Origin of the sequence: Streptomyces sp. NBC_00457 (assembly GCF_036014015.1) — a bacterium.
In the GTDB taxonomy this organism is placed as follows: domain Bacteria; phylum Actinomycetota; class Actinomycetes; order Streptomycetales; family Streptomycetaceae; genus Streptomyces.
In genome coordinates this window covers 3268067-3498752 of sequence record NZ_CP107905.1, presented here as the reverse complement: position 1 = coordinate 3498752, position 230686 = coordinate 3268067, and the positions used below count along the sequence as shown (strand labels likewise).

Annotated in this window: 181 protein-coding genes and 3 pseudogenes (1 of these 184 only partly in view); 133 read left to right on the top strand and 51 right to left on the bottom strand. The window is 69.1% G+C overall.

Going from position 1 to position 230686, the window contains the following annotated elements; genetic code table 11:
* Both smc and OG828_RS15695 read left to right on the top strand, forming a co-directional pair.
* A protein-coding gene (smc, locus tag OG828_RS15700; protein ID WP_328501496.1) for a chromosome segregation protein SMC crosses the window boundary here: on the top strand, positions 1 to 723 show its final stretch. 2862 nt of this gene lie to the left of the window's left edge; the window shows 723 of its 3585 coding nt (coding positions 2863-3585); its start codon lies off the left edge, out of view; the stop codon is at positions 721 to 723.
* Positions 724 to 949: 226 nt separating this feature from the next.
* Complete coding sequence (locus OG828_RS15695; RefSeq protein ID WP_328501495.1) at positions 950 to 2368, top strand: sugar porter family MFS transporter; 1419 nt, start codon at positions 950 to 952, stop codon at positions 2366 to 2368.
* A 27-nt stretch (positions 2369 to 2395) separates the two neighbouring features.
* On the opposite strand, the gene OG828_RS15690 is transcribed toward OG828_RS15695, so the two are convergent.
* A complete protein-coding gene (locus OG828_RS15690; RefSeq protein WP_328501494.1) occupies positions 2396 to 3376 on the bottom strand; it encodes an LLM class flavin-dependent oxidoreductase in 981 nt (326 codons plus the stop codon).
* Positions 3377 to 3550: 174 nt separating this feature from the next.
* Between OG828_RS15690 and ftsY the strand changes: the two genes are divergently transcribed.
* A complete protein-coding gene (gene ftsY, locus OG828_RS15685) occupies positions 3551 to 4762 on the top strand; it encodes a signal recognition particle-docking protein FtsY (RefSeq protein WP_328501493.1) in 1212 nt (403 codons plus the stop codon).
* 80 nt (positions 4763 to 4842) lie between these two features.
* Here the strand turns inward: ftsY and OG828_RS15680 are convergent, their stop codons facing one another.
* Complete coding sequence (locus OG828_RS15680; protein WP_328501492.1) at positions 4843 to 5508, bottom strand: bifunctional DNA primase/polymerase; 666 nt, start codon at positions 5506 to 5508, stop codon at positions 4843 to 4845.
* A gap of 435 nt (positions 5509 to 5943) precedes the next feature.
* On the opposite strand from OG828_RS15680, the gene nsdA reads away from it, so the two are divergent.
* The 6 genes from nsdA (at position 5944) to ftsH (ending at position 15573) form a co-directional block, all read left to right on the top strand.
* Positions 5944 to 7419 (top strand): transcriptional repressor NsdA, encoded by a 1476-nt coding sequence (nsdA, locus tag OG828_RS15675; protein WP_328356030.1) that lies wholly within the window; start codon positions 5944 to 5946, stop codon positions 7417 to 7419.
* Between the two features lie 306 nt (positions 7420 to 7725).
* Entirely contained in the window at positions 7726 to 9066 is a 1341-nt protein-coding gene (locus OG828_RS15670) for an ammonium transporter (RefSeq protein ID WP_328501491.1), read from the top strand.
* The gene (locus OG828_RS15665; RefSeq protein ID WP_003997576.1) at positions 9063 to 9401 is read left to right on the top strand and encodes a P-II family nitrogen regulator; all 339 of its coding nucleotides are present in this window, start codon (positions 9063 to 9065) and stop codon (positions 9399 to 9401) included. Before OG828_RS15670 ends, OG828_RS15665 begins: the two co-directional genes overlap by 4 nt.
* Positions 9402 to 9425: 24 nt before the next feature.
* Positions 9426 to 11876 (top strand): [protein-PII] uridylyltransferase, encoded by a 2451-nt coding sequence (locus tag OG828_RS15660; RefSeq protein ID WP_328356024.1) that lies wholly within the window; start codon positions 9426 to 9428, stop codon positions 11874 to 11876.
* A gap of 123 nt (positions 11877 to 11999) precedes the next feature.
* Positions 12000 to 13550: a signal recognition particle protein gene (gene ffh, locus OG828_RS15655; protein WP_328356022.1), complete on the top strand. Its 1551-nt coding sequence runs from the start codon at positions 12000 to 12002 to the stop codon at positions 13548 to 13550.
* A 91-nt stretch (positions 13551 to 13641) separates the two neighbouring features.
* Positions 13642 to 15573, top strand: a complete 1932-nt coding sequence (gene ftsH / locus OG828_RS15650) for an ATP-dependent zinc metalloprotease FtsH (protein ID WP_328501490.1) — start codon at positions 13642 to 13644, stop codon at positions 15571 to 15573.
* On the opposite strand, the gene OG828_RS15645 is transcribed toward ftsH, so the two are convergent.
* Complete coding sequence (locus OG828_RS15645) at positions 15570 to 16427, bottom strand: SAM-dependent methyltransferase (RefSeq protein WP_328356016.1); 858 nt, start codon at positions 16425 to 16427, stop codon at positions 15570 to 15572. The two genes, ftsH and OG828_RS15645, sit on opposite strands and share 4 nt — an antisense overlap.
* 199 nt (positions 16428 to 16626) lie before the next feature.
* Here OG828_RS15645 and proS point away from each other — a divergent pair, with 199 nt between their 5' ends.
* From proS to OG828_RS15555, 18 genes are all read left to right on the top strand, one after another.
* Positions 16627 to 18042, top strand: coding sequence for a proline--tRNA ligase (gene proS / locus OG828_RS15640; RefSeq protein ID WP_328356013.1), 1416 nt, complete (start codon positions 16627 to 16629; stop codon positions 18040 to 18042).
* 251 nt (positions 18043 to 18293) lie between these two features.
* Positions 18294 to 18890, top strand: coding sequence for a hypothetical protein (locus OG828_RS15635; protein WP_301984563.1), 597 nt, complete (start codon positions 18294 to 18296; stop codon positions 18888 to 18890).
* A gap of 366 nt (positions 18891 to 19256) precedes the next feature.
* Positions 19257 to 19676: a 30S ribosomal protein S16 gene (gene rpsP / locus OG828_RS15630; protein ID WP_210577451.1), complete on the top strand. Its 420-nt coding sequence runs from the start codon at positions 19257 to 19259 to the stop codon at positions 19674 to 19676.
* A 2-nt stretch (positions 19677 to 19678) separates the two neighbouring features.
* On the top strand, positions 19679 to 19918 hold the full coding sequence (locus tag OG828_RS15625) for an RNA-binding protein (protein ID WP_007384965.1): 240 nt from the start codon (positions 19679 to 19681) through the stop codon (positions 19916 to 19918).
* An 88-nt stretch (positions 19919 to 20006) separates the two neighbouring features.
* Complete coding sequence (gene rimM, locus OG828_RS15620) at positions 20007 to 20552, top strand: ribosome maturation factor RimM (RefSeq protein WP_328501489.1); 546 nt, start codon at positions 20007 to 20009, stop codon at positions 20550 to 20552.
* Complete coding sequence (gene trmD / locus OG828_RS15615; RefSeq protein WP_328501488.1) at positions 20549 to 21382, top strand: tRNA (guanosine(37)-N1)-methyltransferase TrmD; 834 nt, start codon at positions 20549 to 20551, stop codon at positions 21380 to 21382. The genes rimM and trmD overlap by 4 nt, the downstream gene beginning before the upstream one ends.
* 136 nt (positions 21383 to 21518) lie before the next feature.
* A complete protein-coding gene (gene rplS, locus OG828_RS15610; RefSeq protein WP_189700817.1) occupies positions 21519 to 21869 on the top strand; it encodes a 50S ribosomal protein L19 in 351 nt (116 codons plus the stop codon).
* A 45-nt stretch (positions 21870 to 21914) separates the two neighbouring features.
* Positions 21915 to 22652, top strand: coding sequence for a signal peptidase I (gene lepB / locus OG828_RS15605; protein WP_328355992.1), 738 nt, complete (start codon positions 21915 to 21917; stop codon positions 22650 to 22652).
* Positions 22645 to 23736 (top strand): signal peptidase I, encoded by a 1092-nt coding sequence (gene lepB / locus OG828_RS15600; RefSeq protein WP_328438376.1) that lies wholly within the window; start codon positions 22645 to 22647, stop codon positions 23734 to 23736. The genes lepB (OG828_RS15605) and lepB (OG828_RS15600) overlap by 8 nt, the downstream gene beginning before the upstream one ends.
* Complete coding sequence (gene lepB, locus OG828_RS15595; protein WP_328355986.1) at positions 23627 to 24610, top strand: signal peptidase I; 984 nt, start codon at positions 23627 to 23629, stop codon at positions 24608 to 24610. The genes lepB (OG828_RS15600) and lepB (OG828_RS15595) overlap by 110 nt, the downstream gene beginning before the upstream one ends.
* A 70-nt stretch (positions 24611 to 24680) precedes the next feature.
* Positions 24681 to 25457 (top strand): signal peptidase I, encoded by a 777-nt coding sequence (gene lepB, locus OG828_RS15590; protein WP_328501487.1) that lies wholly within the window; start codon positions 24681 to 24683, stop codon positions 25455 to 25457.
* Positions 25447 to 25971, top strand: a complete 525-nt coding sequence (locus OG828_RS15585; RefSeq protein ID WP_328501486.1) for an NUDIX hydrolase — start codon at positions 25447 to 25449, stop codon at positions 25969 to 25971. Before lepB (OG828_RS15590) ends, OG828_RS15585 begins: the two co-directional genes overlap by 11 nt.
* A 56-nt stretch (positions 25972 to 26027) precedes the next feature.
* Positions 26028 to 26336 carry a DUF2469 domain-containing protein gene (locus OG828_RS15580; protein ID WP_003993268.1) on the top strand — a complete coding sequence of 103 codons (309 nt, stop codon included), beginning with the start codon at positions 26028 to 26030 and terminating at the stop codon, positions 26334 to 26336.
* Positions 26337 to 26413: 77 nt separating this feature from the next.
* Complete coding sequence (locus OG828_RS15575; RefSeq protein ID WP_210577482.1) at positions 26414 to 26806, top strand: YraN family protein; 393 nt, start codon at positions 26414 to 26416, stop codon at positions 26804 to 26806.
* Position 26807: 1 nt separating this feature from the next.
* Entirely contained in the window at positions 26808 to 28433 is a 1626-nt protein-coding gene (locus tag OG828_RS15570; RefSeq protein ID WP_328501485.1) for a YifB family Mg chelatase-like AAA ATPase, read from the top strand.
* Positions 28430 to 29590 carry a DNA-processing protein DprA gene (dprA, locus tag OG828_RS15565; RefSeq protein ID WP_328501484.1) on the top strand — a complete coding sequence of 387 codons (1161 nt, stop codon included), beginning with the start codon at positions 28430 to 28432 and terminating at the stop codon, positions 29588 to 29590. Before OG828_RS15570 ends, dprA begins: the two co-directional genes overlap by 4 nt.
* A gap of 271 nt (positions 29591 to 29861) precedes the next feature.
* Positions 29862 to 30704, top strand: a complete 843-nt coding sequence (whiG, locus tag OG828_RS15560; RefSeq protein ID WP_210577488.1) for an RNA polymerase sigma factor WhiG — start codon at positions 29862 to 29864, stop codon at positions 30702 to 30704.
* An 83-nt stretch (positions 30705 to 30787) separates the two neighbouring features.
* Complete coding sequence (locus tag OG828_RS15555) at positions 30788 to 31345, top strand: TetR/AcrR family transcriptional regulator (RefSeq protein WP_328371864.1); 558 nt, start codon at positions 30788 to 30790, stop codon at positions 31343 to 31345.
* A gap of 193 nt (positions 31346 to 31538) precedes the next feature.
* Here the strand turns inward: OG828_RS15555 and OG828_RS15550 are convergent, their stop codons facing one another.
* Positions 31539 to 32144, bottom strand: coding sequence for a M23 family metallopeptidase (locus tag OG828_RS15550; protein ID WP_328438371.1), 606 nt, complete (start codon positions 32142 to 32144; stop codon positions 31539 to 31541).
* A 274-nt stretch (positions 32145 to 32418) separates the two neighbouring features.
* On the opposite strand from OG828_RS15550, the gene rpsB reads away from it, so the two are divergent.
* From rpsB to OG828_RS15495, 11 genes are all read left to right on the top strand, one after another.
* Complete coding sequence (gene rpsB / locus OG828_RS15545) at positions 32419 to 33378, top strand: 30S ribosomal protein S2 (protein WP_210577493.1); 960 nt, start codon at positions 32419 to 32421, stop codon at positions 33376 to 33378.
* A 195-nt stretch (positions 33379 to 33573) separates the two neighbouring features.
* Positions 33574 to 34410: a translation elongation factor Ts gene (gene tsf / locus OG828_RS15540; RefSeq protein ID WP_328355965.1), complete on the top strand. Its 837-nt coding sequence runs from the start codon at positions 33574 to 33576 to the stop codon at positions 34408 to 34410.
* A gap of 186 nt (positions 34411 to 34596) precedes the next feature.
* Positions 34597 to 35355, top strand: coding sequence for a UMP kinase (gene pyrH, locus OG828_RS15535; RefSeq protein ID WP_210577497.1), 759 nt, complete (start codon positions 34597 to 34599; stop codon positions 35353 to 35355).
* 130 nt (positions 35356 to 35485) lie between these two features.
* On the top strand, positions 35486 to 36043 hold the full coding sequence (frr, locus tag OG828_RS15530; protein ID WP_210577498.1) for a ribosome recycling factor: 558 nt from the start codon (positions 35486 to 35488) through the stop codon (positions 36041 to 36043).
* The gene (locus OG828_RS15525) at positions 36043 to 37191 is read left to right on the top strand and encodes a phosphatidate cytidylyltransferase (RefSeq protein WP_328355953.1); all 1149 of its coding nucleotides are present in this window, start codon (positions 36043 to 36045) and stop codon (positions 37189 to 37191) included. Before frr ends, OG828_RS15525 begins: the two co-directional genes overlap by 1 nt.
* A 181-nt stretch (positions 37192 to 37372) precedes the next feature.
* Positions 37373 to 37822: an SRPBCC family protein gene (locus tag OG828_RS15520; protein WP_328501483.1), complete on the top strand. Its 450-nt coding sequence runs from the start codon at positions 37373 to 37375 to the stop codon at positions 37820 to 37822.
* A gap of 43 nt (positions 37823 to 37865) precedes the next feature.
* Positions 37866 to 38972, top strand: a complete 1107-nt coding sequence (gene rlmN / locus OG828_RS15515; RefSeq protein ID WP_328501482.1) for a 23S rRNA (adenine(2503)-C(2))-methyltransferase RlmN — start codon at positions 37866 to 37868, stop codon at positions 38970 to 38972.
* Positions 38973 to 39137: 165 nt separating this feature from the next.
* Positions 39138 to 40214, top strand: coding sequence for a thiamine ABC transporter substrate-binding protein (locus OG828_RS15510; protein WP_328501481.1), 1077 nt, complete (start codon positions 39138 to 39140; stop codon positions 40212 to 40214).
* Between the two features lie 65 nt (positions 40215 to 40279).
* A complete protein-coding gene (locus OG828_RS15505) occupies positions 40280 to 41881 on the top strand; it encodes an ABC transporter permease (RefSeq protein WP_328501480.1) in 1602 nt (533 codons plus the stop codon).
* Positions 41881 to 42900: an ABC transporter ATP-binding protein gene (locus tag OG828_RS15500; RefSeq protein ID WP_328501479.1), complete on the top strand. Its 1020-nt coding sequence runs from the start codon at positions 41881 to 41883 to the stop codon at positions 42898 to 42900. The genes OG828_RS15505 and OG828_RS15500 overlap by 1 nt, the downstream gene beginning before the upstream one ends.
* A gap of 147 nt (positions 42901 to 43047) precedes the next feature.
* Positions 43048 to 43845 (top strand): maleylpyruvate isomerase family mycothiol-dependent enzyme, encoded by a 798-nt coding sequence (locus OG828_RS15495; protein ID WP_328355935.1) that lies wholly within the window; start codon positions 43048 to 43050, stop codon positions 43843 to 43845.
* A 77-nt stretch (positions 43846 to 43922) separates the two neighbouring features.
* Here the strand turns inward: OG828_RS15495 and OG828_RS15490 are convergent, their stop codons facing one another.
* The 7 genes from OG828_RS15490 to OG828_RS15460 all read right to left on the bottom strand — a co-directional run bounded on the left by OG828_RS15490 (position 43923) and on the right by OG828_RS15460 (position 50711).
* On the bottom strand, positions 43923 to 44624 hold the full coding sequence (locus OG828_RS15490; protein WP_328501478.1) for an LAETG motif-containing sortase-dependent surface protein: 702 nt from the start codon (positions 44622 to 44624) through the stop codon (positions 43923 to 43925).
* A gap of 147 nt (positions 44625 to 44771) precedes the next feature.
* A complete protein-coding gene (locus OG828_RS15485) occupies positions 44772 to 45896 on the bottom strand; it encodes an LOG family protein (protein WP_328501477.1) in 1125 nt (374 codons plus the stop codon).
* Positions 45897 to 46034: 138 nt separating this feature from the next.
* Complete coding sequence (locus OG828_RS15480; RefSeq protein WP_328504875.1) at positions 46035 to 46442, bottom strand: VOC family protein; 408 nt, start codon at positions 46440 to 46442, stop codon at positions 46035 to 46037.
* Between the two features lie 108 nt (positions 46443 to 46550).
* Positions 46551 to 47942, bottom strand: a complete 1392-nt coding sequence (locus OG828_RS15475) for a hypothetical protein (protein WP_328501476.1) — start codon at positions 47940 to 47942, stop codon at positions 46551 to 46553.
* Positions 47924 to 48664 carry an ABC transporter ATP-binding protein gene (locus tag OG828_RS15470; RefSeq protein ID WP_328501475.1) on the bottom strand — a complete coding sequence of 247 codons (741 nt, stop codon included), beginning with the start codon at positions 48662 to 48664 and terminating at the stop codon, positions 47924 to 47926. Before OG828_RS15470 ends, OG828_RS15475 begins: the two co-directional genes overlap by 19 nt.
* 182 nt (positions 48665 to 48846) lie before the next feature.
* Positions 48847 to 50229 (bottom strand): aspartate aminotransferase family protein, encoded by a 1383-nt coding sequence (locus OG828_RS15465; protein WP_328501474.1) that lies wholly within the window; start codon positions 50227 to 50229, stop codon positions 48847 to 48849.
* The gene (locus OG828_RS15460) at positions 50214 to 50711 is read right to left on the bottom strand and encodes an Lrp/AsnC family transcriptional regulator (RefSeq protein ID WP_210577530.1); all 498 of its coding nucleotides are present in this window, start codon (positions 50709 to 50711) and stop codon (positions 50214 to 50216) included. Before OG828_RS15460 ends, OG828_RS15465 begins: the two co-directional genes overlap by 16 nt.
* Positions 50712 to 50879: 168 nt before the next feature.
* On the opposite strand from OG828_RS15460, the gene OG828_RS15455 reads away from it, so the two are divergent.
* Positions 50880 to 52319: a gamma-aminobutyraldehyde dehydrogenase gene (locus OG828_RS15455; protein WP_328355914.1), complete on the top strand. Its 1440-nt coding sequence runs from the start codon at positions 50880 to 50882 to the stop codon at positions 52317 to 52319.
* Between the two features lie 79 nt (positions 52320 to 52398).
* On the top strand, positions 52399 to 53547 hold the full coding sequence (locus OG828_RS15450) for a polyamine ABC transporter substrate-binding protein (RefSeq protein WP_328501473.1): 1149 nt from the start codon (positions 52399 to 52401) through the stop codon (positions 53545 to 53547).
* Positions 53548 to 53623: 76 nt separating this feature from the next.
* Here the strand turns inward: OG828_RS15450 and OG828_RS15445 are convergent, their stop codons facing one another.
* Both OG828_RS15445 and OG828_RS15440 read right to left on the bottom strand, forming a co-directional pair.
* Positions 53624 to 54175 (bottom strand): hypothetical protein, encoded by a 552-nt coding sequence (locus OG828_RS15445; RefSeq protein ID WP_328501472.1) that lies wholly within the window; start codon positions 54173 to 54175, stop codon positions 53624 to 53626.
* A 343-nt stretch (positions 54176 to 54518) separates the two neighbouring features.
* The gene (locus tag OG828_RS15440) at positions 54519 to 55145 is read right to left on the bottom strand and encodes a TetR/AcrR family transcriptional regulator (RefSeq protein ID WP_328501471.1); all 627 of its coding nucleotides are present in this window, start codon (positions 55143 to 55145) and stop codon (positions 54519 to 54521) included.
* 177 nt (positions 55146 to 55322) lie between these two features.
* Between OG828_RS15440 and OG828_RS15435 the strand changes: the two genes are divergently transcribed.
* From OG828_RS15435 to OG828_RS15395, 9 genes and pseudogenes are all read left to right on the top strand, one after another.
* A complete protein-coding gene (locus OG828_RS15435) occupies positions 55323 to 58544 on the top strand; it encodes a bifunctional cytochrome P450/NADPH--P450 reductase (RefSeq protein WP_328501470.1) in 3222 nt (1073 codons plus the stop codon).
* A gap of 141 nt (positions 58545 to 58685) precedes the next feature.
* Complete coding sequence (locus tag OG828_RS15430) at positions 58686 to 59732, top strand: zinc-binding dehydrogenase (protein WP_328501469.1); 1047 nt, start codon at positions 58686 to 58688, stop codon at positions 59730 to 59732.
* Positions 59733 to 59987: 255 nt separating this feature from the next.
* Positions 59988 to 60611, top strand: a complete 624-nt coding sequence (locus OG828_RS15425) for a malonic semialdehyde reductase (RefSeq protein ID WP_443062403.1) — start codon at positions 59988 to 59990, stop codon at positions 60609 to 60611.
* Positions 60612 to 61102: 491 nt separating this feature from the next.
* A complete protein-coding gene (locus tag OG828_RS15420) occupies positions 61103 to 61276 on the top strand; it encodes a hypothetical protein (RefSeq protein ID WP_328501468.1) in 174 nt (57 codons plus the stop codon).
* A gap of 193 nt (positions 61277 to 61469) precedes the next feature.
* Positions 61470 to 61613, top strand: coding sequence for a fumarylacetoacetate hydrolase family protein (locus OG828_RS15415; protein ID WP_328501467.1), 144 nt, complete (start codon positions 61470 to 61472; stop codon positions 61611 to 61613).
* Between the two features lie 214 nt (positions 61614 to 61827).
* On the top strand, positions 61828 to 63117 hold the full coding sequence (locus OG828_RS15410; RefSeq protein WP_328501466.1) for a glycosyltransferase: 1290 nt from the start codon (positions 61828 to 61830) through the stop codon (positions 63115 to 63117).
* Between the two features lie 17 nt (positions 63118 to 63134).
* Positions 63135 to 65351 carry an ArnT family glycosyltransferase gene (locus OG828_RS15405; RefSeq protein ID WP_328501465.1) on the top strand — a complete coding sequence of 739 codons (2217 nt, stop codon included), beginning with the start codon at positions 63135 to 63137 and terminating at the stop codon, positions 65349 to 65351.
* A gap of 50 nt (positions 65352 to 65401) precedes the next feature.
* Positions 65402 to 66145 (top strand): response regulator transcription factor, encoded by a 744-nt coding sequence (locus tag OG828_RS15400; RefSeq protein WP_328501464.1) that lies wholly within the window; start codon positions 65402 to 65404, stop codon positions 66143 to 66145.
* Positions 66142 to 67680 (top strand): annotated as a pseudogene (locus tag OG828_RS15395) (sensor histidine kinase). Before OG828_RS15400 ends, OG828_RS15395 begins: the two are co-directional and overlap by 4 nt.
* Before the next feature lie 108 nt (positions 67681 to 67788).
* Here the strand turns inward: OG828_RS15395 and OG828_RS15390 are convergent.
* The 3 genes from OG828_RS15390 to OG828_RS15380 are packed head-to-tail and all read right to left on the bottom strand — an operon-like array spanning position 67789 to position 70356.
* Positions 67789 to 69462, bottom strand: coding sequence for a sodium:solute symporter family transporter (locus OG828_RS15390; RefSeq protein ID WP_328501462.1), 1674 nt, complete (start codon positions 69460 to 69462; stop codon positions 67789 to 67791).
* A 17-nt stretch (positions 69463 to 69479) separates the two neighbouring features.
* Positions 69480 to 69842, bottom strand: a complete 363-nt coding sequence (locus tag OG828_RS15385) for a hypothetical protein (RefSeq protein ID WP_328438350.1) — start codon at positions 69840 to 69842, stop codon at positions 69480 to 69482.
* The gene (locus OG828_RS15380) at positions 69808 to 70356 is read right to left on the bottom strand and encodes a hypothetical protein (RefSeq protein ID WP_328501461.1); all 549 of its coding nucleotides are present in this window, start codon (positions 70354 to 70356) and stop codon (positions 69808 to 69810) included. The genes OG828_RS15385 and OG828_RS15380 overlap by 35 nt, the downstream gene beginning before the upstream one ends.
* A 439-nt stretch (positions 70357 to 70795) precedes the next feature.
* Between OG828_RS15380 and OG828_RS15375 the strand changes: the two genes are divergently transcribed.
* Complete coding sequence (locus OG828_RS15375) at positions 70796 to 72535, top strand: bifunctional 3-(3-hydroxy-phenyl)propionate/3-hydroxycinnamic acid hydroxylase (RefSeq protein WP_328501460.1); 1740 nt, start codon at positions 70796 to 70798, stop codon at positions 72533 to 72535.
* Between the two features lie 154 nt (positions 72536 to 72689).
* Here OG828_RS15375 and OG828_RS15370 read toward each other — a convergent pair whose 3' ends face one another.
* The 5 genes from OG828_RS15370 to OG828_RS15350 form a co-directional block, all read right to left on the bottom strand.
* A complete protein-coding gene (locus OG828_RS15370) occupies positions 72690 to 73478 on the bottom strand; it encodes an IclR family transcriptional regulator (protein WP_328438347.1) in 789 nt (262 codons plus the stop codon).
* Positions 73479 to 73520: 42 nt separating this feature from the next.
* Positions 73521 to 74375, bottom strand: coding sequence for a fumarylacetoacetate hydrolase family protein (locus tag OG828_RS15365; protein WP_328501459.1), 855 nt, complete (start codon positions 74373 to 74375; stop codon positions 73521 to 73523).
* Positions 74376 to 74609: 234 nt separating this feature from the next.
* On the bottom strand, positions 74610 to 75104 hold the full coding sequence (locus OG828_RS15360) for a VOC family protein (RefSeq protein ID WP_328501458.1): 495 nt from the start codon (positions 75102 to 75104) through the stop codon (positions 74610 to 74612).
* Positions 75105 to 75142: 38 nt separating this feature from the next.
* The gene (locus OG828_RS15355) at positions 75143 to 76696 is read right to left on the bottom strand and encodes a carotenoid oxygenase family protein (RefSeq protein ID WP_328501457.1); all 1554 of its coding nucleotides are present in this window, start codon (positions 76694 to 76696) and stop codon (positions 75143 to 75145) included.
* Between the two features lie 48 nt (positions 76697 to 76744).
* The gene (locus OG828_RS15350) at positions 76745 to 78205 is read right to left on the bottom strand and encodes a benzaldehyde dehydrogenase (RefSeq protein WP_328501456.1); all 1461 of its coding nucleotides are present in this window, start codon (positions 78203 to 78205) and stop codon (positions 76745 to 76747) included.
* Positions 78206 to 78371: 166 nt separating this feature from the next.
* Here OG828_RS15350 and OG828_RS15345 point away from each other — a divergent pair, with 166 nt between their 5' ends.
* Both OG828_RS15345 and OG828_RS15340 read left to right on the top strand, forming a co-directional pair.
* A complete protein-coding gene (locus OG828_RS15345) occupies positions 78372 to 79256 on the top strand; it encodes a nuclear transport factor 2 family protein (RefSeq protein ID WP_328501455.1) in 885 nt (294 codons plus the stop codon).
* 63 nt (positions 79257 to 79319) lie between these two features.
* The gene (locus OG828_RS15340; RefSeq protein ID WP_328438341.1) at positions 79320 to 79937 is read left to right on the top strand and encodes an NADPH-dependent FMN reductase; all 618 of its coding nucleotides are present in this window, start codon (positions 79320 to 79322) and stop codon (positions 79935 to 79937) included.
* Positions 79938 to 80013: 76 nt separating this feature from the next.
* On the opposite strand, the pseudogene OG828_RS49540 reads toward OG828_RS15340, so the two are convergent.
* From OG828_RS49540 to OG828_RS15330, 3 genes and pseudogenes are all read right to left on the bottom strand, one after another.
* Positions 80014 to 80592 (bottom strand): annotated as a pseudogene (locus tag OG828_RS49540) (MFS transporter); the annotation flags it as partial.
* A 3-nt stretch (positions 80593 to 80595) separates the two neighbouring features.
* Positions 80596 to 81258 (bottom strand): annotated as a pseudogene (locus tag OG828_RS49535) (MFS transporter); the annotation flags it as partial.
* Between the two features lie 424 nt (positions 81259 to 81682).
* Complete coding sequence (locus OG828_RS15330) at positions 81683 to 82384, bottom strand: TetR/AcrR family transcriptional regulator (RefSeq protein WP_328438339.1); 702 nt, start codon at positions 82382 to 82384, stop codon at positions 81683 to 81685.
* A 130-nt stretch (positions 82385 to 82514) separates the two neighbouring features.
* On the opposite strand from OG828_RS15330, the gene OG828_RS15325 reads away from it, so the two are divergent.
* The 10 genes from OG828_RS15325 (at position 82515) to OG828_RS15280 (ending at position 98789) form a co-directional block, all read left to right on the top strand.
* A complete protein-coding gene (locus OG828_RS15325) occupies positions 82515 to 83813 on the top strand; it encodes an acyl-CoA dehydrogenase family protein (RefSeq protein WP_328438336.1) in 1299 nt (432 codons plus the stop codon).
* 36 nt (positions 83814 to 83849) lie between these two features.
* Positions 83850 to 84422 carry a flavin reductase family protein gene (locus tag OG828_RS15320; protein ID WP_328438334.1) on the top strand — a complete coding sequence of 191 codons (573 nt, stop codon included), beginning with the start codon at positions 83850 to 83852 and terminating at the stop codon, positions 84420 to 84422.
* A 74-nt stretch (positions 84423 to 84496) separates the two neighbouring features.
* Positions 84497 to 85795 (top strand): acyl-CoA dehydrogenase family protein, encoded by a 1299-nt coding sequence (locus tag OG828_RS15315; RefSeq protein WP_328438333.1) that lies wholly within the window; start codon positions 84497 to 84499, stop codon positions 85793 to 85795.
* A gap of 110 nt (positions 85796 to 85905) precedes the next feature.
* Positions 85906 to 87261 (top strand): acyl-CoA dehydrogenase family protein, encoded by a 1356-nt coding sequence (locus OG828_RS15310; RefSeq protein ID WP_328438331.1) that lies wholly within the window; start codon positions 85906 to 85908, stop codon positions 87259 to 87261.
* Entirely contained in the window at positions 87258 to 87773 is a 516-nt protein-coding gene (locus tag OG828_RS15305) for a nuclear transport factor 2 family protein (protein WP_328438330.1), read from the top strand. Before OG828_RS15310 ends, OG828_RS15305 begins: the two co-directional genes overlap by 4 nt.
* A 246-nt stretch (positions 87774 to 88019) precedes the next feature.
* Complete coding sequence (locus OG828_RS15300) at positions 88020 to 89369, top strand: acyl-CoA dehydrogenase family protein (protein ID WP_328501454.1); 1350 nt, start codon at positions 88020 to 88022, stop codon at positions 89367 to 89369.
* Positions 89370 to 89939: 570 nt separating this feature from the next.
* Positions 89940 to 91334, top strand: a complete 1395-nt coding sequence (locus tag OG828_RS15295; RefSeq protein ID WP_328438328.1) for an MFS transporter — start codon at positions 89940 to 89942, stop codon at positions 91332 to 91334.
* A 437-nt stretch (positions 91335 to 91771) separates the two neighbouring features.
* Complete coding sequence (locus OG828_RS15290; RefSeq protein WP_328501453.1) at positions 91772 to 93373, top strand: MDR family MFS transporter; 1602 nt, start codon at positions 91772 to 91774, stop codon at positions 93371 to 93373.
* 836 nt (positions 93374 to 94209) lie between these two features.
* Positions 94210 to 97053: a ricin-type beta-trefoil lectin domain protein gene (locus tag OG828_RS15285; RefSeq protein ID WP_328501452.1), complete on the top strand. Its 2844-nt coding sequence runs from the start codon at positions 94210 to 94212 to the stop codon at positions 97051 to 97053.
* A 29-nt stretch (positions 97054 to 97082) separates the two neighbouring features.
* Positions 97083 to 98789: a ThuA domain-containing protein gene (locus tag OG828_RS15280; RefSeq protein WP_328501451.1), complete on the top strand. Its 1707-nt coding sequence runs from the start codon at positions 97083 to 97085 to the stop codon at positions 98787 to 98789.
* 130 nt (positions 98790 to 98919) lie between these two features.
* Here OG828_RS15280 and OG828_RS15275 read toward each other — a convergent pair whose 3' ends face one another.
* The 3 genes from OG828_RS15275 to OG828_RS15265 form a co-directional block, all read right to left on the bottom strand.
* A complete protein-coding gene (locus OG828_RS15275) occupies positions 98920 to 99171 on the bottom strand; it encodes a hypothetical protein (RefSeq protein ID WP_328501450.1) in 252 nt (83 codons plus the stop codon).
* An 82-nt stretch (positions 99172 to 99253) separates the two neighbouring features.
* Positions 99254 to 100735 (bottom strand): arabinofuranosidase catalytic domain-containing protein, encoded by a 1482-nt coding sequence (locus OG828_RS15270; protein WP_328501449.1) that lies wholly within the window; start codon positions 100733 to 100735, stop codon positions 99254 to 99256.
* Positions 100736 to 100806: 71 nt separating this feature from the next.
* Positions 100807 to 104361: a ThuA domain-containing protein gene (locus OG828_RS15265; protein ID WP_328501448.1), complete on the bottom strand. Its 3555-nt coding sequence runs from the start codon at positions 104359 to 104361 to the stop codon at positions 100807 to 100809.
* 509 nt (positions 104362 to 104870) lie between these two features.
* Between OG828_RS15265 and OG828_RS15260 the strand changes: the two genes are divergently transcribed.
* The 6 genes from OG828_RS15260 to OG828_RS15235 all read left to right on the top strand — a co-directional run bounded on the left by OG828_RS15260 (position 104871) and on the right by OG828_RS15235 (position 112833).
* The gene (locus tag OG828_RS15260) at positions 104871 to 106382 is read left to right on the top strand and encodes a sugar ABC transporter ATP-binding protein (protein WP_328501447.1); all 1512 of its coding nucleotides are present in this window, start codon (positions 104871 to 104873) and stop codon (positions 106380 to 106382) included.
* Positions 106379 to 107350, top strand: a complete 972-nt coding sequence (locus OG828_RS15255) for an ABC transporter permease (protein ID WP_328501446.1) — start codon at positions 106379 to 106381, stop codon at positions 107348 to 107350. Before OG828_RS15260 ends, OG828_RS15255 begins: the two co-directional genes overlap by 4 nt.
* A gap of 1 nt (position 107351) precedes the next feature.
* Positions 107352 to 108323 (top strand): ABC transporter permease, encoded by a 972-nt coding sequence (locus OG828_RS15250; protein ID WP_328501445.1) that lies wholly within the window; start codon positions 107352 to 107354, stop codon positions 108321 to 108323.
* 22 nt (positions 108324 to 108345) lie between these two features.
* Positions 108346 to 109518: a substrate-binding domain-containing protein gene (locus tag OG828_RS15245; RefSeq protein WP_328501444.1), complete on the top strand. Its 1173-nt coding sequence runs from the start codon at positions 108346 to 108348 to the stop codon at positions 109516 to 109518.
* Between the two features lie 4 nt (positions 109519 to 109522).
* Positions 109523 to 110404: a sugar phosphate isomerase/epimerase family protein gene (locus OG828_RS15240; protein WP_328501443.1), complete on the top strand. Its 882-nt coding sequence runs from the start codon at positions 109523 to 109525 to the stop codon at positions 110402 to 110404.
* A gap of 128 nt (positions 110405 to 110532) precedes the next feature.
* Entirely contained in the window at positions 110533 to 112833 is a 2301-nt protein-coding gene (locus OG828_RS15235; RefSeq protein WP_328504873.1) for a ricin-type beta-trefoil lectin domain protein, read from the top strand.
* 69 nt (positions 112834 to 112902) lie between these two features.
* On the opposite strand, the gene OG828_RS15230 is transcribed toward OG828_RS15235, so the two are convergent.
* Positions 112903 to 113673 carry a FadR/GntR family transcriptional regulator gene (locus tag OG828_RS15230; protein WP_328438308.1) on the bottom strand — a complete coding sequence of 257 codons (771 nt, stop codon included), beginning with the start codon at positions 113671 to 113673 and terminating at the stop codon, positions 112903 to 112905.
* Between the two features lie 156 nt (positions 113674 to 113829).
* On the opposite strand from OG828_RS15230, the gene OG828_RS15225 reads away from it, so the two are divergent.
* The 8 genes from OG828_RS15225 (at position 113830) to OG828_RS15190 (ending at position 123706) form a co-directional block, all read left to right on the top strand.
* Positions 113830 to 114153 carry a hypothetical protein gene (locus OG828_RS15225; protein WP_328438306.1) on the top strand — a complete coding sequence of 108 codons (324 nt, stop codon included), beginning with the start codon at positions 113830 to 113832 and terminating at the stop codon, positions 114151 to 114153.
* Positions 114154 to 114193: 40 nt separating this feature from the next.
* Positions 114194 to 114604 carry an enolase C-terminal domain-like protein gene (locus tag OG828_RS15220; protein WP_328501442.1) on the top strand — a complete coding sequence of 137 codons (411 nt, stop codon included), beginning with the start codon at positions 114194 to 114196 and terminating at the stop codon, positions 114602 to 114604.
* Positions 114601 to 114831 (top strand): hypothetical protein, encoded by a 231-nt coding sequence (locus OG828_RS15215; RefSeq protein WP_328355870.1) that lies wholly within the window; start codon positions 114601 to 114603, stop codon positions 114829 to 114831. Before OG828_RS15220 ends, OG828_RS15215 begins: the two co-directional genes overlap by 4 nt.
* Positions 114832 to 114947: 116 nt before the next feature.
* Positions 114948 to 115784 (top strand): RNA polymerase sigma factor, encoded by an 837-nt coding sequence (locus OG828_RS15210; RefSeq protein WP_328501441.1) that lies wholly within the window; start codon positions 114948 to 114950, stop codon positions 115782 to 115784.
* A 584-nt stretch (positions 115785 to 116368) separates the two neighbouring features.
* Positions 116369 to 117847, top strand: coding sequence for a ricin-type beta-trefoil lectin domain protein (locus tag OG828_RS15205; protein WP_328501440.1), 1479 nt, complete (start codon positions 116369 to 116371; stop codon positions 117845 to 117847).
* 391 nt (positions 117848 to 118238) lie between these two features.
* Positions 118239 to 121160 (top strand): glycosyl hydrolase family 95 catalytic domain-containing protein, encoded by a 2922-nt coding sequence (locus OG828_RS15200; protein ID WP_328501439.1) that lies wholly within the window; start codon positions 118239 to 118241, stop codon positions 121158 to 121160.
* Between the two features lie 272 nt (positions 121161 to 121432).
* Positions 121433 to 122467, top strand: a complete 1035-nt coding sequence (locus OG828_RS15195) for a ricin-type beta-trefoil lectin domain protein (RefSeq protein ID WP_328501438.1) — start codon at positions 121433 to 121435, stop codon at positions 122465 to 122467.
* A 201-nt stretch (positions 122468 to 122668) separates the two neighbouring features.
* The gene (locus OG828_RS15190) at positions 122669 to 123706 is read left to right on the top strand and encodes a glycoside hydrolase family 5 protein (RefSeq protein WP_328501437.1); all 1038 of its coding nucleotides are present in this window, start codon (positions 122669 to 122671) and stop codon (positions 123704 to 123706) included.
* Positions 123707 to 123775: 69 nt separating this feature from the next.
* Here the strand turns inward: OG828_RS15190 and OG828_RS15185 are convergent, their stop codons facing one another.
* The 4 genes from OG828_RS15185 to OG828_RS15170 form a co-directional block, all read right to left on the bottom strand.
* Positions 123776 to 124435, bottom strand: coding sequence for a response regulator transcription factor (locus OG828_RS15185; protein WP_328442337.1), 660 nt, complete (start codon positions 124433 to 124435; stop codon positions 123776 to 123778).
* A 150-nt stretch (positions 124436 to 124585) separates the two neighbouring features.
* Entirely contained in the window at positions 124586 to 125131 is a 546-nt protein-coding gene (locus OG828_RS15180; RefSeq protein ID WP_328501436.1) for a PadR family transcriptional regulator, read from the bottom strand.
* Between the two features lie 104 nt (positions 125132 to 125235).
* Positions 125236 to 127251 (bottom strand): NADPH-dependent 2,4-dienoyl-CoA reductase, encoded by a 2016-nt coding sequence (locus OG828_RS15175; RefSeq protein WP_328501435.1) that lies wholly within the window; start codon positions 127249 to 127251, stop codon positions 125236 to 125238.
* Between the two features lie 36 nt (positions 127252 to 127287).
* Positions 127288 to 128484, bottom strand: a complete 1197-nt coding sequence (locus OG828_RS15170; protein WP_328501434.1) for a serine hydrolase domain-containing protein — start codon at positions 128482 to 128484, stop codon at positions 127288 to 127290.
* Between the two features lie 270 nt (positions 128485 to 128754).
* On the opposite strand from OG828_RS15170, the gene OG828_RS15165 reads away from it, so the two are divergent.
* Complete coding sequence (locus OG828_RS15165) at positions 128755 to 130425, top strand: sigma-70 family RNA polymerase sigma factor (protein WP_328438289.1); 1671 nt, start codon at positions 128755 to 128757, stop codon at positions 130423 to 130425.
* Here the strand turns inward: OG828_RS15165 and OG828_RS15160 are convergent.
* Together OG828_RS15160 and OG828_RS15155 are read right to left on the bottom strand one after the other, a co-directional pair.
* Positions 130370 to 131113 carry a glycerophosphodiester phosphodiesterase gene (locus OG828_RS15160; protein ID WP_328501433.1) on the bottom strand — a complete coding sequence of 248 codons (744 nt, stop codon included), beginning with the start codon at positions 131111 to 131113 and terminating at the stop codon, positions 130370 to 130372. The two genes, OG828_RS15165 and OG828_RS15160, sit on opposite strands and share 56 nt — an antisense overlap.
* A gap of 20 nt (positions 131114 to 131133) precedes the next feature.
* Complete coding sequence (locus tag OG828_RS15155; RefSeq protein WP_443060137.1) at positions 131134 to 132321, bottom strand: adenosine deaminase; 1188 nt, start codon at positions 132319 to 132321, stop codon at positions 131134 to 131136.
* Positions 132322 to 132344: 23 nt separating this feature from the next.
* Between OG828_RS15155 and OG828_RS15150 the strand changes: the two genes are divergently transcribed.
* Positions 132345 to 133406, top strand: coding sequence for a DUF4190 domain-containing protein (locus OG828_RS15150; protein ID WP_328501432.1), 1062 nt, complete (start codon positions 132345 to 132347; stop codon positions 133404 to 133406).
* Between the two features lie 700 nt (positions 133407 to 134106).
* Here OG828_RS15150 and OG828_RS15145 read toward each other — a convergent pair.
* Positions 134107 to 134667, bottom strand: coding sequence for an NADAR family protein (locus tag OG828_RS15145; RefSeq protein WP_328501431.1), 561 nt, complete (start codon positions 134665 to 134667; stop codon positions 134107 to 134109).
* Positions 134668 to 134879: 212 nt separating this feature from the next.
* Here OG828_RS15145 and OG828_RS15140 point away from each other — a divergent pair, with 212 nt between their 5' ends.
* The 8 genes from OG828_RS15140 (at position 134880) to OG828_RS15105 (ending at position 144627) form a co-directional block, all read left to right on the top strand.
* The gene (locus OG828_RS15140; protein WP_328501430.1) at positions 134880 to 136409 is read left to right on the top strand and encodes a gamma-aminobutyraldehyde dehydrogenase; all 1530 of its coding nucleotides are present in this window, start codon (positions 134880 to 134882) and stop codon (positions 136407 to 136409) included.
* A gap of 53 nt (positions 136410 to 136462) precedes the next feature.
* Positions 136463 to 137710 carry a polyamine ABC transporter substrate-binding protein gene (locus OG828_RS15135; protein ID WP_328501429.1) on the top strand — a complete coding sequence of 416 codons (1248 nt, stop codon included), beginning with the start codon at positions 136463 to 136465 and terminating at the stop codon, positions 137708 to 137710.
* Positions 137707 to 138861, top strand: a complete 1155-nt coding sequence (locus OG828_RS15130) for an ABC transporter ATP-binding protein (RefSeq protein WP_328438277.1) — start codon at positions 137707 to 137709, stop codon at positions 138859 to 138861. Before OG828_RS15135 ends, OG828_RS15130 begins: the two co-directional genes overlap by 4 nt.
* Positions 138861 to 139790, top strand: coding sequence for an ABC transporter permease (locus OG828_RS15125; RefSeq protein ID WP_328501428.1), 930 nt, complete (start codon positions 138861 to 138863; stop codon positions 139788 to 139790). Before OG828_RS15130 ends, OG828_RS15125 begins: the two co-directional genes overlap by 1 nt.
* Positions 139791 to 140591 (top strand): ABC transporter permease, encoded by an 801-nt coding sequence (locus OG828_RS15120; protein WP_328438275.1) that lies wholly within the window; start codon positions 139791 to 139793, stop codon positions 140589 to 140591.
* A 32-nt stretch (positions 140592 to 140623) separates the two neighbouring features.
* On the top strand, positions 140624 to 142051 hold the full coding sequence (locus OG828_RS15115; protein WP_328501427.1) for an NAD(P)/FAD-dependent oxidoreductase: 1428 nt from the start codon (positions 140624 to 140626) through the stop codon (positions 142049 to 142051).
* Positions 142052 to 142201: 150 nt separating this feature from the next.
* Entirely contained in the window at positions 142202 to 142645 is a 444-nt protein-coding gene (locus OG828_RS15110) for a hypothetical protein (protein WP_328438271.1), read from the top strand.
* Positions 142646 to 142833: 188 nt separating this feature from the next.
* Positions 142834 to 144627, top strand: a complete 1794-nt coding sequence (locus tag OG828_RS15105; RefSeq protein WP_328501426.1) for a chitinase — start codon at positions 142834 to 142836, stop codon at positions 144625 to 144627.
* Here OG828_RS15105 and OG828_RS15100 read toward each other — a convergent pair.
* The 3 genes from OG828_RS15100 to OG828_RS15090 form a co-directional block, all read right to left on the bottom strand.
* A complete protein-coding gene (locus OG828_RS15100; RefSeq protein ID WP_328504872.1) occupies positions 144566 to 145180 on the bottom strand; it encodes a phosphatase PAP2 family protein in 615 nt (204 codons plus the stop codon). The genes OG828_RS15105 and OG828_RS15100 overlap by 62 nt on opposite strands.
* Before the next feature lie 426 nt (positions 145181 to 145606).
* Positions 145607 to 146941, bottom strand: coding sequence for a 4-aminobutyrate--2-oxoglutarate transaminase (gene gabT / locus OG828_RS15095; protein ID WP_328501425.1), 1335 nt, complete (start codon positions 146939 to 146941; stop codon positions 145607 to 145609).
* A gap of 122 nt (positions 146942 to 147063) precedes the next feature.
* Positions 147064 to 147585, bottom strand: coding sequence for a hypothetical protein (locus tag OG828_RS15090; RefSeq protein ID WP_328501424.1), 522 nt, complete (start codon positions 147583 to 147585; stop codon positions 147064 to 147066).
* A 179-nt stretch (positions 147586 to 147764) separates the two neighbouring features.
* Here OG828_RS15090 and OG828_RS15085 point away from each other — a divergent pair, with 179 nt between their 5' ends.
* From OG828_RS15085 to OG828_RS15075, 3 genes are all read left to right on the top strand, one after another.
* On the top strand, positions 147765 to 150161 hold the full coding sequence (locus tag OG828_RS15085; protein WP_328501423.1) for an ATP/GTP-binding protein: 2397 nt from the start codon (positions 147765 to 147767) through the stop codon (positions 150159 to 150161).
* 118 nt (positions 150162 to 150279) lie between these two features.
* Positions 150280 to 151857 carry a PucR family transcriptional regulator gene (locus tag OG828_RS15080; protein WP_328501422.1) on the top strand — a complete coding sequence of 526 codons (1578 nt, stop codon included), beginning with the start codon at positions 150280 to 150282 and terminating at the stop codon, positions 151855 to 151857.
* A 475-nt stretch (positions 151858 to 152332) separates the two neighbouring features.
* The gene (locus tag OG828_RS15075; RefSeq protein ID WP_328501421.1) at positions 152333 to 153778 is read left to right on the top strand and encodes an aldehyde dehydrogenase family protein; all 1446 of its coding nucleotides are present in this window, start codon (positions 152333 to 152335) and stop codon (positions 153776 to 153778) included.
* A 97-nt stretch (positions 153779 to 153875) separates the two neighbouring features.
* On the opposite strand, the gene OG828_RS15070 is transcribed toward OG828_RS15075, so the two are convergent.
* Positions 153876 to 156695 carry a glycoside hydrolase family 3 C-terminal domain-containing protein gene (locus tag OG828_RS15070; RefSeq protein WP_328501420.1) on the bottom strand — a complete coding sequence of 940 codons (2820 nt, stop codon included), beginning with the start codon at positions 156693 to 156695 and terminating at the stop codon, positions 153876 to 153878.
* A gap of 288 nt (positions 156696 to 156983) precedes the next feature.
* Between OG828_RS15070 and OG828_RS15065 the strand changes: the two genes are divergently transcribed.
* The 6 genes from OG828_RS15065 (at position 156984) to OG828_RS15040 (ending at position 165876) form a co-directional block, all read left to right on the top strand.
* Positions 156984 to 158675 carry an extracellular solute-binding protein gene (locus OG828_RS15065; RefSeq protein ID WP_328501419.1) on the top strand — a complete coding sequence of 564 codons (1692 nt, stop codon included), beginning with the start codon at positions 156984 to 156986 and terminating at the stop codon, positions 158673 to 158675.
* Between the two features lie 27 nt (positions 158676 to 158702).
* Positions 158703 to 159746: an ABC transporter permease gene (locus tag OG828_RS15060; RefSeq protein ID WP_210578893.1), complete on the top strand. Its 1044-nt coding sequence runs from the start codon at positions 158703 to 158705 to the stop codon at positions 159744 to 159746.
* Positions 159743 to 160678: a carbohydrate ABC transporter permease gene (locus OG828_RS15055; protein ID WP_328355784.1), complete on the top strand. Its 936-nt coding sequence runs from the start codon at positions 159743 to 159745 to the stop codon at positions 160676 to 160678. The genes OG828_RS15060 and OG828_RS15055 overlap by 4 nt, the downstream gene beginning before the upstream one ends.
* Positions 160679 to 160804: 126 nt before the next feature.
* Entirely contained in the window at positions 160805 to 162784 is a 1980-nt protein-coding gene (locus OG828_RS15050) for a beta-galactosidase (protein ID WP_328501418.1), read from the top strand.
* Positions 162781 to 165087, top strand: coding sequence for a glycosyl hydrolase family 95 catalytic domain-containing protein (locus OG828_RS15045; RefSeq protein WP_328501417.1), 2307 nt, complete (start codon positions 162781 to 162783; stop codon positions 165085 to 165087). Before OG828_RS15050 ends, OG828_RS15045 begins: the two co-directional genes overlap by 4 nt.
* A 69-nt stretch (positions 165088 to 165156) precedes the next feature.
* A complete protein-coding gene (locus OG828_RS15040) occupies positions 165157 to 165876 on the top strand; it encodes a glycoside hydrolase family 12 protein (RefSeq protein ID WP_328355775.1) in 720 nt (239 codons plus the stop codon).
* A 31-nt stretch (positions 165877 to 165907) separates the two neighbouring features.
* On the opposite strand, the gene OG828_RS15035 is transcribed toward OG828_RS15040, so the two are convergent.
* From OG828_RS15035 to OG828_RS15025, 3 genes are all read right to left on the bottom strand, one after another.
* On the bottom strand, positions 165908 to 167095 hold the full coding sequence (locus OG828_RS15035; RefSeq protein ID WP_328501416.1) for a sulfotransferase family protein: 1188 nt from the start codon (positions 167093 to 167095) through the stop codon (positions 165908 to 165910).
* A gap of 139 nt (positions 167096 to 167234) precedes the next feature.
* Complete coding sequence (locus tag OG828_RS15030; protein ID WP_328501415.1) at positions 167235 to 169286, bottom strand: glycoside hydrolase family 31 protein; 2052 nt, start codon at positions 169284 to 169286, stop codon at positions 167235 to 167237.
* Positions 169287 to 169350: 64 nt separating this feature from the next.
* Complete coding sequence (locus OG828_RS15025) at positions 169351 to 170370, bottom strand: LacI family DNA-binding transcriptional regulator (protein ID WP_328501414.1); 1020 nt, start codon at positions 170368 to 170370, stop codon at positions 169351 to 169353.
* Positions 170371 to 170737: 367 nt separating this feature from the next.
* Here OG828_RS15025 and OG828_RS15020 point away from each other — a divergent pair, with 367 nt between their 5' ends.
* Positions 170738 to 172705 (top strand): acyl-CoA dehydrogenase family protein, encoded by a 1968-nt coding sequence (locus tag OG828_RS15020; RefSeq protein ID WP_328501413.1) that lies wholly within the window; start codon positions 170738 to 170740, stop codon positions 172703 to 172705.
* Positions 172706 to 172810: 105 nt separating this feature from the next.
* Here the strand turns inward: OG828_RS15020 and OG828_RS15015 are convergent, their stop codons facing one another.
* Positions 172811 to 173266 (bottom strand): lamin tail domain-containing protein, encoded by a 456-nt coding sequence (locus OG828_RS15015; RefSeq protein WP_328355760.1) that lies wholly within the window; start codon positions 173264 to 173266, stop codon positions 172811 to 172813.
* A 394-nt stretch (positions 173267 to 173660) separates the two neighbouring features.
* Between OG828_RS15015 and dxr the strand changes: the two genes are divergently transcribed.
* The 3 genes from dxr to ispG all read left to right on the top strand — a co-directional run bounded on the left by dxr (position 173661) and on the right by ispG (position 177493).
* On the top strand, positions 173661 to 174866 hold the full coding sequence (gene dxr, locus OG828_RS15010; protein WP_328371852.1) for a 1-deoxy-D-xylulose-5-phosphate reductoisomerase: 1206 nt from the start codon (positions 173661 to 173663) through the stop codon (positions 174864 to 174866).
* 8 nt (positions 174867 to 174874) lie between these two features.
* Positions 174875 to 176167 (top strand): M50 family metallopeptidase, encoded by a 1293-nt coding sequence (locus tag OG828_RS15005; RefSeq protein ID WP_328371849.1) that lies wholly within the window; start codon positions 174875 to 174877, stop codon positions 176165 to 176167.
* A gap of 168 nt (positions 176168 to 176335) precedes the next feature.
* Positions 176336 to 177493 carry a flavodoxin-dependent (E)-4-hydroxy-3-methylbut-2-enyl-diphosphate synthase gene (gene ispG, locus OG828_RS15000; protein WP_328355757.1) on the top strand — a complete coding sequence of 386 codons (1158 nt, stop codon included), beginning with the start codon at positions 176336 to 176338 and terminating at the stop codon, positions 177491 to 177493.
* 28 nt (positions 177494 to 177521) lie between these two features.
* Here ispG and OG828_RS14995 read toward each other — a convergent pair whose 3' ends face one another.
* On the bottom strand, positions 177522 to 178142 hold the full coding sequence (locus tag OG828_RS14995; RefSeq protein WP_328355754.1) for a TetR/AcrR family transcriptional regulator: 621 nt from the start codon (positions 178140 to 178142) through the stop codon (positions 177522 to 177524).
* A gap of 67 nt (positions 178143 to 178209) precedes the next feature.
* Between OG828_RS14995 and OG828_RS14990 the strand changes: the two genes are divergently transcribed.
* The 4 genes from OG828_RS14990 (at position 178210) to OG828_RS14975 (ending at position 183844) form a co-directional block, all read left to right on the top strand.
* Positions 178210 to 180411 (top strand): 2Fe-2S iron-sulfur cluster-binding protein, encoded by a 2202-nt coding sequence (locus OG828_RS14990; protein ID WP_328501412.1) that lies wholly within the window; start codon positions 178210 to 178212, stop codon positions 180409 to 180411.
* 205 nt (positions 180412 to 180616) lie between these two features.
* A complete protein-coding gene (locus tag OG828_RS14985; RefSeq protein ID WP_328355748.1) occupies positions 180617 to 181465 on the top strand; it encodes a GNAT family N-acetyltransferase in 849 nt (282 codons plus the stop codon).
* A gap of 36 nt (positions 181466 to 181501) precedes the next feature.
* Positions 181502 to 182068 carry a GNAT family N-acetyltransferase gene (locus tag OG828_RS14980; RefSeq protein WP_210578958.1) on the top strand — a complete coding sequence of 189 codons (567 nt, stop codon included), beginning with the start codon at positions 181502 to 181504 and terminating at the stop codon, positions 182066 to 182068.
* A 72-nt stretch (positions 182069 to 182140) separates the two neighbouring features.
* A complete protein-coding gene (locus OG828_RS14975; protein WP_328501411.1) occupies positions 182141 to 183844 on the top strand; it encodes a proline--tRNA ligase in 1704 nt (567 codons plus the stop codon).
* Between the two features lie 168 nt (positions 183845 to 184012).
* Here the strand turns inward: OG828_RS14975 and OG828_RS14970 are convergent, their stop codons facing one another.
* From OG828_RS14970 to OG828_RS14960, 3 genes are read right to left on the bottom strand one after another with little or no spacing between them, the layout of a single operon-like run.
* Positions 184013 to 184903 carry an aminoglycoside phosphotransferase family protein gene (locus OG828_RS14970; protein WP_210578975.1) on the bottom strand — a complete coding sequence of 297 codons (891 nt, stop codon included), beginning with the start codon at positions 184901 to 184903 and terminating at the stop codon, positions 184013 to 184015.
* 30 nt (positions 184904 to 184933) lie between these two features.
* Entirely contained in the window at positions 184934 to 185395 is a 462-nt protein-coding gene (locus OG828_RS14965; protein WP_328501410.1) for a ferritin-like domain-containing protein, read from the bottom strand.
* Complete coding sequence (locus OG828_RS14960) at positions 185392 to 185901, bottom strand: hypothetical protein (protein ID WP_328438236.1); 510 nt, start codon at positions 185899 to 185901, stop codon at positions 185392 to 185394. The genes OG828_RS14965 and OG828_RS14960 overlap by 4 nt, the downstream gene beginning before the upstream one ends.
* Positions 185902 to 186096: 195 nt before the next feature.
* Between OG828_RS14960 and rimP the strand changes: the two genes are divergently transcribed.
* The 9 genes from rimP to OG828_RS14915 all read left to right on the top strand — a co-directional run bounded on the left by rimP (position 186097) and on the right by OG828_RS14915 (position 198143).
* Positions 186097 to 186609, top strand: a complete 513-nt coding sequence (gene rimP, locus OG828_RS14955) for a ribosome maturation factor RimP (protein ID WP_210578992.1) — start codon at positions 186097 to 186099, stop codon at positions 186607 to 186609.
* 2 nt (positions 186610 to 186611) lie between these two features.
* Complete coding sequence (gene nusA, locus OG828_RS14950; RefSeq protein WP_328355728.1) at positions 186612 to 187610, top strand: transcription termination factor NusA; 999 nt, start codon at positions 186612 to 186614, stop codon at positions 187608 to 187610.
* Positions 187611 to 187711: 101 nt separating this feature from the next.
* The gene (locus tag OG828_RS14945) at positions 187712 to 188023 is read left to right on the top strand and encodes a YlxR family protein (protein WP_210578998.1); all 312 of its coding nucleotides are present in this window, start codon (positions 187712 to 187714) and stop codon (positions 188021 to 188023) included.
* Between the two features lie 147 nt (positions 188024 to 188170).
* Positions 188171 to 191290, top strand: a complete 3120-nt coding sequence (gene infB / locus OG828_RS14940; RefSeq protein WP_328501409.1) for a translation initiation factor IF-2 — start codon at positions 188171 to 188173, stop codon at positions 191288 to 191290.
* 314 nt (positions 191291 to 191604) lie between these two features.
* On the top strand, positions 191605 to 191898 hold the full coding sequence (locus tag OG828_RS14935) for a DUF503 domain-containing protein (RefSeq protein ID WP_210579001.1): 294 nt from the start codon (positions 191605 to 191607) through the stop codon (positions 191896 to 191898).
* 39 nt (positions 191899 to 191937) lie between these two features.
* Positions 191938 to 192384 (top strand): 30S ribosome-binding factor RbfA, encoded by a 447-nt coding sequence (rbfA, locus tag OG828_RS14930; protein ID WP_210579003.1) that lies wholly within the window; start codon positions 191938 to 191940, stop codon positions 192382 to 192384.
* Complete coding sequence (gene truB / locus OG828_RS14925; protein ID WP_328501408.1) at positions 192381 to 193286, top strand: tRNA pseudouridine(55) synthase TruB; 906 nt, start codon at positions 192381 to 192383, stop codon at positions 193284 to 193286. The genes rbfA and truB overlap by 4 nt, the downstream gene beginning before the upstream one ends.
* Positions 193287 to 193554: 268 nt before the next feature.
* Positions 193555 to 197049: a trypsin-like peptidase domain-containing protein gene (locus OG828_RS14920; protein WP_328501407.1), complete on the top strand. Its 3495-nt coding sequence runs from the start codon at positions 193555 to 193557 to the stop codon at positions 197047 to 197049.
* Positions 197050 to 197180: 131 nt separating this feature from the next.
* Positions 197181 to 198143, top strand: coding sequence for a bifunctional riboflavin kinase/FAD synthetase (locus OG828_RS14915; RefSeq protein WP_210579019.1), 963 nt, complete (start codon positions 197181 to 197183; stop codon positions 198141 to 198143).
* An 81-nt stretch (positions 198144 to 198224) separates the two neighbouring features.
* On the opposite strand, the gene OG828_RS14910 is transcribed toward OG828_RS14915, so the two are convergent.
* From OG828_RS14910 to eccE, 3 genes are all read right to left on the bottom strand, one after another.
* Positions 198225 to 201344 (bottom strand): SCO5717 family growth-regulating ATPase, encoded by a 3120-nt coding sequence (locus tag OG828_RS14910; protein WP_328501406.1) that lies wholly within the window; start codon positions 201342 to 201344, stop codon positions 198225 to 198227.
* 184 nt (positions 201345 to 201528) lie between these two features.
* Positions 201529 to 202368 (bottom strand): hypothetical protein, encoded by an 840-nt coding sequence (locus OG828_RS14905; RefSeq protein ID WP_328355701.1) that lies wholly within the window; start codon positions 202366 to 202368, stop codon positions 201529 to 201531.
* Positions 202368 to 203681, bottom strand: a complete 1314-nt coding sequence (eccE, locus tag OG828_RS14900) for a type VII secretion protein EccE (protein ID WP_328501405.1) — start codon at positions 203679 to 203681, stop codon at positions 202368 to 202370. The genes OG828_RS14905 and eccE overlap by 1 nt, the downstream gene beginning before the upstream one ends.
* Positions 203682 to 204108: 427 nt before the next feature.
* Here eccE and eccB point away from each other — a divergent pair, with 427 nt between their 5' ends.
* The 14 genes from eccB (at position 204109) to OG828_RS14830 (ending at position 222416) form a co-directional block, all read left to right on the top strand.
* Positions 204109 to 205680 carry a type VII secretion protein EccB gene (gene eccB / locus OG828_RS14895; RefSeq protein ID WP_328501404.1) on the top strand — a complete coding sequence of 524 codons (1572 nt, stop codon included), beginning with the start codon at positions 204109 to 204111 and terminating at the stop codon, positions 205678 to 205680.
* Between the two features lie 231 nt (positions 205681 to 205911).
* Positions 205912 to 206223 carry a WXG100 family type VII secretion target gene (locus OG828_RS14890; protein ID WP_210579049.1) on the top strand — a complete coding sequence of 104 codons (312 nt, stop codon included), beginning with the start codon at positions 205912 to 205914 and terminating at the stop codon, positions 206221 to 206223.
* Positions 206224 to 206372: 149 nt separating this feature from the next.
* Positions 206373 to 206663: a WXG100 family type VII secretion target gene (locus OG828_RS14885; protein WP_210579052.1), complete on the top strand. Its 291-nt coding sequence runs from the start codon at positions 206373 to 206375 to the stop codon at positions 206661 to 206663.
* A gap of 322 nt (positions 206664 to 206985) precedes the next feature.
* Positions 206986 to 208254, top strand: coding sequence for a type VII secretion-associated serine protease mycosin (gene mycP, locus OG828_RS14880; protein WP_328438228.1), 1269 nt, complete (start codon positions 206986 to 206988; stop codon positions 208252 to 208254).
* 116 nt (positions 208255 to 208370) lie between these two features.
* Positions 208371 to 208709 carry a hypothetical protein gene (locus tag OG828_RS14875; RefSeq protein ID WP_328501403.1) on the top strand — a complete coding sequence of 113 codons (339 nt, stop codon included), beginning with the start codon at positions 208371 to 208373 and terminating at the stop codon, positions 208707 to 208709.
* Between the two features lie 38 nt (positions 208710 to 208747).
* Complete coding sequence (locus OG828_RS14870) at positions 208748 to 210190, top strand: hypothetical protein (protein WP_328501402.1); 1443 nt, start codon at positions 208748 to 208750, stop codon at positions 210188 to 210190.
* A 124-nt stretch (positions 210191 to 210314) separates the two neighbouring features.
* Complete coding sequence (gene mycP / locus OG828_RS14865) at positions 210315 to 211616, top strand: type VII secretion-associated serine protease mycosin (RefSeq protein WP_328501401.1); 1302 nt, start codon at positions 210315 to 210317, stop codon at positions 211614 to 211616.
* Positions 211617 to 211816: 200 nt separating this feature from the next.
* Complete coding sequence (mycP, locus tag OG828_RS14860) at positions 211817 to 213169, top strand: type VII secretion-associated serine protease mycosin (protein ID WP_328504871.1); 1353 nt, start codon at positions 211817 to 211819, stop codon at positions 213167 to 213169.
* Between the two features lie 256 nt (positions 213170 to 213425).
* Positions 213426 to 214664, top strand: coding sequence for an IS256 family transposase (locus tag OG828_RS14855; RefSeq protein ID WP_328500641.1), 1239 nt, complete (start codon positions 213426 to 213428; stop codon positions 214662 to 214664).
* Between the two features lie 2309 nt (positions 214665 to 216973).
* On the top strand, positions 216974 to 217522 hold the full coding sequence (locus OG828_RS14850) for a hypothetical protein (RefSeq protein ID WP_328501400.1): 549 nt from the start codon (positions 216974 to 216976) through the stop codon (positions 217520 to 217522).
* Positions 217523 to 217979: 457 nt separating this feature from the next.
* Positions 217980 to 218345, top strand: a complete 366-nt coding sequence (locus tag OG828_RS14845) for a hypothetical protein (protein ID WP_328501399.1) — start codon at positions 217980 to 217982, stop codon at positions 218343 to 218345.
* On the top strand, positions 218342 to 219466 hold the full coding sequence (locus tag OG828_RS14840) for a WXG100 family type VII secretion target (protein ID WP_328501398.1): 1125 nt from the start codon (positions 218342 to 218344) through the stop codon (positions 219464 to 219466). Before OG828_RS14845 ends, OG828_RS14840 begins: the two co-directional genes overlap by 4 nt.
* Positions 219466 to 220872, top strand: coding sequence for a hypothetical protein (locus OG828_RS14835; RefSeq protein ID WP_328501397.1), 1407 nt, complete (start codon positions 219466 to 219468; stop codon positions 220870 to 220872). Before OG828_RS14840 ends, OG828_RS14835 begins: the two co-directional genes overlap by 1 nt.
* A 305-nt stretch (positions 220873 to 221177) precedes the next feature.
* Positions 221178 to 222416 carry an IS256 family transposase gene (locus tag OG828_RS14830; protein ID WP_328436333.1) on the top strand — a complete coding sequence of 413 codons (1239 nt, stop codon included), beginning with the start codon at positions 221178 to 221180 and terminating at the stop codon, positions 222414 to 222416.
* Between the two features lie 162 nt (positions 222417 to 222578).
* On the opposite strand, the gene OG828_RS14825 is transcribed toward OG828_RS14830, so the two are convergent.
* Positions 222579 to 223955 (bottom strand): IS1380 family transposase, encoded by a 1377-nt coding sequence (locus OG828_RS14825; RefSeq protein WP_328501396.1) that lies wholly within the window; start codon positions 223953 to 223955, stop codon positions 222579 to 222581.
* 200 nt (positions 223956 to 224155) lie between these two features.
* Between OG828_RS14825 and OG828_RS14820 the strand changes: the two genes are divergently transcribed.
* The 7 genes from OG828_RS14820 (at position 224156) to OG828_RS14790 (ending at position 230626) form a co-directional block, all read left to right on the top strand.
* Positions 224156 to 224686, top strand: a complete 531-nt coding sequence (locus tag OG828_RS14820) for a hypothetical protein (RefSeq protein ID WP_328501395.1) — start codon at positions 224156 to 224158, stop codon at positions 224684 to 224686.
* Positions 224687 to 225037: 351 nt separating this feature from the next.
* On the top strand, positions 225038 to 225370 hold the full coding sequence (locus tag OG828_RS14815; protein WP_328501394.1) for a hypothetical protein: 333 nt from the start codon (positions 225038 to 225040) through the stop codon (positions 225368 to 225370).
* Complete coding sequence (locus OG828_RS14810; RefSeq protein ID WP_328355656.1) at positions 225367 to 226314, top strand: WXG100 family type VII secretion target; 948 nt, start codon at positions 225367 to 225369, stop codon at positions 226312 to 226314. Before OG828_RS14815 ends, OG828_RS14810 begins: the two co-directional genes overlap by 4 nt.
* Positions 226315 to 226342: 28 nt before the next feature.
* A complete protein-coding gene (locus OG828_RS14805) occupies positions 226343 to 226960 on the top strand; it encodes a hypothetical protein (RefSeq protein ID WP_328501393.1) in 618 nt (205 codons plus the stop codon).
* Between the two features lie 542 nt (positions 226961 to 227502).
* Entirely contained in the window at positions 227503 to 227730 is a 228-nt protein-coding gene (locus OG828_RS14800) for a hypothetical protein (RefSeq protein WP_328501392.1), read from the top strand.
* A 69-nt stretch (positions 227731 to 227799) separates the two neighbouring features.
* Positions 227800 to 230067: a DUF6571 family protein gene (locus OG828_RS14795; protein ID WP_328501391.1), complete on the top strand. Its 2268-nt coding sequence runs from the start codon at positions 227800 to 227802 to the stop codon at positions 230065 to 230067.
* Positions 230060 to 230626, top strand: coding sequence for a hypothetical protein (locus OG828_RS14790; protein ID WP_328501390.1), 567 nt, complete (start codon positions 230060 to 230062; stop codon positions 230624 to 230626). The genes OG828_RS14795 and OG828_RS14790 overlap by 8 nt, the downstream gene beginning before the upstream one ends.
* Positions 230627 to 230686: the final 60 nt, after the last annotated feature.

Genomic DNA, 230686 nt, shown 5'->3' with positions numbered 1-230686 from the left:
CCGCCCTCGCTTCCGGCGGAGGGGGAGCAGCTGCCGGAGGACCCCGAGCATCCCCGCAACCAGCCCAAGCCGTTCGTCCGGGCCGAGCAGGAGAAGCGGCTCAAGTCCGCCGAGCGGGCCTATCAGCAGCTCGGCAAGGTCAACCCGCTGGCGCTGGAGGAGTTCGCGGCGCTGGAGGAGCGGCACCAGTTCCTCAGCGAGCAGCTGGAGGACCTGAAGAAGACCCGCGCCGACCTGCTCCAGGTCGTCAAGGAGGTCGACGAGCGCGTCGAGCAGGTCTTCACCGAGGCGTTCCGGGACACGGCCCGTGAGTTCGAGGGCGTCTTCAGCCGGCTCTTCCCGGGCGGTGACGGGCGGCTGATCCTCACCGATCCCGACAACATGCTCACGACGGGCGTCGATGTCGAGGCGCGTCCCCCGGGCAAGAAGGTCAAGCGGCTCAGTCTGCTCTCCGGTGGCGAGCGCTCACTGACCGCCGTCGCGATGCTCGTGTCGATCTTCAAGGCCCGGCCCAGCCCGTTCTATGTGATGGACGAGGTCGAGGCCGCGCTCGACGACACCAACCTGCAGCGGCTGATCCGGATCATGCAGGAGCTGCAGGAGGCCTCGCAGCTGATCGTGATCACCCACCAGAAGCGGACGATGGAGGTCGCCGACGCGCTGTACGGCGTCTCCATGCAGGGCGACGGTGTGTCGAAGGTCATCTCTCAGCGGCTGCGCTAAATGCGTGCCGCCTACACCGGTTCTGACCAGCGATTTGGGGATCATCCCTTCAACTCTTGAACGCAAGCCCCTCACACCTGCGGTGCATTCTCTTAACAACGTCATATTGACTTCGAAACTTGAAGGCATAGCCTGAGCAACGTTGCTTTTACCTTCAGGTACCTTCTGGTGGACCTCGAAGGGCTGACCCCAACCGGCAGCGTTGCCGGTGGCCCGAGGAGTACACGTGACCAGCACAGCGCAGGCACCCAAGTCAGGAGCCGCCAAGGCTCATCCCGAACATCTCGGGCGCGTCGTCTTCATCGCCGCGGCGGCCGCGATGGGCGGCTTCCTCTTCGGCTACGACAGCTCCGTGATCAACGGCGCCGTCGAGGCCATTCGCGGCCGCTACGACATCGGCTCCGCGGCGCTGGCGCAGGTCATCGCCATCGCCCTGATCGGCTGTGCCATCGGCGCCGCCACCGCCGGCCGGATCGCCGACCGCATCGGCCGTATCCGGTGCATGCAGATCTCCGCCGTGCTGTTCACCGTCAGCGCCGTGGGTTCGGCGCTGCCCTTCGCCCTGTACGACCTCGCCTTCTGGCGCGTCGTCGGCGGCTTCGCCATCGGCATGGCCTCCGTGATCGGCCCCGCCTACATCGCCGAGGTCGCCCCGGCCGAGTACCGCGGACGGCTCGGCTCCTTCCAGCAGGCCGCCATCGTCATCGGCATCGCCGTCTCGCAGCTGGTCAACTGGGCTCTGCTCAACGCCGCCGACGGCGACCAGCGCGGCCAGATCCTGGGCCTGGAGGCCTGGCAGGTCATGCTCGGCGTCATGGTGATCCCGGCCGTCATCTACGGCCTGCTGTCCTTCGCCATCCCCGAGTCCCCGCGCTACCTGATCTCCGTCGGCAAGCACGAGCAGGCCCGCGAGATCCTCGCCGAGGTCGAGGGCAAGGACGTCGACTTCGACGCCCGGATCGCCGAGATCGAGCACGGCATGAACAGCGAGCACAAGTCGAGCTTCAAGGACCTGCTCGGCGGCTCCTTCTTCTTCAAGCCGATCGTCTGGATCGGTATCGGCCTGTCGGTCTTCCAGCAGTTCGTCGGCATCAACGTCGCGTTCTACTACTCCTCGACCCTGTGGCAGTCGGTCGGCGTCGACCCGACGGACTCGTTCTTCTACTCCTTCACGACGTCGATCATCAACATCGTCGGCACCGTGATCGCGATGCTCCTGGTGGACCGCATCGGCCGTAAGCCGCTGGCACTCATCGGCTCCGTCGGCATGGTGATCGGCCTCGCGCTGGAGGCCTGGGCGTTCTCCTTCCACCTCGTCGACGGCAAGCTGCCGGCCACGCAGGGCTGGATCGCCCTGATCGCCGCCCACATCTTCGTCCTCTTCTTCGCCCTGTCCTGGGGTGTGGTCGTCTGGGTCTTCCTCGGCGAGATGTTCCCGAACAAGATCCGCGCCGCCGCCCTGGGCGTGGCCGCCGCCGCACAGTGGATCGCCAACTGGGCCATCACCGCGAGCTTCCCGTCGCTGGCCGACTGGAACCTCTCCGTCACCTACGTGATCTACACGGCCTTCGCCGCGCTCTCCATCCCGTTCGTCCTCAAGTACGTGAAGGAGACGAAGGGCAAGGCACTGGAGGAGATGGGCTGAGCCTCGTAAGAGACGTACCGCCCCGGCTCAGCCTTCGAGGTCTTTGAGCCGGGGCAGTACGTTGTCGCAGAACAGCCGCAGGCTGCGCCACCCCTCCTCCACCGGCATCCCGCCCGACAGCGGATGCAGCACATAGTTGTCGAGCCCCTGCGCCACGCACTCGTCCGGCGTGAGGATCCGGTAGACGCCCTCGGCGCGCAGCTCGTCCACGGTCGTGGCCGCCGACTTCACCGCGGACCGTATACCGCCGGACTGCCAGGAGGCGTACGTCCGCGCCTCGTGCAGGAAGTGGCCGCCGTACTCGCTCCACGCCCGGTCCGGGTCCTCGGCGATGTGCAGCAGCGGCTGCTCGGTCGCGGGCATCATGGTCCAGCCCTCGGTGCCGTACTCGACGAGCCGTTCCTTGTAGTACGTCTCCAGCTCCGGCAGATGCGCGCTGGGGAAGAACGGCAGGCCGAGCCGGGCGGCCCGGCGGGCGGCGGCCTGCGAGGAGCCGCCGACCAGGAGGAGGGGGTGCGGCTCGGTGAACGGGCGCGGGGTGACCCGTACCGTACGGCCCCGGTACTCGAACTCCTCGCCGGTCCAGGCCTTGAGGAGGGTCTCGAGGAGTTCGTCCTGGAGCCGCCCCCGCCGCTTCCACTCCACGTCGAACAGGGCGTACTCCTCCGGCCGGTAGCCGATCCCGGCGACGGTCACCAGCCGTCCGCCGCTCAGCAGATCCAGTACGGCGATGTCCTCGGCCAGCCGCAGCGGGTCGTGCAGCGGCCCGATGATCGCCGAGACCGTGACCGCGATCTTCCGGGTGGCGCCGAAGACGGCTCCCGCGAAGGCGAAGGGCGACGGCAGCCAGTTGTTCGCGGCACCGTGGTGCTCTTCGGTCTGCACGGTGGTGATGCCGTGATCGTCGGCGTACGCGGCCATCTCCAGCGCCGCTCGGTAGCGGGCGCTGAGCGAGGCGGGGGTCGCGCCGGGCTCGACGAGGTTGAAACGTACGACCGTGACGGGCATGGGAAGTCCCCCTTCACCGGGTGGATGCGAAGGGGGACGGTAGCTGACGGGGCGTCAGACATCCAGGGGTGCGGGTTCCTCGGTCCGCGAGCAGCGGCAGGAGGGCGACTCCGCTTCTTGGGGGAAGCTACAAGCTGGGTCCCGCGGAGCCCGATGGCTGATACTGGACGCGTTATGGAAATCGTCATCCTTGTTGTAGTCATCGCCGTGGTCGTGCTCGCCGCGCTCGGTGGGCTCATCGTCGGCAGCCGGCGCAAGAAGCCGCTGCCTCCGCCGCCGCCCTCCGCGCCCGACATCACCGCCCCTCCGGCCGAGCCGCACGTCGGCGACGAGGCCGAAACGCCGCGCGAGGAACCGCGCCGCACGATAGAGGAGGTGGACCTTCCCGACGGCTCGGCCCCGGCCGCCGTCCAGGAACCGCCCGTCGTCGAAGAGCTTCCGCCGACCGAGATCGAGGTCCCGGAACCCACCGCGGGGCGTCTGGTGCGTCTGCGCGCCCGACTCTCCCGCTCCCAGAACGCCCTCGGCAAGGGGCTGCTCACGCTGCTGTCGCGCGAGCACCTCGACGAGGACACGTGGGAGGAGATCGAGGACATCCTGCTCACCGCCGACGTCGGTGTGCAGCCCACCCAGGAGCTGGTCGACGCGTTGCGTGAGCGCGTCAAGGTGCTCGGGACCCGGACGCCCGGGGAGCTGCGCGGCCTGCTGCGCGAGGAGCTGCTCAAGCTGGTCGGCACCGACATGGACCGCGTCGTGAAGACCGAGCCGGAGGACCGCAAGCCCGGCATCGTGATGGTCGTCGGCGTCAACGGCACCGGCAAGACCACCACCACCGGCAAGCTCGCCCGGGTGCTCGTCGCCGACGGCAACAGCGTCGTCCTGGGTGCCGCCGACACCTTCCGTGCCGCCGCCGCCGACCAGCTGCAGACCTGGGGTGAGCGGGTCGGCGCGTACACCGTGCGCGGGCCCGAGGGCGGCGACCCCGCCTCCGTCGCCTTCGACGCGGTCAAGGAGGGCAAGGAGATGGGCTCTGACGTCGTCCTCATCGACACCGCCGGGCGCCTGCACACCAAGACCGGCCTCATGGACGAGCTCGGCAAGGTCAAGCGCGTCGTGGAGAAGCACGCTCCGCTGGACGAGGTGCTGCTCGTGCTGGACGCCACCACCGGCCAGAACGGTCTGGTGCAGGCCCGCGTCTTCGCCGAGGTCGTCGACATCACCGGCATCGTCCTGACCAAGCTGGACGGTACGGCCAAGGGCGGCATCGTGATCGCCGTGCAGCGCGAGCTGGGCGTGCCGGTCAAGCTGGTCGGCCTCGGCGAGGGTGCGGATGATCTGGCGCCGTTCGAGCCGGAGGCGTTCGTTGACGCCCTTATCGGAGAGTGACCCCACCTACCGAAGTCGGTATGTGAAGAAGCGCCCGCCTCCCAAGGTGCAGTTGGGAGGCGGGCGCTTTGCTCTGAGGCCTACGCCCGGGACCTGTGCGCCACGTACGCCAGCGTCCCCAGCAGCAGCCGGGCCTCCGGCGGACGGGTCGCCGAGTCCAGCTCGGGGGAGCGCAGCCAGCGCACCGGGCCCAGGCCGGCCCGGTCGGACGGCGGGGCGGTGATGTACGTACCCGGGCCGAGGCCGTGCAGGTCGAGGGAGGTCGGGTCGTCCCAGCCCATGCGGTAGAGCAGCTCGGGGAGGTCGGTGGCGGCGCCGGGGGCGACGAAGAAGTGGGCGCGGCCCTCGGGGGTCGCCGTGACCGGGCCGACGGGCAGGCCCATGCGTTCCAGCCGGGCCAGGGCGTGGCGTCCGGCGGGCTCGGCGACCTCGATGACGTCGAACGTCCGGCCGACCGGCAGCATCGCCGAGGCGCCGGGGAACTCGCCCCAGGACTCGGTCACTTGGTCGAGGGTCGCGCCGGCGGGTAGCTCCGGCGCGAAGTCCAGCGGATGTGCGCCCGGCGCGCGGCAGTCGGAGTGGCCGCAGGAACAGGCGCCCGCCGCGGCCCGCGCGCCCGGCACCACGTCCCAGCCCCAGAGCCCGGTGAACTCGGCCACGGCGGTGCACTCCGATGTGCGGCCGCGGCGGCGCGAGCCGGACCGGATGTCGCGGATGCCCCGACTGCTGCCGATCGTGAAGCCCATGCCCCCTCCAACGGGTCCGACGCACCGGTGGTTACGAGACCGACCCGGAATGTGACTGACCGTGTCCTCGCCTCCGTGCCGAGCGGCGCCTTCGAGCGGCCCGGGTGGTGCGCCCGGCTGCGTGCGCCCCTGAGTGCACCGTTCCGCCCACTCCTGGCCGTCCTATGTCAAGTGAATCGCGTACCAGCCACCGTGAGTTCATTCGAAGGGGTGGCGAATGGTGGCGTTTCCGGGATCGCCATGGCTGGAGGCGTGATCGTAGGATTACTGTGAGTGCACGAGTCCTGGGGGCACGTGCACTCGTGGGTATGCCGGAGGCAACTCGGGTTTCCGTTCGAAGGGTGACAACTACCGGACGGGCGGCCCTATTTACCGGCATTCTGATAGGGCTTGGCGCACTCGGCGACAAGTGGTCTCAGGGATGGGGGCGTTCCAGTGGGCGGCAACGGCGGAAGCGGGACGAACGCTGACAAGCGCCCCAATGAGCTGCTCGGCTCGTGGTTCGTGCGCAGCGGCTGGTCCAAGGGCGAGCTCGCGCGGCAAGTGAACCGCAGGGCACGCCAGTTGGGGGCCAACCACATCTCCACGGACACCTCGCGGGTGCGTCGCTGGCTGGACGGCGAGAATCCGCGCGAGCCGATCCCCCGGATCCTGTCCGAGCTGTTCTCCGAGCGGTTCGGATGTGTCGTCTCCGTCGAGGACCTGGGACTGCGCGCCGCCCGCCAGTCACCGTCCGTGTCCGGAGTCGACCTCCCCTGGACGGGCCCGCAGACCGTGGCCCTGCTCAGCGAGTTCTCGCGCAGCGACCTGATGCTGGCGCGGCGCGGCTTCCTCGGAACCTCGCTGGCCCTCTCCGCGGGCCCGTCCCTCATCGAGCCGATGCAGCGCTGGCTGGTGCCGGCGCCGCAGGCCCCGCAGCCGGAGCCCGGGTCCGTCCCGTCCTCACGCGCGCGCGGCCGGCTGTCCAAGCCCGAGCTGGAGCTCCTCGAGTCCACCACCGTGATGTTCCGCCAGTGGGACGCCCAGTGCGGCGGCGGCCTGCGCCGCAAGGCCGTCGTCGGCCAGCTGCACGAGGTGACCGACCTCCTCCAGGAGCCCCAGCCCGAGTCCACCACCCGCACGCTGTTCAAGGTCGCCGCCGAGCTGGCCGAGCTGGCCGGCTGGATGTCGTACGACATCGGACTCCAGCCCACCGCGCAGAAGTACTTCGTCCTCGCCCTGCACGCCGCGAAGGAGGCGGGCGACAAGCCGCTCGGCTCGTACATCCTGTCCAGCATGAGCCGCCAGATGATCCACCTCGGGCGGCCCGATGACGCGCTGGAGCTGATCCACCTCGCGCAGTACGGCAGCCGGGACTGTGCGAGCCCCCGCACCCAGTCGATGCTGTATGCGATGGAGGCCCGGGCCTACGCCAATATGGGCCAGCCCGGCAAGTGCAAGCGGGCGGTGCGGATGGCCGAGGACACCTTCGGCGAGTCCGGCGAGTGGGACGAGCCCGACCCCGACTGGATCCGTTTCTTCTCCGAGGCCGAGCTGTACGGCGAGAACTCCCACTCCTTCCGCGACCTCGCCTATGTGGCGGGCCGCAGCCCCGCCTACGCGTCCCTCGCCGAGCCCCTGATGCAGCGGGCCGTCGACCTCTTCGCCAAGGACACCGAGCACCAGCGGTCGTATGCGCTGAACGCGATCGGGATGGCCACCGTGCATCTGCTGCGACGGGAGCCCGAGCAGGCCTCCGTCCTCGCCGTCGAGGCCATGCAGATCGCCAAGAAGGTCCGCTCCGAGCGGGTGAACACCCGTATCCGAAAGACGGTCGACACGGCCGTACGCGACTTCGGTGATCTCGCCGAGGTCGTGGACCTCACCGACCGGCTCGCGATCGAGCTGCCCGAGACCGCCGAAGCGGTCTGACACCTCAGAACCCCGGCCGCGGCCGGCCCTCCCGACTGCCCGACTCGGCTCCCCCATGCCAGGTCAATCGGAAGGCCGGCCGTGGCCGGACCCTGAAGGTTGCGCCACGATAACGATCGACCCGGCCACAATCCGGCAGTTCATCGACGCGTAACACACAGGGCGCCTTCGTCACGTCGGCGAAACAACGAGGGGCTTCCATCGAAACGGCGCTGCGCCAATCTCAGGGCGCATAAACCGGCCCACGCCTCAAATCCGCTCAAGGCTTCGCCCGCACGGGGCCGTACCAACGACGAGGAGACGCCGATGGCATCAGCCGCCATCACGCTAGCCGCAGACGCTCCCACGCTGTCTGCCGCAAACACCGGGTTCATGCTGATCTGTTCGGCGCTGGTGTTGCTCATGACCCCCGGTCTCGCCTTCTTCTACGGCGGCATGGTCCGGGTCAAGAGCACCCTGAACATGTTGATGATGAGCTTCATCAGCATCGGCATCGTCACCATGCTGTGGGTGTTGTACGGCTTCTCCATGGCCTTCGGGTCGGACAACGGCAGCATCATCGGATGGACCTCGGACTACGTCGGACTCAGCGGCATCGAGACCGCTGACCTGTGGTCCGGCTACACCATCCCGGTGCTCGCCTTCATGGTCTTCCAGCTGATGTTCGCGATCATCACGCCCGCCCTGATAAGCGGTGCTCTCGCGGACCGCGTGAAGTTCACCGCCTGGGCGCTGTTCGTCGCCCTGTGGGCCACGATCGTGTACTTCCCGGTCGCCCACTGGGTCTGGGGCACCGGCGGCTGGGCCTTCGAGCTCGGGGTGATCGACTTCGCCGGTGGTACGGCGGTCCACATCAACGCCGGTGCCGCCGCGCTCGGCGTGATCCTGGTCATCGGCAAGCGCGTCGGCTTCAAGAAGGACCCGATGCGCCCGCACAGCCTGCCGCTGGTCATGCTCGGCGCCGGTCTGCTGTGGTTCGGCTGGTTCGGCTTCAACGCCGGCTCGTGGCTCGGCAACGACGACGGCGTCGGCGCGCTGATGTTCGTCAACACGCAGGTCGCCACCGCCGCCGCCATGCTGGCCTGGCTCATCTACGAGAAGATCCGCCACGGCGCGTTCACCACGCTGGGCGCCGCCTCCGGCGCGGTCGCCGGTCTGGTCGCGATCACCCCCTCGGGTGGCGCGGTCTCCCCGATCGGCGCGATCGTCGTCGGTGTCGTCGCGGGTCTGCTGTGCGCCATGGCCGTCGGCCTGAAGTACAAGCTCGGTTACGACGACTCGCTCGACGTCGTCGGCGTCCACCTCGTCGGTGGTGTCGTCGGCTCCCTGCTCGTCGGCCTGCTGGCCAGCGGCAAGGGCCAGTCCGAGGTCGAGGGCCTCTTCTACGGCGGCGGACTGGAGCAGTTCTGGAAGCAGTGCGCCGGTGTCTTCGCGGTCCTCGCCTACTCGCTGATCGCATCCGCGATCCTCGCGTTCCTCATCGACAAGACGATCGGCATGCGGGTTCCCGAGGACGTGGAGGTCGCCGGTATCGACCAGGCCGAGCACGCCGAGACCGCATACGACTTCAGCGGCGCCGGCGGTGGTTACGACCGCGGTGCCGTCCCGGCCCCGCCCGCGTCTGAGTCCAAGAAGGTGGACGCATGAAGCTCATCACCGCCGTCGTCAAGCCTCACCGGCTCGACGAGATCAAGGAAGCCCTCCAGGCCTTCGGGGTCCACGGACTGACGGTCACCGAGGCGAGCGGCTACGGTCGTCAGCGGGGCCACACCGAGGTCTACCGGGGCGCCGAGTACACGGTCGACCTGGTCCCCAAGATCCGTATCGAGGTCCTCGCCGAGGACGACGACGCCGAGCAGCTGATCGACGTCATCGTCAAGGCGGCCCGTACCGGCAAGATCGGTGACGGAAAGGTCTGGTCCCTGCCGGTCGAGACGGCCGTACGGGTCCGGACCGGCGAGCGCGGGCCGGACGCGCTCTAAAAGAAGAGGAACAGGAGTCGCTGGGTGACGAGTACGGGTGTACGGGAAGAAGCAGAGGACTCGGGACCCAGCGGCTACGCGGCGGCCCGGCTGCGCCTCCTCCAGGAGGGGGCGCGGTCCGGGCCGCCGCGCCGTACGGCCCTCGCCGAACTGACCGACGACTGGCTGTCGGGGCTGTTCGGCGCGGGCGCCGACGGACTCAAGGGCGCCTCCCTGATCGCGGTCGGCGGCTACGGCCGCGGCGAGCTGTCCCCGCGCAGCGACCTCGATCTGCTCCTGCTGCACGACGGCACCGACTCGGACGCGGTCGCCGCGCTGGCCGACCGCATCTGGTACCCCGTGTGGGACCTGGGCCTGGCCCTCGACCACTCCGTGCGTACACCGGCCGAGGCCCGCAAGACCGCCGCCGAGGATTTGAAAGTCCAACTCGGTCTCCTGGACGCCCGGCACATCGCGGGCGACCTCGGCCTGACCGCGGGACTGCGCACGGCTGTCCTCGCCGACTGGCGCAACCAGGCGCCGAAACGTCTCCCCGAACTCCAGGAGCTGTGCGCCGAGCGCGCCGAGCGTCAAGGCGAGCTGCAGTACCTGCTGGAGCCCGACCTGAAGGAGGCCCGCGGCGGCCTCCGTGACGCCACCGCCCTGCGCGCCGTCGCCGCCTCCTGGCTGGCCGACGCCCCGCGCGAGGGCCTCGACGACGCCCGGCGCCGACTGCTCGACGTACGCGACGCCCTGCATCTGGCGACGGGCCGGGCCACCGACCGGCTGTCCCTCCAGGAGCAGGACCAGGTCGCCGCCGAACTGGGACTCCTCGACGCCGACACTCTCCTGCGGCAGGTGTACGAGGCGGCGCGCGTCGTGTCGTATGCGAGCGATGTCACCTGGCGCGAAGTAGGGCGCGTGCTGCGATCGCGCGCCGTGCGGCCGCGGCTGCGCGCCATGCTGGGCGGCGGGAAGCCGGTCGCCGAGCGGTCCCCGCTGGCCGAGGGCGTGGTGGAACAGGACGGCGAGGTGGTGCTCGCCCGCGCCGCGCGCCCCGAACGCGACCCCGTACTGCCCCTGCGCGCCGCTGCCGCCGCCGCGGAGGCCGGCCTGCCGCTCTCCCTGCACGCCGTACGGCGCATGGCGGCCACCACACGCCCCCTGCCCACGCCCTGGCCCGCCGAGGCACGCGAGCAGTTGGTCACCCTGCTGGGCTCCGGCCGCCCCACCATCGAGGTGTGGGAGGCGCTGGAGGCCGAGGGCCTGATCACCCGCATGCTCCCCGACTGGGAGCGGGTCCGCTGCCGCCCGCAGCGCAACGCCGTGCACATCTGGACCGTCGACCGGCATCTCATCGAGACCGCCGTCCGCGCCTCCGACTTCGCCCGCCGGGTCAGCCGCCCCGACCTGCTCCTGGTCTCCGCGCTGCTGCACGACATCGGCAAGGGCTGGCCCGGCGACCACTCGGTGGCCGGCGAGATCATCGCCCGTGACGTGGCGGCCCGGATCGGCTTCGACCGCGAGGACGTCGCCGTGCTCGCCACGCTCGTACGGCATCACCTGCTGCTCGTCGAGACGGCCACCCGGCGTGACCTGGAGGACCCGGCCACCGTGCGCGCGGTCGCCGAGGCGGTCGGCACGCAGGGCACGCTGGAGCTGCTGCACGCGCTGACCGAGGCGGACGCGCTGGCCACCGGCCCGGCCGCCTGGTCGTCCTGGCGCGGATCTCTCGTCGCCGACCTGGTGAAGCGGGTCTCGGCGGTGCTCGCCGGGGACGTGCCGGAGGAACCGGAGGCCGCCGCGCCCACCGCCGAGCAGGAGCGGCTCGCCATCGAGGCGGTCGCGACCGGCAGCCCCGTGCTGTCGCTGCGCGCGCAGACCGAGCCGCCGACGGAGGACCAGCCGACCGGCGAGCCCGAACCGCTCGGCGTCGAGCTCCTCATCGCCGTACCGGACCAGAAGGGCGTGCTGCCCGCCGTGGCCGGTGTCCTGGCGATGCACCGGCTGACCGTACGGACCGCGGAACTGCGGGCCCTGGACCTGCCGGACGGCGTCGAGGGGTCCGTCCTGCTCCTCGACTGGCGGGTCGCCGCCGAGTACGGCTCCCTGCCGCAGGCCGCCCGGCTGCGCGCCGATCTCGTACGGGCCCTGGACGGTTCCCTGGACATCGCGGGCCGCCTCGCCGAGCGCGACGCGGCCTATCCGCGGCGCCGGGGCGTCGTGGCACCGCCGCCCCGGGTGACGGTCGCAGCGGGGGCGGCATCGCGGCTGGCGACGGTCATCGAGGTGCGCGCCCACGACGCGCCTGGACTCCTGCACCGGATCGGACGCGCGCTGGAGGACGCGGGCGTACGGGTACGCAGCGCGCATGTGTCGACGCTGGGCGCGAACGCGGTGGACGCCTTCTACGTCACCGGCGCGAAGGGCGCACCGCTGCCGACCGAGGAAGCGGGAGCGGTGGCACGGAAGCTGGAGGAGACGCTGCGGGCGTGACCTCGCGGTCATGACATGGGTCGCCTCCGCTGCCGAATGCAGCGGGCGGGGACGAATGTCTTGCAAGGCCGGATACCCTGGAAGACGCTCAGACTGCTCCCGACCCCGAGGACCGACGCCGCCGTGTTCGATACTCTCTCCGATCGCCTTTCAGCGACCTTCAAGAACTTGCGCGGCAAGGGGCGCTTGAGCGAAGCGGATATCGACGCCACGGCGCGCGAGATTCGCATCGCCCTCCTCGAAGCGGACGTGGCGCTGCCCGTCGTCCGCACCTTCATCAAGAACGTCAAGGAAAGGGCTCTCGGCGCCGAAGTCTCCCGCGCGCTGAACCCGGCCCAGCAGGTCCTCAAGGTCGTCAACGAGGAACTGGTCACCATCCTCGGCGGCGAGACGCGCCGTCTGCGCTTCGCCAAGCAGCCGCCCACCGTGATCATGCTGGCGGGTCTGCAGGGTGCCGGTAAGACGACCCTCGCGGGCAAGCTCGGCCACTGGCTGAAGGAGCAGGGCCACTCGCCGCTGCTCGTCGCCGCCGACCTCCAGCGCCCGAACGCCGTGAACCAGCTCAGCGTCGTCGCCGAGCGCGCCGGTGTCGCGGTCTTCGCGCCGGAGCCGGGCAACGGCGTGGGTGACCCGGTGAAGGTCGCCAAGGACTCCATCGACTTCGCGAAGACCCGGGTCCACGACATCGTGATCGTCGACACCGCCGGCCGCCTGGGCATCGACCAGGAGATGATGCAGCAGGCCGCGGACATCCGGGACGCCGTCAGCCCCGACGAGATCCTCTTCGTCGTCGACGCGATGATCGGCCAGGACGCGGTCAACACCGCCGAGGCCTTCCGCGACGGCGTCGGCTTCGACGGCGTGGTGCTCTCCAAGCTCGACGGTGACGCCCGCGGTGGTGCGGCCCTGTCGATCCGCCAGGTCACCGGCAAGCCGATCATGTTCGCGTCGAACGGCGAGAAGCTCGACGACTTCGACGCCTTCCACCCTGACCGGATGGCCTCCCGCATCCTCGACATGGGTGACCTGCTCACCCTGATCGAGCAGGCGGAGAAGACGTTCAGCCAGGAAGAGGCCGAGAAAATGGCCTCCAAGCTGGCGTCCAAGAAGGGCCAGGACTTCACCCTGGACGACTTCCTGGCCCAGATGGAGCAGGTCAGGAAGATGGGCTCCATCTCCAAGCTCCTCGGCATGCTGCCCGGCATGGGCCAGATCAAGGACCAGATCAACAACCTCGACGAGCGGGACGTCGACCGCACGGCCGCGATCATCAAGTCGATGACCCCGGCCGAGCGCCAGGAGCCGACGATCATCAACGGCTCGCGGCGTGCCCGTATCGCCAAGGGTTCCGGCGTCGACGTCAGCGCGGTCAAGGGCTTGGTCGAGCGGTTCTTCGAGGCCCGCAAGATGATGTCCCGCATGGCCCAGGGCGGAGGTATGCCCGGTATGCCGGGCGTCCCGGGCATGGGCGGCGGCCCCGGCCGGTCGAAGAAGCAGCCCAAGAAGGCCAAGGGCAAGCAGCGCTCCGGCAACCCGATGAAGCGCAAGCAGCAGGAGCAGGAGGAGGCAGCCCGCCGCGCCGCCGCCGCTCAGGGCGGCAACGCGTTCGGCGTGCCGCAGCAGGCCCCGCAGGACTTCGAGCTGCCGGACGAGTTCAAGAAGTTCATGGGCTGACGACCTGGTTCGTACGACGCCGGGGGCGCCTCTCTCCGTGGAGGTGCCCTCAGCGCGTGCCATGGCTGGACATGTGCCTTAACGTCCAGATATGAGCAATGCCGCGCCACCACGCAAGGCACCTGACCAGCCGTGGCGCACCGAGGGCACGCCGGACGAGCCGACCGGACGGTCCGGCGGCCGACGCGTACGCCCGCGCTGGTGGGGTCTGCTCCTTACCGCGGCGATCGTGTTCCTGCTGGCCTACGTGGGGCTGACGTACCTCGGCGCGGGCGACGAGCCGACGATCTCGTACACCGAGTTCAGCAAGCAGGTCGACGACGACAACGTCTCCAAGATCTACTCCAAGGGCGACGCGATCCAAGGCCAGCTCAAGAACGCCCGGGACAACCCCGAGGGCAGCGGGGACTACACGAAGTTCAGGACCCAGCGCCCGGCCTTCGCGGACGATGACCTCTGGCAGAACCTGAGCAGTCACGACGTCACCGTGACCGCGCGGCCGGTCGTGCAGGAGCGCAGCCTCCTGTCCAACGTGCTGATCTCCCTGGTGCCGATCGTGATCCTCGTCGTGGCATGGATCCTCGTCGCCCGGAGGATGGCCGGGGGCGGTGCGGGGCGCATGCTCGGCCGCAGGGCGCCGCCCAAGCCGGTCGAGCTCCGACCGGGGACCCAGCGCACGACGTTCGCCGACGTGGCCGGCATCGACGAGGTCAAGGGCGAGCTGGACGATGTCGTCGACTTCCTCGAGCACCCCGACGCCTATCGCAGGATGGGCGCGAAGATGCCGCGCGGCGTGCTGCTCGCGGGGTCCCCCGGCACCGGCAAGACCCTGCTGGCGCGGGCGGTGGCGGGCGAGGCGGGGGTGCCCTTCTTCTCCGCATCCGCGTCCGAGTTCATCGAGATGATCGTCGGCGTCGGCGCGTCCCGAGTCCGGGAACTGTTCGCCGAGGCCCGCAAGGTGGCGCCGTCGATCATCTTCATCGACGAGATCGACACCATCGGACGGGTACGCGGCGGCGGCGCGTCGGTGAGTGGTCACGACGAGCGCGAGCAGACGCTGAACCAGATCCTCACGGAGATGGACGGCTTCTCCGGCTCGGAGGGTGTGGTCGTCATAGCGGCGACGAACCGCGCCGACATCCTGGACCCGGCGCTCACCCGGCCCGGCCGCTTCGACCGGGTGGTCAACGTCTCCCCGCCGGACCGCGGCGGACGCGAGGCAATCCTGCGGATCCACACCCGCGGGATCCCGCTCGCGGAGGACGTGGATCTGACCCGGCTCGCCCGTACGACCCCGGGCATGACGGGTGCGGATCTGGCCAATCTCGCCAACGAGGCGGCTCTGCTCGCGGTCAAGCGCAAGCAGGAGCAGGTGACCGCCTCGGACCTGTCCGAGGCCCTGGAGAAGGTGCAACTGGGCGCCGAGCGCACCCTTGTGATGCCCGAGGAGGACCGTCGGCGCACGGCCTATCACGAGAGCGGGCACGCACTCCTCGGCATGCTGCAGCCCGGCGCCGACCCCGTCCGCAAGATCACCATCGTGCCGCGTGGCCGGGCGCTCGGGGTGACGATGTCGACGCCCGAGGTGGAGCGGTACGCGCACTCCGAGGAGTACCTGCGCGGCCGCATCATTGGCGCGCTGGGCGGCATGGTGGCGGAAGAGGTGGTCTACGGCGTCGTCACCACGGGCGCGGAGAACGACCTCGAACAGGTCACCAATATCGCGCGCGCGATGGTGGCCCGCTGGGGCATGAGCGAGCGCGTCGGCCGGCTCTCCGCCCTGCCGAGCGACGCCCAGCAGGCGTACGGGCTCGCGGCCGCCCCGCACACCCTCGACGTCATCGACCACGAGATGCGCCGCATCGTCGACGAGTGCTACGAGGAGGCCCTCCGTAAACTCCGGGACCACCGCGGCCAGTTGGACGCCCTCGCCCAGGCCCTCCTGGAGAACGAGACGCTGGAGGAGGCGGACGCGTACCGGATCGCGGGGATCACGCGCCTGGCGAAGGACGTGGACACCTAGGGCGTGCGGGCGATCAGATAGCGGAACACGTTCGGCATCCACACCGTCCCGTCCCGCCGCAGATACGGATGCAGGGCTTCCGTCAGCTCCTTGTCGACCTGGGCCTGGTCCGTCGCGGTGATCGCCGCGTCGAAGAGCCCCGTGGACAGCAGTCCGCGCAGCGCGCTGTCCATGTCGGCGTAACCGAAGGGGCAGGCCACCCGGCCCGAACCGTCGGGCTTGAGGCCGGCCCGCTGGGCGACCTCCTCCAGGTCGTCGCGGAGGGCGGGGCGCCAACTGCCCGCGCTGCGCAGCGGATCCGCCAGCTTGGCGGCCACCCGCAGCACGGACGACGTGGTGCAACGTTCCGGCGGACCCCAGCCGGCCAGCACCACGGGCGCCCCCCGCTCGGCGAGCGGTGCCGCTGCCTCGAGCAGCTCGCCGAGTCCCTCCGAGTCGCCCGCGAGACACCCGATGGGCTCGAAAGCGGTCACCAGGCTGTACGCGGGTGTCGCAGCGTCGGCCGCGTCCCGCGGTGAGCCGTCGACGAGCCGGGTGTCCGCACGCGCGCGCGTGCCCCACGCCTCGGGCCGCAGCCGCTCCCGCGCGAGGGCGAGCCGCTGCGGGGAGGAGGGTTCGACACCGGTGACGGCGGCGCCTCTGGAGGCTGCCATCAACAGGGCCAGCCCGGTTCCGCAGCCGAGGCCGAGGAGCCGTGTGCCGACGCCGACTTCCAGTCGCTCGTAGACGGCCTCGAAGAGCGGAACCAGCATCCGCTCCTGGATCTCGGACCAGTCACGCGCGCGTGCACACAGGTCCACGCGTGGCCCGTGGCCCGCAGGAGACAGGTGCTGCCGCACGAGCGTAGGTGTCATGTAAAGCGCCCCAATCCGACGAGAGTTGCCGCTGTGCCCGATTCCGTAGACCCCGTGACGTGCGCTCGCTGTCCCCCCGTATGCCAGGAAACTCCCCGCCCGAGCCCTCGTCCAGAGGGTTGTGCCGCCCGGCTTGTGGGTTCGCTGTACGAGTGGCGAGATTTCACATTCCGGCAACGTGGGCCCGTACCATCTCGCCATGGCAAAGGCACCCGTACTCACCCCGCGGGCGGACGACTTCCCGCGCTGGTACCAGGATCTGATCACCAAGGCCGAACTGGCCGACAACGGTCCGGTGCGCGGCACCATGGTGATCCGACCGTACGGGTACGGGCTGTGGGAGCGGATGCAGGCCGAGATGGACGCCCGCATCAAGGAGACGGGCACCCAGAACGCGTACTTCCCGCTGCTGATCCCGCAGTCGTACTTCGCCAAGGAGGCCGAGCACGTCGAGGGCTTCGCGCCCGAACTCGCCGTCGTCACGCACGGCGGCGGCAAGGAGCTCGAAGAGCCGGCCGTGGTCCGTCCCACCTCCGAGATGATCATCAACGACTACTTCTCGAAGTGGGTGCAGAGCTACCGCGATCTGCCGCTGCTGATCAACCAGTGGGCGAACGTGGTCCGTTGGGAACTGCGGCCCCGCCTCTTCCTCCGCACGACCGAATTCCTGTGGCAGGAAGGCCACACCGCACACGCCACGTACGAGGACGCCCGCGCCTTCGCCGCGCACATCCACCGCGAGGTCTACGAGGACTTCATGGTGAACGTCCTCGCCATGGACTCCGTCCCCGGCCGCAAGACCGTCAAGGAGCGCTTCGCGGGCGCCCTCAACACCCTCACCCTCGAGGCGATGATGGGCGACGGCAAGGCCCTCCAGCTGGCCACCAGCCATGAGCTGGGCCAGAACTTCGCCAAGGCCTTCAACACCCGGTACCTGTCCAAGGACGGCAGACAGGAACTGGTCTGGCAGACGTCCTGGGGGTCCACCACCCGCATGATCGGCGCCCTGGTAATGACTCACGGAGATGACAACGGCCTGCGGGTCCCGCCGCGCCTCGCCTCGGTGCAGGCCGTCGTCCTCGCGATCAAGGGCGATGACGCGGTTCTGGCCAAGGTCCGCGAGATCGGCGACCAGCTGAAGGCCGCGGGCATCCGCGTCCACGTCGACGACCGCACGGACACCCCCTTCGGGCGCCGGGCCGTCGACTGGGAGCTGAAGGGCGTGCCGGTCCGCATCGAGGTCGGCCCCCGTGACCTGGAGAACGGCACCGCGATGCTGGCCCGCCGGATCCCCGGAGGCAAGGAGCCGGTGGCGATCGACTCGCTCGTACGACTGCTCCCCACGATCCTCGAAGAGGATCAGGCGCTGCTGCTGACCCAGTCCCGCGAGCGCCGTGAGTCCCGTACGTCCGACGTGTCGAGCATCGAGGAGGCCGTCGACGCGGCGACCGCCGGCGGCTGGGCCCGCGTCCCGTGGGCGGCCCTCGGCGAAGAAGGCGAGGCCAAGCTGGGTGAGCACGCGGTGACCGTACGGTGTCTGGTCGCCGAGGACGGGTCGGTGCCGGACGCCGATGACGCACCCGGTAACGTCGCGATCGTCGCGCGAGCTTACTGAGCCATGGGCGGAGCCGACCGAAACGCCTCTTGCGCATCGCGCGAACACAGGTGCCCCGGCGTGCGGACAGGCTCTACGCGCCGGGTCGTACGTCAGGCTACGTACCGGCTTGGTATGAGCTGTGAGGCTTCTCCGCAGATCAGCGCACCCGCCCTCGTCCGGACGCATCAGCGGCAACTGACGGGTACGTGCAAATTATTTGGGATGCCCCGGAATAGGAACACAGCGGCACCCTGGCTCGTTGTCATTACGTGAGCACGACACAGACACCACCTGTTCTCGCCGCAGAGCTGGCGCAGGCGTGGGCCGACATTCAGCGGTACCACCCCGAGCTGCCGGATCTTGCCGCGCCCGAGTCACTGATCGGGGAGTCGTCGTCCGCCTGCGGGCACGCGCTCTCCTTCGAGCGACTGCTCCATGAGGCAGTCCATGGCATCGCCGCCGCCCGAGGAATCCGCGACACCTCGCGCGCCGGCCGCTACCACAACCGCAGATTCCTCGCGATCGCCGAGGAGTTGGGCCTGGACCACCCGGAGGAACCGCACCCCAGCAGCGGCTTCTCCCTGGTCACGCTCAACCCCGAGGCGAAGAGGCGCTACCGCCCGACGATCGAGCGGCTCCAGCGCGCCCTCAAGGCCCACACCGCGGCGACCTCCGCCGACACATCCCGGACCTTCCGCGGCCCGGCGGCCCGCCACGGCTCCTCCGGCGGCGGCGTCCGCGTCAAGGCTGTCTGCGACTGCGGGCGCAACGTCCGCGTCGTCCCGTCGGTCCTGGCCCAGGCCCCGATCGTCTGCGGCGGCTGCGGCAAGCCGTTCCGCATCCCGGAGGTCGTGGGCGTGGCGTAACCACGACGACTCCAGCACCGGCATCTCGTGGCTGCCGGTCGGAACGCGTGGCGATGGGTGCTGCTGCCTGCGGGCATGCGTGCCGCCTGGGGCGGCACGGGTGGGCGCAGGCGGCACCCCCGGGTTGCGCGACCCACCCCAAGGGCACCCAGGACGCCGGGTGCCCCTCAGGCATGCCCAGCTCAGCTCCACCCACCGCCGGTCCGAAGCGACCCGCAGGGTGTGGCACAATGGCTAGCTGTACTCGACAGCCGCACAGGACCCCTCTCTCCTCCGGCTGACGCGTCCATCGGGCACTCGGGTACCGCAACCCCACGCGGCCATCTCGCCGTGCCCACCCACGTCAAACCAGGAGAACCCACTCCAGTGGCAGTCAAGATCAAGCTGAAGCGTCTGGGCAAGATCCGTTCGCCTCACTACCGCATTGTCGTCGCCGACTCCCGCACTCGCCGTGACGGCCGTGCGATCGAGGAGATCGGTCTGTACCACCCGGTGCAGAACCCCTCGCGCATCGAGGTCGACGCCGACCGCGTGGCGTACTGGCTCTCCGTCGGCGCTCAGCCGACCGAGCCCGTCCTCGCCATCCTGAAGAAGACCGGCGACTGGCAGAAGTACAAGGGCGAGCCCGCCCCGGCGCCGCTGCTGCAGCCGGCCGAGAAGGCGGCCCGTCCGTCCTTCGAGGCTCTCGGTGGCGACGACGAGGGCAAGGGTGAGGCGATCACCCAGAAGAAGAAGGCTGAGAAGAAGGACGAGGCCGCCGCCGAGTCCGCGTCGACCGAGGCCTGAGCATGCTCGAGGAGGCTCTCGAGCACCTCGTGAAGGGCATCGTCGACAACCCTGACGATGTGCAGGTCGCCTCGCGCACCCTGCGCCGCGGACGCGTGCTCGAGGTCCGGGTCCACCCGGACGACCTCGGCAAGGTCATCGGCCGCAACGGCCGTACCGCACGCGCTCTGCGTACCGTCGTGGGCGCCATCGGCGGCCGCGGTGTCCGCGTCGACCTCGTCGACGTGGACCACGTCCGCTGACGTCAATCGCAGCACCGGCTCGGGCCGGGGAGGGCCACTGGGCCGTCCCCGGCCCGCAGTCGTACGTACGACAGGAGATCTTCGTAAAGTGCAGCTCGTAGTCGCCCGGATCGGCCGCGCCCACGGCATCAAGGGCGAGGTCACCGTCGAGGTACGTACCGACGAGCCGGAACTCAGGCTCGGCCCCGGGGCCGTACTGGCCACCGACCCCGCCTCCGTGGGCCCGCTCACCATCGAGACCGGCCGGGTGCACAGCGGCCGTCTCCTGCTGCGCTTCGAGGGAGTGAAGGACCGTAGCGCCGCTGAGGCCCTGCGCAACACCCTCCTGATCGCTGAAGTGGACCCGGAGGTGCTCCCTGAGGAAGAGGACGAGTACTACGACCACCAGTTGATGGACCTGGACGTCGTCACCAAGGACGGCACGGAGGTCGGCCGGATCACGGAGATCTCACATCTGCCGTCCCAGGACCTCTTCATCGTGGAGCGCCCGGACGGCAGCGAGGTGCTGATCCCCTTCGTGGCGGAGATCGTCACCGAGATCGACCTGGAGGAGCAGCGCGCCGTCATCGACCCGCCTCCGGGTCTGATCGACGACCAGGCAGAGATCGTGTCGTCGAAGGACCCCGAGGCATGAGACTCGACGTCGTCACGATCTTCCCCGAGTACCTGGAGCCCCTGAACGTCTCCCTCGTCGGCAAGGCACGCGCGCGTGGACAGCTGAATGTGCACGTGCATGACCTGCGGACCTGGACGTACGACCGCCACAACACGGTCGACGACACTCCGTACGGCGGCGGCCCCGGCATGGTGATGAAGACCGAGCCCTGGGGCGACGCCCTGGACTCCGCCCTCGCCGACGGCTACGAGACCGGCTCCCACGCCCCCGCGCTCCTCGTCCCCACGCCCAGCGGCCGCCCCTTCACCCAGGAACTCGCCGTCGAGCTCTCCGAGCGCCCCTGGCTGCTCTTCGCGCCCGCCCGCTACGAGGGCATCGACCGCCGCGTCATCGACGAGTACGCGACGCGGATGCGCGTCTACGAGGTGTCCATCGGCGACTACGTCCTCGCCGGCGGCGAGGCGGCCGTACTCGTCATCACGGAAGCCGTCGCCCGCCTGCTGCCCGGCGTCCTGGGCAACGCCGACTCCCACCGGGACGACTCCTTCGCGCCCGGCGCCATGGCGAGCCTCCTGGAGGGGCCCGTCTACACCAAGCCGCCCCAGTGGCGCGGCCGGGAGATCCCGGAGGTGCTGCTCAGCGGCCACCACGGGAAGATCGCCCGCTGGCGCCGGGACGAGGCGCTGAAGCGTACGACGGCCCATCGGCCCGACCTGATCGAGCGCTGCGACCCCAAGGTCTTCGACAAGAAGGACCGCGAGATGCTCTCCATCCTGGGCTGGATGCCCGACCCGGAGGGCGAGCCGTACGGCCGATTTTGGCGCAGGCCAGAGGGCATGGAAGAATAGGCCGCTGCTGTGCGCCGTCCGGCGTGCGCCCCTGCCACAGGGGGACACGACGCCCGCCCCGACGAGCACAACTCTCATTCCAGGAACACCTAGTTACCGTTGATGACCTGTGGCATCAGCGAAGAAAGCAGACGAAATGTCTCACCTGCTCGACACCGTCGACGCCGCGTCGCTGCGCACCGACGTCCCGGCCTTCCGCCCGGGCGACACGGTCAACGTCCACGTCCGCGTCATCGAGGGCAACCGCTCCCGTGTGCAGCAGTTCAAGGGCGTCGTCATCCGTCGCCAGGGTTCCGGCGTGCGCGAGACCTTCACGGTCCGCAAGGTCTCCTTCTCCGTCGGCGTCGAGCGCACCTTCCCGGTGCACACCCCGATCGTCGAGAAGATCGAGCTCGTCACCAAGGGTGACGTGCGCCGCGCCAAGCTGTACTACCTGCGCGACCTGCGCGGCAAGGCCGCGAAGATCAAGGAGAAGCGCGAGAACTGAGCGCTTCTCGGAGGTCACAGCGGGGCCGGATAGCATCTGGCTCCGATGGACACCGAAGCACAGCCGACGGAGCGCGACCGCTCCTCCCGCCCTTTCGCATCCGAGGAGATCTCGGACACAGAGGGGCAGGAGGGACGGTCGCGTTCCGCGTTGGTCTCGCGGATCACCGACTGGCTCCCCGGCGGGCGGATCAGCCTGACCCTGCTTGTCTGCCTGCTGTTTCTCCTGCTGCTCAACGCGTTCGTGGTGCGGCCGTTCCAGATTCCCAGCGGATCCATGGAGCACGGATTGAGGATCGGGGACCGCGTTCTCGTAAATAAGTTGGCGTACCGTTTCGGTGCTCAGCCGCGGCGTGGCGATGTGATCGTGTTCGACGGAACCGGGTATTTCGGGGACGCGGACTACATCAAACGCGTTGTCGGTGTGGGGAGAGACCACGTGGTCTGCTGTGACAAGGAGGGGAGGATCGTGGTGAACGGCCGGTCGGTCGACGAGTCGTCGTTCCTGTACCCCGGTGACAGCCCGTCCACGGTGCCCTTCGACGTCGTCGTGCCGGAGGGCACCCTGTTCGTCCTCGGCGACCACCGCAGCGAGTCCAGCGACTCCCGCGACCACCTCGGCTCACCGGGCGGCGGCATGATCCCCGTGGACTTCGTCGTGGGCCGGGCCGACGGGATCGTATGGCCCGCGAGCCACGCCACCCGCCTCCACCGCCCCGACGTGTACGCGCGCGTGCCGGCCGCGGAGGCGAGGGAGTCCACAGGGGCGGGTGCCCATGGGTAACCGCGGTAGGCCGCGTGGGATTTCCGCACACGCAGCCGACAATCTGCTGCCCACCGGCGTCCGGCGGGCATCGTCCCCGGGCGGCGGCCGTACCCGGGCCGAGCGGCGCAAGCTTCAGCGGAAGGTCAAGCGGCGCCGCAGGCGGTCCGCCGCCAAGGAGATACCGCTCCTCGTCGGTGTGGCCGTCCTGATAGCCCTCGTCCTGAAGACGTTTCTCGTCCAGGCCTTCGTGATCCCGTCCGGCTCGATGGAGCAGACGATCCAGATCGGCGACCGCGTCCTGGTCGACAAGTTCACCCCGTGGTTCGGCTCCAAGCCGGCGCGCGGGGACGTCGTCGTCTTCAAGGACCCCGGTGGCTGGCTCCAGGACGAGGTGAGCACCACCAAGAAGGAAGACCCCATCATCGTCAAGCAGGTCAAGGAAGGGCTCACCTTCATCGGCCTGCTGCCGTCCGACAACGAGAAGGACCTCATCAAGCGGGTCGTCGGAGTCGGCGGCGACCGCGTCAAGTGCTGTGACACGCAAGGACGGGTGACCGTCAACGGCGTTCCGCTGGAGGAGGGTGACTATCTCTATCCCGGCAACGCCCCGTCCCAGACCCGGTTCGACATCACCGTCCCGCAGGGACGCCTGTGGGTGATGGGCGACCACCGCAGCAACTCCGCGGACTCCCGCTCGCACCAGGACCAGGAATACGGCGGCACGGTCTCCGAGGAGGAAGTGGTGGGCCGGGCCATGGTCATCGCCTGGCCCTTCAACCACTGGAACTCCCTGAACGAACCAAAAACGTACGCTTCCGTGACCGACTCGACGTCCGGGTCGACCGCGGCTCCCCAGCTGTCGCATAGGGTTGCACCCGACGATCCGAACGGAACGATCCAGCTCCCGACCCCTGCGGAACTCCCGCTCGTTATGGGAGTAGTGGGCCTGCGCCGCGCATGGGGCAGGCGGCGGCACAGAGTAAGGAGTTGGCGTGGGGGATGTGGCGGTTGGCGCACGGTCCGGACAAGACGGCGAGGACCGCGGGCGCCCCGTGGAAGCAGCTGTCCCGGCCGCGGACAGCGCCGTGACCTCCGGGAATGACTCCGGGGCGGCCGACGACGGCACAACGGCGGACCAGCAGAACCCGACCGGGGGCCGGGGGCCCGGCGACTCGACCCCCCAGGCGAAGAAGCCGCCGCGCTCCTTCTGGAAGGAGCTGCCCATCCTGATCGGTATCGCGCTGATTCTCGCGCTGCTGATCAAGACCTTCCTGGTGCAGGCGTTCTCGATCCCGTCCGACTCGATGCAGAACACCCTCCAGCAGGGTGACCGCGTCCTGGTCGACAAGCTCACACCCTGGTTCGGCTCCGAGCCCGAGCGCGGCGAGGTCGTCGTCTTCCACGACCCGGACAACTGGCTGGCGGGCGAGCCCACGACCGACCCGAACGCGCTGCAGACCTTCCTCAGCTGGATCGGCCTGATGCCGTCCGCGGAGGAGAAGGACCTCATCAAGCGCGTGGTCGGCGTCGGCGGCGACACCATCGAGTGCAAGGGCACGGGCCCGCTGAAGGTCAACGGCAAGGCGCTGAACGAGTCGTCGTACGTCTACCCGGGCAACACCCCGTGCAGCGTCGACGACCAGGGCGGCCAGTTCAAGGTGAAGGTCCCCGAGGGCTTTATCTGGGTCATGGGCGACCACCGGCAGAACTCCCGCGACTCCCGCTACAACACGTCGGACGCGAACAAGGGCATGGTCCCGGTGGACAAGGTCGTCGGCCGTGCCATCGTCAAGGCCTGGCCGATCAACCGCTGGGGCACGCTCCCGGTCCCGGACACCTTCGACCAGCCCGGCCTCAGCGCCCAGGCGGCGGTCGCGGTCACTTCGCCGGGTGCCCTGGCGCTCGTAGGGGCTGTGCCGCTGGTGCTGGTGCGGCGGCGTCGGAAGGCTGCCGAGTACCGGAAGGTCTCCGAGTAGGGACCCGGCCGGTTTATGAACCAGAACTTGGGCTGACCCGGTGCCGTACCCCCGGGTAGGGTGCGGACCCATGGGTGGCGAGAGCACGACGCGTACGGCCCCGCGCAGCGGTGGGGTGGACAGGAGCCCGGCGGGCGGCCGGATCGGACAGCGGTTGTCCGGAGCGGCCGTGGCGCTGGGCCTTGTGCTGTTCCTCGGCGGATTCGCGTGGGGCGCGGTCGTCTATCGGCCGTACACCGTGCCCACCAGCTCGATGTCGCCGACGATCGACATGGGCAGCCGGGTGCTCGCGGAGCGGGTCGACGGCGCCGACGTGCGCCGGGGTGACGTCGTCGTCTTCCGGGACAAGACCTGGGTGACCAACGCGCCCGTGGTCAAGCGGGTCGTCGCCGTCGGTGGGGACACCGTCGGCTGCTGCACCGACGGCAAGCTGACCGTCAACGGCAAGCAGATCGACGAACCGTATCTGCCGGGGGGCAGCGCGGCCGAGATCACGGACTTCCCGAACGTGACGGTCCCCGAGGGGCGGCTGTTCCTGCTCGGCGACGAACGCCAGGGCTCCCTGGACTCCACCGCCCACCTGACCGACGCCGCCAGCGGCACGGTGGCGCGCAGCGCCGTCAGCGCCCGGGTCGACGCGGTCGCCTGGCCCATGGACGGAATGCTGCAGAGCCCCAGCGGCTTCGAGACGCTCGGCGCCCTGTCCTCGCCCGGACCGCTGCGTACGATCGTCGCGCTGGTGATCGTCGGCGGGGTCCTCGTCCTCGGCGGTGGGGCGTACGGCCCGATCGCCAAGCGGTTCGGCTCCCGCGACCGGACGAACCCGGGGTCCGCCGGTGCCCGCTGAGGCGACGGACGCGGGCGTGGAATCGTACGAAGGCGGGCTGCGCAAGGTGGCCCGGGTCGTCCTCCTCGACCCGGAGGACCGCATTCTGCTGCTGCACGGCCATGAGCCGGACGATCGGGCGGACGACTGGTGGTTCACGCCCGGGGGCGGCCTGGAGGGCGATGAGACCCGTGAGCAGGCCGCTCTGAGGGAACTCGCGGAGGAGACCGGGATCACCGAGGTCGAGCTCGGTCCGGTGCTCTGGCGGCGGACGTGCTCGTTCCCGTTCGCGGGCCGGCGCTGGGACCAGGACGAGTGGTACTACCTGGCCTGTACGACCCAGACGGCCACGCGGGCCGCGGGCCTCACCGAGCTGGAGCGGCGCAGTGTCTCCGGAGCACGTTGGTGGACCTGTGAGGAACTGACCCGGGCGCATGAGACGGTGTATCCGACCAGACTCGCCGAGCTGCTGCGCAGGCTGCTCGACGAAGGTCCCCCGGCCAGGCCCGAGATCCTTGACACAGAAATCGTCTAGGGGCTCACGGGACTGGCGCACAATGGTGGGATCGCACGGCTGAAGGGGAACATGCCATGAGCGCCGAGGACCTCGAAAAGTACGAGACCGAGATGGAGCTGAAGCTCTACCGGGAGTACCGCGATGTCGTCGGTCTGTTCAAATACGTGATCGAGACCGAGCGCCGCTTCTATCTGACCAACGACTACGAGATGCAGGTGCACTCGGTCCAGGGTGAGGTGTTCTTCGAAGTGTCCATGGCGGACGCGTGGGTGTGGGACATGTACCGGCCGGCTCGGTTCGTGAAGCAGGTCCGGGTGCTCACGTTCAAGGACGTGAACATCGAGGAGCTGAACAAGAGCGATCTGGAACTGCCGAGTGGGTGAGCGTCCTCCGCAGGGGTGACGGAGTTTTCCACAACCGGTGAGTAGTTCACCAAGATCAACATGATCTGCTCGATTGCGTGACGGTTGGCGCCGGAGGTGGTGCCGACATGAACGCACGAGGTGGACTCGGCAGGTACGGCGAAGACCTGGCCGCACGGCGACTGGCCGCGGTCGGGATGACGGTCCTGGAGCGCAACTGGCGCTGTGGACGCACAGGTGAGATCGACATCGTGGCGAGGGACGGCGACGTCCTGGTGGTCTGCGAGGTGAAGACCCGCAGGGCCGGGCCCTTCGAGCATCCGATGGCGGCGATCACGCCCGCCAAGACCGATCGCCTGCGCCGTCTGGCGGAACGCTGGGTGCAGGAACACGGAGGAGCCCCGCCGGGAGGCGTCCGCATCGACCTCATCGGAGTCGTCCTGCCCCGCCGCGGCGCCGCCGTCGTCGAGCACGCGCGGGGGGTGGCCTGACATGGGGTTCGCTCGTACGTGCTCGGTGGCACTGGTCGGCGTCGAGGGCGTCGTCGTCGAGGTCCAGGCCGACCTGGAACCCGGGGTCGCCGCGTTCACGCTGGTGGGGTTGCCGGACAAGAGCCTGACGGAGAGTCGGGATCGGGTTCGGGCTGCGGTGGTGAATTCGGGAGCGGAGTGGCCCGCCAAGAAGCTGACGGTGGGGCTCAGCCCGGCGTCGGTGCCGAAGGCGGGCAGCGGCTTCGATCTGGCCGTCGCATGTGCCGTTCTCGGCGCCGCCGAACGGATCGATCCACGAGTGCTCGCCGACATCGTGATGATCGGGGAGCTGGGGCTGGACGGCAGGGTGCGCCCGGTGCGGGGCATCCTGCCCGCCGTACTGGCCGCGGCCGACGCGGGCTATGAGCAGGTGGTCGTGCCCGAGTGCGCCGCCGCCGAGGCCACCTTGGTGCCCGGCGTGTCCGTACTGGGTGTGCGCAGCCTGCGCCAGTTGATCGCCGTTCTCGCCGACGAGCCCGTGCCGGAGGAGGAACCGGAGGAACAAGGCCGCCCCGACCCACTCCTGGCCGGCCTGCGCGTACCCGGCACAGGTGCGGCCACGGGCATGCACAGCATGGGCACCGCGCAGCCCGATCACGGCCATGACCTCGCCGATGTCGTCGGCCAGATCTCGGCGCGTACGGCAGTGGAGGTCGCCGCGGCGGGCGGCCACCACCTGTTCCTCGAAGGGCCGCCCGGCGCGGGGAAGACCATGCTCGCGGAGCGGCTGCCCGCCATCCTGCCCCCGCTCAGCCGGCAGGAGTCGCTGGAGGTCACGGCGGTGCACTCGGTGGCGGGTCTGCTGCCGCCGGGCAAACCCCTGATCGACGTCGCCCCGTATTGCGCCCCGCACCACTCGGCGACGATGCAGGCGCTCGTCGGTGGCGGCGCCTCCATTGCCCGGCCCGGTGCGGTGTCGCTCTCCCACCGGGGCGTGCTCTTTTTGGACGAGACGCCCGAGTTCAGCAGTCAGGCCCTGGACGGCCTGCGGCAGCCGCTGGAAGCGGGGCACGTCGTGATCGCGCGCAGCGCCGGCGTCGTACGCTTCCCGGCGAAGTTCCAGATGGTGCTCGCGGCCAACCCCTGCCCCTGCGGGCGCTTCTCCGTGAAGGACGACTTCTGCGACTGCCCGCCGTCGTCGATCCGCCGCTACCAGGCCAGGCTGTCCGGCCCCCTCCTGGACCGGGTGGACCTCCGGGTCGAGGTGGACCGCGTCACGAGGGCACAGCTGACCGAGCGCGGCGCCCGGGGCGAATCCACTGCGACGGTCGCCGACCGGGTGCGCGGCGCCAGGGAGCGGGCGGCGGCCCGCCTGGCCGGCACTCCATGGCGCACCAACAGCGAAGTCCCCGGACGTGAGCTGCGCAGCCGATGGTTCGCCGCCCGCGGCGCCATGGACGAAGCGGAACGGAACCTCGAGCGGGGCGTACTCACCGCTCGCGGACTGGACCGTGTGCTGCGCGTCGCCTGGACCGTCGCCGACCTCCTCGGCCACGACCGGCCCGATGCGACGGACGTCGCCCTGGCCCTGCAACTGCGCACCGGGGTGCCCCGCGGCGTGCCCATGGCCATCGGGGCCATGACGTGAACGGTGGCGACGACCCGGCCGACGAACTGCTCGCCCGTGTCTTCCTCAGTCGCGTCATCGAGCCCGGCGACGAGGTCGGTGGGCGGTGGGTGCGGGAGTTGGGGGCCGTGGAGGTGGCGCGGGTGTTGCGGGAGGGTGGGCCGCAGCTTGCCGGGGTTACCGACAAGCGGTGGGCCGGGTTGCGGGCCAGGGCTCAGGCGGCCGAGCCTCGGCGGGATCTTGGCGTAGCCCGGGAGGCCGGGGTGCGGTTCGTGTCGCCGGGGGATGCCGAGTGGCCTGGGCAGTTGGATGATCTGGGCGATGTCCGGCCGCTGGGGCTGTGGGTGCGTGGGCGGCCCAGCCTGCGCATATGGGCGCTGAGGTCGGTCGCCGTGGTGGGCGCGCGGGCCTGCACGGAGTACGGCGCGCACATGGCCGTCACGCTCGCCGCCGGGCTGGCCGAGCGCGGATGGGTGGTCGTGTCCGGCGGGGCCTACGGAGTGGACGGCGCCGCACACCGCGGTGCCCTCGGCGCCGGCGGTGCCACCGTCGCCGTACTCGCCTGCGGAGTCGACCGGCCCTACCCGCGCGGCCACACCGAGTTGATCACCCGGATCGCCGAACAGGGGCTGGTGATCGGCGAGTTGCCGCCCGGTGATCATCCGACGCCGAGCAGATTCGTGCTGCGGAACAGAGTGATCGCCGCGCTCACCCGGGGCACCGTGGTCGTGGAGGCCGCCTATCGGAGTGGATCGCTGGTCACGGCACGGGCCGCGCAGCGGCTGGGGCGGTTCACGATGGGCGTACCCGGGCCGGCCACCAGCGGACTCTCGGCCGGGGTGCACGAACTTCTGCGCGCGGACGCCGTGCTGGTCACCGACGCCGCGGATGTCGTGGAGCTGGTCGGTGACATGGGCGAGCTGGCCCCGGACCGGCGAGGTCCCGTGCTGCCGCGGGACCTGCTGGAACCGGGCGCCCGCCGGGTGCTGGCCGCCCTGCCCGCCCGCCGTGCCGCGGCGGCGGACGAGATCGCGCGCGGCGCGCAGACGACGGAGGACGACACGATCGCGAGACTGTACGAACTCCGAGCACTTGGTTACGTCGAACGACACGGCGATGGCTGGAAGTTGACACGCCAGGCAATGATCTCCGTCCGTGACGGTCGGCACGACCGCTGACCGAGCGTGTTCGGCCGTCCGGGGGAACCCCGACGGCCTTGGGATTTCCCGCAGTTGGCACCCGCCGGTGATCACGTAGAGCGATCATCGTGACCCGGCGGTGCGTCCAGCGGAACGTATCTGCGCACGCCTTCCGGCTCGCCGTTCGCGCACTGCGACACTTCAGTCACGCTACGCTCACGAGGATCCAAGCGCAGACCGGCAACTCCACATCAGACCGACAGCTCACCCAGGCACCCCCACTTCACGGCAGAACGGCACAAGGCAACGAATGCCCCAGCACACTTCCGGGTCCGACCGGGCGGCGATCCCCCCAGCCGCCCGTGACGGTGGCAGCGTGCGGCCGCCCGCTCCCTCGACGCTCGACGAGTTGTGGCGGTCGTACAAGGCGACGGGGGACGAGCGGCTGCGCGAGCAGCTGATCCTGCACTACTCGCCGCTCGTGAAGTACGTCGCCGGCCGGGTGAGCGTGGGGCTGCCGCCCAACGTCGAGCAGGCGGACTTCGTCTCCTCCGGGGTGTTCGGGCTGATCGACGCGATCGAGAAGTTCGACATCGACCGGGAGATCAAGTTCGAGACGTACGCGATCACCCGGATCCGGGGCGCGATGATCGACGAGCTGCGGGCGCTGGACTGGATTCCGCGGTCGGTGCGGCAGAAGGCGCGCAACGTGGAGCGGGCGTACGCGACGCTGGAGGCGAAGCTCAGGCGGACACCGTCGGAGGGGGAGGTGGCCGCCGAGATGGGGATCGCGGTGGACGAACTCCACTCGGTCTTCAGCCAGTTGTCGCTGGCCAACGTGGTGGCGCTGGAGGAGCTGCTGCATGTGGGGGGTGAGGGAGGCGACCGGCTGAGCCTCATGGACACGCTGGAGGACACCGCCGCGGACAACCCCGTGGAGGTGGCCGAGGACCGGGAGCTGAGGCGGTTCCTGGCGCGGGCGATCAACACGTTGCCCGAGCGGGAGAAGACCGTGGTCACGCTGTACTACTACGAGGGCCTCACGCTCGCCGAGATCGGGAACGTGTTGGGGGTGACCGAGAGCCGGGTCAGCCAGATCCACACCAAGTCCGTGCTCCAGCTGCGGGCGAAGCTGGCGAGTTTCGGCCGCTGAGCGGGGGAGCGGGCGGGAGTGACTCCCCTCGCGGGCGGTGCGTCCGTACAGTGTTTGACGTGCCAAGGATTCGAGCGGCCTCTGTGGCCGAGCACCGGTCGATGCAGCGAGCCGCCCTGCTGGACGCGGCTCGGTCTTTGCTGTCCGAGGGTGGGACGGAGGCGCTGACCTTTCCGGCCCTCGCCGAGCGGACGGGGCTTGCGCGGTCGTCCGTGTACGAGTACTTCCGGTCGCGGGCCGCCGTGGTCGAGGAGCTGTGCGAGGTCGACTTTCCCGTGTGGGCGGCGGAGGTGTCGGCGGCCATGGAGCGGGCCGGTACGCCCGAGGGCAAGGTCGAGGCGTATGTGCGGCAGCAGCTGGCGCTGGTCGGGGACCGGCGGCACCGTGCCGTGGTCGCGATCTCCGCGAGTGAGCTGGATGCGGGGGCCCGGGAGAAGATCCGGGCCGCGCATGGGGGGCTGGTCGCGATGATCGTCGAGGCGTTGGGGGAGTTGGGGCACGCGGAGCCTCGGCTTGCTGCGATGTTGCTGCAGGGTGTGGTGGATGCGGCTGTGCGGCGGATTGAGCTGGGGGCCGCGGAGGAGCCTTCGGCGATTACGGATGCGGCCGTGGCTATGGCGTTGCGGGGTGTGTGCGGCTGAGTGGGGGTTGCTGTGGGGTGCGTCGCGCAGCCCGGCGCTGACTGGGTGCCGCCTGCGCCCACCCTCCCCCACTCTCGGCTTCGCTCGAGCGGGGGGACCCCCATCGCCCCAGGCGGCACGACTGCCCGCAGGCTGACGGCATCACTCCTCGCCTGCTGGGTGGGCGCCGCCCACGCGGCACGAATGCCCGCAGCTAGTGCACAGGTGGAGGTGCGTCCAGGACCGGTAGAAGCCTTGATGGGCCCCTGTGCAGGAGCCACGGCGGCAGTAGCTTCAGTGGGTTCAGGTACGTCTCGCCCCTGAGCAGGCCCCAGTGGATGCATCTCGTCGTGCAGTGTGAGCCGCCCGTCTCCACTGTCCCCACCACCTCGCCTGCCTCCACCTCGTCGCCCTTCTTCAGTGAAGGGGTCACCGGTTCGTAGGTCGTTCGCAGGGGTGGGGCGCCCGTTTCTGTCAGTTCCACCGAGATGACGCCCTTTCCGGCCACTCGGCCCGCGAAGGACACCCGGCCCGGTGCCACCGCTCGCACGGGTGTGCCGGGGGTGGCCGTGAGGTCGACGCCGCGGTGGCCGCGGCCGTATGTCGTCGCCGGAGGCTCCCAGCCTCGTACCACCGAAGGGCGTACCCCCACCGGCCAGGTGCGGGCGATGGCCGGGACCGGGTGGTCGGGAGCCGGAGGTGCCGCGGGCACGGCGGCCGGGGTTTCGGCCCATGCGACGGGCACGAGGGCCGCGAGGGTCAGGACGAGCAGGAGGCCCGCCCAGGTGACCGCAGATCGTTTCGCTTGCGCAGGTGACATGGGGGAACGGTCCCGCACAGCGGCCGATCATGGCCGGGACCTGTGGACTACTCCCGGGTTGTGGACAGCGGCGTCACCCGGTACCTCGCGGGTCCCGTACACTTCTTCTGGCGATCCGGGTCACCGGGTCGACTTCGCACGCCCCGACACAGCGACCGGAAACGGTCCCTGTGTCAGCGCTCCTCGGTCCTTCGTGGCACGGCGCATGTGGGCGTCAGGCGCGAGTGCTGATCCGGCACCCGCGGCACAACCGAGAAACTCAAGGAGAACGGCCATGGCCGTCGTCACGATGCGGGAGCTGCTGGAAAGCGGCGTCCACTTCGGTCACCAGACCCGTCGTTGGAACCCGAAGATGAAGCGATTCATCTTCACGGAGCGCAACGGCATCTACATCATCGACCTGCTCCAGTCGCTGTCGTACATCGACCGCGCCTACGAGTTCGTCAAGGAGACCGTCGCCCACGGCGGCACGGTCATGTTCGTCGGTACGAAGAAGCAGGCGCAGGAGGCCATCGCCGAGCAGGCCACCCGCGTCGGCATGCCCTACGTCAACCAGCGCTGGCTGGGCGGCATGCTCACCAACTTCTCGACCGTCTACAAGCGTCTGCAGCGCCTCAAGGAGCTCGAGCAGATCGACTTCGAGGACGTCGCGGCCTCGGGTCTGACCAAGAAGGAGCTTCTCGTGCTCTCGCGCGAGAAGGCCAAGCTGGAGAAGACCCTCGGTGGTATCCGCGAGATGCAGAAGGTGCCCAGCGCCGTCTGGATCGTGGACACCAAGAAGGAGCACATCGCGGTCGGCGAGGCCCGGAAGCTCAACATTCCGGTTGTCGCCATCCTCGACACCAACTGCGACCCCGACGAGGTCGACTACAAGATCCCGGGCAACGACGACGCGATCCGCTCCGTCACCCTGCTCACCCGTGTGATCGCCGACGCCGTCGCCGAGGGCCTCATCGCCCGTTCCGGCGTGGCGACGGAGGGCAAGGGCGAGAAGGCCGCGAGTGAGCCGCTCGCCGAGTGGGAGCGCGACCTGCTCGAGGGTGAGAAGAAGGCCGAGGAGGCCGCTCCGGCCGCCGAGGCCGCTGCTGAGGCGCCGGCTGCCGAGGCTCCCGCCGCCGAGGCCGAGGCGCCCGCTGCTGAGGCTCCCGCCGCCGAGACCGAGGCCCCTGCCGCTGAGGCTCCCGCCGCCGAGGTTGCCGAGGCTGCTCCGGCCGCCGAGGGCGAGCAGGCCTGACCCTCTGGGTCGTAGGGCCGTATGGCTGAAAGTGACGGCGGGTGGCGTCGACCACGCCACCCGCCGTTCACCCGCAGCCTCTAGATCTGCGGAGTCCGCAGATCTTCGTAGCCCGTAGATCTTCGGCGTACGCCGCTCAAGCCGCGGCCGCCGCCGACTTCGAGACTTCGAACTCCGAGAAGAGATTCACAGATCATGGCGAACTACACCGCCGCCGACGTCAAGAAGCTCCGTGAGCTCACCGGCGCCGGCATGATGGACTGCAAGAAGGCGCTGGACGAGGCCGATGGCAACGTCGAGAAGGCCGTCGAGGCGCTCCGTATCAAGGGCCAGAAGGGCGTCGCCAAGCGCGAGGGCCGCTCCGCCGAGAACGGCGCCGTGGTCTCCGTCATCGCCGACGACAACTCCTCCGGTGTCCTGGTCGAGCTGAAGTGCGAGACGGACTTCGTCGCCAAGGGTGAGAAGTTCCAGGCCGCCGCCAACGCCATCGCCGAGCACGTCGCCAAGACCGCTCCGGCCGACCTCGAGGCGCTGCTCGCCTCCGAGATCGAGCCCGGCAAGACCGTTCAGGCGTTCGTCGACGAGGCCAACGCCAACCTGGGCGAGAAGATCGTCCTGGACCGCTTCGCGCAGTTCGGCGACGGCTTCGTGACGGCGTACATGCACCGCACGATGCCCGACCTGCCGCCGCAGATCGGTGTCCTCGTCGAGCTCGACAAGCCGAACGCCGAGGTCGCCAAGGGCGTCGCCCAGCACATCGCCGCCTTCGCGCCGAAGTACCTCTCCAAGGAGGACGTCCCGGCCGAGGTCGTCGAGTCCGAGCGCCGTGTCGCCGAGGAGACCACCCGCGCCGAGGGCAAGCCCGAGGCCGCCCTGCCGAAGATCGTCGAGGGTCGCCTCAACGGCTTCTTCAAGGACGCCACGCTGCTGGGCCAGCCGTACGCGCTCGACAACAAGAAGTCCGTCCAGAAGATCCTGGACGAGGCCGGTGTCACCCTGAAGCGCTTCTCGCGCATCAAGGTCGGCATCTGAGTCCGTACCGCGATCGACGCGCGACCCCGATAGGGTCGACAGCAGTCGTCCGCGGACGACGTCGCGCACGCGTGCGTGGCGGACGACAGCAGATCTGACGAGGAGGCCATTGCCGCACATGGGAGCACCCACCCCATCGGCAATGGCCTTCTTCGTATGTGCGACACGTGAAGAGGCGAAATCTCCATGACCACCAAGCCCCAGAAGAGCGACGACGGCAAAGTACGCGGCCGGTTCATGCTGAAGCTGTCCGGAGAGGCGTTCTCCGGCGGCGGGGGCCTGGGCGTCGACCCTGACGTGGTGCACAAGATCGCCCGCGAGGTCGCGGCCGTCGTGCGCGACGGGGCGCAGATCGCGGTCGTCATCGGCGGCGGCAACTTCTTCCGTGGCGCCGAACTGCAGCAGCGCGGCATGGACCGGGCCCGCTCCGACTACATGGGCATGCTCGGCACGGTGATGAACTGCCTCGCCCTCCAGGACTTCCTGGAGAAGGAGGGCATCGACAGCCGGGTGCAGACCGCCATCACCATGGGGCAGGTCGCCGAGCCGTACATCCCGCTGCGGGCCGTACGGCACCTGGAGAAGGGCCGCGTGGTCATCTTCGGCGCCGGTATGGGCATGCCGTACTTCTCCACCGACACCACCGCAGCCCAGCGCGCCCTGGAGATCGACGCCGAGGCGCTGCTGATGGGCAAGAACGGCGTGGACGGGGTCTACGACTCCGACCCGAAGACCAACCCGGACGCCGTGCGCTTCGACTCCCTCGGCTACGGCGAGGTCATCACCCGCGACCTCAAGGTCGCCGACATGACCGCCATCACCCTGTGCCGCGACAACAAGCTGCCGATCCTCGTCTTCGAGCTTCTGGCCGAGGGCAATATCGCGCGCGCCGTCAAGGGTGAGAAGATCGGCACGCTTGTGGGTGACCAAGACAGCCAGGGCTGATGACCCTGACCGGGGGATGGACAATGTTCTGCCGGTCGGGAAACGTGCAGAAGGAAGACGCGACGCAGCCGGCCGCCGCCCCCCGCAAGGAACCGCAGCCGGGCCTACTCAAGACACGCAGGAGCAAGTGGTGATCGAAGAGACCCTCCTCGAGGCCGAGGAGAAGATGGAGAAGGCCGTCGTGGTCGCCAAGGAGGACTTCGCCGCGATCCGCACCGGCCGTGCGCACCCGGCGATGTTCAACAAGATCGTGGCCGACTACTACGGGGCGCCGACGCCGATCAACCAGCTGGCTTCGTTCTCCGTGCCGGAGCCGCGTATGGCGGTGGTGACCCCGTTCGACAAGAGCGCGCTGCGCAACATCGAGCAGGCGATCCGCGACTCCGATCTGGGCGTCAACCCGAGCAACGACGGCAACATCATCCGAGTGGTGTTCCCCGAGCTCACCGAGGAGCGCCGCCGCGACTACATCAAGGTCGCCAAGTCCAAGGCCGAGGACGCGCGGGTGTCCATCCGCTCCGTCCGCCGCAAGGCCAAGGACGCCGTCGACAAGGCGATCAAGGACGGCGACATCGGCGAGGACGAGGGCCGCCGTGCGGAGAAGGAGCTCGACGACACCACCCACAAGTACGTCGCACAGGTGGACGAGCTTCTCAAGCACAAGGAAGCGGAGCTGCTCGAGGTCTGATGAACGACTCTTCCTGGGGGGCGCCACCACAAGCCGGGTACTGGGTGCCGTCCGACCGCGGGCCTGTCCCGGGGGCTGCCCCGGCGGGTCCCGCGTACGATGCGCACAACGCGCAGCAGACTCGCCCCATGCCCATCGTGCCCGAGGTACCCGCGTATGGCGGAGACCAGGATGACGACCGGGGGGCCGCTCGGCTGGGCGGCCCCTTGTTCCGCGACGACACGCCGCAGACGTCGTCCTATGGGACGCCCGACGGGACGTCCTACCGGGCGGCGCAGCAGAATCCGGAGCCCATGCCCGACGCCCCGCAGCCGGCGCCCGCACCGCAGAAGAAGAGCGCGGGCAGGGACCTGGGTGCGGCCATAGGGGTCGGGGTCGGGCTCGGTGCGGTGATCATCGCGTCGCTGTTCGTCGTCAAGGCCGTGTTCGTCGGTGTGATTGCGGTCGCCGTCGTGGTGGGCCTCTGGGAGCTGACGTCCCGGCTGCAGGAGCGCAAGGCCATCAAGGCGCCCCTCGTGCCGCTCGCGGTCGGCGGTGCGGCGATGGTCGTCGCCGGGTACGTCCGCGGTGCCGAGGGCGCGTGGGTGGCGATGGCGCTCACCGCGCTGGCGGTGCTGGTCTGGAGGATGACGGAACCGCCCGAGGGCTACCTCAAGGACGTCACGGCGGGCGTCTTCGCGGCCTTCTACATCCCGTTCCTCGCCACGTTCGTGGCCATGATGCTCACCGCGGACGACGGTGCGCGGCGGGTGCTGACGTTCCTGCTGCTGGCCGTCGTCAGCGACACGGGCGCGTACGCCGTCGGCTGGCGCTTCGGCAGGCACAAGCTCGCCCCGCGCATCAGCCCCGGCAAGACCCGCGAGGGCCTGCTCGGCGCGGTCGCCTTCGCCATGGCGGCGGGCGCGCTGTGCATGGAGTTCCTGATCGACGACGGCACCTGGTGGCAGGGCCTGCTGCTGGGCCTCGCCGTCGCGGCCAGCGCCACGCTCGGCGACCTCGGCGAGTCCATGATCAAGCGGGACCTTGGCATCAAGGACATGGGCACGCTGCTGCCCGGCCATGGCGGCATCATGGACCGGCTGGATTCGCTGCTGCCGACGGCTCCGGTGGTGTGGCTGCTGATGGTGCTGTTCGTCGGGTCTGCCTGACGGCATCAGGAGTTTCGCCGAGCCCTCGCCCCAGCACTGGGGCGAGGGCTCTTGGCCTTCTTGTTCTTGCCCTCGGCCTTCTCCTTGGCGAGCTGGTCCGCGTGGTGGGACGATTCGGTTGTAAGCCCTCGAAGAGGGTCACTCCGGAACCCTCGAAGGGGCCGCCCTGGAAGGGGGCACCATGTCAGGCTTCCGAGAAACGATCGTCGTCGACCGCAGTCCCGAGGATGTCTACGCGTATCTCAGCGACGCCTCCCACCTGCCGGAATGGCAGGAGAGTGCGGTCGCGGCGGAGCAGCTTGAGGAGGGCCCGTTGGGGGTCGGTTCCCACATGAGGGTCATCCGGCACATCGGCCGCCGCGACATTCCGATGACCATGGAGGTCACCGAGTACGAGCCGCCGCGCATCTGGGGCCTGCAGGGCATCGACGGGCCCGTCAGGGGCCATGTCCACGGCGAGATCGACCCGCTCGACGAGGGCCGCCGCTCCCGCGTGACCTTGGAGGTCGACTTCGAAGGGCACGGCATCGGCAGGCTCCTCGTGCCCCTGGTCGTCCGCCCCCAGGTCCGCAAGGAGCTCCCGCGCAACGAGCAGCACCTCAAGGATCGGCTGGAAAACCCCACCCCATAGCCCGTTCGGGGGCGCGTAAACGATCTGCGACACTTGAGAAATCATGCCCAAGCCCGGAGAACTCACTTTCGTCGCCCCCCGCGGAGTCCAGAAGCCGCCGCGGCATCTTGCCGATCTGTCGCCTGCCGAGCGCAAGGAGGCTGTTGCCGCGATCGGGGAGAAGCCGTTTCGCGCCAAGCAGCTCTCGCAGCACTACTTCGCGCGGTACGCGCACGACCCGGCGCAGTGGACCGACATCCCGGCCGCGGCGCGCGGCAAGCTGCAGGAGGCGCTGCTTCCGGAGCTGATGACGGTCGTACGGCATCTGTCGACGGACCAGGACACCACGCGCAAGACGCTGTGGCGGCTGTTCGACGGGACGCTGGTCGAGTCGGTGCTCATGCGGTATCCGGACCGGGTGACGATGTGCATCAGCTCGCAGGCGGGCTGCGGCATGAACTGTCCGTTCTGCGCCACGGGGCAGGCGGGCCTCGACCGGAATCTGTCCACCGCCGAGATCGTGCACCAGATCGTGGACGGGATGCGGGCGCTCAGGGACGGCGAGATTCCGGGAGGGCCCTCGCGGCTGTCCAACATCGTCTTCATGGGCATGGGCGAGCCGCTCGCCAACTACAAGCGGGTTGTGGGTGCCATCCGCGCGCTCACCGACCCCGAACCCGACGGGCTCGGGCTCTCGCAGCGCGGTATCACCGTCTCCACCGTCGGTCTCGTCCCGGCCATTCACCGGTTCGCCGACGAGGGCTTCAAGTGCCGGCTCGCGATCTCGCTGCACGCGCCGGACGACGAGCTGCGCGACACCCTCGTACCGGTCAACACCCGGTGGAAGGTGCGCGAGGTGCTCGAGGCCGGATGGGAGTACGCGGCCCGGTCCGGGCGCCGGCTGTCCATCGAGTACGCGCTGATCCGGGACATCAACGACCAGGCCTGGCGCGGTGACCGGCTCGGACGGCTGCTCAAGAGCAAGCCCGTGCATGTGAATCTGATCCCGCTGAACCCGACGCCGGGGTCGAAGTGGACGGCCTCGCGTCCGGAGGACGAGAAGGCGTTCGTCGAGGCGATCGCCGCGCATGGTGTGCCGGTGACGGTTCGGGACACCCGTGGTCAGGAGATCGACGGGGCGTGTGGTCAGCTCGCGGCCACCGAGAGGTAGTCTGACCGACGTCGGTACATCGACGTAGGTACAACTTCATATCCGATTCATTTTCCGACAGGGGAGCGCCACAGCGCTGAGAGTGCGGCAGCCATAGTTCCGGCGGGCCGCAGACCCTCTGAACCTCGCCCAGGTCATTCTGGGTAGGAAGTTCGGTCTTCACTCATGAGAACCACGAACAAGTACATAGCCCTGGCCGTCGGGCTGGGCCTCGTCACGCTGTCCGCGTGCGGATCGTCGTCCGGCTCCGCCGGCGGCGACTCCAAGAGCGTCACGCTCGTCAGCCACGACTCCTGGGCCGTCTCCAAGAGCGTCATCGCCGAGTTTGAGAAGAAGTCCGGATACCAGGTCAAGGTCCTGGAGGACGGCGACGCCGGGCAGGCCGTCAACAAGGCGATCCTGACCAAGGACAACCCACAGGGCGACGTCTTCTTCGGCGTCGACAACACCCTGCTCTCGCGGGCCCTCGACAACGGCCTCTTCCAGCCGTACGAGCCGAAGGGCGCCGACCAGATCAAGCCCGAGTACCGGGTCGACGAGGACAAGCACCGCGTCACGCCGATCGACACCGGCGACATCTGCGTCAACTACGACAAGGCGTATTTCAGCAAGCACAAGCTGACCCCGCCCACCTCCTTCGACGACCTGATCAAGCCGGCGTACAAGAACCTCCTCGTCACCGAGAACGCGTCCACCTCCTCACCGGGACTGGGCTTCCTCCTGGGCACCGCCGCCCGATACGGCGACAACGGCTGGCAGGACTACTGGGAGAAGCTGAAGGCCAACGGCGTCAAGGTCGTCGACGGCTGGGAGCAGGCCTACAACGAGGAGTTCTCCGGTTCCGCCGGCGGCAAGAAGGCCAAGGCCGACCGGCCGCTCGTCGTCTCGTACGCCTCATCGCCGCCCGCCGAGGTCATCTACGCCGACCCGAAGCCGGCCACCGCGCCGACCGGCGTCGCGACCGGCACCTGCTTCCGGCAGGTCGAGTACGCGGGGCTGCTGAGCAACGCGGGGAACACCGAGGGCGGCAAGGCACTCCTCGACTTCATGCTCACCAAGACGTTCCAGGACGACATGCCGCTGAACATGTTCGTCTACCCGGTGCGTGAAGGCGCCCAGGTGCCCGAGGAGTTCACCAAGTACGGTCCGCAGGCCGAGGACCCCGAGACGATGGACCCGGCGAAGATCGCCGACAACCGTGACGACTGGGTCAAGTCATGGACCTCGCTCGTACTGAAGTAGCTGAAGGGGCCGAAGGGGCCGAAGTAGCCTCCGTCCGCCGGAAGTACGCGACGCGGCTCGGGCTCATGGCCGTGCCCGTCGCGTTCTTCGCGGTCTTCTTCGCCTACCCCGTCGCCGCAATCCTCGCGCGCGGGCTCCATGTCGACGGAGCCTGGCAACTCGCCCGGATCTGGGACGTGGTGGCGCAGTCGGACATCCGTCATGTCCTGTGGTTCACCACCTGGCAGGCCCTCGCCTCCACCGCACTCACCCTGCTCGTGGCGCTGCCCGGCGCCTATGTCTTCGCCCGTTTCGACTTCCCGGGCAAGCACGTGCTGCGGGCGATCGTCACGGTCCCCTTCGTGCTGCCGACGGTCGTCGTCGGTACGGCGTTCCTCGCGCTGGTGGGCCGTGGCGGGCTGCTGGACGAGCTGTGGGGCGTACGGCTGGACACGACCGTATGGGCGATCCTGCTGGCGCATGTCTTCTTCAACTACGCGGTGGTTGTACGGACGGTCGGCGGGCTGTGGGGGCAACTCGACCCGCGGCAGGAAGAGGCCGCGCGGATGCTCGGGGCGTCGCCGCTCAAGGCCTGGCGTCAGGTCACCCTCCCGGCACTGGGGCCGGCCGTGGCCGCCGCCGTGCTGATGGTGTTCCTGTTCACCTTCACCTCCTTCGGTGTGGTGCAGATCCTCGGTGGACCGGGCTTCTCGACGCTGGAGGTCGAGATCTACCGGCAGACCTCGGAGATCTTCGATCTGTCCACGGCCGCGGTGCTGACGATCATTCAGTTCCTGGCGGTCGGTGCGATCCTCGCGCTGCACGCCTGGACCGTACGGTGGCGGGAGAGCGCCCTGCGGCTGGTGGACGAGTCCGTGACGGCCCGGCGACCGCGCGGGGCGGGCCAGTGGGGGCTGCTGGCGGGCGTCCTCGCCTCCGTCGTCGTACTCTTGCTGCTGCCGTTGGCCGTGCTGGTGCAACGGTCGCTCGACGCACCGGACTTCGGGTACTACCGAGCGCTGATGTCAGCTGACGGCGGTGTCTTCCTGGTGGCGCCGATCGAGGCGATCGGCAATTCGCTGCGGTACGCCGTCGTCGCCACCGTCATCGCCGTGGTGATCGGCGGCCTCGCCGCCGCCGCGCTCACCCGGCGGGACGCGGGCCGGTTCGTGCGCGGGTTCGACGCGCTGCTGATGCTGCCGCTCGGGGTGTCGGCGGTGACGGTCGGCTTCGGGTTCCTGATCGCGCTGGACGAGCCGCCGCTCGATCTGCGGGCCTCCTGGATCCTGGTGCCGCTCGCGCAGGCGCTGGTCGGTGTCCCGTTCGTCGTACGGACCATGCTGCCGGTGCTGCGGGCGGTGGACGCGCGGCTCAGGGAGGCGGCGGCCGTGCTCGGGGCGTCGCCGTGGCGGGTGTGGCGTGAGGTCGATCTGCCGATGGTGCGGCGGGCGTCGCTGATCGCGGCCGGGTTCGCGTTCGCGGTGTCGCTGGGAGAGTTCGGGGCGACCGTGTTCATCGCGCGGCCCGACAACCCGACGCTGCCGGTCGCGGTGGCCAAGCTGCTCGGGCGGGCCGGGGAACTCAACTACGGCCAGGCGATGGCCCTTTCGACGATTCTGATGGTGGTGTGCGCGGTGGCGTTGCTGGTGCTGGAGCGGCTGCGGACCGATCGGACGGGGGAGTTCTGATGCTGCTGGCCATTGACGACGCGACCGTGCGGTTCGGCGGGCGGGCCGTGCTCGACGCCGTCGGCCTGGATGCTGCCGAGCACGAGATCGTGTGCGTGCTCGGGCCCAGCGGCAGTGGCAAGTCGACGCTGCTGCGGGCGGTGGCGGGGCTGCAACCCCTCGACTCCGGGCGGGTGTTGCTCGACGGGCGCGATCAGGTGGGGGTGCCCGCGCATCGGCGTGGGGTCGGGCTGATGTTCCAGGACCATCAGCTGTTCCCGCAGCGGGACGTGGGCGGCAATGTGGCCTTCGGGCTGCGGATGCATGGGGCGTCGAAGGGGCAACAGGCCGAGCGGGTACGGGAGTTGCTGGACCTCGTCGGTCTGCCGGGGGCCGCGCGTCGCGCCGTGGCGTCCCTCTCCGGCGGTGAGCAGCAGCGGGTGGCGCTGGCCCGTGCGCTCGCGCCGCAGCCGCGGCTGTTGATGCTGGACGAGCCGCTGGGGCAGCTCGACCGTTCGCTGCGGGAGCGGCTGGTCGTCGAACTCCGGGAACTCTTCGGCCGGTTGGGCACGACCGTGCTCGCCGTCACCCACGACCAGGGTGAGGCCTTCGCGCTCGCCGACCGGGTGGTGGTGATGCGGGACGGGCGGATCGCCCAGACCGGGACGCCGCTGGAGGTCTGGCAGCGGCCGGTGGACGAGTTCGTGGCGCGCTTCCTCGGCTTCGACAACGTGGTCCAGGGGACGGTCAGCGGGGCGGTCGCGGACACGCCGTGGGGGAAGGTGCCGGTCGGTGAGAGCGCGGCGCAGGGGTCACGGACGCTCCTCGTGCGGCCCGCCGGCGTACGGCTCGTCTCCGCCGACGCGGGTCTGCGCTGCACGGTGACCGCCCGTACCTTCAAGGGCACCCATGTCGCCGTCCACCTCCAGGCGGCGGATGCGCCGCGGCTCGAGGCGGGATGCGCGTTGCGGGAGGCGCCGGAGGTGGGGGACTCGGTCGGGGTGGAGTTCGACGCTGCGGAAGTCGTCGTGCTGGCGTGACCCGGGGTTTGCCGGTGACCGGCGTTGGTGCCGGCCGGGGGTGGGTCGCGCAGCCCGGCGCTGACGGGGCGCCGCCTGCGCCCACCCGTGCCGCCCCAGGCGGCACGCATGCCCGCAGCTTGGCGGGGGACGTCTAGGGTCGGCGACATGACGCTGCTCGCACATGACCGCTACTGCGACGAGATTGCCCAACAGGTGGGCAGGTTGAGGGCGGTGGTGATGTCCGGGGCCGACCTGTCCGCCACCGTGCCGACCTGTCCGGATTGGTCGCTGGAACATCTCGTACGGCATACGGGCGGTGCCCTGCGCTGGGTCGAGCTGCTGGTGCGGACCCGTGCGCAGGAGGAGATCCCCGAGGAGGAGGTGCCGCTGGTCCATGGCCCCGAGGCCAAGGGCGACCCCGACGCGCTGGACGCCTGGCTCGCCGAGACCGGCGAGATGGTCGTCGCCGCGCTGCGCGAGGCCGGCCCCGACGCGAAGGTCTGGGCGTGGGCCGGGATCCACACCTCCGGCTTCTGGGCGCGGCGGATGACCCACGAACTCACCGTCCACCGCGCCGACGCCACCCTCGCCGCCGGACTGCCCTACGAGGTCGCGCCGGATGTGGCGGCCGACGCGATCGATGAGTGGCTGCAGATCGTCGAGTTCGTGCAGCGGACGATGCCGCACGACGCGGCGGTGGAGCTGCGCGGGCCCGGTCGCAGCATCCACCTGCACGCGACCGACGTGACTCCCGAGGTGAACGCCGAGTGGGTCATCGAGCTGGGCGAGGACGGCATCTCCTGGCGGCGTGGGCATGAGAAGGCGACGGTTGCCCTGCGCGGCCCGCTCACCGCCGTACTGCTCGGCTTCTACCGCCGACTGCCGCTGGACAGCCCGGAGTTGGAGGTCCTCGGTGAGCGGGAGCTGCTGGAGTTCTGGCTGGAGCGGGCGACGTTCGGGTGAGGCGAGGGCGAGGGTGACATGGGTGTGGCCCGCCCCGGGTGCGGGACGGGCCACAGAGAACGGTCGTGCCTGGGGTGTCAGCGGCCGCTGTTCGCCCCGCGGCGGCGGAAGCCGAGGTAGACGGCGCCGCCGCCCACGGCGACCAGGGCTGCCGCGATGCCGGCGATGATGCCGGTGTTGGAGTTGGCGCCGGTCTCGGCGAGGTTGGAGTCACCGGCCGCCGGGGACGGGGCGCTGCTCGGGGCGTCCGCGGGCGGGGTGCTGTCGCTCTCCGAGGCCGACGGGGTCGGGGTGGGCGTGTCGGACTCGGCCGGGGTGGAGGGGGTCTCCGACGGCGTCGGCGTGGCCGGCGGGGTCGGGTTCTCCTCCTTCTTGCAGGCCGTGGCCGGGGTGACGAGGTTGGGCTTGATGTCCTCGTTCACGTAGGGCGCGGCGTCGACGTGGATGCGGTACTCCGCGTTCGGCTTCCAGTTCTCGGTGAAGGTGATGGTCACACCCTCGCGCGAACCCTTGACCACCTGCTCGCCGACCTTCTTCAGGTCGGCGCCGTTGTTCTGCAGGTACACGGTGACGGTCGCCGGAACACCGGCGGGGTCCACGTCGGTGACGGTGATGACACCCTTGTCACCGTCGCACTTGGCAGCGGCCGAGAACTCGTTGATGTTGCAGGCGAGGGCGTTGCCCGCGGAACCGAGCGCAAGCGCGGCCGAGGCGGAGGCGACACCGAGGATGCGCACCGAGCGTGCGACGGTACGGCGGGATAGGGACAGGACTGCCACGTTTGTCCTTCATGTGATGCGCAAATGCGGGGGGCTGAAGGGGTGTTGATGGGACACCAACATTCCCAGGAGTCTCACAGATGTATAAGCGCGGCATAAGAACTGTCAACGCATATGCGCGACACAGCCCTCGGCTTTGCCCTCTTATTAACCGCCGACACGTTTCAGCGCCGCCGGAGCCTCCTCGATTCGGTCGACCAGGGCAATTCGGGCCTCCATCGACCGGCCCCGCGCCAGCGCCTGCAGCAGCGGCCAAGCCGGCAGCCGCTCCGTCCAGTGCGCACGGTTCACCAGCACCATGGGCGTGGGCTCGCCCCGGGACTCGTAGTAGTTCGGCGTCGCGTTGTCGAAGATCTCCTGTACGGTCCCGGCGGCGCCCGGCAGGAAGACGACACCCGCGGTGGAGCGGGCCAGCAGGCCGTCCTCGCGGGTGGCGTTGGCGAAGTACTTGGCGATGTGCGCGGCGAACGCGTTGGGCGGCTCATGGCCGTAGAACCAGGTCGGGATGCCCACCGAAGGACCGCCGTCCGGCCACCGCTCACGGACCTCGAACGCGGCGCGCGCCCAGTCGGTGATCGAGGGGACGAACTTCGGGGTCTTCCCGAGGAGTTGGAGCGCCTCGCTGAGCATCCCGTCGCCGAACGGAGCCGCGTACGCGCCGAGATTCGCCGCCTCCATCGCGCCCGGCCCGCCGCCCGTGGCGACGGTGAATCCGGCACGGGCCAGCTCGCGGCCGAGCCGTGCGGCGCCGGCGTACTCCTCGGTGCCGCGCGCCATCGCATGTCCGCCCATCACGCCCACCACCCGGGCGCCGACGAGGAGTTCGTCGAGCGCGTCCGAGATCGCGTCGTCGTGGATCGCGCGCAGCATGGAGCCGAATATGTCGCCGTCCGTCTTGGTCCGCTGGAACCAGGCGTACGCGAGGGCGTCCGGTGTCGCCTCGTAACCCTTGTCGAGCGAGGCGAACAACTCGGCGGGCGAGTAGACGAACCCGCGGTACGGGTCGAAGGGGAGGCCCGGGACCGGCGGGAAGACCAAGGACCCCGAGGCGCGCACATGTGCGGCGGCCTCGGGGTCCATCGGGCAGCCGAGGAAGACGGCGCCCGTGGCGTCCACGGTCAGCAGGACGTCCGTACGGTCCGTCAGATCGACGGCCTGGACACGGTGATGGGCGAGCGAGCCGACCGTTGCGACCACCTCGTCGAACTCGGCGAGGGACTCGATCTCACGGTCGTGGGAGCCGTCGAACGGCTGGGCGGGTGTCGAGTACACGCGCCCATGCTAGGGGCTCCGCCGGTAGTGCCGGGTTGGGTAGTCGGTTGGCTGCGGGTCCGTTGCGGCTGGTCGCGCCCACGCGGCGGAGCCGCATATCGATACAGCCCCGCGCCCCTTCGGGGCGTTGCCCAGCTGTCAGCCTTCTACCGCCGCCGGGTCCATCCAGACGACCTCCCAGGTGTGGCCGTTGAGGTCGTCGAAGGCGCGGCCGTACATGAAGCCCTGGTCCTGGGTCTCGCCGGTGGGGGAACCGCCCAGGGCGAGCGCCTTGTCTACCAGTTCGTCGACCTTCTCGCGGGTCTCGGCGCTCAGCGCGATCAGCACTTGGCTGGTCTTCGTGGCATCCGCGATCTCCTTCTTCGTGAAGGTCGAGTAGAACGACTTCTTGAGCAGCATCGCCACGATCGTGTCGCTGATCACGACCGAGGCCGCGTTCTCGTCGCTGAACTGCTCGTTGATCGAGTAACCCAGCTCCGTGAAGAACTTCTTCGAGGCGTCGAGGTCGTTGACGGGCAGGTTCAGGAAGATCATCTGCTGGTACATCGTGGGCTCTCCCATCGAGTTCGTGTCGTTACGTGGGGGTAGACCCAAGGGTCGCTCAGAACTCATCGCCGCGCGGGGACTTTTTTCGTACGTCTTCTCGTACGACGCTCAGTTGGCGGCCATCGGCAGCGCCGCCAGCTCGGCGACGATCAGGGTGAGCGGGCCGAACAGGGCGAGCAGGGCGCCGGCGCGGAGGGCGGCGGCGCTGCGGAGCATGGCGGTGGGGGCACCGAGACGCAGGAGGGCGGCGGTGGTGTCGGCGCGGGCCTGCTTCGCCTCCACGGCGGCGGTGAGGAGGGTGGCCGCGGTGCAGCCGACGACCACCAGGGCGCCGAGGTCGGTGAGCGAGCCGAGGGGCTGGACCTCGGTGTCGTGGACGAGGGCGGTCGTGTACGCCGCCGAGGCCACGGCGCAGACGATGCCCAGGGGGCGGCCGATGCGGGCGGACTCCTCCATGAGGACGCGGCCCGCGAGGAGGCGCAGGGCGCCGGGGTGGGCGGACTGGAGGAGACGGCCGCAGAGGTGGGTGAGGCCGGGGGCGGCGAGGGCGAGGCCGAGAGCGGTGAGGGCCCAGCCCGCGAGGAGGCCGGGGGAGGTGGGGTCTGCGGTGCGGCTGGCGTAGGCCTCTACGGTGAGGCCTGCGGCGAGGACGGTGATGCCCCAGGGGAGGCCGCGGGGGGCTTCTCGGGGGGCCGGGGGGTCGAGGTGGGGGTCGGGGTCGGGTTCGTGGACGTTGGCCGGTGCGGTGTCCGGCGTTGCTGCTGAGGGGTCGGTCGCGCTGCCCGGCGCTTGCGGGGTGCCGTCTGCGCCCACCCTCCCCCACTCTCGGCTTCGCTCGAGCGGGGGGACCCCCATCGCCCCAGCGGCACGACTGCCCGCAGCTTGACGGCCGAATCTTCCGTACGCGCCGAACGTCTCCCGTGCCGCCGCCAGCCCGTACGCGCCGAAGCGGCCGTACTTCCTGGGGGCTCCGTGTTGTGCGGGCCTGCGTGGGTCCTTTGGGCGGAGGGTCAGGGCTGTGGCGAGGGAGGCGATGGTCGGTACCAGGGACAGCAGCGTCAGGGTTGCCGGGAGGGGCAGGGGTTGCCCTGCCGCCAGATACTCCGTTGCCGCGCCGTCGAACGGCACGCCCGTGAGGTCGCCTCGTAGGTGGAGGAAGGTCACGAGGGCGAGGAGGGAGCCGACGGTCGTGGCGAGGGCCGTGGTGAGGGCGGAGGTGATCATCAGGCGGGCTGGGCCCAGGCCGATGGCGGAGAGGCCGGGGCGGGGTTTGGTTCCCGGGTCCGTGCGGGCCACCGCCACGGCGAAGTAGACCGTGGTGGCGAGGGGGGCCGTGCACCAGGTCAGGCGGAGGGTCGACGCGGCGGGGTCCTGGTGGGACATCGCGTGGCCCAGGGCGGAGAGAAGCAGGAAGCCCGTCGCGGCCGAGGCCGCGGCCACCGCGAGGCGGCGCAGATGTACGGCGGGCTGGGCGACGCGGGTCAGACGGAGAGCGAGCACGCGGCCCGGCCTTCCGACTCGGTGACCGGGGGCAGATGCACCGTGGTCACGCGCCGGCCGTCCAGGAGGGAGAGCGTGCGGTCCGCGACCGCCGCCGTTTCCGCGTCGTGCGTCGCCAGGATCACGGTGATGCCGTGCGAGCGGGCCGCAGTGGTGAGCGTGCGCAGGACGTGGCCGCGGTCGGCGCGGTGCAGGGGGGCCGTCGGTTCGTCCGCGAACAGCACCGTGGGGGTCGGGGCCAGGGCCCTCGCGAGCGAGACGCGCTGGCGTTCCGCCTGGACCATCTCGTGCGGCCGCTTACGGGCACGGTCGCCGACGTCCAGACGCTCAAGCCACTCCATCGCGGCCACCTTGGCGCGACGGCGACTCGTGCCGCGGAGCATCAGCGGCAGGGCGGCGTTCTCCCAGGCGTTGAGTTCGGGGACGAGCAGCGGGGCCGGGTCGATCCAGGCGAAGCGGTCGCGGCGCAGCCGTTCCCGGGCGATCGGGCCCATGGTGTGCACCGGCAGGCTGTTGAACCAGACTTCGCCGCGCAACGGTCGTACCAGACCGGACAGACATCTCAGCAGCGTCGTCTTGCCGCTGCCGCGCGGGCCGCTCACCGCGACGATCTCGCCCTCCTGGACGTGGAGGGAGACGCCGCCGAGCGCGGGCGAGCCGTCGTCGTGCTGGAAGTGCAGGGCGCGTGCCCAGAGAACGTCGTTGTCCGGCGGAGCCACCATGGGCGTACACCTCGTTCAGTCCGTAATTCCCGGTGCCGATCCCCCAGGCGGGGGAACGAAGGCAGGGCCGGCCAGTTACAAGGCACGCTAGGGATGTGGGGCAGCAACGCCGGACAGCACGCGGCCCGGGTGCACCCTTCTCACTCGCATGGGTGCACCCGGGCCGCACAAGCGCCGGGGGTTTACAGCTTCGTCCACGCCTCCGTCAGCGTCGCGCGCAGGATCTGCTCGATCTCGTCGAACGTCTCCTGGTTGGAGATCAGCGGCGGGGCGAGCTGGACGACCGGGTCGCCGCGGTCGTCGGCACGGCAGTACAGGCCGTTGTCGTAGAGCGCCTTGGAGAGGAAGCCGTACAGGACGCGCTCGGTCTCCTCGTCGTCGAAGGATTCCTTGGTCGCCTTGTCCTTGACCAGCTCGATGCCGTAGAAGAAGCCGTTGCCGCGGACGTCGCCGACGATCGGCAGGTCGTGCAGCTTCTCCAGGGTCGACCGGAACGCGCCCTCGTTGTCGAGGACGTGCTGGTTGAGGCCCTCGCGCTCGAAGAGGTCGAGGTTGGCGAGGCCGACCGCGGCGGAGACCGGGTGGCCGCCGAAGGTGTAGCCGTGCAGGAAGACGTTGTCCTCCTTGTAGAACGGCTCGGCGAGGCGGTCGGAGATGATGCAGGCGCCGATCGGGGAGTAGCCCGAGGTCATGCCCTTGGCGCAGGTGATCATGTCCGGGACGTAGTCGAACTTGTCGCAGGCGAACATGGTGCCCAGGCGGCCGAAGGCGCAGATGACCTCGTCCGAGACCAGCAGTACGTCGTACTGGTCGCAGATCTCGCGGACGCGCTGGAAGTAGCCGGGCGGGGGCGGGAAGCAGCCGCCCGCGTTCTGCACCGGCTCCAGGAAGACGGCCGCAACCGTGTCCGCGCCCTCGAAGAGGATCTGCTGCTCGATCTGGTCGGCGGCCCAGCGGCCGAAGGCCTCGGGGTCGTCGCCGAACAGCGGGGCGCGGTAGATGTTGGTGTTCGGGACCTTGTGCGCGCCCGGCACCAGCGGTTCGAAGGGGGCCTTCAGGGCCGGCAGACCCGTGATGGACAGGGCGCCCTGGGGGGTGCCGTGGTACGCGACCGCGCGGGAGATCACCTTGTGCTTGGTGGGCTTGCCGACCAGCTTGAAGTACTGCTTGGCCAGCTTCCAGGCGGTCTCCACCGCCTCGCCGCCGCCGGTGGTGAAGAAGACCTTGTTCAGGTCGCCGGGGGCGTGGTGCGCGAGGCGCTCGGCCAGCTCGATGGCCTTCGGGTGGGCGTAGGACCACACCGGGAAGAACGCCAGCTCCTGGGCCTGCTTGAAGGCGGTCTCCGCCAGCTCCACGCGGCCGTGGCCCGCCTGGACCACGAACAGACCGGCGAGACCGTCGAGGTACCGCTTGCCCTTGTCGTCGTAGATGTAGGTGCCTTCGCCCCGGACGATCGTGGGGACGGGGGACTTCTCGTACGAGGACATGCGGGTGAAGTGCATCCACAGGTGGTCGTACGCGGTCTGGCTGAGGTCCTTGGTGCTCACGGTTATCGGGTTCCCCACATGTAGGTCTGCTTCTTGAGCTTCAGATAGACGAAGCTCTCGGTGGAGCGCACTCCGGGGATGGCCCGGATGCGTCGGTTGATGACCTCCAGGAGGTGGTCGTCGTCCTCGCAGACGATCTCCACCATCAGGTCGAAGGAGCCTGCGGTCATCACCACGTACTCGCATTCGGACATGGCGGTCAGCGCGTCGGCCACGGACTCCACGTCGCCCTCGACATGAATGCCGACCATGGCCTGCCGGCGGAAGCCCACGGTGAGCGGGTCCGTGACGGCGACGATCTGCATCACGCCCTGGTCGAGCAGCTTCTGGACGCGCTGGCGCACGGCCGCCTCGGAGAGGCCGACGGCCTTGCCGATCGCGGCGTACGGCCGGCGGCCGTCTTCCTGGAGCTGTTCGATGATGGCGAGGGAGACGGCGTCCAGCTGGGGATTGCCGTTCCGTTGATCTGCGCTTCGACTGGCCACGACCTTACTGTGCATGACGTCTCGACAGTTCCGCAAGGCTGAGGCGATGAAATTCGTTGTTTACATAGCCTGTACTTGCGGATTTCGCAGAAACGGCGCGATCTGGGCTGTTGAAAACGTGGGCCGCGGGACTAGGGTGGGTGTCTCAGTCAATGGACAGTTCGACCTGACAGGAGGCCGGCAGTGAGCACCGAGCTGCGTCGTCTGCGCAATTACATCGACGGTGAGTTCCGGGACGCCGCCGACGGACGGACCACCGAGGTGGTCAACCCCGTGACGGGCGAGGCGTACGCGACCGCGCCGCTGTCCGGGCAGGCGGACGTCGACGCCGCGATGGCTGCCGCCGCCGCGGCCTTCCCGGCCTGGCGCGACACCACCCCGGCCGAGCGGCAGAAGGCCCTCCTGAAGATCGCGGACGCGTTCGAGGAGCGGGCGGAGGAACTGATCGCGGCCGAGGTGGAGAACACCGGCAAGCCGATCGGGCTCACCCGGTCCGAGGAGATCCCGCCGATGGTGGACCAGATCCGGTTCTTCGCCGGCGCGGCGCGGATGCTGGAGGGCCGTTCCGCCGGTGAGTACATGGAGGGGCTGACCTCGATCGTCCGGCGCGAGCCGGTCGGCGTCTGCGCGCAGGTCGCGCCGTGGAACTACCCGATGATGATGGCCGTATGGAAGTTCGCGCCGGCGCTGGCCGCGGGCAACACGGTCGTCCTGAAGCCGTCCGACACGACTCCGGCGTCGACGGTCCTGATCGCCGAGATCATCGGCTCGATCGTGCCCAAGGGTGTCTTCAACGTCATCTGCGGCGACCGCGAGACCGGGCGCATGATGGTCGAGCACCCCGTTCCGGCGATGGCCTCCATCACCGGTTCCGTGCGCGCCGGCATGCAGGTCGCCGAGTCCGCGTCCAAGGACGTCAAGCGGGTCCACCTGGAGCTGGGCGGCAAGGCGCCGGTCGTCGTCTTCGAGGACACCGACATCGCCAAGGCCGTCGAGGACATCTCCGTCGCGGGCTTCTTCAACGCCGGTCAGGACTGTACGGCCGCCTGCCGCGTCCTCGTCCACGAGGCGATCCACGACGAGTTCGTGGCGGCGCTGGCGAAGGCCGCGGCCGATACGAAGACGGGGCAGCCGGACGATGAGGACGTGCTGTTCGGGCCGCTCAACAACCCGAACCAGCTGAAGCAGGTGAGCGGGTTCATCGAGCGGCTGCCGGCGCACGCGCGCGTTGAGGCCGGGGGCAAGCGGGTCGGCGACAAGGGGTACTTCTTCGCGCCGACCGTCGTTTCCGGGGTCAAGCAGGACGACGAGATCATCCAGAAGGAGGTCTTCGGGCCGGTCATCACCGTTCAGTCCTTCTCGAACGAGGAGCAGGCCGTCGAGTGGGCGAACGGTGTGGAGTACGCGCTCGCGTCGTCGGTGTGGACGAAGGACCACGGGCGTGCGATGCGGATGTCGAAGGCGCTGGACTTCGGGTGCGTGTGGATCAACACGCATATTCCGCTGGTTGCGGAGATGCCGCATGGCGGGTTCAAGAAGTCCGGGTACGGCAAGGATCTTTCGGCGTACGGGTTTGATGACTACACGCGGATCAAGCATGTGATGACGTCGCTGGAGGGGTAGGTCGTTGGTGGGCTGCGGGTGCGTGGGGGCTGGTCGCGCAGTTCCCTGCGCCCCTGCGTCCTCGCTCTCCCGTCGCTCCGTGCTGCGCGCCCTGGGTGGCGCCGCTGGGCTCGGGGTGCTCGCCGGGTGTGGTGTGCCTGCCGCGTATGTCGAGCCGGGGGACCGGGCCGGCGTCGATCTCTCCGCCAGGGACAAGCGGTTGAGCTGGGCGAACTGGCCGTTGTACATCGACACCGACGACGCGGACGAGTCGCGGCGGCCCACGCTGGAGGCGTTCGAGAAGCGGACGGGGATCGCCGTCGACTACGTCGAGGAGATCAACGACAACGACGAGTTCTTCGGCAAGATCAGCCCCGCGCTGATGAACCGTCAGCGGACCGGTCGCGATCTGATCGTCGTCAGCGACTGGATGTGCGCGCGGTTCGTGCGGCTCGGCTGGGTGCAGGAGATGGACCGCGCCCGGCAGCCGAACGTGACCAAGTACCTGGATCCGCAGCTCCGTTCGCCCGCCTTCGACCCCGGCCGCACGTTCACGGTGCCGTGGCAGTCGGGGATCACCGGTATCGCGTACGACCGCCGCAGGCTCGGCCGGGAACTCCGGCACGTCTCCGACCTGTGGGCGAGTGACCTCAAGGGCAGGGTCACGCTGCTGTCCGGGCTCGACGAGGCGTTCGCGCTGCTGATGCAGGGCAACGGCGTCGACGTCACGAAGTGGACGGCGGACGACTTCCACACGGTGTGCGACCAGGTCGAGAAGTACGTCCACAGCGGCCAGATCCGCCGCTTCACCGGCAACGACTACACCAAGGACCTGGTCAGCGGTGACGTACTGGCCTGTCAGGCGTACTCCGGCGATGTGATCCAGCTCCAGGCCGACAACCCCGACATCCGCTTCCTCGTCCCTGAGGAGGGCGCCGAGTTGTGGGCGGAGTCGCTGATGATCCCGAACCTGGCCGCCCACAAGACCAACGCCGAGCGGCTGATCGACTACTACTACGACCCCGAGGTCGCCGCCGAGTTGGCCGCCTGGGTCAACTACGTCTGCCCCGTCCCGGCCGCCCAGGACGTCCTCGCCTCGTCCAAGGACGCGGAGACCGCCGCGCTGGCCGAGGACCCGCTGATCTTCCCGGACGCGGCGATGCGTCAACGGCTCGCCATCGCGCGGGACATCACCGGGGATGAGCGGAGCGAGTTCGCGAAGCGGTGGAACGCGATCGCGGGGTTGTAGGGCGTCGCGGGGGTCTGTGACGAGGATTTTTAGTTGCACAAAAGAGGGATAGTCGGCACCAAGATCACGACGGTTCTCAGAGGTGACGGCACATCACCTCGATGCACGCGGCTCGGGCCGCGTTTGATCGGTCCCGGGGGTACGGGACTCCGAGGTTCATGCCGCTGTCGGTGGTGATCGGTGGCTGCTGCCAAGCGAGGCTCATCTGCGCGCCGGCTTCAGCGCGAGCCGTGGCCACGAGGGTTGCGTAGGGGCCCGCGACGGTCGTGGCCCCGATCTGGAGCCACGCCTGGTGGAAGGCCATTCGTGCCAGCAGACTGCTGACCTCGTCGGTGAGTTGTTGTCGTACGGCGGACGAGGACGCGGGGCGGCGCCGTATGCGGTACGGCATCTCCAGGTACTCCTCGACCGTCGTCAGCGCTTCGGCGAAGGTCTTGGCCCGGCGTTCCCTTCGTACGGCCCGTTGGTTGAGGGCGTAGGTCAGGAAGGCGCCGAAGAGGGCGACGCACGGGACGATCAGCGCAGCTGTCTGGGCCCGGGTCCAGCCGCTGTCCGTCGCTTGTGCCGCCGAGACGAATGGAAGTTGGTGGAGACGACGACGGGCACCGGGCAGACGCCGGAACACCATGCATTGCAGCACCTTGCCGCAAGTGCGCCGCGGGCGGCGGCTGAGCTTCCAGCAGCGATCGGCACTGTGGCCCCGGGCATGACGAGGTGCTCGGTAGGGAAGAGGCGCGGGCGCCCTGGGTTGGTTCACGGCCCGGTCCGCAGTCAACCGACTGTGCCGAGGTCTCTCCGCCTGCTCGGATGCCCCACCCGGCAGACGAGCTCACTCCCTCGCCGAAACCAGCCGTGCCCTTTGGTCGTCCACCCGCCGTCGGTTGCGACTCGGCGCGGGTGGGTCTCGCAATCGGTGGGCTTGTTGCTGTCACTCGCCGCAGGCGCCTCGACTGCTTGAAGGTGTGCTGGGCTCATTGGCTCTCACCGCCGTCCCGGCCAGCACGTTGGGCTGCCAGCCGGCTCTCCAGTCCCATGATGATCATCTCCAGGGCCAGGTGGAACATCCGGCTGCCATCAGGGCCTGCACCCGCGCGCTCGCCATCGTCGATGGCGGGGGTGGTCGGCAGGAGAGCCGACCACCGTTGGAGCGCACCGTTGATCTCGGCGATCACCACGCCGAGTACGGCGGCGCAGACAGGAGCGGCCACCTGCGGGGTCTCTTGCTGCGGTACCCCCGCATCCTCCAGCACGGCGGTGAGTCCGAGCCAGAAGGGGTCTTCGGGCTGGATGAATTCCGGTCGCCCGAACGAGTAGGTCATGAGCTCGGGGTGACGGCGCGCCAGCGTGCGGAAGTCCTCGGCGAGTTGGCGGAGGCGGTCCTGCCAGGCAGTGCCTTCCCGGGTCGCGGTGCGGAACTGAGCGCCCACCGTTCTCGCCACGCCGCTCAGCACGGCGTCCTTGTTCGGTACGTGGTGGTACAGCGACATCGGGTTCGCGTCCAGCGCGGTCGCGAGTTTGCGCATGGTCAGCGCCTCGACCCCGTCAGTGTCGATGAGCCGCAGCGCCATGGCGTAGATGCCGTCCTCGGTGAGCGGCACGTCTCTCTTCCTCGTCCCCCGAGGAGCCTTCTTTGGAGTTTCCATACAGCGTATGGTACCACTGAAAGCAGTTCCATACGGCGTATGGAAATCGGGACTCGCGCCGCCCCTCCGCGGCTTCCCCGGCCTTGCACCGCGCCCTTGCCCTTCGCCCCTCTCCGCACCAAGGAGCAAGTCATGACCACGCAACCCGTGACCGACCTGCGTCCCATCCGGTCCCCGCGCGGGATCCCCCTCCTCGGCCACACGTCGCAGATCCCCAGCACCAACCCGGTCGAGTACTTCGGCGAGCTGTCCCTGCAGTTCCCCGAGGGCCTCTATGGCATGGACATCGCCGGCATCGAGCAGGTCTTCGTCTACGACCCGGACCTGGTGGCCGAGGTCTGCGACGAGACGCGGTTCTTCAAGCAGATCGACAAGACGCCGCTGCACCACGTCCGGGACTACACGGGGGCGGGCCTGTTCACGGCCCACCAGCACGAAGAGGAATGGGGCATGGCGCACCGTGTCCTCCTGCCTGCCTTCAGCCAGCGGGCCATGAAGGCCTACTACGGGCAGATGCTGGAGATCGCCGAGAACCTGGTCGGCAAGTGGGAGGGCCGGGAGGGCGAGCCGGTCAACATCACCGACGACTACACCCGGCTCACCCTGGACACCATCGCCCTGTCGGGGTTCGGCTACCGGTTCCAGTCCTTCGACAAGGAGAAGCTGCACCCCTTCCTCAACGCGCTGCTGGAGGCGCTGATCGAGTCGATGCGGCGCTCGCAGGAGCTGCCGATGATGACCAAGCTCCGCAAGGCGGACGACAAGAAGTATCGCGAGAACATCCAGCTGATGCAGGACCTGGTCGAGAACGTGATCAAGGATCGCCGCCAGGGGAAGGGCACCGGCGAGGACGACCTGCTGGGCCTGATGCTGGAGGCCACCGACCCGGAGACCGGCAAGCTGCTGGCCGACGAAAACGTCCGGGACCAGGTGGTGACGTTCCTGATCGCCGGTCACGAGACCACCAGTGGTCTGCTGTCGTTCGCCACGTACTCGCTGATGCGCAACCCGCACGTGCTGGCCCAGGCCTACGCCGAGGTGGACCGGCTGCTGCCCGGCGACACCGTCCCGGACTACGACACGATCATGAAGCTGGACGTCATCCCGCGCATCCTGGAAGAGACCCTGCGCCTGTGGGCTCCCATCCCGCTGATCGCCAAGGCCCCGCTGGAGGACACCGTCATCGGCGGCCGCTATGAGCTGAAGAAGGGAACGCGGGCGAACATCCTCATGGGCGCGCTGCACTCCCACCCCAGGGCGTGGGAGCGGCCGGAGGAGTTCGACATCGACCGGTGGCTGCCGGAGAACCGGGTCAACCACCACCCGCACGCCTACAAGCCGTTCGGCAACGGAGTGCGTGCCTGCATCGGCCGGCAGTTCGCGCTCACCGAGGCCCGTCTGGCCCTGGCGCTGGTGCTGCAGAAGTTCAGGTTCGCCGATCCGAACGACTACAAGATGGACGTGCGGGAAGCGCTGACGCGGAAGCCCGGTGACTTCCAGCTGGTCGTACGGACCCGCCAGGAACACGAGCGGACCGTCTTCGGCGCCGCGGACCTGCGGACCGACGACACCCAGGCGCAGGCCGTGGTCAGCGGTGTCGGGGTGAACCTCACCGTCGCCTACGGCTCCAGCCTGGGATCGTGCGAGGACCTGGCGCGCACGATCGCCGACCGCGGTGAGCGCTCCGGGTTCGGCACCACGCTGACGAGCCTGGACGAGCTGGGCGACCACCTGCCCACCGAGGGTCTGCTCGTGGTCGTCGCCGCCAGCTACAACGGCAAGGCGCCCGACAACGCGCAGCGCTTCGACGACCTGATCGCCGCCGGGCTGCCCGAGAGCTCACTGTCGAACGTGCGGTTCGCACTACTGGGCGCCGGCAACACCCAGTGGGTGGCGACCTACCAGGCCTTCCCCAAGCGGATCGAGGAAGCCCTGCTGGCCGCCGGCGCCACCCCCATCATTGAGCGCGGCATCGCCGACGCCGCCGGTGACTTCGACGGCATGGCCACCCGCTGGACGGACACCCTGTGGGCCACCCTGGCCGAGGAGTACGCCGCCGACACCTCCGAGGCGGGCGGACCGCGCTACCAGGTGCGGCTGCTCACCGAGGCAGACGTACGCCCCGCGATCGTCTCCGAGCAGGCCCACCCCCTCACCGTCGTCGCCAACGACGAACTCGTCAGCGACGCGACCGGCCTGTGGGACTTCAGCATCGAGCCGCCGCGCCCGTCGGCGAAGTCCATCACCATCGAGCTGCCCGAGGATGTCACCTACGACACCGGCAACCACCTGGCCGTCTTCGCCAAGAACGAACCGGCCTTGGTGGACCGCGCCCTCATGCGGCTCGGCGTCGACCGTGACCAGGTACTCCGGCTGGACCAGCCCGCAGGCGGCCGGACCCACCTGCCGGTGGGCACGCCCGTCACCGCCGGCCTGCTGTTCACCGAGTTCCTGGAACTGCAGGACGTGGCCACCCGTTCCCAGATCCAGACCCTGGCGGAGCACACCTCGTGCCCCTGGGCCCGGCTGCAGCTGGACGCGTACACCGCCGACACCGAAGAGGCCCAGCAGCTTTACCGGCAGGAGATACTCAATAAGCGCATCTCGGTGCTGGGCCTCCTGGAGCGCTTCCCGGCGATCGAACTGCCGCTGGCCGTCTTCCTGGACCTGATGGGCCCGATCCGTCCCCGCTTCTACTCCATCTCCTCCTCCCCGCTGGCCAACCCGCGCCAGGTGCGCCTGACCGTCGGCCTCCTCGAAGGCCCGGCCCTGTCCGGCGACGGCCAGTACCGCGGCACCTGCTCCTCCTACATCGCCCGCCTCGAGCCGGGAGATGTCTTCTACGGCTACGTACGCGTCCCGTCCCCGACCTTTGCCCCGCCCGCCGACCCCGCCACGCCGCTGATCCTCATCGGACCCGGCACCGGCATCGCACCGCTGCGCGGCTTCCTGGAGGAGCGCGCCCGGCAGTACAAGATCGGCACGAAGGTGGGCCTGTCCGAGGTCTTCGTCGGCTGCCGCCACCCGGAGCACGACTACTTCTACCGCGGCGAGATGGAGATGTGGGAGCTGTCCGGCACCGCTCGGGTCCACACCGCCTTCTCCGCGGTGGCCGGCCACCCCGCCCGGTTCGTCCAGGACGCGATCACCGCCGCTTCCGACAGGGTCTGGCAGGCACTCCAGGACGGCGCGTATGTCTACGTATGCGGTGACGGCCGCCGCATGGCACCCGCGGTGCGCGAGGCCCTCGCCGCCATCCACCGTCGGCACACCGGCAGCGACGACGAGGCCGCCCAGCAGTGGCTCGCCCAGCTGGAAGCCGACGAGCGCTATCAGCAGGACGTCTTCGCCTGACCCCCCTCCCCGCACGCAGGGAGGCGTGCGGCACCCCTCCCTGGCTGTATGCCTCCCGGTCTCCCCACACCCACGAGGGAACACCCGGCATCCATCGGCGCGAACCGTCGGCGGGGTGCCGCTCACAGAAAGCAGATCCTTATGGACACCATGCTCGCCGGACGCTTCCACCTGGACAGCAAGAAGTTCGTCGTGGAAGAAGTCCCCGTCCCCGTACCCGGCCCTGGCGAGGTTCTCGTCGAGGTCAAGGCCGCGGGCGTCTGCCTTTCAGACGTCCACTTGATCGACGGCTCTCTCGTCCCGCTGTTCGCCACCTCCGGCACGGTCACAGTTGGCCACGAGGTATCCGGTGTGATCCACACCTCCGGCCCCGACGTCAAGCGGGGCCTGGCCGTCGGCACCCGCGTCACCCTGGAGGCCGGCAAGACCTGCGGCCAGTGCGCCGGCTGCGTGCGCCGCCGCCCTTGCACCCAGATGCTCACCGCCGGCATCGACTACGACGGCGGCTGGGCCCAGTACACCGTCGCCCGCGAGGACACCCTCATCCCCATTCCCGAGAGCCTCCCTTTCGATCAGGCCGCGATCATCCCCGACGCGGTCTCCACTCCCTACGCCGCCGTCGTCACCACCGCCGGCGTACGCCCCGCCCAGGCGGTCGGCGTCTGGGGCGTGGGCGGAGTGGGCGCGCACAACGTGCGCCTCGCCCGACTGGTCGGCGCCGCGCCGGTCATCGCCGTCGACCCGCTGCCCGGCGCCCGGGAGCGCGCCCTGGCCTTCGGCGCCGACCTCGCCCTGGACCCGGCCGCCCCCGACTTCGCCGACCAGGTCCGCGCCGCCACCGGCGGACGGGGACTGGACTTCGCCTTCGACTGCGCCGGCGTGCCCGCCGTCCGCGAGCAGGCCGCGTCCGTGCTCGGCCGCGAGGGCGCCCTGATCCTGGTCGGCATCACCCCCAAGCCGCTCACCATCACCGAGGGCCTGACCTTCAACTACTTGGGCAAGCAGGTGCGCGGGCACTACGGCGGCACCCCGGAGTCCGTCACCGAGCTGGTGCGGCTGGCCGCGTGCGGCCGCCTCGACCTCGCCCCGTCCATCACCGACCACATCCCGCTCGCCAACGCCGTCGACGCGGTCAACCGGCTGGAGAACAAGATCGGCGACCCGATCCGTCTCATCCTCGTCCCCTGACGCCTGCTGAGCAGTCGTCCCGGGCCGGCCCGCACGAGGACCGGCAAGAAGACTCGAAGTTCCGGTCAAGCACCTGCTCCGAGGCGTCCTCGCCGAGCAGATCCGAGCAACACACCACACGTGATTGCTGGCCCGGGTCTCGCAGCCCAGGTGACAGCACCGGTATCTGCGCCCCGCCTTGCTCCGCAAACCCTGTCCCACCCAGTGGTATCGGGGCGGAGCCCCCCATCCGCACACCGAAGCAAGAGAGAAACCGTGACCATAACCGACCGCGCACCGCAGACCCTCGACATCCTTGACGACGCCGGGCTAAAGCTGCTGTTCACCGAGGCCCGCACAGCCAACACGTTCGCCGCAACGGCCGTTACCGACGACGAACTCGGCATGATCTGGGAACTCGCCCGCTGGTCCCCGAGCGCCGCCAACGGCCAGCCCCTGCGAGTGCTCTTCGTGCGCACCCGCGAGGGCAAGGAGCGCCTGGTCCAGCACCTCGACGAGGGCAACAAGGCCAAGACGCTCAGTGCGCCGGCCGTGGCCGTCCTGGCATACGACGCCGACTTCCACGAGCAGATGCCAACGGTCTTCCCGGCCCGCGGCGACATGCTGCGAGCGGCGTTCGCCGGCCACACCCAGAAGCGCGAGAGCATCGCTGCCTACAACTCGGCACTGCAGAGCGGGGTCTTCCTGCTCGCGGTGCGCGCGGCGGGGCTTGCCGCCGGGCCGATGGCGGGCTTCGACGAGGCCGGTGTGGACAAGGAGTTCTTCGACGGTACGAGCTGGCGTTCGCACCTGGTGGTCAACATCGGTCACCCCGGTGCCGACCCGTGGCTCCCGCGGCTGCCTCGCGTGCCCGTCGAGGTTGCCGTCGCCTGGGCCTGACGGCCCTCTGCCGCCTGGTCGGGCGGAACCGGGGGTCCGGGTAGCCCGCCAGCGGTCGGCGCAGTGGTGAAATGTGCGATGTCGTGGCGCCGGAGCTCTCCTGAGCACCGGCGCCACTGTTCGCCAGGACGGCGAGGGGGGATGGCTGCACATTCCGCTTGCTTCTGCCGAACCGGCCCATTGCCGCATCCACAGCGCACCTCGAAGGACAGGACCGTTACTGAAGGAGTGTCACCGGTGAAGCTCAGCACCGTACGACTGGGGCAAAGCCGTACGGGCCGCCGCGTGTCTGCAGAAGAAGCACTGCGTGCTGCTGCCGTCCCCGGACGTCGGGGCGCTGATCGCGTCCGGCGACGGCTGGTGGGACCCGGGCGGTGCCGTTACCGGTAAGCGTCCCAGGCTGGACGACAATTCCTATGCACCACTGATCGTCCGGCCGAGCAAGATAGTTGTTGTTGACTCCAACTACGTTGTCGGGCACGGGAGTTGGAGTGTCCCATCCCTGCCGAGCCGGAGTTCTCCGTGCGGGATACGGCGGCCGTGTCGTCGTCGGAGCCGACGACGACATCTGCCTGCCGGCCGAGGAGCAGAATGTGCGCTGGGGTGCGGAGCTCGGTGTGGTGAGCGCGCGAAGGCCCGGGATGGAGACGCCCAAGCAGCCGTGAGCCATGTCGCGGGCTACACCGTGGTCAACGACGTCGCTGTGCGGAGCGGCCCGGAGGACATTCCGTCCGTTGCTGTCGCCACTGTGGTGGGGGCGCCCTGATCACCACCGACGATGCGCCGATCGGCGCTCGCGGCTTGACGATGAACTGTCTCGTCGACGGGTGCGTCAGGCAGAAGGCGCGGACCTTGTAATTGCTCTTCGACGTCGCCACCGTCATCGTGCACGTCAGCAGCGCCGTCATCCTGCTGCCCGGCGATCTGATCACGACCGGAACGCCGGCCGTACGGGTACCGGCCATGAACGCGAGGTGCCCCCTCGGTCAGGAACGCAGGTGATCAGTGTGATCAGAGGCGTCGGCGAATCCGAAACGCCGTGATGCGGCCGAGCTCACAGTGAATCGTGGGAGCGCTTTCGGCCATTGATCTGACTCTCCGTCAGTTCTCGGTATTCTCCCCCCACCCCCACAGGCGGGGCGGCAACAGTGAGGCCGCGGCCCTGGACCAGGGCCTGTGAGCCGCAGTCTGCCGTCCCCTCATGCCTGAGGAAGCCATGACTCCCACTCCCCACCTCACCAAAATCGCCGCCCGCATGGAGTGGCCGGCCCCATTCCAGCCCGTCGACCGCTCACTTCTCCCGGACGCCGGTACCGCGACGGTGGACATCGTCGTGCCGGTCTACAACGAGGAACGCGCCCTGCCCGGGTGCCTGCGCACCCTCCACGCGCGTCTGTCCGAAGGTTTCCCCTTCCCCTGGCGGATCACGGTTGCCGACAACGCCAGCACCGACGAGACCCTCGCCACGGCCCGCCGCCTCGCCGACGAACTCCCCGGGGTGGGCGTCGTCCACCTGGACCGTAAAGGTCGCGGGCTGGCCCTGCGCACCGTCTGGGGCGCCAGTGACGCGGACATCGTGGTGTACATGGACGTGGACCTGTCCACCGGCCTCGACGGGCTGCTCCCGTTGGTCGCCCCGCTGGCCAGCGGCCACTCCGACCTCGCGATCGGCTCCCGGCTGGCACCCGGGGCGCGTACGGTGCGCGGGCCGCGCCGCGAGTTCATCTCCCGCTGCTACAACGGCATCATCCGGCTCACCCACGGCGTCCGCTTCACCGACGCCCAGTGCGGATTCAAGGCGGCCCGCACGGATGTACTCCGGCCGCTGCTCAAGGTGGCCCGCGACGACGCGTGGTTCTTCGACACCGAGCTGCTCCTGCTGGCCGAGCACAACGGACTGCGCGTCCACGAGGTGCCGGTCGACTGGGTCGAGGACGTCGACACTCGGGTGGACGTGGTGAGCACCGCGGCGGACGACCTGCGGGGCCTGTGGCGCATGGCGCGCCTCAAGGCCTCGGGCGGTGCTCGCGTCGCCGTACGACCGCGCCCCGCACCGGCCGCCGAGCACCCCGACGCCGTCCTCGCACCCGCCACGCGACGTGGCGTGCTGTCGTGGGAGGTCGGCTGTTTCCTCGCGATCGGCGTCGTCTCCACGGTCGGTCAGGCCCTGCTGTACTGGCTGTTTCGCGGCTGGTGGACTCCTGCGGTCGCCAACCTGGTCTCGCTGTTCGTCCTCACCGTCCTCAACACCGAGGCGAACCGGCGCCTCACCTTCCGGTACTCCACCACCCCGCCCGCCCGTGCCCACCTCGGGGCCGGGGGCCTGTTCGTCCTCGGCTACCTGGTCACCTCCGGGGCGGTTCTGTGGTTCAAGTGGCTCGATCCCGGCGCCTCACCGGCGGCCGAGACCGCGGTCCTCGCCGCGGCGTCCGCCGCCGTCACCGGCGTGCGCTTCGCCGTCCTGCGGCTGGCCGTCTTCGCCGGTCCCCGCAGCCGTACCCGCTGACGAGAGCGAAACCAGACATGAGCAACTACGCGCACATCACGTCCGTACCGGCGGCTTCGGCGCACGCCGGCAGGCACACGTCCGTCCGCTCGCTGCCCGCCTGGGCGGCACCCGCGGCACTCGCAGCCGTCCTGGCGCTCGCGGCAGTCCTGTACGGATGGGCACTGGGTTCCCTGGGTTGGGGCAACAGCTACTACTCGGCGGCCGTGAAGTCGATGGGGCAGAGCTGGACGAACTTCCTTTTCGGCTCCTTCGACCCGGCCGGTGTGGTCACGGTCGACAAGCCGCCGGCCGCGCTGTGGCCGCAGGTGATCAGCAGCAAGATCTTCGGGATGCACGGGTGGGCTCTGATCCTGCCGCAGGTGCTCGAAGGAGTGGCCACGGTGCTGGTGCTGCACCGCACCGTGCGCCGCTGGGCGGGGGAGGGCGCGGCGCTGGTCGCCGCCCTGGTCCTCACCCTCACGCCCATCACCGTGGCCATCAACCGGGACAACAACCCCGACACCCTGCTGGTCCTCCTGCTGGTGTCCGCGGCGTACGCGCTCACCCGCGCGCTGCAGGCCGAGGGCAGGGCCGCGACCTGGTGGCTGTGCGCGAGCGGCTTCCTGATCGGGTGCGGATTCCTCACCAAAATGCTCGCCGCCTGGATGGTCATCCCCGCGTTCGCCGTCGCCTGGCTCGTGGGAGGAAGCGGCCCCTGGATACCGCGAGTGCGGCGTCTGCTGGGCGCGGGAGCCATCCTGGCGGCGTCCTCCTTGTGGTGGGTCGCCATGGTCGACCTTTGGCCGGGCGATCGCCCCTACGTCGGTGGCAGCGAGGACGGCTCGGCCTGGGACCTGGTGATCGGCTACAACGGGCTGGGGCGGGTCTTCGGCTCCAGTGACGGAACGCCCCAGGGCATGGGGGGCGGCGGCGGAGGCGGCTTCGCCGGCGGCTTCGGCGGCGAGTCCGGCCTGGGCCGGATGTTCGACACGCAGGTGGGCGGTCAGATCAGCTGGCTGCTGCCGCTGTGCGCGCTGGCTCTCGCCGTCGCCGTGGCTGCAGTGGTGCTGAGCCGACGGGGGAAGCTGCCCGCCTCCGCCCTGCTGCCGGCCTCCGGCTGGCTGCTGTGGGGAACCTGGCTGGTGGTCTGCGCGGCCGTGTTCTCGACTCAGCAGGGAATCTTCCACCCCTACTACACCACCCAACTCGCGCCGGCCATCGCCGCTTTGTGCGGCGGGCTGACGGCCGGCCTGGTCCGTGTGCACCGTGCGGGCCTGCGCTGGGCGCCCCTGGCCGGCGTGGCCGGGGTCGTGGTGAGCGTGGGCTGGGCAGTGGTGCTGATCCGCCGTGAACCCGACTGGAACGGCTGGCTGGTGTGGCCGGTGCTGCTCGTGGGCTGCGCCGCCGTCGTCCTGCTGGTGCTCTCAGGACGGCACGGCCGGCTGCTGACGGTTGCAGTGGGCGCGGCCGTGGCGTCGGTCCTGGTGGCCCCGGGGGCCTGGGCGTTGAGCGTACCCGGCTCAAGCAGCATGGGCGGCTCCAACCCGACGGCCGGTCCGCAGACGCTCGGCTTCGGTGGAGGTGGCGGCATGCCCGGGCAGGGTGGGAACGGCTCAGACCTTCCGTCGGGCATGCCGTCCGGGATGCCGTCGAGCATGCCGGGCCTCCCCGGCGCTGACGGGTCCTCGGGCCAGTCGGATGAACCCTCGTCCGGCGGGATGCCCTCCGCAATGCCTTCAGGGATGCCTTCCGGCATGCCCACGGGGGGAGCGAACGGCCTGCCCGGTGGTGGCTCGGGAGGTGCCCCGGGCGGGCGCGGCGGATTCGGTGGCGGGGAACTCACCGCCGACCAGCGCAAGATCCTCAAGTACGCCGTCGAGCACGCACCCGACGCACGCATCAAGCTCGCCGTCGAGGGCGGCGCCATGTCCGCCGGCGCCTTCATCCTGGGCACCGACGAGACCGTCATCGGCATGGGCGGCTTCACGAACAGCGACAACGCGCCGTCGGTGGCCCAGTTGAAGGAGTGGACCAAGAACGGCGAACTACGCTACGTCCTGGGTTCCGACACCAACGGCGGCGGCCGGCCGGGCCTGTCAGGCGGATACGCCGAGCAGCGCTCCGACTGGATCGCCGACAACTGCACGAAGGTTCCGGCCTCGTCGTACGGCGGCACGTCCTCACAGGCGGACGACGACGGCGCGACGGGACTCATGGGAGGCAACGTGCTCTACGACTGCGCCGCCAAGTAACCCGGGCCGGGGCAAGCGCCGCCAGACGGCAGAACGGATCAGCAGACGTCATGACCGAGCAGCCCGCAGTAGCGAGGCTGGGACATCGGCTCCTCGTGGTCGAGGACGAGCCCAGCATCCGCACCCTGCTGGAGGCGACGCTTCGCCTGACCGGATACGAGGTGAGCAGTACCGACACCGGACAGTCGGCCCTCCTGGAGGTCGAACGCCTGGAACCGCACCTGGTGCTGCTCGACGTGATGCTGCCCGACCTGGACGGCTTCGAGGTGACTCGCAGACTGCGGGCGGCGGGCAACGACTGTCCGATCCTGTTCCTGACCGCGCGCACCGGCACCGACGACCGCATCAGCGGACTGAGTCTCGGCGGAGACGACTACGTCTCCAAACCGTTCAACCTCGAGGAGGTCCTGCTGCGCATCGAGGCCATCCTGCGCCGAACGGCGCCGGCCATCACAGCGCAAGCGGTCCCGAGCGTCCTGAGCTACGCGGACCTGGAACTCGACGAGGGCACCCACGAGGTGCACCGCGCGGGGCAGTACATCGCGCTGTCGCCCACCGAGTTCAAGCTCCTGGCCTACCTCCTGGCGAACGCCGGACAGGTGGTGACCAAGGGCCAGATTCTCGACCACGTCTGGAGCTACGACTTCGCGGGCGACGTCCGGATCATCGAGACGTACGTCCGCTACCTGCGCAAGAAGATCGACTGCTACGATCCACCGCTCATCCAGACCGTACGCGGGGTCGGCTACAGCCTCCGTCTTCCCCGCGACCACGGAGGGATGCCGGAGCAGTGATCCACCTCCTGACCCGGCCGCCCGGATCACTGAGACGACGCCTTGTCCTCGGCGTCACCGTCCTCGCCACCGCAGCCGTCCTGGCCTCCCAGGCCATCGGCTACGTGGTGCTGTGATCCTGGCTGCTGGACCGCGTCGACGAGCAGCTCGTCGAGTTCCACCCACCGGCACCGGCCTTCTACGACGCCCTCGACGGAACGCTCCCGGCGCCGGGGGAACGCCCGGACATGCTGCCCTCGGATTTCCACATCTACTTCTACGACGCGTCCGGGCACCTTCTGAACGACTCCCTCGGCTCCGAGGCAAAGCCAGGACCTCGGCTGGCCGATGACGCGCAGGACCTCGGTCTGCGGGACGGGCATCCGGAAACCGTGTCTGCCGTGAGTGGTGACGGCCGCTGGCGAGTGATGCTCAACCCCGGCCCGGAGGGTATGACCGCGGTGGTCACGCTGCCGCTCGACACCGTCGACGGCGCCACCTCGAAGATCCTGTGGCTGAACGCGGTCCTGCTCGCCGTCACGATCATCGCGCTGCTCGCCCTGGGCCGGTGGGTGGTCCGGCTGGGCCTGTTGCCGCTGACCAGAATGGAAAGCACGGCCCAGGACATCACCGCGGGCCGGCTCAACCTGCGGTTGCCCGACACCGATCCGCGCACCGAGATCGGACGGCTCGGCCGGGTCCTGAACTCCATGCTCGACCGCCTCCAGAAGGCGCTGCTGGCCCGCGAGGCCTCCGAGGCCCGGCTGCGCCGGTTCGTCGCCGACGCAGGGCACGAACTGCGCACCCCGCTCACCGCCATCCAGGGCTACGCTCAACTCGCCCTGCGCCCGGAGCAACGCCCGGCGCGGGAACTGCACGAGGCCAACCGCTTCATCGTGCAGAACGCGGAGCGCATGAGTCTGCTCGTCGATGATCTTCAGCTGCTCGCCACCTTGGACAAGGAGCCCTCCTACCTGAGGGAACGGGTCGACCTGCTGTCCCTCGCGGCGGACGCCGTCAGCGCGGCCGCCGTGCACAGCGCGTCCCACCCCGTCGACCTCGGCCCGCTGCGCACCCCGGCCGATCCCACCGGAGCCGAGGAACTTGACGTCACGGAGACTGTCGGCGACCCGCACCGGTTGCGCCAGATCCTCGAGAACCTGCTCTCCAACGCCCACGTCCACACCCCGCCGGGCACTCGCGTCCACGTCCGTGTCGGTACGACCGAGGCGGGTCCCGGAACCGGCGGCGCGGACCGACCCGGACGCACCACCGCCTCACCGCCCCTGCCGGAGGGCCTGCCGATCAGCGTGATCGAGGTGGCTGACGAAGGGCCGGGCCTCGAACCCGTCGACGCCGAGCTGGTCTTCGAGCGCTTCTATCGCGCCGACCCCACCCGCTCCCGCCTCCACGGTGGCAGCGGGCTCGGCCTCGCCATCGCCGCGACCATCGCCGTGGGCCACGGCGGCCGCCTCGAACTCGACACAACCCCCGGCCGTGGCTGCACGTTCCGCCTGGTCCTGCCCGCAGCCGACTCCGGCCAGGAACCCTGCTGATCCCGCGCACACGGGTGTACGGCCCTCAGGGACCGAGATCGACAGCGGCTCGCCGAACGTATGGACGGGACCGGGAGGATGACCCACCGTCGATGCGGCCGGGGAACGTCATAGCGGCCGGTGCGTTCCGCGGAGGGGTGCGGAAGGACCCTGGGGGGTGACAGCACGGGATGCGGGCGGCCGACCGGTCAACAGGAGTGCCTCGACGGCGAGCGGATCCTCCTCCGGAGCCTGGGTCTGTCCGCTACGGCGCCGTCCTACCAGGCTGCCCGCCCACCCCAGCAGGAAGGCCGCGGGCACGGAGACCATGGCGGGGCTGCTCTGGCCGAACCACGCGAAGTCGGCGGTCGGGATCAGTGCCGTCGGGCTGCCCGGCACGGCAGTGGAGAACAGGTACAGGCCGATCGTCAGCGTCGTTCCGCCGTAGACCGTCCACAGCAGTCCTGTCCGGTTGAAGCGGCGCCAGTAGAGGGTGTACAGCAGGGCCGGTGTGACGGCCGACGCGGCGACGGTGGTGGCGAGTTCGGCCAGGAAGCCGGCGGAGTGGCCCTGGACGACCACCGCGAGCGCGATACCCAGGGCGCCGAAGAGCGCCACGGCGACACGGGCGGTGAACAACTCGTGCGACGGACCTGACCGCTTGTGCCGCGCGATGTAGATGTAGTGGTAGGAGTCCCGGGCCAGGGCGCCGGCAGCTGCCAGTGTGGTGCCGCCGACGACCGACAGAATGGAAAGGAACAGGGCGCATGCCACAGCGGCGAACATCAGGTCGCCCAGCCCGTTCCCCGTACCCCCTGTCAGGCTCCGTGCGAGGAGCATCAGCGCGCCGTCGGAGTGCACCTGCCCACTGAAGATCTCACGAGTACCGATCCGCGCCGCGGCCGTGAATCCCAGCAGTATCAAGGCGGCGCACAGGAAGGCGACGATAGCGGCCGCGTATCGGACGGAACGTCGAGCAGTGGCCGGGTCCTTCATGGCGTAGACCCGGCTCAGGACGTGCGGCATGCAGGCGCTGCCCAGGACCAGCGCAAGCTGACCTCCGACGAAGTCGAGGCGTGAGCTGCTCCCGAAGCCGATCGTGCCGCCGGGGGACAGATACTGGCTCGGATCGTTACTGCCCTGTGCGGCGGCGCCGATCAGGGTGTCGACGTCGCCATGGAACGCCTGGATGGCGTAGATGCACATCACGAAGATCGCTGTGCCGATCACCGTAACTGCCAGTACCTGCACTGAGGTGAGCCCCTTGGCGCCGCTGAGCACACCGCAGGCGACGACCAGACAGCCGACCAGCACCGTGCAGATCTTCTGGACGCCGATCCCGGTGAAACCGAGCAGGGAGGCGGTGATATTGCCTGCGGCCATCAGCTGCACGACCAGGAACGGTCCTGCCACGGCGAGCGTGGCCACGGCGGCGGCGAACCGGGGAGCCGTTCCGGACACCCGTAGTGACAGGAGCTCGCCCAACGTGCAGGCGCCGCTCAGCTGGATCGGCCGGGCAAGGAGAAGGAGCACCGCGAGGGAGAGGAACATGCTGGTGGCCGTGGTGATGCCGTCGAAGCCCGCGGTCGCCACCACGCCGGTGACGGTGAGCAGCAGGGCTGTCGATGTGAAGCTCCCGGCCAGCGCCATCCCGCTCTTCCACGGTGGCAATGTTCGGTCGCCGGTGTAGAACTCCCGCGCGGAGTGCTCGTCCAGGCTGGAGAAGACCGTCAGGAAGAGCGTCAGCATCATGAACAGCATGAAGCCGATCAAGACATGATTCGGGCTGTTGGAAGCAGCCATGTGCAACGTCCCACCGGTCATCTCGCGTCCCCCGTACCGCCGTTGGCCGCTCCCGCACCGGACTGCCCGTACGCCCGCTGCCAGGGGTCCAGCAGGCGGGTGCAGCGCCGGTCGAAGCGCCGGGCTGTCACCAGCAGCAAGGCCACCTGGGCCATGTAGAGCACCAGCCCCACGGTCACCTGCGTGCCGGGCAGCCTGAGGGCCACCAGATCGCCGGCCGTCGCGCCCAGAATCAACGTGACGGCGACGCCGATCGCGTTGGACGTCAGAAAGGCCCGGTCCAGTCGCAGGGCCTGCTCCCGCGCGTGTTGCAGAGCCGACGAACCTCTCTGCGTGTCGCGGTGATCAGCGAGTGCGGATGGGTGGGGTCTGAGACGCATCGGGTCTTCTCCTGGTAGGTGAGTGAATCGCAGGGCCGAGGGTGGTCATGCGCCGGCGGCAGGTTCTTCCGTCCGGTGTGCTATCGGTCGGGCCTGCTCCGCCTCCGGAGCCGCGTTGGGACTCTTCGTCCTCGGGTACGGCCACAACCGCGTCGGAGTGGGGGTAGCGCGGCAGCACGAAGGTCAGGACGAGGCCGAGCAGGCTGGCGACGGTGAGAGCGGAGAGCGTCGCTTCGTAACCGAAGTCGCGGCCCACCGGACAGGGCCCGACGGCGGACGCGACGCCGATCACCATGCTGAGGAGGCCTATGGAAAGAAACAAGGTCCACTGGCCTCCCCGAGCGGCGAAGACCAGCGCGGTGCCCGCCACGAGGCAGAGCATGAAGGGCATGAAGCGAGCGAAGGCCGCGGGATAGCGGCGGATGGTCACGAGGTAGTCACGCCGGGGTGATTTCGCGGAGGCGGTGTCTTCGGTGGGCCGCTTGGGGTTCGGGCGGGACCGAGTGACGGACATCGATGTGCTTCCTCGGGTGAGCTGGGGCGCCCGCCGCGGGCCTGGACCTTGGTCAAATCCCAAGGGGAGCGCGCGACGTGGGGCACGTCGGATGCTGAACTGTACGGTCCAGTGCATATTTCGCGTCAAGACCTGTGCGTCATGGTTTTTTCGCGGATCTGACCATTCGCGAGTGGTGGAGCGTCGGTTCCGATCGGGGGTTGTCAAGCGAGGAGACTCCGACCTACTGTCTCGAAAAGCAGTACAGCAATCCTGAAAATAGAGTCAGGATGAGTATCCGCCCGGGTGAAGCTGACCCACCAGGTGTCGTGGCGCTCGACTCGCTGGAGACGATCACCGACTTTCATCGGCGCTTCCGAGCCGACGGCGGTCCGGCCTACCAGCCAGTGCGGTCGTCCGGCGAACTCACGTCCAGCTCACACTTGCGAAAGGTCCATCCATGGCTACACCACCCCCGGCGTCCTCCGGTGCGGCGCCACTGGTGCTTGTCGTCGGCGCGGGACCGGTCGGGCTGACCGCGGCCAACCTCCTGGGCGCGCTCGGTGTGCGCGTTCTGGTCGTCGAGCGTCACACGACCACGAGCGACGACGCGAAGGCGATCAGTCTGGACGACGAGTCGCTGCGCACACTGCAACTGGCCGGCCTGGACGAAGCCGTCTACCCGATCATCGTGCCGGGGACGGGTACCCGGTACTACGGAGTCGGCGGACGACCGCTCGTCCATGCCCGCGGCACCGGAGAGCGGCGATATGGGCACCCGTTCAAGAATCCGTTCGCCCAGCCCGATCTCGAGCGCGTCCTGCGCTCCGCTCTCGACCGCTTCCCGCACGTCGACGTTCGCTTCGGGACCCGCCTCGTGGAACTGGGCCAGTATCCCGACCGCGTGTGGGTCACCCTGGCATCCAGTGACGGTGACGGTGACGAAATGACGCAGCAGATCGAAGCCACCTACGTCCTGGGGTGCGACGGAGGTCGCAGTACCGTGCGGGAGCAGCTGTCCATCCCGATGCGCGGACGCAGCTATCCGGACGACGTCTGGCTCGTCGTCGACACTCTCGAGGATCCGCACGACGAGCGTTACGGAATGCACGTCGGCGACCCTGATCGGCCCCTCGTCATCGTGCCCGGGCGTGAGGGGCGGTGCCGATACGAGTTCCGGTTGCGCCAGGGCGAGTGCGCCCCCGGCGGTGCGGTGCCCTTTGGCCTGGTGCGGGACTTGTTGCGCCCGCATCGGGACATCACCCCGGAACAGGTCGAGCGCTCGGTCGCCTACACCTTTCACGCGCTGCTGGCCGAGCGGCTGCGCGACGGCCGCTGCTTCCTGCTCGGCGACGCTGCGCACATGATGCCGCCCTTTGCCGGACAAGGTCTCAACTCGGGTGTCCGGGACGCGGCCAACCTGTGCTGGAAGGTGGCCGAAGTGCTCGCCGGGCGGGCCGCCGACACGCTCCTCGACACCTACGACATGGAGCGCCGTCCGCAGGCTCAGGCGATGATCGAACTGTCCGTGCGGCTGGGCCGTGTCGTCATGACGACCGATCACAGACGGGCCCGGGTGAGGGATCTCTGTGTGCGTGCGGCTCTTCGGAGCCGACGCGGGCGTCGGTACCTGACCGAGATGCGGTACCGGCCCGACACCCGGGTGCGGACCGGAGCGGTGGTACTGGCCGACGGCTCTGGACAGGCGCTGGCCGGCACCCTGCTGTACCAGCCGTTCGTGCTGCATGGCCCCGAATACGAGATCACTCGCCTCGACGATCTCCTCGGCCCGGGCTGGAGCCTGCTGGGCATCGGCCTGTCCGACGACGACTGGACCGCTGTCGCGGCCGCCGGTCTGCCCGACGCGCGGCGCGTGGACGTCGTGCTCGGCGACCGCGCACCGCGTGAGCGCGGCGGACGGGCCGCGGTGGCCGATGGGGACGGCGCGCTCGACGCCTACCTGGCGTCCCTGCCCGGCCATCTGCTGCTCGTCCGCCCCGACCGGCTGATAGCGGCAGTCTTCACCCCTGGGCACGCCGATCACGTCGCACGGACACTGGCCCGGTTCCTGCCTCAGGCTCACCCCCGCGCAGGGGAGCGGGCCGGAGCGCCCTCGTCCGGTACTGCACCTTCCGCTGCGAGTCCGGCCCTGTCCGTCCGCCCGACACCGGAACCCGGCACACAAGGAACCCGCAGGTGAGACAGAGTTCGGGTGAGGACTGAGCCCGATGCGCGGCCCGGGCTCGGCCTGAACTACGCCACGCGCATCAAGGCCGGGGGCGACGTGATGCGACGTAGCGACGCAGAGGCAGGGACCACAGGCGGCCTCGGCGTCGCGGGAGGCCTGTGGGTCCTCAACCCCCGACGGCGATCAGGCGGTCAGTGATCTTCTGAGCGGTGGTCAGCACCTTTTGAGCCAGTTCTGCCTCCGCTTCGGGAAACACCCTGGAGGCGAGCGCGGCGACGCTCACCGCGGCGACCACCTTCTGCTCGTCGTTGCGGATCGGTGCGGCTACGCCCGTCACATCGGGGTCGAGTTCACCGCGGGTGACGGAATACCCGGCGCGACGGATGTGCGCGAGCCGGTCCATGAGGGTGTCCACGTCGGTGAGCGTGGCCGCCGTGAAACGCCTCAGCTCGGCTGCTTCCAGCAGTCGGCGTGCCTCGTCCTGCGGGATCCAGGCCAGCAGGACGAGCGCGGAGGCCCCGGCGTTGAGCGGGAGGCTGCTGCCACGCTCGTAGGAGATCCGCACTGCCCGTGCGGCAGCCTCCGCACGGTCGACGCAGACGACCAGGTCCCCGGCGCGACGGGTCAAGAGCACCGTCTCGCACACGTCCTCGGACAGTTCCGTCATCGCCGGAACAGCGATCTCGGACAGTCCGTAGCTGCGCCTTGCCAGCCGGCCGATCTCCAGGACACGCAGCCCGAGCCGGAAGCCGCCGCCCGGCGCCTCCTCCAGGAACCTGCTGCTCACCAGGGACTGCAGATATCGGTAGGCGGTCGAACGGGCGACCCCCAGACGCTGGGCGACCGCGCTACCGGAAATGACGAGTTGGGTGTCGTCGAACATCGTCAGGATGTCCAGGGCCCGGTCGGCCGTGGAGTTGCGCTCGCGATAGCTGGGGGACGCTGATCCTGACATAGGAGACACCCTATCGTGCAGGTGGCTCCCAGCGACCGGAGGTCACAACCGCTCCTTGACGACGGTGTTGCGCAGCTCGCCGACGCCCTCGACGAACGTGACCAGCTGCTGCCCGGGGCGCAGGAAGACCTTGGGGGCGCGCCCTGCCCCCACTCCGCCCGGTGTGCCGGTGGCGATCAGATCACCCGGCAGGAGCGTGATGATGGTGCTGATGTAGGCGATGGTCGTGGCGACATCGAAGAGCAGGTCGGATGTGTTGGACTTCTGCATGGTGTGGCCGTCCACGCTGCAGCCGACCGTCAACCCCGAGGCTCCCGGGGGGAGTTCGTCCGGAGTGACGAGAGACGGCCCGACCGGCGTGGTCGCCTCGAACGTCTTCCCGGAGAGGAACTCCCGGGTGCGATGCTGCCAATCCCGTACGGTCACGTCGTTGACGACGGTGTAGCCGCCCACGTAGGCGAGCGCTTCGTCCCGGGTGACGTGCCTGGCTCGCCGTCCGATCACGACACCGAGTTCGGCCTCCCAGTCGAGGTCGTCGCTGACCGGCGGCATATGGACGTCGTCGTGGGCCCCGACCAAGGAGCCGTCGTACTTGGCGAAGAGCGTCGGGTGGGTCGGGGTGGGCCGGCCCATCTCCTTGATGTGTGTGGCGTAGTTCAGGCCGAGGCACACGATCTTGTTGGGGTGCGGGACGACGGGGGCGAGGGACGCGCCGTCCCGTGGCATCCCCTTACCGTCGACCGCTTCCGCGCGGTTGTGCCAGTCCTCTCCGCTCGCCAGCAGGGCCCCGACGTCCGAGTACGGCAGCAGGACCAGTTCGTCGCCCTCATGGCGGGCAGCAGCGGTAAGTTGCGTGCCGGAATCGGGGGCGGGCAGACGGACGGTACTGAGTCTCATGACGGTTCTCCGGAGGAAGGGGCGAAAACGGCGGCAAGGGTCGGCATTGCGGCCGAAGTCTTGGGTGTGTGAGTGAGGTTGGCGAGGGCTCGGGGTACGAAGCGTTCGAGGCTGATCGCCTTGGGGCCGTCCACGAGGTGCGCCGCGGCGAGTCAGGTGGGCCGGCGCCGACGACGAGAACCTGCAGCTGCGCCCCGGGATCCCGGGGCGCGTGGCGTTGCGAGGTCGCCCTCGTCACTGGACCGGCTGGTAGGCGGCGCCGCCGTCGGAGAGAAGGCGTTCGGCTTCGGCGAGCACGTCGGCGGGATCCTGGTCGAGGTCGATGGTCTTGCGGAACGGCTGACGCACGTCCCGCTCCACCCGGAGGTAGACCTCGTTGCGGTTGCCCTCGGGATCGAAGAAGTAGATGCCGATGGCGTTGCCGTGCGTGACCTCCTGTTGCACCTCGATGCCTTCGGCACGGAAGCGATGGTGGAAGTCGATGATCGTCTCCAGCGAGTCGACCCTCCACGACACCTGGTGGGTCAGCTTGGACCCGGGGGGCGCGGTGCGGCCCCGCTGGAGCACGAACTCGTGGTGCTCCTCTTCGGGACGCGAGGAGAAGAACACGATGCCGAGGTCCGCGTCCTCGTCGGTCACGGTCAGCCCCATGACCCGGGTGTAGAAGTCACGCATCGTCTCCAGGTCGTCCACCCAGAAGCCGGTGTGTCCGAGGCCGGTGATAGCCATGGACCTCTCCTTTCAGAACACGCAATGCAAGAAGCGGGTCAGTTCGCGTCGCTGCGGGCGGCCACAGCCTGGTCGAGCGTGGTGCGGTCGGCCCAGTTGCCGTGGAAGCCGAAGGGCACGCGGCTGGGCAGTTTCACCCGGGCCAGCGGGGTGCGTCGCAGGTCAGCGGCGTCGTGGATGAGGAGTTCGCTCAGGCCGGTCTCGCGGTTCCACCACAGGGTGAGCAGGTAGCCGTCGTCCTCGGCGATGGCGTTCTCGCGGGCGACGAAGACCGGCTCGCCGGGGTTGGTGAGGTGGTCCGGTCCCTCGACGACCGTGGTGGAGTCGCGCAAGGCGTCGTGCTTGGCGAGACCGTCGCTCATGGTGTCGTCGGCCAGGTAGCGGGTGGTGACGAAATATCCGTAGCGATGACGCCGGCCGGTGAAGGCGTCATTGATCCTCGGGAACTCTCCGGCGACGCCGCCGACCATCTCCTCCGCCGCCCGGCCGGTCGCCAGGTCCACACGCCAGCGATGGGGCACCGACGGCGGGAACCAGGAGTGGGACGTCACCGGGGTGTCCAGCCGGTCGGCCGGGGTGCCCAGGCGGGTGATGCGGTGTCCGTCGATGACGACTTGGCCGTTGTCCTCGTAGGCGTTGTAGAAGTGGGTGTTGGCCCAGTAGCCGCCCACCTCGTGCCAACTGACGGCGTGCGTCTGCCGGTTCATGAGCACGATCTGCACACCGTGCGGCAGCGACGCCTCGTCCCAGACCACGCCCGGCTCGCCCCGCATGATGTGGTCGAGGCGGAACTGCGCCGGGGTGACGAAGAAGATCGCGTAGTTGTCGCTGACGGCGAAGTCGTGCATCAGCACCGGCACCTTGATGTCGAAGCTGTGGCTGTCGACGACGTGCCCGGTCTTCACGTCCGCCCGGTACCAGGTGATGGTCGGCCCGGTGGCGGCGAAGAAGAGCATGTCGCCGCTGTCGGGGTCGATCTTGTAGTGGGCGGTGCACAGGACGTCGATGCCGCCGTGGAAGTCGTAAGTGCCGTTCGTCTCCAGGGTTTCCGGGTGCATCGAGTACGGCAGTCCGCCTTCGAAGTAGACCAGCAGGTGGTCGTCGAAGATGCCGACGTTGGTGTTGGCGACGTTCTTCGCGGGCGGAGCGCCGTGGGGGAGGGGCGCCGTACTGCCGCCGTTGGCGAAACCGCTGTAGACCGCCTCGCCCTGCTCGACCTCGAACTTCATGGAGTCGGTCATCACCCAGCGGGTGCGGTAGGCGGCGCGCCCGTCGCGCAGGTAGATACCGCAGACCATGCCGTCGCCCTCCCACCAGTGGTAGCGGTCGGGATCGCGCGGCGTGAAGCGGGGGTTGGAGGAGATACGGAACAGTGCCCCCGCTAGCTCGCCCGGGATCTGCCCGTCCACCTCCAGGTCATACGCGCCGCTCTCCTCCGTCCAGGGAGTGAACGGGCCTTCCAGGAATTTGTTGCCGGGCGCCCAGCCGGCGGCGTCCTGGGCGAGCTGAGGGGTGGGTGGATGCGGGGTGGTACGCGGCGCGATGGTCATGGGATCGGGCAGTGAGGGGCCCTGCCGCGAAGGAAGTGTCATCTGCATGCTCCAAGTGCGGGTGAAGCGGGGGTGAGAGAAAGAGCGGGGTCAGAAGGGGTAGTCGGGGATCTCGCCGCGGACGGTGACCCACTGCAGTTCGGTGAAGGCCTCGAGGTTGGCGACGCTCCCTCCGTGGCGGGAGCCGTTGCCGGACTCGCCGACGCCGCCGAACGGGATGGTCGCCTCGTCGTTCACGGTCTGGTCGTTGATGTGGACCAGTCCCGTGGGGATGCGGTCGGCCAGTGCCAGGCCCTTGGCCACGTCCCGGGTCAGGATGCCCAGCGACAGTCCGTACTCGGTGTCGGTGGCCAGCCGGACGGCCTCGTCGAGGTCCTGGAAGGGCACGACCGGGGCGACCGGGCCGAAGATCTCCTCCGCGTAGGCGCGGGCGTCGAGCGGCACGTCGGCCAGCACCGTCGGACGGTAGAACAGGCCCTCGTAGGTTCCGCCGGCCGCCAGACGCGCACCGCTCCCTACGCTGTCGGTGACGATGGAGTGGGCGGCCTGCAGCTGGCGTTCGTCGATCATCGGGCCCAGAGCGACCTGCCCGGTGGCCGGGTCCCCGACCGGGGCGGCGTTCGCGTGCTGGGCCAGCAGCTTGGCGTACTCCTCGGCGACCGACGCGTGCACCAGGTGGCGGCTGGAGGCCATGCAGACCTGTCCGGCGTGGTGGAAGGAGCCGAACGCGCCGGCGGAGGCGGCCTTCTCCAAGTCCGCGTCGTCGAGGACGATCAGCGCCGAGTTGCCGCCGAGCTCCAGGTGGACGCGCTTCAACCGCTGCGCCGCCGAGGTGGCGATCGCCTTTCCGGCGCGGGTGGAGCCGGTGAAGGCGATGACGGGCACGTGCGGGTGGTCCACCAGCGCGGCGCCGACGTCGGCGCCGCCGGGCAGCATGTGCAGCACGCCCGCGGGCAGGCCCGCCTCCTCGAAGACACGGGCGATGGTGACACCGCCGCAGACGGCGGTGCGCGGGTCGGGCTTGAGCACGACGGCGTTGCCCAGCGCCAGGGCGGGGGCGACGGCGCGCATGGCCAGCACCATCGGCGCGTTGAACGGGGCGATCACCCCGACCACGCCGACCGGGCGGCGCCGCGCGAACGACAGTCGGTCCTCGATGGACCGCAGCACTTCTCCGTACGGAGCCGCCGCCAGCGCCGCGGCCTCGTAGCACTCCTCGGCCGCCCCGTTCGAGGTCTGGAAGTCGGCGAACGGGCGCAGGGCACCGGACTCCCGCACGATCCATTCCGCGATCTCGGCGTGGTGCTCCTCGAACAGGCGTGCCGCATGCCGCAGCACCTGGGCCCGCTCGACGTACGGACGCGCCGCCCAGTCGCGCTGAGCCTGCGCCGCTCGCTCTACGGCCCGCTCCAGGTCGGCGGGCGTGGCGGAGCCGACTCGGCCCAAGGTCTTGCCGGTGGCCGGCTCGGTGGAGTCGTACGACTCCACCGCCTTGGTCCATTCTCCCGAGAAGATCCGCTCCTGCCAGACGCTGGCATCAAGAAAAGTCACGATGTCCCCTTCTCTGCAGGACAAACTGTCGGTGTCCTGTGTATCCGAACTGGTGATTTACTATCTAGGACATTCCCCTTTTGGGCGGGGAGATGTCAAGGGGCGAGTTGAGGTGCACTGTACGGTGCAGTTGACGTGCACTGTACGGTACAGTTTAGTGGGTCGCATGGCTACACCACTCGAGCAACTGCCACACATCAACAAACTTCTGGTTGGCCGGTTCCTCACCGATGTCTTCGGCGCGAGAAACGCCGACGCGGTCGCCGACTACGTGGCCCCGGACCTGGTCCAGCACGGTGCCGACCTCCCAGACGGCGCGCAGGCGTTCGCCGATCTCCTGCGCCGCGAGTTCGACCGTGAACTGGCGGCGGACCCGGGTGCGGCCGATGCCTCCGGGCCGCGGGACCCGGTGTTCGTCATAGGAGAGAACGACCTGGTCTGTGTCTGCCACTACATGCCGCAACCGGACCCGGACGCCCCCGGCTTCACCTTCGACTACTACGGGTTCACCACCTACCGGATCCGCGACGGACGGATCGTCGAGCGGTGGCCGTCCCTCAACAAGATCGCCCCGCCGCGGCCCCCCGCGCCGGGCACACCGACGCGAGCGACCATCGTGTCGTCATCCCCTTCGATCGACATCGAGGCGAACAAGCGCCTGGTGGTGGATTTCTACCGCTGCGTCTTCGACGCGCAGAACCCGGATGCGGTCAAGGACTTCGTCGCCGAGGACTACCTCCAGCACGTCTCCCATTACCCGCCTGGCAGGGCGGGGCTGGAGGAGTTCGTGCGCAGCCGATTCCCGGACGGTCCCGTTCCCCCGCCCGCCGAGCCCCTCATCCCGCCCGCGCTGATCGTCGCCGAGGGCGACATCGTCGTCGTCGCCGGACTGCTTCCTCAGGCCGAACCCGACGGAAGCGGTGCGCTCTACCCGTACTACATGTACGACGCCTACCGCGTGCGCGGGCAACAGCTCGTGGAGCACTGGAGCGGCATCACCAAGTCCGCCCCGCCCAAGCCCCCCGGCCCTCCGCCCGCTGCCCGGACTTGATCGGTCGTCGGCTCTCTCGGCCTGCACCGACTCGAACAGACGCATACTCAGAAAGGCTCACCCATGCCGAAGTTGCACGTTGTCATCGGAAGCACCCGTCCCGGCCGACTGGGGCTGCCCATCGGCCAGTGGGCGGCCCAGGCCGCGAAGCAGCATGGGGGCTTCGACGTCGAACTCGTCGACCTCGCTGAGCTCGGCCTCCCGCTCCTCGATGAACCCGGTCATCCGCGGGCGGGTCAGTACACCCACGAGCACACGCTCAGGTGGAGCGCGACGGTGGACGAGGCCGACGCCTTCGTCTTCGTCACGCCCGAATACAACTACGGTCCTCCTGCCGCGCTGCTCAACGCTCTTTCCTTCCTGTACCGGGAGTGGCTCTACAAGCCCGTCGGATTCGTCAGCTACGGCGGCGTCGCGGCCGGCCTGCGCTCCGTGCAGGTGCTCAAGCAGGTCACGACGACTCTCAAGATGATGCCGATTCCCGAGGCCGTGGCCATACCGTTCGTCTTCAAACTCATGGGGGAGGGCGGTTTCCGGGCCGACGAGCCGCTGGAGGCCGCAGCCACGATGATGCTCGACGAGCTGCTGCGCTGGACCGAGGCCCTGCAGCCCCTGCGCCTGAACCAGCCGCCGGCGCCCGCCGCGCCCCCGGCGCCGGGAGCACCCGTGTCTCGGGTCTAGCGCCGGCCGAGCCCTGCAACGCCCGGGAGGGCACGCGCAGCGCGTGCCCTCCCGGGTTCTTTTGTGCAGCTAGCTGTTAGAAGTTGCCTATGCGGTCATCGACGCGGCTGGGATCCGGCTCGCCGGCGTCCGGGCTTTTGGCCGGGCTCGGATAGCGCGGCATGCAGAGCGACAGGACAAGGACGATCAGGCTTCCGGCGGTGAGCGCGATGAGCGTCGCGGTGTATCCACCTGTGCTCTCCGCGACTCCCTCTGCCAGCACCGGGAAGACTCCGATTCCGACGAGGCTGACGATGCCCAGCGTGATGCCCTGGATCTGGGCGAAGGCCCGCATACCGAAGTAACACCCCACGAGGTACGGCCCGGTGGTGGACTCCGCGCCGGTCACGACACCGAGCAGGGCCATAGTGAGAAACAAGGCCCACATGTCTCCCGTGGCGGCGAAGACCATGACCATGCCGATCACCAGGCACACCATGAACGGCACGAAGGCACGAGGTGTGCGCGACCGGTCGAGGACCATGCCGGCGAGGATCTGCCCGGCGACGGATGCCACCAGCATGACCGACACCGACAGGGACACCTCGGTGGCGGAATAGCCTTGCTCGCCGAAGAGTGACACGGCGTTCAGACGCACACTCATCGCCACACCTGCGGCCACGGTCAGCACCAGCATCATGTACCACCAGGCCCGGGTCTTCAGCGCCCGGCCCAGGGGGAGGCCAGGCAGCTCCATGTGCGCCCGCCTGCCCTTTCCCTTCGGCGGAACAGTGTTCCCACGGGTGAGCGGTGCCGACGCGGGCTCGTACATCAGGAAGTACTGGGCAGGGAAGACGATCAGCAGGATGCATCCGCCGATCAGCAGGTAGGTCGTCCTCCAGCCGAAGTGGTCGATGGACAGCTGGCTCAGGGGCGAGAGGGCGGCACCGGCAAGGCTGGAGGTCGCGCCGATGAGCAGGGAGTAGCCCAGCCCGCGGTGACGGGGGAACCACTCCGAGACGACCTTGTAGACCACGCCGAGAATGGAGGTGTATCCCAGAGCCGTGCTCACCAGCAGGACCACCATGAGTACGACGCCGTTCGCGCCTACGAGCGCCACCGCGGCCGTCGAGAGCGCGTAGAGGGCGGCGCCCGGAACGGCGACGGCCCGGGCGCCCCAGCGGTCGACCCAACGGCCGGCCAGGGGCAGCACGAAGGGGGCGGCCACGGTGGGGATGTTGAAGATGCTCAGCGTTTCCGAGTGGGACCAGCCGAAGTCCTTGGCGACCGGGTCGACGAGGAAGGTGACGGCTGTGACGAGAGCTGGGGGACTCAGGGCCATGGCGAGCACGCAGGCGATCGCTGCTTTCCAGGCCGGTGTGGGGTAGCCGCGCAAGGCGGACAAGGACTCCCGCAGGGAGGCGGGGGCAGGGGTACCCGGCTGGCCGGGCGGAGCGAATTCCGTGTGGGGCTGGGGCGGGGACATCGTCGTCCTTCCTCGCGCAAGGCGATGGCGGCCGCCGGCTGAGCGGGCGGGGCGGTCTCGTGCTGTCAGCTGGCTCGCCGAGAGCGCCGAGCGCCGAGCGGCACTCCGACCGATGCACTGTACGGTTCAGTGCATTCCACCGGTCAAGAGGCCTGCATGAATCGAATTGCCATCGCCATCCCGAAAGGGCAGGTCGGAGCGTGCGGTGTCCGGACATCCCGCAGGAGTGCTCGGGAACGCCGTGGCGCGGAAGGTCTCGCCTCCCGCGCCGCGGCGTGTGTCAGGAGTTCGCCCGCGACAGCCAGGGGAAAACCTGACTGATCGCAGAATCGGGGGCAGTCGGCAGGCCGCCGGCGCGCAGGCCCCGCAGAAAGATCGCCGTCGCCCACTCGGCGTACGCCTCGAAGTGGGCCGGATCACGGTCGGCCTCCGGATCCAATAGTGCGTCCATCTGCGGTCCGGCCGCCGTCATGCGCACGAACAGTCCGGCGTAGACCTCCGTGTCGGGAAGCGTGTAGCCGCGCTGCCGCGCATCCTCGCGAAGCGCCACGGCCACCAGATCGACGACATGAGGTACGCCGAGGGACCGAATCGTCTCGGTCAGCTCGGGGCGGCGGGCCGCCTCGACGGTCAGCACGCGAATGAAGGCCAGGTAGTTCGGGGCGGTCGTGGCTTGGAGGAGCTTCAGGGCGATGCGCGCCAGTCTCTCCTGCGGGTCGTCGACGGAGGCGAACATCGACTGGTCCAGATCGAAGTCGAGGGAGGCTCCTCCGCGGGCGATCACCGCGCGGAACAGCTCCAGCTTGTCACCGAAGTGGGCGTAGACAGTCGTCTTCGAGACGCCGGCCTGTGCCGCCACGGCATCCATCGAAGTTTGATCGAAGCCGAGTTCGAGGAACAGCTTGACGGCCGCGTCGAGAATGGATTCCCGTTTGTTCCGCCCGCCCGCGCCCGTGCGCTGGGGGCGCCCCTGCTCAGCCATCTCACTCCTCGCCGAGTCCCGGCCCCGCTCGGAGCCGGGACGCATCCCATCTCTTGACCTTTCACTGAACCCTACCGTACGGTTCAACTGGACTGTACGGTGCAGTGCAGTCAAAACATAAGGAGCACCCATGAGCAAGCCACCCTCTCCGACGCCTTCCGGTGTCGAGTCGGGCACTACGGCGGCCGATCGGCGTCCATCTGCGCACCTCAGCGCCCGCGGTCGGCAGATCCGGGACGAGACACGCGCCCTCATCCCGCTGCTGCGGGAGGAAGCGCAGGAAGGAGAGGAACTCGGTGCCCTGCCCCCCGAGACGCTGAGGGCGATACACGAAGCGGGTGTCTTCAAGACCTCCCTGCCGGTCGAGTTGGGTGGCTACGCTCTCGGGGCGCGTGACACCGTGGAGATCATCACGGCACTCGGCGAAGGCGACGGATCCGCCGCCTGGACGGTCTTCGTGGCCGGCGGTATCCGCAATGTCCTCGGCTTCCCCCAGCAGACCGTCGACGAGATCTTCAAGGAGATCGAAACCTGGATCGGTCCTCTGGTCGTCGGTGCCTCCGTGTTCTCCACAAGCGTGGGATCGGCCCGCAGGGCGGACGGCGGATGGCTGGTTTCCGGCAAATGGGCGTTCGGCAGTGGCTGCAAGCACGCGGCCTGGGCGGCCGTGGGCGTGACCTATGAGGACTCGGAAGGTCGGCCAGGCCGGGCGATGGCACTGCTGAGCCGCGAGCAGTACACGATCCTGGACGACTGGAAGGTCATGGGTCTGAAGGCCACCTCCAGCAACAGCATCACCGCCGAGGAGGAGGCGTTCGTCCCCGACCACCGCTTCGTCGACCTGGCCGACTTTCCCGCGGTCATGGACAGCGTGCGGGACCGCTACGCCGGCATCGGGTTCCGCAACGACACACGCGCGCTGATGCTGATCACCTGTCTCAGCAACGTGGCCGTCGCACTCGGCATGGCCCGCGGCACCCTGGACTGCTTCGTCGAGCAGGCGACAGCCCGCAAGCCGTTCAACCTGCCTTACCGCACCGTGGCGGACATGCCGTCGACCCAGGTGGCCGCCGGTACGGCTCGCGCGATGATCAATGCGGCGGAGGCGACCATCTTCGCCCATGCCGACGAGGTGGACCGCCGCGCCCTGGCCGGGATCGAGTTCACGGGTGCCGAGGAGTCCGAGATCACGATGGACCTCGTCTACGCGGTGCGGCTGTGCGCGGACGCCATCGACAAGCTCCAACTCGCCCTGGGCTCCTCCACGGTGAGCCTGAGGAATCCGATCCAGCGCTTCGCGCGGGACGTGCGCGTGCTGGCCACGCATGGCGCGATCCGCTTCGACCCGCTGGCTGAGCTCAGCGGCCGTCAGCTCCTCGGATTCGAGCCGTTTCCCATGTTCGCCGGCGGCGTGCCCCAGGTGGGCTGAGCTGACCGCCTTGCAGGAAGAAAGAAGGTGAGGACCATGTCGATCAATGAGCACGGGCCCCAGGGGCTCATGAATCCCGGCTCCGGCCTCGAGCCGCAGCCCACGCCGGTGGCGCCGATGGACGCGCAGGCTCTGCGGGAAGCGTTCGGCCGTTTCCCAAGCGGGGTGATCGCGGTGTGCGGAATGGTGGACGAGCGCCCTGTCGGAATGGCGGTGAGCTCCTTCACCTCCGTATCGCTGGCTCCACCCCTCGTCTCGGTGTGCCTTCAGACTTCGTCCCGCACCTGGCCGAAGCTCAGGGAGCTGCCACGTCTGGGCCTGAGTGTCCTGGGCGAGCAGCAGGGAGAGGTGTGCCGCGCGCTCGCAGGTGCGGAGGAGAACCGGTTCGCGGATGTGCACTGGGAGACCACCGGAGAAGGAGCGGTGGTCCTTCCCGGTGCGGTCACCTGGTACACCTGCACGCTCCGCGCCGAACTCCCGGCGGGCGACCACATCATCGCCCTGCTGGAGATAGACCGCCTGTGGACGCTGCCGTCGGCCGAGCCCCTGGTCTTCCACGGAAGCCGCTTCCGGCGGCTCGACGACGACAGGTCGGCTGTCCCCGCCTGAGTGGGGGTGTCACCAACTCGCCCTCCCATACAGATCAGTTCGTTGTTTTCGCTCAATCTCAACGAGGAGAGCCGATGTCCAATCCCATTGCCCCGGAGGTCAGGGCCGTGGAATCGCCGTGGCTGACCGACGCCGGACGTGAGCTGCGCGATCGGATCCGGGACCTAGTCCCTCTTATCCGGTCGCAGGCGCGCGAGGGTGAGCGGATCGGAGCGTTGACTCCCGACGTTCTTCAGGCACTGGACGAGGCGGGCATCTATCGCATGACGATGCCGGTCGAGTGGGGCGGCAGTGCGCTGGGCGCCCGCGACATTGTCGAGGTCGTCGCAGCCCTGGGCGAGGCCGACGGGTCGGCGGCCTGGAGTGCCTTTGTCGGCGTCGGACTGCGCAACTTCCTCGCCCTGGAACCGCGAGTGGTCGAGGAGATCCGCAAGGACATCGCGGGCTGGGTGGGTCCGGCTCTCGTCGGCGCCTCCGTATTCGCGACCACGGTCGGCAACGCCCGCAAGGTCGACGGCGGCTGGATGGTGAGCGGCCGGTGGGCGTTCGGCAGCGGCTGCAAGCACGCCCGCTGGGCGCTGGTGGGAGTCGCCTTCGACCCCGCGGAAGCCGGCGGCACCGGCCGCGGCGTGGTGGTGCTGGAGCGGGAGCAGTTCGAGATCCTCGACGACTGGCATGTCATGGGGCTCTCCGGAACGTCCAGCAACAGCCTGCGGGTCACCGATGAGATCTTCGTCCCGGACTACCGCTTCCTTGACCTCGCCGAGTTTCCACCGAGGCTCGACCAGATCCGACACCATTACAGCGGCGCCGCCTTCAAGCAGAGCGGCCGGGCGCTGTTGATGACCGTGGCGCTCAGCAGTACCGCGATCGCGCTGGGCATGGCGCGCGGCGCGCTGTCCTGTTTCGCCGAGCAGGCGATCAGACGCAAGCCGTTCACCCTGCCCTACCCGAGCGTCGCCGAGATGGCCTCCGCCCAGGTGGCCGCCGGGCGCGCGCAGGCAATGATCGTCCTTGCCGCCTCGACGATCGAACGCTACGCGGATCAGGTGGACGCGCGCACCGAGGCCGGTCTCGAATTCGGCGACGACGAGGAGTCGAAGATCAGTCTCGCGCTCGCGTACGCGGCCAACCTCTGCGAGGACGCCATCAACCTGCTGCAGAAGACGCTCGGTTCGTCGACCATCTCGCTGTCCAATCCGATCCAGCGCTTCGTCCGCGACGCACGCGTGGTCACCTCGCACGGAGCAATCCGCGTCGATCCGCTCGCCGAACAGAACGGCCGACGCCTCCTCGGACTCGAACCGTTCCCCATGGTCGGCGCCGCCGTACCGGAGCGCGGCGTCAACGCTCCGCACTCCCTGCTGGGTTGACGCGGGCGCCTCCGGGCGACATCGCGCTCCGCTTTCCTGACACATGCATCTCTACATCTGCAATCTGCACTGTACCGTTCAGTGCAAGTGATAGAAACGATGGTGCTTCGATGACCGCTACACCCCCGCCACCCGCACGGGACGCCCATCTGCCCCCGCTGCCACACCCGGTGCCCGCTTCACCCGTGGCCTCCCCGTGGATCACCGACGAGGGCCGCAAGATCCGCGACCGGGTGCGCGAGCTGATCCCGCTGATCCGCTCGCAGGCCCGCGAGGGCGAGCAGATCGCAGCGCTCACTCCCGAGGTGCTCGAAGCGATCAACGACGCCGGTGTCTTTCGTATGTCCATGCCCGTCGAGTGGGGCGGGTACGGGCTCGGCGCACGGGACTTGGTCGAGGTGATCAGCGCGCTCAGCGAGGGCGACGGCTCCGCCGGCTGGGCCGGGTTTGTCGGCGTGGGCGTGAAGAACGTGCTCGCGATGGATGCGCAGGTGGTCGACGAGGTGCGGGCCGAGACCGAGGACTGGGTCGGGCCGGCCATCGTGGGCGCCTCCGTGTTCGCGACAAAGGTCGGCACGGCCCGGCCCGTCGACGGCGGCTGGATGGTCCACGGCAAGTGGGCGTTCGGCAGCTGCTGCAAGCATGCGAGCTGGGCGCTGGTCGGTATCGAGTACGACCCCGAGGCCGGCGGCGGCAGCGGACGCGGCATGGTCGCGCTCCGCCGGGAGCAGTACGAGATTCTCGACGACTGGGACGTCATGGGTCTATCGGGATCGTCCAGCAACAGCCTGCGCGTCCAGGACGAGGTGTTCGTCCCGGCGCACCGCTTCATCGACCTCGGTGAGTTCCCGCTGCGGCTGCAGCAGTTGCACGACCGCTACACGGGCTTCGGCTACGGGCAGCGCGGTCTGGCGCTGCTGCTCTGCGCGACGCTCGCGAACCTCGCGATCACCCTGGGCATGGCGCGGGGCGCGCTCGACTGCTTCACCGAACAGGCGAACAAGCGCAAGCCCTTCACCCTGCCCTACCCTACGATCGGCGACATGGCGTCCGCCCAGGTCGCGGCGGGCAAGGCACTCGCGATGATCAACGTCGCCGCCGCGACGATCGAGGGCACGGCCGACCAGATCGACGCGCGGACCGCGGAGGGACTCGACTTCACCCCGCCGGAGGAGTCCGAGATCAGCCTCTCCATCGCCTACGCGGCGAACATGTGCGAGGACGCGATCAACCTCCTGCAGAAGACGATCGGCTCGTCCACGGTGAGCCTGTCCAACCCGATCCAGCGGTTCGTCCGCGACGCCCGCGTGCTCACCTCGCACGGCGCGATCCGCATCGACCCGCTGGCGGAACAGAACGGGCGCCGGCTCCTGGGCCTGCCCCCCTTCGCCATGATCGGCGGCGCCGTCCCCGAGCGCCGCGCCGCAACAGACTCGTCCCGAGACAAGGAGCCCATCCGCGCATGAACGACTTCAGCATCATCGACGGCATCGCGCACATCAACGATCCCGCGCTGTACGAGACCTGGCTCGACCGCGAGGACTACAAGGCCGCAGTCGCGCAGGCCGACACGCCCGAGCGGACCGCCATCAAGCGTCTGCTGGTCGACTTCGAGGCTGACCTCGCACGCATGGTGCGCGACGACACAGTGCAGGAAAACGTCGCTGACGTGATGAACCGTTACATCGTCAAGGACTACGTCCAGCACGACCCGAACGCCCCCGGCAACGGCCGCGACAACATCATCGAGCACTTCCGCAACGTTCCGACCGGCCACGGCACTCCGCCGCCGGTGGTGAGCGTGGTCCTGGACGGCGATCTGGCGTGCGTCATGATGAAGCAGCCGACGCCGGACCCGGAGAGCCCCGACCAGACCTACGACTGGTACATCGTGACGGTGTTCCGCGTCCGCGATGGCAAGCTCGCCGAGCACTGGAGTGCCTTCCGCAAGATGGCCGCGCCCATGCCGGGGAACTGAGCGGCGAGCCCGGCACAGTCACAGATCGTCGCCGCAGCAAGCGCTCTGTCCGCGCCGCCCCCTTCCCCGTCGCGCGCTGGACGTACAACCGCGCGGTGACGCACGGCGGGTCCGAAGGCGATCAGGTCGATCTCTGACCCGCCGCCAAACCCGTAGTCGACGCCGCCGAACCGACGCGCTCCCGGCCCCGCATCGCAATCCGCCGTCGCCCGCGCGCAGTGATGAACGCGTCGGCTATGCCCAAGGATGAAGAAAGAGCACGAGATGACCATGACGTTGCCCAAAGTGAGCAGGTTTCCCGAGTCGCCCCATCTCAGTGAGGAGGGACGGCGCATGCGCAACGCGGTGCACGCGGCGGCGCCCGGCCTTGCCGAACGTGCCCGGGAGGGGGAGTTGATGGGCGTGCTCGCGCCCGAGACGGTCTCGGTACTGCACGAGATCGGGGTGTTCCGCATCACCGTCCCGGTGGAGCTGGGTGGGTTCGCACTCGGCGCACGCGACACGATGGAGGTCGTGCGTGAGCTCGGACGCGTCGATGCGTCGGCTGGCTGGACGGTGATCGTCTCCAGCGCGTCCCGGGGCGCGCTCGCTCTCGGTGACCGTGTGAAGGACGAGGTCTTCGCCGATATCGATACCTGGCAGGGACCGCTCATTTTCGGCGCCACCGTCTTCGCGCCGAAGGTCGGCGATGGACGCAAGGTCGAGGGCGGCTGGATGGTGAAGGGCCGCTGGGCGTTCGGCAGTAGCTGCAAGATCGCGAAGTGGGGCTCGGTCGGGTTCGAGTACGACGACCCCGACACCGGAGAACGGCGTCGTGCGATGGGGCTCCTCTCCCAGGACCAGTACACGATCGTCGACGACTGGCAGGTCATGGGGCTGAGCGCCACGTCGAGCAACAGTGTGCAGGCCGACGAGGAGGTGTTTGTCCCCGAGTACCGGGTCATCCACACCATGGACATGCCCGCTCGCATGGACGCCTTGCGGGGCAAGTACCAGGGACTCGGATTCATGCACTCCGCGACCGGAACCATGGTCGCTACGACGACGGCCTTCGCGGCGCTCGCTCTGGGCATGACCGAGGGCGCTCTCGGTGCCTTCGTCGAGCAGGCCAAAAAGCGGGCGCCGTTCAATCTGCCGTATCCGAACATGGCCGACATGGCCTCGACGCAGGTCGTGGCGGGCAAGGCAAGGGCCGTCATCAACACGGCCGCGGCGGTCATCGAGCGGCAGGCGGACGAGGTGGACCGGCGCGCGCTGGCGGGCGAGGACTTTCACCCGTGGGACGAACCGGAGATCACGATGGACCTCGTCCATCAGATCCACGCCTGTCTCCAGGTGATCGACGGGCTGCAGCTGGCACTCGGTTCCTCGACCGTCGGCCTGTCCAATCCGGTCCAGCGTTTCGTCCGGGACGTGCACGTGCTGGCGACCCATGGCGCGTTCCGGATCGACCCGATGGCCGAGATCAACGGTCGGGACATCTTCGGATTGGAGCCCTTCCCGATGATGGCCGCCCTCAGTTCGCCCCCTCCCGGGAAGATGCCCCCGCAGGCGGCCAACGGCAACTTCCCGGGACCGGTGCCGCGCCCCGCGTGAACCGATTCCACTTGAGGGCTGCGGCGATACCGGTAACCCCGAGCAAGTACTCGGCTTTCCGCTCGCAGTGACACCTTTCCGCTCGTAGTGACGCCGGAGCAGCGTCACCTGGTGAGCCGCCGAGCAGCGATCCCCCCACAGTCCGCCAACAGCGCTCCAGACGCCCGGAATCTGTCAGGCCTCCTGCCAGAGCCCTCACGTTCTCCCAGTCGATCGTGCACCGGGACCGGTCCGGCTCCACAGACCCGGGCACGGCGTCACCCGGTTCGGTGCCGGTGCCCGGTCGGGCCCAACGGGCCGACACAAAGCAGCAGTTGACACCGGCTGCACCCCGAGAGACGGCGACGAACACGGTCGACGCCGGCACCTCCCGATCGCCGTGCCGACGTCGACCGCCGCTCTGCGGCCGCGTCGGCGCCGCAGGCACCACTGGCCGGAACCACTCCCACAGCTGGTCAGGAACAAAGCGCTTCACAGCGTCACCACCCCAGCCCATGACCGATTGAGCCGCCCTCTGAATAGCTCGCCGCGCCAATGGGGCCGCGGTGCATCCGTAACGGAGGCTTTCCCATGACCACTTCAGTGCCGAGGGGCGACACCACCCCGTCTTCGTCCGAAGCAGGCTGGAAGTCCTACCTGGCCGACCTCTGGAAGGCACCAGCGAGCGCCAAGGCCGCGCTGACCGGCTGTCTCCTCCTCATGCTGGTCAGTCCTTCCGGCCTCTCCGCAATGACGACGTTCATCGTGCCGGCGTTCGCCAAGGACACGGGCGTCGCCAAATCCGCCGGCATTCTCGTGTTCGTCTCCATCCCGCTGCTGATCGGGCCGATCGTCCTGCCCTTCGCGGGCCGTTGGGTGGATCGACTGGGCGCACGCAGGGTCGCGGTCCCCTCCGCTGTCCTCTACGCGGCGCTGACGGCCCTTGTCCCGCTGTGCGGGTCCAGCGTGCCGGCGCTGGCGGTCGTGCTGATCCTGGCGTCCGTGTTCGGGTTCATGTCAGGTCTGGCTGTTGTCTTCAAAGTTGTCTCGACCTGGCTGCCGCAGCACAAGGGCATCGGATTCGCCCTCATCGGCATAGCCTCCAGCCTGGCCGCCGCTGTGTTCTCACCGGTGTTCCAGTGGCTGATCAGCGGCAGCGCCGGTCTCGGATGGAAGGGAACCTACCTACTCGTGGCTGCGGCGATCGCACTCGTGGCGATCCCAACCACCGTGTTCCTCATCTCGGAGCCGACGGTGCCGGTGGAGCCGGTGGAGCCTACGGGGCCGATGAAACTGACAGAGCCGATGGAGCCGACGAAGCGGCGTGTGACAGGGCCCGAAGCAGGGCTGCCAAGGCTTCCGGGCATCCCGCTGCGCAAGGCGGTCCGGACACGGGTCTGGATCTCCATCACGGTCTCCCTCGCCTTCGCAGCAGCCGGCCCGATGACCGTGCGGCAGAACGCGGTCGATTTCTTCGACGAGCGCGGATTCACCGAGACGACGGTCTCGCTCTCCCTGTCCGCGCTCTTCGCCGCGTCGGTCGCCGGACTTCTCATCGGCGGGATGATCCTGGACAGGACCGACCGGCCCCGGGTGGTGGTCCCGATGCTCGCAGCGGTGCCGGTGGGGCTCCTGATCGCCTTCGCGAATCACGGCTCGACGCCGCTGCTGTTGGTCGCGATGATCCTCCTCGGCTTCGCCACCGGCGCCGAGTCGTCGCTGGGACCCTTCCTCATCGCGCGGTACTTCGGCCTCGCCTCGTTCGCGCAGCTGCAGGGATTGACGCTGGCCATCTCCACCCTGTCGCTCGGTATATCGCCGTTCCTGGTCAGCGCGGTGCAGACCTCCACCGGGAGCTACACGGTGCCGGTGCTCGCGCTCACCGCGCTGACGGTGGTCGCCGTCGTCCTGGCGGCGGTGCTACCGAAGTTCCCGGCACAGTGGAAGATCGAAAACGCTCCCGAGCAGACCACCGGGTCGGCGTGACGGCGTTGAGCAGGATGCTAGGACGATCCTGTCGGCGCTTTGAGGGACCCGTCGCCGCGAGGGGGCTGGTTCGGGCACTCTGACCCCACCGGAGGACGGAAACCGGCGGTCAGGAACAGCACTTCACATGGTGTGACACGCGAACCTGTGCCGCTCCCGGCTGGCCAGTGACCACGACTTCGACAAGATCACGGTCGATATGATCAGCGTGAGGGCGGGCGCACCCGAGGGATGTGGCCGCCGCCCTCGGGTCGGCCGCAGCGCGCGTGGGGCTGGAGCGCTGGACGAGCGACGAACCCCCGGAGCACGACGACTCGGCCGTGCCCTTTGTCGAGCGCTCCGCTGATCTCCCGCAGCCCCTTCTCACGACCTGATGCGCCGCTGGCCGCAAGGCCGCCCGGCTCCGATCTCGCCCTCCCCTCAATTCCGGAGAACCGATGAGTGACTCCCTCTCTGTGGCGCACTCGCCGGAGGAAAAGCGGCACTCCTCCGACGGGCAGAGCCGGTTCGGACTCATATACGCGGGCCTGATGGCCGTGATGCTCCTCGCCTCGCTCGACCAGACCATCGTCAGCACCGCACTGCCCACCGTCGTCGGCGAACTGCACGGTGTGACAGATATGGCGTGGGTGACCACGGCCTACATCCTGGCCGCCACCGTGGTGATGCCTGTCTACGGCCGCCTTGGTGATCTGCTCGGCCGTAAGAACCTGTACATCGGCGGAATCATCGTCTTCCTCGCAGGTTCCGCGATCGCCGGATCCGCGCAGGACATGGCGATGCTGATCATCGGCCGGGCCGTCCAAGGCCTGGGCGGCGGCGGGCTGATGATCACCTCACAGGCGATCGTCGCCGACCTGGTACCACCCCGTCAGCGCGCGAAGTACATGGCTCCGATCGGTGTCATCTTCGCGCTGGCATCTGTCGTCGGCCCGCTGCTCGGCGGTTGGTTCACTGACAGCATCGGCTGGCGCTGGTGCTTCTGGATCAACCTGCCGGTGGGCCTGCTCGCACTTGCCGTGTGCGCCGTGGCGCTGCACCTGCCGCGCAAAGCGCTCAAGGCCACGATCGACTACATCGGCATCACCCTCATGACGGCGGCCGTTGCTTGCACCGTCCTGGTCGCGGACTGGGGCGGCACCGACTATGCCTGGAGCGACCCGCTCATCCTCGGCCTGGCCGTTGCGGGCGTTGGATCCTGGATCCTGTTCATCTACTCGCAGAGCCGCGTGGCCGAACCGATCATCCCGCTACGCCTGTTCCGCAGCCCCATCTTCGACATCGCCACCCTCATCGGCATGATCGTGATCGGTGTCGGGATGTTCGCGGTCCTCAGCTACATGCCGACATATTTGCAGATGGTCTACGGCGCCACCGCCGCACAGTCCGGCTGGCTGCTGCTGCCGATGGTGGTCGGCCTGATGGGTGCGAGCCTGCCGGTCGGCCAGCGGATGAGCCGGACCGGCCGCTACAAGATCTACCCGATCGCCGGTTCGCTCGTCATCGCCGTCACGTCCCTGATGCTCTCCACCCTCGATGTGGACACCCCCCTCACTCTGCTCTGCGGGTACCTCTTCCTGATGGGCGTGGGCATCGGCCTCATGTCCCAGACCCTCGTCCTGGCCGTGCAGAACGCCTTCCCCGCCGCCGACGTGGGCACCGCGACCGCCGCCAACAACTTCTTCCGCGAGATCGGCGCGACGGTCGGGACCGCCGCAGTCGGCGCGGTCTTCACCAGCCGACTGACCGACCAGCTCAGCGCCCGGCTGTCGTCGAGTGACCTCAAGACAGTCGGCGACACGGACTCATTGACCCCCGCACTCGTTCATGCCCTGCCGGCCCATGTCCAGGACGCCGTAGTCGCGGCCTACCAGCACGCCCTGACCCCGGTCTTCGGCTACCTGGTCCCGCTGTTCCTCGTCGGTGTTGTCCTGGCCGTCGTGCTTCCCGAGAAGCGGCTCGCCGGTGGCGACTCCCACAGACCGGATGGGGAGGCACCGGGGCGAGCGCCCGGAGGTCCGGAGACGAATGCGGGGTGAGCGGACCGACGACACCACTTCGGGGCGCCTTGACGCCGTTGTGCTTAAAGCCACCGAAGTGCTCGGCGGGAGCGCCGCAACGCGACTGACTCCGGAGGACCGAGGCCCGATAGTGTCGACCTACTCCAAGGGACTGGGGAGTTCTGATGTCGGCCAGCTGGCCGTTGCTGACACCCGTCGCCGCTCTCGTGCTGATCGTGCTCGGTGCAATTGCTGTGCTGAGGCTGCAAAAGGTCCCGCTCGGGCGACAGTCCGCCGACCTTCCTGGGAGCGTCAGCGTGCTGAGGGTCTGTGACGTGGTGCTCTGGATGCATCACCGTACGGATTATCAACAGGGGAACTGTATCGGGACCTGAAGTCCGGCGGGTGCAGACTGGGAGCCTCACGCCTAGAGGCCAGCGACAACGGCTCGTGCTGATCTGTCACTTCGGTGGCGACTCCCCCGTGACCTGCGCTGTACCAATGTGCCAACTATCTCTCTGATTCCGTACCAACGGCCCAACAATCTAGTTGGCATCACCGCAGGTCGCGAACGTTGCCTGGTGCCAACTACCGCTCCTGGTCACAGTCGTACTGCTGCGCTTCGCGACTTTCTCCACAACAGGCCAATAGTCTGGCCGGCCCGGAGGGAAGTATGGACACGTTGGGCTGAAGTCTTCTAGCCTTGTCGGCGGACCATCACGGTCGTCGATGTGACCCGACAGCGCGGTAGCCATCGACTTCTACTGTTTCCGAGCGGTTGCCCCCGCTCGGCTCCCAATCCCGCTACGGCATCGGCGCGGCAGCGCGCGCCCCAAGCCTGGCAGCCACCTGTTCAGGAAGGGGAGTGCATTGTCATGTTCATGAAGATCAGGAGGGCCGCAGTCGCGCGTTGGCCGGTCATCGGTTCGGCTCTGCTTCTGGTCGCGGCCACTCTCACCGCGGCCTTGTCCAGTGCGACCCCGGCCTCGGCGCACCCGATCAACGCCGCCGACTTCCAGCAGGTCCAACTGGCCCGCGGGGTCGCGGAGGTCGGTGAGCCGATGTCGCTGGCCGTACTCGCCGACCGGTCGGTGCTGCATACCGCTCGCAACGGGACCGTGCGCCGCACGGAGGCCAACGGCACCACCACGGTGATCGGCAACATCCCCGTATACGTGCACGACGAGGACGGCCTGCAGGGCATCGGCGTCGACCCGGGTTTCGCCACCAACCGGCACATCTACCTCTACTACGCCCCGCCGCTGTCCACACCGGGAGGCGACGCACCGACCACCGGCGGCAACTGGTCGGCGTGGCAGGGTGTCAACCGGCTTTCCCGGTTCACGCTCAACGCCGACTTCACGCTCAACCAGTCCAGCAGAGTGGACATCCTCGACGTGGCGGCCGACCGAGGTATCTGCTGCCACGCCGGCGGAGACATCGACTTCGACGCGGCAGGCAACCTGTACCTGTCCACAGGCGACGACACCAACCCGTTCGAGTCCGCCGGATATTCCCCACTCGACGAGCGGGCCAACCGCAACCCGGCGTTCGACGCACAGCGCACCGCCGCCAACACCAACGACCTGCGCGGCAAGATCTTACGAATCAAGGTGAACGAGAACGGGTCGTACTCGATCCCGGCAGGCAACATGTTCCCGCCCGGCACGGCCAGGACCCGGCCGGAGATCTACGCGATGGGCCTGCGCAACCCGTTCCGGATGAGCGTGGACAAGGCCACCGGCATCGTCTACGTCGGCGACTACGGCCCCGATGCCGGCGCCACCTCGGCGCGCGGGCCGCAGGGCCAGGTCGAGTTCAACCGCGTCACGGGCCCGGGCTTCTATGGCTGGCCATACTGCACCGGCACGAACACGAGCTCCGAGACGTACGCCGAGTGGGACTTCGCCACCAACACGGCAGGCGCGAAATACAACTGCTCGGGCGGGCCGACGAACAACTCGTTCCGCAACACCGGCTTGAGCGCGCTGCCCCCCGCCAAGGCTGCCTGGATCCGTTACGGCGGCGACGCCGGCAGCCCGCCGGCGTTCGGCGGCGGCTCGGAGTCGCCGATGGCGGGCCCGGTGTACCGGTATGACCCCGACGTCAGCTCGCCCACGAAGTTCCCGCAGTCGTTCGACGGGCAGTTCTTCGCCACGGAGTTCGGCCGCGGCTGGATCAAGCCGATCCACCTCAACGCCGACGGCTCCCCGGGGACCATCGACAGCTTCCCCTGGAGTGGCAAGCAGGTGATCGACTCGGCGTTCGGCCCGGACGGCTCCTACTACGTGCTGGACTACGGCGCCGGGCTGTACCAGGGCGACCAATACTCCGCCCTTTACCGCTTCGACCACGTCGGCGGCGGCAACCGGGCGCCCACGGCGATGGCCGGCGCCAACCGGACCTCCGGCGCCGCGCCGTTGACCGTGACCTTCTCCTCGGCCGGATCGTCCGACCCCGACGGTGGGGCACTGACCTATGCCTGGAGCTTCGGTGACGGCACCAGCTCCACCGCCGCCAACCCGACGAAGACGTACAACACAAACGGCGACTACACGGCCACGCTGACCGTGCGCGACCCGCAGGGTGCCACCGGCACCGCCGACGTGCGGATCACCGTCGGCAACACCGCGCCGACCGTGACCATCAACAGCCCCGCCGCGGGGGAGATCTTCGCCTTCGGTGACACCGTGCCGTTCAGTATCACCGTGACGGATCCGGAGGACGGCACGGTCGACTGCACCAAAGTCAAGCTGACGTACATCGTCGGTCACGACAGCCACGGCCACCCGATCACCTCGAAGACCGGTTGCTCGGGCACGATCACCATCCCGGTCGACGGTGAGCACGACGACGCGGCGAACATCTTCGGAGTCTTCGACGCCGAGTACACCGACAACGCCGGGCTCACCACGCACACGCAGCACATCCTGCAGCCGAAGCACCGGCAGGCCGAGCACTACAAGACATCGTCCGGCATCGCCACCTTGGACAAGTCGACCGCCGAGGGCGGCAAGTCCGTCGGTGACATCGAGAACGGCGACTGGATCGCATTCGAGCCGTACAAGCTGAGCAACGCCACGTCGTTCAGCGCCCGGGTGTCGTCAGCCGGCGCGGGCGGCACGTTGCAGGTTCGGGCCGGCTCGCCGACCGGCACCATCCTCGGCTCCGCCACCGTCCCGGTCACCGGCTCGTGGACGAACTTCACTACCGTCAACGGCTCGATCTCCGGTGCACCGGCCGGCACCACCACGCTCTACCTGACCTTCGCCGGCGGCTCCGGATTCCTCTTCGACGTCGACGCGTTCACCTTCAATCCTGGCGGGGGCCCGACACCCGGAGCGGGTCCGATCGTCGGACTCGCGAACAAGTGTCTGGATGTCCGGAGCGGCAGCTCGGCGGATGGGACGGCGGTGCAGATCTCGTCGTGTACGGGCTCGGCTGGGCAGCAGTGGACGGTGACGCCGGGGTCGACGATCAAGGCGTTGGGCAAGTGCCTGGATGTCAGCGGTAACAGCACGGCGGACGGGGCGAAAGTCCAGTTGTGGTCCTGCAACGGTGGCGCCAACCAGAACTGGCAGGCGAACCCGGACGGGTCGCTGCGGAACCCGCAGTCGGGCAAGTGCCTGGACGTGTCGGGCGCCAACTCGTCGGACGGCACCCTCGTGCACCTGTGGACCTGCCACGGCGGAGCCAACCAGAAATGGACCCTGCCCTGATTTCTGTCACCAAGAAGAGAGCGACGGACATGCGCAGACAACCCCGAAGCCTGCTTGGTGGGGCGGCCGCGACACTCGCCGCCCTGGCCCTCGTCGGGCTGCCCAACCCAGTCAATGCCGCGGACACGCCCTACGACGTCCTCGTGTTCTCCAAGACGGCCGGTTTCCGGCACGACTCGATCCCGGCAGGGATCCAGGCCATCCGCGACCTCGGCGCGGCGAACAGTTTCACGGTGACGGCCACGGAGGACGGCAACCACTTCACCACCAGCAACCTGAGCCGCTACGAGGCGGTGATCTTCCTCAACACCACCGGCGACGTTCTGAACGACGCCCAGCAGTCGGCGTTCCAGTCGTACATCGGCTCAGGCGGCGGCTTCGTCGGCGTCCACTCGGCCGCGGACACGGAGTACAACTGGCCGTTCTACGGCGAGCTGGTCGGCGCCTACTTCGCCTCGCACCCCGCTGTCCAGCAGGCCGACGTCAAGGTGGAGGGGCGGGCGCACGCGGCGACGGCTCACCTGCCGCAGACATGGACCCGCACCGATGAGTGGTACAACTTCCGGACCAACCCCCGTACCACCGCGCGCGTGCTCACCACGCTGGACGAGTCGTCGTACTCGGGCGGCTCGATGGGCGCCGACCACCCGCACACCTGGTGCAAGACACACTCGGGGGGCCGGTCCTTCTACACCGGCGGCGGGCACAGCCAGGCGTCGTACGCGGAGCCGGCCCTCCGGGCGCACCTGCTCGGCGGCATCCGGTACGCGGCAGGCCGGACCAAGGCCGACTGCCGGCCCGAGACCGGCTATACGGCCCTCTACAACGGCTCGACCACCGGCTGGTCGCAGGCCGGCCCAGGCGGCTTCACCAACTCGGACGCCACCCTCGCCTCGTACGGCGGCCTGGGCATGCTCTGGTACAGCGCCCGGCAGTTCACCAACTGCTCGCTGAAGCTGGACTGGAAGATGCCCGGCGACGACAACTCCGGCGTGATCGTGGGCTTCCCACCGTCGAGCGACCCGTCGTCGGCACTGAACAACGGCTACGAGGTCCAGATCGACGCCACCGACGCGACTGACCGCACGACTGGCTCGATCTACGCCATCAAGGCCCCGGACACGGCTGCCCGGGACGCGGCGCTCAACCCACCGGGCGAGTGGAACACCTTCGAGTTACTCGTGGAGGGCGAGCGGCTCCAGGTCTGGCTCAATGGCGTGAAGATCAATGACTTCACCAACACCGACCCCGCCCGCTCGCTCGCCGGCCACGTCGGCATCCAGAATCACGGCACGGGGGACGACGTATCGTTCCGCAACGTCCGGATCAAGGAGCTGGGCGGCGGCCCGACACCCGGAGCGGGTCCGATCGTGGGGCTCACGGGTAAGTGTCTGGATGTCCGGAGCGGCAGCTCGGCGGATGGGACGGCGGTGCAGATCTCGTCGTGTACGGGCTTGGTGGGGCAGCAGTGGACGGTGACGCCGGGGTCGACGATCAAGGCGTTGGGCAAGTGCCTGGATGTCAGTGGTAACAGCACGGCGGACGGGGCGAGAGTCCAGTTGTGGTCCTGCAACGGTGGCGCCAACCAGAACTGGCAGGCGAACCCGGACGGGTCGCTGCGGAACCCGCAGTCGGGCAAGTGCCTGGACGTGTCGGGCGCGGGTTCGTCGGACGGCACCCTCGTGCACCTGTGGACCTGCCACGGCGGAACCAACCAGAAATGGACCCTGCCCTGAGCTGACGCGGCACACTGGAAGGGCCACCTGCCACTGTGCGGTGGCCCTTCCGGGTTCCCGGGCCGGGGGCGGCTGACGTCAGGAACGCCAGGTCGACCCACGGCCAGGTCGGTGTGTAGCCGGAGGGCCGTCAGCGGCCGGACTGCCACCGGTCCGCCGGCGAGGCGTACGGGCTTCCGTCGTGGAAGGCCGGGCCACTTCCCCCGCAGTAGTGCGCGGCGACCAGGACGGGTGGCCGCGCCGCCAGGCGGTCCGGCACGTACAGGTACATGCGCAGGTTCGTCGGGTTGGCGCCGAAGTCGGTGACCTCGACGAGCTTGGCCGCGGCTGCCGGCGACGCGACCGCCGGCCGCCGACCGTCCGAGCGACGCCACAGATGCACCCCGGCTCGCCACGGAGGGAGTGAAGGCGGCACGTGATGTCACGTACCGCCTTCACTCGTGCCCGTCCCTGGATGGAGCGACTCAGCGGTAGCCGGCGGCGACGATGCTGGCCTGTACCGCGTTCTCGGTTGCGTCGGACGGGTATCCGGACACCATCGCGCCCTCGTAGAAGGTGCCGGCGCTGAGGTTCGCGCCGCCGCCGGGCTTGCAGCAGTCACCACCGCTGCCGAGGATGATGGCGCCCTGCTTCTTCATGGGGCTGTAGCCGGGCGGAAGCGCGCCGTCCCAGAGCGTGGTCAGGCTTCCGGTCTGGCCGTTGCCACCCTTGAGCGCGAAACGGCTCGTCCCGTTGTTCTTCAACATCGCCGTCACGAACTTGCTGGTGAAGGCCCGCTGGTTCGAGTTCCAGGTCTGACTGCCACCGGAGTAGAGCCCCCATTCGAGGTCGGCCTGGACCCATGGGCCGGTGCCGGCGCACCCGCCGAACCAGCACTGGGTGCTGAAATTGATCGCGTCCATCGCCCCGGCCGCGTCGGCCGCTCGGGTCGTCTCACTGTTGCCGTAGTCGAAGCAGCAGCCGCCGTTGACATGGGTGCCGCTGGTCACCATGTACATGCCTTCGGGGGCGCTGCCGGTCGGCACGCCGGTCAGGTGGCCGTCCCGCCAGTAGCTGTTGCCGGGGTTGATGTAGAGCGAGTAGGCCTTGCTGCCGCCGACCGCCAGCGACTCCGACGTCGCGATCGCCGGGCGGCTCTGGTTGGAGCCGGGAACCACACTCGATCCCTGGTACCACAGGTCGTTCCCGCGGCCGGACTGGTCGTAGACGACGGTGATGACACAGGTGGCCCCCGCGCAGAACGAGTCCTGCGTCGTCGCGTCGGCGGCGCCCCCCGCGCTCAGGACGCCGATGTTCCGGGTCGTGCTGTCGGACGAGCGCCGGACCTGGTAGAGGTTGCCGTTGTAGGTGCCGTAGAGCGCTCGTACGGTGCTGTGGGCGGCGATGCAGGGGGTGCCGCCCGAGGCGTAGATGTCGCACGTGCCCGCGCCGCCCGGCACTGGCGGGGTCGGCGAGTTCCACTGCTGGTTGGTGCCGTTGTGGCAGGACCAGAGGGTGGTTCTGGTGCCGTTGGCGGTGCCAGCGGCGTTGGCGTCGAGGCATAGTCCGGACTGGACGCCGGTGATGGTGCCGTTGGGGTTGACGTTCCACTGTTGGTTGTTCTGGCCGTTGCAGTCCCAGATGATGACCGGGGTGCCGTTGGTGGTGCCGCGTCCGCTGGCGTCGAGGCACTTGTTGCCGTGGGCGGTCAGTTGTTTGCCGGCGGTGTAGGTCCAGGTCTGGCCGGCTGCGTTGGTGCAGTCCCAGAGTTGGGTCTGGGTGCCGTTGGTGGTGCCGGCGCCGGGGACGGTCAGGCAGCGGCCGGACTGCGCGCCCACGATGGGGGCGCTCTGCCCGGGCTCGATCGGTGCCGCCACCGCGGTGGCGCCGACGGCGACAAGCACCAGGGCTGTGCCCAGCGCGGACAGCCGTCCGGACCGGAGTGGCCGAGGTATCCGAAACACCATGGCGGTTCCTCACCTGTTCGTAGGGAGGGATGCCCGGCGCGCAACCGCGCCGGGCATCCCGTTCGGACGGGCTATACGGCGGTGAACCGCCACTGTTGGTTGGTGCCGCTGTGGCAGCTCCATTGCAGGAGTCGTGCACCGTCGGCCGTCGAGCCGCCGTTGACGTCGACGCACAGTCCACTGGGGAGGCTTTTCACCGTGTACACGCCCACCGTGGTGGTCGGTGTGACGAGGAATTTCTGCGGGTTGCCGTTGTCGCAGGTGGACTGCTGCAGGAACGCGCCCTGGGCGGTGGAGCCGTTGGTCACGGCGAGGCACTTGTCGCTGTGCACCGCCTTCAGGTGGACGGCGCCGCCACCTGCGTCGACGGCCTGCCACTTCTGGTTGTTGCCGCCGGTGGCCGGCCACTGGACGATCTGGGCGCCGTCAGCGGTCGAGGCGCCGTTGACGTCCATGAATTTGCCGCTGTGCTGCGCTGCGACCGTCCAGGTCCGACCGGCCACGCCGCCACCGCCGCCGCCCGGTTCGCCGACCCCGTTGCCGCCGAAGGTAAGCGAGTCGAGGTCGAACCAGTTGTTCGAGGTGCCCTTGAACACCAGGTAGAGCCGGTGCGAGCCGGCGAGATCGGCAGTGTTCACCGCAGGCGTGGACTGGTAGTTGTTCCAGCCGCCGGTGCTGGGCACCGGTGTCGTGGCCAGGAGTGTGCCGGTCGGGGAGTCGGCGCGCAGTTCGATCGATCCGCCGCCGCTCGGCGACGACAGGCGGTAGCTCACGTTCGTGATGCCCGACAGGCTCATCGGGTCGAACGCGATCCAGTCGTTGTCGGAGATGTTGCCGACCCGCTTGCCGCTCTCCGCGCCGGCCTGCTCGACGACCTGCACACCCGACTGGTCCGTGTAGAACTCGGCCTGTTTGTGCTTGGGTTGGAGGATCGCGTGAGCGTAGCCGGTGAGCGGAGCCGCACCGCCGGGGCCGCCGTCGTCGGTGTAACGGGCGTTGAGGACGTAGTACAGGTTGGCGCCGTCAGGGTGCCCGCCGAGCAGCGTCGTGTCGATGGTGCCCGAGCACCCCGGGTAGTCCGTGGTCTCATGCTGGTGGTCGTCGTGGCCGAGGGCGGGGTTGACGAACACCTTGGTGCAGTCGATGGGCGCGCCGCCGGGGTCCGAGACAGACACCTTGTACGAGACGCGGTCGCCGAAGTCCAGCATGCCGCCGTCGGGCGGAATCGTGACGGTGACCTTCGGTGCGGTGTTGCCCACGGTGATCGGCACGTTGGCGAAGCCTGTCTTGCCGGTGATGTCGGTGACCTTGAGCTGGGCGGTGTAGTTGCCGTTGGCGGTGTAGGTGTGTGACGGGTTGGCCGCCGTGGACGTGGTGCCGTCGCCGAACGTCCAGTGGTAGCTGAGCGTGCTGCCGGGATCCGGGTCCGTGGACCCCGCACTGCTGAACTGCACGGTCAACGGCGCGTCACCGTTGGTGGGCGTTCCGGTGGCCTTGGCTGTCGGCGCCCGCCCGCCCTGGTTTTTGTAGTCGATGCGGTAAAGACCCGAGTCGTTGTTGCCACCGCCGAAGTTGGTGCCCCATTCGAGCAGGTACAACGAACCGTCGGGCCCGAACTCCATGTCCATCGGCTTGAGGAACTTGGCGGCGGGCAGGAAGGAGTTGGTCCGGGTGACCGCGGTCGCGGAGTCGAAGTGGACCTCCTTGACGGTGTGGCGCGACCACTCGTAGAAGAAGTGGACCCCGTCGTAGTAGGGCGGGAACTTTGTCTCGGACGGGTTCGCGGCGTCGTAGCGGTAGACCGGTCCGCCCATCGGCCCCGAGCCGCCGGAGCCGAGTTCGGGGAAGTTCGGTGAGACGCCGTAGCCGTACCACATGTTCGGCGCGACGATCGGCTTGAGGCTGGTCAGGCCGGTGTTGTTCGGCGAGTTGTTGACCGGCGCGTTGCAGTTGAACTTGGCGCCGACGACGCCGGTGCTCGGGTTGTAGGGCGCGTAGGCCTGGTTGTCGCCGTGGCAGAACGGCCAGCCGTAGTTGCCCGGGGCCTTGATGACATTGAGTTCGACGAGCCCTTCGGGGCCGCGGTTGGTCGCGGGCGGGTTCCGGTCCGGGCCGTAGTCGGCGAGGTAGACCCACCCGTTGTCCGGGTCGATCGAGAAGCGGAACGGGTTGCGGAAGCCCATCGCGTAGATCTCCGGCCGGGTCTGCGCTGTGCCCTGCGGGTAGAGGTTGCCGGCCGGGACGGTGTAGCCGCCGTCGGCCGACGGCCGGATGCGCAGGAGCTTGCCACGCAGGTCGTTGGTGTTGCCGGCGGTGCGGGCGGCGTCGAGGTTGGCCTTGCCCTGCCGCCAGTCCAGCGGGGCGTAGCCCTGCCAGTTGGAGTCGAGGTTCGGTGGGACGTCGTCCCCGGTGCCGATGTAGAGGTTCTTGTCGGGGCCGAACTCGATGTACCCGCCCGTGTGCCCGGGCTCGGCGAACGTGCGGTCCCGGGTCGCGGGGATGTCGATGATCGTCACCTGGCTCGACATGTTCAGGGTGTCGCCGGTGAGCGTGAACCGGGAGACCCGGTTGATGTCGTTCGGGACTCCGGCCGGGGAGTGATACAGGTACACGTAGCCGTTGCTGGCGAAGTCGGGGTCGAGCGCCAGTCCGGTGAGGCCGTCCTCGCCGCCGGTGTAGACGCTGAGCGTGCCGGCTGTCACGGTGCTGTTCGTGGTCGGTTTGAAGATCTTCAGCTGACCGGCCCGCTGGACATAGAGCACCCGCCCGTCCGGGGCGACCGCGAGAGCCATCGGGTCCGCGGTGTTGTCGTCGAGGGTGCGCTTTTCGAAGTTGCTCCACACGGTGCCGCCGCAGTCGCCGGGCTCGTTGCCGGCCGCCCACTTGACGCCCCCGAGGACGTGGTTGCGGAAATGGGTCTCGCTGTAGGCCGCGCTTGTGTGCCCCATGGCGGTGGCCCACACGCGGCCGCCGCCGGTGTTGCGGCACCAGGAGATGGGGTGGTCCGGCCCCATGGCGCGGGGGCCCGGGTTGTACGTGCGCTCGTCCGCGGTGACCAGGACGTGGACGTCGCCGCGGGAGTTGCGGTCGAAGTTGTACCACTCCTCGCTGCGGTTCCATCGGTCCGGCAGGCCGGCCGTCGACGGGTGCTTCTTGTCCGCGACGACGGCGGTGCCGGGCAGCACGCCGGGGGAGTGCTCCGGCATGTGTGCGCCGCCGTTGATGGTCTGGTCCCACCACGGGTACTCGTTCTCGATGCCCATGTCTGTGGCGTTGTGGATCGCGACGATGCCCTTGCCGCCGGCGAGGTAGCCCTCCACCGCCTGACGTTGGGCCGCCGTGTTCCACACCATTCCCGAGGTCTGGAACATGATGAGCACGTCGAAGGTGGCGAGGTTTGCCGGGGTGAAAACGCTCGAGTCCTCGCTGTGGACCAACTCGAAGTTGTTGGCCGCCGCCTGCTCCCGGAACATCGCGAGGCCGGCAGGGATCGAATCGTGCCGGTAGCCGGCCGTCTCCGTGAAGACAAGGGCTCGGAAGGCCGGCGCCGCTGACGCCGGTTGGGCGACGACGAGCGACAGGAGCACGCTCGCGATCACCCCGAAGATAAATATGACGCGACGCATGCCGTCTCCTATTTCGGCGGAGCAACGATGGCATGACCACGGGCACGCGCCGGCAGCTCGTCATTCCGTCCGCCGTGACGGGCAGTCAATCCCTACGGAAGAGAGGGGGCGTCACACCAGATGCGACCGTCTCCCGTGGTCTGGCGGCCAGCATGCAGCGGCGTATCGCAACAGTCAATATGGTTCGAGTGCGGCCGTTTCCATAACACATTTTGCGCATCAATCATCGCGGTTCGGTGCGCGACTGTCGTCGGGGCGATTCCATAACACATTTTGCGTATCAGTCGTCGCGGTTCGGCGCGCGACTGTGGACGGGCCGATTTGATAACAGATTTTGGCAACGGCGAACGCCCTGCTGTGATGTCCGGTGGTATTGCCAGGGCTCATCGAGGCATTTACCCTCGGGCCGCGATGTCGCCATCGAATCCGGCGAAAGTTCGATGCTATTCGACGATTCAGCTATCGGTGACTCAATCCTGCTGACGACGCGAAATGTAGAGGGTCCCACGATGTCTGGCCTGCCGCCGTCGCCGCTGCTCGCTCTGCGAGGCATCGGCAAGTCGTTCCTCGGCGTGCGGGTGCTCGATGGCGTCGACCTCCAGGTCCGGCCCGGCGAGGTGCACGCGGTCGTCGGCGAGAACGGCGCCGGCAAGTCCACGCTCATGAAGGTGGTGTCCGGCGTCCACCAGCCCGACGAGGGAACGGTTGAGTTCGCCGGCGCACCGCGGACGTTCCGCAGCCCGCGTGAGGCCCAACAGGCCGGTATCGGCATCGTCTACCAGGAGCTGACCCTGTTGCCCGAGCGCACCGTCGCGGAGAACGTCTGTCTGGGCCGCGAGCCCCTGCGCCGCGGGCTCGTCGACCGCAGGGCGATGCTCAGCCACACCGCGGGGCTCCTCGCCTCGATCGGGGAGGGCTCGATACCGCCCGAAACGCGCGTGGGACGACTCGGCGTGGCGCAACAACAGGTGGTCGAGATCGTCAAGGCGCTCGCCCTCGACGCGCGGCTGCTCATCATGGACGAGCCCACCGCGGCTCTCGCCGACCACGAAGTCGACCAGCTCTACGCGCTCGTACGGCGGCTGCAGGAGCAGGGGATAGGCGTGCTGTACGTCTCGCACCGCCTCAAGGAGGTCTTCGACCTGTCCAGCCGGATCACCGTGCTCAAGGACGGCCGGGCGGTGGCCACCTTGGACACCGCGGACACCGGCGCCGATCAACTGGTGCGCCACATGGTCGGCCGCGAGCTGTCGAGCTACTACCCCGACCCGGCGAAGCCGCAGGAGCTGGGCCCGGTGCGGCTGACCGTCCGGGGCGGAGGCAACCGGAAGCTGCGCGGCATCGACCTACGGCTGCGCGCCGGCGAGGTGCTCGGCGTCGGAGGCCTGCAGGGCGCCGGCCGGTCGGCGTTGGCCCGCGCGCTGTTCGGCGCCGCACCGTTCAGCACCGGCCAGGTGACCGTCGACGGAGCGCCGGTCCGGCTGCGCTCGCCCCGCGCCGCGATGCGGGCCGGTATCGCCTACGTCTCCGAGGACCGCAAGGGCGAGGGGATCGTCGCCGAGCAGTCGGTGCTCGACAACGCGCTGTTGGCCGACCGCGCCGTCCGCCCGGGCCGGGTCGGCCGCGGTGCCCGGACCGCGCGGGTCCGGGAGCTGCTCGCGGCCGTCGAGCTTCGCGCCGCAGGGGAGGACCAGGAGATCCGTTTCCTGTCCGGGGGCAACCAGCAGAAGGTCGTGCTGGCCAGGTGGCTCGCGCTCGCCCCGAGGATCCTGCTCTTCGACGAGCCGACCCGGGGCATCGACGTGGGCGCCAAGTCGGCGATCCACGATCTCGTCCGCCGGCTGGCCCGCGACGGCGCCGCCGTGCTGATGGTCTCGTCCGAGTTGCCCGAGCTGCTCGGCATGAGCGACCGGATCATCGTCATGCGCGACGGCCGGATCGCCGGCGAGCTACCCGCCGGCGCGACGGAGGAGGATGTCGTCGCCCTGGCGGTCGGCACCGTGCCGGAGGCGGCCGGATGAGCGGCGCGCTGTCCCTGACGGCCCGGCGGACCCCGCCCGGCGTGTTCGTCGCCCTGATCCTCACCCTGACGATCGGTTGGCTCATCGTCACGGCCGACGGCGGCCGGCTGTTCAGCCTGCCGACGACGGTGAGCCTGCTGCACGTCGCCGCCGGTCTGGGCCTCGTCGCGGTCGGCCAGACGCTGGTCATCATCGGGGGCTCGCTGGACCTGTCCGTGGCGTACGTGGTCAGCCTGAGCACCCTCGTCGCCGCCGAGACCATGGCCGGTGACGACGGTGCGCTGCTGCCGGCGATCGGCCTGACGCTCGCCGTCAGCAGCGCGATCGGCCTCGTCAACGGCCTGCTCGTCACCACAGCGCGGATCAACCCCTTCATCGCGACCGTCGGCGTCGGACTACTGCTGAAGGGATACCTCGACAACGGATACGACGGCCCGGCCGGCAAGACCGCACCCGCTCTGGTGCAGGGCCTGGGATACCAGCGCATCGGCCCGGTGCCGCTGTCGTTCCTGCTGCTGCTCGCCGTCGCCGCCGCAGCCTGGTTCGTGCTGGCGCGCACCCGCTTCGGCCACCACCTGATCGCCGTGGGCGGTGACCCGGAGGTCGCCCGGCTCTCCGGCGTCCGGGGCAGCCGGGTCCTCGTCACCGCCCATGTGCTGTGCGCCCTCTGCGCCGGCCTCGCCGGGGTCTACCTCGCCAGCCGGCTCGGCGCCGGCGCACCAAGGGTGGGCACCGAGGGACTGTACGACCTGGAGTCGATCGCCGCGGTGGTGCTCGGCGGCACCGCCCTGGCCGGCGGGCGCGGCGGCGTCGTCGGCACGGTCGGCGGCGTGCTGCTGCTCGCGAGCATCGACGCCATCTTCAACCAGCTCGAGGTCGACGTGTTCTTCAAGCAGGTGATCCGTGGCGTGATCATCATCGCGGCGGTCGCCGTCTACGCCCGCCGGGCGATGCGAAAGGCGTCATAGCATGCGGATCGCGCGCCCACTGCGGCTCCTTAAGTTCCGCTCCGGCGGTCTCGCACCGATCATCGTGATCCTGGCGGTGTTGCTGGTTCTGCTGACCGCCCGTCAACCGGACTTTCTCTCGCCGCCGTCGCTGATGTCGTTCCTCGGTCGCTCCGCGCCGGTCATCCTGCTCGCCGCCGGCCAGTACTTCGTGATCGTCTCCGGCGAGTTGGACCTGTCCGTCGGCTCTCTGGTCACCGCGCAGGTGGTCATCGCCGCCCGGCTGATCGACGGCGATCCGTCGGCCGGATGGCCTGTCGTCGTGCTCCTGCTCGCGTTCGGCATCGCCGTCGGCCTCGTCAACGGCCTCATCACCACGCGGCTGCGGGTGCCGTCGTTCATCACGACCCTCGGGATGTTCCTCATCCTCGTCGGTGCCGTGTACCTGTGGTCCGACGGTGCCCCGAAGGGTGGTCTCTCCGAGGAGTTCCGCCGGCTCGGTCGGTCGGCGTTCGAGGACGTGCCCGCGCTGGGCCGGATACCGTACGCCCTGGTCATCCTGGTGGCGGCGGCCGCTCTGCTGCTGGTGCTGACGCGTTCGGACTTCGGCCGCACCCTGGTCGCCGTCGGCGGCAACCCGCGGACCGCCGAGCTGAGCGGCGTGCGCGTGTGGCGCGCCAAGACGATGGCGTTCGTCCTCAGCGGACTCGCCGCCACGCTCGCGGCGATCCTCATCGGCGGGTACAGCGGAGTGTCGTTCCAGGCCGGTGCCGGCCTGGAGTTCGGCGCGATCACCGCGGCGGTCCTCGGCGGTGTCGCTCTGGGCGGGGGCCGCGGTTCGGTCGTCGGCGCGATGCTGGGCGCGCTGACCCTCGAGACGCTCTTCACGGTCATGAACTTCTACGGCGTCTCCGGCGCCCTCAAACCGACCGTCCAGGGCGCGATCATTCTGTTCGCCGTGGCGGCGGCGTCCTTCCGTTTCCCGTCCAGATGAAGGGGATCCAGTGAGGCATTCCATGACGGTGCTGGCCGTGTGCACCTTACTGGTGCTGGCCGGCTGCGCCACCGACGAGCCCACCACCGGCGCATCGAGTTCGCCCTCCGCGGGCACCGGGTCGGGCACCGGGAAGCAGTCGAAGTTCTTCGTGCAGGCCGACTACGACGAGCAGCTCGCGCTCCTGGACGCCGCGCCCACCGGGCCGGCCGGCAAGCCCTGGGAGCAGGCGCTCAACCCGGCGATGGTGGAGACCGCGAAGTTCAAGAAGCCCGGACCGTACAAGATCTGCTTCTCCAACGCGGGGCTGAACAACCCCTGGCGCCAGGTCGGTTTCAAGACCATGCAGGCCGAGGTCGACACGCACCGCGGCCGGATCTCCGAGTTCGTCCACGTCGATGCCGAGGGCAAGGACCAGAAGCAGATCGCCGACATCAACGACCTGCTCGGCAAGGGCTGCCACGCGCTCATCGTCTCGCCGAACACCACCGCGACGCTCACCCCGGCCGTGAAAGCCGCCTGCCAGAAGGGCCTGCCGGTCATCGTCTTCGACCGCGGCGTCGACACGACCTGCCCGGTGACGTTCATCAACCCGATCGGCGGCTACGGATTCGGCCACGTCGCGGCGGAGTTCGTCACCCAGAAGATGAGGCGGGGCGGCAAGGTGCTCGCGCTGCGCATCCTGCCCGGCGTCGACGTGCTGGAGACCCGTTGGTCCGCGGCGAAGGTCGCCTTCGACAAGGCGGGCGTCGACGTCGTCGGCGTCGAGTTCACCGACGGCGACCCGGCCAGGACGAAGAAGATCGTCAACGACTACATCCAGCGGTACGGCACGATCGACGGCGTCTGGATGGACGCCGGGGCGGTCGCGGGCGCGGCGGTCGAGGCGTTCGAGGACGCCGGCAAGCCCGTGCCGCCGATCAACGGCGAGGACCAGCTCGACTTCCTGAAGCTGTGGAAGGACAAGAAGCTCACGGCGATCGCCCCGACCTACCCGACCTACCAGTGGCGCACCCCGATCATCGCCGCGCTGAAGATCCTCGACGGCGAGCAGGTGCCGAACCCGTGGAAGCTGCCACAGCCGACCATCACCCAGGACAACCTGGACGAGTACGTCGACCCCACCATGCCGCCGCTGCACTACGCGATGTGCGGCTGCACCGACCTGCCCGATTACCCGCGGCGCTGGAAGTAGTCCGGTGTACACCATCGGTGTCAACCCGTGGGTCTGGGCCTCGCCGGTCGACGACGAGGCCATGGCCGAACTGGTGCCGCGGATCGCCGCGTTCGGTTTCGATGCGGTCGAGCTGCCGATCGAGCAACCCGCCGACTGGGACCCGGCCCGCACCCGGGACCTGCTGGCGGCGTACGGCCTGCGCGCGGTCGGCGTCTGTGCGGTCACCTCGCCCGGACGTGACCTCGTGAACGCCCCGCCGGAGGTCGTCGCCTCCACCGTGGCGTACCTGAAAACGTGTGTGGACAGTGCGGTGGCTGTCGGCGCGCCCTGCGTCGGCGGCCCGGTCTACGCCGCGGTGGGGCGGACCTGGCGCATGTCACCGGCGGAGCGCGCGGCCTGCTACGCGGACGTCCGCCGCGCCCTGCGACCCGTGGCCGACTACGCGGGGGAGCGGGGCGTGAGCATCGGTGTGGAGGCCCTCAACCGCTATGAGACGAGCGTCGTCAACACGGTCGAGCAGGCGGTGGAGCTGATCGACGGCCTGCCCGCGAACGTCGGTCTCATGATCGACACCTATCACATGAACATCGAGGAGGCCGACCCCTACGAGGCGCTCGTCACGGCTGGTCCGCACATCAAGCACGTCCAGGTCAGCGGCACCGACCGCGGCGCCCCGGGCGCCGACCACTTCGACTGGCCACGCTTCCTCGCCGGCCTGGCCACGACCGGCTACGGCGGCGCGGTGTGCATCGAGTCGTTCACCGCGCAGAACGAGGCCATCGCTACCGCGGCCTCGATCTGGCGACCGCTTGCCCCGTCCCAGGACACCCTCGCCCGTGACGGGCTGTCCTACCTCCGAACCGTCCTCCGCGGACTGGAGAACGCTCCCTCGCACGCCGAGTAGCCGGTCGCGCCGTCATCCCTTCCGCCCGGGAACCGCCATAAGGAGAAAACGTGTTCACCACTCTCAGTTGGATACGAAGGCGACTTCTGGCCGTAGCCGCCACAGTCGGTTTGACCGCGACCGCCGTGATGGCGTCCCCCGCGCCCGCATCCGCGGCTCCCCTCACTGTGTACGTCTCGCCGTCCGGCACCGGCACTGACTGTTCCAGCGCGCAGCCGTGCTCACTGACAGCCGCGCAGACGGCGGTGCGATCGCTCAACGACTCCATGTCGGACGACATCGTGGTGCAGTTGGCCGACGGTGTGTACCGGCTGGCCCAACCCTTCCGGCTGACGGCGGAGGACTCCGGCTCAGGCGGCCACACCGTCGTGTGGCAGGCCGCCCCGTCGGCGCGTCCGGTGATCACCGGTGCCCGGGCGGTCACCGGCTGGTCGGTGGCCGACGCGGCCAGGAACATCTGGCGGGCCGACGTGCCCGCCGGTCTCGATGCCCGGCAGCTCTATGTCGACGGCGCCGTCGCCACCCGGGCACGCACACAGGTGAACAGGGCCGACTTCACGGCCTCCAGCGCCGGAATGAGGTTCTCGAGCGGTGCGCTGAGCTATCTGAACAACCTGGCCGACCAGAGCCGGATCGAGGTGGAGAGCGTCAACTCCTTCACCGACCGGTACTCGCCGGTGCAGAGCATCAGTGCGAACTTCATCACGATGCAGCAGCCGGCGTGGAACAACAACAACTTCGGCTACGACACCCTCATGCGGCCACACCGGGCCGGTCCGTTCTACCTGTCCAACGCGTACGAGTTCCTGGACTCGCCCGGCGAGTGGTACCTCAACCCCACGGCCGGAGCCTTGTACTACATCCCCCAGGCCGGGCAGAACATGAGCACCGCCGGCGTGGAACTGCCGACGCTGCAGTCGCTGGTCAACGTCGGGGGCACGTACAGCGAGCCGGCGCACCACATCACGTTCAGCGGGATCACCTTCACCGGTACGAGCTGGCTGGGCCCCAGCAGCAACCAGGGTTACGCGGACCAGCAGACCGGCGCGTACATCGCCGGCAACTGGAACTGGCCGAGCTTCGACTCCTGCCACAACGGCTGCACGCAGTTCGAGGCCGCCCGGCCACACTGGCTGCAGATGCCGGCCGCCGTGCAGATCTCCGCCGCCAACACCATCACCTTCAGCGACTCCCGGTTCGTCAACCTGGGCCAGACGGCCATCGGTATCGGCAACGACGCCAACGCGCACGCCAGCGGCGTCGGCCTGGGCGCCAGCAATATCACGGTGACCCGGTCGGAGATCGCCCGGAGCTCAGCCGGTGGCATCCTCGTGGGCGGCGTGCGCGCCGATGCCCACCACCCCGGCGACCAGCGCATGGTCAACAGGGACATCACGATCAGCAACAACCGCATCCACGACCTCGGGGCGGACCACCGGGGCATCGTCTCTGTCCTGACCACGTACGTCACCAACAGCACCGTCGCCCAGAACGAGGTCTACAACATGCCGTACTCCGGCATGTCGATCGGGTACGGCTGGGGCGCCAACGACGCGGGCGGCAGCAACCACTATGCCAACCGCGGCCTGTACAACTACCAGCCGCGCTACACGACGCCGACCACCGCGTCCAACAACCGGCTCATCGGCAACTACATCCACGATGTCATGCAGCAGATGAACGACGGCGGCTGCATCTACACGCTCGGATGGAACCCGAGCGCGCTGATCAGCCGGAACCACTGCCTGCGGACCAACGGACACTTCGGGGTGTACTTCGACGAGGGCTCGAAGTACTACACGGCCACCAACAATGTCTTCTCGAGCACCGGTACGTGGGCGACGGCCAACTACTGGGGTGGCGAGAACATGGGGAACTGGACCGTCACCAACAACTGGTCGACCAACGGCAGCACGAACGTGACCAACGGGGACCGCGGCAACGTGGTCTCCGGCAATGTCACGGTCACCAATGGCAACTGGCCTTCCGGTGCCCAGGACGTGATGGCGTCCGCCGGACCGCAGGGCACCACCCCACCGCCGCCCACGGCTCAGATCGTGGGCGCGCAGTCCGGCCGCTGCCTGACCGTCCCCGGCTCCACTACCGCCAACGGCACCCAGACCCAACTCTGGGACTGCACCGGCGCGGCCGGCCAGACCTGGACCTACACCGCCGGCAAACAACTGACCGTGTACGGCAACAAGTGCCTCGACGCCAGCGGAGGCGGCACCACCAACGGCACCCCGGTCATCATCTGGGACTGCAACGGCCAGAACAACCAACAGTGGAACGTCAACCCCAACGGCACCATCACCGGCGTCCAGTCCGGACTATGCCTCGACGCCAACGCCGCAGGCACCGCCAACGGCACCAGAACCACCCTCTGGTCCTGCCACGGCGGCACCAACCAGCAGTGGGCACTGCGATAGCGGAATCAACGCCTATCCGCTCCTTTTGAGACAGGCCCCGACAGGTGAAGTCGTCAGCAGCACCATCCTCTAACGTCGCAGCGCGGTCGGCTCGCCCGGCCCGCTGCGGCGCACCACCCACGCCTCGGTGATGTGGGTGAACATCGCCTCCGCCGCACCCTTGGGGTCGTGCGCGGCGATCCGCTCGTAGATGCGCCGATGGCCCTGGTTGGACGTGACGCAGAAGGCGCGGCCGGTTCGGCCCATGTAACGGGCGGAGTTGATGACCTGGCGCTCCAGCGAACGGACCACGGCTCGGCTGATGCGGTTCCCCGACGCCTGCATGACGGTGTCGTGGAACGCCCGGTCCTCTTCGTGGTACGAAGCGGGGTCGTCGACGAGCTCATCCATCCGCTCCACCAGACTGCGCAGCTGGTCGATCACCTCGGCGTTCGCCAGGCGGGCGGCCACGTTGGCCATATCGGACTCCAGCACGCGGCGGGTCGCGACGAGGTGATCGAGGACGGCCAGGCTCTCGTCTCCGGCGATGGTGGCGCCGAGGACCAGCTCGTCAAGCATGTTCCACATCGCCGGCGGGGTAACCATCGTGCCGGTGCCTTGGCGGATCTGCACCAGCCCCTTCTCCTGAAGAACCTTCACCGCCTCGCGGACCACGGTGCGGCTGACCGAGAAGGTCTCGCAGAGCACGGGCTCGGGGGGTAGCGGCGAACCGGACGGATGGACTCCACGGACGATCCGCTCCACCAGCTCAGCCGTGACCGCGGCGGCAAGGTTCGCCGGGCGCCGGCTCCAGGCGGGGGCCTGCGAGGCCTCTGCCGATGACTGCGGTACTGCCGTCATGACAACCCCCGGGATCCGTGCCTTACCACGAATGCTCGCCAACTATAGGGCATCCGGTTGACGTCATACGTCATACGAGTTACCTATGTCATACGAGTTGCGTTCCTCCTCAACCTCAACTGCCGGACAGCCGGTCACCTCAGGAGTGGGGCAGCAATGAAGCAGCGGACACTGTGGGCGGCGAGCTGCGGAAGCGTCTCCGACTCGGATTCGGCGTCCGGTGGTCCGCAGGGCAAGCTCGTCGTGCTCGACGCCGGCATCGGCTACGCCGTCGCGAAGTGGACCAAGGACCCCAAGGTCGCCGCCGACCGCACCGTGGACGTCTCGAGCGGTGGACCGGCCGTCGCCACCACCGTGTCCGAGCTCGACCGTGGCAAGCCCGCAGACCTGATGGGGCGGCTGTCTCAGCAACTGCTGAGTGGATCGGTCACGGTCGACGCGCCGGCCAAGCAGCCGGCGGCGTCCGACCAGGCGGGCTGAGGCCATGTCACCCATTGGTTCTGGTGGCAGCGGCCCTGACGTGGAAGCCGGGCATGCCGGCGTGGTGTTCGGCACGGCGTTGTGGGACATCAACGCCTACGCCTCCGGCCTGGACATCGAGCGTGACCGGCACCGGCTGTTGCTCGAGTCCTGGAGCCGCAAGCAGGCGGTACGCCACGTCGGTGAATCGGCACGCACACTCGACCTGACCTGGATCGAGGAGCCGATCCGGCGCTGGGACGCCGATGGCCCGGCCGCTGTCAGCCGTGGCGTACGGACAGCGGTCGCCAGTGGGGAGGACCTCACCGGCCCCGAGCAGTTCCGCCCGCTGATCGCGGCGGGAGGCGTCGAGCCGGAGCAAGCCGGCCGGCGGCTGTTCGCGGTCACCCCTGGACCATGCCGCTCCACCGCGGAAGGCACGTTCGACACCATAGGGATGGAGGATCGATGAAAGCGGTTGTCCACCGCGGGGCCCGCACCCTCGAGATCGAGAGCCGGGTCGCCGAGGCGTTACGCGCGGACCCCCAGCGCGACCAGGCGCTCCTTGACCGGATTCAGGCCGGTCGCAGGAGACGCGCCGACGATTTCGCCGGGGCCACGGTGTTCCACGCCTCCCCGGCGTCGGACTGTGTCAACGGCATCGTTCTTCCCGTTGATGGCGGACGGCTGGGGCGATGATGGGCGGCCCAGCATTACCAGCCGGCCGCGCCCGAGTCGATCGTGCGTGCGAAACCGAGGGTGGCGATGTCCGCGGCACCTGGGGCGGCCTCGCCCGAGGCAACGTGTATGGGCTCGTGAGGCGAGCCGGCCGAGCCGATGAGACGAGCCTGGTCGTCGCCGCACAGGCCGGCGATCCACGAGCGCTCGACGACCTGGCCGCGACGTACCTGCCGCTGGTATACGCGATCGTGCGCAGGGCACTGGGTGAGCTTGCGGACGTCGACGACGTGGTGCAGGAGACGATGCTGCGGGCACTTCCTGAGCTGCGCACGCTGCGCGCCCCGGAGTGCTTCCGGCCCTGGCTGGCCACGATCGCGACACGACAGATCAGCACCCATCTGCACCGGCGGCAGGCGGACGCCGAACGGACGGCCCCCCTCGACGAGATGGCCGACCCGCCGGACGCCGACGCCGAGAACCTGGCCCTGATCCACGTCGAGCTGTCCGGTCATCGCCGAAAGACCGTACGCGCCAGTCGATGGCTCGACCCGGACGCCCGGGCGCTGCTGTCGCTGTGGTGGCTGGAGACCGCGGGCCGGCTGACGAGGGCGGAGCTCGCGGCGGCGCTGGGGACGAGCGTCGCTCACGCGGGTGTGCGCGTCCAGCGGATGCGCAACCAGCTGGAGCTGAGCCGGTCACTCGTCGCCGCGCTGGAAGCCAGCCCCCGGTGCCCACTGCTGACCGCCGCGCTGGGGGGCTGGGACGGCGTACCGAGCACGCTGTGGCGTAAGCGCATCACCCGGCACACCCGATCCTGTGCGGACTGCGGCCGGACCGCCGACGAACTGGTGCCCCTTGAGCGGCTGATCGTCGCCCTGGCGCTGCTCCCCGCCCCGCTGGTCGCCGTCGTGATGTCGGCGAACTCGCCTGAGGGCCGCTTGAGTCGGCACCCAAGTCTTCGCGTTCGGTGACGTCACCGTGCTTTTCGGCACTACGGCGACTGCGACTGTTCAAGCCGGCCGCCGATAACAAAAACTGCCGTGATTTACACGCGTCCGCCACTCCAATTCGCCGCCTGAAATGGTTATGAGGGGTGGCCGCCAATAGTCCCGCTTCTTCGGTTAGTTGCACGACGGCCAAGGCCCACATGTATCGACGACTCCCTCTTGATTGGACCATGGCGATCTGACAATCTTCTGGTCGTCGACGCATAACGTGCCTCATTCATGACCTGTGAAAGCGGAAGCCAAAAGCGATCTACGGATTGCTGATGTCAACACAGTTAAGTGGCTCCGACTTCGAAGGGTGCCGGTGATGAGCGAATTCGTGCACTCGGCTGATCCGCCGCGGCGGATGGGGCAACTCACCGAGGCTTTCCAGGCGCCAACGGCAGCGGCATGACGCTGACATGCTCGCTGCGCGAGCGATCTGGGAGGGGGCCGGCGCGGAGAGGGCAAGCTCCGCGCCGGCTCGGCCGGCTGCCGGCAGGCGGCCGAGGTCAACAGATCATGCACAGCGCAGACGTGACCACACCGCAAACCGGGAAGGCACGACCATGCCGCACACCCATCGCCGGCGCTACCTCGCCCGGGCGCTCGCCTGCATCCTGACCGCTCTCAGCGCGCCCGTGGTCGTCGAGCACCAGGGAGCCTCGCCGGCCGCCGCCGACACCGCCCAGTTCCGCGGCGTCAACTGGGCCCGGCTCGGTGACAACTTCCACGGTGGACCGCTGGTCCTGCACGGATTGAGCGGCTCCGACAGCTACCAGACGGTCGTGGCGAAAGCCAACGCCATCTACACCGGCTTCGAGAACAACCTCGACGCCAACACCGTTCGGCTCCCGATCAACACCTACACAGTCGGGACGAGCTGGTGGAGCGCGTACACGGGCGCGATAGACGCAGCCACCGCGAAGGGATTCAAGGTCGTCCTGTCCTACTGGGAGGACGGGGTGGCCGCCCGCGGCGGTCGCATCGTCGACCCGAGCGCCTTCGACACCATGTGGAACACCGTGCTTGCCCGGTACGGCACCAACAGCCTCGTCTACTTCGAGCCGATGAACGAACCGGGGGGACACAGCGCCGGCGAGTGGGCGAACGTGGTGAGTAACTGGATCAGCAGCCGCCCGTCGATTCCGCGGAACCGCATCTTCGTCAGCGGCGCCGGCCTGAACACCGACATCACATCGATGTGCGCCGACCGCCGCCTTGACGGGACGTTCCTGTCGCTGCACCATTACACGTTCTTCAGCGGCGCGAAGACCTACGACGAGTGGGTGGCGTACCTGCGGAACGCGATCGGCTCCTGCGCCGACCGCACTGTCGTCGACGAGTTCGGCGCGCCGATGGATACCGGGCTCAACTACCACGACGCCGGCAGCACCGACAACTTCGTGCGCTACTTCCGGGCCACCACCACGGTGCTCCGGGAACTGCGGATCGGCTCCATCTACTGGCCCGGGCTGGGCGGGAAGATACGCGCCGGCCAGGGCGACGACTGGTATGCCATGCAGAAACTGCACGGCACCGGTACCAACCTCACGCTCAGCACCCCCAGCGCCGGCGGCCGCGAGCGCCTCAGATACGGCTGGGGCTTGGATGGCGACGTCCCGGCCCCGACCAGCGTGCTGCGGAACGTCAGCACCGGGCGCTGTCTGGACATCCCCGGCGGGACCACGGCGAACATCCAGGTCCAGGCGTACACCTGCGCCAACACGGTTGGCCAGCAGTGGACCTTGACGGCCGGACAGATCACCGCACTTGGGGGCCAGAAGTGCCTGGACGCGTACAACAGCGGGACGACGAACGGCACCGTGGTCGGCACGTGGGCGTGTAACGGCGGCGACAACCAGCGTTGGACGGTGGGCGCTGACGGCACCATCCGCAGCGTTCACTCCGGCCTCTGCCTCGACGTGAACACCGCCACCTTCAAGGTGCAGCTGTGGGCGTGCTGGGGCGGCGACAACCAGAGATGGCAGATCCAGAACACTGACGCGCGACGCGACGCCCGACTCGGCGGACACGGTGGCAGGTGACCGCCGGCCGCGGCCGAGCCGATGGCAACAACGACGCCACAGCAGACGGTCTGCCGGCAGTTCAAGGGTCGTTCTGTTCTACGCGGCGACGAGGTTCGCCACCGGGCGCAAGAACGCGCTCCGTGCGGAGATCAACGGGTCGCTCGGCGCGGTCGCCTTTGACCTGCCCGGCACTCGCTCGCCGCCTCCGCGGTGGCCCACCAGGGTCGTTCAGCGGGTCGCGGCGCGACCGTCGGAGAGCGTAGACCCGTTCGCCGCCGCCGGGCGTCGGTGCGGCAGAGCCGAGCTACCGGACGCCCCGGCTGATCCGAGCGCCCGAGGCGCCGGCGTTCGTTCGCAAGCCGGCGCACCAAAGTCAGTGACCTGTTCCAGTCCGTGAAGGGAGAACGACATGTCCGAGGTGACACGCAGACGGTTTCTCGCCGCCGGGGCGGCGGCTGGAGCAGGGATCGTGCCGGCTGGGTGGACGGCCATTGCCCGGAGCGGCTCGGCCGCGCCGCCGGAGGTTCTGGCCGCGGGCGACCTCGCCCTGTGGTACGACAAGCCGGCCGGCGCGGACTGGCTGCGGGCACTGCCGATCGGCAACGGACGCCTCGGCGCGATGGTGTTCGGCAACGTCGACACCGAACGGCTGCAGCTCAACGAGGACACCGTCTGGGCCGGCGGTCCGTACGACTCCGCCAACATCCGCGGCGCGGCCAACATCGCGGAGATCCGGCGGCGGGTCTTCGCGGATCAGTGGGGGCCGGCGCAGGACCTGATCAATCAGACGATGCTGGGCAGCCCGGCCGGACAGCTGGCCTACCAGCCGGTCGGAAACCTTCTGCTCTCCTTCGGCAGCGCTACCGGTGCGTCGCAGTACAACCGGACGCTCGACCTCACCACCGCCACGGCCATCACGACCTACGCGCTGAACGGCGTGCGGTACCAGCGTGAGGTGTTCGCCAGCGCACCTGACCAGGTGATCGTGGTCCGGCTGACGGCCGACCGGGCCAACTCCATCACCTTCAACGCCACATTCGACAGTCCACAACGGACTACGGTGTCCAGCCCGGACGGGGCCACGATCGCCCTCGACGGCATTTCCGCCACCATGGAGGGCATCGCCGGGCGGGTCCGGTTCCTCGCCCTGGCCAATGCCGCCGTGACGGGCGGCACGGTCAGCAGCTCGGGCGGCACGCTGCGGGTCTCCGGCGCCACCAGCGTGACGCTGCTGGTGTCGATCGGCTCCAGCTACATCAACTTCCGGAACGTCGACGGCGACTACCAGGGGATCGCGCGGAGCCGCCTCAACGCTGCCCGCAACATCGGCATCGACGAACTACGCAGCCGGCATCTCGCCGACTATCAGGCGCTGTTCAACCGGGTGTCGGTCGATCTGGGACGTACGACGGCGGCCGACCAGCCGACCGACGTACGGATCGCACAGCACGCGCAAGTGAACGACCCGCAGTTTTCCGCCCTGTTATTCCAGTTCGGCCGCTATCTGCTCATCTCGTCCTCGCGGCCGGGCACCCAGCCGGCGAACCTGCAGGGCATCTGGAACGACCAGATGGCTCCGTCCTGGGACTCGAAGTTCACCATCAACGCCAACCTGCCGATGAACTACTGGCCCGCCGACACGACGAACCTGTCCGAATGCTTCCTCCCGGTCTTCGACATGATCAACGACCTGACCGTGACCGGCGCCCGGGTGGCCCAGGCGCAGTACGGCGCCGGCGGCTGGGTGACGCATCACAACACCGACGCGTGGCGGGGCGCCTCGGTCGTCGACGGAGCGCAGTGGGGGATGTGGCAGACCGGTGGCGCGTGGCTGGCCACCTTGATCTGGGACCACTACCTGTTCACCGGTGACAACGACTTCCTCCGCTCGAACTATTCGGCCCTGAAGGGCGCCGCCCAGTTCTTCCTCGACACCCTGGTCGCCCACCCGACGCTCGGACACCTGGTCACCAACCCGTCGAACTCTCCGGAACTCGCTCACCACGCGAACGCCACCGTCTGCGCCGGGCCCACCATGGACAACCAGATCCTGCGCGACCTCTTCAACAGCGTCGCCCGCGCCGGCGAAGTCCTCGGCGTGGACGCCACCTTCCGCGCTCAGGCACTGGCGGCCCGGGACCGGCTGGCGCCGACGCGGGTCGGCTCCAGGGGCAATATCCAGGAGTGGCTGGCCGACTGGGTGGAGACCGAGCGGACTCACCGGCACGTCTCCCACCTGTACGGTCTGCATCCGAGCAACCAGATCACCAGGCGCGGGACACCCCAGTTGCACGAGGCCGCGCGGCGGACGCTGGAACTGCGCGGTGACGACGGGACGGGATGGTCGCTCGCGTGGAAGATCAACTTCTGGGCACGGATGGAGGACGGCGCCCGGGCCCACAAGCTGATCCGGGACCTGGTGCGGACGGACCGGCTCGCGCCCAACATGTTCGACCTGCACCCACCGTTCCAGATCGACGGCAACTTCGGCGCCACCTCGGGCATCGCGGAGATGCTGTTGCAGAGCCACAACGGCGAACTGCACGTGCTACCGGCCCTGCCGGCCGCCTGGCCCACCGGAGGCGTGAGCGGACTGCGCGGCCGCGGCGGATACACCGTCGGCGCCGAGTGGAGCAGCGGCCGGATCGTGTTCGTCGTCACACCCGACCGAACCGGTGCCGTCCGGGTGCGCAGTCGGATCTTCACCGGCGACTTCACGCTGCAGGACGCTTCGAGCGGCGAGCCGGTCCAGCCGAAGCGGCTCGAGGCCGATCTCATCGAGTTCGCCGGCCAGGCCGGCACCACCTATCGCGCGTCCGCACTCAGGTCGGGGCCGGTGGAGGCCGGCGTGGCCTATCGGCTGGTGGCCCAGCACAGCGGCAAGGCTGCCGACATCAACGGTGCGTCCACGGCCGCCGGTGCGCGGCTGATCCAGTGGCAGATCACCGCCGGTCTCAACCAGCACTTCGAGTTCCTGCCCTCCGACGGCGGGCACTACAAGATCCGGCTTGGGCACAGTGGTCTGGTCCTGCACGCCGCCAGTAGCAGCAGCGGCGCCGACATCACCCAGCAGCCGGACACCAACGCCGCCGGCCAGCAGTGGCGGACAGTCGACCACGGCGGTGGCGTGATCAGTCTGGTCAACCGGCAGAGCGGCCTCGCCCTGGACGTGTGGGAGGCCTCCACCGCCGACGGAGCCCGCATCTCCCAGTGGGCAGCCACCGGTAGCACCAACCAGCGATTCCAACTCCACCGCATCCAGCCCCAGGGCGAACTGCGGCCCGACCAACCAGGCAGAGCCATGTCACCGAGCAGCGAGGGAGTCGCATGATGTCGATCCATAGATTGTTTGCTTGGCGAGCCGTGGTAGCGGCATTGCTCGCTCTTGCCATGGCCGGCGTGGCAGGAGTCAGCGCTGCGGCCGGCACGTCGCCCACCGCCGGGGACACACGTGCGGGGACTGCCGGATGCGGACGTGCCCCCACACTGACGAACGGTACGCACACGATTCAAAGCGGCGGTAAGAATCGCTCCTTCATCCTGAGCATCCCTGAGAACTACGACAACACCCGCCAATATCGATTGGTCTTCGGATTCCACTGGTTGGGCGGCACCGCCGGGCAAGTCGCCGGCGGCGGAAGCGATGGCGATGTCTATGCCCACTACGGACTCCGGCGCCTGGCGAACAACAGCGCGATCTTCGTTGCTCCGCAGGGCATCAACAACGGCTGGGGCAACTCCGGTGGCGAGGACGTGACCTTCGTCGACGACATGATCAGGCGTATCGAGAACGACCTCTGTGTCGACACCGCGCAGCGCTTCGCCCTCGGGTTCAGCTACGGCGGAGCCATGAGCTACGCACTCGCCTGTGCCAGGCCGGACGTTTTCCGTGCGGTCGCCGCGATAGCCGCGCCCGGGGGGATCAGCGGGTGCAGCGGGGGCACCCAGCCCTTCGCGTACATGGGAATCCACGGCATCAACGACAACATCGGCGCCGGTCGCGGGATGCGGGACAGGTTCGTCAGGAACAACGGCTGTACTCCCCAGAACCCGCCGGAGCCCGCGCCGGGCAGCCGCACCCACATCACCACCGCCTACTCGGGTTGCCGAGAGGGGTATCCGGTCGTCTGGGCCGCGTTCGACGGAGGCCACCAGCAAGGCCCCGTGGACGGGTGCGCCGGCTGTGAGAGCGGCGCCAGGAGCTGGGTCAAGGAAGAGGTCTGGAGCTTCTTCACGGGTGCTGACCCGACCCCGACCCCGACCACATTCCGGCTGCGCAGCCAGTCCGCCGACCGATGCCTGGACGTCAGCGGTGCCAGCTCGTCCAACGATGCCCCGATGATCATCTGGGACTGCCACACCGGCACCAACCAGCAGTTCATTCAGACCGGACAGACCCTGCGGGTGATGGGCAGATGCCTGGACGTGCCGAGCAACGCCGCCTCCGGCGCCCGAGCACGGATCTGGGACTGCACCGGCGGCGCGAACCAGCAATGGAATGTGAACACCGACGGAACCGTCAGCAACGTCCAGACCGGACTCTGCCTGGACGTCAACGGCGGCAGCACCGCCAACGGCGCTGCGGTGATCGTGTGGAGCTGCCACACCGGCGTCAACCAACGCTGGGCCCGAGCGTAAGCAGAAGTGTGAAGGCGGCCGCAGTAGTCGCGGCCGCCTTCATCTCCAGTCCGGTTGTGGGGCGTCATCCTGCGTTCTTGATGAAATTTGATGTGCAGATGTGTTGACCCTTGTTCGAAGTCTCTTCTACTTTGCGGGAGCCACAGAGCCGCCGACCTGCTTGCAGGGTTTCGCGGACGTAACTGCTCAGAAAGGGACGTCGTGTCACGAAAGAACCGTCGCGGGACAGCTTGCCTGGGGGCGTTGCTGGCCGGCGTCACGGCATTCGGCGGGGCCCTTGCCTCCCCCGCGTCCGCCGCTCCCGCAGCCGCCTCCACCCACGCCTCGCCGCCTGTCAGCGCGTTCCAAGGCGTCAACTGGGCCGACCCGCGCGACAATTACGCCGACGACGCGGTCGTACCCTCGGGCCTGTCCACCTCGGACAGTTACGCCACGACCTACGCCAAGTCCCGGGCGATCATCGGCGGGTTCGCCGGGCTCGGTGCCAACACGGTCCGCCTGCCGGTCAATCCGACCTCCGTGAACGGCCCCTTCTGGAAGTCGTACCGGGGCGCGATCGACGCCGCCACCGCCAAGGGATTCAAGGTCATCCTGGGCTACTGGGAGGCCGACAACACCAAGGACGGCAAGATCGACGACCAGGCCTCCTGGGACCGGATGTGGGCGCGGATCACCTCCGCCTACACCCGCAACTCCAGGGTGTACTTCGAGCCGATGAACGAGCCGTTCGGCTACACCGCCCAGGAGTGGACCGACATCGCGGCGAAGTGGGTGACCACGCACCGCAACGTGCCCCGCGACCGGATGCTGATCGGCGGGTACAAGTACAGCGAGGACGTCAAGCCGGTCTGCGCCGATCCGCGCCTCAAGGGCACCCGGATCGCCCTGCACAACTACGGCTTCTGGCACACCGACTGGACCAGCGTCGAGCAGTGGAAAGCGGACTTCAAGGAGCGCATCGGCGACTGCGCCTCGCGCACCATCCTCGACGAGTTCGGCGCTTCCATGACGACCGGCCTGGACTACAACGGCCCGGTCAACGGCTCCAACGAGGTCGCGTACATCCAGGCCGCGACCGACATCATCCGGGAGATGGGCCTCGGCTCGGTCTACTGGCCCGGTCTGCGCAACGGCGACACCTACTCCCTCACCACCCTCCAGGGCACGGGCACCAAGCTCAGCCTGAAGCTGAACAACCAGAGCGGTCTCGACCGGCTGCACTGGGCCTGGAGGAAGTGACGACGCTGCGATAGGTGGGCTTCGCCGGGCTCTCTCCGGTCACCGTCGGTGGGCGGAGAGAGCCACGTGTCAGGCGGCCGGCCGTACCAGGCCCGACTCATACGCGAAGGCCACCGCTTGGACCCTGGCCCGGGCGCCGATCTTGGCGAGGATGTGGCTGACGTGGCTCTTGACGGTGGTCGGGGCGATGGAGAGCCACTTCGCGATCTCGGCGTTGGACCGACCGGAGGCGACGGCGAGGAGGATGTCGCGTTCGCGTGCGGTGAGGGCGTCGACCGTGGAGGCGCGGTGCAGCGGGTGGACGGTGCCCTGTTGCCGGACGGCGTCGATCAGAGCACGGGTCAGGCCGGGAGTGATGACGGCGTCTCCGGTGGCCACGACGCGGATGGCGGAGACGAGTTCGTCGAGGGCGGCGTCTTCGAGGACGAAGCCGTCCGCACCGGCGTGCAGGGCGGTGTAGGCGTACCCCTCGTCACCGGCGGGGGTGAGCACCAGGGTGCGCGGGGTGTGCGGTGACTCCGCGAGGCGCCGGACGGCCTCGATGCCGTCCGCCTGGGCGAGTCTGCCGTCCACCAGGACGACGTCGGGACGGAGTTCGGCGCTCAGGCGGACCGCCTCGGTCCCGCTCGCCGCTTCCCCGACGACGCTCAGATCGGGCTCGGCGGCGAGGAGCATGTGTAGGGCGAGACGCTGCAGAGACTGGTCGGTGACCACGAGTACGGAGACCATGGCTGCCTTCTCCCGTATGGAGGCGGAGCTGGCCGCCCACCGGAACGAAACTGTTTCGTTCACCAAGTTACTGCAGCGTGTGTAAAGCCGGAGTAGGTGTACGGCTATGACTTCGCCCACAGCCCGGGGCGGGGGATGCCGGCGGAGAGCTCAGCCGTGATCCGGCAGCCCGGCGACTTCCTCCAGCGCGTGCGTCAGCCACCCCGTCCAGAAGTTCTCCAGGTCGATGCCCGCCCGCAGCACCAGATGCCGCAGCCGGTCCTCGGGGTTGTCCTTGCCGGGCGGGAAATCGCGCCGCTCGATCTCCTCGTACTCGGCCAACTGCCGCCGGTGCAGCTCCAGATGGCGGCGCAGATCGGCCTCAAGACCCGCCGTGCCGACCACGGCCGCCGCGCGCAGCCGCAGCAGCAGGGCGTCCCGGTGCGGCTTGGGGCCCTGGGCGGCGGCCGTCCAGCGGGCCAGTTCGGCGCGGCCCGCGGGCAGCACCTCGTAGCTCCTCTTCTGCCCACGGGTCGGCTGCGCGGCGGGCAGGGCCCGGATGGAGCCCTCGGCCTCGAGTTTCCCCAGCTCGCGATAGATCTGCTGATGCGTCGCCGACCAGAAGTACCCGATCGACCGATCGAACCGCCGAGTCAGCTCCAGCCCCGAGGACGGCTTCTCCAGCAGGGCGGTCAGAATCGCGTGCGGCAGGGACATGGGCCCATCCTAGGAACGGTGCAGCAGCGCCCCGCCAGGGGCGCGGGGAACTGCGCGACCAGCCACAACGCACCCGCAGACGGAAAACCGGCGCCCCAGCGAAGCTAGAGCGCCGCCGCGACCTCCGTACCCTGCTTGATCGCCCGCTTGGCATCCAGCTCGGCGGCCACGTCGGCCCCGCCGATCAGGTGCGCGCTCCGGCCCGCGGCCACCAACTCCTCGTACAGCTCCCGCCTCGGCTCCTGCCCCGCGCACAGCACAATCGTGTCGACCTCAAGAACCGTACTGGTCTCACCGACCGTCACATGCAGTCCGGCGTCGTCGATCCGGTCGTACCGCACGCCCGGGACCATACGGACGCCACGGTGCTTGAGCTCGGTCCGGTGGATCCAGCCCGTGGTCTTGCCGAGGCCCGCGCCGACCTTGGACGTCTTGCGCTGGAGCAGATGGACCGTGCGGGGCGGGGCGGGGCGCTCGGGGGCGGTGAGTCCGCCGGGCTGCTCATACGTCATGTCGACTCCCCAGTGACGGAAGTACGTCGCCGGGTCCTCGCTCGCCTTGTCGCCGCCGTCCGTGAGGTACTCCGCGACGTCGAAGCCGATGCCGCCCGCGCCGAGGACCGCGACGCGGTCGCCGACGGGGGCGCCGTCGCGCAGGACGTCGAGATAGCCCACGACGCTCGGGTGGTCGACGCCGGGGATGTCAGGGGTGCGGGGGGTGACGCCGGTGGCTACGACGACCTCGTCGTAGCCGGACAGAGCGTCCGCGGAGACCCGGGTGTTCAGGCGTACGTCGACCCCGCGGGCGTCGAGTTGGTGGCGGAAGTAGCGCAGCGTCTCGTCGAACTCCTGCTTGCCGGGCACCTTGCGGGCCACGTTGAGCTGACCGCCGACCTCGCTCGCGGCGTCGTACAGCGTCACCTCGTGGCCGCGCTCGGCCGCCGAAACCGCACAAGCCAGCCCCGCCGGGCCCGCGCCGACGACCGCGACCCGCTTGCGCAGCCGGGTCGGGGAGAGCACCAGCTCGGTCTCGTGGCAGGCGCGCGGGTTGACCAGGCACGAGGTGATCTGCCCGCTGAAGGTGTGATCGAGGCAGGCCTGGTTGCAGCCGATGCAGGTGTTGATCGCCTCGGGACGGCCCTCGGCCGCCTTGTTCACGAACTCCGGGTCGGCGAGCATCGGCCGGGCCATCGACACCATGTCGGCGCAGCCATCCGCGAGCAACTCCTCCGCCAGCTCAGGGGTGTTGATGCGGTTGGTGGTGACGAGAGGCACCGAGACCTCGCCCATGAGCCGCTTGGTGACCCAGGTGTACGCGCCTCGCGGCACGGACGTGGCGATCGTGGGGATACGGGCCTCGTGCCAGCCGATACCGGTGTTGATGATCGTCGCGCCGGCCGCCTCGACCGCCTTGGCGAGCGTCACCACCTCGTCGTGCGTCGAGCCGCCCGGCACCAGGTCCAGCATCGACAGCCGGTAGATGACGATGAAGTCCGCGCCGACCGCCTCCCGCACCCGCCGCACGATCTCCACGGGGAACCGCATGCGGTTCTCGTACGAGCCGCCCCAGCGGTCGGTGCGGTGATTGGTCTGCGCCGCGATGAACTCGTTGATCAGATAGCCCTCGGAGCCCATGATCTCGACCCCGTCGTACCCGGCCTGCCGGGCGAGACGGGCGGCGCGCGCGTAGTCGTCGATCGTCCGCTCCACGTCCTCGTCGCTGAGCTCTCGCGGCTGGAAGGGGCTGATGGGCGCCTGGAGGGGGCTCGGGGCGACGAGGTCCTGGTGGTACGCGTACCGGCCGAAGTGCAGGATCTGCATCGCGATCCGCCCGTCCTCGCGGTGCACGGCCTCGGTGATGACCGTGTGCTGCTCCGCCTCGGCGTCGGTGGTCAGCTTCGCGCCGCCCTCGTATGGTCGGCCCTCCTCGTTGGGCGCGATGCCCCCGGTGACGATCAGTCCTACGCCGCCCCTGGCGCGGGCGGCGTAGAAGGCGGCCATCCGCTCGAAACCGCGCTCCGCCTCCTCCAGGCCGACGTGCATGGAGCCCATGAGCACGCGGTTGGGGAGGGTGGTGAAGCCCAGGTCGAGGGGGGTCAGCAGATGCGGGTAACGGCTCATTCGACTGTTGTAGAGGACGGCCCGCCGATTATGCAACTAGTTGCACAAGTGGTCTCGCCCACTCACGCCCTGCTTGAGCGCCGCCCCTACGATCCGCTCCGCGACCGGGTTCATGTCCTGGTCCTTGGCGTTCGTGTCGTTGAGCGAGTAGACGACCGTCCGGCTCAGGCCGCGGGTCGCGCCGATCGCCGTGCTGTAGCCGTACCGAGCCCCTGTCTTGATCCAGTAGACCTTCCCCTCGTACACGAACCGCTGGAGCCCCGCGCTCATCGTCGCGTCCTTCATGGTCGTGTCCTTGACGCGCGGCACCGTGAACATCTCCCGCAGCTGCGGCTGGGGCACGATCCGCCCTCGGAAGAGCGTGTCGATCAACCGCTCCAGGTCGGCGGTCGTGGAGATCATGTCGCCGGCCGCCCAGCGGTCCGCCTGGTTCCACTCGGTGACGTCGACCAGCCGGGTCGTCCCGTCCGGCTGCTTCATCTGCTGGTATCCGCGGTTGTGCGGGCCGAGGATGCGCGGATCGGTGCCCGGAAAGTACGTGTCCCACATTCCCGCGGGGTGCAGCACGCGACGGGTGGCCTCGGTGGCGTACGAGTGTCCGGTCACCTTCTCGATCAGCATCCCGAGCACCGTGTAGTTGATGTTGAGGTAATGCTGTTGCTTCCCGGGGCGGAACTCCGGCCCCTTCGCCACCGCCGACGCCACCACCTGCCGCGGCGAAAGCGTGTCGAAGCGGTGCTCGTACGCCTCCTCCAGGGTGTCACCGAGGGCGTCGCCGGGTTGGATGCCGCTGGTGTGGTTCAGCAGCTGCCGTACCGTGATCGGCTTGAAGCGCTTGCTCAGCAGGCCGGGGAGGTAGTGCTGCACCGGCCGGTTCAGGTCGACCGCGCGTTCCGCCGCGAGCTGCAGGACGACGGCCGCCGTCACCACCTTCGTCGTCGAACCGGCCCGGAACCGCGCATCCGGATCCGCCGCCTGCCCGCTGACCAGGTCCCGCACGCCCGAGCTGCCGTGCCAGCTGCCCCCTGTGCCGCCGACCCGGACCAGGGCGGCCGTCGCGTCCTCGTCCGGAAGCCCGGCGATCGCGGCGCACAGGGCCTCCGCGTCCGGGCCCGCCGCGGCGCGGACGGAGGCCGACGCGGAGGCCGACGGGGGCGCGGCTAACGCGGGGGCCGCCAGCGGGCCCGCGGTCAGGGCGACGGCGACACAGGCGGCGAGGACAGAGGTGCGCATGGGCTGCTCCAGGGGGGGGCGGCTGGGCGTTTGTGATGATCCTCTGCGAGTACGACGATGCCCGGATCGTCACCGAGGAGGGCACCCACCCTGGTGGAACCCCGAGCAATTCCCGCCCTCGGCACTGGAGTTCCCGGGGATCGCCCCTACGGGACCGGCACCGGCACCGAAAAACTGTTATCGAGGCCGCCTTCACCCCGTCTCCGTATCTGTGATCTTCCTCATGGCGAGCCACACAGTCACGGCTGACAAGGTGCGTACGGACACGGAATGACACAGGAGAGGACGATTGTGGAAGGGCGGCAGTGGCGATCCACCATCGCGGCGGCGCAGGCCGGCGACCGGCAGGCGCTGGACGAGCTGGTCGCGGGCTGGCTGCCGCTGGTCTACAACATCGTCGGCCGCGCCCTGAACGGTCATGCCGATGTCGACGACGTCGTACAAGAGACGATGCTGCGGGCCGTCGACAACCTCGGCTCGCTGCGCGACCCGGACAGCTTCCGGTCCTGGCTGGTGGCGATCGCCATGCGGCAGATCCGGGACCGGGCACGCCGCAAGCAGCCCGACCGGCTGGACGAGTCCGCGGCGCACGAGGCCACCGACTTCGCCGAACTCACCGTGCTGCGGCTCCAGTTGGAGGGCCAGCGCCGCGAGGTCGCGGAGGCGGTGCGCTGGCTCGACGACGAGGACCGGCAGCTGCTGTCGCTGTGGTGGCTGGAGGTCGCCGGTGAACTCACCCGGCGTGAGCTGGCCTCGGCCGCCGGCATCAGCCGCCAGCATGCCGCCGTTCGCGTCCAGCGGCTGAAGGAACGCGTGGAGAACGCGCGCGGCATCGTGCGCGCCCTGGATGGCGCCTGCCCCGAACTGCGCGAGGTCACGGCCCGCTGGAACGGCGGCCCCGACTCCGTCTGGCGCAAGCGGCTGGCCCGGCACATCCGCGGCTGCGGCTACTGCGGCGACGCCCGCCAGGCCGTCGTACCGGCCGAGCGGCTGCTCGTCGGGATCGCGCTCGTGCCGCTCCCGGTCGGCTTCACCCTGTCGCTGGCCTTCGGCGGCAAGACGGCCGTGGCCGCCACCTCCATCGGCTGGTCCGCGAAGGTGCTGGGCGCGCTGACCAAGCCCGCCGTCGCGATGACGGCCGGCGCGAGCATCGTGGCGGGTGGTGCGTACGTCGTCACCCAGCCCCCGGCCGACCCGCCCCCGCGCGCGGCGGCCCCGACCGCGGCGAGCACGGCCCGCCCGCCGGCCCCTTCCGCGCCCGCCTCGCCCACGGCGTCACCTTCACCGTCCCCGACGCGGCAGCCCGACCTGTACGGCACCGTCGTGGACGCCGTCGACCAGGCACCGGACCCGAACACCCGGCCCGCCGCCCTCCCGCTTCGCCCCGAGTCCGGCATCACCAGCACCGGCGGCGCGAGGACCGTGATGCAGCACCGCGGGGAGAACGTGACGCTCAGCGGCCAGGGCTACGTCCTGGTCCGCTGGCAGATCGCCCCGCACGACCGGCCCGGTGGGCTGACCATGCCGACCTGGACCGGTCTGAAGGGCAAGCTCTTCCACGTCGCCTCCGGTGGCGGCCGTCGTATGGACGACGTCATCGGGGACGGCTCCGACCGCGGCTACGTCACCGGCATGGGCGGCCCGGACATCGGCTACACGGACCTCCCGGACGGCACCCAGCAGATGTGGCAGAACGAGTTCTTCTACGTCGACGGAACCGTCACCCTCAACGTCAACGAGCGCGGCGCCTCGTACGGCCTGACCGTCTTCCCGTCCAGCTGGGACAAGGTGACCGAGGACATCCAGAACGGCCCCGACCAGGGCGCCATCCGCTACGGCCTGGTCCGCGACAACGGCAAGGACACCGCTCCCGTACCCCAGTACGTCACGCGAGCGACCCCCGCCGACCCGGCGACGGTGGCTCAGCGTTCGCGCCTGTAGTGCCCCGGGGTCCGCGCAGGGTGCAGAGTGCGTCGATGCGGTTCGTGGTGATCGAGTCGACGCCGATGTCGACGAGCCGGCGCATGGAGCGGCGGGTGTCGGGCGTCCAGACGGAGATCAGATAGCCGTCCGCGTGGAGGCGGCCGGCGAGGTCGCGGTCGACCAGAGGGAAGCGGTAGTTGAGCCACCGGGGCCGCACCGCGTCCAGCAGGACGGGCCGCGCGGGCGCCAGCGTCGTCCAGGTCAGCGCGATCTCGGCGGCCGGGTCGGCGGCGCGCACGTTGAGCATCGCGCCGGCGTCGGCGCAGTAGTACACGCGGTCGGCCGCCCCCGACTCCCGTACGACGCCCACGACCCGGCGGACCGCCTTCGCACTCGGCCCGCCGGGCAGGTCGAGCATGACCCGGTGGCCGTCGGTGGCGGCGAGGGCCTGAGCCAGCGTCGGCACCCCGCCGTCCGTGAGCCCGTGCACCTCGGCCGCCGACAGCGAGCTCAGCGGCCGGTCGTGCTCCCACAGCCGCTTGAGCGTGTCGTCGTGCAGCAGCACGGGCACGCCGTCCCGGGTCAGCCGTACGTCGATCTCGACCGCGTCCGCGCCCTGTCTGAGCGCGGAACGCAGCGAGCCGAGCGTGTTCTCGCGGAGCCGGTAGGGGTCGCCGCGGTGGGCTACGGCGGTCACGTTCTGCATGGGCGTCATTGTGGTGGAGGTCATGGCGCGAGCCAGGTCGAGGTGTAGGCGTCGATCTCGTCCTTGATCCGGGTCTTGCCGGGCTCGTCGAGGAAGGACACCTCGACCGCGTTCTTCGCGAGGTCGGCGAGGCCGCGCTCATCGAGTTCGAGGAGCTTGGCGGCGACCGCGTACTCGTTGTTGAGGTCGGTGCCGAACATCGGCGGGTCGTCGGAGTTGATGGTGACCAGGACGCCGGACCGCACGAACTCCTTGATGGGGTGCTCGTCGAGGGTGCGGACCGCGCGGGTGGCGATGTTGGAGGTCGGGCACACCTCCAGCGCGATGCGGTGCTCGGCGAGGTGCGCGAGCAGCTTCGCGTCCTTGGCGGAACTGGTGCCGTGCCCGATGCGCTCGGCACGCAGCTCGGTGATGGCGTCCCACACCGTCTCCGGGCCGGTCGTCTCACCGGCGTGCGGCACCGACCGGAGGCCGGCGGCCAGCGCGCGGTCGAAGAACGGCTTGAACTGCGGCCTCGGCACGCCGATTTCGGGCCCGCCGAGCCCGAACGACACCAGCCCCTCGGGGCGCAGCCGGTCGTCGGTGGCCAGCCGAGTCGTCTCCTCGGCGGCTTCGAGCCCCGCCTCGCCGGGGATGTCGAAGCACCAGCGCAGTACGGTCCCGAAGTCGGCCTCCGCGGCCTTGCGGGCGTCCTCGATGGCGTCCATGAAGGCGCCCTCGTCGATGTTGCGCCGGGTCGAGGAGTACGGCGTGATGGTCAGCTCGGCGTAGCGCACCTGCTGCCGGGCCATGTCACGGGCCACCTCGTACGTCAGCAGACGTACGTCCTCCGGCGTGCGGATCAGGTCGACGACGGACAGGTACACCTCGATGAAATGGGCGAAGTCCGTGAAGGTGAAGTAGTCGACCAGGGCCTCGGGGTCGGTGGGCACCTTGGAGTCGGGGTGGCGCGCGGCCAGTTCGGAGACGATCCGGGGGGAGGCGGAGCCGACGTGATGCACATGCAGTTCGGCCTTGGGCAGTCCGGCGATGAAGGCGTGCAGGTCGCGCGGGGCGCCTGCGGCGACGTACTGGGTCAAGGTTCCTCCCCGGGAACGGCGTCCCCGGCCGGTGTCCGGCGGGACGCGGGTGATCGGCTGATCGATGACTCGGGGATCATCGTAGGCCGGGCCCCTGCCGTCGTGGCACGGGCCGTAGCATGACGGCACGCACGACAGAGGGGGCCCCGCGCATGTCCGACGACGCGCAGACGCCGGAAGCGCGTGAGAACGCCGCAGCAGTCTGGCCGACGCCGCCAGGCGACGCCGACGCAGCCACAGCGCCGGGCGCGGCAGTGGCCGACGCGGCGGAGGTGCCGCTGGCCGGGGGTGCGGAGTCCGTCGACCTGGGGAAGGCGGAGCCGTCGAGTGGTCGTGGGGGGTCGCTGGCGGGACGCGCGGACCCGGCGAGTGGGCGTGGACGCGGGGAGTCGATGGCGGGACGCGCGGACTCGGCGAGCAGCCCTGCCGACGCCCGTCCCGGGCCGAACCCATGGTCTCCGCCCGCGGACGACACCGGCCCCGCCCCCTCCGTCCACGATCAGCCGACAGTGACGTCGGTCCCGTCGATGGGCACACCCCCTGCCACGGCGGACGCCGACCAGGCGTGGGCGAACCCGGTGGAGCCGGCCCCCACGCAGGCCCAACCTCAGCCGACCCAGGCACCCCAGCCCTGGGCGAACCCTTTCGCACCCCCAACGCCCACACCCCCAGCCAACGGCTCATCCAACCCCTTCGCCCCGCCCGCCCCGACCACTCCGCACGACCACGGCCACCCCGTCCCCCCGCCGCCCATAGCCCCCGACGGCCCCGGCCAGGTCGCATACGGCTACCCGGCAGGCCCCAGCTACCCGGCGGGTTACGGCTACCCGGCCGGTCAGGGCTACCCGACCCCGACCGACGCGGTCTACCAGCCCGACCCCGGCTACCCCGCCAGCCCCGGCTACCCCACAGGTCCCGGATATCCGACCCCGCCCGGTGTAGGCCACTACGGCTGGCCCGGTATGCATCCCGCGCCGGCCAACGGGATGGGCACGGCAAGCCTCGTGCTCGGCATCTGCGCGGCCGTCGTCTTCTGCCTATGGCCGCTGGCCATCGTCCTCGGCATCCTCGCCGTGATCTTCGGCGTACTCGGCCGCGGCAAGGCCCGCAAGGGCGAGGCCACGAACGCCGGCCACGCCCTGGCCGGCATCATCTGCGGCGCGGTCGGCATCGCCCTGGGCATCGGCATGATCGTGCTGTTCATAGCGCTCTGACGGCAACTCGATCAGCCGACCGGCCCTTGGACGCCCCCGCTCATCCACCCTCGGTGTCACCGTCGAGCCGCCCTCGGGGCGCCGCAACGTCCGAGCCGCGATCCCGCGCAGCCACCCCCAGCTTCACAGCTCAGCCGCCCGCCTCGGTGTCACCGTCGAGCCGCCCTCGGGGCGCCGCAACGCGCGAGCCGCGATCCCGCGCAGCTAGCCCCGGCTTCACAGCTCAGCCGCCCGCCTCGGTGTCACCGTCGAGCCGCCCTCGGGGCGCCGCAACGTCTGAGCCGCGATCCCGCGCAGCTAGCCCCGGCTTCACAGCTCAGCCGCCCGCCTCGGTGTCACCGTCGAGCCGCCCTCGGGGCGCCGCAACGCGCGAGCCGCGATCCCGCGCAGCTAGCCCCGGCTTCACAGCTCAGCCGCCCGCCTCGGTGTCACCGTCGAGCCGCCCTCGGGGCGCCGCAACGCGCGAGCCGCGATCCCGCGCAGCCACCCCCAGCTTCACAGCTCAGCCGCCACCTCGGTGTCACCGCCGAGCCCTCCCGGGGCGCAACGTCCGAGCCGCGACCCGTGCCCCCTCCGCTCAGCCGTCACCCCGCGCCCTGACCCAGCCGCCCTCGGTGTCTCATCGCCGACCCGCCCCCCGGCGGGCCTCCCCACCCAGCCGGAACCCTCGCGTCACCACCCACCCGCCACTCCCGCCTCACTACCCACCCGCCACCAACCTCTCCCGCGCCCCCATCAACGCGAACCCCAGCAGATTCATCCCCCGCCACCGCTCCGGATCCATCGCGGCCTCGTCGTCCGCCGTCAGCCCGATCCCCCACACCCGATCCAGCGGACTCGCCTCCACCAGCACCCGATCGCCCGTGCCCAGCAGAAAGTCCCGGAGCTCGGCGTGCGCGGTGAACTTGTGGACGCTGCCCTCGATCACGATCGCGAACCGCTCCCGCTCCCATATCGCCTCGTCGAAACCGCGCACGAGCCGCCCGGCCTTCTTGGCCTCGGCGGGATGCCCTGCGGCCAGCACCCGCCGCTCGGCCTCCGCGTCCCCGAACAGCCGTGCCTTGCTGGCCATCATCCAGTGCTCGGCGGTCTCATAGGTCACGCCGTCCACTTCGAAGGGCGATGGCCACCACTGACTCAGACAGCTCGCCCCGACCCGACCGTCCGCCCGCGCCCGGTGCCCCCAGAAGTGCAGATACTTCACTCTCGCCCCCGCGCGGACCTCCCTGACCAGGGCGTCCCAAGAATCGATCTTCCCCATGCATGCGAGTGTGGCAGCCACCACTGACAATCCGTCCCCCCTTTCTCATGCCGACTCGACACCTGGTCGACAGATTCCGTCGCGTAACCAAAAGGCAACAACGGAATCACTTGTTGGACGCCTATAGCTCTGTCAGGATCGGCACTCAAATCGAGCTGAAGCTACGCCACCCACCCTGATCACCAGGGGCGACGGCGGAGGAGAGCGACGACATGCACTACCCGGGAACCTCAGACCGATTCCCCGCGCAGGAGCGCCTCGCGGCCGGTGCGCAGTTCATCGCGGGCCGGCTGACGAAGGGCACCTCAGGTCGTACGCACACGGTCGTCGACCCGGCGACCGGCGAGGACGTCTACACGTACGAGCTGGCCGGCACGGGCGACGTCGACGCGGCTGTCGCTGCCGCGCGCGCCGCATTCCTGGGCTGGGCCGCGACCACACCCGGCGAGCGTTCGGACGCGATGCACCGCTTCGCCGCCGTGCTCGCCGACCGGGCGGACGAATTCGCCCGCGCCGAGTCCCTGCAGTGCGGCAAGCCGCTGAAGCTGACGCGTGAATTCGACGTCCCCGGCACCATCGACAACACCGCGTTCTTCGCGGGGGCCGCCCGGCACCTCCAGGGGCAGTCGGCGGGGGAGTACTCCGGCGACCACACGTCGTACATCCGGCGTGAACCCATCGGCGTCGTCGGCTCCATCGCGCCCTGGAACTACCCCCTCCAGATGGCCGCCTGGAAGGTCCTCCCGGCGATCGCCGCGGGCAACACCATCGTCCTGAAGCCCGCCGAACTCACCCCGCTGACCTCGCTCCTCTTCGCCGAGGCCGCCACCGAGGCCGGTATCCCGGACGGTGTCATCAACATCGTGACCGGGACGGGCAAGGAAGCCGGCGAGCATCTCGTCGGGCATCCCGACGTCGCCATGACCTCCTTCACCGGCTCCACGGCCGTCGGCAAGCGCGTCGCCGAGATCGCCACCGCCACCGTCAAGCGCATCCACCTGGAGCTGGGCGGCAAGGCCCCCTTCGTCGTCTTCGACGACGCCGATCTCGAGGCGGCCGTCAACGGCGCCGTCGCGGGCGCCCTCATCAACACCGGCCAGGACTGCACGGCCGCCACGCGCGCGTACGTGCAACGGCCGCTCTATGACGTATTCGTGGAGCGGACCGCCGCCCTCATGGACACCGTCCGCCTCGGCGACCCCTTCCAGAGCACCACCGATCTCGGCCCTCTCATCTCGCACGTCCAGCGCGACCGCGTCGCCGGTTTCGTCGACCGGGCGCGTGCCTACGCGCGCGTGGTCACCGGTGGTGAGGCACCACAGGGCGACCTGAAGAATGGCGCGTTCTACCGGCCCACCCTGATCGCCGACGCGTCCCAGGGCAGCGAGATCGTCCAGTCCGAGATCTTCGGCCCGGTCCTCGTCGTCCTTCCCTTCGACAGCGACGACGACGGCATCCGGCTCGCCAACGACACCCCGTACGGCCTGGCCGCCTCCGCGTGGAGCAGGGACGTCTACCGGGCGAACCGCGCGACCCGCGAGATCAAGGCCGGGTGCGTGTGGGTCAACGACCACATTCCGATCATCAGCGAGATGCCGCACGGCGGCTACAAGGCGTCCGGCTTCGGTAAGGACATGTCAACCTACTCCTTCGAGGAGTACACCCAGATCAAACACGTCATGTTCGACAACACGGCGGTGCCCAGAAAGGACTGGCACCGCACGATCTTCGGGGACCGCTAGCAGACAGGCCGCCCGACCCGCGGCCGCCCATCCTCCGAAAGGGCACCAAGCGCATGGAGCAGTACGAGCCCGAACCGCTGACTCCGGTCCAGCTGGCCGCCATGCGGCGCAGCCTCCGGAGCGGCAGGGCCGCCCTCACCCGTCGTTCGCTGCTGCGCGCCTCCGCGGGCGGCGCGCTCGCGGTCGGCGGCCTCGGGGCGCTGAGCGCCTGCGGGATCCCCGCGGCGGGCAAGTCGGAGGGCGGCACCTCCGCGGAGGACTACTCGGCGAAGGAGAAGGAGATCAGCTTCTCCAACTGGACCGAGTACATCGACATCGACGAGAGCGAGAAGCGCCACCCCACCCTCGACGCGTTCACCGAGCGGACCGGCATCAAGGTCAAATACACCGAGGACATCAACGACAACAACGAGTTCTTCGCCAAGATCAAGCCGCAGCTCGCCGCGGGCCAGGACACCGGCCGCGACATCATCGTCCTCACCGACTGGCTGGCCGGGCGCCTCATCCGCCTGGGGTGGGTCCAGAAACTGGACCCGTCCAACCTGCCCCACGCGTACGCCAATCTGTCCAGCCAGTTCCGCAGCCCGGACTGGGATCCCGGACGCGCCTACTCGTACCCCTGGCAGGGCATCTCGACCGTCATCGCGTACAACAAGAAGGCGCTCGACGGCATCGAGGTGAAGTCGGTCTCCGACCTGCTCGACAACCCCAAGCTCAAGGGCCGCATCGGCTTCCTCACCGAGATGCGCGACAGCGTCGGCATGACGCTGCTGGACATGGGCAAGGACCCGGCGAAGTTCACGGACGACGACTACGACGCGGCGATCGCCCGGCTCCAGAAGGCCGTCGACAAGGGCCAGATCCGCCGCTTCACCGGCAACGACTACACGTCCGACATCACCAGCGGCGACTTCGCGGCCTGTATCGCGTGGGCCGGTGACGTCGTACAGCTCAAGGCGGACAGCCCGGACGTCGACTTCGTCATCCCGGACAGCGGCTACATGACGTCGACCGACAACATGCTGATCCCCAACAAGGCACGCCACAAGACGAACGCCGAGCGGCTCATGGACTACTACTACGAGCCGGAGCCGGCCGCCGAACTGGCCGCCTACATCAACTACGTCTGTCCCGTGGACGGAGTGAAGCCCTATCTCGCGGAGATCGACGAGGACGCGGCGGACAACCCGCTGATCATCCCGGACAAGGAAATGGCCGCGAAGTCCCATGCCTTCCGCTCGCTGAGCTCGAAGGAAGAGACGGCCTATGAAGAGAAGTTCGCGAAGCTGACAGGGGCGTGACGACGATGACGAACGACAGCAGCGGTGACGTCCGCCTCTCCGGGATCAGCAAGACCTACGGCTCCTTCACCGCCGTACACCCGCTCGACCTGACCGTGCCGCAGGGCTCGTTCTTCGCCCTGCTCGGCGCCTCCGGCTGCGGCAAGACCACGACTCTGCGCATGATCGCGGGACTCGAGGAGCCGACGAGCGGCAGCGTCCACCTCGGCGACCAGGAGGTCACCAACCTGCCGCCGTACAAGCGGCCGGTGAACACGGTCTTCCAGTCGTACGCCCTCTTCCCGCACCTCGACATCTTCGAGAACGTCGCCTTCGGCCTGCGCCGGCGCGGCATCAAGTCGGTGAAGAAGCAGGTCGGGGACATGCTCGACCTGGTGCAGCTCGGCGAGCAGGCACGCAAGAAGCCGCATCAGCTCTCCGGCGGCCAGCAGCAGCGTGTGGCCGTGGCCCGGGCGCTGATCAACACCCCCAAGGTGCTCCTCCTCGACGAGCCCCTCGGCGCCCTCGACCTCAAGCTGCGCCGTCAGATGCAGCTGGAGCTCAAGCGCATCCAGACCGAGGTCGGCATCACCTTCGTGCACGTCACGCACGACCAGGAGGAGGCCATGACGATGGCCGACCGGGTCGCCGTGATGAACGCGGGCCGAGTGGAGCAGCTCGGCTCGCCCGCCGACCTGTACGAGAACCCCAAGACCACGTTCGTCGCCAACTTCCTCGGGACGTCCAACCTGATCGAGGCCGAGGTCGACAACAAGACCGGCGGTGAGATCGTCGTCCGGGCCGGCGGCGGCAAGCTCGTCCTGCCCGAGGTGCGCTGTTCCGCGCCCACGACGACCGGCGGCAAGGTGCTGGTCGGCGTCCGCCCGGAGAAGATCACCCTCACCCACGTGGACGACGCGGGCGAGATCCCCGAGGCCCGCAACCGCATCACCGGCAAGATCGCGGCCACGTCGTTCATCGGGGTCTCCACGCAGTACGTCATCGACAGCCCGGTCTGCCCCGAGTTCGAGGTCTACGCCCAGAACATCGACCGTGACACCCGGCTCGTCCCCGGCGCCGACGTCGTCCTGCACTGGAGCCCGGCGCACACCTTCGGCCTCGACGCCGCTCAGGACATCGACGCCGGGATCGAAGAAGAGGCGGCGGTCTGATGGCGACCCTCACTGAGGCGCCACCGCCTCTCGCGCCGGGCGCGCCGGCGAAGAAGCCGCCGCGCAAGCGGGGCCGCTGGACGCCGTACTGGCTGCTGCTGCCCGGCATTCTCTGGCTGCTGGTCTTCTTCGCGATGCCGATGATCTACCAGGCCTCCACGTCCGTGCAGACGGGCTCCCTGGAGGAGGGCTACAAGGTCACCTGGCACTTCGCGACGTACTGGGACGCGCTGTCCGAGTACTGGCCGCAGTTCCTGCGCTCGGTGCTGTACGCCGGTGCGGCGACGATCCTGTGTCTGGTCCTCGGCTATCCGCTGGCGTACCTGATCGCGTTCCGCGCGGGCCGCTGGCGGAACCTGATCATGATCCTGGTGATCGCGCCGTTCTTCACCAGCTTCCTGATCCGTACGCTCGCCTGGAAGACGATCCTCGCGGACGGCGGCCCGGTCGTCGGCGCCCTCAACACGCTGCACGTCCTGGACGTCACCAGCTGGCTCGGCTGGACCTCCGGCGACCGCGTGCTGGCGACTCCGCTGGCGGTCGTGTGCGGTCTGACGTACAACTTCCTGCCGTTCATGATCCTGCCGCTGTACTCCTCGCTGGAGCGCATCGACGGACGGCTGCACGAGGCGGCGGGGGATCTGTACGCCAAGCCGATCACGACCTTCCGGAAGGTCACCTTCCCGCTGTCGATGCCGGGTGTCGTCTCCGGCACGCTGCTGACGTTCATCCCGGCGGCCGGTGACTATGTCAACGCCGATCTGCTCGGCTCGACCGACACCCGCATGGTCGGCAATGTCATCCAGACCCAGTTCCTGCGGATTCTCGACTATCCGACGGCCGCGGCCCTCTCCTTCATCCTGATGGCCGCGATCCTCATCATGGTCACCCTCTACATTCGCAGGTCCGGAACGGAGGATCTGGTTTAAATGGCCTTCGTCAACTGGCTCAAGCGCCATTTCGTCGTCATCGCGGGACTGCTGACCCTCGGCTATCTCCTGCTGCCGAACGTCGTCGTCACGGTGTTCTCCTTCAACAACCCGAAGGGGCGCTTCAATTACGAATGGCAGGAGTTCTCCACGGACGCCTGGAAGGACCCGTGCGGTGTCGCCGACATGTGCGGCTCGCTGTCGCTCAGCCTCCAGATCGCGTTCTGGGCGACGCTCGGCGCCACGCTCCTCGGCACGATGATCGCCTTCGCGCTGGTCCGCTACCGGTTCCGCGCGCGGGGTGCCGTCAACTCCCTGATCTTCCTGCCGATGGCGATGCCCGAGGTCGTCATGGCGGCCTCGCTGCTCACCCTGTTCCTCAACATGGGTGCACAGTTGGGATTCTGGACGATCCTGATCGCCCACATCATGTTCTGCCTCAGCTTCGTCGTGACGGCCGTCAAGGCGCGCGTGATGTCGATGGACCCGAAGCTGGAGCAGGCGGCGCAGGATCTGTACGCCGGCCCGTTCCAGACCTTCGTCCGGGTCACCCTGCCGATCGCGGCCCCGGGAATCGCCGCGGGCGCGCTGCTCGCCTTCGCGCTCTCCTTCGACGATTTCATCATCACCAATTTCAACGCGGGCTCGACCGTCACCTTCCCCATGTTCGTCTGGGGCTCGGCGCAGCGCGGCACACCCGTTCAGATCAATGTCATCGGTACGGCCATGTTCCTGGTCGCCGTACTGCTCGTCCTGGCTTCTATGGTCATCAGTAATCGCCGTAACAAGCAAAAGGCATAAGCCTTCGTAATCCCCTGTAGGGAGTTGACATCATGGCCCCGAGCGCCATGAGCCGTGGCAGTGACTGGACAAAGGCACTCTCTGAAGCCCAGCCGGTCTCGTACTGGCTGGACGACCCCGGAAAGCCCCACCCCGAGCCCGCCCTCACCGGCGCCGAGACCTGCGATCTGCTGGTCGTCGGCGGTGGCTACAGCGGACTGTGGACCGCACTGATCGCCAAGGAGCGCGACCCGGGGCGGGACGTGGTGCTGGTGGAGGGCCGCGAGGTGGGCTGGGCCGCCTCGGGCCGCAACGGCGGCTTCTGCGCCGCCTCGATCACGCACGGCCTGGCCAACGGGCTCGCCCGCTGGCCGGACGAGATCCACAAGCTGGAGCGGCTGGGCGCCCGCAACCTCGACGCGATCGAGGCGGCGGTCGCCCGCTACTCCATCGACTGCGACTTCGAGCGGACCGGCGAGATCGACGTCGCCACCGAGACGTACCAGGCGTGGGAACTGCGCGACTGGTACGAGGAGATGGAGCAGCGGGGGCTGGCCGACGGCGTCGAGTTCCTGGACGCCGAATCAGTACGGGAACAAGTCGACTCACCGACTTTCCAGGCGGGCCTCTTCGACCGCCGGGGCGTCGCCATGCTCCACCCCGCCAAGCTCGCCTGGGGCCTCAAGCGCGCGTGCCTCGAACTCGGTGTCCGCGTCTACGAGCACACCCCCGCGCTCACCTTGAAGCCGTACGGCGCCGGTATGGCCGTACGCACCCCCTACGGCTCCCTCCGCGCCCGCCACGTCGCGCTCGGCACCAACATCTTCCCGAGCCTGGTCAAGCGGGTCCGGGCGTACACCGTCCCGGTCTACGACTACGCGCTGATGACCGAGCCGCTGACGGCCGATCAACTCGCCTCCATCGGCTGGAAGAACCGCCAGGGCCTCGGGGACTCGGCGAACCAGTTCCACTACTTCCGGCTGTCCGCCGACAACCGCGTCCTGTGGGGCGGTTACGACGCGGTCTACCCGTACGGCGGCCGGGTGCGCGCCGAGTACGACGACCGGCCGGAGACGTACGCCAAGCTCGCCGGGCACTTCTTCACCTGCTTCCCGCAGCTGGAGGGCGTGCGCTTCACGCACGCGTGGGGCGGCGCGATCGACACCTGCTCGCGCTTCTCGGCGTTCTTCGGCACCGCGCACCAGGGCAAGGTGGCGTACGCGGCCGGGTTCACGGGCCTGGGCGTCGGCGCCACCCGCTTCGGCGCCGACGTGATGCTGGACCTGCTCGCGGGGGAGCGCACGGAACGTACGGAGCTCGAGATGGTGCGCAAGAAACCGCTGCCGTTTCCGCCGGAGCCCTTCGCCTGGACCGGGATCGCGCTGACGAAGTGGTCGCTGGCCCGCGCGGACGCGCACGGTGGGCGGCGCAATCTGTGGCTGAGGACGATGGACCGGCTGGGGCTCGGCTTCGACAGCTGACGGTGATGCTGACGCGGGTCTCTGCTTCAGTTCACTGGCCTTTGCTTCAGTTCACTCCGACGAGTTGAGCGAACCCGCGTAATGCCGCCGGGAGACCTCCGTCTCCCTCGTGACGCGCTCTGCGTCGACGAGAGACGAGGAGGTCTTCTCATGACAGGGGCGAAGACGGCGGTCGAGTGGCTAGCGTCCGTCGCACCGGACCCCGAGGCGTGCCGCTGGGAGTGGGAGCGCAACCCCCTTGGGGTCGCGCTGCTTCCGGCCGGCAAAGCCTGGGACGTCCTGATCCTGCCGGGTGCGCTCGGCTACCCCACCCTCGACGTGCTGACCCGCATCATCGACCAACTCGGGCCCGTGCTGGCCGACTTCGGTGACGCGCGGATGGGCTTCTTCGTGCCGCCGGGCACGGCCGCGCGCTGGCTCGGCACGGGGATCCGCACGGCGGGGGCGGGGACGTGGATCGTCGTGCCTTATCCGGGACGCGCCACCGGGGGAGTCCGGTGGCTGGTCCCACCGGACGGGTCCGGCACGCTCACGGATGCGGGGCTGCTGGAACTGGCTATGCATGAGGCTGCGGCTGGGTTGGCCGGCGACTAAAGGGGTGCCGCGAGGGGTTGTCTGTCGGCTGCGGCTGTCTCGTGGCTGGTCGCGCAGTTCCCCGCGCCCCTTCGGGGCGCTGTCCGTGCCGGCTGTCAGATCGTTGCTGGAAGTCTTGACAAGGTGATTGGTCTGGACCAAATTGTGCGGCGCTCCACCCTCCAATTCCCCCATGCCCGGAGGCCCTTGTGGATCGCACCAGACCCTTCGTCGCCGCCCTCACGGCCACCGTCCTGGCCGTGCCCGGGATCACCGCGCTCTCGTCGGCCGCCCGTGCGGCCGACGCGGACCTGGCCCGTAACGGAGGTTTCGAATCCGCCCTCGACGGGTGGACCTGCACCTCCGGTACGACGGTCAACTCGCCCGTACGCACTGGTGGTTCCGCGCTCCAGGCCACCCCGGCCGGCAGCGACAACGCCCGGTGCGCGCAGACGGTGACCGTGAAGCCCGACTCGCAGTACACGCTCTCCGGTTACGTCCGCGGCTCCTACGTCTATCTGGGCGCGACCGGCACCGGCACCACCGACGTCTCCGCATGGACCCAGTCCGCCCCCGACTGGCAGAAGCTCACCACGACCTTCCGCACCGGCGCCGCCACCACCAAGGTCACGATCTACACGCACGGCTGGTACGGCACCGGCGCCTACCACGCCGACGACATATCGCTCACCGGGCCGGGCGTGGACGCGGGCCAGCCGCCCGCCGTGCCGACGGGACTGCAGGTCGGCACCGTCACCTCCACCAGCGTGGCGCTGTCCTGGTCCCCGGTCACCGGCGCCTCCGGCTACGCCCTGTACCGCGACGGGGTCAAGGTCCGTACGGTGACCGGCACTTCGGCCACCGTGACCGGACTGGCGCCGTCCACGGCGTACGGCTTCCAGGTCGCCGCGGTCAACGACGCCGGCGAGTCCGCGAAGACGCCCACGGTGACCGCGACGACGACCGCGGGCACCGGAAATCCCGTGGAACTCCCACCGCACGCCCTTGTCGGCTACCTCCACGCCAGCTTCGCCAACGGCTCCGGCTACACGCGCCTGGCCGACGTCCCCGACAGCTGGGACATCATCGACCTGGCCTTCGGCGAGCCGACCTCGGTCACCTCCGGCGACATCCGCTTCAACCGCTGCCCCGTCGCCGAGTGCCCGAACGTGGAGAGCGACGCCGACTTCAAGGCCGCGATCAAGGCCAAGCAGGCGGCCGGCAAGAAGGTGCTGATCTCGATCGGCGGCCAGAACGGCCAGGTGCAGCTGACGACCACCGCGGCCCGCGACACCTTCGTCTCCTCCGTCTCGAAGATCATCGACGAGTACGGCCTCGACGGCCTCGACATCGACTTCGAGGGCCACTCGCTCTCCCTCAACGCCGACGACACGGACTTCAAGAACCCCAGGACGCCGGTGATCGTGAACCTGATCTCGGCCGTGAAGACCCTCAAGGCCAAGTACGGCGACGACTTCGTGCTGACGATGGCCCCGGAGACCTTCTTCGTCCAGCTCGGCTACCAGTACTACGGCACGGGCCCGTGGGGCGGACAGGACCCGAGAGCGGGCGCCTACCTCCCGGTGATCCACGCCCTGCGCGACGACCTCACCCTGCTCCACGTCCAGGACTACAACTCGGGCCCGATCATGGGCCTCGACAACCAGTACCACTCCATGGGCGGCGCCGACTTCCACATCGCCATGACCGACATGCTGCTCACCGGCTTCCCGGTCGCGGGCAACGCGAGCAACGTCTTCCCACCCCTGCGCCCCGACCAGGTCGCCATCGGCATGCCGGCCTCCGTCAACGCGGGCAACGGCTACGTGGCTCCCGCCGAGGTCGTGAAAACCCTCGACTGCCTGACGAAGAAGAGCAACTGCGGCTCGTACGCCACCCACGGCACCTGGCCCGCCCTGCGCGGCCTGATGACGTGGTCGATCAACTGGGACCGCTATGCGAACTGGGAGTTCCAGCGGACGTTCGACGGCTACTTCGGCTGACGCCCAGGCGCACGCACAGCACGAACGCCGTCAGCAGCACCGCACCGAGGCACCAGCTGGCCACCACGTCGAGGGGCCAGTGGTAGCCGCGGCGGACCAGGCCGAAGCCGACGCCGGCGTTGAGCGCGACGCAGAGGAGGACGAGGGCGCGGCGGGCCAGGGCCGTGCGGAGCCAGGGAAGGAGGAGCAAGGTGGCGCAGCCGTAGGCGATGGCGGCCGTGGCCGTGTGGCCGGAGGGGTAGTAGCCGGTGGCGGGCGGCACGGCCGGGGTGCCGGGGCGGTCCGTCAGTACCTTCAGCGGGACGACCAGGGCCGGGACGAGCGCCATCAGGACGGCCGCCGCGGTGGCCGGCAGCCACCAGCGGTCTGTACCACTGCGGCGGGCACGCCAGGCGGCGTACCCGAGGACGACCGCGAGAACCGGCACGGCGACCGGGACACCGCCCAGGTCAGCTAGGAGTTCGGAGATCCGGTCAGGGTGGACGAGGGCCCGGCTGACGCGCGCGTCGAGGCGCAGCAGCGGGCCGTCGACGACGACCTGCCAGGTGATCAGCGCGAAGAGAAGGGCCGGAAGGCCGAGAAGGAGGAAGGAGGCCGGCCGCCCCGGAACAGGGGGGGGTGGTTCCGGGGCGGCCGATCAGATCGGATGGTCGGCCGCCCCGGGGGGTTTGGGGCGGGCGACTGTCCGATCGGTGAGGAGATCCAGAGCCAGAGGCTCCGGTTGTGTGCGCGAGGGCACGACCAGGTCGAAGCTGGGGAGGCCCCGGCCTGTAGCCGCCCACAGTCCCCTGTGAGCGGGGTGTATCTCTCATCTGGGTAGAACCTACGGCAGGGGGTGGGCGTACGACAGGCGGAATCGCGTCCCGTCATCCACCTCGCACACGTTCTTCACACGCTCTGACGGCCGCCGTCCCTGCCCTGGAATCCCGCTGGACGACAGGGCTGGGGCCGGTGGGGTTCATGAGGTGTGTGCGGCGGCTCAGATGGAGGCGAAGGCCTGCTCGATGATGTCGAGGCCCTCGTTCAGGAGGTCCTCGCCGATGACGAGCGGGGGCAGGAAGCGGAGCACGTTGCCGTAAGTGCCACAGGTCAGGACCAGCAACCCGTCCTGGTGGCAGGCCTTGGCGAGCGCGGCGGTGGCCTCCGGGTTCGGCTCCTTGGTGGTGCGGTCCTTGACCAGCTCGATGGCGATCATCGCGCCACGGCCGCGGACGTCGCCGACGATGTCGAACTTCTCGGACATGGCGATGAGGCGGGCCTTCATGATCGCCTCGATGTTCTTCGCCTTCGCGTTGAGGTCGAGCTCCTTCATGGTCTCGATCGAGCCGAGCGCACCGGCGCAGGCGACCGGGTTGCCGCCGTAGGTGCCGCCCAGGCCACCGGCGTGCGCGGCGTCCATGATCTCGGCGCGGCCGGTCACCGCGGCGAGCGGGAGGCCGCCGGCGATGCCCTTCGCCGTCGTGATCAGGTCCGGAACGATGCCCTCGTCCTCGCAGGCGAACCACTGGCCGGTACGGCAGAAGCCGGACTGGATCTCGTCGGCGACGAAGACGATCCCGTGGTCGGCGGCGAACTTCCGCACGGCCGGCAGGAAGCCCTTCGCCGGCTCGATGAAGCCGCCCTCGCCGAGCACCGGCTCGATGATGATCGCGGCGATGTTCTCGGCCCCGACCTGCTTGGACATCTGGTCGATGGCCTGCGCGGCGGCCTCGGGGCCCGCGTTCTCAGGCCCGGTCGGCCAGCGGTAGCCGTACGCCACCGGCACCCGGTACACCTCGGGCGCGAACGGCCCGAAGCCGTGCTTGTACGGCATGTTCTTGGCGGTCAGCGCCATCGTGAGGTTCGTACGCCCGTGGTAGCCGTGGTCGAAGACGACGACGGCCTGCCGCTTGGTGTACGCACGGGCGATCTTGACGGCGTTCTCGACGGCCTCGGCGCCGCTGTTGAACAGCGCGGACTTCTTGTCGTGGTCGCCCGGCGTCAGCTCCGCCAGCGCCTCCGCGACCTCGACGTACCCCTCGTACGGCGTGACCATGAAACAGGTGTGGGTGAAGTCGGCGAGCTGCGCGGACGCCCGGCGTACGACGGCCTCGGCGGACGCGCCGACGGACGTCACGGCGATGCCCGACCCGAAGTCGATCAGCCGGTTCCCGTCGACGTCCTCGATGATCCCGCCGCCCGCCCGCGCGGTGAACACCGGCAGCACGGAGCCGACGCCCTGCGCGACCGCGGCGACACGGCGGGCCTGCAGCTCCCGTGACTTCGGACCGGGGATGGCGGTGACGACGCGGCGCTCCTGCGGGATTGCGGTCATGAGGGGCTCCTGGAGTGGTGCGGACGGGGTGGTGCGGACGCTTTGGCGTTCTCTTCTTTTCTGGTCCTTTCTCGCAGGCTAGGACCGGGAGCGGGGGGCGGGCATGCTCCATGTGGGCGTTGTCAGGGGTTCCGATTGTCCGCGGTGGACATGGCGACGCCGAGCGGACGGGCACCGCCGGGGGCGGAGACGACGCGGCGTGGGTGCGGATCGCCCGCCATCCACAGTCTGGTGGCGGTCGAGTCGACGTACACCCGGAACGGGCTGGGCGTCAGGACACGTCCGTCGACCCGGATCAGTTGCTGCCTGCCGCGCATACGGACCTCGCAGTCGACCGGACGCCAGGGGTGCGCGGCCAGCGTGCGGGCCATGCGGCGCGTGGCCACGATCACGTAGAAGTGGAAGGGGAGGACGGTCACCTCGAGGATCAGGGCCACGACGAAGACGCCGATCTTGTCGTGGTCCTCGTCGGCGACCACCTGGGCGATCTGGACCGCGAGCAGGGCCGGCCAGACTACGCAGAGCAGGGCGACGCGGGTGACGAGCCGGCGGCGCATCGTGCGGCGGGTAGCGGGATGTGCCAGGGCACTGAGGGAGCCGTCGGGGACCTCCACATCACGGCGGCGGCCGGGGTTCTCCGGCATCGTGCGGTCACCTGCGCATCCCCGTTTCGTCCACCGCGTCCGATATGAAGGGACGACGATATCCGGAGCGTCTTGGTCCGCTCCGCGTGCCGCACGCCGCTAGCGGTGAACTCCCCTTGCCGGGGCGTTAGATTGACTCGCGGACGGTGGACGGAACGGCTGCTCAGGGGGCAAGCGCGATGGACAGCGACGGGACGCAGGACGCGCGGGGTACGCATGCGAATCCTGTGCCGCGTCCGGCGGGACCGCCAGATGTGCCGAACGTGCCGCCGCGGCCGGCCCAGAGTCCGGGCGCGTCCGTGGCCGACTGGCTCAACGAAGCCCGGCCCGAAGCCAGGCCCGGCATCTGGCGCTTCGGATACCGGATGCCGAAGGCCGGGCTGAACACGGAGCGGCTCAAACCGGTGACCGTCGCCGGCATGCTGATTCCGCTCGCCCTGGCGCTCGTGGTGTGGTCCTTCTGGCGGCGCGGCGCGATCCCGTACCAGTACACGATCCTGCGGCTGTTCACCCCGGACGACTGGTGGTGGGGTGGCACGCTCGCCTCTCCCAAGCGCTTGGAGGGCCAGACTCTGCAGTACCCGGGTGTCGAGGCCCTGGAGGTGTACAGCGGAGTCTTCTTCGCCGTGCTCGTCTACACAGTGGGCCGGCTCGGCAGCTGGCCTGCTGTCGTCCGTCACTACGTGAGCCGCAAGCCCCAGCCCGCCCGCGCCCTGCTGGCTGCCCTGGGCGCCCTGGTGATCCTCAGCTTTGTCTTCCCGGACGCCTTCCCCGGCGTCGGATGGGACGCCCTGCCCGTCGTGGACCCGTTGTTCTCCGTGATCGTGCTGATCAGCGGCGGGTACGAGGTCTTCGAATCGTCGTGGCTCACCGATGTGCTCTACACACTCATCACCGTCCTCGTCCTGTGGCCCTTCGCCCGGATCGGTGCCTGGTGGCCTCTTGCCCGGACCTGGCTCGCTGCCCGTAGCCGCGCCACGCAGGGGCAGGGCCCGCCGCCCGTCGCAGAGCAGCCCCGTGCCCGCTGGCCCGAGCTGCGGGAGGTGGGGCAGCACGAGGTCGCCGACGTGCTCACCGCCGAAGTGCTCGCCGGGCGGATGAACGACGTGGACTGCGCCCGTATCGAGAACGGCTGGACCAGGGCCCGAAGCCAGGGTCGGCCGGCCGCCTTCACGGATGCCGTGCTGCGTCAGGGCGCCGCCGCACTCACCCACCCCTCCGGAGCCCGGGACCTGCCGGGCCGCGCGGCCCGGCACGACCTGCTCACTCGGCAGGTGCGCATCGGACAGTGGGCCACCGCCGAGCGGACCCCGAGGGCGTACGGGGGCACGAGCGCGGCCCTCGGGCCGGAGACGCTGGGCACCTCGCTGCTGGTCGTCGGGCCGTCGGGTGCCGGCAAGACTCGGCACGTGATCGCCCCGGTGGCCGAGTCCCTCACGCTCCAGGCCCTCACCGGCGGTTGCGCCGTCGTAGTGGTGTGCGGCGCGGGCACGGCGCTCGGGGCGGACTCGGCGTACGACGTCGTGGTGCGTATCGGCGACCCCGCCTCCGTGCATGACCTCGACCCGTACGCAGACACCGACGACCCCGACGAGGCGGCCGGGTTCCTCGCCGAGGCACTGGCCGGGGACCTCGACAGCGTGGGCGCCGAGCGCGCGGCGCGGGCACTTGCTCAACTTCTCGGCCCCTACCGGGCCGCGTACGGTCGTTTCCCGGCCATGCCTGTCCTGCGGGAACTGCTGGAAGGGGACCCGGCTGCTCTCTCGGGCCTGCGCGAGCGGCTGGCCGGTGAGGGGCACACGGCGATGTGCCGCGAACTCGATGCCCGCGCCCGGCAGACCGGCACGTCCGGCGATCCCGGTCCCGCGCTCGCCGACCGGCTCGCCCTGCTGGACCGGCCCGCCTTCGCGGACTTCTTCGGCTCGGGCGGCGACACCATCCGCCCGTTCTCGCTGCGCGCCGTCGCCCACCACCCCCTGCGCGTTCGTATCGACCTGCCCGACGCCGGCCACGAGGAGGCCTCCCGCGTGATCGCCCGGCTGGTGCTGGCCCAGTTCGCCGGGGTCGTACGGGAAGGCTCACGCGACCACTTCGTCAGCCTGGTCCTCGACGACGCCACCGGCACCATCACCCCGGAGTCGGTACGGCGGATCCAGCGGCTGCGCTCGCAGAACGCCGGTGTCGTGCTCACGCTGCGCACGGTGTCCGACGTTCCGGAGGCCCTGCACGGGCCGTTGTTCGGGGCGGTCGGCTGCCGGATGGCCCTGTCCGGGGTGACGACGTGGGACGGCAGCCGCTTCGCCGACACCTGGGGCACGGAGTGGGTCGAGACCACGGAAGTCGCCCAGCACACCGTCTTCGCCGACCAGCCCATGACCCGGGTCATGCACGCCCTGCGCAAGCTGGTGACCGGCAAGGCGGTGACGACGGAAGCCGTCACCGTACGACAGGTCGAGCGGGAGCGTTGGTCTGCGTCCGAGCTGGCGCATGGTGTGCCGCCGGGGCATGCGGTGTTGTCGTTGACGACCGTGCAGGGGGAGCATGCGCCGCCGTTGCTGGTGGATCTGCGGGGCTGACAGCTGGAAAGGGGGGAGTGCGGCGACCGTACGGTGAGGCAGAATCTGCATAGGCCGTTCATACGTGGCGGCCAAAGGATCACAATGATCACGTAACCCTCACCGACCTGAAGGCTCCATGCCCCCCACGCTCGCCTCCCTCGTCCACCACTCCGCGCTCAAGCTCACCGTGCGCGCCGGCGAGGACCGGCTGGACGTGCCCGTCCGCTGGGCGCATGTCAGTGAGCTGGCCGATCCCGTGCCGTACATGGAGGGCGGGGAACTGCTGCTGGTCACCGCGTTGAAGCTGGACGCGGAGGACCCGGAGGCGATGCGGCGGTATGTGAAGCGGCTGGTCGGAGCGGGCGTCGTCGGGCTCGGCTTCGCCGTCGGGGTCAATTACGAGGAGACCCCCAAGGCCCTCGTCGACGCGGCGGAGCAAGAGGGCCTGCCGCTGCTGGAGGTGCCGCGCCGGACACCGTTTCTCGCCATCAGCAAGGCCGTCTCGGCGGCGATCGCGGCCGACCAGTACCGGGCGGTGACGGCCGGGTTCGCGGCGCAACGCGAGCTGACCAAGCAGGCGTTGACGGACGGGCCCCAGGGGCTGCTCGGCTCGCTCGCCTCGCAGGTCGACGGGTGGGCGGCGCTGTACGACGCCTCGGGCGCCGTCGTCGCCACCGCGCCGGAGTGGGCGAGCCGCCGGGCCGCCCGGCTGACGGCGGACGTGGAACGCCTGCGGGAGCGGCCCGCGCCGGCCTCCTCGGTCGTGGGCGGGCCGGAGAACGAGGACCGGGTCGAGCTGCACTCCCTGGGCACGGGCCGGCGGCCACGGGCGGCGCTCGCGGTGGGTACGGCGGCGGCGCTCGGGACGGCCGAGCGGTACGCCGTCCATTCGGCCATCGCCCTGCTGACGCTGACGACGGAACGGTCCCGGCCCCTGCACGCCGCCGAGCAGCGGCTCGGGGCGGCGGTGCTGCGGATGCTGCTCGCCGGGGAGCCGGACCATGCCCGTGCGGTGGCCGGGGATCTGTACGGCGGGCTGCTCGACGCGCCCTTCCGCGTGATCGTCGCCGAGCCTGCCGCCGCGGACGGGGAGGCGCTGGCCGGGCTCGCCGAGGTCATGGAGTCGGCGGGTGCGCGGGCGGGTGAGGCCGTACTGGTGGTGCCGGAGGGGGAGCGGCTGGTGGCGCTCGCCGCGGACGGCGGGGCCGCGGTGGCCGCGTGCGGGGATTTCGCGGCGGCGTTGGAGGCGGCGCGGGGTGCGGGGGCGGAGCAGCCGCTGTCCGACGAGGACGAACTGGTCGTGGGTCTGTCGGCCCCCGTCGGGCCGATCGCCGCCGCGGCCGGATACAAGCAGGCCGAGCAGGCGTTGTCCGTGGCTCGGCGGCGGGGGCGGGTGGCCGTCGAGCATGAGCAGTTGGCGGCGGGGTCTGTGGTGCCGTTGCTGGCGGACGATGCGGTGAAGGCGTTTGCGGACGGGTTGCTGCGGCCGTTGTACGAGCATGACGCGAAGGGGCGGGGGGATCTGGTCGCCTCGCTGCGGGCGTGGCTGTCGCGGCATGGGCAGTGGGATGCGGCCGCTGCTGACCTGGGGGTTCATCGGCATACGCTGCGGTATCGGATGCGGCGGGTGGAGGAGATCATCGGGCGGTCGCTGGATGATCCGGATGCGCGGATGGAGCTTTGGCTGGCGCTGAAGGCGACGTCGGCCGAGTAGTGGCCGCCGGGTTTGTTCGCCCCCGCCGCCCCTACCCGTCCCATCCCTGGGGGCTGCCGCCCCCAGACCCCCGCTTCGGCCTGAACGGCCTCGTCCTCAAACGCCGGACGGGCTGAAATGCACGCACCGGTGCTGAGAAGCGCGGGCCCTCAGCGGGTGGGTGGGGGTTGGGGATGGCGGTTCTCGTGTTCGAACGCCGGAGGGGCTGAAAAATCAGCCCCTCCGGCGTTTGAGGAGCGGGGTGCAGGGGCGGAGCCCCGCGGGGGCCCAGGGGGCGTAGCCCCCTGGCGGGGTCGAAGGGGCGGAGCCCCTTCAGGATGGGACGGGTAGGGGCGGCGGGGGCGAAATCCCACTCCGCCAAACCGGCGCGCGCCCACTCCTCATCACTCCGCACCGGACAAACACCTCCTCCCCTCCCCACCCCTACCGTGGACCCGAAAGCCATCGCACACCCCCAACGCGGAAGGGCCGGGACATGACTTCCACCCACGCCTTCTGGCTCGCCGGCCGGCAGGTCACCGGCGAGGCCGGTTTTGATGTCACCTCGCCGTGGGACGGCCGGACCGTAGGCAAGGTTGCCGTGCCGAGTGACGCGCAGGTCGAGGAGGCCGTCGCCGCCGCGTATGCCGTGCGGGACGAGTTCGCCGCGACGCCGGCGCACGTCCGCGCCGCCGCCCTCGATCACGTCAGCCGGCGTCTCGTCGAGCGGACCGAGGAGATCGCGCGGCTGATCTCCGCGGAGAACGGCAAGCCGATCAAGTGGGCCCGGGGCGAGGTGGGCCGGGCGGTGTCGGTGTTCCGGTTCGCCGCTGAGGAGGCCCGGCGGTTCAACGGGGGAGAGGCGCAGCGTCTCGACACCGACCTCGGCGGGCAGGGGCGGCTCGCCCTCACCCGCCGCTTCCCCAAGGGGGTCGTCCTCGGTATCGCGCCTTTCAACTTCCCGCTGAACCTCTGCGCCCACAAGATCGCCCCGGCGATCGCGGCAGGTGTGCCGATCATCCTGAAGCCGGCCCCGGCGACCCCGCTCTCCGGCCTGGTCATCGGCGAGTTGCTCGCCGAGACGGAGCTGCCCGCCGGGTCCTGGTCGATCCTCCCGGTCTCCAACGACCGTATGCCCGCCCTCGTCCAGGACGAGCGGCTGCCGGTGATCTCCTTCACGGGTTCCGAGAAGGTCGGTTACGCGATCATGGACTCGGTGCCGCGCAAGCACTGCACGCTGGAGCTGGGCGGAAACGGTGCGGCCGTGGTGCTCGGTGACTACGCCTCCGACGCGGACCTCGACTGGGCGGCCACCCGCATCGCCACGTTCTCGAACTACCAGGGCGGCCAGTCCTGCATCTCCGTGCAGCGGGTCATCGCCGACGCGTCCGTCTACGACCGCCTGCTCCCGCGTATCGTCGCCGCCGTCGAGGCCCAGGTCACCGGCGACCCGAGCGACGACACGACCGACGTCGGCCCGCTGGTCAGCGAGGACGCCGCCAAGCGGGTGGAGGCCTGGGTGCGGGAGGCCGTCGACGCCGGTGCCACGCTCCTCACCGGTGGCAAGCGCGACGGCGCCTCGTACGCGCCGACCGTCCTCACCGACGTACCGGCCGACACGACGATCTCCTGCGAGGAGGTCTTCGGGCCGGTCCTCACCGTGCAGAGGGTCGAGGGGGAGGCCGAGGCCTTCGCCGCCGCCAACGACTCCAAGTACGGCCTCCAGGCGGGCGTCTTCACCCATGACCTGCAGGCCGCCTTCCGGGCCCACCGCGCCCTGGAGGTGGGCGGTGTCGTCATCGGTGACGTGCCGTCCTACCGCGCCGACCAGATGCCGTACGGCGGAGCCAAGCAGTCCGGTGTGGGCCGTGAGGGCGTGAAGTTCGCGATGGACGACTACACCTACGAGCGGGTGCTGGTGCTCACGGGGCTCGCCCTCTAGCTCATGGGAACCATTTTCATATAGACTGCCCGAAGGGGTCCGGCACCGATGCCTTCCGGTGCCGGACCCCTTCTCTGTGCCGGCCTGCTCCGGACCCTCAACCGGAGAAGCCGACATGCGCGAGCCGCAGCGGGCCGCGCAGTCTGAGGTACACGTCGTGCACGCCTGCGCCATGGAAATCGGCGCTGAGGGTGGTGTAGTCGTACGGGCCCGATCCCGCGACAGCCTCCAGGGCCGCCAGTGCGGGGCCGCCGTCCAGCGACACCTCCACCGCGCCCACGCCCGCCACCGTCGCACTCACCTGCGTGACACCCGTCCCGAAGTCGCAGGCACGGTAGACGAGTTCGGCCGCTGAGCTGCCCGCGGGCGTCACCGCGTCGCCCGCCGCCTTCGTAAGGTCGACGATCATCGATCCGCTCTGCTCGTCGAAGTCGGCCGCGTCCAGGCCGCGTCGGGCGACCGGGCGGGGCCCGGCCGGCTCGCCGTCGAGGACGAGGGTCGTCCGCAGGCGGACGTCCTCGCTGGACGCGCCGACGCATACGTCGTACGGGCCCGGCTCGCGCCGCCACTTCCCGTGCGCGACGTCCCAGAACTCGAAGGCGGACAGCGGGAGTTCGAAGGTCAGCTGCTCGGTCGAACCCGGGGTGAGCGTGATGCGGCGGTGGGCCACCAGCTCGCGGCGCGGGCGCGGGACCGACGGGTCCACGGCGCGGGTGTAGAGCTGGGCGACCTCGTCGGCGGTCACATCACCGGTGTTGGTGACGCTGAAGGAGACATGCGCCGTCTCGCCCTCCACCCGGACCGACAGATCGGCGTACGTGAAGGACGCGTACGACAGGCCGTGGCCGAAGGGGAACAGGGGCGTGCCCTCGAAGTAGAGGTAGGTCTGACGGGAGCCGATGACGTCGTAGTCGAGCAGGTCGGGGAGGTCGGCGTCGTCGGCGTACCAGGTCTGCGGGAGGCGGCCCGCGGGGGAGACGTCACCGGCGAGGACCCGGGCCAGGGCGGTGCCGGCCGCCTGGCCGCCGTGTGCGGTCCACAGGACGGCGGGGAGGGCGGCCGTGTCGACCGCGTACGGGTAGGCGGAGACCAGGGTCAGCACCGTGGCGGGGTTCGCGGTACGGGCCGCGCGCAGCAGCCGCTCCTGGTGGCCGGGCAGGCGCAGCGTCGTACGGTCCTCGGTCTCGCGGCCGTTGATGTGCGGGTCGTTGCCCGCGACGACCAGGACCACGTCCGCCTGCGCGGCGACGCGCGCCACCGCGTCCTCGCCGCGCTCGACGATCTCCAGCCGGAAGATCTCCGGGTTCTCCTCGGCAACCTTCACCCCGTCGGCGGCGACAGAGACGTGGCGACCGGTACCGATGTGCCTGAGGAGGTGTCCGTTCTCATGCGGTTCCAGCCGGAACGTCTCCTGGACGACCCAGCCTCCGGGCTGGTCGGCGGAGGCCCGTACGCGGCCGTCGTCGGCGACCGACAGGTAACGCCCGTCGGGGGCGCGCAGGGTCAGGACGTCCTCGCCCCAGTCGACGAGGGCGAGTTCGGTGCCGGTGGCGTCGGTGGTGAGCGGCGGGAGGTCCGTACGGCCCGCGAGCAGCGCGGGGTCCAGCGCACCCTCGGCGCCGCGGACTTCGTCGACGCCGTCCGCGGGGGGAACGTACAGGTAGGAACCGTCGGACGTGCGCAGCCGTACGCGGTCCACCCCCTCCGCGAACTCCACCCGCTCGGCGCCGAACCGCTCGTACAGGCCCTCCAGCGGTGTCGAGCGGTGCAGGAGCGTGCCGCTGTACCAGTCGAGCTTGCACTCGTCGGCGAGCAGGCCGACGACGGCGAGGCGGGTGTCGGGGGCGAGGGGGAGCAGGTCGTCGTTCTTGAGCAGGACGATCGCCTGCTCGGCCGCCTCCTGCGCGAGTGCCCGGTGCTCCGGGGTGTCGAAGGCGCCGGTCTCGTCGTACGCGTCGAACTCGCCGAGCCGGAAACGGACCGAGAGCTGGCGGCGGACCGCCGCGTCGAGGTCGGCCTCCGTCAACAGGCCCTGGTCCAGGGCGACTTGGACACGCGCGACGATCTGCGAGCTGTCCGTGCCGTGGTCGGTGAAGCTGTCGACGCCGGCGAGGAGCGCGGCGGCGGTCGCCTCCTCGTGGGTGTCGAAGTAGTGCTCGTGGTCGACCAGGTTGGACGGCGCGCCCGCGTCCGAGCAGACCAGCAGCTCGTCCTCGCTCCAGGTGCGCAGATGCTCGCGCAGGTACGGCGAGACGTGGTTCGGACGGCCGTTGACCAGGTTGTACGCCGGCATCACCCCGGCGACCGCGCCCGCCTCCACGGTTTCGCGGAAGGCGCGCAGGTCGTACTCGTGCAGGACGCGCGGGCGGACGGAGGACGAGGCGACGGCGCGGTCCGTCTCGTTGTTGTGGGCGAGCCAGTGCTTGAGGACCGGGGCCGTGCGCCAGTACGTCGGGTGGTCGCCGCGCAGGCCGTGCGTGTACGCGGTGGCGATGGCGGAGGTGAGCTTCGGGTCCTCGGAGTAGCCCTCCTCGTTGCGTCCCCACAGGGGGTGGCGCAGGAGGTTGACGGTCGGGGACCAGACGTTCAGGCCCACGCGGTCGTCGCGGACGCGCATCGCCCGGATCTCCTTGGACACGGCGTCGCCGACCCGTCGTACGAGATCCGGGTTCCAGGTCGCGCCCAGGCCCACCGCCTGCGGGAACACCGTCGCGGGGCCCATCCACGCCACGCCGTGCAGCGCCTCCTGGCCGGTGCGGAAGGCGGCGACGCCGAGCCGTTCCACGGCGGGGGCGAACTGGTGCAGGAATCCGGTCTTCTCATCCCGGGTCAGCCGCGACAGCAGGTCGTCGATGCGCTTCGCGACGGGCAGCCGCGGATCGCGAAAAGGCGGCGTGTGCGGCGTGTGTGCGGTCACGTGGGGAACCCCTTGCGATGGATCGGCTCGGCTCTTTCGAAGCGCTTCGATGCTGGTTCGACGCAAGGCCGGGTGTCAAGACATCAACACTGTCAGTTCAAGCGGTGCATAACAAAAGGTCGGTCATAGAGCGCCGGAGGAATCTTGGAAGCGACCCTTGTGCACCCCTGGGGGTTCACTTAACCTCACAGCAACATCGAAGCGCTTCGACTACAGCCAGTTCCACTCAAGACACCGCAGCCGACGGCCCCCGCCGGGTGTCCTGGTGCGCCATGAAGGGTTGACGCAATGACGCCGAACGCCGCTTCCTCCTCCGCTGCCCCCAGCCGGAGAACCTTCCTCGCCAACACGGCGGTCGCCGCTGTGGCGGTGGGTGGAGGGATGCCGCTGCTCGCCGCGTGCGGCGGGTCGGAGAGCGGGTCGCGGGAGGGGACCACGTCGGGCAAGGACGCGAAGAAGATCCTGCCTGCCTACGTCGCCAGCAACGTCGTGGTGCCGGACATCCCCGCCAAGAACGGCTCCTCGATCGGCTTCACCAGCAAGCTGGACCTCGCGGGGCTCAAGACCTCGGTCCCGAAGAAGCTCGGCAAGGGCTCCAAGGTCACCATCATGTCGCCGTTCTGGGGCTCGCCGCCGAAGGGCAACAACCCCTACTACTCGGGGATGAACAGCCTGATCGGTGTCGACGTCCAGTGGCAGAACCAGGACGGCAACACCTACGACCAGAAGCTCGGCGCGGTGCTCGCCTCCAGCGACATCCCGGACGTCGTGGTGGTCCCCGGCTGGAACATGGGCGGCAAGATACCCAGCGCCATCATCAGCAAGTTCGCCGACCTCGGCCCCTACCTCTCCGGCGACGCGGTCAAGGACTACCCCAACCTCGCGGCGATCCCCACGGACGCCTGGCAGCGCTCCATCTTCGGCGGCAAGCTGCTCGGTCTGCCGATGCCGTCCCCGTGGGCGCCCAGCATCGTGCCCCTGTACCGCCAGGACATCTTCGACAAAGAGGGCTACGAAGTACCCAAGTCCTGCGACGAGTTCATGGCCCTGGCCAAGGACATCACCAACGCCAAGGCCAAGCGCTGGGCGTGCCTCGACATGAAGTGGACCGCCTTCCAGGCCTTCGGCGTGCTCTCCGGCAGCGAGAAGCCGCTCGGCTGGAACCTGGTCGACGGCAAGCTGGTCTACCGCATCGAGACCGAGGAGTACCTCGAAGCGCTGGAGTGGTCCCGCAAGCTCTTCGAGGCGGGCGTCGTCCACCCCGACTCCAAGTTGGGCAAGAACGCCCCCGACCCGGGGCCCAAGTTTGCCGCGGGCGAGTTCCTCATCTACCCCAACAACATCTCGCAGTGGTACGGCCGCACCGCCGAACAGGCCGCCCAGAACCCGGAGTTCAAGGTCTGGGGCATGGACGTGTGGGGCCACGACGGCGGCAACCCCACCATGTGGGCCGAACAGCCCGCCGGCATCTTCGCCTTCGTCAACAAGAAGGCCTCCGAGTCGGTCATCCGCGACGTGCTCGCCGTCGCGAACGTCACCGCGGCGCCGTACGGCACCAAGGAGTACATGATGACCAACTACGGGGTGGAGGGCACCCACTACACCGTCAAGGACGGCGTCCCCACCAAGACCGACCAGGGCAACATCGAAGTGATGAACGCCTACGTCATGGTGGCGAGCCCGGCCGCGACCACCGCGCACCCCGACTTTCCCGCGGTCGCCAAGGGCCAGGTCGAGTGGCAGCAGCGGATGGGTGCCTTCACCAGGAAGTCCTCCTTCTGGGGCATGCAGATCACCGAGCCCAACCGCTTCACCAACCTCACCAACGACATGGAGCAGATGGAGGACGACGTCGTCCGCGGCCGCAAGAAGATCAGCGACATGCAGCAGTGGGTCTCCGACTGGAAGAGCAAGGGCGGCGACCGGCTGCGCGACTGGTACCAGCAGATCCTCGACGAGAACGGCTCCGCGGCCAACTGACCGGGCACCGAGGCAAGGAGAACGGCCGTGTCCCACAGCACGGTGCCTCGGAGCAGGGCCGAGGCCGACACGACGGCGAAGACCCCGGTGGAGTCCGGCGGCACCACCGGATCCACCGGCTCACCGGGGAAACGCCCTCCGGACAAGCTGAGCCTGCGACTGAGGTTCCGGCGCGATCGCGTCCTGCTGCTGATGACGCTGCCGGCGGTCGTCCTGGTCCTGCTCTTCAACTACGTGCCGATTCTCGGCAACGTGGTCGCCTTCCAGGACTACGACCCCTACATCAGCGAGAACGGCATCGTCTCCATCCTGAACAGCCCATGGGTGGGAGTGGAGAACTTCCAGCGGATCTTCGAGGACTCCGCCTTCTGGCAGGCGCTCGAGAACACGCTGGTGCTGTTCTTCCTGCAGCTCGTGCTGTTCTTCCCGATACCGGTCCTGCTCGCGCTGCTCATCAACAGCGTGGTCAGGCCGCGGGTGCGGGCGATCGCGCAGGCCGTTCTCTATCTGCCGCACTTCTTCTCCTGGGTGCTGGTCATCGCCGTCTTCCAGCAGCTGCTCGGCGGCGCCGGGCTGCTGTCGACCCTGCTGCGCGACCACGGCTACGACGGCCTGAGCGTGATGACCGACCCGGAGACCTTCAAGTTCCTGGTCACCGCGCAGACCGTGTGGAAGGACGCCGGCTGGGGGATCATCGTCTTCCTCGCCGCGCTGGCCGCTGTCAGCCCCGATCTGTACGAGGCCGCCGCGATGGACGGCGCGAACCGCTGGCGGCGCATGTGGCATGTCACCCTGCCCGCGCTGCGGCCGGTGATCGCGCTGCTGCTGGTGCTGCGCGTCGGTGACGCCCTCACCGTCGGCTTCGAGCAGATCCTGCTGCAACGCGACGCGGTGGGACCGGGCGCCGCGGAAGTGCTCGACACCTTCGTGTGGTGGAACGGTGTCCGCAACCAGGACTTCGGCTACGCGGCCGCCGCCGGACTCGTCAAGGGCGTCGTCAGCATCGGACTGGTCCTCGCCGCGAACAAGGTGGCCCATCTCATGGGCGAGCAGGGGGTGTACAAGAAGTGACCGCCGTCATCGACAAACCCGCGCGAACGCCCGGGCGTTGGGCTGCGCCTCCTCGTCCCGTGTGGGAGGAGGAGCCCACCAAGGTGGGGCTGGCGGGCAAAGGGCTGGTCCTGGGGCTCGCCTGCTTCGCGATCCTCTTTCCGCTGTGGATCGTGGTGGTCACCAGTCTGTCCTCGCGCAAGACCATCGACGAGGCCGGCGGGCTGGTGATGATCCCCAAGGACATCACCTTCATCGCCTACACGGAACTGCTCAGCGGCGGTCAGGTCACGCGGGCCGCGATCATCAGCGTGCTGGTCACGCTGGTCGGTACGGCCTTCTCGATGACCGTGTCCGTGCTGTGTGCGTACGGGTTGTCCCGGACCGGGTCGCTGGCGCACCGGTGGATCCTGATGACGCTGCTGGCGACGATGTTCTTCAGCGCCGGGCTCATTCCCACGTATCTGCTGGTGCAGACTCTCGGGCTGACCGACACGTATCTCGCGTTGATCCTGCCGAGTGCGATCAGTGTCTTCAACATCCTGGTGCTGCGAGGATTCTTCATGGGGATCTCGCAGGAGCTGATCGACAGTGCGCGGATCGACGGGGCGGGGGATTTCCGGGTTCTCTGGCAGATCGTCATGCCGTTGTCGCGGGCCGTCATCGCGGTGATCACGTTGTTCTATGCGGTGGGGTACTGGAGTGCTTGGTTCAATGCGTCGTTGTATCTGAACGAGCAGGACATGATGCCGTTGCAGAACGTCATGATCCAGCTGGTGCAGAAGCAGGAGGCGCCGGTGGGGTTGGGGCAGGCCATCAAGACGGGGCAGTTGTCGGGGCTTGCTGTGCAGATGGCTGTGATGGTGATGGCTTTGTTGCCGGTGGCTGTGCTTTCGCCGTTTGTGCAGCGGCATTTCAAGAAGGGGATGTTGACGGGGGCGGTTAAGGGGTGACGGGGCGCCTATTCGAGGGGTGCTTTCGATCGTTTGGCGGCTGCGGGTTCGTTGTGGCTTGTCGCGCAGTTCCCCGCGCCCCTATAGGTCTCTCCAGTCCCCTTCTTTCGTAGAACGAGGTGTGTCATGGGCACGTCCCATCTGCCGGCCCTCAGTGATGTCACGCGTGGTCGCATCGTCTACGGCGGTGACTACAACCCTGAGCAGTGGCCGGAGGAGGTGTGGCTCGATGATGTGCGGCTGATGAAAGAGGCACGCGTCAATTCCGTCACCCTCGGGGTCTTCTCCTGGGCGAAGCTCGAACCCCGGCCGGGGGCGCGGGAGTTCGGGTGGCTCGATCGGCTCATGGATCTGATGCACGACCATGGCATCGGTGTGGTTCTTTCCACGCCCACTGCCTCGCCGCCGCCGTGGCTCGGTCGGCTTCACCCGGAGACCTTGCCCCGTGACGAGGACGGGCGCGTCGAATGGTGGGGTGGGCGGCAGCATTTCTCGCACTCCAGTGAGGCGTATCGACGGTATGCCGCTGCCATCACCGAGGATCTCGCCGCGCGCTACGGCAGTCACCCCGCCCTCACCCTGTGGCACATCAACAACGAGTACTGCACATTCGACTGGGGCGATGAGGCCGCTGCCCGTTTCCGGCGGTGGCTTCAGGGGAAGTACGGCACCCTCGACGCCCTCAACACGGCCTGGGGCACCGCCTTCTGGAGTCAGGGCTACGGCGAGTGGGACGAGGTGCTCCCGCCGCGCCATGCGCATTACCTCAAGAACCCCACCCAGGTACTGGACTTCAAACGCTTCACCTCCGACATGCTCCTGGAGTGCTACGTCGCCGAGCGGGACATCGTCCGGCGGCACACCCCGCATATCCCGGTGACCAGCAACTTCATGCCGCTGTGGGTGGGGCAGGACGCCTGGCGCTGGGCGGACGAGGAGGATGTCGTCTCCGTCGACATCTATCCCGATCCGCGTGATCCGTACGGCGCCCAGAGCGGCGCCGTCGTGCAGGACATGACCCGTTCGCAGGCCCGCGGCCCCTGGATGCTGATGGAGCAGGCGGCAGGGCCGGTCAACTGGAGGGGCGTCAACCATCCCAAGCCGCGCGGAATGAATCGCCTCTGGTCGCTCCAGGCGGTGGCCCGCGGTGCCGACGCCGTCTGCTACTTCCAGTGGCGGCAGTCCCGGCAGGGCGCGGAGAAGTTCCACTCCGGGATGGTCAGCCACGCGGGGGAGGAGGGCCGTACCTATCAGGAGGTCAAGCAGCTGGGGGCTGAGCTGCACAGGATCAGTGGCGAGGTCACTGGCGGTCGGGTCACGTCCGACATCGCCGTCCTCCACGACTGGCACTCCTGGTGGGCCGGCGCCCACGACGGCCGTCTCTCCACCCACGTCGACCACCCCGACATCCTCCGCGCCTGGCATCGCGCCCTCTGGGAGGCCCACCTCACCACCGACTTCGCCCACCCCGAGCACGACCTCACCCGGTACAAGCTCGTCGTCGCCCCGCAGCTATACCTCCTCACGGACACGGCGATCGAGAACCTCCTCGCGTACGTCCACGGCGGCGGCACCCTCGTCTGCGGCTTCCTCACCGGCATCGCCGACGAGGACGACCGGGTACGCCCCGGCGGCATGGACGCCCGGCTGCGCGAGCTGTTCGGCATCCGCACCCTGCACGAGTGGTGGCCGCTGGACGCGGGGGAGACCGTCGAGTGCGACGGGTTCCGCGGGACGCTTTGGTCGGAGGAGATCGAGACCGGAGGCGGCGCGACGACCATCTCGTACAAGGGCGGCGAACTCGACGGCCTACCCGCCGTGCTCCACAAGGATCGCGCCTGGTACGTCTCCACCCTCCCCGAGCCGGACGCGCTGCGCGACCTGCTCTCCCGGATCGCCACCGACGCGGGCGCCCGGCCCGTGCTCGACGGCCTGCCCCCGCGCGTGGAGGCCGTCCGCCGCGGTGATCTACTGTTCGTCCTCAACCACGGACGCGAGCCGGTGACCGTCGACGTTCCCGGCACCCACCACGACCTGCTCACGGGGGAGTCGTGCACGGACCAACTCACCCTCGGCCGCTACGGAGTGGCGGTGCTGCGCCCATGACGACCCACCCCGCCGGCCCCGTCCACGGCACCTGGGAGCCCACCCCCGCCACCCGCTGGGAGGACGGCTACCTCAGCGGCAACGGCCACCACGGCGCCCTTGTGTTCGGTGACCCGAACGACGAGCGGGTCGTCGTCACCCACCACACCCTCGTCCGCCCCAACAGCGGCGAGCGCGCCCGCCCGCCCGAGCTGGCCTCTCAACTCCCCCAACTCCAGGACCGGTTGCTCGCCGGGGACGTGCGGGCGGCGGAGGACTTCACGGACGGGCGCGACCTCCAGTGGGTGCAGCCCTTCCATCCGGCCTTTCATATACGGCTGCGGAGGGCGTCCGGCGCGGGCAGGCACTACCGTCGCTCGGTCGACTTCACCACCGGCGTCACCCATGCCGAAGGCGACGGCTGGGACAGCCGCGTCTTCGTCTCCCGCGCCGACGACGTCATCGTCCAGCGGGTCACCGGCGCCGATCTCACGATCGCCCTCGACCACCGCCTCCCCGGCGCCCCGCACGACCTCGCCGTCGGCCACGGCGCCGTCCTCACCTCCGACGGCGCCCTGCTCAACCTGCGCGCCCGCTACCCGGGCAGCGACCGCGCGTACACGGGCATCACGCTGGTCATCGTCACCGGCGGCCGTACCACACTCACGCCGCTAGGTCTCCAGCTCACCGGCGCCGCCTCGGCCCTGCTGCTGACCCGCGTCCTGCGCCACACCGGCGAGATCGACGTGCCCACTGTCTCCCGGGCACTGCGAGATCTGGTCCCGCACCAGGCACTGGGCGGCCCAGGCGAAGTCGACTGCGGTGCGGCAGCGCCCCAAAGGGGCGCGGGGAACTGCGCGACCAGCCACAGCGGGCCCGCAGACAAGCGCCAACCGACCGACCCCTACACCCACCTCCTCGACCGCCACACCACCCTCCACCGCACCGCCTACACGCGCGTGACACTCGACCTGGACGCCGACCCCACCGAACGCGCCCTGCCAGGCTCGGAGTTGCTGGAGCAGCCCGAGAGCCCGGCCTTCCTGGAACGCCTCTTCGCCGCAGGCCGCTACCACTTGCTCTCCGCCGCCGGCCTGCTCCCGCCCCGCCTCACCGGCCTGTGGACCGGCGACTGGAACACGGCCTGGTCAGGGGCGTTCACCAACGACGCCAACGTCAACCTCCAGACCGCGTCGGCCGCGGCCACCGCGCTCCCTGAAGTCACCGACGCCCTCGCCGGCCTCATCGGCCGCCAGCTTCCGGACTGGCGTGAGAACGCCCGCGCGATCTTCGGTGCCCGGGGCGCCGTCGCCCCGGCCCACAGCGACGGCGAGTCCGGGTTGACGTACCACTTCAACCGCGAATACCCGCTGCACCTGTGGACCGCCGGCGCCGACTGGCTGCTCAAGCCGCTCGTCGACCACGACGAGACCCGCGGCGAACGCGACCCGCGCACCGCCGACACGCTCGCCGAAGTCGCCCAGTTCTACGAGGACTTCCTCACCCGCACCGACGACGACGGACACCTCGTCCTCGTCCCCTCCTACTCACCCGAGAACCGGCCCGCGAACGCGAGCTGGGGCGCGATCAACGCGGCGATGGACCTCTCCGCGGCCCGACACGCGCTGCGCACGGCCGCCGAGTACCACCCGGAGAAGGCACAGGCGTGGCGTGCCCTCGCCGACCGGCTTCCGCCGCACCGGATCAACGACGACGGCGCACTCGCGGAATGGGCCTGGCCGGGCCTCGACGACACCTACGACCACCGGCACCTCAGCCACCTCTACGGCGTCTGGCCGCTCGACGAGATCAACCCCTACGACACCCCGGACCTCGCCGGCGCCGCACATCGTGCCCTCGAACTCCGCGGCGCCGAGAACGACTCCGCGCACGGCCACCTCCACCACGCCCTCGTCGCGGCCCGGCTGCGCGACGGCGACCGGGTGGCGCATGCCCTCGGCCAGGTCCTCAAGGGCGACTTCTTCCACGCCTCGCTGATGAGTTCGCACTACCCGAACCTCGACGTCTACAACGCGGACGCCGCCCACACCCTGCCCGCGGTCGTGATCGAGATGCTCGTGCAGTCGACCCCGGACCGGCTGGTGCTGCTGCCCGCGCTTCCGGCGGCGTATCCGAAGGGCGAACTCACCGGCATCCGCACGAGGTTCGGCGCGGAGGTCGACCTCAGCTGGAGCCCACAGCAAGCCACCGCAGTCGTACGCCCCACCCGTACCCACCGCGTCGAACTCCGGACTTCCTCCGGTGCACGGCCGCTCGACCTCGTCGCCGGAGAAGACCACGTCCTCACCCTGAAGACGTGGTGAATCACCGCTAGTCCCTTGCTAGTCCCCTGCTAGACCCGTGCTCATCCCCCCATCCATGGAAGGGACACCATGGCAACAACCCGCACGCTCGGCAGAATCACCAAGGCCCTGCTGGCTCCGGCGCTCGCGCTCGGTGCCACTGTCGGTCTCGCCTCCGCCCCCGCCCAGGCCGCCGTCTGGAACTCCTGCGACCAGTGGGGCAACACGAACCTGAACGGCTACACGCTCTACAACAACATCTGGGGCTCCGGCGCCGGCAGCCAGTGCGTCTGGGCCAACTCCGGCACCAACTGGGGAGTCTGGGCCAACCACCCCAACACCGGCGGCATCAAGTCGTACCCCAACTCCAAGAAGGTGATCAACAAGACGATCGCTTCCATCGGCTCGCTCACCAGCAACTACAACGTCACGGTCCCGTCGTCCGGCGCGTACAACACGTCGTACGACATCTGGGACACGGACTACGACTACGAGATCATGCTCTGGGTCAACTACAACGGAGCCGTCGGTCCGCTGGGCACCTCGCAGGGCAGCGTCACCCTCGGCGGCCACACGTGGAACGTCTACAAGGGCAGCAACGGCGTCAACGAAGTGTTCTCGTTCCTGCGGACGTCCGACTCCAGCTCCGGCAGCGTGAACATCAAGCCGATCCTCAGCTGGATCTCCGGCACCAAGGGCTGGATGTCCAGCAACGAGACCATCGGCGACGTCCAGTTCGGCTACGAGATCACCTCGTCGTCCGGCGGGCTCGACTTCCGCACCAACAACCTGACGGTCAGCAGTAGTTGACCGACACCCGGGCCGGGGCCGGTCCGTGCCGTCAGGCGCGGTCGACCTCGGCCCGCAGTGCGTTGTAGCCGGAGAAGGCGGCCTCGACGTCGGCGCGGGTCAGGCCGTAGCGGGACAGGTCGTAGGTGTGGTGGCGGGTGCCTTTGGGGCGGGCGGTGACGCCGGGGAGCCGGGCGGCATCCGCTTCGGTCCAGCGGGCGCCGATGGCCGCGAAGAGCTTGGGGGCGCCGGCGGCCGGGTCGGTGCCGAGCCAGGAGTACGGCACGTCGACCAGGGAATGGCGGGGGATGGCGGCCCGGGCGGCGACACCGCGCGCGGCGGAGCGGCTCAGCAGGTCGAGCCAGGTGGCGCCGAGGGCGTGCAGGTCGACTTTGCGCCGGGAGATGGCCATGCCGCACTCGACCAGGCTGCAGAACGAGGCGACGGCGGTCGCCGGGTCGCGATGAGTCCACACGAGCGTGGCGTCCGGGAACACGGCGAGCAGGGCATCGAGGTTCCCGGTGTGCATGGGGGACTTCAGGATCCAGCGGCGGCGCGGGCGGCCGTACTGGAGCACCTGGAAGCACTGCTTGAGATGGCGGTAGTCGGGAACCATGTCCCGCTCGAACTGCCGGGCGTGGTACTCCGGCAGGTGGGCCTGGGACAGCGGCACCAGAGCGTGCGGCAGGAGGAACGTGCACTCCTCCGGGCCCTCGGCGGTCATGGGGTGGATGTCGCGGAAGCGCGGGGTGAGCAGATAGGTGCCGTCGAGCGTCCGGCGCGCGGAAGCGATCGCCTTCCGCCGCTCGCGGGGGGACGGTTCGAGGCCGGGGGCGAGCAACTCCCACAGCCGGGGGCAGCGGTGCTCGTCGGAGAGGGACAGCACGTTGTGGGTGAGCGTGGTGGCGGTGCGCGGGAGACCCACCACGAACACCGGCTTCTCGACGGTCTCCTGCTCGATGGCGGGCTGCTCGGCGATCAGCCGCCGGATCCGGGCCCGGTTGGTCAGGTGCCTGCGGACGTGGGCCTGCGCGGACTGCCAGCCGACCGGAGACAGCCCTTCGTCGGCCGCCCACTCACGCAGCAGCAACCGGAAGCCGTCGGTGAACCACTCGTCCCCGTCCGTCTGCCGGGCCTTCTCGGCGATCCGGTCGAACACCCGGTCCGGGTCGCGACGGGATCCGAACGCGGGACGCAGCAACAGATTGGCCAGCGTCAGAGGGAGCGGAGCGGAGGACACGAGGCACCCTTCGGCAGACGGTGCGGAACGGAGGGACCCTACCCAGTCCAACTCGCCTGTCACTCAGCGGCGTTGAGACGAAAACCCCGGTGAAACAGAGATGGCCGGAACCGTCAGGCTTCGGCCACCTCCCGCCCGGCTACTCCCCTATCGGTAGCCGGACCCCGTCCCGCAGAAACAGCGGGATGCGGTCCAGCGGGGCGTCGACCGTCACGGTCGTACCGCCCTCGTACGTCGTCCCCGTCCACGCGTCCGTCCAGGTCGCGCCCGCCGGGAGATACGCGGTGCGGGCCGTGGCGCCCGCCGTGAGGACCGGCGCGACCAGCAGATCCCGGCCGAAGAGGTAGGAGTCGTCGACCGACCACGTCGCCTGGTCCTCGGGGAACTCCAGGAACAGCGGGCGCATGACCGGCAGGCCCTCCTCGTGGGCCTCGCGCATGACCTGGAGGACGTACGGCTTCAGGCGCTCGCGCAGCCGCAGGTAGCGCTCCAGGATCGCGCCGGCCTGCTCGCCGTAGGACCAGACCTCGTTCGGGCCGCCGGTCATCTCGGGGCCCAGCGGCATGCCCGGGTCCCGGAAGCCGTGCAGACGCATCAGTGGGGACAGCGTGCCGAACTGGAACCAGCGGACCATGACTTCCTGGTACGCGGGGTCGCTCGGGTCGCCGCCGTGGAAGCCGCCGATGTCGGTGTTCCACCAGGGGATGCCGGACAGGGCGGTGTTGAGGCCCGCCGCGATCTGGCGGCGCAGGGTCGGGAAGTCGGTGCCGATGTCGCCGGACCACAGGGCGGCGCCGTAGCGCTGACTGCCCGCCCAGGCCGAGCGGTTGAGGGTGACGATCTCGGACTCGCCCTCCGCGACCAGCCCTTCGTGGAAGGCGCGGGAGTTCTCGGCCGGGTACATGTTCCCGACCTCCAGGCCCGGGCCCGCCCAGTAGCGCAGGTTCTCCTGGAAGCCCGGCTTCAGCTCCGGCTCGCAGGCGTCCAGCCAGAAGGCGGTGATGCCGTACGGGTCCAGGTAGTTCGCCTTCACCTTCGACCACATGAAATCCCGCGCCTCGGGGTTCGTGGCGTCGTAGAAGGCGACCTGGACGGTGGAGGCGACCTCCTTGTCGGGCCAGTCGGCGTGGGCCATGGGGCCGTACTGGGTGCCGATGAAGTAGCCGCGCTGCTCCATGACCGGGTGGTTCTCGCTCAGCGGGGACACCGACGGCCAGACCGACACGACGAGCTTGATGCCGAGTTCCGTCAGCTCCCGCACCATTGCCGCCGGGTCGGGCCACTCCTTCGGGTCGAACTTCCACTCGCCCAGATGGGTCCAGTGGAAGAAGTCGCAGACGATGGCGGAGATGGGCAGGCCCCGGCGCTTGTACTCCCGGGCCACGGCCATGAGTTCGTCCTGCGTGCGGTAGCGCAGCTTGCACTGCCAGAAGCCTGCCGCCCACTTAGGCAGCATCGGGGTGCGGCCGGTCACCGCGCTGTAGCGGCGCTGGGCTTCGGCCGGGGCGCCCGCGGTGATCCAGTAGTCGATCTGGCGGGCCGAGTCGGCGACCCAGCGGGTGCCGTTGCCCGCCAGCTCGACCCGGCCGATCGCCGGGTTGTTCCACAGCAGGGTGTAGCCGCGGCTGGAGGTGAGGACCGGGATGCCGACCTCGGCGTTGCGCTGGACCAGGTCCACGACCAGGCCCTTCTGGTCCAGGCGCCCGTGCTGGTGCTGGCCGAGTCCGAACAGCTTCTCGTCGTCGTAGGCGGCGAAGCGCTGCTCCAGGCGGTGGTGGCCGTTGCCGACGGACGTGTAGAGACGGGGGCCAGGCCACCAGAAATGCGCACGTTCCTCGGCGAGGATCTCGGAGAGGTCGTCCGTCCGCAGGAACCGGATCATGCCCTCGGCGTTGACCTCCACGGTCAGTGCGCCGACCGTCAGCCGGCCCTCTCCGTCCCCGACCTTGACCATGGACTCGGTCGCCGGAGCCTCGTCCAGGAGCGCGCCGGGCAGCCCTTCCAGCACGGGCCCGCCGAGCCGGGCCCGGACCCGCACCGCGTCCGGTCCCCACGGCTCGATGCGCACGGTCTCCTGACGTCCGCTCCACTCCAGCGCCCCGCCCCGCTCACGGAACGTGCCGACGGTGGGGGCGGACTGGGCGAGGCTGACCGCGCCGGTCGGGGTCTGGCTTTCGGCAGGCTGGTTCACGAGGCGTTCTCTCCTCAGGACATGGGGAGCCCCGGTGGGGGCCGACACGTGGAAGGGGTGATGGTCAGGACGCGGCCGGAGCCGGAGCCGGACCCGTGCTCGCCCGGACCGTCAACTCGGGTGCGATCAGCAGGACTTCGTCGCTGCCGCGCCCCTCGAGCTTCGCGACCAGGTGCTCCACCGCGTGCCGGCCCATCTCCTGGGCGGGGATGGCGACCGAGGTGAGCCGCACCGAGGCCTGGGTGGCGACCTGGTCGGGGCAGATGGCGACCACCGACACGTCCTCGGGGATGGCACGGCCCTGCTGGCGCAGCAGCCCGAGGAGCGGTTCGACCGCCGACTCGTTCTGTACGACGAACCCCGTGGTGCCGGGGCGCTCGTCGAGGATGCGGGCGAGGGTCACGGCCATCGCGTCGTATCCGCCGTCGCAGGGGCGGTGCAGCAGTCGTACGCCCAACTCCTGGGAGCGGCCGCGGAGTCCGTCGAGGGTGCGCTCGGCGAAGCCGGTGTGCCGTTCGTAGACCGCGGGGGCCTCGCCGATGACAGCGATGTCGCGGTGCCCCAGCATCGCCAGATGTTCCAGGCACAGGGCGCCCGTCGCCCTGAAGTCCAGGTCGACGCAGGTCAGTCCGGTGGTGTCGGCGGGCAGTCCGATCAGCACGGACGGCTGGTCGGTGCCGCGCAGCAACGGCAGCCGCTCGTCGTCGAGTTCGACGTCCATCAGGATCATCCCGTCGGCGAGCCCGCTGCCGGTGACCCGGCGGACGGCGTCCGGGCCCTCCTCGCCGGTGAGCAGCAGGACGTCGTATCCGTGCGTCCGGGCCGTGGTGGCGACCGCGATGGCGATCTCCATCATCACCGGTACGTACATGTCCGTGCGCAGTGGGACCATCAGCGCGATGATGTTCGACCTGCTGCTGGCCAGGGCGCGGGCGCCCGCGTTCGGGTGGTAGCCGAGATCGCGGATGCTCTGCTCGACCCGCTGCCGGGTGGTCGTGGAGATGGACCGCTTGCCACTGAGGACATAGCTCACCGTGCTCGCCGAGACTCCGGCGTGCTGAGCGACCTCGGCGAGGGTGACCATCCAGCTCTCCCAGTGGTGTGAAGCGCTTCGACAGTGCGCAGTGTGAATAAGGGCGGGTGGGGGTGGTTCGACAGTAGCCCTACCGGGAGTGGGTGTCCATAGGTTGTCGAAGCGCTTCGACGCAGCCTTGCGGGACAGGGCCGCGGCTGGGCCGGTTCGTCCCGGAACGGCCTCCCCGAGGTGCGGCTTCCTGCCTACTATGACCGGCCGTGGGGGGCCATGGAACGGGGGCGCAGGAGCCGGTCCGGCGGACAGCCCCAACTGCGCGAGGGGTGGTGGGGTCGTCCCGTATCGGGTACTAACGATCCAGTAGCACCAGTCAGTAACGTGCGGCCCCAAGATCCCTATTCGCGGCGAGGTGAGCCTCATGTCCGCAGCACCCACCAAGCCCTCAGTCACTGAGCGCGAGGCACGCCAGGTGGCCGAGGCCGCCCGGGAACAGGACTGGCGCAAGCCCAGCTTCGCCAAGGAACTGTTCCTGGGCCGCTTCCGGCTCGACCTGGTCCACCCGCACCCCACCCCGCCGGCCGAGGACGTGCAGCGTGGCGAGGAGTTCCTGGCCAAGCTGCGCGACTTCTGCGAGACCAAGGTGGACGCGGCCCTGATCGAGCGCGAGGCCCAAATCCCCGACGAGGTCATCGACGGGCTCAAGGAGCTCGGCGCCCTCGGCATGAAGATCGACACCAAGTACGGCGGGCTCGGCCTCACCCAGGTGTACTACAACAAGGCGCTGGCCTTGGCGGGCTCGGCCTCACCGGCGATCGGGGTGCTGCTGTCGGCGCATCAGTCGATCGGCGTACCGCAGCCGCTGAAACTGTTCGGCACGCAGGAGCAGAAGGAGCGGTTCCTGCCGCGCTGCGCCCGCACGGACATCAGCGCGTTCCTCCTCACCGAGCCGGACGTCGGTTCCGACCCGGCACGGCTCGCGACCAGCGCGATCCCCGACGATGGGGGCACCTCCCGCTCGAGCGAATTCGAGAGTGGGGGAGAGTACGTCCTCGACGGCGTCAAGCTGTGGACCACCAACGGCGTCGTCGCCGACCTGCTCGTGGTGATGGCCCGGGTGCCGAAGAGCGAGGGCCACAAGGGAGGCATCACCGCCTTCGTCGTGGAGACCAACTCGCCCGGCGTCACGGTCGAGAACCGCAACGCCTTCATGGGACTGCGGGGCATCGAGAACGGCGTCACCCGCTTCCACCAGGTCCGGGTCCCCGCCGCCCACCGCATCGGCCCCGAGGGCGCGGGCCTGAAAATCGCGCTCACGACGTTGAACACCGGCCGCCTCTCGCTCCCCGCGTCCTGCGTCGCGGCCGGCAAGTGGTGCCTGAAGATCGCCCGCGAGTGGTCGGCCGCCCGTGAGCAGTGGGGCAAGCCGATCGCGCACCACGAAGCGGTCGGGTCGAAGATCAGCTTCATCGCGGCGACGACCTTCGCCATGGAGGCGGTGCTCGACCTGTCGTCGCAGATGGCCGACGAGGACCGCAACGACATCCGTATCGAGGGCGCGCTGGCCAAGCTCTTCGCCTCCGAGCAGGCCTGGCTCGTCGCCGACGAACTCGTCCAGATCCGTGGCGGCCGGGGCTTCGAGACGGCCGCGTCGCTCGCCGCCCGCGGCGAACGCGCGGTCCCCGCCGAACAGGTCCTGCGCGATCTGCGCATCAACCGGATCTTCGAGGGCTCGACCGAGATCATGCACCTGCTGATCGCCCGCGAGGCGGTCGACGCCCATCTGTCGGTCGCCGGCGATCTGATCGACCCCGACAAGTCCCTCCAGGACAAGGCGAAGGCGGCCGGGAACGCCGGTGTCTTCTACGCCAAGTGGCTGCCGAAGCTGGTCGCGGGACCGGGCCAGAACCCGCGTGCGTACGCCGAGTTCAACCGCGGCGTCGACCTCTCGCCGCACCTTCGGTACATCGAGCGGACCTCGCGCAAGCTCGCCCGCTCCACCTTCTACGCCATGTCCCGCTGGCAGGGCCGGATGGAGACCAAGCAGGGCTTCCTGGGCCGGATCGTCGACATCGGCGCGGAGCTGTTCGCGATGAGCGCGGCCTGCGTCCGGGCCGAACTCCTGCGCAGCAAGGGCGATCACGGCCGCGAGGCCTACCAACTCGCCGACGTCTTCTGCCGCCAGGCCCGCATCCGGATCGACGAACTCTTCGGCCGCCTGTGGACCAACACCGACGACCTGGACCGCAAGGTCGTCAAGGGAGTCCTCGGCGGCGCCTACACCTGGCTCGAGGAAGGCATCGTCGACCCCTCGGGCGAGGGCCCGTGGATCGCGGACGCGACCCCCGGACCCTCACAGAAGGAGAACGTGCACCGACCCATCAGGTGAGCATCGCGCCCCGAAGGGGCGCGGGGCTGTTTCGATATGCGGCTCCGCCGCGTGGGCGCGACCGCCACGACGGACCCGCAGATGACACACGGCCTCCCAGCGGAGCTAGCACCACTTGTCGCTGGGGTTGGCCGTCGTCCAGGAGCAGGCGTCGACCTTGGCGCCGTTCGCCTTGGTCAGAGTCGCCGTGTCGCTGGTGTTGTTCCAGACGTACCAGCTGCGGTCCTGGTACTTGTTCACCGTGGTGTCCCTGCCGATGCCGGTCTTCACCTTCATCGTCTTGCCCTTCGCGATCTTCACGTTGGGAAAGACGTACCGGTGGTTGGCCTTGTCCTTGAGGATCCAGCCCTTCAGCGAGATCGCCGCACCACTGGTGTTCTTGATCTCCACCCACTCGCCGTTGAGGCTGAGGTTGGAGCCGGTGTCCGAGCCCGGGCTGTCGAACCAGACGTGGCGGATGACCACGCCCCCGGCGGCCTGGGCCGGAGTGCTGAGCACGGTGCCGGTGAGGGCGAGAGCACCCGCGAGTGCGGGCACGGCGAAAGCGGCGCGTATGCGCATGGAGAGATCCCCCCTGGATGTCTTGCGATGGCCGGGTCGTCTGCCAGCCAGAACAGAAGAGTTATCACATGACCTTCACGAGAGCTTCACAAGGGGGGAAGTTGTCCTTGATGACCGTGGATGCGGCCACAATGGAGGAATGAGCGACAGCCCAGCCCCCCCAGGACACGGGCCGGAAGCCCCGTCTGCCCTGCGACGCCATGCACGCTCCCCCAGCCTTCGGCCGGGGGGACCCCCACTCGCCGCACCGGGCGCCGACCCAAGTACATCCAGTACGTGGGCCGACGCCCGGCACGCCGAGAGCACGCACCTGACGCCGCAGGGCCCGCCCTCCGGGCGGACGACGGGGCTTCCGGCCCGCGCCCTGGCCGATCCGCACCTCGTCTACGACCCGGTGTCGGGCGACGGTCCGAAGGACGTGGTCATCCTCGGCTCCACCGGGTCGATCGGCACGCAGGCCATCGACCTCGTCCTGCGCAACCCGGACCGGTTCCGGGTCACCGGACTCTCCGCCGCCGGCGGACGGGTCGCCCTCCTCGCCGAGCAGGCGCACCGGCTGCGCGTCCGCACCGTCGCAGTCGCCCGCGAGGACGTCGTACCGGCGCTGCGCGAGGCCCTTGCCGCCCAGTACGGCGCGGGGGAGCCGCTTCCCGAGATCCTCGCCGGACCGGACGCGGCCACCCAGCTCGCCGCCGCCGACTGCCACACCGTGCTGAACGGCATCACCGGCTCGATCGGCCTCGCCCCGACCCTCGCCGCCCTGGAGGCGGGCCGCACCCTCGCGCTCGCCAACAAGGAGTCGCTCATCGTGGGCGGTCCGCTGGTCAAGGCGGTCGCCAAGCCCGGCCAGATCATCCCGGTCGACTCCGAGCACGCGGCGCTGTTCCAGGCGCTGGCGTCCGGTTCGCGGGCCGACGTACGGAAGCTGGTCGTCACGGCGTCCGGCGGCCCCTTCCGCGGACGTACGAAGGCGGACCTGGACCGGGTGACCGTCGCGGACGCCCTCGCCCACCCCACCTGGGCGATGGGCCCGGTGATCACGATCAACTCCGCGACCCTGGTCAACAAAGGGCTGGAAGTCATCGAGGCACACCTCCTCTACGACATTCCCTTCGACCGCATTGAGGTGGTCGTGCATCCCCAGTCGTATGTCCACTCGATGGTTGAGTTCACCGACGGATCCACGATCGCCCAGGCGACGCCCCCCGACATGCGCGGGCCCATCGCCATCGGCCTCGGCTGGCCGGAACGCGTCCCCGACGCCGCGCCCACGTTCGACTGGAGCAAGGCGTCCACCTGGGAGTTCTTCCCGCTCGACACCGACGCGTTTCCGTCGGTCGGGCTCGCCCGGCATGTGGGACAGCTCGCGGGCACGGCCCCGGCGGTGTTCAATGCCGCCAACGAGGAGTGCGTGGAGGCCTTCCGGGCCGGCGCACTGCCGTTCAACGGGATCATGGAGACTGTGACGCGCGTGGTCGAGGAACACGGCACACCGCGTACGGGAACTTCACTCACCGTCGCGGACGTCCTCGAGGCGGAGACCTGGGCGCGGACCCGGGCGAGCGAACTGGCGGCACAGACGGCGGAGGCCCGTGCATGACGACCTTGATGTTCATCCTCGGCATAGTGGTCTTCGCGTTCGGACTCCTGGTCTCGATCGCGTGGCACGAGCTGGGGCACCTGTCCACGGCCAAGCTCTTCGGCATCCGCGTGCCGCAGTACATGGTCGGCTTCGGCCCGACGATCTTCTCGCGCAAGAAGGGCGAGACCGAGTACGGCATCAAGGCCATCCCGTTCGGCGGCTACATCCGCATGATCGGCATGTTCCCACCCGGCCCCGACGGCCGCCTCGAAGCCCGCTCCACCTCACCGTGGCGCGGCATGATCGAGGACGCCCGATCGGCGGCCTTCGAGGAACTGCGGCCCGGCGACGAGACCCGCCTCTTCTACACGCGCAAGCCGTGGAAGCGGGTCATCGTGATGTTCGCGGGCCCGTTCATGAACCTGATCCTGGCGGTGGCGCTGTTCCTCACCGTCCTGATGGGCTTCGGCATCTCCCAGCAGACCACCACCGTCAGCTCGGTCTCCCAGTGCGTCATCGCACAGACCGAGAACCGCGACACCTGTGAGAAGTCCGACGCCCCCTCCCCGGCCGCGGCCGCGGGCCTGAAGGCGGGCGACAAGATCGTCTCCTTCGACGGCGTACGCACCGACGACTGGAACAAGCTCTCCGACCTCATCCGCGCCAACCCCGGCAAGGACGTCCCGATCGTCGTCGACCGCGACGGCGAGGAAGTCACCCTGCAGGCGAAGATCGTCGCCAACCAGGTCGCCAAGAAGGACTCCAGCGGCCAGATCGTCCAGGGCGAGTTCGTCTCGGCGGGCTTCCTCGGCTTCAGCGCCGCCACCGGCATCGTCAAACAGGACTTCGGGTCCTCCGTGACCTGGATGGGAGAGCGGGTCGGCGACGCCGTCGACTCCCTCGCCGCCATCCCCAGCAAGGTGCCCGCCCTGTGGGACGCGGCGTTCGGTGACGGCGAGCGCGAGGCGGACTCCCCGATGGGCGTGGTGGGCGCGGCCCGCGTCGGCGGCGAGATCTTCACCCTCGACATCCCGCCGACGCAGCAGCTGGCCATGGCGTTGATGCTGGTCGCGGGCTTCAACCTCTCCCTGTTCCTCTTCAACATGCTCCCGCTGCTGCCGCTGGACGGCGGCCATATCGCGGGCGCCCTGTGGGAGTCCCTGCGCCGCAACCTGGCGAAGGTGCTGCGCCGCCCCGACCCCGGTCCGTTCGATGTGGCGAAGCTGATGCCGGTGGCCTATGTGGTGGCCGGGATCTTCATCTGCTTCACGCTGCTCGTGCTGGTGGCGGACGTGGTTAACCCGGTGAGAATCTCCTAGTCATACGGAGTTTGTGGCGGCCCGACACGATCTGTGTCGGGCCGCTCTCCATCGAGTGGGTTTACGAGCGCGATGTGCCCGGGCCCAGGCAGGTGCCGTAATCTCGAAGCCTGGAGCCCGCCCTCGACGGGACCCGGACTTGATCCACGACTTGGGGTTGCACAGCAGATGACTGCGATTTCTCTCGGTATGCCGTCCGTTCCGACCAAGCTCGCCGAACGCCGCAAGAGCCGGCAGATTCAGGTCGGATCCGTGGCGGTCGGCGGAGACGCTCCCGTGTCGGTCCAGTCGATGACCACGACCCGTACGTCGGACATCGGCGCCACGCTCCAGCAGATCGCCGAACTCACGGCGTCCGGCTGCCAGATCGTGCGCGTCGCCTGCCCCACGCAGGACGACGCCGACGCCCTCGCGACCATCGCCCGCAAGTCGCAGATCCCGGTGATCGCGGACATCCACTTCCAGCCGAAGTACGTCTTCGCCGCCATCGAGGCGGGCTGCGCCGCGGTCCGCGTCAACCCCGGCAACATCAAGCAGTTCGACGACAAGGTCAAGGAGATCGCGCGGGCCGCCAAGGACCACGGCACGCCGATCCGCATCGGTGTGAACGCGGGCTCGCTGGACCGCCGCCTGCTCCAGAAGTACGGCAAGGCAACCCCCGAGGCGCTCGCGGAGTCCGCCCTCTGGGAGGCGTCCCTCTTCGAGGAGCACGACTTCCGGGACATCAAGATCTCGGTCAAGCACAACGACCCGGTGATCATGGTCGAGGCGTACCGCCAGCTCGCCGCCCAGTGCGACTACCCCCTCCACCTCGGTGTGACGGAGGCGGGCCCGGCCTTCCAGGGCACGATCAAGTCGGCGGTGGCCTTCGGCGCCCTCCTCTCCCAGGGGATCGGCGACACGATCCGCGTCTCGCTGTCCGCGCCTCCCGTGGAGGAGGTCAAGGTCGGCAACCAGATCCTGGAGTCCCTGAACCTCAGGCAGCGCGGCCTCGAGATCGTCTCCTGCCCGTCCTGCGGCCGCGCCCAGGTCGACGTCTACAAGCTCGCCGAGGAAGTCACCGCGGGCCTCACCGGCATGGAGGTCCCCCTCCGAGTAGCGGTGATGGGCTGCGTCGTCAACGGCCCCGGCGAGGCCCGCGAAGCCGACCTCGGCGTCGCCTCCGGCAACGGCAAGGGCCAGATCTTCGTCAAGGGCGAGGTCATCAAGACCGTCCCGGAATCCAAGATCGTGGAAACCCTCATCGAAGAGGCCATGAAGCTGGCCGAACAGATGGAGGCGGACGGAACCGAGTCGGGCGAGCCGTCGGTGTCGGTGGCGGGCTGACGGAGGTTCCGGGGTTGCTGGTGAGCGGCTACTGATCGCCGCGCAGATAGCGGGTGACCATGTCCACCAGTTCGTTCTCGAGCGTCTCGACCGGGATGCTCCGAGGGTCGGCCATGAGCTTGTGCGTGTTCGTCTCCACGGTGAACACGATGAGCTCGGCCGCGGTGTCGAGGTCCCGCACGCGGACATCCGGGTGCCGGGCGAGGATGTCGCGCACCTGACCGACGCGCTTCTTGCCGTGCCGGTCGATCGTGTCGAGCACTTCCTGCGAGAGCGGCGCCTCCTCGAGCATGATCCGCAGCAGCTGCGGATCGTCGCGGTGGTTGTCGATCGCGTCGCGGACCAGTGCCCGCACCGTTTCCCCCAGGCTTCCGGCAGACAGATCGAGCTGCTCGGCCGCGGTCCACGTGCCTCGGTCGAGGTGCCGCACCATCAGCTCGGCAAGGATGGCGTCCTTGTTCGGGAAGTACTGGTACAGCGAGCCGATGGAGATGCGGGCGCGTTCGGCGATGCGGTTGGTGGTGCCGGCGGCGTAGCCGAACTCGGAGAAAACGTGAGCAGCGGCGGTGAGGATGCGCTCGCGGGTGAGCTCGGCGCGCACCTGGCGGGGCTTGCGACGTGGCTGAAGGCGGCGGTCGGCCGGCGACATCCGGAGGCCTCCTCAAGGCATGAAAAGCGAGTAGCCAGAGAGCTGAGCTATTGCTCACAATAGTGCCATGAGCTGGGAAAACAAGGCGCGGCAAGCAAACCGGTCGAGCGGCCTGCGCCGTGTGACGACGGTGGACGAGGTCGAGACGACCGTCGGCCGTCCGGCGTCGGTGGTCATGCTCAAGCAGATCAGCGCCCTCGACGAGGGCTGCCGGACCGTCCTCGCCCGGTGTCCGGTCGCGGCCTTCGGCTACCGGGATGCCGACGGCACCAGCAGGACGACCTTCATCGGCGGCACTCCGGGGTTCGCACGCGTCCACTCGCCCACGCGGATCTCGTTCTCCCTGCCAGGGTCCGGCGACCCGCACGGTCCGGTCTCGTTCTTCTTCCTCCTGCCGGGCGTCGGCGAGATCCTGCGCGTCAACGGCTCGGTGGCCGCACGCAAGGGCGCGGAGACGACCGTCGACATCGAGGAGGCGTACGTGCACTGCGCACAGGCCGTCCTCCGGTCCCGTCTGTGGCAGCCGCCCGCCCCTGCCGAGCCGGCCGCCGAGCTCGCGGGTGACGGGCCCCTGCGTGGACCCGGCGTCGCCGAGTTCCTGGCCGCGGCACCGTTTCTCGCACTGTCCACGTGGGACTCCTCCGGTGGGAGCGACACGAGTCCGCGCGGGGACCGGCAGGCGGTGGCGCGGATCCTGGACAGCCGCACGCTGGTCATCCCGGACCGCAAGGGCAACAAACGCGCCGACACGCTCCACAACCTGCTGCAGGACGACAGGCTCTCGTTCGCCGCGCTCGTCCCGGGGCGAAGCGGTGTGCTGCACGTCCGCGGCCGCGGCGCGATCACCGACGATCCCGCGCTGCTGGAGACGATGGCGCTGCGCGGGATGCCCCCGCACCTGGCACTGCTCATCGACGTCGAGCACGCCGAGGTGACCGGCAACGACGCCGTGGCGCGCTCGCGGCTGTGGACCCCCGGCACGCACCTCGACCGCGGCACGATGCCGGACCTGATGGCGCTGGCGGGAGAACACCTCACCGCCAACGCGGCCGCCGCCGACGGTGGTCCACCCGCGTTCCTGCTCAAGGTCGTCGGGGCGATCCCGGGAGTGAACTGGCTGCTGCGGCTGGCGGGGAACCGTCTCTACCGTTCCGGGCTGCGGAAAGAGGGCTACGAGGACATCGAGCCCGGCGCGGCCGGCCGGCGCCGTGGCTTCCCGCGCCGGCGTTCCGCCGACGACGGTGGGACGGAGCACCTCCTGCGGGAGGTGCGCGTCGTCGAGGTGCGCAGGGAGACACCGAGCGCGGTCACCCTCGTGCTGGAGGACGCCGCCGAGAACCCGGGACCGTTCGACTTCCTGCCCGGCCAGTTCTTCACGCTCGTCGCCGACATCGACGGCCGCCTGGTGCGACGGGCCTACTCGGCCTCGTCGGCGCCCGGGTCGTCCCGGCTGGAGGTCACCGTCAAGCATGTCGAGGGAGGCCGGTTCTCCAGCCACGCGCACCGGAATCTGCGCGCCGGGGACCGCCTCGCGGTACGTGGCCCGTCGGGGACCTTCCACGCCGGGCCGCAGCCCCCGGACGAGATCGTGCTCGTCGCGGCGGGCAGCGGCATGACACCCATGATGAGCATGATCCGCACGCGGCTCGCCGCCCGGCCGGGCCGGGACCGGATCGCGCTGCTCTACAGCAGCCGCAGCGCGGAGGAGATCATCTTCGCCGAGGAGCTGGCCCGGCTGGCGAAGGATCATCCCGACCGGCTCTCGGTCACCCACGTCCTGACCCGCAGGGACGGGCGGCTCGACGCGGACGGCGTGCGTCGTTGGGTCACCGGCCGGTCGCCGTCCCGGGACGCCCACTACTACGTCTGTGGTCCCGAACCGCTGATGGACACCGTCCAGGGCGTTCTGGCCGGGCTCGGGGTCCCGGACGAGATGGTGCACCACGAGCGCTACACCAGCAGTGCGGACACCGGGACCGCGACGACCGTGCCGCAGCAGATGACGGTCGAGCAGGACGGGCACCCGATCGGCGCGGTGGTGGTCGAGCCCGGCCAGACGCTCCTCGACGCGGGACTCGCCGCGGGGCTGCCGATGCCGTACTCCTGCACGGTCGGAAACTGCGGCGACTGCATGGTGCGGCTCCGCAGCGGAGAGGTCACACAGAACGAGCCGAACTGCCTCACGCCACAGCAGAAAGCCGACGGCTATGTCCTGACGTGCGTGGGCTGCCCCCTGTCCAAGGTCACCCTCGACATCCCGGCCGAGTGATCGCCGGCCGATCATCCAGCCCGTCCGGCGTTTGAGGACGAGGCCGCCAGGCCGAAGCGGGGGTCTGGGGGCGGCAGCCCCCAGGGGCGGTCACCTCAACGTACGGTCGGAGGGAAGCGGGCGGCCACCCTCACGGGGGCGGCGCCGCTCGGCTTCCGCAGGTACAGTGCGGAGATCTGCAGACTTTAGGGTGAGGGCCCCGCACGTGTTGACCCAGACCACCTCCCGGGTTCTCGAACCGAGCGACCTGGACGCCGCGCTCGCCGTTCTCGACCGCGAGCCGGTCGCGAACGCCTTCGTGGCATCCCGGGTGCAGATCGCGGGCCTGGACCCGTGGCGGCTCGGCGGCGAGATGTGGGGCTGGTACGAGGACGGCATGCTGACGTCCCTCTGCTACGCGGGCGCCAACCTCGTCCCGATCTGCGCGACACCGAGGGCCGTACGGGCCTTCGCGGACCGGGCGCGCAGGGCCGGCCGCCGCTGCTCCTCCATCGTCGGCCCCGCCGAGGCCACCGCCCAGCTGTGGCGCCTGCTCGAACCGAGCTGGGGCCCGGCCCGCGAAGTCCGCTCCCACCAGCCCCTCATGGTCACCGACCACCTCCCCGCCGACATCCCCCCGGATCCGTACGTCCGCCGCATCCGCAAGGACGAGATGGACACGATCATGCCGGCGTGCGTGGCGATGTTCACCGAGGAGGTCGGCATCTCACCCATGGCCGGCGACGGCGGCCTCCTCTACCAGGCCCGGGTCGCCGAACTCGTCGGCTCCGGCCGCTCCTTCGCCCGCCTCGGCCCCGACGGCAAGGTCGTCTTCAAGGCGGAGATCGGCGCCGCGACGGACCGCGCCTGCCAGATCCAGGGCGTATGGGTGGCCCCCGAGTACCGCGGGAGGGGCATAGCGGCCCCGGGCATGGCAGCGGTACTGCGCTACGCCCTGGCGGACGTCGCCCCGGTCGCCAGCCTCTACGTCAACGACTTCAACACGGCGGCGAGAAGGACGTACAAGCGCGTGGGCTTCCGGGAAGTCGGGGCGTTCATGAGCGTGCTCTTCTGAAACCGACCCCCCGAACCCCCCTGTAGTCTCCCCGACATGCTGCGTTTTCCCGGTCACGGCCACCGCCACCCCGAAGACATCGTGATCGGCCCTCTGGATCTCCCCGCACGGATCGACGAGGCGCTCGCAGTCCAAGCAGTCGCGTTCGGACTCGGTTCCGACGAGGTCGCCGTACGCCGGCAGATCGTCCTGCGGCACATGACCTACCCAGGGGCAAGGGCGTTCGGTGCCACCGCGGCGGATCGTCTCGTCGGGTTCGTCTACGGCATGCCCAACGACCGCTCCCACTGGTGGTCCACGGTCGTGGAGCCGTACCTCCGCGCCCAGGGCCACGCCGACTGGCTCGACGACTCCTTTGTGATCACCGAGCTGCATGTCCACCCGCGCTACCAGAACCGCGGCATCGGCCGCTCCCTGATCACCACGATCACGGACACCGCCGACGAACCGCGCTCGATCCTCTCCGCGATCGACACCGACAGCCCGGCCCGCGGCCTGTACCACTCCCTCGGCTACCAGGACCTGGCCCGCCAGGTCCTCTTCCCCAGCGCCCCGAAGCCGTACGCCGTGATGGGCGCCCAGCTCCCCCTCCGCCGCCGCTAACCGATTTCCACCGCCCCGCACCGCCCGGCTAACCTCCTGCCATCACCCTTACGCAGCAGGAGTACGAGACACATGGCGAACGCACCGGTCCAGCGCATGTCCCAGTTGATGGCGAAGACGCTGCGCGACGACCCGGCGGACGCCGAGGTCCTCAGCCACAAGCTGCTCGTCCGCGCCGGCTATGTCCGCCGTACCGCCGCCGGCATCTGGTCCTGGCTGCCCCTCGGCAAGAAGGTCCTCGCCAACATCGAGCGCATCGTCCGCGAGGAGATGGACGCGATCGGCGCCCAGGAGGTCCTGCTCCCCGCCCTGCTGCCGCGTGAGCCGTACGACGCGACGGGCCGCTGGGACGAGTACGGCCCCGAGCTGTTCCGCCTCCAGGACCGCAAGGGCGGCGACTACCTCCTCGGCCCGACCCACGAGGAGATCTTCACCCTGCTGGTGAAGGACCAGGCGTCCTCCTACAAGGACCTGCCGGTGATCCTCTACCAGATCCAGCACAAGTACCGTGACGAGGCCCGCCCCCGCGCCGGCATCCTGCGCGGCCGTGAGTTCCTGATGAAGGACTCGTACTCCTTCGACACGGACGACGAGGGCCTCGCCCAGTCGTACGCTCTGCACCGCCAGGCGTATCAGAGGGTGTTCGAGCGTCTCGGCCTCGACTACCGCATCTGCGCCGCCACCGCCGGCGCGATGGGCGGCTCGAAGTCGGAGGAGTTCCTCGCCCCCGCCGAGGCCGGCGAGGACACCTTCGCGGACTGCCCGAACTGCGACTTCGCGGCCAACACCGAGGCGATCACGTACGAGCTGAAGCCGGTGGACGCCGACGGCGTGCCGGCCCTCGAAGAGATCCCCACCCCGGACACCCCGACCATCGAGACCCTCGCCGCCCACCTCGGCGTCCCGGCCTCCGCGACCCTGAAGAACCTGCTCGTGAAGGTCGGCGGCGAGATCGTCGCCGTCGGCGTCCCGGGTGACCGTGAGGTCGACATGGGCAAGGTCGAGGCGCACTTCGCCCCGGCCGTCGTCGAGATGGTCACCGAGGCGGACTTCGCGGGCCGCTCCGACCTGGTCCGCGGGTACGTCGGCCCGCAGGGCCTGGGCGAGAAGATCACGTACCTCGCCGACCCGCGCGTGGCCCCCGGCACCTCCTGGATCACCGGCGCCAACAAGGAGGGCACGCACGCGAAGAACGTCGTCGCGGGCCGTGACTTCGAGGTCGACACGTACGTCGACGTCGTGGTCGTCCAGGAGGGCGACCCCTGCCCGAAGTGCGGCACAGGCCTCAAGCTCGACCGCGCCATCGAGATCGGCCACATCTTCCAGCTGGGCCGCAAGTACGCGGACGCGCTGAAGCTCGACGTCCTCGGCCAGAACGGCAAGCCGGTCCGCGTGACCATGGGCTCCTACGGCATCGGCGTCTCCCGCGCCGTCGCCGCCCTCGCCGAGCAGTCCGCCGACGACAAGGGCCTGTGCTGGCCGAAGGAGGTCGCCCCGGCCGACGTGCACGTGGTCGCCGCGGGCAAGGCCCTCCAGACCGAGCTGGCCCTCGACGTCTCGGCGAAGCTCGCCGCGGCCGGCCTGCGCGTCCTCGTCGACGACCGGGCGGGCGTCTCCCCGGGCGTGAAGTTCACGGACTCCGAACTGATCGGCGTACCCCAGATCCTGGTAGCCGGCCGCCGCTCCGCCGAGGGCGTCCTCGAACTCAAGGACCGCAGGACCGGCGAACGCGAGGAACTGACGGCCGACGAGGCGATCGCCCGACTGTCCGCGTAGAGCAACGCAACAGGCCGTTCCCCGACCATAGGGAGGGGAACGGCCTGTTGCGTTGCCTTTGAACGGACGACCAGGTCACGCCGCCAGGGGCGCGGGACTGTATCGATTTGCGGCTCCGCCGCGTGGGCGCGACCAGCCCCCACGCACCCGCAGCCAGAACACAACCCCTCAAAGCCACCCTGCAAATTCAAGCAACAGCTCCGCATCCTTCGGACGCCCCACCCGAAGCGCCCGCACCCCCGACTCCACCGCCCGGAACAACGTCCACCCCCGAAGCCGCTCCTGATCCACCTCAAGCGACTCCGCAAGCCGCTTGACCCGCCGACGGATCGTCGCCGCCCCCGACGGCGAGGCAATAACGTCCTCCACCCGATCCCGCACCAACCGCGCCAGATCGAACGCACACTCCCCGACCACCGGATCCGGCCCCACCGCCAACCACGGCATCCGCTCCCCGGCCAGCACCTTGCTCTGCCGGAACGTCCCATGCAGCAACCGCTCCTCGGGCGGCGCGGCCAGCAGTGACTCCCGCGCGTCGAGAGCCGCGCTCACCAGTGCCGAGAACTCCGCGGGCGCACCCCGCATCGCCACGGCCTGCCGCCCCGTCCGCTCGGCCACGGTCTCGAAGGAACGCTCACCCGGCGGCTCCACCCACAGCCGCCGCAACGTCCCCGCCGCCTCCAGCAACGCCTTCGCCTCCGGCAACGACCGCACCGACACATCCGGATGCAGCCGCTCCAGCAGCAGCGCCCCCTCGGCGGTGAACGGCTCCAGGAGTTGTACGGCGCCCAGACCGCCCCAGTGGGCGAGTGCGGCCCGCTCGCTCTCCGGCCGCGCCCGGCGCGGGGCGAGCTTCAGCACCGCGGGCGTACCGTCCGGCAGCCGCACCAGCACGACCAGGCTGCTGCGCCCACCGGGCACCTGCACCCGCTCCACGGTCAACTCGCGTAGCTCGACGGCCTGTTGAGCCGCCTCGGGCAGCTTCTCCAGCCAGTCGTCACCTTCCGGTGCCGTCTCTCCGAACGCCCTGACCAGACGCCGCGGCGGTTCGAAAGCCATACGCGAGCCGTCCCCTTTCCTCATCCGGCGTCACGCCGTGGGCGTCGCCGACGCCGTCGCGGTGGTCCGCTCGGCGAGCCCAGGGAAGGCTACGCTCTCGCCGCGCCAGCGCACCGCCCGCACCGCCGCTTCCCGCAGGGCCTCCGCGGCCGTACGCCGCCGCGTGCCGTCGGTGGCGCGCACCAGGTCGGAGTAGACCCCGGCCACCCGGTCCTCCAGCTCCGCGGCGAGCCGGACGGCCGCGGAGGAGTCCGGCACGGCGAAGGGCAGTGCGTAGCCCGCGGCCGCGGCCACCGGCGTCCCGCCCAGGTCCCGCACCGCGCGCGCCAGCGCGTCCCGCCGGGCCCGGTGGGCGTCGTACGCCGCCCTGGCCTCCGTACGACGTCCTTCGTCGATCCGTCCGCCGACGACGCCGTAGCCGTACACGGCGGCATGCTCGGCCGCCAGTGCCGCCTGGAGCGCCTTCAGGTCCGCGTCCTTGGCCTCGCTCACTTCTCGCCCTCCGTCAGCAGATACGCGTGCGCCGCCCCGGCCGCCGCCACGGACGCCAGCAGTCGTGCCAGTTCGCCCGGCATGTCCAGCAGCGTCTGGGCCCGCCGGTCCGCGAGAGCCCGCTCGGCGGCGGCGAGTTCGGCGAGGGCCGCCTTCTCCTCGGTGGGGACGGCGGCCGGCGCGGACGCCGAGGGCGCCGGCGAAGGGGACTCGGCTCCCGTCGCCCCGAACGCCTCCGCATGCCGCACCGTCTCCGCCCGCAGCGGTCGCAGCCGCTCCGCCAGTGCCGGATGCGCGGTGGTCACGGCGTCGTACCGCGCCACCAGCCCCTCGCTGTCACGGGCCGCACGCGCGCGTGCCCGGTCGGCGGCCGACGGGCTGCCGCCGGTGCCGCCGGCGTCGGACTCGGCCGAGCAGCCCACGAGCAGGGCGGTCCCTGCGACCGAGATGAGCAGGCTCCTTCTTCGCGGCCCGGATGGGGTGCGCGGCAGCGGGGGGTACGGCACGGCAGACGTCCTCGGGGGGCTCGTACGAAGGGGAGGGCAGCACGCCCGTGATCACGGTACCCGCGCATACGTCCGATACCACTCACCGGCACCCGCCCGAGTTCCGGTGGACGGCAACACCCCCTGTGACCGGATACCCTTTGACCAGACACGCGACCTAACCACAACAGCACACGCGGCCGAGGAGTCACCCGGATGAGCACCACCCAGAGCGAGAGGCTGCGAGAACTGCTCGAACCGCTCGTCACCTCCCAGGGCCTGGATCTCGAAGAGATCGCAGTGGACTCGGTCGGTCGCAAGCGGGTGCTGCGCGTGGTCGTCGACTCCGACGAAGGCGCCGATCTGGACGCCGTCGCCGATGTGAGCCGTGTGCTCTCGGCGAAGCTCGACGAGACGGACGCGATGGGCCAGGGGGAGTACACCCTCGAGGTCGGAACCCCCGGTGCCGAGCGCGAGCTCACGGAACACCGCCACTATCTGCGTGCCACAGGCCGCCTCGTGAAGTTCCAGCTCGCCGAGGACGGAGAGCTGGTCGCCAGACTCCTGACCGTGGACGACGAGGGCGTGGACGTCGAAGTACCCGGTGTGAAGGGCCGCAAGGCCACCGCGCGCAGGCTCGCCTTCGCCGACATCGTCAAGGCCCGGGTGCAGGTGGAGTTCAACCGCAAGGACAACAAGGACATGAAGGAAGAAGAGGAGGAGGCGTAGCCGTGGACATCGACATGAGTGCCCTGCGGGGCTTGGTACGGGAGAAGGAGATCTCCTTCGACCTGCTGGTCGAGGCGATCGAGTCCGCCCTCCTCATCGCCTACCACCGCACCGAGGGAAGCCGCCGCCACGCGCGCGTGCAGCTCGACCGGGAGACCGGTCATGTGACCGTGTGGGCGAAGGAGGACCCGGAGGACCTCGAAGAGGGCCAGGAACCCCGGGAGTTCGACGACACCCCGTCCGGCTTCGGCCGTATCGCCGCCACCACCGCCAAGCAGGTCATCCTGCAGCGGCTGCGCGACGCCGAGGACGACGCCACGCTCGGCGAGTACGCGGGCCGCGAGGGCGACATCGTCACCGGCGTGGTCCAGCAGGGCCGCGACCCGAAGAACGTCCTCGTCGACATCGGCAGGCTGGAGGCCATCCTGCCGGTGCAGGAGCAGGTCCCCGGCGAGACGTATCCGCACGGGATGCGGCTTCGGTCGTACGTCGTACGCGTGGCCAAGGGCGTCCGCGGCCCCTCCGTCACCCTCTCCCGTACGCACCCCAATCTGGTGAAGAAGCTCTTCGCCATGGAGGTGCCCGAGATCGCCGACGGATCGGTGGAGATCGCCGCCATCGCCCGCGAGGCCGGCCACCGTACGAAAATCGCCGTACGGTCCACCCGCAGCGGCCTGAACCCCAAGGGCGCCTGTATCGGCCCGATGGGTGGCCGGGTGCGCGCCGTGATGGGCGAGCTGAACGGCGAGAAGATCGACATCGTCGACTGGTCGGACGACCCGGCCGAGATGGTGGCGAACGCGCTCTCGCCGGCCAGGGTCTCCAAGGTGGAGGTAGTCGACCTCGCCGCCCGCTCCGCCCGGGTGACCGTGCCCGACTACCAGCTGTCCCTGGCGATCGGCAAGGAAGGGCAGAACGCCCGCCTCGCGGCCCGCCTCACCGGCTGGCGGATCGACATCCGTCCGGACACCGAGCAGCCGTCCGAGCAGGGCCGGGAATAGATCCAAGCCGCCCGTCGCTTAGATCACGACAGATCCATGTGAAGAACCGTTCGATTCTTGCCCCAAAGGGGTGAGGTCGGCACGGGGAGGTAGACTTAAGAGTGTCTGGCCGGACGCGAGCCCGCGCATGCCCTGAACGCACCTGTGTGGGGTGCCGGAAGCGAGCGGCCAAGACTGATCTGCTGCGCATCGTGGCGATCAAGGATGCATGCGTCCCTGATCCACGCGGTACGCTGCCCGGCCGGGGTGCCTATGTACACCCCGCCCTGGTCTGTCTCGACCTGGCGGTACGCCGCCGGGCGTTCACGCGGGCGCTGCGCGCCCCGGGAGCGCTCGACACAAAGGCGTTGCGCCACTACGTCGAGCAGACAGAAGGTTGCCAGCAGCACCTTGCTGAGCAGGCGACACCGTAAGAAGCGTCGTGCGGAACCCCCGCGCGGCCCAGGTACCCCGCGAGTTGGAAGTAGGTCGAGATTGCGATGAGCACTCGATGAGCACGCGATGAGTACGCCCATGAAGTAGCGACGGTCCGGACGCAACCCGGACCTAAAAGGAGCGAAGTGGCTAAGGTCCGGGTATACGAACTCGCCAAGGAGTTCGGGGTGGAGAGCAAGGTCGTCATGGCCAAGCTCCAAGAACTCGGTGAATTTGTCCGATCTGCGTCCTCGACGATCGAGGCGCCCGTAGTACGCAAACTGACTGACGCGTTCCAGGCCGGTGGTGGCAACGGCAAGTCCGCCGCCAAGCCCGGTGCCCCCAGGAAGGCTGCCCCCAGGCCCGCCGCGCCCTCTCCGGCGCAGGCGGCACGTCCGGCTGCTCCCAAGCCGCCGGCTCCCAAGCCCGCAGCGGCAGAGCAGCCCGCTGCCGAGACTCCGTCGGCGCCCGCGCCGGCCGCCGCCCCGGGTCCGCGCCCGGCGACGCCGGGCCCCAAGCCCGCGCCGCGTCCGGCCCCGGCAGCGCCCACGACCCCGGAGTTCACCGCTCCGCCGTCGGCTCCCGCCCCGTCGTCCGCACCGCGTCCCGGTGCGCCGAAGCCCGCTGCCCGTCCGACCGGCCCCGGTGAGCGCCGCGGTGACCGTGGCGACCGTCCCGGTGGCCAGCGTCCCGGCGGCCAGGCTCCGCGTCCTGGTGGACAGGCTCCGCGTCCGGGCGCTCGTCCGGCCGGTCCCCGTCCGGGCAACAACCCCTTCACCTCCGGCGGCTCCACCGGCATGGCGCGCCCGCAGGCGCCCCGTCCGGGCGGTGCTCCGCGCCCCGGTGGTCCCGGCGGCCCGGGTGCCCCGCGTCCGCAGGGTGCCGGCCAGGGCGGTCCGCGTCCCCAGGGCGCGGCTGGCGGCGGTCCCCGTCCGCAGGCTCCGGGCGGTAACCGTCCGAGCCCGTCGGGCATGCCCCGTCCGCAGGGCGGTCCCCGTCCCGGCGGCGGCCCCGGCGGTCCGGGCGGCAACCGTCCGAACCCCGGCATGATGCCGCAGCGTCCCGCGGCGGGCCCGCGTCCCGGTGGCGGTGGCCCCGGCGGCCGCGGTCCCGGTGGCGGCGGCGGTCGTCCCGGTGGCGGTGGCGGCGGTCGTCCCGGTGGCGGCGGCGGCTTCGCCGGTCGTCCCGGTGGCGGCGGCGGTGGCGGCTTCGCCGGTCGTCCCGCAGGTCCCGGCGGTGGCGGCGGCGGCTTCGCCGGTCGTCCCGGCGGTCCCGGTGGTGGCGGCGGTGGCCGTCCCGGCTTCGGCGGCCGTCCCGGCGGTCCCGGTGGCCGTGGTGGCACGCAGGGCGCCTTCGGCCGTCCCGGCGGTCCCGCGCGTCGCGGTCGCAAGTCGAAGCGGCAGAGGCGCCAGGAGTACGAGGCCATGCAGGCCCCGTCGGTCGGCGGCGTGATGCTGCCTCGCGGCAACGGCGAGACCGTTCGCCTGTCGCGCGGTGCCTCCCTCACCGACTTCGCGGAGAAGATCAACGCCAACCCGGCGTCCCTCGTCGCGGTCATGATGAACCTCGGCGAAATGGTCACGGCCACCCAGTCCGTCTCCGACGAGACGCTGGAGCTCCTCGCCGGCGAGATGAACTACACGGTTCAGATCGTCAGCCCCGAGGAGGAGGACCGCGAGCTGCTCGAGTCCTTCGACATCGAGTTCGGCGAGGACGAGGGCGGCGAGGAAGACCTCGTCATCCGTCCGCCGGTGGTGACCGTCATGGGTCACGTCGACCACGGTAAGACCCGGCTCCTCGACGCCATCCGCAAGACGAACGTCATCGCGGGCGAGGCCGGCGGCATCACCCAGCACATCGGTGCCTACCAGGTCGCGACCGAGGTCAACGACGAAGAGCGCAAGATCACCTTCATCGACACCCCGGGTCACGAGGCGTTCACCGCCATGCGTGCCCGTGGTGCCCGGTCGACCGACATCGCCATCCTGGTCGTCGCGGCCAACGACGGTGTCATGCCGCAGACGATCGAAGCCCTCAACCACGCCAAGGCGGCCGAGGTCCCGATCGTCGTCGCGGTCAACAAGATCGACGTCGAGGGCGCCGACCCGACCAAGGTCCGCGGTCAGCTGACCGAGTACGGGCTGGTGGCCGAGGAGTACGGCGGCGAGACGATGTTCGTCGACATCTCCGCCAAGCAGGGTCTGAACATCGACTCCCTGCTGGAGGCCGTGGTCCTCACGGCCGACGCCTCGCTCGACCTGCGGGCCAACCCGAACCAGGACGCGCAGGGCATCGCGATCGAGTCCCGTCTCGACCGCGGCCGCGGTGCCGTGTCGACGGTCCTCGTCCAGCGCGGCACGCTGCGGGTCGGCGACACCATGGTGGTCGGCGACGCGTACGGCCGAGTCCGGGCGATGCACGACGACAACGGCAACAACGTCGCCGAGGCGGGTCCGTCGACGCCGGTCCAGGTCCTGGGCCTGACCAACGTCCCGGGCGCGGGCGACAACTTCCTCGTCGTCGAGGAGGACCGCACGGCCCGGCAGATCGCCGAGAAGCGTGCCGCCCGCGAGCGCAACGCGGCCTTCGCCAAGCGCACGCGCCGCGTCTCGCTCGAGGACCTGGACAAGGTGCTCAAGGCCGGCGAGGTCCAGCAGCTCAACCTCATCATCAAGGGTGACGCTTCTGGTTCCGTCGAGGCTCTCGAGTCCTCCCTGCTCCAGCTGGACGTCGGCGAAGAGGTCGACATCCGCGTCCTGCACCGCGGCGTCGGTGCGGTCACGGAGTCGGACATCGACCTGGCGATGGGCTCGGACGCCATCGTGATCGGCTTCAACGTCCGTGCGGCCGGCCGTGCCGCGCAGATGGCCGAGCGCGAGGGCGTGGACGTCCGGTACTACTCGGTCATCTACCAGGCGATCGAGGAGATCGAGGCGGCCCTCAAGGGCATGCTCAAGCCGGAGTACGAAGAGGTCGAGCTCGGTACGGCGGAGATCCGCGAGGTCTTCAAGTCGTCCAAGCTGGGCAACATCGCCGGTGTGCTCATCCGCTCCGGCGAGGTCAAGCGCAACACCAAGGCACGCCTCGTCCGCGACGGCAAGGTCATCGCGGAGAACCTCAACATCGAGGGCCTGCGTCGCTTCAAGGACGACGTCACCGAGATCCGCGAAGGGTTCGAGGGCGGTATCAACCTCGGCAACTTCAACGACATCAAGGTCGACGACGTCATCGCGACGTACGAGATGCGGGAGAAGCCGCGGGTGTAATAGCCGACGGTGCGTGCCGCCCGGCGGGACCTCGGTCCCGCCGGGCGGCACGTTGTAACGCCGGGGTCTGCAACGCCCTCCAGGGGCGCGGGGCTGTATGAATATGCGGCTCCGCCGCGTGGGCGCGACAAGCCACAGACCACCCGCACCAGCACGACAAGAGCCATCCGCACGGCGACAACGCGGGAGCCGGGGCGCAGCCCCCGGCAAAACCGTTTCGAGCCCCCGGCACGGGCACGGTACCGTTCTTGAAGCCCCGCCCATCAAAGCCGCGGGGCACCGATCCCGTACCGGCGGGTGAACCGGTCAAAAACATGTACGTGGGGACGCTGTCCTTCGACCTGCTCCTCGGCGACATACGGTCGCTGAAGGAGAAGCGCTCCGTAGTCCGCCCGATCGTCGCAGAGCTGCAGCGGAAGTACGCCGTGAGCGCGGCGGAGGTGGATCACATGGACCTGCATCGCAGGGCCCTCATCGGCCTCGCGATGGTGTCCGGCGACGCGGGGCATCTGACCGACGTACTGGACCGGTGCGAGCGGCTGGTCGCCGGACGCCCCGAAGTGGAACTGCTGTCGGTGAGACGGCGGATCCGCGGCGACGACGACTGACCTAGAGAACCAAGACAGGAAAGAACGGGAGACGGACCAGTGGCCGACAACGCGCGCGCCAAGAGGCTGGCGGACCTCATCCGAGAGGTGGTGGCCCAGAAGCTGCAGCGTGGGATCAAGGACCCGCGGCTCGGCTCGCACGTCACCATCACGGACACCCGGGTGACGGGCGACCTGCGGGAGGCGACCGTCTTCTACACCGTGTACGGCGACGACGAGGAGCGGGCCGCCGCAGCGGCCGGCCTGGAGAGCGCCAAGGGCGTCCTGCGCTCCGCGGTGGGTGCGGCTGCGGGCGTGAAGTTCACGCCGACCCTCGCCTTCGTCGCGGACGCCCTTCCGGACACCGCCAAGAACATCGAGGACCTCCTCGACAAGGCGCGTGCCTCCGACGAGAAGGTGCGCGAGGTGTCCGCGGGCGCCGCGTACGCCGGTGACGCGGATCCGTACAAGAAGCCGGGTGACGACGAGGACGACGCCGCCGAATGACGCAGAAGAACCGGACGCCCGACGGCCTTGTCATCGTCGACAAGCCGTCGGGCTTCACCTCGCACGACGTCGTCGCCAAGATGCGCGGCATCGCGAGGACACGACGTGTCGGCCACGCCGGCACCCTCGACCCCATGGCGACGGGCGTGCTCGTCCTCGGCGTCGAGAAGGCCACCAAGCTCCTCGGCCACCTCGCGCTGACCGAGAAGGAGTACCTCGGCACGATCCGCCTCGGGCAGACGACCCTCACCGACGACGCCGAGGGCGAGATCACGGGGTCGGCCGACGCCTCGAAGGTCACCCGCGACGCCGTCGACGCCGGGATCGCCAAGCTCACCGGCGCCATCATGCAGGTGCCGTCCAAGGTCAGCGCCATCAAGATCGACGGCGTGCGGTCCTACAAACGGGCCCGCGACGGCGAGGACTTCGAGATCCCGGCCAGGCCGGTCACCGTCTCGTCCTTCGCCGTGTACGACATCCGGGACGCCGTCGCCGAGGACGGCACCCCCGTGCTCGACCTGGTCGTCTCGGTGGTCTGCTCGTCCGGCACCTACATCCGGGCGCTCGCCCGTGACCTGGGCGCCGACCTGGGCGTCGGCGGACACCTCACCGCGCTGCGCCGGACGCGCGTCGGACCGTACAAACTGGACTCGGCCCGGACCCTGGACCAGCTCCAGGAGGAGCTGACCGTGATGCCGATCGCCGAGGCCGCCGCGGCGGCGTTCCCCCGCTGGGACGTGGACGCCAGGCGGGCCCGGCTGCTGATGAACGGCGTACGGCTGGAGATGCCCGACGAGTACGCGGGCAGGGGCGCCGTGGCCGTGTTCGACGCCGACGGCCAATTCCTCGCGCTCGTCGAGGAGCAGAAGGGCAAGGCGAAGAGCCTCGCCGTCTTCGGCTGATCAGCCCTTTTGCTGATCAGCCCTTTTTCCTTGGCTGCCCGTGGAGCGGCGGGCACGGGGTCGTACTCTGCACGCCGCTCCACGGTCCCCCTCGGTTCCCCCACCCCTAGGGTGTATCCACCGGCCCCTTTCTATTCACCCGTCCGGGCAGGCGCTCGGAGTGAACCGAGGGAGCGGAAGGGGGCGCGTTCGCGGCGCGATCTGTCCCGCTGATCATCTTGTGCCTACGGTCGAATACGAGCACGGGTGGACGCGGGGAGGTTCGACCATGGCGGGACGGGGCCCGCGGACCGGAGGCGGACGCCGGACGCCGAGCGGCGCGGGCGACGAGGCGGGCGCGGAGCGCGGGCGCGACGAAGTCCTCGTCCGCATCCACGACTTGGCGGGACGCCCGCGCGGCACGGGATTCGTCGCCGACCACCAGGGCACGGTCGTCACCAGTCACGAAGTCGTGGACGGCCTGACCCGGATCGTGGTCCACGCCCCCGACGACCGCACCTGCCTGCTGACCGCCGACGCCGTCACCCCGCTGCCCGCCCTGAACCTGGCCCTCGTCCACACCGAGGGCCTCGGCGTCGACCCGCTCCCCGTCTCGGTCCGGGACACGGTCGAGACCGGCCGATACGTCCGCCTCCTCGCCGGATGCTGGCGCGAGGCCCGCGTCCTCGACGTCACCGCCGTGACGTACACGGCCACCGACCGCTTCCATCTCCTCGACGGCGCCCTGGAGTTGGCGATCGGCACCGCCGGCCGCGACGCACTCCGCCTCGGCGGCGGCGCGGCCGGGGGACCGGTCCTCGACGCCACGACCGGCGCGGTCCTCGGCGTCCTCGGCACGGCCCTCCAGTCCGGCCACCGCGACGTGGGGTTCGCGGCCCCCCTGCGCCGCACCACCGAAGGCCCACTGGCCGACCTGCTGGCCGGCAACGCGGCGACGGTCCCCGCCTACGGCCCCGACCTCAACCTGGCCGGAGCCCTGCACCTCACGGCCACCTCGCGCAGGCAGACCACCCCGCCGAGCCCGGTCGAACCGGTCGAACGGACGGCGACGGCAAGGGAGTTCGCCGCCTTCACCCAGTCATCGACCTCCGTCCTCGCCCTCGTCGGCCCACCGGGCACCGGCCGCACCACAGAACTGGCCTCCCTGGCCACCCGCCGCCACCAAGCCCCCACCCTCTGGCTCCGAGGCGCCGACCTCCACCCCGAAGACACGTCGATCGCAGACGCAGCCCGCCGCACCCTCCAACAAGCGCCCCGAACAGCCACCCCGGAACACCTGGCCCAGGTGGCCCGCGAGGCCGACCGCCCCCTGCTCCTCCTCTTGGACGACCCGGAGCACATGCCCCAGTCCCTGGCTGACCGACTCCCCGAGTGGACGGAGGGAACGGTGAGGTGGCTGCGGGAGACGGGGGCGCAGTTGGTGCTGGCGTGCAGGGAGGAGTACTGGGAGACGGCGGGCCGCACCTTCCCGGCAGCCCTGCTGCACAACTCAGCCCGTCCGGCGTTTGAGGACGAGGCCGAAGGCCGATCGGGGGTCCAGGGGGCGAAGCCCCTTGGCGGGGTCGAAGGGGCGGAGCCCCTTCAGGATGGGACGGGTAGGGGCGGCGGGGGCGAGAAACCCGGACGGCCACCACGCACCCACCCGCACCTACCACCCTGCATCCACCTGGGCGACCTCACCGACGACGAGGCAGCCCAAGCCCGCACCCGCTACGCCATCCCCGAAGGCACCCTCACCACCCCCGACACCCACCACCCCCTCACCCTCCGCCTCCTCTCCGAGGTCCAGTCAGCCCTCCCCGACGCCCACGCCCAAACCCACACCCCCAGCCCCACCACCCCCCTCGACCGCAACGACGTCTTCACGGCCTACCTAGACCTGATGAGCCTCCGCATCGCCACCCACCTCGCCACCGAAGCCAACCTGCACGGCACAGCCGTCCGCAGACTCGCCGCAAAAGTCGCCGGCCGTATCCACGAAGCCGCCCGCCACAGCCTCGGCCCGGGCGAGGGCGAACTGGACCGGGAGTCGTTCGAGGCCCTGTTCCCCCACGGTTCCGGCTGGGCCCCCGCCGTCCTCACCGAGGGCCTCCTCATCCCCACCGGCCCCGGCTACCGCTTCGCCCACGAGGAACTCGCCGACTGGATCCAGGGCATGCACCTAGACCTGGACGAAGCCCTGCGCACCCTGACCAGACACCCGCAGGACCCACACCACCGCATCGGCCCGGTCGTCCAGTCCCTGCTCCACCTCGCCCGCCACCAAGGCGCCCCCGAACTCGCCGCCCGCCTCCAGGAGTTGGTCGACGCCGTGGACACCGACCCGCACGCCTGGTGGCCCGCCCGCCTCCTCACCGAGGTCCTGCCCCGGGTACCCGACGCGACGCCGTACACGGGTGTCCTACGGCTGCTCGCCGACCGAGTCGTCGCGTGGCGCCGGCAACACCCCACCGTTCCGGGCGACTTCGGCCCCGCCTTCTGGACCGCCCTCGCCCTGCCGGAGGTCACCCGCTTCGACCTCCTGCGCCGGCTCCTCCTCGCCGACCCCGCCCCGGACGACACCGACGGCCCCCGCTACCTGGACGCCGCCGCCCACCTGCTCGCCGCCGCCCCCACCGCCGTACAACCGCATCTCACCCGCTGGTTTGACGACGAGCGCCCGCTGCCCGCCACCCCGCACGCGACCGTCGCGAAGGCGGCGCAGGCGCTGCTGCACACGCATCGGCACCGGGCCCTGGACGACCTGATGGAGGTGCTCGTCGACTGCGCGCACCGCCGTGCCGAGGAGCTGCTGGACGTGCTGGCGGAGGACGAGCCGTCGGCGGTGTGCCGGGCCGTCGACCGGTGGGCGCACGACGGGCGGCCGGCGCGGCGGGCCGCGGCGGCGGTGTACGGGCTGCGGGCCGCGCCCCATGTACGTACGGAGGCCGACCGCGAACTGCTCCGCTATGCCGCCCTCGCCCTGCTCGCCCACCCCGCCGACCGCACCCTGCGCGGCGGCGCGCTCGCTCTCCTCGTCCGGGATCCGCGCGCCCGGGCCCGTCATCTCCCGCTGGCGCTACGGCACTTCGCGTCCGGAGACCCGCACGTCCCGCCCAGCGCGCTGGTCGGTGCCCTCGCGACCCACCCGGATCCGGTGCTGGACGCCTTCCGGGAGCGGCTGCGGCTGCCGGGCGGCGGGGAGGCGCTGCGTACGCTCGCCGATGTCACGACGCCGACCTTGGCGCGCCGGGTCGCGGGCCTCGTACGGGAGGCGGTGCAGCGGCGTCCGGAGACTGCGGCGGACGTGGCGGCGTACGTCGACCGGCGGCTCGACCAGGGGCCGGTCGCCCGTTCCGTACTGTTTCCGCTGGTCACCGGTCTGCTGGACGGCGGTCCCGATCAGGTGCGGGCCGCGCTGGCCACCGTATTGGCCGCTCGCGGCACCCCCGCCTCCCGCCCCCTGCGCCGCGAACTGCTCGACTTCCTGCTGGCCCACGAGCACACCCCGGCCGTCCTTGACGCCCTCCTGCACGCCGCCGCCCGGCACGGCGGGCCCGACCTGCGGGACCTGGTCCGCCACATCGGCCTCCTCCTCGTCCGCACCCCGGACGGCGCGGCCCGCTTCGACCGCGGTCTGGTCGACCTGGGCCGCCATGTCCCGGGCTTCGCCGCGCTGGTCGCGGGCTGGCTCACCGACGCGCCCGCGGAATGGGCGGCGGTCGTCGGCCCCAGCGCGCGCCGCATGATCGAGAACCTGGCAGGTGTCCGCGTCCCGGTGTGAGCGTGCGCCCTGTCACAGCCCAGATGCCGATGCGGGCCGGGTGGACGCGGCATGGCACCCTTAGACCTGCGTAGGAACAGGCACAGACACGGACACGGGTTCGACGAGTGTGCGAACAAGGAGCAGACACAGTGCAGCGCTGGCGTGGCTTGGAGGACATCCCCCAGGACTGGGGGCGCAGCGTCGTCACCATCGGGTCCTACGACGGAGTTCACCGCGGACACCAGCTGATCATCCGGCATGCCGTGGAGCGCGCCCGCGAGCTGGGCGTCCCCTCCGTGGTCGTCACCTTCGACCCGCACCCCAGCGAGGTCGTCCGCCCCGGCAGCCACCCGCCGCTGCTCGCCCCGCACCACCGCCGCGCCGACCTGATGGGCGAGCTGGGCGTGGACGCGGTGCTGATCCTCCCCTTCACTACCGAGTTCTCGAAGCTGTCGCCCGCCGACTTCGTCGTCAAGGTCCTGGTCGACAAGCTGCACGCCAAGGCGGTCGTCGAAGGCCCCAACTTCCGCTTCGGCCACAAGGCCGCGGGCAACGTGGAGTTCCTCGCCGAGCAGGGCAAGGTCTACGACTTCGAGGTCGAGGTGATCGACCTGTACGTGTCCGGTGAGGCGGGCGGCGGCCAGCCGTTCTCGTCGACCCTGACCCGCCGACTGGTCGCCGAAGGGGATGTCGAGGGCGCCGCCGAGATCCTCGGCCGCCCGCACCGCGTCGAGGGCGTGGTCGTCCGCGGCGCCCAGCGCGGCCGCGAACTCGGCTTCCCCACGGCGAACGTCGAGACCCTCCCGCACACCGCCATCCCGGCCGACGGCGTCTACGCGGGCTGGCTGCACGCACAGGGCGAGGCCATGCCGGCCGCGATCTCCGTCGGCACCAACCCGCAGTTCGACGGCACCGAGCGCACGGTGGAGGCGTACGCCATCGACCGGGTGGGGCTGGATCTGTACGGGCTGCATGTGGCCGTGGACTTCCTCGCCTATGTGCGCGGGCAGCGGAAGTTCGACTCGCTGGAGGCCCTGCTGGAGGCCATGGCGGGCGATGTGAAGCGCTGTCGTGACCTGATCGGGGCCGCGGAGGGTGGTCCTGCCGTCTGATCCCGGCGGGAACTGCGGGAACTGCGGGAACGCCTGAGGGCCGGCACCTTTGTGGTGCCGGCCCTCAGGCGTTGCTGCCTTCTACTGCTGGGTCCAGCCCGGCGGTACGCCGCCCTGCTGCGGAGCCTGGGGCGGCGGCGCGGGCTGCTGTTGCTGCTGCCATCCCTGGTCCGGTCCGGGCTGTCCGGGCTGCTGCGGAGGCTGCTGCCACTCCTGGCCCGGCTGGGGGGCGCCGCCCTGCTGCGGATAGGGCTGCTGGGGGTGCTGCTGGGGCGGGTAGCCCTGCTGGGGCTGCTGGTACTGCATGTGCGGGTTGCCGAAGCCCTGCTGCGTCCGCGCGATGTCCTCGGCGATGAGGGCGGCGAGGTCGAAGTAGGCCTCGCGGGTCTTCGGCCGCATCATGTCGAGGTCCACCTCGGCGCCCGCCGCGAGGTGCTCGTCGAACGGGATCACCACGACACCGCGGCAGCGGGTCTCGAAGTGCGCGACGATGTCCTCCACCTTGATCATCTTGCCCGTCTCACGGACACCGGAGATCACGGTGACCGACCGCTGCACGAGATCGGCGAAGCCGTTCGCCGACAGCCAGTCCAGCGTCGTCGAGGCGCTGCTCGCACCGTCCACCGACGGCGTGGAGATGATGATCAACTGGTCGGCGAGGTCCAGCACTCCGCGCATCGCGCTGTACAGCAGACCCGTGCCCGAGTCCGTGAGGATGATCGGGTACTGGCGGCCCAGCACGTCGAGCGCGCTGCGGTAGTCCTGGTCGTTGAAGGTGGTGGAGACGGCCGGGTCCACGTCGTTGGCGATGATCTCGAGGCCGGACGGTGCCTGCGAGGTGAAGCGGCGGATGTCCATGTAGCTGTTCAGCTGCGGGATCGCCTGCACCAGGTCGCGGATGGTCGCGCCGGTCTCGCGCCGGACCCGTCGGCCGAGGGTGCCGGCATCCGGGTTGGCGTCGATCGCCAGGATCTTGTCCTGCCGCTCGGTGGCGAGCGTGGCGCCCAGCGACATGGTCGTCGTGGTCTTGCCGACGCCGCCCTTGAGGCTGATCACCGCGATCCGGTAGCAGGACATCACCGGCGTACGGATCAGCCCCAGCTTCCGCTCCCGCTCCGCCGCCTCCTTCTTGGCGCCGAGCTTGAAGCGGGACGGGCCCTGGTTGTTCTTACGGGCCTTGGGCTGGTTGCGCAGGAGGCGGTCGGAGGACAGCTCGACGGCGGCGTTGTAGCCGAGGGGAGTGCCGGGGGCGGCTTGCTGCTGCTGGGGGGCGCCGGGGCCGGACTGAGGGCCGGGTGGGGCGGTCCAGCCCTGGTTGCCCGGGTTGGGGTGGTTGCCGTAGGGGGCGGAGGGGGTTGTGGGGTGCTGCTGCTGGGGCGCCTGCGGGGGCGTCTGCTGCTGGGGCTGCGGCTGGGCCGGGGGCTGTTGGTTCGGGGCGGGCTGCTGGGGCTGCGGCTGCTGGTAGGGCGAGGGCTGCTGCGGCGGCTGGGGTGCCTGCGGGTAGCCGTAGCCGGGCTGGGGTTGGGGCTGCGGCTGTCCTTGGGGAGGCTGTGCCGGGTTCTGGGGGTAGCCGTATCCGTCGGGCTGGGGCTGTCCGGGCTGGCCCGGCTGCTGGGGGTAGCCGTATCCGGGGGCCTGCGGGTGGCCCGGTTGCGGCTGCGGGGCGTGAGGCGGCTGGGGCGCCTGTCGTGGGTCGACCGGTGCCGGGTGTCCGCCCTGTGCCGGGTAGCCGGGCTGCTGGGCCGGGGCCGCGGCCGGCGGCTGGACCGGGCCGAACGCGCCCTGGGGTGGGGCCTGGTGCGGGGGCTGGTGCGGCGGCTGTGCGGGGTTGTTCTGGGGGTAGCCGTAGCCGGCGGGCTGGGGTGCCTGCTGCTGCGGTACGCCCTGTCCTGCCTGCTGCGGTACTCCCTGGGCAGGCTGCGCGGGCACGTAGCCCGGCGGCAGCGGCGGAATCGCCTGGCCGGCCTGGGGCATGGGGGCCGGCATGGCGGGGTCACCCTGCGGCTGCCCCTGAGGGGCCGCCGGCGGGGCTTCGGGAGCGGGGGGCTGAGCCTCGGCCTCCGGTCCTGCTTCCGCCGTAGCTGACGCTGCGTCGGCGTCCGTCTGCGCGGAGGCGCCCGCGTCGGGCTGAACGACCGCAGCGCCCTGGCCGTCCGTACCGTCCGTTTCGGCCGAACCGTCCGCCTCGGGCGCCGACCCGGCGGAGCCGTCCGCCTCGGCCTCGTCGCCGCGCTCCTCTGCCGGCTCCTCGCCGTCGGAGGCCTCGCCGAACAGCCGCGCGGCCTCGGCGTCGGCGGCGGCGTGGTTGAGGTCGGGCAGCGGCTCACCGGGGGCGGGCTCGTCGGGGGCGCTCGCCGCGGGGGCGGCGGCCTGGGACGGGCTGCCCTGGGAGTCCTCGTCGACCGGACGCAGCACCGGGAAACCGGGCGCTGCGGGAGGCGGGGTCGACGGCTGCTGCTGCGCCGGTACGTGACCGCCCGAGGTGTCCTGGCGCTGCTGGGGCACGCTGGCTGACGCCTGCTGGGGGTAGCCGTATCCGCCGGGCGGCGGGGTCTCTCCGGTCGCGGGGGCGGACGGGCCCGGCTGCTGCTGGGGGTAGCCGTACCCGCCGGGCGCCGCGGTGTCTCCGGCGGCGGGGGCGGACGGGCCCGGCTGCTGCTGGGGGTAGCCGTATCCGCCCGGCGCCGCGGTGTCTCCGGTCGCGGGCGCGGCGGTGCCCGGCTGCTGCTGCGGAGGCTGGGGCGCTGGCGGCTGGGCGGGCTGCGGCTGGCTGGACTGCGGTGGGGCGGGCTGCGGTTGGGCCGGTTGTGGCTGGCCGGACTGCGGCTGGGCCGGCTGCGGATACCCGTAGCCGTCGGTGCCACCCGTGCCGGGCTGGTTCGCGCCGGGCGCGTCCGACGTGGGTTGCTGCGGTGCGGGTGCCCGATAGGTGTACGGCTGGGCCGGCGCGGGAGCGCTCGGTGGGGGAGCCTGCGGTGCGGGAACGCCGGGTGGTCCGGAGGACGGCACGGCGGGCGATCCGGTCGGCGGCGGAGGCTGCGGTGAGGCAGGCCCGGGGTTGCTCGGTTCGTCGTTCGGCTTCGGGGCGTACCAGGCGGGAGGCGTGTAGACGATTTCGAACTCACCGGTGAGTTCGGTCTCCTGCTCGTCCCCGTCAGAGGACGGGCCGCCGCCGTTGTAGTCGGACCGATCCCTGTTCACTGCTTGCCTCCTGGTCAGCCACTGCTGCTGAGTTGGTCGTCGCGGCCGGGCGGACCGAGTGGCGAACCCCACGCGGCTGCGATCGTCACCGCATCACCAGAAGCCTAATCACTCGCATCGCGCTAGGGAAAAGCGCCCACGGGCACGGCCGGTTCGCACCCCATGCCCGGAAACGAAGACGCGTTCAGTCCATGCGACGGGCCACACCGAGCAGGCCCGTCTCCGCGTCCGTGGGTTCGGTCATCACGAAGGTGCGGTGCTTGCGAGTGCACCACAGAGCGACGCTGTCATGAAGGTTCGACAGATACTGCAGCGGTTCGTCCGGGATGCCCAGAGTGTCCCGTACGATCTCGGTCTCCTCGGGCGAAATGCGCTGAATGCCGACGAGTTGGGCCTGGGCCAGCCAGCGCGGCGCGTGCTCGCTGACGAAGGGCAGCACCGTCACCACGGCCTGCCACGGCAGCGCGGTCACCCGGCCGCGCGGCGGACGGATGCCGCAGTCCCGGATCAGCACGACGGGGCTGGAAACGGAGGGACCCTGAGCGGGCACCCGGCCCACCGGGTAGACCGTCACGCACTGCTGGCCGCCACCCGCCGACTGGGCCAGCTGCTGCCACGCCTGCGGCCGACCGGTCTCCACGCCCACGCGCGCGCCGGTCGCGGCGATCCGCAACGCCAGCACCTGGGCCAGCCAGAGGCCGCCCACGAGCACGACGTCGAAGGGGGTCGGACGGGACAGGCCGAGCACGGCGGGCTGTGACGCCCGGTCGGTGCCGATGATCACGCCGTCGTCGCCGATCGGCATGCTGATCGCCGGAAGCTCGTCGACAGTGACGACATGGCGGTTCCGGCGCGGCCCGCGCAGCCCGAACCCCGGGCTGAAGACGCGCCGTTGCTGCCGCGGCTCCGGCTGCCGGATGATCGGGATCATGCCGGTGTCGGAGGGCGAGGCCACGTGTGCGGGGGTGGCGCGGCCCGGCTGACCCGGCTGGCCCGGGGGCATGGTCGGTGCGGGGTGGGACATCAGTACGTACCTCCGAGCGGCAGAGTGGCGAGGGCTCCCGGGACCTGCTCCCGGTCGAGGCGGACCAGACCGACCTTCGCGGTACTCGCGGTCCGCTCCAACTCCCGTCCCACCTGGCCCAGTTCGCTGTCACCTCGGGCGGTGACACGAATGTGCCCCGCCAGGGAGACACCCCGGCTGCCGGCCTTGCTCAGGGTCACGCTGAACGTCGTCGCGAGCACCGGGAGCGAGGTGAACTGCGTCACCAGTGCGGGCAGCGCCACACCGCCGTTCCCCAACTGCGGCCAGCGGGACACCCAGTACGTCGTGTGCCACCGGTCGTCGACCCGCCACGTCCGTACCGATTCGACCGTACGGCGCTGGGTCCGCCCGTCCTGGCCGTGCTGCGCGTTGGCGCGCGGGTTGAGGCAGCTGGACGTCGCCAGCGCCTGCACCAGCTCGTTCTCGTCCAGGATGGTCGCCTTGAACCCGGCCCCGGCCAGTCGGCTGGTCAACTGGTCCGCCACCCGCAGCAGCGCGCGCTGCGCCCCGGGAACACCGTCGCCGCGCGCCTGAACCGCCTCCGGGCACAGCTCCGGGTCCAGCTTGAGAGCGACCCAGGTGAGCCGGAGCGCGGGCGAACCGGTCTGCGCCTGCAGGGGGCCGTACGACCGCGCGGCGATCGACTGCTCGGGCAGATGCGGTGCGGGCGCGGGCTGGGTGTGCTGGACCACCTGGGCGGAGGCGAGCCGGATCCCGTCGACCTCCAGCGCCTCCTGGATCAGCTTCAGCGGCAGCTCCCGCCCGGCGCCCCCGGGACGCAACGGCTGGTCCGCCGGCTGCACGAAGAGCACCGCGGTCAGGAAGGTCCCGTCACCGATCAGACCGATCGAACGGTCGTCACGGGACAGGAACTCATGGGTCCGCAGCGCCGGATCGCACTCCACGACCGGAGCCAGCAACGCGTCCGTACCCGGCGGCACGGGCAGCTTGGCCTCGCGCTGACGGCGCCTCAGCGCGCGCGCCGTGTCGTACCACTCGGCCAGCGGCCGACGGCCACGGCGCAGGACCGCGAGGAGCAGCAGCAACGCCGCCACGGCACCCGCGGGCGCCAGCAGCCAGGACACGTCGGTGACCCAGGCGACGAGCATGACGGCCGCCGCGAGTTCCACCAGGATCAGCTGCTGCAGCCGTACCGGGCCCATACCGCCCGGAGTGGGCAAGGTGCGCGGCGACGCGACGGCGGGGGCCGGAGTCGACGTACGTCCACGGTCCGGACCGTCCGGTTCCTGCTGTGCGCGGCGTCCGCGCCGAGTGCTCGTAGCGCTGGTCATCCCCCGGGACATCCCTTTCGCGAAGTCGTGGCCGTGCGGCGGGCGTCCATCGGCCCACATCGTCCATACGAGTGGCTCACGGTACCCGCTGCCGGGCACGGACGGCACAGCGGCGCAGGGGACACCGACACCGGGTGGCCAGCCTCGCACGGACCGGCCCCGCATGGTGGAGCGCTGTCGTGAAGCTCTGTGAAGATGATCTGTGAAGATGCGGAGACGGCCGTACCCTGATGGACCGCCGCATCGCGGCGCAGGGCATAGTAGGTGCCTGCTCGGCCGGAGCGGCGGCCTCGCGTACCACGGTCAGGCCTCACGATTCGCGGCAGGCACGACATCCGCGGTCAGGCAGGACCGGACACGACTGGCGCGACACGACCGGGCGCGGTCGAGCACCATCGGGGACCAGAATTCGGGAGACACGGGGACCATGGCAAAGCAGCGTCGGGATGAGCTCGCCGCCTACACGTTCGCTCGCAAGCGCACCGTCGCGGCGTTTCTGGCGCCGTCCCCGGGAGGCTCCGAAGAAGGCGCACCGCGTCCGGTTCGTACCGTGATGCCCAGCCTGGCGGTGGGCGTCGTGCTGGTGATCGGCTTCATCGCCTGGGGCGTGATCAAGCCCAGCGCGCCCAAGGGCTGGAACACTCCCGGCGAGTACATCATCGTCGACAGCGACTCCACGACGCGCTACGTCGTCCTCAACGACGAGACGTCGACCGGCAAGAAGACCAAGACGCTGCACCCCGTCCTCAACTACGCCTCCGCCAAGCTCCTCCTGGACAAGGGCAAGGGCAGCGTCATCGAGGTACCCGGCAAGGAGATCGACAAGAGCGGCATCCCGCACGGCGCGACCCTCGGCATTCCGTACGCCCCCGACCGGCTGCCCGCCAAGGCCGACGCGGAGAAGGCGAAGACCTGGGCGGTGTGCGAGCGCCCGGCCTCCGGCTCCGGCACGGACGACGCCATCGACCGTGCCGTCTTCGTCCTCGACTCCGACGACGCGAAGTCGCTGGCCGGCGCGGGCAAGGTCGACCCGCGCGAGGCCCTGTACGTCACGGACCCCAAGACCGACCAGGAATTCCTGGTCGACGGCAAGGGCAACCGCTTCCTGCTGGGCGGCCCCTCGGGTCTCGACGAGACCACCATGGAGCAGCTGCGCGCCGCGGTCATCGGCACCACGTCCGAGCCCCAGCCGGTGAGCCAGGAGTGGCTGCGCACCCTCAACGAGGGCGGGGTCATCACCTTCCCGACGGTTCCGTCCGCCGGCGAGACGACCGCGGTCCAGGGACTCCCCGCCGAGGTGAGCACCGTGGGGCAGGTCCTCAAGGCACAAGAGGCGCAGGGCCCGCAGTTCTACGTCGTCCTCCAAGACGAGATCGCCCGCATCACGCCGTTCGTCGCCGCGCTGCTCCAGGTGAAGGACGGGGTCGACCCCATCGACGTCGACACCCGCGACATCATCGAGGCCAACGGCGGCCCCGCGGACAAGTTCTACGCGGACAAGGGCTGGCCCGAGACGGTTCCGCGCCAGGCCAACCCCGCGGCCACCGCGACCGGCGAGGCCCTCAACACCTCGTGCAGCGTCTACGACGGCACGATCGGCGCGGACAGCAAGCCCCAGCTCGCCGCCTGGGCCGGAACGGCGTACCCCAAGAAGGTCGTCGCCGAATCGCTGAGCGCCTACGTCTCCTCCGGCTCGGGCCTCCTCTTCCAGGAGGTCACCGGTGCGGCGGGCGGCGGCGGTGCGACGTATCTGCTGACGGACACGGGTCTGCGGTACTCGCTGCCGACGAACAACGACAGCGAGGCGGAGGGAACCGATGGGGGCCCGTCCTCGTCGGAGGGCGAGTCCGGCGACGAGAGCGAGACGGCGAAGGCGCGTACGCGGCTGGGCTACGAGGACGTATCCAACCCGGCGTTCGTCCCGCAAACTTGGGCGACATTCATCCCGAAGGGTCCCACTCTGGACACGGGCAGCGCGGCGCAGCCGCAGAGCCAGTGACGTGCGGAGGGGCGTGCCGAGTAGGGCACCAACGGGCTTGCGAGCGAGGGGACTTGACCGTTACGGTCCACCCGCGCATCGCGCGTGTGTGTGAATGCTGTAACTGAAACACCTTGCCTGTGGGTATGAGACAGGCGGAGGATAGAGTGCTTCCAGCGTTCACGAACGGAACGCAACTCCGGGACTGGTAAGGGTTTCCCGGATCAACGACGACATGGGGGAAGGTTCAACATGGCCGGCCAGTTCCGGGTAACAGAGGACGAACTGACCAAGCTCTCCGGTGACATCACCACGGTGAACGGTCAGCTGCAGGGCGAGGTCCGCCGTCTCAACGGAGTGATCGACCAGATCACCGGCGGCTGGCAGGGCCAGGCGGCCCAGTCGTATCGCCAGCTCCAGGAGCGCTGGAACGCGGACGCGAAGAGGATGAACGACATCCTCAACGACATCAAGGAAGCCGTGGACTCCACGCGGAGCAACTACACCGCGTCGGAAGAGCAGCAGAACTCCGAGATCAGCAAGATCATGTCGGACTTCGGCTGATCGAGCCGTAGGGCAGCGGCTTGGCCGCTTCGGCGCGGCGCTGCCCATCTCTACAGCTTCTCTGCATCCCACCGATTTCCGCAGACTCTTCCTGAGTTGGACTCTTCCTGAGTCGGACTCGTCCTGAGTCGCACTCTTCCTGAAAGGGAATGACGATGTCGATCCTCGTCAATTACGCAACCATCACCAACGCTTCCACGGACGTGAAGACGACCGCCGGACGCATCAAGCAGCAGCTCGACGACCTCGAGGCCGCGGTCAAGCGCGTCGCCAACTCCTGGGAAGGCGAGGCGCAGGAGGGTTACCAGCGCAAGCAGCGCGAGTGGGACCGCACCGCCGCCGACCTGCACGCGACCCTGCTGAAGATCTCGACGGCCCTGCAGAGCGCGGCCGACAACTACCAGGCCACCGAGAAGAGCAACGCCAACACCTGGGGCTGAGCCCGTCGACGGCCCGAGGGGCATGCGTGAATGCGGAGGATCGGCCCAGCAGACGCGAAGGCGTCGGCTGGGCCGCCCCTTTCTGGGGGGCAGCACACACCGCGTCCCCCGAATCTTCACATCCGGGGACGGGCCGTTAACGCGCGTGCTTCAGCGTCGGAGTTTCGCAGTGCCTTCGCGTGTCTTTGCAGTCTCGAAGTCAACGAAGCGGGCGCGGCGGACGTAGTAATCGAGTGAGCCAAGTAGCAGTCGAAGCAAGCCGGCAAGCGAGCAGCCAACAAGTGAGCATGCGGGTGAGCAAGGAAGCCCTGGGAGCCTGGAGATGAGGGGCCTGGACGTGGAGGGCCTGACAGCCCGTTCGCGCAGCGGCAAGAGTGGAACCCGCGCACTGCAGCGGGCCTTTGGCGTGCTCGCGGCGATGGGAATCTGCCTGGCATCCGCTCCACCGGCACTGGCGTCCGACAACTCGGGCAATCCAGACTTCGGCCTGTCGGCCAGCTCGGAGTGCGTCTTCGGCGGCGACGTCATCAAGTCCACGCCGTGGTCACTCCAACGTGTCCTCCTGGACCAACTCCGCGAACAGGCGACGGGCAAGGGCGTCACGGTGGCGGTGATCGACACCGGCGTCGACGACTCGAACCCCCAACTCCGCGGAGCGGTGGGAGGCGGCAAGTCCTACGTAGGCGGCTCCGCCACCGACGACTTGGAAGGCCACGGCACCCGGGTAGCGGGCATCATCGCCGCACGCCCCCTGAAGGGCACGGGCTTCGTGGGCATCGCCCCGGAAGCCAAGCTCCTTTCCTACCGCTACACCGGCGGAGAGGAGAAGGAGGGCAACTCGGGCACCATGGCCTCCGCCATCAACGCCGCGGTCACCGCGGGCGCCGACATCATCAACATCTCCTCCGACACCGCGGACAAGTCCGACAACTTGATCCTGGGGACGGCCGTGGCGAACGCGGTGCGCGAGGGCGCCCTGATCGTCGCTGCCGCCGGCAACGACGGCGCGGACGGCAAGTCGGCGAACACCTATCCGGCTTCCTACGACGGCGTCCTCGCGGTAGCAGCCTCCGACCGCAACGACGAACGCGCCTTCTTCTCCCAGTCCGGCGACTTCGTCGACATCGCCGCCCCGGGCGTCGGCATGGTCTCCACGGTCCCGCAGGGCGGGCAGTGCACCGCGGACGGCACCAGCTTTGCGGCGCCGTATGTCGCGGGCGTGGCTGCTTTGCTGAAACAGAAGCACCCGGACTGGAAGGCATCCCAAATCGCGACCCGTCTCGAGGAGACGGCTCAGCGGCCGGGGCGGGGGCCCAATCGGTTCATCGGGTGGGGCGTTGTGGATCCGGTCGCTGCGTTGTCGGACGATTCGACGCCGGCGACTTCTCCGAAGCCGGATCCGGTCGTGGCGGCGGGTGGGGGCGGGGTCGTTCCCATGGCGGTGACTATGGGGGAGACCGAGGCTGAGCGGGACCGTCGTATCGCCATGTATGTCTTGGGCGTTGGGGCGGCTCTGGCGTTGGTGGTTGCGGGGGGTGGGGTGGCTGTACGGGACTGGCAGGCTCGGCGGGGTGGTCGGGCTGGTGGGTAGTAGTAGTGGTGGTGGTGCGGGTTGGGCGATGGCTTCGGCACCTTGGGCACCGCACCGCGTGGGTGCGCTGACAACTTGACGAACAGGGGAGAGGACAACGGGGTATGAGTAACGGGATGCGGGTCGATCTGAGCGCGCTGGATGAGGTCATCCGGAAGCTCTGGACGTTGTTGGACGACATGGACAAGGCCGGGCAGACGTCGCGGTATAACACGGAGATCCCGATGGACGCGTTCGGGAACTCTTGCCTCTTTTTGGAGGCGGGCGATCTGCACACGGCTCACAAAAACATGAAGACCGATCTTGAGAAGGCGATCCAGAGTCTGCACGAGTTGATCGACAAGTTCGGCAAGAGCACCTCCAAGGTCAAGGACAAGTACACCGAGCAGGAGTACGCGAACAAGAACCAAATGGGTGGTGACACGGGAGGCTCGAGCGGCTCGTATGCAAAGTAGTCCGATCGAGAATCACCTATTAGAGGGAGGAGTTCAAAATGGCCGGTGAAAAGGACCTGCCCCAGCCCGAGATCGTGAATGACACCTGCGTTGCGGATCCTGGGCGTCCTCAGACCAGGACTCAATTCATCGATTACTCGCTCAAAGAGCTCAAGCAGATGCTTGACCTCACCAACCCGGGCGCGATCGAGGAGGCTGGACGCAACTGGGGCAAAGTCGATGAGCTTCTTTCCGGTGGTGAAGGTGGCGGCATCGCTGGCCTGCTCGACAAGGCGATCGACAACGTCCTGGAGCACTGGGAGGGCGAGGCGGCCCAGAGTTTCGAGAAGAAGGCTCGAGAAATCTCTCAGAGCATCAGGAACGCAGCGTGGCACGCCGATCTCAACCGCTCCCAGATGGCTGACGCCGGCTCGCAGCTGCGCAGGTTCAAGGCACAGTTGGACCAGATCGAGGAGCCCAGCGGTTGGGCCAAGGTCGGTGACGCTCTGAGCGACTGGAAATGGGACAATGGCGAAGCAGTGGCTAGCGATCTCAAGGACCGGAAGCTGACCGCTGCGGAAGTAGCGGAAATCAACGAGGGTAAGATCGGCGCAAGCCGAGAGGCCCAGCTCAATGGTGTCGCTGTCATGGAGAACCTGGGTGCTCAGTACATGCGCATCACTGGGAATCTACAAAGGAATCGGGTGATCCAACACCCCGACGGCACCATCAAGGAGCCGAGCCGCGATGTGGAATACCCGCCGCCGGTCGTCTCCCCCGGTGCTGGTGCGTCCGGACCGGGCACTTCGGGATCGGGTAGTAGGCCGTGGAGCGCAGGTCCGACCACAAGCGTCAAGCAGGCTCCAACGGGGCCCCGTGACCAGGGCATCACAGGAGGCGCACAGCTCCCGATCAGCAAGACGAAGGTGGACAGCATCTCCCCGGGTCTGACGGGGCCTGGTCCCGGCACTGGCACTGGGGGCCCCGGCGTCGGCGGGGGCGGGGTTGGGACCGGCGGAGCTCAGGGCCCGGGCATCGTGGCTACTGGTGGAGGGACCGGCGTCGGACGCGGCACGGCCGGACGCGGCGGCATCGGTGTCCCGGGCGGCGGTCGCGCCGGTGGTACTGGGGCAGCAGCAGGTCGCGGTGCCGGAGGTCGAACGGGTATGGGCGGTATGGGTGGCGCGGGAGCGGGCGCAGCTGGCCGAGGCGGCGCCGGAGCTGGTGGACGTGGAGCCCTAGCGAAGTCCCGTGGCGGTGTGGTCGGAGCAGCCAAGGGCATCACAGGCAAGGGAGCCGGTGGCGGTGCGGGCCTGCACGGCAGCCGCGGCGGAACCCAGCGCGGAGCAGGTGCAATGGCTGGCGGCATGGGCGGTCGCAACGGCCGACGGCCCAACGACGAGAATAGCCAGGGCGAGCGTCCCGACTACTTGGTCGAGGACGAAGAGACCTGGATCTCGGAAGAGGACCGCAACCGAAACGTACCGCGGACCATCGAGTAGGCACACGAGTGAGCCGCACGGAGCGAACGTGCGGCTCACTCGCATGAAGACTGGCGGAACCAGTCGTGGTTGAGTGAGGAGCAAAGAAGTGAGTTTCAAGCGAGTCTGGTCTACGGCGGGAGTCGTGACGCTGACAGGAGCTTTGCTCCTCACTATGGCCCCAACTGCATCGGCGGACTATGTCAGAGATGAGCAATGGCCGTTGAACGCGTTCGCAGCAGAAGACGTTTGGGCTGAGTCCGAGGGGGCTGGTGTCACCGTTGCTGTTGTCGACTCTGGAGTGGACGGCAGTCACCCTGATCTGACTGGTCAGGTCCTTGAGGGTAAGGACTTCACCGATGGCGGGGATGCTCAAGAGGACATCCTTGGCCACGGAACAAAGATGGCAAGTATTATCGCGGGCCACGGTCATGGTGCCGGAAACTCCTCTGGTGTGATCGGGCTCGCACCGAAAGCGAAGATTCTCCCCTTGCGTACGCTTCAGGAAGATTCTGATAGGAATCTTGATGAGACATGGGGAGCGGCTGTTCGATATGCGGTGGATAACGGCGCAAAGGTAATCAATCTCTCCATTGCAAACGATGGCGGTAAAACCCTGAGCGTCGGTCGCGATGCGATTGCGTATGCGCAGGCTCATGACGTCGTAGTTGTGGCAGGATCAGGAAATGACGGATATTCCACTGTGAGTGATCCGGGTGCGCTACCTGGTGTTGTCTCTGTCGGTGCCGTGGATGAAAAGGCTAACCTCTGGGAGGATTCAAATACGGGGAAGGGGCTAACGCTTACAGCTCCTGGTGTGGAAATCGTTGGTGCGAATCCGACGCAGTCCAACGGATATGGTGTGGGAAGCGGTACCTCAGACGCCACGGCCTATGTGTCCGCTGCTGTCGCTCTGGTCCGCTCCAAGTATCCCGAACTCTCCGCAGGTCAGGTAATCAACCGACTGATCAAGTCGGCCACCTTTGCGCACCATAAGGGGCTGAAGGCGCCCGACGAGGAATACGGCTACGGGATCGTCCGGCCCTACTCGGCGCTGACGATGGACATCCCCGCGGGCCTCAAGAAGAACCCTCTTGGCCAGCTCGACTCATCCTCCGTTTCCAGCCAGTCGTCCAAGGAAACGGACTCTTCCACCCAGGCCAAAAAGAAGAAGTCCTCCTCTAGCAATCTCGTCCTCATTGGCGGCATTGCAGCTGTCGTGGTCATCGGCGCGATTGCCTTCGTGGTAATCCGAAGCCGCCGCAACGGAGGTAACGGCGGACCCGGCCCCGGTGGCGGGACCCCCGCTTATGGCGCGGGCTACCCGCTCCAGACCTCGACGGGCCATCAGCCGTACCCCAACACAGCTCCCAACCAGGGGTACCCGCCTGCTGCCGGCCAGCACCCCAATCCCTACGCCCAACAACCCCCGCACCAAGGTCAGTAGGAGTGACCCAGTAGCGGCGGATCGTGCGTGAGCGTCGTCATCTTCGTACTCCCGACCGACGCTGTTGGGCACCGCCTGTGACGGCTGCTGGAATGTGGCGGACCCTCGAGTAGTCAAATCCGCGAGCCGCACGGAGTAACCGTGTGGCTCGTCTGCATGAAGACTGGCGGAGCCTGTCGTAGTTGAGCGAGGAGCAGAAAGTGCGTTTCAAGCGAGTCTGGTCTGCGGCGGGAGTCGCGGCATTGACAGGGGCTTTGCTCCTTACAGCGGCCCCAGGCGCCTCAGCGGACTACGTCAGGGATCAACAGTGGGTCTTGGATGTATTCGCGATGGAAGACACCTGGGCTGAGGCACAAGGGGAGGGGGTGACTGTTGCCGTAGTAGATTCCGGCGTGGACGGCAGTCACCCGGATCTAGCTGGACAGGTCCTTGAGGGTAAAGATTTCACTGGCGGAGGTAACCCCCAGAAGGACTTGGACGGTCATGGGACGAGCATGGCGAGCCTCATCGCTGCGCACGGCCACGGCGCCGGAAATGCGTCTGGCATGGTTGGGTTCGCACCAAAGGCAAAGATTTTGCCCCTTCGTGTCCTTCAGACACAGAAAGACCCTAATCATGATGAGACCTGGGCCGCGGCCGTTCGATACGCAGTGGACCATGCCGCGAAGGTAATCAATCTTTCTTTCGGTAACGATGGCGGCAAGACGCTAAGTGATGGTCGTGCAGCTATCGCGTATGCGCAAGCCCATGATGTCGTTGTTGTTGCGGGCGCAGGTAATGACGGATCCATTGCTGTCGACGAGCCAGCAGCACTGCCCGGGGTTGTTTCTGTGGGTGCTGTGGATAAGAACGCCAATCGCTGGGAAGGCTCCAACACTGGAAAGGAGCTTGTCCTAATGGCTCCCGGTGTCGAGATTCTCGCCGCGGATACGACTCTGTCGCCGCAATACAGTTTGTCAAATGGCACATCGGGTGCCACAGCCTATGTATCCGCTGCTGCCGCCTTGGTCCGCTCCAAGTTCCCTGACCTCACGGCCGGCCAAGTCATCAATCGCCTCATCAAATCGGCCTCGTTCCTCGGCCACAAGGGACTAGAAGCACCCGACGAAGAGTATGGCTACGGGATTATCCGCCCCCACCAGGCAGTGACGATGGATATTCCCGCTGGACCCAAGGAGAACCCTCTCGGCCAGCTCCAATCGTCCGACTCGACGTCCGGCAAGGCAGCCGAGGAAGCGAACGCCTCGACTCAGGTCACGAAGAAGTCTTCCTCCAGCAGCGTCCTCGTCCTCGCTGCCGGCATCGCAGCCATTGTGATCGTCGGTGCTATCGCCTTTGTGGTGATTCGCAACCGCCGCACCGGAGGCAACGGCGGTCCCGGCTCCGGCGGTGGAACTCCCGCTTATGGCATGGGCTACCCGCCCCAGCCCCGGGCGGGCCAACAGCCGTACCCCAACGCAGCTCCCAACCAGGGATACCCCACTGCTCCAGGCCAGTCCCCGCAGTACCCCAACCCCTACGCCCAACAACCCCCGCACCAAGGGCAGCGGTAGGAGTAACTCCCCGGAGTTTCCACCCACCCTGGCGATCAGCCAGCAGAGCGAACAATTCCGAGAAAGAGAAGGGATCTTCGTCAATGGGCGCCATCGTCCTTGTCGTCGGCATCATCGGCGTAGGTTGCGTCCAGGGAGATGGTGTACGGGTTCGACCTGATCCGGGGGTTTGCTCCGGCATCGGGATTGTGCCCGCATAGATGAACGGCCACCGGCTGATCTTCGAAGTGTCGAAGCCTCGAAGGAGATCAGCACGATGACCGCACCAGACAGTCTGCCCCTGCACGCCCTCGCCGAAGACAACCTCGCCGCGGCGAGTCCCGATCTGCTGCGCGCGATGGTCAAGACATTCGCCGACGCACTCATGTCCGCCGAAGCCGATGCCCTCTGCAACGCCGAATACGGGCAGGTCAGCGACGAACGCGTCAACCACCGCAACGGCTACCGCCCGCGCGAGTGGGACACCAGGGCCGGGACCGTCGAACTCGCCATTCCCAAACTGCGTCAGGGCAGTTACTTCCCGCACTGGCTCCTCGAACGCCGCCGACGGGCCGAGCAGGCTCTGATCAGCGTGGTCGCCACCGCCTACCTGCTCGGCGTCTCCACGCGCCGGGTCGAGAAGCTCGCCGAGTCCCTCGGCGTCACTCAACTGTCGAAGTCCCAGGTCAGCGCGATGGCCAAGCACCTGGACGACCAGGTTGCCGCGTTCCGCAACCGGCCCCTGGACCAAGGGCCTTACGCGTTCGTCTGGGTCGACGCGCTGACCCAGAAGGTCCGCGAGGGCGGCCGGATCATCAACGTCCACGCGCTGATCGCGGTCGGCGTCAACTCCGACGGCCACCGCGAGATCCTCGGCATCGACGTCGCCTCCAGCGAGGACGGTGCCGGCTGGCTGGCCTTCCTGCGATCCCTGGTCGCGCGCGGTCTGTCCGGCGTCCAACTGGTCGTCTCCGACGCCCATGCCGGCCTGGTCAACGCGATCGGCGCCACCCTGCCCGGCGCGAGCTGGCAGCGATGTCGTACGCACTACGCCCGCGCGCTGCTGAGCCAGGTCCCTAAGTCGGCCCAGCCGTGGGTGGCCACGCTGCTGCGGACCGTCTTCGAACAGCCCGACAGCGACGCAGTCCAGGCCCAGATGCGGCACGTCCTGGACGCTCTGGAGGCCAAGTTCCCCAAGGCCGCAGCCCACTTGGACACCGCCCAGCACGAACTCCTGGCGTTCACCGCGTTCCCGCGCGAGATCTGGCGGCAGATCTGGTCGAACAACCCGCAAGAACGCCTGAACAAGGAAATCCGGCGTCGCACCGACGTGGTCGGCATCTTCCCCGACCGCACTGCGCTGATCCGCCTGGTCGGCGCGGTCCTGGCCGAGCAGAACGACGAATGGACCGAAGCCCGCCGCTACATGGGGCGCGAACTCCTCGCCAAGGCCCGCCTCCACCCGATCGAGTCACAAACCGACGACACCGTCGTCCCGACCGAACTCACCGCCTAGCCTCAAAACGAGATCACCGAGTGGCCGTCAATACACCACTTCGGCGGACGTGACCTCGGCGTAGGAGCCGTAGTCGCCGCAGTCATCGTCTTCGCAGTAACCCGCAGCCGCCGATCATCCGGCAACGGCACCCCCGCCAACGGAACTTACCCGCAGAACATGGGCCACCCGCCTCAGCAGCCGATGTACCCGCCCGGACAACAGCCGTACCCCAACGCAGCCCCCAATCAGGGGTACCCCACTCCTCCGGGACAACCCCCGCAGAATCCCAACCCTTACCCCCAACAGCCCCCGTACCAGGGGCAGTGAGTCCCTGCACCAACGACATGCTGTTCATGCAGCCATCGGACTGGGAGAAGTTCGCCCGCGATCGTGAGCAGGCCGACCCTCGCGTCGCGCAAGCGCAGTAGGCCGGGCTGACCCAGCTGGTGGAGAAAGAACCGAACATGACCTACGCCTACTAGCCGCTACGGCACAGCGATGATGCCGGGACCCTCCCACTCGCCACGGGGTGCTGTTCGTGAATTCCGTCAGCCGTAGTAATTGGAAGATTCAGGCCAGCGCTCTGCCGGTTCTTGCGGCGTGCCTGGCCCGAATCTTCCAATCAGCGTCTGTTGGGTGAATTGACGAACGTCGTCCTCGCCGCGGTTACAGGGGCTGTCGTGATTTACCTGCATGGCGCGGTGAACGCCGGGGGAACGGGATCAGCAGCCAACCATTGACCATGTCGGCACCCGGCCCGTTCTAACGGGAACGGGGCATGCTACTCGAGAGAAGAGCGACCCTCTTCCGAGGGAGTTGCTCGTTCCTGCCGGTGGGCTGACATTCAGGAGAATCCATGACGAGTAATGATCGGCAAGTTCCCTCGACAGTGTCGAGTGCGCCGCTCCCGTCGGGGCAGTCAAGACTTCCGGCACCCCTGCACAAATGTGCCTTCGACCATCCAGAGACCCAGGCGGCGTGGGAGAAGACGTACCGCAAGTTGAGGCGGCGGCGGATGATGTGGTGGATTCTTTGCCTTCCTTCATTTATTGCGGTCAGTGCCCTCATGAGCCCGGACGTTGGTGAGACGGCTAACAAAATCGGGGGCTTCGCTCTGATCACCTGGGTCATTGGCTATCCCGCTGTTATTTATCTCAGCCACAAATCACTCGGCTGTGTCAGGCGGATGCGGCGCGTCTTGGAGACACACCCATGGCAGCTGGTCCCACAAGTGCGCAAGACCAAGCGTGCTGGGGAGGCATACACGGCAGCCGTCCAGCTCCAGTACGCCGAGCACGAGAGGCTGACCGGCCTCATGTCTGTGTGGAATCCAGTGAGGACGTACCGGCGGTGGCCCAAGGCCATGGAGTGCGGCGCTTGGTACGCGGGCGACACCTTTAACGCCCGGACCACGGCCAGCAAGGGACGCGGCGTCCTGACGCTTCCGGGCGTTGGGGACCTCTTGTCAGTGACACAACGCCCTGGAAATCACTGACGGGACCCATCGGCTGAACGGTTAGCCCCAGCGGCCTTCAATTTGTCCCGTCCGTCAACCGCGGTCTGCGGCATAGCCACATGGGTCACTTCGCTCCCCAACGGGAAATTCACGAGGCCCGGGGTTTTCTTCCGCCCACACTGTCTTCCCCGATGCCTCCCTCGCGTTCCCGTACGCCTCGGAGGTGGGCCAGGGCGCGTGGAAGGTGGCGTGAAGAGGTGGTGAGAGCGAACCTCTGGGATGCGATCTTGGTGATAACGTACCGGGGTTGGTTGCCAATGCGCCTGTGTACAGGCGGAGTTAGCAGGGGGGATCTTGCGGTGACTAATTTCGAAGTAGACCCCGAGATACTCACGAAGGGCGCGTCGGGCATTCTGGAATGTCTCACGCCGGTCGAGAAAGTGGACCTGGAGCCACTGGCCAAGCAGGGGTCCTCGATCGGGGTTGATTCGGCGACTGCGGCATAGGAGTTGCCCAATGGGACGATCAAGCGGGACCCCTGTGATCTGGCCATGTATGCGGGCTACAGGGTCGCCAAGAACGGCGTGAAGGGTGTTGTCAAGGATGTCACTGGCGCAGACCCGGCTGGCGCGGTCCAGGAAAGCCTCCTGGAGGACGCGCCGGGGGTGGCAGAGGAGCGTTCGAATACCACCAGCGCGCCGATCCACGGCGACTCGACGAGCGTACGGACGTGACTCCTTCGAGCCGCGGCCAGGACTGTGAGGAACGATTTCGGGTGAGCGCAACGGATCGGAACCGAGGGACACCCGCCGAGCGGGCAAGGGCGTTGGTGCCGGCAGGCGAGGTGCTACGTGGAGAGCACGGGGTCGCGTTGGCCGACAGGGCGCCGAAGGCCGGCTATTTGCGTCGCCCCCGCGCATTGCGATCCGAGAGCCGATCGCTCTGGAGCTGGTGCACCCTTCCCGTACGTGGGGCCGCGACCCTCATTTCCATCACCTGGAACCCGTTCGCGGCGTTCTTCGAAGCCGTCATGTGGCGTGAGGCGAAGAAGCCGGGCAGACCGTTCCAGGGCGGATGGGACAGCATGGCCGGTCAGCAGGCCTGCGCCATACTCCCTCGGACCAAGAACAGCACGGCCGTGATGATGCAGGTCACCGATCGCCATGTCCAGATTGTCTACGTGTCCCGCGCTCGCTCTTTCACGGGCGAACCCGGTCCGGTGGAGGTGGGGTGGGCAACGGATCTTCGCAACGTGTCCTACATCCGCGACCGAAGCGACGTGGTCGGCGGCGACCACGAAATCGGCTTTGTCGACGGGTCGTGGCGCTCGGTGCTTTTCGCGGGCCACGGCTGGAGCGGCATTGCGTCCGCCTTTCCGGTGCGGTTGAGCCACCTCGACCCGGTTCCGACCCAGGGGTGAGCAGGCAGCTGCGAACAGGCCGTGCGGCCAAGGCGCATCGTCGGCATGGGCCGCGGTGGCGACAGGCGTCGTGGTGAAGAAGAGAACGGGGGCGCGAGTTCCGACGACTTGGGCGAGGACGAAGAGATCTGCATCTCACAGGAAAGACCGTAACCGCAACGTGCCACGCAACATCGAATAGGCACATCTGAGCGAGTTGCACGGGACCTCTGTGGCGGCTCGCCCGTATGAAGGCTGGCGGAACCAGTCGTTGTTGAGTTGGGAGCAAGGAACATGGGTGCCAAGCGGGTCTGGTCGACGACGGGTGATGTGGCGTTGACGGGAACCAAGGCCAGTAGCGGAATCCCGGCCTCATCCAGCAGCGGGCTGAAAGAGCCGGTCGCGTCCCTTACGTGAGGCGATTCTCAACCGAGGTCCGGCCTGCCCGAGATCACCTTGTTTGCTCAGACGGCAGTACGTGCACGAACAGAACCAGGACAGTGAAGTGGCTGACGACGGAACCTCGTATTACGAACCCGGGGCAGGAAGGGATTTGGCCCGGAAGTTCGAGATGCAGGCATACGACCTGAGGGCATACCTCAAGAAGTTCGAGGAGGAGACAGGGGAAGAAGCGATCACTGATGGCTTCGGCGTCCTGACGGAATCGGAAGAGGTTACATCCGCTTACGTTTCTTACTCCACGGACGTTGCCCGCGCTATGAAGGTCGTGCAGGAGCACTTGGACAAGATCGCTGATGCCTTGCGAAAGGTAAACAGGGACACCGAAGTCACTGACGACGACCTCGCGGTTCTCTTCGGGAAGCATTCGGACGGTGACCGGTGAGCGGGAACGAGTCCGCGGCTGAAGAGATCATCGAACTCGGCATTGAGGTCATCAATCCTGGCGGTCGTCCTGATGAGTTGAAAGCTGCGGCCAAGGCGTGGCGACAGCTGAAGTCTGAAGTCGAAGGCATGGTCAAGGACCTGGACAAGGACGTCAAAGCCACCGTCGGGCACACCTGGCGTGGTGACGCGGCCAACGCCTTCCAAACTCATTGGGACGAGTTCGCCGCTGCGGTGCTGAGTGCGACGGACGACTTCGACGAGGTCGCTAAGGGCCTTGAAGACGCGGCCAAGAATATTGAGGAGGTCAATAAGGAGATTCACGACATCTACATCGAGATCGGTATCTCGATCGGCGTCTCAGTGGGCATGTCATTCCTGACGCTGGGTGTCTCGGCGGCAGTCGGCACAGCGCGAGTCACCATGTTGGTCACAAGGGCTCTCGATGCCGCAGGCCGACTGGGGCAGCTCCTGCGAGCGATCGCCACCGGGTTCCGAACCCTGTACAACTCGGGAAAGGCAGGGAGACTCGTAGCTGAAGGGCTGCTGAACTGGGCAGGTGGCACCGCTGGTGGCATGATTACCAGCCAACTCAGCGGCAAAGGCTGGGAATTCGGAACCAACATGGTCGGAGGCCTGACGGGCGCGACTGTCGGGACCGCCGCAGGCAAGGCCGTGACCGCAGCGGGCGGCAAGGAGATCCTTAGCGGGATGGCCGGGGGAGCGGCCGGAGGGATGTCGGGAGACTATCTGGACTCCCGCCGCAAGGGCGAGGAATTTGATATCAGGCAGAGCGCTGTCACCGGTATTGCCGGAGGCGCCGCTGGCGGACTAGGTGGCGGGGCCAGGGCGGTCGACAGGGGGCTCGATGACATGGCTCGGGGTCTGAGAAACGAGAACGACTTCGCCTACAGCGGGAACCGCCCGGAGCATCAGCAGACCGGAGTCGACGTTGCTTTCGGAGCCTCCACGCCCATAGCGGGCGGTGTTTCCGCGAACACTGCGAAGGAGGGGTTCGACGGCGTGGACAAGAGTACGGAAGACGCCCAGAAGACCGCTGAGCGGGGCGTCGAGGGCGACCACAAGACGGCAACGGACCGGATTCGCGAGGACTTCGGTTGATGATGCACACGGAAATGACTCGTACGCCTTTCAAGGCGTCCTCCAAGACCGGCGCGTGGTGCGCGGGGCTGGTTTTGACATCAGCGACGTCTGTGTTCGGACTGTGGCTGTTCGGCACTGCCCCAGAGCTTCGGCGGCAGATGGTTCTGGTTTCGCTTGGCACTGCGCTCATCTGCGTCGTGGCGATCGCGCTGCGTCAACGGTCGGCAGGGGGGCGACGTCCGTTCAATGAGGTCGCCGCTGCCGCAACTCAAGCTGCTGAACACACGCATGGCCCGATTGCGGAGGTGGCCTCGGTGCCACGGACGCTGCCTTCGAGGCGAGGTCAGCAGTTTCGAAGCCTTGCCTGGGTGATCGGGATCTCTACCGTACTTATGGCGGTTTTCGCCCTGACGGTGGGCAAACCCCAGAGGTCGGATCTGGTGGAGAGCATCCATTCGGTCGGAGCCGAATTCGGGATCTCGCGGGCGGAAAAGGTCAGTGATGTCCGGCGAAAGTCCTCAAGGGGCAAGGACCCCTATACGGCAACGGTGATCGTTCAACTGCCTGTCAAAGCTGGCGGTGAGCCTGTGATGGCAACGGTCAAGCCGACGACGAAGAAGCCGTTGAGCCCCGGCGACCCTGTGGAGGTGCTGTATGCGCCCGCACAGCCGCGGCTGGGAGCGGTAGCCGGCGACGAGCGTAGCCTCGGCTCGGAATTGCGTGGGGAAACGATGCCCGCGTACATGCGCTGGCTCTTCGTCGCCGCATGGATTCTGAGCTGCGTTGGCGCTGTCCGTCATGTGTCCTCGAAGCATGGTTTTCGCCGGTATTCACGTTTGGGCCAAGAAGACAAGGTCATCCGAGGGCAGTACACCCGTGTGGGTGGGCCTGGTACTGCTGGGCACGGATCGGAGGGGAAGGACGTCTACCTGGAGATCCGGACGGACGCCGGGTGGGTGCATTTCCGCGCAGGCGCTGGCAAGCACGCTCTACCAGGGCCAATGGAAGGCCAGCATCTCTGGCTGTGCTGGGACGCTCATCGAGGAGTGCGCGGTTCGCGGATCTCTCCGAGCAGGACGCCTGCGGCATTGGTATTCGACACAGGGCTCGTGGTGCATGGAATGGTGAGTGTTGACGAGGCACGATCGCTGAACGACCGCGGTGTCTCAGTTGAGAAACTCAGCCCTACTCTGCGAGAGAACCGGCCGGTTCGGCTGGTGGATTTTCGCTCCCAGTGGCCTCTCTTCGTCAGTTCATCGGTACTGCAGGCCAGCGTGGTGGTCATCGCTTGTGCTGCGTTGTTGACATTCGACGTGGCAACTGGGTGGCGATATGCCGCGGGAATCGTCGGTTTTCTCGGAGTGTTCGCGGCCGCTGGAGCGTATTTGACTGATGATGCTCCTACGAAGCAAGCCACAACATAGACGTAGTCGCGAATACCGTGAAGGCGTCTTATGCCCCGGTGGAAGATTCCAACCGAACTCGTCTTGTCGCGCGATCGGGCGAGCGATCTACGATCGGGTCGCCCTATTAGCCTCGAAGTTTCGTGACGGTCCGCTGACGGAGTCGGGATCGTGCCCCTTGTCGTGGTGTAGCCGATCAAGGTGTGGGAGTGCGCGGGCGTCTGCCCGGGGCGCACACCTGATGGGGGTGGCCACTCCCTGACCAAAGGCGGGCCATCGTGCAACTCTCCCTGCTAAAACGCCAGTTCAAGCGGTAGGAGTGCACGATGGCCCTGTCTCAGTCTGACCTGATACGGCTGCTGGAGTCACTACGCTCGTCGGACGGAATCGAACTCGTCCGCAGCGTGGCCGAGCGGATGCTGCAAGAGCTGATCGAGGCCGAAGCCACCGCGCACATCGGCGCGGAGTGGAACGAGCACACCGCCTCGCGGACGGCCCTGCGCAACGGGCACCGCGACAAGGTGCTGACCACGCTGGCCGGCGACCTGGACCTGGAGATCCCCAAGGTCCGCACCGGCAGCTTCTTCCCGAGCCTGCTGGAACGGCGGCGCCGCATCGACCAGGCCCTCTACGCCGTCATCATGGAGGCATACGTGCACGGGGTCTCCACCCGCAGCGTGGACGACCTGGTCAAAGCGCTGGGCGGCGACACCGGCATCTCCAAGTCCGAGGTCTCGCGGATCTGCGCGGCCCTGGACGAGCCTCTGACCGTCTTCCGCACCCGGCCCCTGGACCACACCCGCTTCCCCTACGTCTACCTGGACGCGACCTACTGCAAGGTGCGGGTCGACCACCGGATCGTCTCCCAGGCCGTCGTGATCGCCACCGGTATCACCGAGGACGGCGGACGCGAGGTCCTCGGGCTGATGGTCGGCGACAGTGAGACCGAGGTGTTCTGGAAGGAGTTCCTGCGCTCCCTGCGTGAACGCGGGCTCAGTGGCGTCCGCCTCGTCATCACCGACAACCACTCCGGCCTGGTCGCCGCAGTCCGCAAGGTGATGCTCGGAGCCGCCTGGCAGAGGTGCAGGGTTCATTTCCTGCGCAATGTCTTCGGCGTGATCGACAAGGAGTCCGGCGAGATGGTCGCCGCGACGATCCGCACGATCTTCACCCAGCCCACCGCGGACCTCGTGCGCACCCAGCTCGACACCGTCGCCGACATGCTCGGGAGCCAGTTTCCCAAGGTCAGGACCATGCTCCTGGACGCGAAGGAGGACCTGACCGCGTTCGCTGACTTCCCGCCCCGGCACTGGAAGAAGATCCAGTCCACCAACCCGCTGGAACGGATCAACCGGGAGATCAAGCGTCGAACCGACGTCGTCCAGGTCTTCCCCAACCCGCCCGCCCTGGAACGGCTGACGACCGCCGTGCTCTGCGAGATGCACGACGAATGGATCGCCTTTCCCCGCCGCTATCTCCCCGAAGGCAGCATGGACAAGCTCTACCCAGAGCTCCCCGAAAGCGCCCCCGCACTCCCCAACACCACGAACAAGCCCACCAGTTGATCGGCTACACCACGACAAGGGGCACGATCGGAGTCGGTGGACCGTTTTCGTGTTGTGGGCTGAGGCTGTGGAGGCCGAAGACCCGAGTGTCGCCTCGGGATGGCGCCGGATTCCACTGCTCCGGGTGTTGAGGTGCTGCCGAAGGGACGGGGAACGTGGTGGTCAGCCTGGGTCGGGCAGTTGGGTGAGCCGGTCGAGGGCTGCGGTGATGTGATCGGTCCAGGGCCAGTGCCGGGCCAGGCGGAGGATTCGCCGACGGCCGGTGGTCACGAGCTGTCCGGCCGCGGTGAACAGGCGGAGCCGTAGTCGGCGGGGCTCCCAGAGTCTGGTTTTGCCGGTCAGGGCGAGCATCGGCATCCAGGCCAGCAGGTCGAGAGCGATCTGCACGATCTCCAGCCATATCCGGTTCTGGGCCGTGCGGTGCAGGGGCAGGTTGCGCAGGCCGGTGGTTCGGGCGGCGCGGATGCGGTCCTCGGCCCGGGCCCGCAGCCGGTGACGGAGCTCGAGTTCCGCGATCGGTCGGCCCGAGGTGTTGGTGGCGAAACAGGTCAGCCGCATGCCGTCCGCATCCGTGAGCCGCAACTGGGCCCCGGGGTGCGGTCGTTCCTTCCTGACGATCAGCCGCATGCCCTTGGGCCAGCCGTCCAGAACGTCGCCGGTGAGTTCAGCGACCCAGGCGCCGTCGCGGATCTCGCCGTCCGCCTCGACGGCCGCCGTCCAGGCCGATGCCGGAACCTTCAGCACCTGCTGGTGGACCTGCTCGGTGATCACCATGCCGACCGAGTAGGACAGCCACCGTCCCCGCTGAGCGAGCCAGGCGACGAAGTCGTGAGTACCGCCCGCGGAGTCGGTGCGGATCAGGGTCCGGCGCCCGCGCCGGTACTTCTTCGGCAGCTGGGCCAGGGCCAGTTGGGCGGCGGTGATGTGGTCGGTGGCCGTGTTCGATCCCGCGTTGCCCGGTCTGAGCAGGGCGGCGACCGGTTCACCCGTGCCGCCGCTTCCGTGGTCGACGAACCCCATCAGCGGGTGGTGGCCGTAGGTTCGCTTCCACGTGGGTGCGGCGTCCTCCTTGTCCGAGTGCGCGATCACCAGCACACCGTCGAGGTCCACGGTCACCGTCCCGCCCGCATCAGGGGCTTTCCGGTCGGCCAACCGCCAGACATGTCGGCGGACTTCAGCCCGCGCGGCACGGATGGCCTGCAGGGCCTTCTCCCCGGAGGCTGCGAGGGCGTCGATGAGGCGGGAGACCGTCGGGTCGGAGGCCACCGGCCCGAACACGGCCGGCTCGGCCCGCAGCATGGCGACATCCGCGAGGCAGTCCCCGCCCAGCGCGACCGCCAGGGCCATGTCCAGCAGGGTCTTGCCCGGGTCGTGCACCGCTCGAGCCTTCCGCCACGGCGTCAGCGCCGCTGATATCGCGGTGTCCAAACCGGCCTTGCGGACGGTCTCGACCAGCAGCACGCCCCCGGCCTGTGAGACCACCGCCCGGCCGCCGCCCTCGATGCGGACGTGCGGGTACGACCCGATACGCTTCTTCACCTGGAGAGTGCTTCTTTCCGTGCAGCCAACAGGACCCTAGACAAGTCCCATCGTTGCAGGTCAGGAGCGCTCTCCGCTTATTTGATCAAGCCTCGGACACCCCACTTGGTGAAAGCGTGAGGTTAGACGGCACCGAGACCTGAGGGCTCTTTCGGGGCCATCAACCTCACATGTACAACCGACGACCAGGAGTAGTGCGCGTGAAGACGGACGTCCCCGTCCCCGTGGTCAAGTGTGCGTTCGACGACCCGGGAACCCGGCTGATGCACGAGCGCGTTCGCAGAAGAGCCCTCGTCAATCTCCTGTTCCGAGCCGTGGGCTGGATCGCCTTGCTGATCGTGGCCCGCACGGTCGAAACCGACGCGCAACTCGTCGAGGGGACTGCTTCGTTCCTTCTGATCCCCACCGCGTTCTTGCTCTCCGGGCCGGCAAGGAAGCTGCGCTGGCTGCGGAGCATCGAACCTATGCTGCGATCGTTCCCCTGGCAGCACTGTGTCGTGACTCGTGACCAAGGCACGCAGGTGAGCCGCGGAACTGGGGTACGGGTTGGGCTTGGTGCCGATGCAGGCGACAAGGAATGGTCTGGGATCATGTCTGCCCGGACCTGGCGCCGGCGCCGACCGAGGTCGAGGCAGTTGGAGGACGGTGTCTGGTTTGCAGGCGGCCTGGACCGCGGGGGCGTCGTCGCGAAGCCCGGCGGTGAAGTGCTGATGACCGTCCAGCGCCCGTAGGATCGTCCGGCGGCTCGGGCCCTGGTGGGGAGAGTTGTAGGGCGTTCCACATGGCGGCGAACTGTTCGGCAGCGAAGTTCTTGTGGTTGCCGAGGAGGCGTCTGCGGATCTCCCATTCAGGGTCGGTGGCGCGATGGTGGCCGTCTCGATCGGCTCTGCGGATGCCCCCCCGTTTCACGCAGATCTCTCGTGCCCCTGTGGAGCGTTTGCGCCAGGCTGCCACAAGCGGGCAGTAATCCGCCTGATCCTCACCGCCACCGCATCTACACGTGGGGTGCGGCGGTGGTGGCCAATGCGGCCTATGTAGGGTTGTGAGTCCTTGATCTGAGCACGACGGTGCATGGGGGATGCATGGCGCAGCAGTACGCCGTCACGCAGAAAGCGTTGACGCGATTCTCGAAGACAGCTCAGGACCGCGCCCGCCGGTTGCGGGAGATACGCCGAGTGCTGGGTACGCATTCTCCTAGCGCGGGTGCCTTCGGCAAGCTCCAGGAGTCCGAGGAGACCGGCGAGGACTACCGCGAGCGCGTCGAGGCCACGCTGGAGAACCTCGACTTCGCCGCAGAGCAGCAGGACCAGATCTCCGAACTCATCGAGCGGACTGCCCGCTCGTACCAGGAGGCAGAGGACCACACTGCGGACCAGCTTCGTACCATCGCGGCCGAGGCCAGGTGGGCGCAGTGAGTGGGCCGGCAGGCGCGGCGGTCGATGCCTACAGCAAGGTCAATGACTGGATGAGCCCGCTCAGCGGGCTGCTGGACGAGCTGATGCGCCCGGTGGTGGAACCGTTGGCCGAGCAACTCGAATTCGTCACGGGCGATCCCGAGGGTCTGCAAAGCGCGGCCGACCTCTGGAACAAGCAAGCTGATGAGCTCCGCGATCTCATCGCCGACCAGCGCCGTGACCGCGCGGATCTCGCTCATGAGTGGTCCGGTGACGCGGCACGCCGGTTCATGGAGGAACTCGTCGACTTGGAGGCGGAGTTCGAGGCTGAGGCCGCGGACATGGACGCCACGGCTGAGTTGCTTCGTGAAGCGGCCGAAGAATGTCGTGTGATCCAGGACATGGTCGAGACGATCATCCGAGAGCTGATCGAATGGGCCCTGATTACCCTTGCTGCTTCCGCGGCCTTCGCCGCGCTGACAGCAGGTATTTCCGCAGCAGCCGGGGCAGCAGCGGCCGCCGCCGAAGGTGCTTTGGCCGCCACCCGAATCGCTAGCCTGGTGGCACGGCTCGCCCAGACGCTGAGGAAGATCGCGGATGCCATGAAGGCCCTCAAGGCGCTCGCAAAGACGAACAGGTTCAGCACGGCCAAGCCGTGGACCTGGAAGCACGTCGGTGACTTGAAAACCGCCGATGGACTGACAGCCTTCGCTGCCCATCGGACTGTGAAGACCGTTGGAAAGGCCGCGCTCGGCGCGGCCGGTCTCACCGGTGACCCTGTCGGGCAGACTGCTCAGGAGGGTGTGGAAGGGGCCGCGGGCATCGCTGCCGAAGAAGTCGACGACCGGCTGGCGGGTAACCGAAACCCCAGCACGTCCGCTCGTGAGGAGTCGGGCATCGCCAATCCGTCCGACAATGATCGACGGACGGTGGAACCTCGATATTGGGACAATCCCTTCGGCTGACCACTCATCTGATCAGAGGGAACGCAGGATGAACGAGGACTGCCGTGACCAGGTCCAACCGCATCTTCAACCGGGAGAGCGGCTACTCGCGGTATGTGAATGCGAGACGGCTCCCGGTGTGCCGGAGCGGCCGGTATGGCTACGGCAGCCGCCTAGGGAGTCAGAGCTGGAGCGCCGGCTCAAGTCCCGCCTGCCCGGGGCAGTGCAGAGGTTCCTGCGGCCGAGCGAACCGAAGGCCGTCACTCGGTTCGAGCGGACGGTGGAAGGCGCTGAACAGACGGTCGAGGATGCCCTCGCCCGGGGAGCCCACGGCGGGGGCATGCACGGCGGCTGGGAGAGCCAGGCAGGGCAGTTCTTGGTGACGCACTACACGGCCGCACGTCTGCCCGCCACGACGCTGGCGGTCGTGTTCACCGAACGCCGGGTGCTGGTCCTCGCGGACCGCGCAAAACTCTGGCAGACGGATCGGGCGTACGAACTTCAGTGGGAGGCCCCACGGTCTGCTGTCCTCGGAGTACGTGCGAAGCCCAAGGGTGTTTTCCAGCGCGGCCGGTTCGAGCTGGAGTTTGCGGACGGGTCGTGGATCGCATTGGTGGCGTCGGTGCCCACACACGCGGAGTCGTTTGCTGCGCAAGTAGGCGGCTAACGTGTCCGTCATGGCGCCACCGTCAGTTCCGAAGCTGATTCCGGTAGTGGGCTGGTTGAGTTCCCCATGGGCCGTGGTCGGCCGAGGCCCAACTTTCAGTTGTCCGATCAGCGGGCAAGCAGCCCCGACTCAGGCCGTGCAACATGACGGATACCATGACGACTTGCCACTGCATTTCCGGCCGCTCCGTGACTTCCTGCTTGTAGCCCACCAAGGCTAGTGATCGCATCTTCGGTCGTGGTGTGACCTCTGCTGACGATTTCCACCGTGCGTCGGTGTGGGATGGAGGGCGGCTGTACGCGTTGACCACAGATTGTGCGTAGAAGCCACACTCAACTCCGTTGAGTAGCCGGGATACACTAAGGGACTATCGACGTGCTCGCGTCAATTGTCGATACTTTTCCTCCCAAACGGAACGTAAAAGGCATGGGGGACAGTGCGTGTCAGTCGGAACGGAAATCGAGGATCCAGCGGCACTCAATCGTGCGAGCACCGGCGCGCGGGAGGTCGCGGGGCGGACGCGAACCGTCGGCGCTCATCCGGTGGACGAGACGCGATCGGCTTCCCGGGACTTCGGCACCGGCAACTGGGACGGCGGGCTGGGCGGTGCGCTCACCAACCTGGCTGAGACCTGGTCAGCTCAGGTCTCCGCACTCGCGGGCAAGTGCGACAGCCTCGCCAGCCAGTGCGGCGGTACGGGAATGCTGTATCAGCGCACCGAGGCGGCGAACACGCAGAACATGAACTCTCTGGCAAGTGACTTCGGCTGAACTAGGACCTCCACCACCGCCGCGACAGCTTGACCAAACTCGCCACTCCACGGGGGACTTGCCGAGCCCATGCCGACGTACGAGCAGCTGTATCACCTCAGCCTCAGCAACCTCAAAACCGCAGCTGAACGCTGGCAGGAGACCGTCACCAAGTTCAAGGGGCTGCATACCGCCTACGGCGACCACGTCGCGCGCCCCTTCCAGCAGGCCGGCTGGACGCAGCCGGTTCTGACGGCGGCCAAAGCAGACAACGACGTACGCGCCGCCCACCAGGAGTTCGAGGACGCCCAGAAGGAAGCGCGGGGTATCGCCGGTGTCCTCTCGACGCTGCACGCCGAGCTGAAAAGGGCGAAGGACGACCTCCACCACCTCGCTGATGTCGAGGCCAAGAAGCAGGACCTCGTCGTGAGCGCTACTGGCGTCGTCAGCCCGCGCAACGATCTCTCCCAGGACGTCGGCGCCCGGCACGATCCCGACGGCCAGGCCCTGATCCGAGAACAGCACGAGGCCTGCGAGGCCTTTGCTCGCCGTATCGAACGCGTCCTCCAGCGCGCAGCCGACGCCGACGAGACCGCCTGCTGGGCCCTGCGCCGCGACCTCGGCGGAAACAAGGCCGACTTCAACTCGAAGGTCGTCACCTCCCTCGACGAAGCCGACGCCACACATGCCGCCGAGCTGCTGAGGAAGGGTGACAAGCTCACTGACACCGAGCTCTCCGAGCTCAACCACCTGATGAAGGCCAACCAGAACGACCCGGTCTTCGCCACCCGCTTCTATCAGCAGGTCGGTCAGGAGGGCGCTCTGCAGATGTACGGTCAGCTGGCCCTGCAGACAGCCGATGCCAGCGACGGGCGCAAGGCCCTGCTCCGGGAGATGCAGCGCGGCATGGGCCACACCCTGGCCACTGCAACCGACCCGGACAGCAAACCTCACCTGTCCGAGAAGTGGTCCGCCGACTTGCGCAAACTCGGCACCCAGCACATCCAGCTCTACGACAACGGCATGCGCGAGGGCCCCTACGGCTACCAGCTTCTGGGCGGCATCCTCCGCTACGGCAATTACGACTCCACGTTCCTGACGCCTGTCGCCGAGCACGTCACCCAACTCCATGCCAAGGACCCGTACTTCTTCGCCAACACGAAGTACGACATCGGCGACCCCCAGTACGGCTTCAACCCTTCTGGCAAGAATGGCGCAGGCTTCGACCCCATGAACAGCGTCCTCGAAGCCCTCGGTCACAGTCCCGAAGCCGCCACCGACTACTTCACCCCACCTATGGAGGCGTACGCCAAGGACGGCGCTCACACGGGCACTCTCTCCGAGATTGGCGACACCGACAGCTACCTGGACTTCCTCGTCAACGAGGACTACGAGTCCTTCCCCGACATCACCGGCCACGACCCCGACGCCGCCCAGAAGTCCGCGAACGACTTCCCCGACGCCCTCGGCCATGCCCTCGAGGCCGCCACCACCGGCCGCCCCTGGGATGGCGACCCCAACGCCGTCTCCGTCCCGCACACGGAAGACCAGGCCAGTCTGACCCGCCAGATCGTTGACAAGTTCGGTGGTCAGGGAGGTCCCGAACTCCTCAATGGCGAAGACGGTGCCCCGTACGAGGCGGCCCGCGACAGCCTCGGCAATATCGCCGCTGAATACATGGGTGATGTCCAGAGAGCTGTCTCCGGACATGATGACTTGCCCGTGTCAGGCGCATCGGCCGGGTTGCAGGCGTCCGCTACGGAACCTTTCCTCGCCGCAGTGGGCCAGGACCCGGAGGCGTATGCCGCTATCACGGGATCTCAACAGGCTTACACCAGTGGGATCGTTGACAACGTGGTTAACGGTGACTCGAGCTCCACCGTGGGCGACGCCGAACGGGTCAAGCAGGCTGTCGCACCTGGTTCCATCGTGGCGGGCATCATGAGTGAGGCCCGCGCGGAGGCAGTTTTCGATACTCACCGAGCCAGCGACGCAGAATTCAACGAGTCGGCTGAGACCGCCAACAAGTGGGTGGGCCGTGGTCTTGGTTTGGCGACCGGGGCTATCAGGGTGCCAGTCGTTGGAGACGTCACTGGATGGGTTGTCGAAGACATCCAAAGCAGCGTCATGGCGAGCATTCAGCGGGACACCACCACGGAGGCCCGGTACGAGGCAGGACTCGAGTACACCGCAGGCCGGGAAAGTACCCAGGACGCGGCAGCAGCGGCCGTCGATCGAGCGACAACAAACAGCCAGTTGAATCAGGACACGATCGGCGATCTGCGGAGGGCGGCTATTACCCAGGCTGGAGCGAGCCACTCTGAGGGATCTCAGTGGGAGGATTCGCGGCATGGGTGAGTACCGAAGGAACGTGCCAACGGCATTGGGAGTGATGGCGGTCGTCTCTGCCGCGGCACTCGTGGCGTCCTGCAGTGCGGGCGAAGAGACACGCGAGTATGCCGTCCCCGACAAGGTATGCGGTATATCCGTCGCACCCAAGCTCGTGCAGCCGCTCCTGCCACCCGGGAAGTCCATCGATGCTGGCGAGTCGCTGACAGGCCCCGACGATACTCAGCGGTGTGCGGTGTTGATCGACGACGATACCGCGGTCGACATCACGGGCCAGCGGTATCCGGATGCGCTGGGAGCGAAGGATATCGCCCTGAATTATCTCGGTGTTCCCGCCGACGAGCTTGGGCAGACGAACGCTGATGATTCGGTCATGGCGTGGGATTCCCGGATTGTCGGTGTGACAGAGTGCACGGGCTATCCGACAGATGCAGCCGGCCGGAGCACCAAGAGGTACTCCATCATGATCGAGGCGTCCCACCCGGTCGACGCAACGGCTCGACAGAAGGCGCTGGAGCTTCTCCTCCCGCAATATCTGAAAGCTGCTGCCCGAGCCCTTGGCTGCTGATGACTCGGAGCCACGTCGTGGCTCCCTTCCAAAGAGTTCACGCAACTGGTGTGCAAGATT

Coding starts and splice junctions, on each gene's coding strand:
- OG828_RS15690 (WP_328501494.1), bottom strand. CDS start 3,376: ATGCCCGTCACGGTCGTACGTTTCAACCTCGTCGAGCCCGGCGCGACC.
- ftsY (WP_328501493.1), top strand. CDS start 3,551: ATGGAAATCGTCATCCTTGTTGTAGTCATCGCCGTGGTCGTGCTCGCC.
- OG828_RS15680 (WP_328501492.1), bottom strand. CDS start 5,508: ATGGGCTTCACGATCGGCAGCAGTCGGGGCATCCGCGACATCCGGTCC.
- OG828_RS15670 (WP_328501491.1), top strand. CDS start 7,726: ATGGCATCAGCCGCCATCACGCTAGCCGCAGACGCTCCCACGCTGTCT.
- OG828_RS15665 (WP_003997576.1), top strand. CDS start 9,063: ATGAAGCTCATCACCGCCGTCGTCAAGCCTCACCGGCTCGACGAGATC.
- ftsH (WP_328501490.1), top strand. CDS start 13,642: ATGAGCAATGCCGCGCCACCACGCAAGGCACCTGACCAGCCGTGGCGC.
- OG828_RS15645 (WP_328356016.1), bottom strand. CDS start 16,427: ATGACACCTACGCTCGTGCGGCAGCACCTGTCTCCTGCGGGCCACGGG.
- proS (WP_328356013.1), top strand. CDS start 16,627: ATGGCAAAGGCACCCGTACTCACCCCGCGGGCGGACGACTTCCCGCGC.
- OG828_RS15625 (WP_007384965.1), top strand. CDS start 19,679: ATGCTCGAGGAGGCTCTCGAGCACCTCGTGAAGGGCATCGTCGACAAC.
- trmD (WP_328501488.1), top strand. CDS start 20,549: ATGAGACTCGACGTCGTCACGATCTTCCCCGAGTACCTGGAGCCCCTG.
- rplS (WP_189700817.1), top strand. CDS start 21,519: ATGTCTCACCTGCTCGACACCGTCGACGCCGCGTCGCTGCGCACCGAC.
- lepB (WP_328355992.1), top strand. CDS start 21,915: ATGGACACCGAAGCACAGCCGACGGAGCGCGACCGCTCCTCCCGCCCT.
- lepB (WP_328438376.1), top strand. CDS start 22,645: ATGGGTAACCGCGGTAGGCCGCGTGGGATTTCCGCACACGCAGCCGAC.
- lepB (WP_328501487.1), top strand. CDS start 24,681: ATGGGTGGCGAGAGCACGACGCGTACGGCCCCGCGCAGCGGTGGGGTG.
- OG828_RS15580 (WP_003993268.1), top strand. CDS start 26,028: ATGAGCGCCGAGGACCTCGAAAAGTACGAGACCGAGATGGAGCTGAAG.
- OG828_RS15570 (WP_328501485.1), top strand. CDS start 26,808: ATGGGGTTCGCTCGTACGTGCTCGGTGGCACTGGTCGGCGTCGAGGGC.
- whiG (WP_210577488.1), top strand. CDS start 29,862: ATGCCCCAGCACACTTCCGGGTCCGACCGGGCGGCGATCCCCCCAGCC.
- OG828_RS15550 (WP_328438371.1), bottom strand. CDS start 32,144: ATGTCACCTGCGCAAGCGAAACGATCTGCGGTCACCTGGGCGGGCCTC.
- rpsB (WP_210577493.1), top strand. CDS start 32,419: ATGGCCGTCGTCACGATGCGGGAGCTGCTGGAAAGCGGCGTCCACTTC.
- tsf (WP_328355965.1), top strand. CDS start 33,574: ATGGCGAACTACACCGCCGCCGACGTCAAGAAGCTCCGTGAGCTCACC.
- pyrH (WP_210577497.1), top strand. CDS start 34,597: ATGACCACCAAGCCCCAGAAGAGCGACGACGGCAAAGTACGCGGCCGG.
- OG828_RS15525 (WP_328355953.1), top strand. CDS start 36,043: ATGAACGACTCTTCCTGGGGGGCGCCACCACAAGCCGGGTACTGGGTG.
- OG828_RS15520 (WP_328501483.1), top strand. CDS start 37,373: ATGTCAGGCTTCCGAGAAACGATCGTCGTCGACCGCAGTCCCGAGGAT.
- rlmN (WP_328501482.1), top strand. CDS start 37,866: ATGCCCAAGCCCGGAGAACTCACTTTCGTCGCCCCCCGCGGAGTCCAG.
- OG828_RS15510 (WP_328501481.1), top strand. CDS start 39,138: ATGAGAACCACGAACAAGTACATAGCCCTGGCCGTCGGGCTGGGCCTC.
- OG828_RS15505 (WP_328501480.1), top strand. CDS start 40,280: ATGGCCGTGCCCGTCGCGTTCTTCGCGGTCTTCTTCGCCTACCCCGTC.
- OG828_RS15500 (WP_328501479.1), top strand. CDS start 41,881: ATGCTGCTGGCCATTGACGACGCGACCGTGCGGTTCGGCGGGCGGGCC.
- OG828_RS15495 (WP_328355935.1), top strand. CDS start 43,048: ATGACGCTGCTCGCACATGACCGCTACTGCGACGAGATTGCCCAACAG.
- OG828_RS15480 (WP_328504875.1), bottom strand. CDS start 46,442: ATGTACCAGCAGATGATCTTCCTGAACCTGCCCGTCAACGACCTCGAC.
- OG828_RS15470 (WP_328501475.1), bottom strand. CDS start 48,664: ATGGTGGCTCCGCCGGACAACGACGTTCTCTGGGCACGCGCCCTGCAC.
- OG828_RS15460 (WP_210577530.1), bottom strand. CDS start 50,711: ATGCACAGTAAGGTCGTGGCCAGTCGAAGCGCAGATCAACGGAACGGC.
- OG828_RS15445 (WP_328501472.1), bottom strand. CDS start 54,175: ATGGTGTTCCGGCGTCTGCCCGGTGCCCGTCGTCGTCTCCACCAACTT.
- OG828_RS15435 (WP_328501470.1), top strand. CDS start 55,323: ATGACCACGCAACCCGTGACCGACCTGCGTCCCATCCGGTCCCCGCGC.
- OG828_RS15430 (WP_328501469.1), top strand. CDS start 58,686: ATGGACACCATGCTCGCCGGACGCTTCCACCTGGACAGCAAGAAGTTC.
- OG828_RS15410 (WP_328501466.1), top strand. CDS start 61,828: ATGACTCCCACTCCCCACCTCACCAAAATCGCCGCCCGCATGGAGTGG.
- OG828_RS15405 (WP_328501465.1), top strand. CDS start 63,135: ATGAGCAACTACGCGCACATCACGTCCGTACCGGCGGCTTCGGCGCAC.
- OG828_RS15400 (WP_328501464.1), top strand. CDS start 65,402: ATGACCGAGCAGCCCGCAGTAGCGAGGCTGGGACATCGGCTCCTCGTG.
- OG828_RS15390 (WP_328501462.1), bottom strand. CDS start 69,462: ATGGCTGCTTCCAACAGCCCGAATCATGTCTTGATCGGCTTCATGCTG.
- OG828_RS15385 (WP_328438350.1), bottom strand. CDS start 69,842: ATGCGTCTCAGACCCCACCCATCCGCACTCGCTGATCACCGCGACACG.
- OG828_RS15380 (WP_328501461.1), bottom strand. CDS start 70,356: ATGTCCGTCACTCGGTCCCGCCCGAACCCCAAGCGGCCCACCGAAGAC.
- OG828_RS15375 (WP_328501460.1), top strand. CDS start 70,796: ATGGCTACACCACCCCCGGCGTCCTCCGGTGCGGCGCCACTGGTGCTT.
- OG828_RS15370 (WP_328438347.1), bottom strand. CDS start 73,478: ATGTCAGGATCAGCGTCCCCCAGCTATCGCGAGCGCAACTCCACGGCC.
- OG828_RS15365 (WP_328501459.1), bottom strand. CDS start 74,375: ATGAGACTCAGTACCGTCCGTCTGCCCGCCCCCGATTCCGGCACGCAA.
- OG828_RS15360 (WP_328501458.1), bottom strand. CDS start 75,104: ATGGCTATCACCGGCCTCGGACACACCGGCTTCTGGGTGGACGACCTG.
- OG828_RS15355 (WP_328501457.1), bottom strand. CDS start 76,696: ATGACACTTCCTTCGCGGCAGGGCCCCTCACTGCCCGATCCCATGACC.
- OG828_RS15345 (WP_328501455.1), top strand. CDS start 78,372: ATGGCTACACCACTCGAGCAACTGCCACACATCAACAAACTTCTGGTT.
- OG828_RS15340 (WP_328438341.1), top strand. CDS start 79,320: ATGCCGAAGTTGCACGTTGTCATCGGAAGCACCCGTCCCGGCCGACTG.
- OG828_RS15330 (WP_328438339.1), bottom strand. CDS start 82,384: ATGGCTGAGCAGGGGCGCCCCCAGCGCACGGGCGCGGGCGGGCGGAAC.
- OG828_RS15325 (WP_328438336.1), top strand. CDS start 82,515: ATGAGCAAGCCACCCTCTCCGACGCCTTCCGGTGTCGAGTCGGGCACT.
- OG828_RS15320 (WP_328438334.1), top strand. CDS start 83,850: ATGTCGATCAATGAGCACGGGCCCCAGGGGCTCATGAATCCCGGCTCC.
- OG828_RS15315 (WP_328438333.1), top strand. CDS start 84,497: ATGTCCAATCCCATTGCCCCGGAGGTCAGGGCCGTGGAATCGCCGTGG.
- OG828_RS15310 (WP_328438331.1), top strand. CDS start 85,906: ATGACCGCTACACCCCCGCCACCCGCACGGGACGCCCATCTGCCCCCG.
- OG828_RS15305 (WP_328438330.1), top strand. CDS start 87,258: ATGAACGACTTCAGCATCATCGACGGCATCGCGCACATCAACGATCCC.
- OG828_RS15300 (WP_328501454.1), top strand. CDS start 88,020: ATGAAGAAAGAGCACGAGATGACCATGACGTTGCCCAAAGTGAGCAGG.
- OG828_RS15295 (WP_328438328.1), top strand. CDS start 89,940: ATGACCACTTCAGTGCCGAGGGGCGACACCACCCCGTCTTCGTCCGAA.
- OG828_RS15290 (WP_328501453.1), top strand. CDS start 91,772: ATGAGTGACTCCCTCTCTGTGGCGCACTCGCCGGAGGAAAAGCGGCAC.
- OG828_RS15285 (WP_328501452.1), top strand. CDS start 94,210: ATGTTCATGAAGATCAGGAGGGCCGCAGTCGCGCGTTGGCCGGTCATC.
- OG828_RS15280 (WP_328501451.1), top strand. CDS start 97,083: ATGCGCAGACAACCCCGAAGCCTGCTTGGTGGGGCGGCCGCGACACTC.
- OG828_RS15270 (WP_328501449.1), bottom strand. CDS start 100,735: ATGGTGTTTCGGATACCTCGGCCACTCCGGTCCGGACGGCTGTCCGCG.
- OG828_RS15265 (WP_328501448.1), bottom strand. CDS start 104,361: ATGCGTCGCGTCATATTTATCTTCGGGGTGATCGCGAGCGTGCTCCTG.
- OG828_RS15260 (WP_328501447.1), top strand. CDS start 104,871: ATGTCTGGCCTGCCGCCGTCGCCGCTGCTCGCTCTGCGAGGCATCGGC.
- OG828_RS15255 (WP_328501446.1), top strand. CDS start 106,379: ATGAGCGGCGCGCTGTCCCTGACGGCCCGGCGGACCCCGCCCGGCGTG.
- OG828_RS15250 (WP_328501445.1), top strand. CDS start 107,352: ATGCGGATCGCGCGCCCACTGCGGCTCCTTAAGTTCCGCTCCGGCGGT.
- OG828_RS15245 (WP_328501444.1), top strand. CDS start 108,346: ATGACGGTGCTGGCCGTGTGCACCTTACTGGTGCTGGCCGGCTGCGCC.
- OG828_RS15235 (WP_328504873.1), top strand. CDS start 110,533: ATGGCGTCCCCCGCGCCCGCATCCGCGGCTCCCCTCACTGTGTACGTC.
- OG828_RS15230 (WP_328438308.1), bottom strand. CDS start 113,673: ATGACGGCAGTACCGCAGTCATCGGCAGAGGCCTCGCAGGCCCCCGCC.
- OG828_RS15225 (WP_328438306.1), top strand. CDS start 113,830: ATGAAGCAGCGGACACTGTGGGCGGCGAGCTGCGGAAGCGTCTCCGAC.
- OG828_RS15215 (WP_328355870.1), top strand. CDS start 114,601: ATGAAAGCGGTTGTCCACCGCGGGGCCCGCACCCTCGAGATCGAGAGC.
- OG828_RS15205 (WP_328501440.1), top strand. CDS start 116,369: ATGCCGCACACCCATCGCCGGCGCTACCTCGCCCGGGCGCTCGCCTGC.
- OG828_RS15200 (WP_328501439.1), top strand. CDS start 118,239: ATGTCCGAGGTGACACGCAGACGGTTTCTCGCCGCCGGGGCGGCGGCT.
- OG828_RS15185 (WP_328442337.1), bottom strand. CDS start 124,435: ATGGTCTCCGTACTCGTGGTCACCGACCAGTCTCTGCAGCGTCTCGCC.
- OG828_RS15180 (WP_328501436.1), bottom strand. CDS start 125,131: ATGTCCCTGCCGCACGCGATTCTGACCGCCCTGCTGGAGAAGCCGTCC.
- OG828_RS15175 (WP_328501435.1), bottom strand. CDS start 127,251: ATGAGCCGTTACCCGCATCTGCTGACCCCCCTCGACCTGGGCTTCACC.
- OG828_RS15170 (WP_328501434.1), bottom strand. CDS start 128,484: ATGCGCACCTCTGTCCTCGCCGCCTGTGTCGCCGTCGCCCTGACCGCG.
- OG828_RS15165 (WP_328438289.1), top strand. CDS start 128,755: ATGACACAGGAGAGGACGATTGTGGAAGGGCGGCAGTGGCGATCCACC.
- OG828_RS15160 (WP_328501433.1), bottom strand. CDS start 131,113: ATGCAGAACGTGACCGCCGTAGCCCACCGCGGCGACCCCTACCGGCTC.
- OG828_RS15150 (WP_328501432.1), top strand. CDS start 132,345: ATGTCCGACGACGCGCAGACGCCGGAAGCGCGTGAGAACGCCGCAGCA.
- OG828_RS15145 (WP_328501431.1), bottom strand. CDS start 134,667: ATGGGGAAGATCGATTCTTGGGACGCCCTGGTCAGGGAGGTCCGCGCG.
- OG828_RS15140 (WP_328501430.1), top strand. CDS start 134,880: ATGCACTACCCGGGAACCTCAGACCGATTCCCCGCGCAGGAGCGCCTC.
- OG828_RS15135 (WP_328501429.1), top strand. CDS start 136,463: ATGGAGCAGTACGAGCCCGAACCGCTGACTCCGGTCCAGCTGGCCGCC.
- OG828_RS15125 (WP_328501428.1), top strand. CDS start 138,861: ATGGCGACCCTCACTGAGGCGCCACCGCCTCTCGCGCCGGGCGCGCCG.
- OG828_RS15120 (WP_328438275.1), top strand. CDS start 139,791: ATGGCCTTCGTCAACTGGCTCAAGCGCCATTTCGTCGTCATCGCGGGA.
- OG828_RS15115 (WP_328501427.1), top strand. CDS start 140,624: ATGGCCCCGAGCGCCATGAGCCGTGGCAGTGACTGGACAAAGGCACTC.
- OG828_RS15110 (WP_328438271.1), top strand. CDS start 142,202: ATGACAGGGGCGAAGACGGCGGTCGAGTGGCTAGCGTCCGTCGCACCG.
- gabT (WP_328501425.1), bottom strand. CDS start 146,941: ATGACCGCAATCCCGCAGGAGCGCCGCGTCGTCACCGCCATCCCCGGT.
- OG828_RS15090 (WP_328501424.1), bottom strand. CDS start 147,585: ATGCCGGAGAACCCCGGCCGCCGCCGTGATGTGGAGGTCCCCGACGGC.
- OG828_RS15085 (WP_328501423.1), top strand. CDS start 147,765: ATGGACAGCGACGGGACGCAGGACGCGCGGGGTACGCATGCGAATCCT.
- OG828_RS15080 (WP_328501422.1), top strand. CDS start 150,280: ATGCCCCCCACGCTCGCCTCCCTCGTCCACCACTCCGCGCTCAAGCTC.
- OG828_RS15075 (WP_328501421.1), top strand. CDS start 152,333: ATGACTTCCACCCACGCCTTCTGGCTCGCCGGCCGGCAGGTCACCGGC.
- OG828_RS15065 (WP_328501419.1), top strand. CDS start 156,984: ATGACGCCGAACGCCGCTTCCTCCTCCGCTGCCCCCAGCCGGAGAACC.
- OG828_RS15050 (WP_328501418.1), top strand. CDS start 160,805: ATGGGCACGTCCCATCTGCCGGCCCTCAGTGATGTCACGCGTGGTCGC.
- OG828_RS15045 (WP_328501417.1), top strand. CDS start 162,781: ATGACGACCCACCCCGCCGGCCCCGTCCACGGCACCTGGGAGCCCACC.
- OG828_RS15040 (WP_328355775.1), top strand. CDS start 165,157: ATGGCAACAACCCGCACGCTCGGCAGAATCACCAAGGCCCTGCTGGCT.
- OG828_RS15025 (WP_328501414.1), bottom strand. CDS start 170,370: ATGGTCACCCTCGCCGAGGTCGCTCAGCACGCCGGAGTCTCGGCGAGC.
- OG828_RS15020 (WP_328501413.1), top strand. CDS start 170,738: ATGTCCGCAGCACCCACCAAGCCCTCAGTCACTGAGCGCGAGGCACGC.
- OG828_RS15015 (WP_328355760.1), bottom strand. CDS start 173,266: ATGCGCATACGCGCCGCTTTCGCCGTGCCCGCACTCGCGGGTGCTCTC.
- OG828_RS15005 (WP_328371849.1), top strand. CDS start 174,875: ATGTTCATCCTCGGCATAGTGGTCTTCGCGTTCGGACTCCTGGTCTCG.
- ispG (WP_328355757.1), top strand. CDS start 176,336: ATGACTGCGATTTCTCTCGGTATGCCGTCCGTTCCGACCAAGCTCGCC.
- OG828_RS14995 (WP_328355754.1), bottom strand. CDS start 178,142: ATGTCGCCGGCCGACCGCCGCCTTCAGCCACGTCGCAAGCCCCGCCAG.
- OG828_RS14990 (WP_328501412.1), top strand. CDS start 178,210: ATGAGCTGGGAAAACAAGGCGCGGCAAGCAAACCGGTCGAGCGGCCTG.
- OG828_RS14980 (WP_210578958.1), top strand. CDS start 181,502: ATGCTGCGTTTTCCCGGTCACGGCCACCGCCACCCCGAAGACATCGTG.
- OG828_RS14975 (WP_328501411.1), top strand. CDS start 182,141: ATGGCGAACGCACCGGTCCAGCGCATGTCCCAGTTGATGGCGAAGACG.
- OG828_RS14970 (WP_210578975.1), bottom strand. CDS start 184,903: ATGGCTTTCGAACCGCCGCGGCGTCTGGTCAGGGCGTTCGGAGAGACG.
- rimP (WP_210578992.1), top strand. CDS start 186,097: ATGAGCACCACCCAGAGCGAGAGGCTGCGAGAACTGCTCGAACCGCTC.
- OG828_RS14935 (WP_210579001.1), top strand. CDS start 191,605: ATGTACGTGGGGACGCTGTCCTTCGACCTGCTCCTCGGCGACATACGG.
- truB (WP_328501408.1), top strand. CDS start 192,381: ATGACGCAGAAGAACCGGACGCCCGACGGCCTTGTCATCGTCGACAAG.
- OG828_RS14920 (WP_328501407.1), top strand. CDS start 193,555: ATGGCGGGACGGGGCCCGCGGACCGGAGGCGGACGCCGGACGCCGAGC.
- OG828_RS14905 (WP_328355701.1), bottom strand. CDS start 202,368: ATGTCCCACCCCGCACCGACCATGCCCCCGGGCCAGCCGGGTCAGCCG.
- eccE (WP_328501405.1), bottom strand. CDS start 203,681: ATGACCAGCGCTACGAGCACTCGGCGCGGACGCCGCGCACAGCAGGAA.
- eccB (WP_328501404.1), top strand. CDS start 204,109: ATGGCAAAGCAGCGTCGGGATGAGCTCGCCGCCTACACGTTCGCTCGC.
- OG828_RS14890 (WP_210579049.1), top strand. CDS start 205,912: ATGGCCGGCCAGTTCCGGGTAACAGAGGACGAACTGACCAAGCTCTCC.
- OG828_RS14885 (WP_210579052.1), top strand. CDS start 206,373: ATGACGATGTCGATCCTCGTCAATTACGCAACCATCACCAACGCTTCC.
- mycP (WP_328438228.1), top strand. CDS start 206,986: ATGAGGGGCCTGGACGTGGAGGGCCTGACAGCCCGTTCGCGCAGCGGC.
- OG828_RS14875 (WP_328501403.1), top strand. CDS start 208,371: ATGCGGGTCGATCTGAGCGCGCTGGATGAGGTCATCCGGAAGCTCTGG.
- OG828_RS14870 (WP_328501402.1), top strand. CDS start 208,748: ATGGCCGGTGAAAAGGACCTGCCCCAGCCCGAGATCGTGAATGACACC.
- OG828_RS14855 (WP_328500641.1), top strand. CDS start 213,426: ATGACCGCACCAGACAGTCTGCCCCTGCACGCCCTCGCCGAAGACAAC.
- OG828_RS14835 (WP_328501397.1), top strand. CDS start 219,466: ATGATGCACACGGAAATGACTCGTACGCCTTTCAAGGCGTCCTCCAAG.
- OG828_RS14830 (WP_328436333.1), top strand. CDS start 221,178: ATGGCCCTGTCTCAGTCTGACCTGATACGGCTGCTGGAGTCACTACGC.
- OG828_RS14815 (WP_328501394.1), top strand. CDS start 225,038: ATGGCGCAGCAGTACGCCGTCACGCAGAAAGCGTTGACGCGATTCTCG.
- OG828_RS14805 (WP_328501393.1), top strand. CDS start 226,343: ATGAACGAGGACTGCCGTGACCAGGTCCAACCGCATCTTCAACCGGGA.
- OG828_RS14795 (WP_328501391.1), top strand. CDS start 227,800: ATGCCGACGTACGAGCAGCTGTATCACCTCAGCCTCAGCAACCTCAAA.
- OG828_RS14790 (WP_328501390.1), top strand. CDS start 230,060: ATGGGTGAGTACCGAAGGAACGTGCCAACGGCATTGGGAGTGATGGCG.